This window comes from Lentzea sp. NPDC036949 (assembly GCF_055608075.1).
The window spans coordinates 288,358-514,958 of the sequence record NZ_JBVJRA010000006.1; the positions used below are offsets into that span (position 1 = coordinate 288,358).

Annotated in this window: 213 protein-coding genes and 4 pseudogenes (1 of these 217 running past the window's edge); 105 read left to right on the plus strand and 112 right to left on the minus strand. The window is 71.4% G+C overall.

The window, feature by feature from the left end; all coding sequences use genetic code 11:
- On the plus strand, nt 1–358 hold the final stretch of the coding sequence (locus ACZ7CD_RS19180) for a LysR family transcriptional regulator (RefSeq protein WP_470379386.1). It extends 491 nt beyond the left edge of the window; only the last 358 of its 849 coding nucleotides appear in the window; its start codon lies beyond the left edge, outside the window; it ends in the stop codon at nt 356–358.
- Here the strand turns inward: ACZ7CD_RS19180 and ACZ7CD_RS19185 are convergent.
- Nucleotides 346–1,281 carry a LysR family transcriptional regulator gene (locus ACZ7CD_RS19185; RefSeq protein WP_470373571.1) on the minus strand — a complete coding sequence of 312 codons (936 nt, stop codon included), beginning with the start codon at nt 1,279–1,281 and terminating at the stop codon, nt 346–348. The genes ACZ7CD_RS19180 and ACZ7CD_RS19185 overlap by 13 nt on opposite strands.
- Nucleotides 1,282–1,363: 82 nt before the next feature.
- On the opposite strand from ACZ7CD_RS19185, the gene ACZ7CD_RS19190 reads away from it, so the two are divergent.
- The gene (locus ACZ7CD_RS19190; protein WP_470379387.1) at nt 1,364–2,578 is read left to right on the plus strand and encodes an MFS transporter; all 1,215 of its coding nucleotides are present in this window, start codon (nt 1,364–1,366) and stop codon (nt 2,576–2,578) included.
- Here ACZ7CD_RS19190 and ACZ7CD_RS19195 read toward each other — a convergent pair.
- Complete coding sequence (locus ACZ7CD_RS19195) at nt 2,559–3,215, minus strand: YwqG family protein (protein ID WP_470379388.1); 657 nt, start codon at nt 3,213–3,215, stop codon at nt 2,559–2,561. The genes ACZ7CD_RS19190 and ACZ7CD_RS19195 overlap by 20 nt on opposite strands.
- 66 nt (nt 3,216–3,281) lie before the next feature.
- Here ACZ7CD_RS19195 and ACZ7CD_RS19200 point away from each other — a divergent pair, with 66 nt between their 5' ends.
- Nucleotides 3,282–3,767, plus strand: coding sequence for a hypothetical protein (locus ACZ7CD_RS19200; RefSeq protein WP_470379389.1), 486 nt, complete (start codon nt 3,282–3,284; stop codon nt 3,765–3,767).
- 49 nt (nt 3,768–3,816) lie between these two features.
- Here the strand turns inward: ACZ7CD_RS19200 and argG are convergent, their stop codons facing one another.
- Together argG and ACZ7CD_RS19210 are read right to left on the minus strand one after the other, a co-directional pair.
- Complete coding sequence (argG, locus tag ACZ7CD_RS19205; protein ID WP_360401358.1) at nt 3,817–5,262, minus strand: argininosuccinate synthase; 1,446 nt, start codon at nt 5,260–5,262, stop codon at nt 3,817–3,819.
- Between the two features lie 49 nt (nt 5,263–5,311).
- Nucleotides 5,312–5,881 carry a polysaccharide deacetylase family protein gene (locus ACZ7CD_RS19210; RefSeq protein WP_470379390.1) on the minus strand — a complete coding sequence of 190 codons (570 nt, stop codon included), beginning with the start codon at nt 5,879–5,881 and terminating at the stop codon, nt 5,312–5,314.
- A 111-nt stretch (nt 5,882–5,992) separates the two neighbouring features.
- Between ACZ7CD_RS19210 and ACZ7CD_RS19215 the strand changes: the two genes are divergently transcribed.
- The 3 genes from ACZ7CD_RS19215 (at nt 5,993) to ACZ7CD_RS19225 (ending at nt 7,528) form a co-directional block, all read left to right on the plus strand.
- Complete coding sequence (locus tag ACZ7CD_RS19215; RefSeq protein WP_470379391.1) at nt 5,993–6,130, plus strand: hypothetical protein; 138 nt, start codon at nt 5,993–5,995, stop codon at nt 6,128–6,130.
- A gap of 80 nt (nt 6,131–6,210) precedes the next feature.
- Nucleotides 6,211–6,576 (plus strand): MerR family transcriptional regulator, encoded by a 366-nt coding sequence (locus ACZ7CD_RS19220; protein ID WP_470379392.1) that lies wholly within the window; start codon nt 6,211–6,213, stop codon nt 6,574–6,576.
- Between the two features lie 202 nt (nt 6,577–6,778).
- On the plus strand, nt 6,779–7,528 hold the full coding sequence (locus ACZ7CD_RS19225) for an NPP1 family protein (protein WP_470379393.1): 750 nt from the start codon (nt 6,779–6,781) through the stop codon (nt 7,526–7,528).
- Between the two features lie 30 nt (nt 7,529–7,558).
- Here ACZ7CD_RS19225 and ACZ7CD_RS19230 read toward each other — a convergent pair whose 3' ends face one another.
- From ACZ7CD_RS19230 to ACZ7CD_RS19240, 3 genes are all read right to left on the minus strand, one after another.
- A complete protein-coding gene (locus ACZ7CD_RS19230; RefSeq protein ID WP_360401349.1) occupies nt 7,559–8,044 on the minus strand; it encodes an NUDIX hydrolase in 486 nt (161 codons plus the stop codon).
- A gap of 113 nt (nt 8,045–8,157) precedes the next feature.
- Entirely contained in the window at nt 8,158–8,880 is a 723-nt protein-coding gene (locus ACZ7CD_RS19235) for a polysaccharide deacetylase family protein (RefSeq protein WP_470379394.1), read from the minus strand.
- On the minus strand, nt 8,877–9,356 hold the full coding sequence (locus ACZ7CD_RS19240; protein WP_470379395.1) for an MOSC domain-containing protein: 480 nt from the start codon (nt 9,354–9,356) through the stop codon (nt 8,877–8,879). The genes ACZ7CD_RS19235 and ACZ7CD_RS19240 overlap by 4 nt, the downstream gene beginning before the upstream one ends.
- 382 nt (nt 9,357–9,738) lie before the next feature.
- On the opposite strand from ACZ7CD_RS19240, the gene ACZ7CD_RS19245 reads away from it, so the two are divergent.
- From ACZ7CD_RS19245 to ACZ7CD_RS19260, 4 genes are all read left to right on the plus strand, one after another.
- Nucleotides 9,739–10,092, plus strand: coding sequence for an STAS domain-containing protein (locus tag ACZ7CD_RS19245; RefSeq protein WP_360401340.1), 354 nt, complete (start codon nt 9,739–9,741; stop codon nt 10,090–10,092).
- Complete coding sequence (locus ACZ7CD_RS19250; RefSeq protein ID WP_470370337.1) at nt 10,089–12,554, plus strand: ATP-binding SpoIIE family protein phosphatase; 2,466 nt, start codon at nt 10,089–10,091, stop codon at nt 12,552–12,554. The genes ACZ7CD_RS19245 and ACZ7CD_RS19250 overlap by 4 nt, the downstream gene beginning before the upstream one ends.
- Before the next feature lie 151 nt (nt 12,555–12,705).
- The gene (locus ACZ7CD_RS19255; protein WP_470379396.1) at nt 12,706–13,557 is read left to right on the plus strand and encodes an MEDS domain-containing protein; all 852 of its coding nucleotides are present in this window, start codon (nt 12,706–12,708) and stop codon (nt 13,555–13,557) included.
- Complete coding sequence (locus ACZ7CD_RS19260; RefSeq protein ID WP_470379397.1) at nt 13,554–14,498, plus strand: anti-sigma factor RsbA family regulatory protein; 945 nt, start codon at nt 13,554–13,556, stop codon at nt 14,496–14,498. The genes ACZ7CD_RS19255 and ACZ7CD_RS19260 overlap by 4 nt, the downstream gene beginning before the upstream one ends.
- A gap of 102 nt (nt 14,499–14,600) precedes the next feature.
- On the opposite strand, the gene ACZ7CD_RS19265 is transcribed toward ACZ7CD_RS19260, so the two are convergent.
- The gene (locus ACZ7CD_RS19265) at nt 14,601–15,644 is read right to left on the minus strand and encodes a hypothetical protein (RefSeq protein WP_470379398.1); all 1,044 of its coding nucleotides are present in this window, start codon (nt 15,642–15,644) and stop codon (nt 14,601–14,603) included.
- A 449-nt stretch (nt 15,645–16,093) separates the two neighbouring features.
- Here ACZ7CD_RS19265 and ACZ7CD_RS19270 point away from each other — a divergent pair, with 449 nt between their 5' ends.
- The gene (locus ACZ7CD_RS19270) at nt 16,094–16,606 is read left to right on the plus strand and encodes a hypothetical protein (protein WP_470370333.1); all 513 of its coding nucleotides are present in this window, start codon (nt 16,094–16,096) and stop codon (nt 16,604–16,606) included.
- A gap of 115 nt (nt 16,607–16,721) precedes the next feature.
- Entirely contained in the window at nt 16,722–17,219 is a 498-nt protein-coding gene (gene msrA / locus ACZ7CD_RS19275; protein ID WP_470379399.1) for a peptide-methionine (S)-S-oxide reductase MsrA, read from the plus strand.
- 53 nt (nt 17,220–17,272) lie between these two features.
- On the opposite strand, the gene ACZ7CD_RS19280 is transcribed toward msrA, so the two are convergent.
- Genes ACZ7CD_RS19280 through ACZ7CD_RS19290 form a run of 3 tightly spaced genes read right to left on the minus strand, consistent with a single transcriptional unit; the run spans nt 17,273 to nt 19,115 of the window.
- A complete protein-coding gene (locus ACZ7CD_RS19280; RefSeq protein WP_470379400.1) occupies nt 17,273–18,427 on the minus strand; it encodes an AI-2E family transporter in 1,155 nt (384 codons plus the stop codon).
- Between the two features lie 53 nt (nt 18,428–18,480).
- Nucleotides 18,481–18,660: a hypothetical protein gene (locus tag ACZ7CD_RS19285; protein ID WP_470379401.1), complete on the minus strand. Its 180-nt coding sequence runs from the start codon at nt 18,658–18,660 to the stop codon at nt 18,481–18,483.
- Nucleotides 18,661–18,686: 26 nt separating this feature from the next.
- Entirely contained in the window at nt 18,687–19,115 is a 429-nt protein-coding gene (locus tag ACZ7CD_RS19290; protein WP_470379402.1) for an SRPBCC domain-containing protein, read from the minus strand.
- 169 nt (nt 19,116–19,284) lie between these two features.
- On the opposite strand from ACZ7CD_RS19290, the gene lexA reads away from it, so the two are divergent.
- From lexA to ACZ7CD_RS19310, 4 genes are all read left to right on the plus strand, one after another.
- Nucleotides 19,285–19,941, plus strand: coding sequence for a transcriptional repressor LexA (gene lexA / locus ACZ7CD_RS19295; protein WP_470370331.1), 657 nt, complete (start codon nt 19,285–19,287; stop codon nt 19,939–19,941).
- A gap of 213 nt (nt 19,942–20,154) precedes the next feature.
- Entirely contained in the window at nt 20,155–21,312 is a 1,158-nt protein-coding gene (locus ACZ7CD_RS19300; RefSeq protein WP_360401310.1) for an LLM class flavin-dependent oxidoreductase, read from the plus strand.
- Between the two features lie 10 nt (nt 21,313–21,322).
- Nucleotides 21,323–21,745: a MarR family winged helix-turn-helix transcriptional regulator gene (locus tag ACZ7CD_RS19305; protein WP_360401307.1), complete on the plus strand. Its 423-nt coding sequence runs from the start codon at nt 21,323–21,325 to the stop codon at nt 21,743–21,745.
- Nucleotides 21,745–22,416, plus strand: coding sequence for a CE1759 family FMN reductase (locus tag ACZ7CD_RS19310; protein ID WP_470379403.1), 672 nt, complete (start codon nt 21,745–21,747; stop codon nt 22,414–22,416). Before ACZ7CD_RS19305 ends, ACZ7CD_RS19310 begins: the two co-directional genes overlap by 1 nt.
- A gap of 183 nt (nt 22,417–22,599) precedes the next feature.
- Here ACZ7CD_RS19310 and ACZ7CD_RS19315 read toward each other — a convergent pair whose 3' ends face one another.
- A complete protein-coding gene (locus ACZ7CD_RS19315; protein WP_360401301.1) occupies nt 22,600–22,932 on the minus strand; it encodes a putative quinol monooxygenase in 333 nt (110 codons plus the stop codon).
- 133 nt (nt 22,933–23,065) lie between these two features.
- On the opposite strand from ACZ7CD_RS19315, the gene ACZ7CD_RS19320 reads away from it, so the two are divergent.
- Nucleotides 23,066–25,036 carry an MDR family MFS transporter gene (locus ACZ7CD_RS19320; protein ID WP_470379479.1) on the plus strand — a complete coding sequence of 657 codons (1,971 nt, stop codon included), beginning with the start codon at nt 23,066–23,068 and terminating at the stop codon, nt 25,034–25,036.
- A 34-nt stretch (nt 25,037–25,070) separates the two neighbouring features.
- On the opposite strand, the gene ACZ7CD_RS19325 is transcribed toward ACZ7CD_RS19320, so the two are convergent.
- The 3 genes from ACZ7CD_RS19325 to ACZ7CD_RS19335 all read right to left on the minus strand — a co-directional run bounded on the left by ACZ7CD_RS19325 (nt 25,071) and on the right by ACZ7CD_RS19335 (nt 27,908).
- The gene (locus tag ACZ7CD_RS19325; RefSeq protein WP_360401295.1) at nt 25,071–26,090 is read right to left on the minus strand and encodes a cobalamin B12-binding domain-containing protein; all 1,020 of its coding nucleotides are present in this window, start codon (nt 26,088–26,090) and stop codon (nt 25,071–25,073) included.
- Nucleotides 26,087–27,535 carry a PP2C family protein-serine/threonine phosphatase gene (locus ACZ7CD_RS19330; protein ID WP_470379404.1) on the minus strand — a complete coding sequence of 483 codons (1,449 nt, stop codon included), beginning with the start codon at nt 27,533–27,535 and terminating at the stop codon, nt 26,087–26,089. Before ACZ7CD_RS19330 ends, ACZ7CD_RS19325 begins: the two co-directional genes overlap by 4 nt.
- 82 nt (nt 27,536–27,617) lie before the next feature.
- Nucleotides 27,618–27,908, minus strand: coding sequence for a DUF1905 domain-containing protein (locus ACZ7CD_RS19335; protein WP_360401289.1), 291 nt, complete (start codon nt 27,906–27,908; stop codon nt 27,618–27,620).
- A gap of 197 nt (nt 27,909–28,105) precedes the next feature.
- On the opposite strand from ACZ7CD_RS19335, the gene ACZ7CD_RS19340 reads away from it, so the two are divergent.
- Both ACZ7CD_RS19340 and ACZ7CD_RS19345 read left to right on the plus strand, forming a co-directional pair.
- Nucleotides 28,106–28,657 carry a TetR/AcrR family transcriptional regulator gene (locus tag ACZ7CD_RS19340; protein ID WP_458431670.1) on the plus strand — a complete coding sequence of 184 codons (552 nt, stop codon included), beginning with the start codon at nt 28,106–28,108 and terminating at the stop codon, nt 28,655–28,657.
- A 5-nt stretch (nt 28,658–28,662) separates the two neighbouring features.
- Nucleotides 28,663–30,825, plus strand: coding sequence for an MMPL family transporter (locus tag ACZ7CD_RS19345; RefSeq protein WP_458431669.1), 2,163 nt, complete (start codon nt 28,663–28,665; stop codon nt 30,823–30,825).
- Between the two features lie 94 nt (nt 30,826–30,919).
- Here the strand turns inward: ACZ7CD_RS19345 and ACZ7CD_RS19350 are convergent, their stop codons facing one another.
- A complete protein-coding gene (locus ACZ7CD_RS19350) occupies nt 30,920–31,267 on the minus strand; it encodes a DUF6292 family protein (RefSeq protein WP_470379405.1) in 348 nt (115 codons plus the stop codon).
- Between the two features lie 141 nt (nt 31,268–31,408).
- Between ACZ7CD_RS19350 and ACZ7CD_RS19355 the strand changes: the two genes are divergently transcribed.
- Nucleotides 31,409–33,112, plus strand: coding sequence for an IlvD/Edd family dehydratase (locus ACZ7CD_RS19355; protein ID WP_470370326.1), 1,704 nt, complete (start codon nt 31,409–31,411; stop codon nt 33,110–33,112).
- Here ACZ7CD_RS19355 and ACZ7CD_RS19360 read toward each other — a convergent pair.
- Entirely contained in the window at nt 33,093–33,473 is a 381-nt protein-coding gene (locus tag ACZ7CD_RS19360; RefSeq protein ID WP_470379406.1) for a hypothetical protein, read from the minus strand. The genes ACZ7CD_RS19355 and ACZ7CD_RS19360 overlap by 20 nt on opposite strands.
- Before the next feature lie 160 nt (nt 33,474–33,633).
- On the opposite strand from ACZ7CD_RS19360, the gene ACZ7CD_RS19365 reads away from it, so the two are divergent.
- The 5 genes from ACZ7CD_RS19365 (at nt 33,634) to ACZ7CD_RS19385 (ending at nt 39,071) form a co-directional block, all read left to right on the plus strand.
- The gene (locus ACZ7CD_RS19365; protein WP_360401271.1) at nt 33,634–35,208 is read left to right on the plus strand and encodes an ABC transporter substrate-binding protein; all 1,575 of its coding nucleotides are present in this window, start codon (nt 33,634–33,636) and stop codon (nt 35,206–35,208) included.
- A 275-nt stretch (nt 35,209–35,483) separates the two neighbouring features.
- A complete protein-coding gene (locus ACZ7CD_RS19370) occupies nt 35,484–36,437 on the plus strand; it encodes an ABC transporter permease (protein WP_470379407.1) in 954 nt (317 codons plus the stop codon).
- A gap of 224 nt (nt 36,438–36,661) precedes the next feature.
- Entirely contained in the window at nt 36,662–37,546 is an 885-nt protein-coding gene (locus tag ACZ7CD_RS19375; protein WP_470370324.1) for an ABC transporter permease, read from the plus strand.
- Entirely contained in the window at nt 37,540–38,442 is a 903-nt protein-coding gene (locus ACZ7CD_RS19380; RefSeq protein ID WP_360401263.1) for an ABC transporter ATP-binding protein, read from the plus strand. Before ACZ7CD_RS19375 ends, ACZ7CD_RS19380 begins: the two co-directional genes overlap by 7 nt.
- Nucleotides 38,424–39,071 (plus strand): ABC transporter ATP-binding protein, encoded by a 648-nt coding sequence (locus ACZ7CD_RS19385; protein WP_470379408.1) that lies wholly within the window; start codon nt 38,424–38,426, stop codon nt 39,069–39,071. Before ACZ7CD_RS19380 ends, ACZ7CD_RS19385 begins: the two co-directional genes overlap by 19 nt.
- A gap of 113 nt (nt 39,072–39,184) precedes the next feature.
- Here ACZ7CD_RS19385 and ACZ7CD_RS19390 read toward each other — a convergent pair whose 3' ends face one another.
- The 3 genes from ACZ7CD_RS19390 to ACZ7CD_RS19400 form a co-directional block, all read right to left on the minus strand.
- The gene (locus ACZ7CD_RS19390; RefSeq protein WP_470379409.1) at nt 39,185–39,709 is read right to left on the minus strand and encodes a class F sortase; all 525 of its coding nucleotides are present in this window, start codon (nt 39,707–39,709) and stop codon (nt 39,185–39,187) included.
- Nucleotides 39,709–40,446: a DUF4397 domain-containing protein gene (locus ACZ7CD_RS19395; protein WP_360401254.1), complete on the minus strand. Its 738-nt coding sequence runs from the start codon at nt 40,444–40,446 to the stop codon at nt 39,709–39,711. The genes ACZ7CD_RS19390 and ACZ7CD_RS19395 overlap by 1 nt, the downstream gene beginning before the upstream one ends.
- A 73-nt stretch (nt 40,447–40,519) precedes the next feature.
- Entirely contained in the window at nt 40,520–41,392 is an 873-nt protein-coding gene (locus tag ACZ7CD_RS19400; protein ID WP_470379410.1) for a PfkB family carbohydrate kinase, read from the minus strand.
- Between the two features lie 56 nt (nt 41,393–41,448).
- On the opposite strand from ACZ7CD_RS19400, the gene ACZ7CD_RS19405 reads away from it, so the two are divergent.
- The gene (locus ACZ7CD_RS19405) at nt 41,449–41,928 is read left to right on the plus strand and encodes a hypothetical protein (RefSeq protein WP_470379411.1); all 480 of its coding nucleotides are present in this window, start codon (nt 41,449–41,451) and stop codon (nt 41,926–41,928) included.
- 6 nt (nt 41,929–41,934) lie between these two features.
- On the opposite strand, the gene ACZ7CD_RS19410 is transcribed toward ACZ7CD_RS19405, so the two are convergent.
- On the minus strand, nt 41,935–42,213 hold the full coding sequence (locus tag ACZ7CD_RS19410) for a hypothetical protein (RefSeq protein ID WP_470370319.1): 279 nt from the start codon (nt 42,211–42,213) through the stop codon (nt 41,935–41,937).
- 89 nt (nt 42,214–42,302) lie between these two features.
- Nucleotides 42,303–43,415 (minus strand): GAF domain-containing protein, encoded by a 1,113-nt coding sequence (locus tag ACZ7CD_RS19415; RefSeq protein ID WP_360401242.1) that lies wholly within the window; start codon nt 43,413–43,415, stop codon nt 42,303–42,305.
- A gap of 117 nt (nt 43,416–43,532) precedes the next feature.
- Between ACZ7CD_RS19415 and exaC the strand changes: the two genes are divergently transcribed.
- Both exaC and ACZ7CD_RS19425 read left to right on the plus strand, forming a co-directional pair.
- Nucleotides 43,533–45,056, plus strand: coding sequence for an acetaldehyde dehydrogenase ExaC (exaC, locus tag ACZ7CD_RS19420; protein WP_360401239.1), 1,524 nt, complete (start codon nt 43,533–43,535; stop codon nt 45,054–45,056).
- Complete coding sequence (locus ACZ7CD_RS19425; protein WP_360401236.1) at nt 45,056–45,418, plus strand: DUF779 domain-containing protein; 363 nt, start codon at nt 45,056–45,058, stop codon at nt 45,416–45,418. Before exaC ends, ACZ7CD_RS19425 begins: the two co-directional genes overlap by 1 nt.
- A gap of 67 nt (nt 45,419–45,485) precedes the next feature.
- On the opposite strand, the gene ACZ7CD_RS19430 is transcribed toward ACZ7CD_RS19425, so the two are convergent.
- Nucleotides 45,486–45,857 (minus strand): hypothetical protein, encoded by a 372-nt coding sequence (locus ACZ7CD_RS19430; protein ID WP_458431657.1) that lies wholly within the window; start codon nt 45,855–45,857, stop codon nt 45,486–45,488.
- A 79-nt stretch (nt 45,858–45,936) separates the two neighbouring features.
- Between ACZ7CD_RS19430 and ACZ7CD_RS19435 the strand changes: the two genes are divergently transcribed.
- Together ACZ7CD_RS19435 and ACZ7CD_RS19440 are read left to right on the plus strand one after the other, a co-directional pair.
- Nucleotides 45,937–46,992 carry a threonine aldolase family protein gene (locus ACZ7CD_RS19435; RefSeq protein ID WP_470379412.1) on the plus strand — a complete coding sequence of 352 codons (1,056 nt, stop codon included), beginning with the start codon at nt 45,937–45,939 and terminating at the stop codon, nt 46,990–46,992.
- Between the two features lie 81 nt (nt 46,993–47,073).
- Complete coding sequence (locus ACZ7CD_RS19440) at nt 47,074–48,348, plus strand: alpha/beta hydrolase (protein WP_360401227.1); 1,275 nt, start codon at nt 47,074–47,076, stop codon at nt 48,346–48,348.
- Nucleotides 48,349–48,396: 48 nt separating this feature from the next.
- Here ACZ7CD_RS19440 and ACZ7CD_RS19445 read toward each other — a convergent pair whose 3' ends face one another.
- On the minus strand, nt 48,397–49,395 hold the full coding sequence (locus ACZ7CD_RS19445; protein ID WP_458434376.1) for a chitinase: 999 nt from the start codon (nt 49,393–49,395) through the stop codon (nt 48,397–48,399).
- A gap of 102 nt (nt 49,396–49,497) precedes the next feature.
- On the minus strand, nt 49,498–50,367 hold the full coding sequence (locus ACZ7CD_RS19450) for an MBL fold metallo-hydrolase (protein ID WP_470379413.1): 870 nt from the start codon (nt 50,365–50,367) through the stop codon (nt 49,498–49,500).
- A gap of 82 nt (nt 50,368–50,449) precedes the next feature.
- On the opposite strand from ACZ7CD_RS19450, the gene ACZ7CD_RS19455 reads away from it, so the two are divergent.
- Nucleotides 50,450–51,289, plus strand: a complete 840-nt coding sequence (locus ACZ7CD_RS19455; RefSeq protein ID WP_360401218.1) for a LysR family transcriptional regulator — start codon at nt 50,450–50,452, stop codon at nt 51,287–51,289.
- Here the strand turns inward: ACZ7CD_RS19455 and ACZ7CD_RS19460 are convergent.
- Nucleotides 51,286–52,023: an SDR family NAD(P)-dependent oxidoreductase gene (locus ACZ7CD_RS19460; RefSeq protein WP_470379414.1), complete on the minus strand. Its 738-nt coding sequence runs from the start codon at nt 52,021–52,023 to the stop codon at nt 51,286–51,288. The two genes, ACZ7CD_RS19455 and ACZ7CD_RS19460, sit on opposite strands and share 4 nt — an antisense overlap.
- Complete coding sequence (locus ACZ7CD_RS19465; protein ID WP_470379415.1) at nt 52,023–52,964, minus strand: SDR family NAD(P)-dependent oxidoreductase; 942 nt, start codon at nt 52,962–52,964, stop codon at nt 52,023–52,025. The genes ACZ7CD_RS19460 and ACZ7CD_RS19465 overlap by 1 nt, the downstream gene beginning before the upstream one ends.
- Nucleotides 52,965–53,073: 109 nt before the next feature.
- Here ACZ7CD_RS19465 and ACZ7CD_RS19470 point away from each other — a divergent pair, with 109 nt between their 5' ends.
- Nucleotides 53,074–53,616, plus strand: a complete 543-nt coding sequence (locus tag ACZ7CD_RS19470) for a TetR/AcrR family transcriptional regulator (RefSeq protein WP_458431650.1) — start codon at nt 53,074–53,076, stop codon at nt 53,614–53,616.
- On the opposite strand, the gene ACZ7CD_RS19475 is transcribed toward ACZ7CD_RS19470, so the two are convergent.
- Complete coding sequence (locus ACZ7CD_RS19475) at nt 53,555–54,022, minus strand: GbsR/MarR family transcriptional regulator (RefSeq protein WP_360401206.1); 468 nt, start codon at nt 54,020–54,022, stop codon at nt 53,555–53,557. The two genes, ACZ7CD_RS19470 and ACZ7CD_RS19475, sit on opposite strands and share 62 nt — an antisense overlap.
- A 66-nt stretch (nt 54,023–54,088) precedes the next feature.
- On the opposite strand from ACZ7CD_RS19475, the gene ACZ7CD_RS19480 reads away from it, so the two are divergent.
- The 3 genes from ACZ7CD_RS19480 to ACZ7CD_RS19490 are packed head-to-tail and all read left to right on the plus strand — an operon-like array spanning nt 54,089 to nt 57,254.
- Nucleotides 54,089–54,610, plus strand: a complete 522-nt coding sequence (locus ACZ7CD_RS19480; RefSeq protein WP_360401203.1) for an FAD-dependent oxidoreductase — start codon at nt 54,089–54,091, stop codon at nt 54,608–54,610.
- Between the two features lie 11 nt (nt 54,611–54,621).
- On the plus strand, nt 54,622–56,136 hold the full coding sequence (locus tag ACZ7CD_RS19485) for an alkaline phosphatase D family protein (protein WP_470379416.1): 1,515 nt from the start codon (nt 54,622–54,624) through the stop codon (nt 56,134–56,136).
- Complete coding sequence (locus tag ACZ7CD_RS19490) at nt 56,133–57,254, plus strand: hypothetical protein (RefSeq protein WP_470379417.1); 1,122 nt, start codon at nt 56,133–56,135, stop codon at nt 57,252–57,254. Before ACZ7CD_RS19485 ends, ACZ7CD_RS19490 begins: the two co-directional genes overlap by 4 nt.
- A gap of 120 nt (nt 57,255–57,374) precedes the next feature.
- On the opposite strand, the gene ACZ7CD_RS19495 is transcribed toward ACZ7CD_RS19490, so the two are convergent.
- Nucleotides 57,375–58,409, minus strand: coding sequence for an aldo/keto reductase (locus ACZ7CD_RS19495; protein WP_458434375.1), 1,035 nt, complete (start codon nt 58,407–58,409; stop codon nt 57,375–57,377).
- A 61-nt stretch (nt 58,410–58,470) separates the two neighbouring features.
- Between ACZ7CD_RS19495 and ACZ7CD_RS19500 the strand changes: the two genes are divergently transcribed.
- Genes ACZ7CD_RS19500 through ACZ7CD_RS19510 form a run of 3 tightly spaced genes read left to right on the plus strand, consistent with a single transcriptional unit; the run spans nt 58,471 to nt 60,113 of the window.
- Entirely contained in the window at nt 58,471–58,860 is a 390-nt protein-coding gene (locus tag ACZ7CD_RS19500; RefSeq protein ID WP_360393727.1) for a MerR family transcriptional regulator, read from the plus strand.
- A 10-nt stretch (nt 58,861–58,870) separates the two neighbouring features.
- Nucleotides 58,871–59,572 carry an MOSC domain-containing protein gene (locus ACZ7CD_RS19505; RefSeq protein ID WP_360393724.1) on the plus strand — a complete coding sequence of 234 codons (702 nt, stop codon included), beginning with the start codon at nt 58,871–58,873 and terminating at the stop codon, nt 59,570–59,572.
- A 10-nt stretch (nt 59,573–59,582) separates the two neighbouring features.
- Entirely contained in the window at nt 59,583–60,113 is a 531-nt protein-coding gene (locus ACZ7CD_RS19510) for a GNAT family N-acetyltransferase (protein ID WP_360393721.1), read from the plus strand.
- Here ACZ7CD_RS19510 and ACZ7CD_RS19515 read toward each other — a convergent pair.
- From ACZ7CD_RS19515 to ACZ7CD_RS19525, 3 genes are all read right to left on the minus strand, one after another.
- Nucleotides 60,106–60,513 carry a protein-tyrosine phosphatase family protein gene (locus tag ACZ7CD_RS19515; RefSeq protein ID WP_360393718.1) on the minus strand — a complete coding sequence of 136 codons (408 nt, stop codon included), beginning with the start codon at nt 60,511–60,513 and terminating at the stop codon, nt 60,106–60,108. The two genes, ACZ7CD_RS19510 and ACZ7CD_RS19515, sit on opposite strands and share 8 nt — an antisense overlap.
- A gap of 216 nt (nt 60,514–60,729) precedes the next feature.
- A complete protein-coding gene (locus tag ACZ7CD_RS19520; protein ID WP_360393715.1) occupies nt 60,730–61,212 on the minus strand; it encodes a hypothetical protein in 483 nt (160 codons plus the stop codon).
- Nucleotides 61,213–61,272: 60 nt separating this feature from the next.
- Nucleotides 61,273–61,683, minus strand: coding sequence for a VOC family protein (locus ACZ7CD_RS19525; RefSeq protein ID WP_360393712.1), 411 nt, complete (start codon nt 61,681–61,683; stop codon nt 61,273–61,275).
- 94 nt (nt 61,684–61,777) lie between these two features.
- Between ACZ7CD_RS19525 and ACZ7CD_RS19530 the strand changes: the two genes are divergently transcribed.
- On the plus strand, nt 61,778–62,746 hold the full coding sequence (locus ACZ7CD_RS19530) for a helix-turn-helix transcriptional regulator (protein ID WP_470370310.1): 969 nt from the start codon (nt 61,778–61,780) through the stop codon (nt 62,744–62,746).
- Here the strand turns inward: ACZ7CD_RS19530 and ACZ7CD_RS19535 are convergent.
- Nucleotides 62,700–63,374: a Clp protease N-terminal domain-containing protein gene (locus tag ACZ7CD_RS19535; RefSeq protein WP_470370309.1), complete on the minus strand. Its 675-nt coding sequence runs from the start codon at nt 63,372–63,374 to the stop codon at nt 62,700–62,702. The two genes, ACZ7CD_RS19530 and ACZ7CD_RS19535, sit on opposite strands and share 47 nt — an antisense overlap.
- A 135-nt stretch (nt 63,375–63,509) precedes the next feature.
- On the opposite strand from ACZ7CD_RS19535, the gene ACZ7CD_RS19540 reads away from it, so the two are divergent.
- The 3 genes from ACZ7CD_RS19540 to ACZ7CD_RS19550 all read left to right on the plus strand — a co-directional run bounded on the left by ACZ7CD_RS19540 (nt 63,510) and on the right by ACZ7CD_RS19550 (nt 67,649).
- The gene (locus ACZ7CD_RS19540) at nt 63,510–65,462 is read left to right on the plus strand and encodes a serine/threonine-protein kinase (protein ID WP_470379418.1); all 1,953 of its coding nucleotides are present in this window, start codon (nt 63,510–63,512) and stop codon (nt 65,460–65,462) included.
- On the plus strand, nt 65,459–66,196 hold the full coding sequence (locus ACZ7CD_RS19545; protein WP_360393700.1) for an SDR family NAD(P)-dependent oxidoreductase: 738 nt from the start codon (nt 65,459–65,461) through the stop codon (nt 66,194–66,196). Before ACZ7CD_RS19540 ends, ACZ7CD_RS19545 begins: the two co-directional genes overlap by 4 nt.
- 115 nt (nt 66,197–66,311) lie before the next feature.
- The gene (locus tag ACZ7CD_RS19550; RefSeq protein WP_470370307.1) at nt 66,312–67,649 is read left to right on the plus strand and encodes a glycosyl hydrolase family 18 protein; all 1,338 of its coding nucleotides are present in this window, start codon (nt 66,312–66,314) and stop codon (nt 67,647–67,649) included.
- Here ACZ7CD_RS19550 and ACZ7CD_RS19555 read toward each other — a convergent pair.
- Entirely contained in the window at nt 67,542–67,943 is a 402-nt protein-coding gene (locus tag ACZ7CD_RS19555) for a DMT family transporter (RefSeq protein WP_470379419.1), read from the minus strand. The genes ACZ7CD_RS19550 and ACZ7CD_RS19555 overlap by 108 nt on opposite strands.
- Nucleotides 67,944–68,258, minus strand: a complete 315-nt coding sequence (locus ACZ7CD_RS19560; protein WP_470370306.1) for a DMT family transporter — start codon at nt 68,256–68,258, stop codon at nt 67,944–67,946.
- Nucleotides 68,259–68,362: 104 nt separating this feature from the next.
- Here ACZ7CD_RS19560 and ACZ7CD_RS19565 point away from each other — a divergent pair, with 104 nt between their 5' ends.
- Both ACZ7CD_RS19565 and ACZ7CD_RS19570 read left to right on the plus strand, forming a co-directional pair.
- Nucleotides 68,363–68,656, plus strand: coding sequence for a YiaA/YiaB family inner membrane protein (locus tag ACZ7CD_RS19565; protein ID WP_360393691.1), 294 nt, complete (start codon nt 68,363–68,365; stop codon nt 68,654–68,656).
- Between the two features lie 67 nt (nt 68,657–68,723).
- Nucleotides 68,724–68,891 (plus strand): annotated as a pseudogene (locus tag ACZ7CD_RS19570) (5'-nucleotidase); the annotation flags it as partial.
- 103 nt (nt 68,892–68,994) lie between these two features.
- On the opposite strand, the gene ACZ7CD_RS19575 reads toward ACZ7CD_RS19570, so the two are convergent.
- Both ACZ7CD_RS19575 and ACZ7CD_RS19580 read right to left on the minus strand, forming a co-directional pair.
- Complete coding sequence (locus tag ACZ7CD_RS19575) at nt 68,995–69,744, minus strand: DUF2625 family protein (protein ID WP_470379420.1); 750 nt, start codon at nt 69,742–69,744, stop codon at nt 68,995–68,997.
- Nucleotides 69,745–69,768: 24 nt separating this feature from the next.
- Nucleotides 69,769–75,234 carry an ATP-binding protein gene (locus ACZ7CD_RS19580; RefSeq protein WP_470370304.1) on the minus strand — a complete coding sequence of 1,822 codons (5,466 nt, stop codon included), beginning with the start codon at nt 75,232–75,234 and terminating at the stop codon, nt 69,769–69,771.
- 326 nt (nt 75,235–75,560) lie between these two features.
- Here ACZ7CD_RS19580 and ACZ7CD_RS19585 point away from each other — a divergent pair, with 326 nt between their 5' ends.
- The gene (locus ACZ7CD_RS19585; protein WP_458431638.1) at nt 75,561–76,010 is read left to right on the plus strand and encodes a DUF4383 domain-containing protein; all 450 of its coding nucleotides are present in this window, start codon (nt 75,561–75,563) and stop codon (nt 76,008–76,010) included.
- Here ACZ7CD_RS19585 and ACZ7CD_RS19590 read toward each other — a convergent pair.
- The 5 genes from ACZ7CD_RS19590 to lnt form a co-directional block, all read right to left on the minus strand.
- Entirely contained in the window at nt 76,007–76,483 is a 477-nt protein-coding gene (locus tag ACZ7CD_RS19590; RefSeq protein ID WP_458431637.1) for a TspO/MBR family protein, read from the minus strand. The two genes, ACZ7CD_RS19585 and ACZ7CD_RS19590, sit on opposite strands and share 4 nt — an antisense overlap.
- On the minus strand, nt 76,483–76,776 hold the full coding sequence (locus tag ACZ7CD_RS19595) for a hypothetical protein (protein ID WP_360393676.1): 294 nt from the start codon (nt 76,774–76,776) through the stop codon (nt 76,483–76,485). Before ACZ7CD_RS19595 ends, ACZ7CD_RS19590 begins: the two co-directional genes overlap by 1 nt.
- 10 nt (nt 76,777–76,786) lie before the next feature.
- The gene (locus ACZ7CD_RS19600; protein ID WP_470370303.1) at nt 76,787–77,581 is read right to left on the minus strand and encodes a MerR family transcriptional regulator; all 795 of its coding nucleotides are present in this window, start codon (nt 77,579–77,581) and stop codon (nt 76,787–76,789) included.
- Nucleotides 77,582–77,694: 113 nt separating this feature from the next.
- Entirely contained in the window at nt 77,695–78,462 is a 768-nt protein-coding gene (locus ACZ7CD_RS19605) for a polyprenol monophosphomannose synthase (protein ID WP_470379421.1), read from the minus strand.
- Nucleotides 78,446–79,924: an apolipoprotein N-acyltransferase gene (gene lnt, locus ACZ7CD_RS19610; protein WP_458431635.1), complete on the minus strand. Its 1,479-nt coding sequence runs from the start codon at nt 79,922–79,924 to the stop codon at nt 78,446–78,448. Before lnt ends, ACZ7CD_RS19605 begins: the two co-directional genes overlap by 17 nt.
- Nucleotides 79,925–80,039: 115 nt before the next feature.
- On the opposite strand from lnt, the gene ACZ7CD_RS19615 reads away from it, so the two are divergent.
- From ACZ7CD_RS19615 to ACZ7CD_RS19645, 7 genes are all read left to right on the plus strand, one after another.
- On the plus strand, nt 80,040–81,425 hold the full coding sequence (locus tag ACZ7CD_RS19615; RefSeq protein ID WP_470373521.1) for a class I adenylate-forming enzyme family protein: 1,386 nt from the start codon (nt 80,040–80,042) through the stop codon (nt 81,423–81,425).
- A 29-nt stretch (nt 81,426–81,454) separates the two neighbouring features.
- A complete protein-coding gene (locus ACZ7CD_RS19620; RefSeq protein WP_360393661.1) occupies nt 81,455–82,066 on the plus strand; it encodes a TetR/AcrR family transcriptional regulator in 612 nt (203 codons plus the stop codon).
- A 35-nt stretch (nt 82,067–82,101) separates the two neighbouring features.
- Nucleotides 82,102–82,296, plus strand: a complete 195-nt coding sequence (locus ACZ7CD_RS19625) for a PspC domain-containing protein (RefSeq protein WP_470379422.1) — start codon at nt 82,102–82,104, stop codon at nt 82,294–82,296.
- A 107-nt stretch (nt 82,297–82,403) separates the two neighbouring features.
- Nucleotides 82,404–82,958, plus strand: coding sequence for an EF-hand domain-containing protein (locus ACZ7CD_RS19630; RefSeq protein ID WP_360393655.1), 555 nt, complete (start codon nt 82,404–82,406; stop codon nt 82,956–82,958).
- Between the two features lies 1 nt (nt 82,959).
- A complete protein-coding gene (locus tag ACZ7CD_RS19635) occupies nt 82,960–83,676 on the plus strand; it encodes a GNAT family N-acetyltransferase (protein WP_360393652.1) in 717 nt (238 codons plus the stop codon).
- A gap of 53 nt (nt 83,677–83,729) precedes the next feature.
- Complete coding sequence (locus ACZ7CD_RS19640) at nt 83,730–86,135, plus strand: ATP-binding cassette domain-containing protein (RefSeq protein WP_470379423.1); 2,406 nt, start codon at nt 83,730–83,732, stop codon at nt 86,133–86,135.
- Between the two features lie 16 nt (nt 86,136–86,151).
- Entirely contained in the window at nt 86,152–86,709 is a 558-nt protein-coding gene (locus ACZ7CD_RS19645) for an EF-hand domain-containing protein (protein ID WP_360393646.1), read from the plus strand.
- 4 nt (nt 86,710–86,713) lie between these two features.
- Here the strand turns inward: ACZ7CD_RS19645 and ACZ7CD_RS19650 are convergent, their stop codons facing one another.
- From ACZ7CD_RS19650 to ACZ7CD_RS19710, 13 genes and pseudogenes are all read right to left on the minus strand, one after another.
- Nucleotides 86,714–87,130, minus strand: coding sequence for an SRPBCC family protein (locus tag ACZ7CD_RS19650; RefSeq protein WP_360393643.1), 417 nt, complete (start codon nt 87,128–87,130; stop codon nt 86,714–86,716).
- Nucleotides 87,131–87,147: 17 nt separating this feature from the next.
- On the minus strand, nt 87,148–88,278 hold the full coding sequence (locus ACZ7CD_RS19655) for a Glu/Leu/Phe/Val dehydrogenase dimerization domain-containing protein (protein ID WP_470379424.1): 1,131 nt from the start codon (nt 88,276–88,278) through the stop codon (nt 87,148–87,150).
- Between the two features lie 25 nt (nt 88,279–88,303).
- Nucleotides 88,304–89,389: pseudogene (gene rho, locus ACZ7CD_RS19660) on the minus strand (transcription termination factor Rho); the annotation flags it as partial.
- Nucleotides 89,390–89,610: 221 nt separating this feature from the next.
- Complete coding sequence (locus ACZ7CD_RS19665) at nt 89,611–91,683, minus strand: acetate--CoA ligase family protein (protein ID WP_470379425.1); 2,073 nt, start codon at nt 91,681–91,683, stop codon at nt 89,611–89,613.
- Entirely contained in the window at nt 91,680–92,846 is a 1,167-nt protein-coding gene (locus ACZ7CD_RS19670; protein WP_470379426.1) for an acyl-CoA dehydrogenase family protein, read from the minus strand. The genes ACZ7CD_RS19665 and ACZ7CD_RS19670 overlap by 4 nt, the downstream gene beginning before the upstream one ends.
- Before the next feature lie 702 nt (nt 92,847–93,548).
- Nucleotides 93,549–93,899: a GntR family transcriptional regulator gene (locus ACZ7CD_RS19675; protein WP_360393632.1), complete on the minus strand. Its 351-nt coding sequence runs from the start codon at nt 93,897–93,899 to the stop codon at nt 93,549–93,551.
- A 232-nt stretch (nt 93,900–94,131) separates the two neighbouring features.
- A complete protein-coding gene (gene kal / locus ACZ7CD_RS19680) occupies nt 94,132–94,500 on the minus strand; it encodes a 3-aminobutyryl-CoA ammonia lyase (RefSeq protein ID WP_360393630.1) in 369 nt (122 codons plus the stop codon).
- Between the two features lie 26 nt (nt 94,501–94,526).
- Nucleotides 94,527–95,279: a lysine 5,6-aminomutase subunit beta gene (gene kamE / locus ACZ7CD_RS19685; protein WP_360393627.1), complete on the minus strand. Its 753-nt coding sequence runs from the start codon at nt 95,277–95,279 to the stop codon at nt 94,527–94,529.
- Nucleotides 95,272–96,843, minus strand: a complete 1,572-nt coding sequence (gene kamD / locus ACZ7CD_RS19690; protein ID WP_360393625.1) for a lysine 5,6-aminomutase subunit alpha — start codon at nt 96,841–96,843, stop codon at nt 95,272–95,274. Before kamD ends, kamE begins: the two co-directional genes overlap by 8 nt.
- A gap of 4 nt (nt 96,844–96,847) precedes the next feature.
- Nucleotides 96,848–98,395, minus strand: a complete 1,548-nt coding sequence (locus ACZ7CD_RS19695; RefSeq protein ID WP_470379480.1) for an amidohydrolase — start codon at nt 98,393–98,395, stop codon at nt 96,848–96,850.
- Entirely contained in the window at nt 98,388–99,398 is a 1,011-nt protein-coding gene (kdd, locus tag ACZ7CD_RS19700) for an L-erythro-3,5-diaminohexanoate dehydrogenase (protein WP_360393623.1), read from the minus strand. Before kdd ends, ACZ7CD_RS19695 begins: the two co-directional genes overlap by 8 nt.
- A gap of 70 nt (nt 99,399–99,468) precedes the next feature.
- On the minus strand, nt 99,469–100,977 hold the full coding sequence (locus ACZ7CD_RS19705; RefSeq protein ID WP_360393621.1) for an alpha-amylase family protein: 1,509 nt from the start codon (nt 100,975–100,977) through the stop codon (nt 99,469–99,471).
- Nucleotides 100,974–101,933 (minus strand): TIGR03885 family FMN-dependent LLM class oxidoreductase, encoded by a 960-nt coding sequence (locus ACZ7CD_RS19710; RefSeq protein WP_360393618.1) that lies wholly within the window; start codon nt 101,931–101,933, stop codon nt 100,974–100,976. The genes ACZ7CD_RS19705 and ACZ7CD_RS19710 overlap by 4 nt, the downstream gene beginning before the upstream one ends.
- A 130-nt stretch (nt 101,934–102,063) precedes the next feature.
- Between ACZ7CD_RS19710 and ACZ7CD_RS19715 the strand changes: the two genes are divergently transcribed.
- Nucleotides 102,064–102,459: an SsgA family sporulation/cell division regulator gene (locus ACZ7CD_RS19715; protein WP_360393615.1), complete on the plus strand. Its 396-nt coding sequence runs from the start codon at nt 102,064–102,066 to the stop codon at nt 102,457–102,459.
- A 30-nt stretch (nt 102,460–102,489) separates the two neighbouring features.
- Here ACZ7CD_RS19715 and ACZ7CD_RS19720 read toward each other — a convergent pair whose 3' ends face one another.
- Both ACZ7CD_RS19720 and ACZ7CD_RS19725 read right to left on the minus strand, forming a co-directional pair.
- The gene (locus ACZ7CD_RS19720) at nt 102,490–103,050 is read right to left on the minus strand and encodes a GNAT family N-acetyltransferase (RefSeq protein ID WP_470370294.1); all 561 of its coding nucleotides are present in this window, start codon (nt 103,048–103,050) and stop codon (nt 102,490–102,492) included.
- Nucleotides 103,047–103,511 carry an FxsA family protein gene (locus ACZ7CD_RS19725; RefSeq protein ID WP_360393610.1) on the minus strand — a complete coding sequence of 155 codons (465 nt, stop codon included), beginning with the start codon at nt 103,509–103,511 and terminating at the stop codon, nt 103,047–103,049. Before ACZ7CD_RS19725 ends, ACZ7CD_RS19720 begins: the two co-directional genes overlap by 4 nt.
- Nucleotides 103,512–103,640: 129 nt before the next feature.
- Here ACZ7CD_RS19725 and ACZ7CD_RS19730 point away from each other — a divergent pair, with 129 nt between their 5' ends.
- Complete coding sequence (locus ACZ7CD_RS19730; protein WP_458431622.1) at nt 103,641–105,029, plus strand: KamA family radical SAM protein; 1,389 nt, start codon at nt 103,641–103,643, stop codon at nt 105,027–105,029.
- Nucleotides 105,030–105,688: 659 nt separating this feature from the next.
- On the opposite strand, the gene ACZ7CD_RS19735 is transcribed toward ACZ7CD_RS19730, so the two are convergent.
- Entirely contained in the window at nt 105,689–106,309 is a 621-nt protein-coding gene (locus tag ACZ7CD_RS19735) for an IS3 family transposase (protein ID WP_470379427.1), read from the minus strand.
- Nucleotides 106,310–106,346: 37 nt separating this feature from the next.
- Nucleotides 106,347–107,267 carry an alpha/beta hydrolase gene (locus ACZ7CD_RS19740; protein ID WP_458431621.1) on the minus strand — a complete coding sequence of 307 codons (921 nt, stop codon included), beginning with the start codon at nt 107,265–107,267 and terminating at the stop codon, nt 106,347–106,349.
- 107 nt (nt 107,268–107,374) lie between these two features.
- On the opposite strand from ACZ7CD_RS19740, the gene ACZ7CD_RS19745 reads away from it, so the two are divergent.
- From ACZ7CD_RS19745 to ACZ7CD_RS19755, 3 genes and pseudogenes are all read left to right on the plus strand, one after another.
- Nucleotides 107,375–108,226 (plus strand): helix-turn-helix domain-containing protein, encoded by an 852-nt coding sequence (locus tag ACZ7CD_RS19745; protein ID WP_458431620.1) that lies wholly within the window; start codon nt 107,375–107,377, stop codon nt 108,224–108,226.
- Between the two features lie 20 nt (nt 108,227–108,246).
- A pseudogene (locus ACZ7CD_RS19750) lies at nt 108,247–108,866 on the plus strand (IS5 family transposase); the annotation flags it as partial.
- 160 nt (nt 108,867–109,026) lie between these two features.
- Entirely contained in the window at nt 109,027–109,155 is a 129-nt protein-coding gene (locus tag ACZ7CD_RS19755) for a hypothetical protein (RefSeq protein ID WP_470379428.1), read from the plus strand.
- Here the strand turns inward: ACZ7CD_RS19755 and ACZ7CD_RS19760 are convergent.
- The 3 genes from ACZ7CD_RS19760 to ACZ7CD_RS19770 all read right to left on the minus strand — a co-directional run bounded on the left by ACZ7CD_RS19760 (nt 109,142) and on the right by ACZ7CD_RS19770 (nt 112,741).
- On the minus strand, nt 109,142–109,522 hold the full coding sequence (locus ACZ7CD_RS19760; RefSeq protein ID WP_458431619.1) for a hypothetical protein: 381 nt from the start codon (nt 109,520–109,522) through the stop codon (nt 109,142–109,144). The two genes, ACZ7CD_RS19755 and ACZ7CD_RS19760, sit on opposite strands and share 14 nt — an antisense overlap.
- Nucleotides 109,523–110,082: 560 nt before the next feature.
- A complete protein-coding gene (locus ACZ7CD_RS19765; protein ID WP_470372326.1) occupies nt 110,083–111,282 on the minus strand; it encodes a DegT/DnrJ/EryC1/StrS family aminotransferase in 1,200 nt (399 codons plus the stop codon).
- Nucleotides 111,263–112,741 carry a hypothetical protein gene (locus tag ACZ7CD_RS19770; RefSeq protein WP_470379429.1) on the minus strand — a complete coding sequence of 493 codons (1,479 nt, stop codon included), beginning with the start codon at nt 112,739–112,741 and terminating at the stop codon, nt 111,263–111,265. Before ACZ7CD_RS19770 ends, ACZ7CD_RS19765 begins: the two co-directional genes overlap by 20 nt.
- Nucleotides 112,742–113,074: 333 nt before the next feature.
- Between ACZ7CD_RS19770 and ACZ7CD_RS19775 the strand changes: the two genes are divergently transcribed.
- Together ACZ7CD_RS19775 and ACZ7CD_RS19780 are read left to right on the plus strand one after the other, a co-directional pair.
- Nucleotides 113,075–114,034 (plus strand): radical SAM protein, encoded by a 960-nt coding sequence (locus ACZ7CD_RS19775; RefSeq protein WP_360393583.1) that lies wholly within the window; start codon nt 113,075–113,077, stop codon nt 114,032–114,034.
- Entirely contained in the window at nt 114,034–115,098 is a 1,065-nt protein-coding gene (locus tag ACZ7CD_RS19780) for a Gfo/Idh/MocA family protein (RefSeq protein WP_470379430.1), read from the plus strand. The genes ACZ7CD_RS19775 and ACZ7CD_RS19780 overlap by 1 nt, the downstream gene beginning before the upstream one ends.
- A gap of 107 nt (nt 115,099–115,205) precedes the next feature.
- On the opposite strand, the gene ACZ7CD_RS19785 is transcribed toward ACZ7CD_RS19780, so the two are convergent.
- The 5 genes from ACZ7CD_RS19785 to ACZ7CD_RS19805 are packed head-to-tail and all read right to left on the minus strand — an operon-like array spanning nt 115,206 to nt 120,500.
- Complete coding sequence (locus ACZ7CD_RS19785) at nt 115,206–116,513, minus strand: UDP-glucose dehydrogenase family protein (RefSeq protein ID WP_360393577.1); 1,308 nt, start codon at nt 116,511–116,513, stop codon at nt 115,206–115,208.
- Nucleotides 116,506–117,720 carry a hydroxymethylcytosylglucuronate/cytosylglucuronate synthase gene (locus ACZ7CD_RS19790; protein ID WP_360393574.1) on the minus strand — a complete coding sequence of 405 codons (1,215 nt, stop codon included), beginning with the start codon at nt 117,718–117,720 and terminating at the stop codon, nt 116,506–116,508. Before ACZ7CD_RS19790 ends, ACZ7CD_RS19785 begins: the two co-directional genes overlap by 8 nt.
- On the minus strand, nt 117,717–118,265 hold the full coding sequence (locus ACZ7CD_RS19795) for a nucleoside 2-deoxyribosyltransferase (RefSeq protein ID WP_360393571.1): 549 nt from the start codon (nt 118,263–118,265) through the stop codon (nt 117,717–117,719). The genes ACZ7CD_RS19790 and ACZ7CD_RS19795 overlap by 4 nt, the downstream gene beginning before the upstream one ends.
- A gap of 31 nt (nt 118,266–118,296) precedes the next feature.
- On the minus strand, nt 118,297–119,244 hold the full coding sequence (locus ACZ7CD_RS19800; RefSeq protein WP_458431614.1) for a phosphotransferase: 948 nt from the start codon (nt 119,242–119,244) through the stop codon (nt 118,297–118,299).
- Nucleotides 119,245–119,255: 11 nt separating this feature from the next.
- Nucleotides 119,256–120,500, minus strand: coding sequence for a DegT/DnrJ/EryC1/StrS family aminotransferase (locus ACZ7CD_RS19805; RefSeq protein WP_360393565.1), 1,245 nt, complete (start codon nt 120,498–120,500; stop codon nt 119,256–119,258).
- A gap of 156 nt (nt 120,501–120,656) precedes the next feature.
- Here ACZ7CD_RS19805 and ACZ7CD_RS19810 point away from each other — a divergent pair, with 156 nt between their 5' ends.
- Both ACZ7CD_RS19810 and ACZ7CD_RS19815 read left to right on the plus strand, forming a co-directional pair.
- Entirely contained in the window at nt 120,657–122,285 is a 1,629-nt protein-coding gene (locus ACZ7CD_RS19810; protein WP_470379431.1) for an ABC transporter transmembrane domain-containing protein, read from the plus strand.
- Nucleotides 122,282–124,030 carry an ABC transporter ATP-binding protein gene (locus tag ACZ7CD_RS19815; protein ID WP_470379432.1) on the plus strand — a complete coding sequence of 583 codons (1,749 nt, stop codon included), beginning with the start codon at nt 122,282–122,284 and terminating at the stop codon, nt 124,028–124,030. Before ACZ7CD_RS19810 ends, ACZ7CD_RS19815 begins: the two co-directional genes overlap by 4 nt.
- 432 nt (nt 124,031–124,462) lie before the next feature.
- Here the strand turns inward: ACZ7CD_RS19815 and ACZ7CD_RS19820 are convergent, their stop codons facing one another.
- Nucleotides 124,463–125,473 (minus strand): streptomycin biosynthesis protein, encoded by a 1,011-nt coding sequence (locus ACZ7CD_RS19820; RefSeq protein ID WP_470379433.1) that lies wholly within the window; start codon nt 125,471–125,473, stop codon nt 124,463–124,465.
- 366 nt (nt 125,474–125,839) lie between these two features.
- Complete coding sequence (locus ACZ7CD_RS19825; RefSeq protein WP_470379434.1) at nt 125,840–126,811, minus strand: polysaccharide deacetylase family protein; 972 nt, start codon at nt 126,809–126,811, stop codon at nt 125,840–125,842.
- A gap of 154 nt (nt 126,812–126,965) precedes the next feature.
- Between ACZ7CD_RS19825 and ACZ7CD_RS19830 the strand changes: the two genes are divergently transcribed.
- Both ACZ7CD_RS19830 and ACZ7CD_RS19835 read left to right on the plus strand, forming a co-directional pair.
- Entirely contained in the window at nt 126,966–128,537 is a 1,572-nt protein-coding gene (locus ACZ7CD_RS19830; protein ID WP_470379435.1) for a putative glycoside hydrolase, read from the plus strand.
- Nucleotides 128,538–128,641: 104 nt separating this feature from the next.
- Entirely contained in the window at nt 128,642–129,781 is a 1,140-nt protein-coding gene (locus tag ACZ7CD_RS19835; RefSeq protein WP_470372338.1) for a Vgb family protein, read from the plus strand.
- A gap of 28 nt (nt 129,782–129,809) precedes the next feature.
- Here ACZ7CD_RS19835 and ACZ7CD_RS19840 read toward each other — a convergent pair whose 3' ends face one another.
- Entirely contained in the window at nt 129,810–130,604 is a 795-nt protein-coding gene (locus ACZ7CD_RS19840) for a MerR family transcriptional regulator (protein ID WP_360393545.1), read from the minus strand.
- A gap of 78 nt (nt 130,605–130,682) precedes the next feature.
- On the opposite strand from ACZ7CD_RS19840, the gene ACZ7CD_RS19845 reads away from it, so the two are divergent.
- From ACZ7CD_RS19845 to ACZ7CD_RS19880, 8 genes are all read left to right on the plus strand, one after another.
- Nucleotides 130,683–131,045 carry a nuclear transport factor 2 family protein gene (locus tag ACZ7CD_RS19845; RefSeq protein WP_470379436.1) on the plus strand — a complete coding sequence of 121 codons (363 nt, stop codon included), beginning with the start codon at nt 130,683–130,685 and terminating at the stop codon, nt 131,043–131,045.
- Between the two features lie 38 nt (nt 131,046–131,083).
- Nucleotides 131,084–131,872, plus strand: coding sequence for an SDR family oxidoreductase (locus ACZ7CD_RS19850; protein ID WP_360393540.1), 789 nt, complete (start codon nt 131,084–131,086; stop codon nt 131,870–131,872).
- Nucleotides 131,873–131,950: 78 nt separating this feature from the next.
- A complete protein-coding gene (locus ACZ7CD_RS19855; RefSeq protein ID WP_360393538.1) occupies nt 131,951–132,967 on the plus strand; it encodes an alpha/beta hydrolase in 1,017 nt (338 codons plus the stop codon).
- Between the two features lie 918 nt (nt 132,968–133,885).
- On the plus strand, nt 133,886–136,609 hold the full coding sequence (locus tag ACZ7CD_RS19860; protein WP_470379437.1) for an AAA family ATPase: 2,724 nt from the start codon (nt 133,886–133,888) through the stop codon (nt 136,607–136,609).
- Between the two features lie 33 nt (nt 136,610–136,642).
- A complete protein-coding gene (locus tag ACZ7CD_RS19865) occupies nt 136,643–137,869 on the plus strand; it encodes a class I SAM-dependent methyltransferase (RefSeq protein WP_360393533.1) in 1,227 nt (408 codons plus the stop codon).
- Between the two features lie 2 nt (nt 137,870–137,871).
- Nucleotides 137,872–138,843 carry an NAD-dependent epimerase/dehydratase family protein gene (locus ACZ7CD_RS19870; protein WP_470379438.1) on the plus strand — a complete coding sequence of 324 codons (972 nt, stop codon included), beginning with the start codon at nt 137,872–137,874 and terminating at the stop codon, nt 138,841–138,843.
- A gap of 75 nt (nt 138,844–138,918) precedes the next feature.
- Entirely contained in the window at nt 138,919–139,485 is a 567-nt protein-coding gene (locus tag ACZ7CD_RS19875; protein ID WP_458431601.1) for a dTDP-4-dehydrorhamnose 3,5-epimerase family protein, read from the plus strand.
- A gap of 19 nt (nt 139,486–139,504) precedes the next feature.
- On the plus strand, nt 139,505–140,899 hold the full coding sequence (locus ACZ7CD_RS19880; protein ID WP_360393526.1) for an NDP-hexose 2,3-dehydratase family protein: 1,395 nt from the start codon (nt 139,505–139,507) through the stop codon (nt 140,897–140,899).
- Between the two features lie 30 nt (nt 140,900–140,929).
- Here ACZ7CD_RS19880 and ACZ7CD_RS19885 read toward each other — a convergent pair whose 3' ends face one another.
- A complete protein-coding gene (locus tag ACZ7CD_RS19885; protein ID WP_470379439.1) occupies nt 140,930–142,039 on the minus strand; it encodes a DegT/DnrJ/EryC1/StrS family aminotransferase in 1,110 nt (369 codons plus the stop codon).
- A 247-nt stretch (nt 142,040–142,286) separates the two neighbouring features.
- Here ACZ7CD_RS19885 and ACZ7CD_RS19890 point away from each other — a divergent pair, with 247 nt between their 5' ends.
- Both ACZ7CD_RS19890 and ACZ7CD_RS19895 read left to right on the plus strand, forming a co-directional pair.
- The gene (locus ACZ7CD_RS19890; RefSeq protein ID WP_470379440.1) at nt 142,287–143,507 is read left to right on the plus strand and encodes a macrolide family glycosyltransferase; all 1,221 of its coding nucleotides are present in this window, start codon (nt 142,287–142,289) and stop codon (nt 143,505–143,507) included.
- Nucleotides 143,504–144,979 (plus strand): AfsR/SARP family transcriptional regulator, encoded by a 1,476-nt coding sequence (locus tag ACZ7CD_RS19895; protein ID WP_470379441.1) that lies wholly within the window; start codon nt 143,504–143,506, stop codon nt 144,977–144,979. The genes ACZ7CD_RS19890 and ACZ7CD_RS19895 overlap by 4 nt, the downstream gene beginning before the upstream one ends.
- 210 nt (nt 144,980–145,189) lie before the next feature.
- On the opposite strand, the gene ACZ7CD_RS19900 is transcribed toward ACZ7CD_RS19895, so the two are convergent.
- Entirely contained in the window at nt 145,190–146,800 is a 1,611-nt protein-coding gene (locus tag ACZ7CD_RS19900) for an FAD-dependent monooxygenase (protein WP_470379442.1), read from the minus strand.
- Between the two features lie 142 nt (nt 146,801–146,942).
- Between ACZ7CD_RS19900 and ACZ7CD_RS19905 the strand changes: the two genes are divergently transcribed.
- Genes ACZ7CD_RS19905 through ACZ7CD_RS19985 form a run of 17 tightly spaced genes read left to right on the plus strand, consistent with a single transcriptional unit; the run spans nt 146,943 to nt 162,694 of the window.
- Nucleotides 146,943–147,689, plus strand: coding sequence for a 3-oxoacyl-ACP reductase family protein (locus tag ACZ7CD_RS19905; protein WP_360393512.1), 747 nt, complete (start codon nt 146,943–146,945; stop codon nt 147,687–147,689).
- 55 nt (nt 147,690–147,744) lie between these two features.
- Nucleotides 147,745–148,050, plus strand: a complete 306-nt coding sequence (locus tag ACZ7CD_RS19910) for an acyl carrier protein (protein ID WP_360393509.1) — start codon at nt 147,745–147,747, stop codon at nt 148,048–148,050.
- Nucleotides 148,047–148,526, plus strand: a complete 480-nt coding sequence (gene fabZ, locus ACZ7CD_RS19915; protein WP_360393506.1) for a 3-hydroxyacyl-ACP dehydratase FabZ — start codon at nt 148,047–148,049, stop codon at nt 148,524–148,526. The genes ACZ7CD_RS19910 and fabZ overlap by 4 nt, the downstream gene beginning before the upstream one ends.
- 7 nt (nt 148,527–148,533) lie before the next feature.
- Nucleotides 148,534–149,607: an aminomethyl transferase family protein gene (locus tag ACZ7CD_RS19920; protein WP_470379443.1), complete on the plus strand. Its 1,074-nt coding sequence runs from the start codon at nt 148,534–148,536 to the stop codon at nt 149,605–149,607.
- A gap of 46 nt (nt 149,608–149,653) precedes the next feature.
- Nucleotides 149,654–151,927, plus strand: coding sequence for a beta-ketoacyl synthase N-terminal-like domain-containing protein (locus ACZ7CD_RS19925; protein ID WP_470372348.1), 2,274 nt, complete (start codon nt 149,654–149,656; stop codon nt 151,925–151,927).
- Nucleotides 151,924–152,652: a nitroreductase family protein gene (locus ACZ7CD_RS19930; protein WP_360393498.1), complete on the plus strand. Its 729-nt coding sequence runs from the start codon at nt 151,924–151,926 to the stop codon at nt 152,650–152,652. The genes ACZ7CD_RS19925 and ACZ7CD_RS19930 overlap by 4 nt, the downstream gene beginning before the upstream one ends.
- A complete protein-coding gene (locus ACZ7CD_RS19935; protein ID WP_360393495.1) occupies nt 152,649–153,899 on the plus strand; it encodes an FAD-dependent oxidoreductase in 1,251 nt (416 codons plus the stop codon). The genes ACZ7CD_RS19930 and ACZ7CD_RS19935 overlap by 4 nt, the downstream gene beginning before the upstream one ends.
- Nucleotides 153,896–154,777, plus strand: a complete 882-nt coding sequence (locus ACZ7CD_RS19940; protein WP_360393493.1) for an alpha/beta fold hydrolase — start codon at nt 153,896–153,898, stop codon at nt 154,775–154,777. Before ACZ7CD_RS19935 ends, ACZ7CD_RS19940 begins: the two co-directional genes overlap by 4 nt.
- Nucleotides 154,778–154,828: 51 nt before the next feature.
- A complete protein-coding gene (locus ACZ7CD_RS19945) occupies nt 154,829–155,743 on the plus strand; it encodes an ACP S-malonyltransferase (RefSeq protein WP_360393490.1) in 915 nt (304 codons plus the stop codon).
- Nucleotides 155,740–156,183 carry a holo-ACP synthase gene (locus ACZ7CD_RS19950; protein ID WP_360393487.1) on the plus strand — a complete coding sequence of 148 codons (444 nt, stop codon included), beginning with the start codon at nt 155,740–155,742 and terminating at the stop codon, nt 156,181–156,183. The genes ACZ7CD_RS19945 and ACZ7CD_RS19950 overlap by 4 nt, the downstream gene beginning before the upstream one ends.
- The gene (locus tag ACZ7CD_RS19955) at nt 156,174–157,022 is read left to right on the plus strand and encodes an ester cyclase (protein ID WP_470379444.1); all 849 of its coding nucleotides are present in this window, start codon (nt 156,174–156,176) and stop codon (nt 157,020–157,022) included. Before ACZ7CD_RS19950 ends, ACZ7CD_RS19955 begins: the two co-directional genes overlap by 10 nt.
- A gap of 46 nt (nt 157,023–157,068) precedes the next feature.
- Complete coding sequence (locus tag ACZ7CD_RS19960) at nt 157,069–157,842, plus strand: alpha/beta fold hydrolase (protein WP_458431593.1); 774 nt, start codon at nt 157,069–157,071, stop codon at nt 157,840–157,842.
- Nucleotides 157,839–158,354, plus strand: coding sequence for a holo-ACP synthase (locus ACZ7CD_RS19965; RefSeq protein ID WP_360393479.1), 516 nt, complete (start codon nt 157,839–157,841; stop codon nt 158,352–158,354). Before ACZ7CD_RS19960 ends, ACZ7CD_RS19965 begins: the two co-directional genes overlap by 4 nt.
- Entirely contained in the window at nt 158,345–159,373 is a 1,029-nt protein-coding gene (locus ACZ7CD_RS19970) for a right-handed parallel beta-helix repeat-containing protein (protein WP_470379445.1), read from the plus strand. Before ACZ7CD_RS19965 ends, ACZ7CD_RS19970 begins: the two co-directional genes overlap by 10 nt.
- 13 nt (nt 159,374–159,386) lie before the next feature.
- Nucleotides 159,387–160,325, plus strand: a complete 939-nt coding sequence (locus ACZ7CD_RS19975; RefSeq protein ID WP_470379446.1) for an ABC transporter ATP-binding protein — start codon at nt 159,387–159,389, stop codon at nt 160,323–160,325.
- A gap of 30 nt (nt 160,326–160,355) precedes the next feature.
- A complete protein-coding gene (locus tag ACZ7CD_RS19980) occupies nt 160,356–161,549 on the plus strand; it encodes an ABC transporter permease (RefSeq protein ID WP_360393471.1) in 1,194 nt (397 codons plus the stop codon).
- Nucleotides 161,546–162,694, plus strand: a complete 1,149-nt coding sequence (locus ACZ7CD_RS19985; protein WP_360393469.1) for an ABC transporter permease — start codon at nt 161,546–161,548, stop codon at nt 162,692–162,694. The genes ACZ7CD_RS19980 and ACZ7CD_RS19985 overlap by 4 nt, the downstream gene beginning before the upstream one ends.
- Nucleotides 162,695–162,843: 149 nt before the next feature.
- Here the strand turns inward: ACZ7CD_RS19985 and ACZ7CD_RS19990 are convergent, their stop codons facing one another.
- The 9 genes from ACZ7CD_RS19990 to mbhE all read right to left on the minus strand — a co-directional run bounded on the left by ACZ7CD_RS19990 (nt 162,844) and on the right by mbhE (nt 171,199).
- On the minus strand, nt 162,844–164,007 hold the full coding sequence (locus ACZ7CD_RS19990; protein ID WP_470379447.1) for an FG-GAP-like repeat-containing protein: 1,164 nt from the start codon (nt 164,005–164,007) through the stop codon (nt 162,844–162,846).
- A 1-nt stretch (nt 164,008) separates the two neighbouring features.
- Nucleotides 164,009–165,322, minus strand: coding sequence for a VCBS repeat domain-containing M23 family metallopeptidase (locus ACZ7CD_RS19995; RefSeq protein ID WP_360393464.1), 1,314 nt, complete (start codon nt 165,320–165,322; stop codon nt 164,009–164,011).
- A 218-nt stretch (nt 165,323–165,540) separates the two neighbouring features.
- Entirely contained in the window at nt 165,541–165,858 is a 318-nt protein-coding gene (gene mnhG / locus ACZ7CD_RS20000) for a monovalent cation/H(+) antiporter subunit G (RefSeq protein WP_470379448.1), read from the minus strand.
- Complete coding sequence (locus tag ACZ7CD_RS20005) at nt 165,855–166,124, minus strand: MrpF/PhaF family protein (protein ID WP_360393459.1); 270 nt, start codon at nt 166,122–166,124, stop codon at nt 165,855–165,857. Before ACZ7CD_RS20005 ends, mnhG begins: the two co-directional genes overlap by 4 nt.
- A gap of 6 nt (nt 166,125–166,130) precedes the next feature.
- Nucleotides 166,131–166,619 carry a Na+/H+ antiporter subunit E gene (locus ACZ7CD_RS20010; protein ID WP_470379449.1) on the minus strand — a complete coding sequence of 163 codons (489 nt, stop codon included), beginning with the start codon at nt 166,617–166,619 and terminating at the stop codon, nt 166,131–166,133.
- Between the two features lie 14 nt (nt 166,620–166,633).
- Nucleotides 166,634–168,010, minus strand: a complete 1,377-nt coding sequence (locus ACZ7CD_RS20015; protein WP_470372352.1) for a complex I subunit 5 family protein — start codon at nt 168,008–168,010, stop codon at nt 166,634–166,636.
- 5 nt (nt 168,011–168,015) lie between these two features.
- The gene (locus tag ACZ7CD_RS20020) at nt 168,016–168,453 is read right to left on the minus strand and encodes a sodium:proton antiporter (RefSeq protein ID WP_470372353.1); all 438 of its coding nucleotides are present in this window, start codon (nt 168,451–168,453) and stop codon (nt 168,016–168,018) included.
- A complete protein-coding gene (locus ACZ7CD_RS20025; protein ID WP_360393448.1) occupies nt 168,450–168,914 on the minus strand; it encodes an MnhB domain-containing protein in 465 nt (154 codons plus the stop codon). The genes ACZ7CD_RS20020 and ACZ7CD_RS20025 overlap by 4 nt, the downstream gene beginning before the upstream one ends.
- Complete coding sequence (gene mbhE, locus ACZ7CD_RS20030; RefSeq protein ID WP_458431586.1) at nt 168,911–171,199, minus strand: hydrogen gas-evolving membrane-bound hydrogenase subunit E; 2,289 nt, start codon at nt 171,197–171,199, stop codon at nt 168,911–168,913. Before mbhE ends, ACZ7CD_RS20025 begins: the two co-directional genes overlap by 4 nt.
- A 113-nt stretch (nt 171,200–171,312) precedes the next feature.
- Here mbhE and ACZ7CD_RS20035 point away from each other — a divergent pair, with 113 nt between their 5' ends.
- Nucleotides 171,313–171,807: a cation:proton antiporter regulatory subunit gene (locus ACZ7CD_RS20035; RefSeq protein ID WP_360393443.1), complete on the plus strand. Its 495-nt coding sequence runs from the start codon at nt 171,313–171,315 to the stop codon at nt 171,805–171,807.
- 10 nt (nt 171,808–171,817) lie between these two features.
- Here ACZ7CD_RS20035 and ACZ7CD_RS20040 read toward each other — a convergent pair whose 3' ends face one another.
- From ACZ7CD_RS20040 to ACZ7CD_RS20050, 3 genes are all read right to left on the minus strand, one after another.
- Complete coding sequence (locus tag ACZ7CD_RS20040) at nt 171,818–172,783, minus strand: universal stress protein (RefSeq protein ID WP_470379450.1); 966 nt, start codon at nt 172,781–172,783, stop codon at nt 171,818–171,820.
- A 51-nt stretch (nt 172,784–172,834) separates the two neighbouring features.
- On the minus strand, nt 172,835–173,305 hold the full coding sequence (locus ACZ7CD_RS20045) for a TraR/DksA family transcriptional regulator (RefSeq protein WP_360393439.1): 471 nt from the start codon (nt 173,303–173,305) through the stop codon (nt 172,835–172,837).
- Between the two features lie 125 nt (nt 173,306–173,430).
- Nucleotides 173,431–174,639 carry a PucR family transcriptional regulator gene (locus ACZ7CD_RS20050; RefSeq protein ID WP_470379451.1) on the minus strand — a complete coding sequence of 403 codons (1,209 nt, stop codon included), beginning with the start codon at nt 174,637–174,639 and terminating at the stop codon, nt 173,431–173,433.
- A 320-nt stretch (nt 174,640–174,959) separates the two neighbouring features.
- On the opposite strand from ACZ7CD_RS20050, the gene ACZ7CD_RS20055 reads away from it, so the two are divergent.
- Nucleotides 174,960–175,427, plus strand: coding sequence for a hypothetical protein (locus ACZ7CD_RS20055; RefSeq protein WP_470379452.1), 468 nt, complete (start codon nt 174,960–174,962; stop codon nt 175,425–175,427).
- Here ACZ7CD_RS20055 and ACZ7CD_RS20060 read toward each other — a convergent pair.
- Entirely contained in the window at nt 175,377–176,249 is an 873-nt protein-coding gene (locus ACZ7CD_RS20060; protein WP_470379453.1) for a LysR family transcriptional regulator, read from the minus strand. The two genes, ACZ7CD_RS20055 and ACZ7CD_RS20060, sit on opposite strands and share 51 nt — an antisense overlap.
- A gap of 138 nt (nt 176,250–176,387) precedes the next feature.
- Here ACZ7CD_RS20060 and ACZ7CD_RS20065 point away from each other — a divergent pair, with 138 nt between their 5' ends.
- Nucleotides 176,388–177,245 (plus strand): NAD-dependent epimerase/dehydratase family protein, encoded by an 858-nt coding sequence (locus ACZ7CD_RS20065; RefSeq protein WP_470379454.1) that lies wholly within the window; start codon nt 176,388–176,390, stop codon nt 177,243–177,245.
- A gap of 12 nt (nt 177,246–177,257) precedes the next feature.
- Here the strand turns inward: ACZ7CD_RS20065 and ACZ7CD_RS20070 are convergent, their stop codons facing one another.
- Both ACZ7CD_RS20070 and ACZ7CD_RS20075 read right to left on the minus strand, forming a co-directional pair.
- Complete coding sequence (locus ACZ7CD_RS20070; RefSeq protein WP_360393424.1) at nt 177,258–177,860, minus strand: class F sortase; 603 nt, start codon at nt 177,858–177,860, stop codon at nt 177,258–177,260.
- Complete coding sequence (locus tag ACZ7CD_RS20075) at nt 177,857–178,969, minus strand: vWA domain-containing protein (protein WP_470372362.1); 1,113 nt, start codon at nt 178,967–178,969, stop codon at nt 177,857–177,859. The genes ACZ7CD_RS20070 and ACZ7CD_RS20075 overlap by 4 nt, the downstream gene beginning before the upstream one ends.
- 213 nt (nt 178,970–179,182) lie before the next feature.
- On the opposite strand from ACZ7CD_RS20075, the gene ACZ7CD_RS20080 reads away from it, so the two are divergent.
- Together ACZ7CD_RS20080 and ACZ7CD_RS20085 are read left to right on the plus strand one after the other, a co-directional pair.
- Complete coding sequence (locus tag ACZ7CD_RS20080; RefSeq protein WP_360393418.1) at nt 179,183–179,737, plus strand: hypothetical protein; 555 nt, start codon at nt 179,183–179,185, stop codon at nt 179,735–179,737.
- A 109-nt stretch (nt 179,738–179,846) separates the two neighbouring features.
- The gene (locus ACZ7CD_RS20085) at nt 179,847–180,371 is read left to right on the plus strand and encodes a hypothetical protein (RefSeq protein WP_360393415.1); all 525 of its coding nucleotides are present in this window, start codon (nt 179,847–179,849) and stop codon (nt 180,369–180,371) included.
- 108 nt (nt 180,372–180,479) lie between these two features.
- Here ACZ7CD_RS20085 and ACZ7CD_RS20090 read toward each other — a convergent pair whose 3' ends face one another.
- From ACZ7CD_RS20090 to ACZ7CD_RS20120, 7 genes are all read right to left on the minus strand, one after another.
- Nucleotides 180,480–181,469, minus strand: coding sequence for a bacteriocin fulvocin C-related protein (locus ACZ7CD_RS20090; RefSeq protein ID WP_470379455.1), 990 nt, complete (start codon nt 181,467–181,469; stop codon nt 180,480–180,482).
- A 268-nt stretch (nt 181,470–181,737) separates the two neighbouring features.
- Nucleotides 181,738–183,009 (minus strand): glucuronoarabinoxylan endo-1,4-beta-xylanase XynC, encoded by a 1,272-nt coding sequence (gene xynC, locus ACZ7CD_RS20095; RefSeq protein WP_470379456.1) that lies wholly within the window; start codon nt 183,007–183,009, stop codon nt 181,738–181,740.
- Between the two features lie 223 nt (nt 183,010–183,232).
- Nucleotides 183,233–184,399, minus strand: coding sequence for a cellulose-binding domain-containing protein (locus tag ACZ7CD_RS20100; protein WP_470379457.1), 1,167 nt, complete (start codon nt 184,397–184,399; stop codon nt 183,233–183,235).
- A 277-nt stretch (nt 184,400–184,676) separates the two neighbouring features.
- Entirely contained in the window at nt 184,677–185,177 is a 501-nt protein-coding gene (locus tag ACZ7CD_RS20105; protein WP_360393400.1) for a methylated-DNA--[protein]-cysteine S-methyltransferase, read from the minus strand.
- Between the two features lie 76 nt (nt 185,178–185,253).
- On the minus strand, nt 185,254–185,424 hold the full coding sequence (locus tag ACZ7CD_RS20110; protein WP_470373479.1) for a hypothetical protein: 171 nt from the start codon (nt 185,422–185,424) through the stop codon (nt 185,254–185,256).
- Nucleotides 185,425–185,655: 231 nt separating this feature from the next.
- Nucleotides 185,656–186,552: a TIGR03619 family F420-dependent LLM class oxidoreductase gene (locus ACZ7CD_RS20115; protein ID WP_360393395.1), complete on the minus strand. Its 897-nt coding sequence runs from the start codon at nt 186,550–186,552 to the stop codon at nt 185,656–185,658.
- 46 nt (nt 186,553–186,598) lie between these two features.
- Nucleotides 186,599–187,462 carry an NmrA family NAD(P)-binding protein gene (locus ACZ7CD_RS20120; protein WP_470379458.1) on the minus strand — a complete coding sequence of 288 codons (864 nt, stop codon included), beginning with the start codon at nt 187,460–187,462 and terminating at the stop codon, nt 186,599–186,601.
- A gap of 90 nt (nt 187,463–187,552) precedes the next feature.
- On the opposite strand from ACZ7CD_RS20120, the gene ACZ7CD_RS20125 reads away from it, so the two are divergent.
- The 4 genes from ACZ7CD_RS20125 (at nt 187,553) to ACZ7CD_RS20140 (ending at nt 195,667) form a co-directional block, all read left to right on the plus strand.
- Entirely contained in the window at nt 187,553–188,167 is a 615-nt protein-coding gene (locus tag ACZ7CD_RS20125; RefSeq protein WP_360393390.1) for a TetR/AcrR family transcriptional regulator, read from the plus strand.
- A gap of 112 nt (nt 188,168–188,279) precedes the next feature.
- Nucleotides 188,280–191,456 carry a hypothetical protein gene (locus tag ACZ7CD_RS20130; protein ID WP_470379459.1) on the plus strand — a complete coding sequence of 1,059 codons (3,177 nt, stop codon included), beginning with the start codon at nt 188,280–188,282 and terminating at the stop codon, nt 191,454–191,456.
- Between the two features lie 2 nt (nt 191,457–191,458).
- Nucleotides 191,459–195,508 carry a hypothetical protein gene (locus ACZ7CD_RS20135; protein ID WP_470379460.1) on the plus strand — a complete coding sequence of 1,350 codons (4,050 nt, stop codon included), beginning with the start codon at nt 191,459–191,461 and terminating at the stop codon, nt 195,506–195,508.
- 12 nt (nt 195,509–195,520) lie between these two features.
- Nucleotides 195,521–195,667 (plus strand): twin-arginine translocase TatA/TatE family subunit, encoded by a 147-nt coding sequence (locus ACZ7CD_RS20140; protein WP_360393382.1) that lies wholly within the window; start codon nt 195,521–195,523, stop codon nt 195,665–195,667.
- Between the two features lie 55 nt (nt 195,668–195,722).
- Here the strand turns inward: ACZ7CD_RS20140 and ACZ7CD_RS20145 are convergent, their stop codons facing one another.
- The 4 genes from ACZ7CD_RS20145 to ACZ7CD_RS20160 all read right to left on the minus strand — a co-directional run bounded on the left by ACZ7CD_RS20145 (nt 195,723) and on the right by ACZ7CD_RS20160 (nt 200,454).
- Nucleotides 195,723–195,881 carry a hypothetical protein gene (locus tag ACZ7CD_RS20145; protein WP_360393379.1) on the minus strand — a complete coding sequence of 53 codons (159 nt, stop codon included), beginning with the start codon at nt 195,879–195,881 and terminating at the stop codon, nt 195,723–195,725.
- A gap of 70 nt (nt 195,882–195,951) precedes the next feature.
- The gene (locus tag ACZ7CD_RS20150) at nt 195,952–197,340 is read right to left on the minus strand and encodes an aminotransferase-like domain-containing protein (RefSeq protein ID WP_360393377.1); all 1,389 of its coding nucleotides are present in this window, start codon (nt 197,338–197,340) and stop codon (nt 195,952–195,954) included.
- Nucleotides 197,319–197,639 (minus strand): hypothetical protein, encoded by a 321-nt coding sequence (locus ACZ7CD_RS20155; protein ID WP_360393374.1) that lies wholly within the window; start codon nt 197,637–197,639, stop codon nt 197,319–197,321. Before ACZ7CD_RS20155 ends, ACZ7CD_RS20150 begins: the two co-directional genes overlap by 22 nt.
- A 55-nt stretch (nt 197,640–197,694) precedes the next feature.
- Nucleotides 197,695–200,454 carry an ATP-binding protein gene (locus tag ACZ7CD_RS20160; protein ID WP_470379461.1) on the minus strand — a complete coding sequence of 920 codons (2,760 nt, stop codon included), beginning with the start codon at nt 200,452–200,454 and terminating at the stop codon, nt 197,695–197,697.
- A 177-nt stretch (nt 200,455–200,631) separates the two neighbouring features.
- Here ACZ7CD_RS20160 and ACZ7CD_RS20165 point away from each other — a divergent pair, with 177 nt between their 5' ends.
- The gene (locus ACZ7CD_RS20165; protein ID WP_470379462.1) at nt 200,632–203,040 is read left to right on the plus strand and encodes a hypothetical protein; all 2,409 of its coding nucleotides are present in this window, start codon (nt 200,632–200,634) and stop codon (nt 203,038–203,040) included.
- An 89-nt stretch (nt 203,041–203,129) separates the two neighbouring features.
- On the opposite strand, the gene ACZ7CD_RS20170 is transcribed toward ACZ7CD_RS20165, so the two are convergent.
- Nucleotides 203,130–204,137, minus strand: a complete 1,008-nt coding sequence (locus tag ACZ7CD_RS20170; RefSeq protein WP_360393365.1) for a glycosyl hydrolase — start codon at nt 204,135–204,137, stop codon at nt 203,130–203,132.
- Between the two features lie 189 nt (nt 204,138–204,326).
- Between ACZ7CD_RS20170 and ACZ7CD_RS20175 the strand changes: the two genes are divergently transcribed.
- Entirely contained in the window at nt 204,327–205,361 is a 1,035-nt protein-coding gene (locus ACZ7CD_RS20175; RefSeq protein ID WP_360393363.1) for a LacI family DNA-binding transcriptional regulator, read from the plus strand.
- A gap of 13 nt (nt 205,362–205,374) precedes the next feature.
- On the opposite strand, the gene ACZ7CD_RS20180 is transcribed toward ACZ7CD_RS20175, so the two are convergent.
- From ACZ7CD_RS20180 to ACZ7CD_RS20215, 8 genes are all read right to left on the minus strand, one after another.
- The gene (locus ACZ7CD_RS20180; RefSeq protein ID WP_360393361.1) at nt 205,375–205,998 is read right to left on the minus strand and encodes a UbiX family flavin prenyltransferase; all 624 of its coding nucleotides are present in this window, start codon (nt 205,996–205,998) and stop codon (nt 205,375–205,377) included.
- Nucleotides 205,995–207,530: a UbiD family decarboxylase gene (locus ACZ7CD_RS20185; RefSeq protein WP_470379463.1), complete on the minus strand. Its 1,536-nt coding sequence runs from the start codon at nt 207,528–207,530 to the stop codon at nt 205,995–205,997. Before ACZ7CD_RS20185 ends, ACZ7CD_RS20180 begins: the two co-directional genes overlap by 4 nt.
- A gap of 66 nt (nt 207,531–207,596) precedes the next feature.
- Complete coding sequence (locus tag ACZ7CD_RS20190) at nt 207,597–208,493, minus strand: phosphotransferase (RefSeq protein ID WP_470379464.1); 897 nt, start codon at nt 208,491–208,493, stop codon at nt 207,597–207,599.
- The gene (locus tag ACZ7CD_RS20195; protein WP_470379465.1) at nt 208,486–209,241 is read right to left on the minus strand and encodes an HAD family hydrolase; all 756 of its coding nucleotides are present in this window, start codon (nt 209,239–209,241) and stop codon (nt 208,486–208,488) included. Before ACZ7CD_RS20195 ends, ACZ7CD_RS20190 begins: the two co-directional genes overlap by 8 nt.
- A 5-nt stretch (nt 209,242–209,246) precedes the next feature.
- The gene (locus tag ACZ7CD_RS20200; protein WP_470379466.1) at nt 209,247–209,672 is read right to left on the minus strand and encodes a PPOX class F420-dependent oxidoreductase; all 426 of its coding nucleotides are present in this window, start codon (nt 209,670–209,672) and stop codon (nt 209,247–209,249) included.
- Nucleotides 209,673–210,112: 440 nt separating this feature from the next.
- Entirely contained in the window at nt 210,113–210,958 is an 846-nt protein-coding gene (locus ACZ7CD_RS20205) for a Scr1 family TA system antitoxin-like transcriptional regulator (RefSeq protein ID WP_470379467.1), read from the minus strand.
- Nucleotides 210,959–210,964: 6 nt separating this feature from the next.
- A complete protein-coding gene (locus tag ACZ7CD_RS20210) occupies nt 210,965–211,615 on the minus strand; it encodes a hypothetical protein (RefSeq protein ID WP_470379468.1) in 651 nt (216 codons plus the stop codon).
- Nucleotides 211,545–212,168: an HC3 family zinc finger protein gene (locus ACZ7CD_RS20215; RefSeq protein WP_470379469.1), complete on the minus strand. Its 624-nt coding sequence runs from the start codon at nt 212,166–212,168 to the stop codon at nt 211,545–211,547. The genes ACZ7CD_RS20210 and ACZ7CD_RS20215 overlap by 71 nt, the downstream gene beginning before the upstream one ends.
- On the opposite strand from ACZ7CD_RS20215, the gene ACZ7CD_RS20220 reads away from it, so the two are divergent.
- The 3 genes from ACZ7CD_RS20220 (at nt 212,102) to ACZ7CD_RS20230 (ending at nt 215,842) form a co-directional block, all read left to right on the plus strand.
- Entirely contained in the window at nt 212,102–213,385 is a 1,284-nt protein-coding gene (locus ACZ7CD_RS20220; protein WP_470379470.1) for a helix-turn-helix domain-containing protein, read from the plus strand. The genes ACZ7CD_RS20215 and ACZ7CD_RS20220 overlap by 67 nt on opposite strands.
- Complete coding sequence (locus tag ACZ7CD_RS20225; RefSeq protein ID WP_360393340.1) at nt 213,373–213,873, plus strand: NUDIX hydrolase; 501 nt, start codon at nt 213,373–213,375, stop codon at nt 213,871–213,873. The genes ACZ7CD_RS20220 and ACZ7CD_RS20225 overlap by 13 nt, the downstream gene beginning before the upstream one ends.
- Nucleotides 213,874–214,108: 235 nt before the next feature.
- Entirely contained in the window at nt 214,109–215,842 is a 1,734-nt protein-coding gene (locus tag ACZ7CD_RS20230; RefSeq protein ID WP_470379471.1) for a glycoside hydrolase family 99-like domain-containing protein, read from the plus strand.
- A gap of 9 nt (nt 215,843–215,851) precedes the next feature.
- Here ACZ7CD_RS20230 and ACZ7CD_RS20235 read toward each other — a convergent pair whose 3' ends face one another.
- Genes ACZ7CD_RS20235 through ACZ7CD_RS20255 form a run of 5 tightly spaced genes read right to left on the minus strand, consistent with a single transcriptional unit; the run spans nt 215,852 to nt 225,756 of the window.
- Nucleotides 215,852–217,318: a hypothetical protein gene (locus tag ACZ7CD_RS20235; protein ID WP_470379472.1), complete on the minus strand. Its 1,467-nt coding sequence runs from the start codon at nt 217,316–217,318 to the stop codon at nt 215,852–215,854.
- Nucleotides 217,315–220,902: a S8 family serine peptidase gene (locus ACZ7CD_RS20240; protein ID WP_470379473.1), complete on the minus strand. Its 3,588-nt coding sequence runs from the start codon at nt 220,900–220,902 to the stop codon at nt 217,315–217,317. The genes ACZ7CD_RS20235 and ACZ7CD_RS20240 overlap by 4 nt, the downstream gene beginning before the upstream one ends.
- Nucleotides 220,903–220,928: 26 nt before the next feature.
- Nucleotides 220,929–223,028 carry a hypothetical protein gene (locus ACZ7CD_RS20245; RefSeq protein WP_470379474.1) on the minus strand — a complete coding sequence of 700 codons (2,100 nt, stop codon included), beginning with the start codon at nt 223,026–223,028 and terminating at the stop codon, nt 220,929–220,931.
- A gap of 32 nt (nt 223,029–223,060) precedes the next feature.
- Nucleotides 223,061–225,142 carry a papain-like cysteine protease family protein gene (locus ACZ7CD_RS20250; RefSeq protein ID WP_470379475.1) on the minus strand — a complete coding sequence of 694 codons (2,082 nt, stop codon included), beginning with the start codon at nt 225,140–225,142 and terminating at the stop codon, nt 223,061–223,063.
- 5 nt (nt 225,143–225,147) lie between these two features.
- Nucleotides 225,148–225,756, minus strand: coding sequence for a hypothetical protein (locus ACZ7CD_RS20255; protein WP_360393324.1), 609 nt, complete (start codon nt 225,754–225,756; stop codon nt 225,148–225,150).
- Between the two features lie 321 nt (nt 225,757–226,077).
- Here ACZ7CD_RS20255 and ACZ7CD_RS20260 point away from each other — a divergent pair.
- A pseudogene (locus tag ACZ7CD_RS20260) lies at nt 226,078–226,601 on the plus strand (hypothetical protein); the annotation flags it as partial.

The window sequence follows — 226,601 nt, forward strand, 5'->3', positions numbered from 1 at the left end:
GACGGACAACCCGTTGGCGCGCAAGCGTTCCCTCAAGCTCGCCGACCTGGCGAAGTACGCGATGGCGATCGACGACCGCACCGGCACCACCACGCTGGACCTGTGGCAGCCCGGCGGGGCACCCGCGGTCGTGCGCACCACGAGCAGCGTCGACGAGTGGCTGACGCTGATCGCGGCGGGCCAGGCCGTCGGCATGACGTCGGAGGCCACCGCCAACCTCAACCCGCGTCCCGGCGTCGCCTACCGGGTCGTGCGGGACGCGCCGCCGATCGCGGTGTGGCTCGCGTGGTGGAAGGACCAGCCGCCGCGGCACCTCACGGACCTGGTCGCGCTGGCCTGCGAGGCCTACCGGGGGTGAGGAAGCGCTCCCGTTCCCGTCCGGTGCGGACCTGCCCGTCGCGCCATCACCTCGTGCACCACCGCGATCAACGCCCTGGTCGCCGCGGTCGGGGCGCGGTCGGCGGGCCGGGCCAGCCCGATCGGCCAGCGCAGGTCCGCACCGGTCACCCGCAGCGTCGCCACGCCCCGCGCGCCACCGAGGACGTAGCCGGGCAGCAACGCGATGCCCAGCCCGTTGCGGACGAAGTCGACGCCGGTGACTATGTCCGAGATCTCCAGCGTCACCCGGCGCGGCACGGCGGCCGCGGTGAACGCGCGGTCCGCGACGGCCCGGTTGCCGTAGCCCAGCGGCGAGTCGATGAAGTCCATGCCCGCGAGGTCGGTGATGGGCACCTCTTGCCGGCACGCCAGCGGGTGGTCGTCGGGCACCACCAGGTCCATGACCGAGTGCGCCAGCTCGTCGAGGACGATCCCGGCGGGCACCTCCCCCGGCAGCGACACGAAGGAGAGGTCGAGCCTGCGGTCCAGCAGCTGCTCGACCAGCCCCACCGAACCCCCGGTCGCCGCACGCGTGCGCACCTGCACGCCGGGGTGGCGGCGGTGGAACTCGCCGAGCAGGCCGGGCAGGTCGACCAGGGTCATCGCGGTGAGCGTGCCGATCCGCACCGTGCCGGTGAGCCCGTCCTTCACCTGCGCGACGGCGTTCCTGGCCTCGGTGGCGGCGTCCAGCACGGCCTGCGCCCTGGGCAGCAGCGCCGCCCCCGCGTCGGTCAGCAGCACCCGCTTGGAGTTGCGGTCGAGCAGCGGCGCGCCGAGGTCGCGTTCGAGGGTCTTGATGGCGGCCGAGACCGCCGACTGCACCACGTGCACGCGGGCGGCGGCGCGGGTGAAGTTGCCCTCTTCGGCGACCGCGACGAAGTACTCCAGCTGACGGAGGTCCACACCAGCGAGTATCTCAGAAGGTGATGATCGCGAGCTGCAACTTTCGTTGGACGTGATGATCCGCCGGGCACAGGGTGGGGGCATGTCCGTGCTCCTCGAAACACCGGTCGCCCCGACCGTCACCAGCAAGCCCCACGGCCGCGGTTTCTGGGCCGTCGCCTTCGCCTTCGCCGTCGCGATGGCCTACTCGACCGTGCCCGCACCCCTCTTCCCGCTCTACGTGGCCCGCGAGGGGTTCTCGACCTTCGCCGTCACCGTCGTGTTCGCCGCGTTAGCGGCCGGCGTCGTGATCAGCCTCGTGCTCGCGGGTCACGTCTCGGACTGGGTGGGCCGCAAGAAGGTCCTGCTCCCCGCGCTCGGCCTGGAGGTCGTCTCCGCCGTGCTGTTCCTGACCAGCACGGCACTGCCCGTCCTGGTCGTCGCCCGCGTGGTCAACGGGCTGGGCGTCGGCATGATCGCCGCGACCGCCACCGCCTACCTGCACGACCTGCACACCCGGCACCGCCCCGGTGCCTCCCCGCGCCGGTTCGAGATCGTCTCCACCGCGGCGAACATCGGCGGCCTCGGCACCGGCGCCCTGCTCGCGGGTGTGCTCGCGCAGCACTCGGCCACCCCGCTGAGCACCCCGTACGTCGTGCTGGCCGGGCTGCTCGTCGTGGCCCTCGCCGCCGTCGCCCTGACGCCGGAGACCGTGCAACGCCGCCGGGTCCCCTACCGCCCGCAGCGGATCAGCGCGGACCACGGCGACCGCAGGGCCTACTTCGCCGCAGCGGCCGGCGCCGTGTCCTCGTTCGCGGTGTTCGGCGTCTTCTCCTCGGTCTCCACGGGTTTCGTGGCGGGCGAGCTGCACCACCCGTCCCGCACGCTGGCCGGGCTCGTCGTGTTCATCGTCTTCGGCGGTGCCGCGCTCGCCCAGACCGCGACCGGCGGCCTCTCCCCCGCCGCCCGGCGCGGCGCGGGACTCGGCGGGCAGGCGCTCGGCGTCGTGCTGGTCGTGGCCGGCATGACCGCGACAAGCCTCCCGCTGTTCCTGCTCGGCGGCGCGGTCGCCGGGGTGGGCGCGGGCGTGCAGTTCAAGTCCTCGGTGGGCGCGGTCGCGGCGATGGCGGCCCCCGCACGCCGCGGTGAGGCGCTGGCCGGTCTGTTCTTCCTCGCCTACCTGGGCATGAGCGTGCCGTCGCTGGCGATCGGCCTGGCCACCCGCTGGCTCGCGCCGACCACCGCCATGACGTGGTTCGCCGGGCTCCTGCTCGTGCTGCTGGCCGGGGTGGCGGTGCTCAGTCGACGTGCGTCGTGACCGGGTGCCGCACGTCCGCGGTGCAGGTGAAGACGTTCAGGTTCCCCTCGCGGCCGAACACCCACTCGACGTCGTCACCGGACGGCTCGTGCGTCGCGAGCGACAGCGTCTGGCGCTGGAGCGCACCGCACTCGGGGCAGCGGAACTCGACGGGGCCGCTCTGCCACCACGCGGTCCAGCCGCCGATCTTCGTGCCACCCGAGACCTTCTCGGCGCTCTCGGTGTACCGGATGGGTTCGAGCACGTTGACCGTGGGGACGTAGAGCTCCTCCTGCGCAGACGGCTCCGGCTCCTCCTCGACCAGCTCGACCACCGCCGCGGAGTCACGCCACACCAGCCGCAAGTCCGGCCCGTAGGCGTGCGGGAGGTCGTGGTGCAGGGTGCAGAGGAACACCTGCAGCACGTCGGTGCCGTCCGGGAAGGGCAGCTCCGGGAAGTCGCGCCGGTAGAGCTGCACGGCGCCGACGAACGGCTCGCCCCCGCACGCGAGGTCGTGCGCGGCACCGTCGCACCACGGCCACGGCTCGTCGATCGGCCACAGCACCGGGCCGCCGATGTGGCTGTCGGCGTCGGTCGGATCGCCTTCCAGCGGGTTCAGCAACACCGCGGGACGCGCCTGTTCGTCGGTGGTCGGCACGAGCCGGAAGGCTAGCGGCCAGGCGGCGGGGTAACGATGGCGCGGTCGGCACCGACCTCAGCGGGCATGAGGTTCTTGATCACACCGGTGCTCCTGGCCGTCCTCGCGACGGGCTGCACCTCGGAGGTCACCGGGTCCAGTACCGGCGCGGACACCACCACCACCACGACCACCACCACCACTGCGGCCGACCCGACGACCAGGCAGGTGGAGACGCCGACCACCACGGCGGGCAAGACGACCGCACTGGACGGCGTGCCTCCCGAGCAGTACGAGAGCCTGCCCTCGCAGTTCTGCGACCGCCCCTTCGCCGGCGCCCGCGGCAAGCCGATGCTGGCCGTCGTGGTGGAGACCCCCGCGGGGAGGCTGAACTGCGACCAGGCAGCGGCCGTGCTGGTCGACTACTACACCGAGCGCCGGGAGCCGATGTCCGGCATGCCGCCGGTCGAGATCGGCCCGATGTCGTGCAACCAGGCCCCCGAGGGGATCATGCCGCAGGTCGTGTGCGCCGACGAGGACAACGTCATCTACTCGATGTGGCCGCAGACGTGACCCGGCGGGGGTGGGCGAGGAGATCGCCCACCCCCGCCGGCACGGGACGTCAGTCGGTGCCGGACTCGATCGCGGCCGCGTCGAGCAGCGCGTCGGCCTCGGAGACCTCACCGCGCGAGGCGATGACCTCGGCGCCGCCGTCGGGCACGTCGCCGATCAGCTTCGTCGGCTCGACCTGGGCCGAGATGAGCTCGGACTGGCGGGTGCCGACCATGCCGAGGCCCGCGAAGAGCTCCAGCTTGGCGCGCGAGTCCGCGATGTCGAGGTTGCGCATGGTCAGCTGGCCGATGCGGTCGACCGGGCCGAACGCCGAGTCCTCGGTGCGCTCCATCGACAGCTTGTCCGGGTGGTAGCTGAACGCCGGGCCGGACGTGTCGAGGATCGAGTAGTCGTCGCCCCTGCGCAGCCGCAGCGTGACCTCGCCGGTGACCGCGGAACCGACCCAGCGCTGCAGCGCCTCGCGGATCATCAGCGACTGCGGGTCGAGCCAGCGGCCCTCGTACAGCAGCCGGCCGAGCTTGCGGCCCTCGGTGTGGTAGCTCGCGACGGTGTCCTCGTTGTGGATCGCGTTCACGAGGCGGTCGTAGGCGATGTACAGCAGCGCCATGCCGGGCGCCTCGTAGATGCCGCGGCTCTTGGCCTCGATGATGCGGTTCTCGATCTGGTCGGACATGCCCAGACCGTGGCGGCCGCCGATCGCGTTGGCCTCCAGCACGAGGTCGACGGAGCTGCCGAACTCCTTGCCGTTGATGGTGACCGGGCGGCCCTGCTCGAACCCGATGGTCACGTCCTCGGCGGCGATCTCGACCGACGGGTCCCAGAACTTGACGCCCATGATCGGCTCGACGATCTCGATGCCCTCGTTGAGCAGCTCGAGCGACTTGGCCTCGTGCGTCGCACCCCAGATGTTCGCGTCGGTGGAGTACGCCTTCTCGACGCTCGACCGGTAGGGCAGGTCGCGCTCCAGCAGCCACTCGGACATCTCCTTGCGGCCGCCGAGCTCGGTCACGAACTCCGCGTCCAGCCACGGCTTGTAGATCCGCAGCGACGGGTTCGCGAGCAGGCCGTAGCGGTAGAACCGCTCGATGTCGTTGCCCTTGTAGGTCGAGCCGTCGCCCCAGATCTGGACGTCGTCGTCGAGCATGGCGCGCACGAGCATGGTGCCCGTGACGGCGCGGCCGAGCGGGGTCGTGTTGAAGTACGCGCGGCCACCGGAGCGGATGTGGAACGCGCCGCACGCCAGTGCCGCGAGCCCCTCCTCGACGAGCGCCGAGCGGCAGTCCACGAGACGCGCGATCTCCGCGCCGTACGTGCCCGCGCGGCCGGGGACCTTGTCGATCTCCGGCTCGTCGTACTGACCGATGTCCGCGGTGTACGTGCACGGCACCGCGCCCTTCTCACGCATCCACGCGACCGCGACGGAAGTGTCGAGACCACCGGAGAAGGCGATGCCGACGCGTTCGCCGGCGGGAAGTGAAGTGAGCACCTTGGACACGACAATGATTATGCACGACTGTGTATGAACATGCACGCCGGGGTGGCTGTTAGTTGTGCCTCAGGTAGTGCTCGGCGATGTCGTCGCTGGTCGTGAGCCACACGTCGGGTGCGGCAGCCAGGTGGGCGAGCGCCCGGTCGAGGTACTTGTGCCGGAACGCCTGACCGGTGACGAACGGGTGCAGCGGCAGCGCGAGCACCCGGCCGCCCTCGGCGTGCAGCACCTCGTACTGGTCCTCGACCATCCGCAGGAAGTCGGGCCCGGAGCGGTCGAGCAGCATCAGGTCGTTGAGCTCCACCGAGTACGGCACGCTGATCATGCCCGGGACGGTGAGCCGGAACGGCTGGTCGTCGGCGGTCCAGTCGAGCACGTAGCTCAGCCCGAGCTCGGCGAGCAGCTGCGGCGTGCGGGAGGTCTCGGTGAGCCCCGGCCCCATCCAGCCGCGCGGCCGGGTGCCGGTCGCGTCCTCGATCGTGCTCACGACGCCGGCGAGCACCTCGCGTTCGCGTTCCTCCGTCAGACCGGTGTGCAGCCTGGAGTTCGTCTCGCCGTGCGCGAGCCACGCCCAGTCGCGCTCGACGCCGGCCTCGACGATCCGCGGGTACCGCCTCGCCGCCAAGGAGTTGAGCAGGACGCTGGCGCGCAGGCCGTGGCGGTCGAGCGCGTCGATGGTGCGCCAGATGCCGACGCGGGGCCGTAGTCGCGCCAGCCGTGGTTGAGCGGGTCGGGCGTGAGCTCGGCGGTGCCCGGCCAGATGCTCGTGGACGGCGTGCCGAGCAGGAAGTGCTCCACGTTCAAGCCGACGTACACGGCGACCCTCGCGCCGTTGGGCCAGGCCAGCGGCGGGCGGTCGATGATCGGCGAGTAGTCGTAGAGCTTGTTCTCCGTCATGTCCCGACGGTAGGAGTTGACATCAATGTCAGGTTCAAGTCCGTTCCGGAGGCGGAGATGCACATCGGCGAGCTGGCGCGGCGCACGGGCGTGAGCGAACGGTCGCTGCGCTACTACGAGCAGCAGGGACTGCTGGCGCCGACGCGGACGGCGGGCGGGCACCGCGAGTACCCGGACGGCGCCGTCGACCGGGTGGTCCGGATCCAGGAGCTGTTCGCGGCGGGCCTGTCGAGCAGGAAGGTGTTCTCGCTGCTGCCGTGCCTGCGCAACGCCGACGGCGGCCCGTCCGAGGTCGCGACACCGCGGCTGGTCGCCGAGCTGGAGGACGAACGCGCGCGGATCGACCGGATGATCGCCGACCTGCGCACGACCCGCGCGGTGCTCGACGACGTGATCGACACCGCCCGAGGGGAAAGCACCTAGACAAGCCCAGGTCTTCGAGCAGTTCGCCATGACCGTCCCGGCCGTCGAGTCGTTCGCGGTCACCGGCCGCGAGCTGATCCCGGCGTTGTGAATTTCCCGGTACGGCAAAGATTCAGTGAACCACCTAGACGTGAACGCTGTTCATGTACAACCTTTTGCCTGCACGCCTCTCCGCTCCCCCTGCTTCCGGAATCGAGGCCCTGTGAGGAAGAAGCTCCTGCCTGCCCTGCTCGGCGCACTGCTGGTCACCGCGCTGTTCCCCGGCGTCGCGCTCGCCGACCCGCCCCGCGCCATCCCCGCGAACTTCACGGCGGAGGACGGCAAGTGGCAACCGGCGTTCGACTACGACGGCGATGGCTGCTACCCGACCCCGGCGATCTCGTCGACCGGCCAGGTGGCGCCGGGCCTGAAGAACTCGGGTGCCCTCAACGGCGACTGCCACGACCAGTCGGACCTGGACAACACCAACTCCTACAGCCGGTCCAAGTGCAACAACGGCTGGTGCGCCTACCTGTACGACCTGTACTTCGAGAAGGACCAGGCCGTGCCGCTGTGGGACTGCTGCGGCCACCGGCACGACATCGAGCACGTGGTCGTCTGGGTGCAGAACGACGTCGCCCAGTACGTCTCGGTCTCGGCGCACGGCAAGTACAACACCTTCTCGCGCGACAAGGTGCAGTGGGAGGGCACCCACGCGAAGGTGATCTACCACAAGGACGGCGCCAGCACGCACTGCTTCCGGCTCGCCGGCTACAACGAGCAGGCGGAGAACCACTACGGCGTCTACCAGTACCCGGACCTCGTGAGCTGGGACCGGTTCCCCGGCGGTGTGCGCGACGTCCTCGTGAACGCGGACTTCGGCAGCGCCTCGCTGGCGATCAAGGACAGCGCGTTCAACGGCAACCTCGCGAGCGCCAAGCCCGCCGGCATCGCGTTCGACCCGCACGCCTGAGCCGCGCCGCGCTGGGCCCGGTCTCCGGGCTCAGCGCACCGGCCGCCCGTGCTCGCACAGGACGACCCCGCCGGAGCCGACGGCGTGCAGCGCGGCCTCGACCCGGCGCGCCAGCACCGGTTTCAGCAGGCCGCGGGCCTCGTCGAGGGGGAACAGCCCGGCCGAGCGGATCTCCGGGTCGGTCAGCTCCAGTGCGGCCACCTCGGCCGCGGTGACCAGGCCGCCGTCGAACACGAACGCGAGCCCCTCCGGCATCGGCCCGTCCGCGGGGACGTGGTCGACCACCAGCAGCCGCCCGAGCGGCCGCTGCACCCCCAGCTCCTCGCGCACCTCGCGCACCGCCGTGCGCCACGGCGCCTCACCGGCGTCGACCGCACCGCCCGGGATCTCCCACCACCGCTTGTAGGTGGTCTCCACCAGCAGGACCCGCGCCCGGTCGTCGCGGAACAGCACCCCGGCCGCGGCGCGCTTCCTGCTCAGCGACGCCGCGTACTCCGCGTACGGCAGAAGATCCACACCCGCGGAGGCTACTCGGCCACGCGGTCGTCCCACTCGCCCAGGAGCTCCCTTCCCGGCCCACCTTGCTCTGCTGGCGTCTGGTACTTGCAGCTGCCGGTGAAGCCAGGGGGTCAGCGGCGGGCGGCGAGGAGTGCGGACACCGTGACGAACCGGAACCCGCGCTCCTTCAGACCGGCGATGATCGGCCGCAGCGCCTGCCGGGTCTGGTCCCGCCCGGCGTACATGGGATGCAGCAGGACGATCGACCCCGGCTTGGTCTGCGCGAGCGTCTCGCTGACGACCCGGTCCTTCGGCGGTGTGCCCGCGGAGTCCGGTTCCACGTCCCACATCACCGTGGTCCGGTCGTGCTGCTCCAGGTAGTACGGCAACGCGAAGAGCTTCTTGCCGTTGGGCGGCCGGAAGTGGATGGCACCGCTGTAGCCGGTCCTGCGGATCGCCGCGTCGGTGTCCTCTACCTCCTTCGCCACGAAACCCGGTGTCACACCGAGCATCCGCTCGTGCGAGAAGGTGTGGTTGCCGATCTCGTGCCCGGCCCGCGCGATCTCGCGCCCCAGCTCCGGGTGCTCCTCCAGGTCGCGGCCCATGAGGAAGAACGTGGCCGTCACGTCCTCGGCGGCGAGCACGTCGAGGACCTGCTGCGTACCGGCCGGGTCGGGGCCGTCGTCGAAGGTCAGCGCGACGACGTTCTCGGTGGTCTCGACCCGGTGCACGAGGTCACCGAAGAACTGGAACGTGCGCGAGCTGCTGACGTTCCACAGCACCACCGCGGCGGTCAGCACGACGACCACGCTGACGGCGGTGATGATCGTCGGCTTGCGGGACAACCACTTCATCCGCCCACTATGCCGAGGACCGCCGTCCCGACGCGCAGCACCCCGTCGTCGAGCGGCACGCACCGCACGCCGCCCTTGCCGCGCAACGCCTTGAACGCTCCGGGCGCGATCACCCGGTCCATCCACGCGCACGGGTTCGCCGGCCGGTGCACCTCGAACCGGACCGGCCCGTCACCGCTGTCGAGGCTGAACGCGGTGCCGCGCACCAACGCGTCCACGTCGAACCCGCGCACCACGACGTTGCGCCGCGCGACCAGCGGGTCCACCGGCCACGGCGCGAGCGACTCGGCGGCGAGGAACGTGACCGCCGCGTTGCGGTGCGCCGGGTGGTTGAAGTACCGGTCCCCCACGATCCCGAGCTTCGCGCGCACCTCGACGTGGTCGTGCGAGACGGGCCCCGGATCGGGACGCGGCCCGTCCGACGGACGGCCCTCGTAGGCGTGCACGGCGGAGGCGTGCAGCGCGACGATCTCCACCGCTTGCCCGGTTGCCGTTCCGGCCTCAGGTAGTGGCAGGTGCAGCCGTTGTGCCATGGCCGGTTGCCGAGGTGTGTGCGCTGGTGGTGCGTGCCGAGGAGTCCCGGATCTCCGCCGGTGGTCGCTTCGGTCGTCCATGCGGTCCACGGTACGTGCCATCGGCCCGCCGAGGAGCCTCCTGACCGGCCGAACCGGACTCACGCCCACGCTGTCCCGTTGGTCCTGGCCGGTTTCGGCCTGGGCGTCGGTCGTCGAGGCGTCTGCCGCGGGTGGCTCGGCGGCTACGGCGCGGAGGTGGTGCTGCCGGAGATCGTGCCGGGCGTGCGGCCCGTTGTGGCCGTGCGGGTACGTTGGACGGGTCCGCGAACGAGGAGAGGCGAGGATGAGCCAGGCGCTGCCGTTGGAGATCGGGGTGCACGACCGCGGTGCCGACACGGTCGCGGCGGTCGTCGGGGAGCTCGACTTCGGCACGACCCCTCGGATGCTGGAGGTGGTCGAACCGCTCGCCGCCCAGGGCGGGACGCTGGTGCTGGACCTGTCCGGGCTCGACTTCTGCGACTCCAGTGCGCTCAGCGCGCTGGTCAGGTTGCACAAGGTCGCCCTGGCAGCGGGTGGCGCGCTGCACCTGGCCGCATTGCGGCCCCAGGTCGAGTCGGCGATCAGGCTCACCTCGCTGCACCAGCTGCTGACGATCCACGCGCACGTGCCCGACGCACCTGGTGGATCAGCCCGGTGAACGACTTCTCCCCCCGGCCTGCCCGGGACGGTGGCGACTTCGCCTCGTTCGGCCTGTCGGACGTGGTGCGGCTGACCGCGGGACTCCGCGCCGCGGCCGAGGACGCCGACGACTTCGGCTCCGCCGCCGCTGAGGTCGTGGAACGGCTGCGCGGCCACTTCACGGACGAGCACGGGAGCTCGGTCGTGCTGTCGGCGCGGTTGTTCTCCACCCGCCGTTTCGCCGAGCTGCCCGAAGCGCTCCGGGAGGTCGCGCGCCGATCCGAGCCCGATGAGGCCGGTCCGGACACGTGGTGCCTGGTGCTGGAGGCCGGCTCCGGTGCGGAACCCGGCCAGAACGCACCGGTCGTGCGCCGCACACCCGGTGCGTTGGCACCGACCTCGGCCGAGGCCGCCGCTGCGGCGCCGATGGCCTTCGCGCTGGCCGCCGCGCTCGGCGTGCGGGACGCGGGCGGGCTGGCGCTGGACGCGGGCGAGCGGTGCGGTGTCTTCCTCGTGGCCGATGCCGACGGCAGCGAACACGTTCCGGACCAGGGCTTCGTCCGGGACCACGGGGTGCGCTCGGTGCTGGCGTTCGGTGGTGCGCTGCCGGACGGTGGCCTGTTCTGCGTGGTGCTGTCGGTGGGTGTGCCGATCTCGCCGCAGACCGCGGAGATGTTCCGGGCGGTGGCCGTCAGCGTCCGCACCGGGTTGCTGGCCCACCCCCTGGCCGGCCGCGGCGAGGTCGACGTGGCTGCCCAGCGCGACGCCCTGCTCGACCACCTCCGCGTGCTGGAGGACACCTCCCGTGAGCAGGCGACCGACCTCGAAAGCACGGTCGACCGGCTGCGCGCCGAGGCCGAGCTGGTCGACACCCTCCAGGTCGTCGGTCGCCGGCTGACCTCGCAGCTCGACCTCACCACGCTGGTCCAGGACGCCACGGACGCCGCGACCAAGGCCACCGGGGCGGAGTTCGGCGCGTTCTTCTACAACCTCGTCGACCAGTACGGCGAGTCCTACACCCTCTACACGCTGTCCGGCGTGCCGAAGTCGGCGTTCGAGCGCTTTCCCATGCCCCGCAACACCGACGTCTTCTCCGTCACCTTCAACGGCGAGGGCACGGTCCGCTCCGACGACATCACCCGGGACCCGCGGTACGGCCGCAACGACCCCCATCACGGGATGCCACCGGGGCACCTGCCGGTGTGCAGCTACCTGGCCGTCCCGGTGGTCTCGCCGTCGTCGCGGGAGGTGCTGGGCGGGTTCTTCTTCGGTCACCACGAGGCCGGGCGGTTCACCGAGCGGCACCAGCAGCTCGCCGAGGGCATCGCGGGCTACGCGGCGATCGCCCTCGACAACGCGCGCCTGTTCGACCGCCAGCGCTCGACGGCGTCGGAGCTCACCCACAGCATGCTGCCCGCGGTGCCGCACGTGAGCGGTCTGGCCATCGCGTCCCGTTACCTGCCGGCGGCCACCGGCTCCGAGGTCGGCGGCGACTGGTTCGACGTGCTCGAACTGCCCGCCGGACGCACCGCTTTCGTGGTCGGCGACGTCGTGGGCCGGGGTGTGACAGCGGCGGCCGTGATGGGGCAGATGCGTACGGCCGTGCGTTCCTACGCGCTGCTGGACCTCCCGCCCTCCGACGTGCTGCGGCACGCGACGGCGCTGGCCGGCGTCACCCCCAAAGCCACGTTCATCACCTGCTTCTACGCCGTGCACGACCCCGCGGACGACACGCTGACCTTCGCCAACGCCGGTCACCTGCCGGCGGTCCTGACCCACCCCGACGGCACGACGGACCTGATCGGCGAGGGGCTGGGCATGCCGTTGGGCGTCGGCGAGACGTTCCTGCAGCGGCAGACGTCGTTCCCGGTGGGCGCACGGCTGACCCTCTACACCGACGGTCTGGTCGAGAGCCGGGTCCGCGACCTCACCACCGGCATCAACGCGCTGCTGGCCGAGATCGGCTCCCTGCCGCCCGACGTGGACCTCCAGGTCGCCTGCGACAAGCTCATCGACCGCCTCACCGCCGGGCGCCACGACGACGACGTCGCCCTGCTGCACGTGCAGCGCCTGGCGGCGGACCGGCAGGTGGCCTCCATGCCGCTGGACACCGGGCCGGGCGTCGCGGCACGCGCCCGCGCGTTCGTCAGCGAGCAGCTGACCCGGTGGGACCTGGCCGAGGTGCGGGACGCGGCGCTCACCGTGACCAGCGAACTGGTCGCCAACGCCGTCCAGCACGCCGACCGCCCGGTCGTGCTGCGCCTGCACCTCGAGAACTCCCGGCTGTTCATCGACGTCGCCGACCACGGCACCTCCGGGCCCCGCCTGTTCAACGCCGGTCCGCAGGACGACCGGCACCGCGGGCTGCTGCTGGTCGACGCCTTCGCCACGCGGTGGGGCACCCGCGCGACCGAGGAGGGCAAGGTCGTCTGGGCCGAGATCGCCGCGGCGCAGCCCCGCGGCCCACGAGGAAGGTCGTGACCGCGTTCCGGGTCACCGCCGGTCGCACCCTCCGAACTGCCCGCGGCCGGGAGTACCTTCTACCGGTGGGCGCGTCGACGACGTGCGGCCTCGGCTCGATCCTGGCCGGTGGTCGCGACGATCGCTGCGGCGCAGGTGAGAGGCGGCTGAGGTGACGCGCAAGCGCAGGTCGGGGTTCGCCGGGCACGGACGGGGGTTCGGACCCCACGACCACGTGTGCTGGCGATACCGCGACAAGCACGATTTCCGGCACCGGGTCCGCGAGTTCCTGTCCGAAGGCCTGGCCCTCGGTCACCGGGTCTGCTACATCGGCACCGGCGCCCCCGGCTCCCTGGTCGAGGACCTCGACGGGATCGACGGGATCGACGAGGCGCTGAAGACCGGGACCGCGCAGGTCGCCTCGCTGGACAGCACCTACCCGGTGGGTGCGGTGGTCGAGCCCGCGGCGCAGGTGCGCACCTACGCCGCGGCGACGGAAGCGGCGCTGGCCGCCGGGTTCACCGGGTTCCGCGTCGCGGCCGACTGCACCTCGCTGGTGCGCACCCCGGCGCAGCTGGACGTGTTCGCCCGCTACGAGCACCGGATCGACCGGTACATGGTCGAGAGGCCGTTCTCGGCGATGTGCGCCTACGCCGCCGACGAGGTGGACGACCACGCGTTCGCGCAGCTGGCCTGCATGCACCCCAACGCCAACACCTCCTCCCCCGGCTTCCGGCTGCACGCCGCCGATGACCTGAGGACGGCCTTCGCCGGTGAGGTGGACCAGCTGAGCGAGGACCAGTTCGCCCTGGCCCTGCACCGCGCCGAGCTCCGTCCCCGCGACGGGCGGCTGGTGTTCGACGCGACCGGCCTCACCTTCCTCGACCACCGCGCCCTGCTGCGCCTGTCCCGCCACGCCGCTGATCGGGACGCCTCCGTCGTGCTGCGCACCTCCTGGCCAGGGGTGGCCGTCCTGGTGGACCTGCTCGACCTCACGAACGTCCGAGTGGAGAGCGCCGCATGACGATCACCGACCTCCCGCTCCCCGGCGAGTTCGTCCACCCCGCCGTGTTCTACTCCTCCGACGAGGAGTACCTGCGCCTGCTGGTGCCCTTCATCGCGGAGGGCCTGGAGCTGGGCCACCCGGTCGCCGCCTCCGTGCCGGCCCGGCAACTGCGGCTGCTGCGCGAGGGCCTCGGCGCGAGCGCCGACGACGTGCTGCTGCTCGACATGGAGGTGGAGGGCCGCAACCCGGGCCGGATCATCCCCATGGTGCTGCGCCGGTTCGCCGACCGCCACCCCGGGAAGCACGTCCGCATCATCGGTGAACCCATCTGGGCCGCCCGCACCGACGTCGAGTACCCGGCCTGCGCCCAGCACGAAGCCCTGATCAACCTCGCCTTCGCCGGTCGTGACGTGACCATCGCCTGCCCCTACGACACCGCCGCGCTCGACGAGCACGTCGTGGCCGACGCACTGGCCACCCACCCGCTGGTGTGGGAGACCGGCGGTCGCCACGGCAGTGACCGCTACGCCCCCGACGCCGTCGTCGACCGCTACAACCAGCCCTTCGACATCGCCCCGGACGCTGTCACGCTCGACGTCACGTCCTCCGCCGGCATCCGCGACGCCCGCCGCTTCGCCACCGCGCAGGCCAGCCGGCTCGGCCTGTCCGAGACCCGCACCGCCGACCTCGCGCTGATGACCACGGAACTCGTCTCCAACAGCCTCCGGCACGCCGGCGGCGCCTGCCGGCTGAGCATCTGGCAGGCCGGCGACCACCTCGTCTGCACCGTCCAGGACGACGGCCACCTCGCCGATCCCCTCGCCGGCCGCCGTCCCGCGGCTCTCGACCAGGAGGGCGGTCGCGGTCTGCTGCTGGTCAACCAGCTCGCTGACCTCGTGCGCGTCCACACCGTCCCGCGAGGGACGACCACCCACGTCTTCCTGCACATCGTCTCCTGAGGTCACCGCGCCGCGGTGGCGTCAACGCGACGACGAGGTCGTCGAGCTTTCGAAGGAGGCGCGACGCTGATCCCGGCCGCCCGCCGCGCCTGTGGTGCGGTGTCAGCCGGTGGTGAACTGGACGGTGCGCTCCACCATGTCGCGGTTGCGACCGGTGGTGGAGGGCCACTGCTCGTAGACCAGCGTGGCCTGCTGGCCGGCCTCGCTGCTGGAGGTGCCGATGAGCTGCGGGTAGCCGACGGTCTTGCCCGCGGCGGCGGTGAGCAGCGTGGTGGCCGCGCCCCAGGTGATGCCGTCGGCGCTCGTCTTCATGTACACGTGGGTGTTGTCGCCCCAGTTCTTGTAGACCAGGACGAACTTGCCCAGGTACGTGTTCCAGGTGAGGTCGCAGTCGGAGATGTCGGAGCCCAGCGAGGACAGGGGCTTGGTCTTCCCGGCGCCGGTGGAGGTGGAGGGCATGGACACGGTGAAGGCACTGCCGTCCCAGCCCTTCCAGGTGCCCGGCGCGGCACCGGGGTCGGTCGAGGCGTAGGCGATGCCGTGCCCGATGCCCAGCCACCGCTTGTCGATCGGGTCGTAGACCACCGAGTTGATCTCGGGGCCGCCGTTCTGGGCCGTCTGGGGCTGCGGCGTGCCGATGATCTGCCCCTCCTTGGTCCACGTGACGCCGTCGTCGGTCGAGACCGCCAGACCGGTGGAGTTGTACTCGTAGCCGGTCACGCCGTCGGCGAAGACGTGGTCCTCGGCGTGGTAGAACCCGTAGATGGCTCCGGACGGGTCCTCGGGGTCGCGCACCGCCTGGAACAGCCACGCGCCGTTGCCGTCGAAGCTCCCCTTGGGGCCGGCGCTGAGCACGGCGGTCGTCGGGTTGACCGGGCTCATCGTGTCGAGCGTCTGCCCGGTGCTGCGGTAGTTCACGCCGTCGACCCAGAACGTGAGGTTCGCCGTGCCCGTGGCGTTGGGCAGGTAGGGGAAGGTCGAGTCGTTGGCGTACCACCGCACCTGGCTGTCCGGGATCGGGACGACCTGCGGGGAGCCGAGCGCGGTGGTGGTCGCCGCGCTCGCCGGCACGGCGGCGGAGGCGAGCAGGACCGCGGTCACGGCCAGTACGGGGGCGGTCCATCGGGTCCGGGGGTGGGTGCGCATGTCGGTTCACTCCTGATCGGTCGTGTTCGTTGTTTGTTTCTGACCAACGAACAATAAGACCGGCATGACAGGGCGCGAATATAATCCATTCGAGTGAACAGAGTTCAAACTTTTCTTTTCTTACAACTCCTACCTGCGCAAACGTCACCGAATTCGCCGATTTGTGTCACCGCTCACGGTGCTCCCGGTCACTTATTCAATTCTTAGATGTTTATCGGGCGCCTCTGCGGTTGTGAGTCCATTGGGCGCATTGCCGATTTTGCCGCCCGGAATGGAATTTCCGCCTCGAACGGTGTGCGTGCCATTCGGGTGGTCGGCCGCAACTCCATCGGCTGATTGTCGTCGATCATCGCGCGTGGTCGGGTGGTCGTGGCTGGACATCCGCGCAGGAGGAGGCGTCAGTGTCGATTCACCGAAGAGTTCCGAGGGGCCGGTTCAGGACCTGGGCCGTGGCCGCCGTGTCGGTCCTCGTGCTCGGGTCGGCCGGAGCACTCGCGCCGCCGGCTCACGCCGTGGTCCCCCACCTCACCTGCAACGTCAACGTGCAGCTCAGCTTCAGCCCCGCGCTGACCGCCGTGCAGACCACGGCGTCGGTGACGGCGGTGGCGAACCTGGTGAACTGCCTGTCCCCCAACGGTTCGCACCCGGAACTGGCCGGCGGTGCGGTCACCAGCGCCACCGGCACGGCCACCAGCCTCGGCGGCGTGCCGTGCAACCTGCTGCTCACCCTCACCGGCTCGGCGACCATCCTGTGGTCCCCGGGAGACGAGCAGACCACCTTCGACTTCACCGTGCGCACCAACGTGCTCGACGGCACCGTGCAGCTGACGACCTGGCAGACCAGCGGTCCGCTGACCGGCACCACGTCGCAGACGGTGGGGGCGGCCAACCCCAACCTCGACTGCCTCCTCAACGGCCTGTCCGGTTTGGCCGTGCCGATCGGACAGACCACCTTCCTCTGATCAGCGCTGGAGGGTTCGGCCGTGTCCGTAATGGATACGTCACATCACGGCGGGGATGAACCGGCCGACACCGAACGTTCTCCTGGGTGAGAACCGAAGGCAGAGGAGTGACACTGTGACGGAGAAGGCAGTTCTCGCGGGCGGCTGTTTCTGGGGCATGCAGGACCTGTTCCGCCGCCACCCCGGCGTCGTCTCCACGCGCGTCGGCTACACCGGTGACCCCGAGACGCCGAACGCGACCTACCGCCGCCACGGCAACCACGCCGAGGCCATCGAGATCGTGTTCGACCCGGCGCAGCTGAGCTACCGGCAGGTCCTGGAGTTCTTCTTCCAGATCCACGACCCGTCGACGCGCAACCGGCAGGGCAACGACATCGGCGCCAGCTACCGGTCGGCGATCTTCTTCGAGACCGACGAGCAGAAGCGCGTCGCCGAGGAGGTCATCGCGGCGGTCGACGCTTCCGGCAAGTGGCCGGGCAAGGTCGTCACCGAGGTCACGCAGGCGTCGGACTTCTGGGAGGCCGAGCCGGAGCACCAGGACTACCTGGAGCGCTACCCGAACGGTTACACCTGCCACTACGTCCGGCCGGAGTGGCAGCTGGGCGAGCGGTAGAGATCGCCGCACGCATCGACGAGGGCCGTCCACCGGACGGCCCTCGTCGGCGTTCACTCAGAAGAACGTTCGGGCTTGGCCGGTTCGTCGCCGACGGGTCGTGACGTGTCCACTGCGGGCTCCTCCGCGACCGTGCGCACCTCGATCACCTCGCCGAGGTACCGCACGACCACCGCCACGGCCGCCGCGACCGGGACGCTGAAGAACGCGCCCGCGATGCCGTAGAGGCTCGTGCCGGCGGTGACGACGAGCAGGACGACCGCCGCGTGCAGCCGCAGCCCGCGCGACTGCAGGATCGGTTGCAGCACGTTGCCCTCGACCTGCTGCACCACCACCACGATGACCAGCATGATGATCGCCGTCGTCGGCCCGTTGCTGACCAGCGCCACCAGCACCGCGAGCGCACCGGCGACGAACGCGCCCACGATCGGGACGAACCCGCCCAGGAACGTCAGCGCGGCCAGCGGCACCGCGAGCGGCACCCCGAGGACCAGCAGCCCGAGCCCGATCAGCACCGCGTCGATGAGGCTCACGGCCGCCTGGCTGCGGATGAAGCTGCCGAGCGTGGCCCACACCCGCTCCAGCACCGTGGTGACGTGCCCACCGGCCCGCTGCCCGATGATGCCGCGCAGCCACGGCGTGAACCGCATGCCGTCCTTGACGAAGAAGAACGCCAGCAGCAACGCCACGACCGTCGTGACCAGCCCCGACGTGACCGCGCCCGCGCCGGTGAGCAGCCCGGTCGCGATCGAGCCGATGCTCGACTTGACCTGCTGCACGCCCTGGTCGATCAACCGGTCGAGGTCGGTGCCCTTGAGGTTGAACGGCGGCCCGGCCACCCACCGCTGCGCCTGCTGCACCGCGTCCTGGGCGCTGCGCGCGATCTCCGGAACCCCGGACGCGATCGACGACGAGATCGCCGCCACCACCCCGCCCAGCACCACGAGCCCGCCGAGCAGCACCGTCGTCGCGGCCAGCGCGGCGTTCCACCCCTTCGACATCAGCCACCGCGCCGGCGGCCACAGCACCGTCGTGATGAGCAACGCCAGCAACACCGGCATCACCACCACCCACAGCTTGCCGATCAGCCACGTCAGCATCCAGAAGCCGAGCGCGGCCAACGCCACCCGCAGACTCCACCGCGCGAGCCAGCTCACGCCGTGCCCGATGGCCTCGCCCTTGTCCGTCCAGCTTCGATTGCGATCCACGAGGTCAGTCTCTCGTGATCTAGCCCGAACGGGTGTCAGGACGCGCGACTCCGTTACGACTTCGCGGCCAGCCCCCAGAACGCGTCCTCCTCGGCGGGGTCCGCGGTGAACAGCCACACCTCGACCACCTGCTCCCCCTCGACGCGCACGAGGTGCACGCCGGCACCGTCCATCGCGGCACCGGGGCGCGTCGCGACCTGTCCCTCGCGGACCTCGCCGGCCCGCATCGCCAACAAGTGGACGGCGGCGTCGACCTGACTCAGCTCTCCGCCTTCTTGGTGAACGCTTCGAGCACCTCGGCCCACCCACCGGTGTTGTCCTCGTGCGCCCGCACCCGCACCTCCTCGGACGCCGCGAGCGCCGCGAACCCGCTCTCCACCACCCGCAGCCGCACACCGGCCTCCTCCGGCGTGAGCGTGAACTCGACCAAGGTGGTGTTGTCCGCGGTCAGCTCCGCGCCGGCGAACGCACTGGCCCACCGGTACGCGACGTAGGACTGCGGCGTCACGGTCTCCACCCGCACCGGGTAGTCGCCGTGCTGCTCGTTCCTGCACAGCGTCATCTCCCCTTCGACCGCCGTGCCGGACGGCTGCGACGCCACCCAGAACCCCGGCTCGGCCACCAGCTGCCAGACCCGGTCCAGCGACGCCTCGATCAGGGTCTCGCGTTCGATCCGGTCCACGCTCACGACAGGCTCCTCAGTCCGGCTTCATTTGCAACCACAGGGTTGCACATCATTCGACCGATCTGCAACTGCCAGGTTGCACCAAGCATGGCTGCGGAACGCGGTCGAGCACCTGTTTCCCCGGCGAGGGCGGCGACCGGCACCCGGACGAGTGACGACTAAGATCACCGCGGTGACCACCTACGACGATCTTGAGCACCTCGACACGTCGGTGCTGCCGGAGCGCCAGCAGAAGATCCTGGTCGCCATCCGCGACTGGGTGGTCGAGCACGGCTACTCCCCCAGCACCCGCGAGATCGGCGAGGCGGTGGGCCTGCGGTCCTCCTCCTCGGTGTCGAAGCACCTGGCGGCGTTGGAGGACAAGGGTTTCCTCAAGCGGGGCGCCTCGGTGACGCGGCCGATGGACGTGCGGGTCTTCCTGCACGAGCCGGCGACCGCCCGCTCCTCGGCCGACTCCGTCCCGGTGCCGGTCGTCGGTGACATCGCCGCCGGGTCGCCGATCTCGGCGATCGAGCACGTGGACGACGTGCTCAGCCTGCCGCGCGGACTGGTCGGCCGCGGCGGCAACGTGTTCGCGCTGCGCGTGCGCGGTGACTCGATGGTCGGCGCGGCGATCTGCGACGGCGACATGGTGGTCATCCAGCAGACGCACGAGGCGCACAGCGGACAGATCGTCGCCGCGATGATCGACGAGGAGGCGACCGTCAAGGTCTACCAGCGCCGCAACGGGCACGTGTTCCTGGAGCCGCGCAACCCCGCCCACGAGGTCATCGACGGGGACAACGCGACGATCCTCGGGGTTGTCGTGTCGGTGCTGCGCAGCGTCTGAAGCAGGAGCCGCGCCAGCAACCCGATCGGCACCGGCCCCAGGACGCCGAAGTCACACCACACCGCCACGAGCACGGACAGTCACAGCCGCCGCAGGCCCTGCCGATCCGCCACACCTCCAGCATGCGCCCAGGACCAGTGGGAATAGCCGGGCGCCCCACGCGTTAAGGTAGATGCAAACGCATAGAACTTCAGACAGAAGGAGGCGGGGACCGTGCAGTTCGGAGTGTTCTCGGTGAGCGACATCACCAGGGATCCGGTGAGCGGCGAGACCCCCAGCGAGGCCGAGCGCATCGACGCGATCGTCCAGATCGCGCAGAAGACCGAGGAGGTCGGGCTCGACGTCTTCGCGATCGGCGAGCACCACAACCCGCCGTTCTTCTCGTCCGCGCCGACCACCCTGCTGGCCGCCATCGCGGCGACCACGCGGAAGCTGGTCGTCAGCACCGCCACGACGCTGATCACCACCAACGACCCGGTGCGCATCGCCGAGGAGTACGCGATGCTGCAGCACTTGGCGAAGGGCCGCATGGACCTGATGCTGGGCCGCGGCAACACCGCGCCGGTCTACCCGTGGTTCGGTCAGGACATCCGGCAGAGCCTGCCGCTGGCGCTGGAGAACTACAACCTCCTGCACCGGTTGTGGCGCGAGGACGTCGTGGACTGGGAGGGCAAGTTCCGCACCCCGTTGCAGGGCTTCACCTCCACGCCGCGGCCGTTGGACGACCTGCCGCCGTTCGTGTGGCACGGGTCGATCCGCACGCCGGAGATCGCGGAGCAGGCCGCCTACTACGGTGACGGCTTCTTCGCCAACAACATCTTCTGGCCCAAAGAGCACTACATGCGGCTCATCAAGTTCTACCGTCAGCGGTTCGCGCACTACGGCCACGGAACGGAGAAGCAGGCCATCGTCGGTCTCGGCGGGCAGGCCTACATCGCCAAGCGGTCGCAGGACGCGCTGAACGAGTTCCGCCCGTACTTCAACGAGGCCCCCGTCTACGGCCACGGGCCGCGGATGGAGGACTTCATGGCGCAGACCCCGCTGTCGGTCGGCAGCCCGCAGGAGGTCATCGACAAGACGCTGACCTTCCGTGAGCACTTCGGCGACTACCAGCGCCAGATGTTCCTGATGGACCACGCCGGTCTGCCGCTCAAGACCGTGCTGAACCAGCTCGACCTGCTGGGCGAGGAGGTGGTTCCGGTGCTGCGCAAGGAGATCGAGGCGCGGCAGGACCCGGAGACCGCCAAGCCGCCGACGCACGCGGTGCGCCTGAAGGCCAAGTACGGCGACGGACCGGTCCGCCAGCCGCGGCCGAACGCCAACCGCGGCGACAACGTCACCGGTGGCTCGCCCTATCAGGACTCCGAGTGAGGTAGGCGCGGTGACCAGGGCGAACGAGGCGTGGGAGGCGCTGATGACCTCCTACGCCGTGCTCGTGAAGCGGTTCAACGCCGAGGACGTGTGGGGTGAGCTGAGCATGCGCGAGTACGACGTGCTCTACACCCTGTCCAAGTGCGACGGTCCACTTCGGATGAGCGAGCTGAACCGGCACGTGCTGCTCAGCCAGCCCGCCCTGTCCCGCATGGTCGACCGGCTGGTCGACCGCGGGCTGGTGGACCGCTGCCCCGATCCCGGCGACCGGCGGGGTGTTCGCCTGTCGCTCACCCCGGCCGGCCGGGAGACCCAGCAGGCGATCGGCCGCCCGCACGCGCGCAGCGTCACGCGCGCGTTGAGCGTCCTCACGCCGCAAGAACTCGACCAACTCGCCGCGATCTGCGGCAAGCTCAGCCAGAGCGAGGAGTAATGGGCACCACCTTCCAGCTCGCCGTCGTGTCGGCGGGCACCAGCGACCCGTCGTCCACCCGGCTGCTCGCCGACCGCGTCGCCGGCCGCGTCACCGCACTGGCCGGGCAGCGGTCGCTGACCGTGCGGACGCAGGTGGTCGAGCTGCGCACGCTCGCCACGGAGATCGCGAACGCCCTGGTGTCGAACTACATCGGCCCCGGGCTGCAGCAGGCGATCACCACGTTGCAGCACGCCGACGCGGTCGTCGCCTCGACGCCGGTCTACAAGGCGGGCGCGAGCGGCCTGTTCACGTCGTTCTTCCAGGTCCTCGACAACGACCTGCTGATCGCGAAGCCGGTCGTGCTCGCCGCGACCGCCGGCACCGCCCGGCACGCACTCGTGGTCGACGACCAGATCCGCGGGCTCTTCGCCTACCTGCGGACGGTGGTCGTGCCGACGTCGCTGTTCGCGGCCACCGAGGACTGGACGGACCCCGCGCTGAACAAGCGCATCGACCGCGCGGCGCTGGAACTGGTGGCGCTCATGGCCTCCGGTTTCGAGAAGCAGGTGCGCGAGGAGTCGTGGGGCAGCTACCAGCACGAGTTCGGCAGCGCGGGCGGTACCGAGCTGTCGATCGACCTCGACTCCGACCTGATGCGGCTGGCCGCCGGCGGTTCGACCGGCAAGTAGCGCCGCGCCAGAGGCCCGCGCCCGCGCGAGAGCTCCTCGCGCGGCGCGGACTTCGCGGCCGAGTAGAAGCCGTTGTCCCCCAGCACCTTCGCGGTGAGCGAGCCAGCGAACCCGGCGGGCATCTCCACGAAGGCGTCCACGCCCGCCATCCTCGCCCCGGACCCCGGTGGTGCACCCCGGGCCTCACCCGCGTGGCGCGACCTCCATCTCGCCGAGGCGCGACCAGTCGTCCTGCTCGACGACCTGGCTCACGATCCGCGGCGTCTCCGCGAGGTACTGCGGCAGCTCGGCCTGCGCGGCCTTGAAGTGGTCGGACTGCACGTGCGCCGCTCCCGCGTCACCGTCGCGGAACGCCTCCACGAGCACGTACTCGGTGGGGTCGTCGAGGCTGCGCGACCAGTCGAACCACAGGCAGCCCGGCTCGGCCCTGGTCGCCTCGGTGAAGGAGCGGGACAGCTCCGGCCACGCGTCGGCGTGCTCGGGCAGGACCGGGAACTTGGCGGTGATGAAGATCAAGGAGGCCTCCTTCTGCGGTGATCACCACCGAGCCTAGGGGGTGCCGGGTCGGCCCACAGCCCGGCCGGTGGAACCCGGCCGCGGTGCGCGGCACGCGCTGCGGAGTGCGCCGACCTGCGCGACCATCGGCGCCGTGCCCGAGATCGACACCCGCAGGCGGAACCTGGTCGTCGCCGCCGTCCTGCTCGCCATGCTGCTGGCGGCGCTCGACCAGACCATCGTGTCCACCGCGCTGCCGACGATGGTCGCGGACCTCGGCGGTGGCGCGCACCTGTCGTGGGTGGTGACGTCCTACCTGCTGGCCGAGACGATCATGACGGTCCTGATCGGCAAGTTCGGCGACCTCTACGGGCGCAAGCGGACGTTCCTCATCAGCGTCGTGCTGTTCCTGGTCGGCTCGTTCTTCGCCGGCTGGTCGGAGTCGATGGGGATGCTGATCGCGTTCCGCGCGGTGCAGGGGCTGGGCGCCGGCGGACTGATGGTCACGTCCACGGCGATCATCGCGGACGTCGTTCCGCTCCGGGAGCGCGGCAAGTTCCAGGGGTTCGCCGGTGCGGTGTTCGGCATCGCCACGGTCGCGGGGCCGCTGCTGGGCGGGCTGTTCGTGGACCACCTGAGCTGGCGGTGGGCGTTCTACGTCAACATCCCGCTCGGCGTCGCGGTCATCGTGGTCGCCGTGGCGGCGCTGCCCGCCATCAGGACGGACGCGCGGCCGAAGATCGACTACGCGGGCATCGCGCTGATCGCGCTCGCCGCGACCGGGTTGACGCTGGTCACGAGCTGGGGCGGCACCGAGTACGCGTGGACCTCGCCGACGATCGCGGGGATGGCGGCGGGTTCGGTCGTGCTGCTCGTGGCGTTCGTGCTCGTGGAGCAGCGGGCCGCGGAACCGATGCTGCCGATGCGGTTGTTCCGCAGCCAGGTGTTCACGGTGTCGGGCATCCTGAGCTTCGTCGTCGGGTTCGCGATGCTCGGCGGCATCACCTACCTGCCGATCTACCTGCAGTACGTGCGCGGTGAGTCGGCCACGGCGTCCGGGCTGTGGATGCTGCCGCTGATCGCGGGGCTGATGGCCACGGCGCTGCTCACCGGCACCACCATCAGCCGCACGGGCAAGTACCGGCTGTTCCCGCTCATCGGGTCCGCGGTGCTCACGGCCGGCCTGTTCCTGATGTCCAACCTCGGCACGGACACCAGCTACTGGCTGATGGGCGCGTTCATGGTGGTGCTGGGCGCGGGCATCGGCCTGGTGATGCAGGTGCCGGTGATCGTCGTGCAGAGCACCACCGGCTACAGCGACCTCGGCGTGGCCACCTCGGGCATCAGCTTCCTGCGCACCATGGGCAGCTCGTTCGGCGTCGCCCTCTTCGGCACGATCTACGCCAACCGGCTGCCGGAGAACGTCGTCGTGCCCGACGGCGTGGACCCGCGGGCCATCGCGAGCCCCGCGGCCGTGCACGCGCTGCCCGACGTCGTCCGTGCGCCGATCGTCGCCGGGTACGCCGAGACGGTGCAGACGATGTTCCTCATCGCCGCCCCGATCGGCCTGGTCGCACTGCTGGTCGCCGTGTTCCTGCCCGAGGTGCCGCTGCGGGACACCTCCCGCGCCGCCGCGACCGGCAACAGCGGTGTCGGCGAGAGCTTCGCCGCGCCGCCGTCGAACTCCTACGACGAGCTGCGCAAGCTGGTGTCCGCGGTGGTGGCGAGGTCGTGGGAGGACCCCGGCGCGGCGGTGCTGTGGCGTTCGGGCGTCGGCCTGCCGCTGGAGCAGGCGTGGCTGCTCGGCCGGGTCTACAAGGCCTCCGCCGACGACGGTGTCGCGACGCTGGACGAGATCGCCGCGATGACGCAGGTGCCCGGCGGGATCTTCGCCCCGACCGCGCAGGCACTGGTCCGGTCGGGGCACCTGGCGTTCCACGACGACGGCTACCGCTTCACCGACCAGGGCGCCGAGGTGTTCACGCAGCTCGTGCGGGCGTGGCGGCGGTGGCTGCTCGACCAGCTGCAGGACTGGCACGAACCCGACCACCGGGACTTCGCGCGGGCGCTTGACTCGTTCACCGACGAGCTGATCGAGAGCGGTCGCGCGCTGAGCCGCACCTGACGCCGGACCTCCACCGCGGCGAGCGGCCGGCGAGCTACGCCGGCATCGACTGGTCCAGCTCGACCCCGGCCAGCATCCGCTGCGCTCGTGGGAAGTCCCGCAACTGCACGGAAAGCAGGTCCAGGGCCGGTTCCAGCACCCGCACGGGCACCCCGCGCGCGTTGAGCACGTCACCGGTCCACGCCATGAAGCCGTGGAACAGCGAGTCGTCGTCGACGTACAACGCGGTCGCGAGGAAGTCCACGATGTGCGCCAGGTCCTCGGCGGTGTGCTGGCGCTGCTCGGCGCTGTAGGCGCGCATCGCGGGCACCCGCTCCTCCAACCCGCGGAACACCGCGCGCACGAGGTCGTTCGCGGTCCGCTTGACCAGCGTGTACTCCTGGTCGGCCAGGTGCGGCAGGTCGTCGATCGGCTGGTGCGGCGAGGTCGGCACCGGCAGCTTCTGCGACAGCAGCATGTCCGCGGCGGACCGGGCGTCGGCGGCCCACGCGTTGGCTCCGAACCGGCGCGCGTACTCGCCGTCCCGGCCGAAGGCCGCGCCACCGACGATCACCGGCACGCCCGCCGCCTGGCACGCCGTCATCGTGGCGTGCGCGACGGGCAGCCTGGTCGCGATGGAGCTGGACAGCGCCAGCACGTCCGGGCCGGTGCGGTGCAGGTGGGTGATCAGGTGCGGGGTCGGGACCTGCGCGCCGAGGTAGTCGACGGCGAACCCGCGCAGCGACAGCACCTCGGCCAGCAGCCGGGCGGGCAGCGCGTGCCACTCGCCGTCCACGCAGGCCACGGTCACGCGCCCGTGCGTGGGCTGCTGCCGCGGCCGGGTGATCGTGAGAGCCGTGACCGCGCGTTCGTTGATGGCGGTGATCGCGTGCTCCTGCGCGACGCTGATCCGGTTCGCCGCCCACTCGCGGCCGACCCGCTGCTGCACGGCGCCGATCACGTCGAGCAGCACGAACTCGTGCCCGTACCGGTCCGCGGCTTCGAGCACGAGGTCGGTCGCCCGGTGCTCGTCACCGTCCAGGACGGCCTCCCAGAGCGCGTCGAGCGCCGTCACGCGGACCTCCGCCGGGGTGCGGTGACCGACATCACCGCGATGTCGTCGTGGGCACCCGCGCCGACCCAGTTCGCCGCGAGCATGTGCACGTGTTCGACCAGCGCCTCGGCGGGCATGCCGCCGCACGACGCGAGCGCGCGCCGCAGCCGTTCCTCGCCGAACTCCTCGTCGCCGAGCGGTCCGCCCACGGCCTCGATGATGCCGTCGGTGTAGAGCAGGCAGGAGTCACCGGGGCCGAGCAGCACCTCGTCGGTGGTCGTCGTGATCTCGGGCAGGATGCCGACCAGCGTGCCGCGCGTCTTCGCGGCCTCGACCAGGCCGTTCGCGCGCACGATCAGCGGCGGCGGGTGCCCGCCCGAGGTGAGCGTGAGGCGCAGGCCGTCGTCGACCGGCCGGACGGTGCCGACGACCACGGTGATGAACCGCGACCGGTCGGTGGTGAGCAGCGCCTGGTTGAGCGCGCGCAGCACCCGGTCGTGGTCGTCCACGACCTGCAGCAGCGCGTGCAGGGTCGTGCGCACCTTGCCGGTCTGCACGGCCGAGTCGAGACCCTTGCCGCACACGTCGCCGAGCACGACGAACAGCTCGTCGTCCGGCAGCTCGTGCACGTCGTAGAAGTCGCCACCGACCCGCTCGGTGTCCGCGGCCGCCCGGTAGCGCCCGGCCAGCTCGACCCTGTCGTAGCGGCGCAGCACCGGCGGCAGCAGGTCCCTGGTGAGCCGTTCGGTGATGACCGCCTGCTGGGTGAACAGGCCGGCCGCCGACATCGCGACGCCCGCCCGTGAGGCGAAGAGCCGCGCGAACGCCTCCTCGTCCTCGCTGAACGGCTGGTCGCGGCGCACCAGGATCAGCGCACCGGCCGGCACCCCGTGACCGGGCAGCGGCGTGACGACGATCGACACGACGTCCTTGGCCAGCCAGTCCGGCGCCGCGGCCGGGTCGATCCACCGCGACGGCACCGGCGGGAACCCGCGCAGCGCCTCGCCGAGCCCGATCACCTGCTCGACGTCGAGGTGCTGCAGCTCGTGCGTGGGCGACCCGCCGCGCACGCAGCGCGTGACGGGGTGCCCGTGGCCCGACTGCGGCGCGATGACCAGCGCCTCGTCCGCGAGGTGGGTGGCGGCGAGCTCGGCGACGACGGTCATGCAGCGCTCGGGGTTGAGCGAGGTCATCAACGCGCTCGACATCCGCGTCAGCAGCGCCGTCCGCTCGCGCTCCAGCTTGAGATCGGTCTCGTCGAGCAGCCACCAGGTGACCGAGCCGTCCTCGTTGTCCACCCGGTGTGCGGCGTAGGTGCGTTCGGAGACGCTGACGGAGTCGCCGTGCTGCCACTGCAGCTCGGCGACCTGGGAGGGGAAGATGCTCTTGGCTGCCTCGTTCATGCCGTGCACGGCACCGGCGGCATCGGCGACAAGTGCGGGGCACGGCGAACGCAACCAGTTCATGACCGCGACCACGTGTCCCAGTGTCTCACCCGTAACTGATCAAGAACAACGTTTGGCAGCCGCGCGGCGCGGGTAGGGACCCTCACACGACCTCCACCGTCACCTCGATGGTGTCACCTGGTCCAACCTGTTCCTTCTTCCGGACGGCGGCCTTGACCGGCAGGACGTAGCAGCCGCTCGCCTTGTCCGGGAACACCGAGGTCGACCAGCTGCTGGTGCCGACGCCGGCCCGGACCTTGACCGAGCCGAAGCCCGCGCCGGGGGTGGCCAGGTCGCGGATCTCGTCCGAGACGTCCTCGGGCAGTGTGACGAACGTCCAGGTGTCCAGGCGGCGGGCCTCCCACAGCCAGAGCTCCGCGTCGAAGACGAACATCGGTCCATTGTCCCGTAGTCGGTGGTTGCCCCCAGAGCGGCATCAAGCCCGTCCCGGTTCATCCATCCGGCAGTACGAGGTGACCACCAGTCATCTCAACCCGCTCGATGATTCCCCCGTTGTGGTGACGAAGGCCACCGACCGAATCGGTCGGTTTACCTACCGAATCGGTCGGTGAACGCCGTAAAGTCAGGCTCATGCCACGCCAGCCCAGGACCGGAGTCGACGAGTCGATCCTCGACGCCGCCGCGGCGTTGTTCGCCCGCCACGGCTTCGAGCAGACCTCGCTCAAGGCCCTCGCGGACGCCGCCGGCCTGTCCAAGGCGGGGCTGCTGCACCACTTCCCCAGCAAGGAAGCCCTCTTCGAGGCCGCGTGGGAGCAGAGCCGCGTCATCTGCCGGCACGTGCTCGACCTGGTCAGCGACCTGCCGGCCGGACCGGGCCGTGAACGGCGCGCGCTGGAACTGCTCACCGACTACGCGCTCGACCGGCCGGGCATGGTCGCGCTGCTGTTCCGGTCGATGACGGCACCGGGCGAGGACCCGCAGCAGGCGCAGGACGAACTGCTGCTCAACGAGATGTTCGTCATCGAGCCCGAGCAGGAACTGCCCCGCGCGATCCGGATCGTCGGCGCGCTCAGCGCCATGGCCGTGCTGACCCTCCTGGCCAACCAGGAGGGCGACAAGACGACGTGGCGCCCCTTGATCCTCGCTACCTGTTATGACGCACTCGGGCACCGGGAGGCCTGAACACCATGGCGAAACTGCTCTACCGGCTCGGACTCGGTGCCCACCGGCACCGCCTCCCGGTCGTCCTCATCTGGCTGCTCGTGCTGGTCGGGTCCGGTGTCGGCGCGTTCACGCTCGGCGGTGAGACGTCCAACGCGATGTCCATCCCCGGCCAGGAGTCGACGACGGCGCTGGAGCGCATCCAGCAGAAGTTCGGCACCGGCGAGACCGCGCAGGCCCGCGTCGTCGTGCACGCGCAGGACAAGCTGCCCGCGCACGCCCAGGCCGTGACCGAGCTGGTCGGAGACCTGGGCAAGCTCGACGGCGTCACGTCCGCGACGAACCCGCTGGACCCGGCCCGGCCGAGCGTCAACAAGGACGTCGACACCGGCTACAGCACCGTCACCTACGACGTGAAGCCCGGCGAGGTCACCGCTGACCAGCGGACCGCGTTGCTCGGCGCCGTCGACAAGGCGCGGGCGCAGGGCCTCACGATCGAGGTCGGCGGCACCGCGATGCAGGAGACGCCGCACGTCGGCGGCCCGACCGAGGCCATCGGTGTCGTGCTCGCCCTGGTCGTGCTGGCGCTGACCTACGGCTCGCTGGTGACCGCCGGCATGAACCTGCTCAGCGCGGGCATCGGCGTCGGCATCGGCACGCTCGGCATCACCATCGCCACCGGGTTCATGGACCTGCAGTCGACCACGCCGATCCTCGCCTCGATGCTGGGTCTCGCGGTCGGCATCGACTACGCGTTGTTCATCATCAACCGCTACCGGCAGGAGCTGCGCCGGGGTGCCGACGTCGGCCACGCCGTCGCCACCGCGGTCGGCACCGCCGGGTCCGCCGTCGTCACCGCCGGTCTCACCGTGGTGATCGCGCTGGTCGGCCTGGTGATCGCGGGCATCCCGTTCCTCACGCAGATGGGTGTCGCGGCCGCCGCCACGATCGTCGTCGCCGTGCTGATCGCCATCACGCTGGTGCCCGCGGTGCTGAGCATGCTCGGCCGCCGCGTGCTGACCCGCAAGGAGCGCTCCGCGTCCGAGGCCGAGCCGGTCGAGCCGAAGGACCGCGGTGTCATCCGCGGCTGGGGCGGCCTGGTCACCAAGCGCCGCGTCACCGCGCTGCTGCTCTCGGTCGTCGCGCTCGGCGTCGTCTCGATCCCGGTCGCGTCCATGGACACCACGCTCATCCAGCGGCCGCCGGCCGGTTCCACCCAGGAACGCGCCGACCAGCTGCTGGCCCGCGGGTTCGGCGAGGGCTTCAACGGCCCGATCATCGTGCTCGTCGAGGGCGACAACGCCGCAGCGACCGCGACCAAGGCCGCCGAGCCGCTCTCGAAGCTGTCCGACGTCGCACTGGTGACGCCGGCCCAGCCCAGCGCCGACGGCGGGTCCGCCATGGTCACCGTCATCCCGAAGTCCGGCCCGGACACCGCGGAGACCGAACAGCTCGTCGCCGACCTGCGCACCGAGCTGTCCGACCTGGACGGCGGCAAGGCCTACGTCACCGGTGCCACCGCCGTGAGCGTCGACGTGGCCACCTCGCTGGACCGCGCGCTGCCGATCTACCTGGCCGTCGTCGTGGGCCTCGCGCTGGTGCTGCTGGTGCTGGTGTTCCGCTCGCTGCTCGTGCCGCTGGTGGGCGTGCTCGGCTTCCTGCTGACCATCGGCGCCTCCCTCGGCGCCACGGTGGCGGTGTTCCAGTGGGGCTGGCTGTCCGGCGCGGTCAACCTCGACGGCACCGGCCCGTTGATCAGCCTCACGCCGATCCTGGTGATCGGCATCCTGTTCGGGCTCGCCATGGACTACCAGATCTTCCTGGTGTCGCGGATGCACGAGGCGCACCACCGCGGCGCGAAGCCGATCGAGGCCATCACCACCGGCTTCCGCCAGGCCGCACCGGTCGTCGTGGCCGCCGCGCTGATCATGTTCTCGGTGTTCGCGGGCTTCGTGCCCGCCGGCGAGCCCACCGTGAAGTCCATCGCCTTCGCGCTGGCGGTCGGCATCTTCGTGGACGCGTTCGTGGTCCGCATGGTGCTGGTGCCCGCCGCGCTGGCCCTGCTCGGCGAGCGGGCCTGGTGGCTGCCGAAGTGGCTGCGCTGGCTGCCGGAGCTCGACGTCGAGGGCACCGCGCTCGACGACTTGCCGGCCGCGAAGAAGGCGCAGGAACCCGTCGCGGTGAGCTGACCCCGACACGCGACTCGCCCCAGAGCTCTTGACGGAGCCCTGGGGCGAGTTCGTCGTTGCAGGCCAGTCTCGTTCAGGTCAGTCTCGGTGCAGGTCAGGCGACCTGTCCGGGGTGGGTGTGCGTCTCGGTGGCCGCCGTCTGCCGGTCGGCGCGGGCGAGCACGCGCCGCACCCACCTGGCCACCGTGCGCGGTGGCGGCTCCACCGCTCCCCCGAGGTGCTCGACGACGGTCACCTCGGCCGTGTCGGGTCTCTCGACCGCGATGGCCCAGCCGTGGCACTCGGTCCACAGCAGCGCCACCTCGTGGTCGGGGTGGCCGGGCAGCCGCCCCTCCACCGCGATGTAGAGCCTCAACGGCTTCTCGCTGTCCACACAGGAGGACTCTCCGCTGAGGCCGAGCTCCCGCGTGACGCGGAGCGCGTAGTCCAACGCCGGCGTCATCATGCCGTCACCGCCTCTCGTACCAACGGGGCAACAGCGCCGACTGCTTGACGCAGGGGCCGAGTACCCCGTTCTGCGGCAAGGCAACCGCGCGAACGCCAGGGCTTGCGCGCCACCGCCTGCGCCCCGTACGACAGGAGGGTGACCCTCCGCAGCGCGCACTGGTACGCAGGGCAGGACCGCAACGCCTACATCCACCGCGCCTGGATGCGCCGCGGCACCCCCGACGACGCGTTCTCACGTCCGCAGATCGCCATCGCCAACACCGCCTCCGACCTCACGCCGTGCAACGCGCACCTCGGCGAGGTCGCCGCCGCGGTGTCGAACGGCGTGTACGAAGCCGGTGGCATCCCGTTGAACCTGCCGGTGGTGTCGCTCGGCGAAACCAACGTCCGCCCCACCGCGATGCTGTGGCGCAACATGGCCGCGATGGCGGCCGAGGAGATGCTGCGCGCCAACCCGGTCGACGGCGTGGTGCTGCTCGGCGGCTGCGACAAGACGATCCCCGCGCTGCTGATGGCCGCCGCGTCCGTCGACATCCCGGCCGTGGTGGTGCCCGGTGGCCCGATGCTGACGGGCACGTTCCGCGGGGTGCCGCTGGGGTGCGGCACGGACGTGTGGCGGCTGTCGGAGGAGGTGCGCGCGGGCACGTTGTCGCAGGAGCAGTTCCTCCGCTCCGAGTCGGCGATGATCCGCAGCCGCGGCCACTGCAACACCATGGGCACCGCCTCGACCATGGCGCTGGTGGCGGAGGCGCTCGGCACCGTGGTCCCCGGTGTGGCGGGCACCCCGGCACCGGACAGCAGGCTGCTGGAGGCCTCCCACGGCACCGGCCGCCTCGCCGTTCAGCTCGTGGCGGAGGACCGGCGCCCCAGCACGTTCCTGTCGAAGGCGTCGTTCCACAACGCGATCGTGGCGCTCGCGGCGATCGGCGGCTCGACCAACGCCGTGGTCCACCTGCTCGCCATCGCAGGCCGCCTCGGCGTCGACCTGGTGCTCGACGACTTCGACCGCATCGGCTCCGGGGTGCCGCTGCTGGTGGACCTCCAGCCCGCCGGCCGGTTCCTGATGGAGGACTTCCACCGCGCGGGCGGCCTGCTCGCGGTGCTGCGCGAGGTCCGCGACCTGCTCGACCCGGCCGGTGTGACCGTGACCGGCCGGCCGCTCGTCGACCACCTCGACGACGCCCCGATCTGGGACCCCGAGGTGATCCGCAGCCGCGCGCAGCCGATCATCGCCGAGGGCGGCATCGCCGTGCTGCGCGGCAACCTCGCCCCGCAGGGCGCGCTGGTGAAACCGGCGGCCGCGTCACCGGAGCTGTTGCGGCACAGGGGAAGGGCCGTGGTGTTCGACAGCATCGAGGACTTCCACGCCCGCATCGACGACCCGGACCTCGACGTGGACGCCGGCTCCGTGCTGGTGCTGCGCGGCTGCGGCCCGCGCGGCTACCCCGGCATGCCGGAGGTGTCGAACATGCCGTTGCCCAAAAAGCTGCTGGAGCAGGGCGTCCGCGACATGGTGCGGATCTGCGACGGCCGCATGAGCGGCACCGCCTACGGCACGGTCGTCCTGCACGTGGCCCCCGAGGCCGCGGCAGGCGGGCCGCTCGGCCTGGTGCGCACCGGTGACGTGATCGTGCTCGACGTGGCGAACCGGCGCATCGACGTGGAGGCACCGGACTTCCTCGACCGCACGCCGAGCCCGCGGATGACCGCCGCGTTCGCGGCTCCCCGGCGTGGCTGGGAACGGCTCTACGTCGACCACGTGCTCGGCGCCGACACCGGTGCCGACCTGGACTTCCTGCTGGGGTCCAGCGGGTCGGAGGTCAGCAGGGAGTCGCACTGAGCCGCTTCGCGTCCCAGACCAGGAACAGCCCGAGGAGCAGCCACAGCACGGCGAAGACGCCGTGTTCGAGGTGGTCGCGCGACGACCCCGGCTCCGTCGCCAGCGACACCACCTGCGCGAAGTTGTTCGTGATGCTGAACGCGATGAACGCCACGCCGATCCCGGTGAGGACCCGCACCCCGGCGGGCCTGGGCAGCAGGCCGCCCGCGTAGGTCCCGAGCGCCACCGGACCGGCCAGCACCCCCAGCAGGCCGGCGTTGACGAGCACCGTTCCCACACCTGGCACCAGTGCCGTCACGGCCAGCAGCACACCGCTGATCACCGCGACGACGGCGAACACCCGGACTGCGATCTTGAGCACGACCTCTCCCCCCAACTGCTCCGAACCTAGCGCGTCCGCCCTTCTCCGGCGTGCAAGCGTCCTCCCCGTCGATCTTGGTGTGGTGTTGCCAACTATTGCCTGTTGCAACTTCATTGCTGTTAGCTGCACCCGGCAACACGGACACCCCGGGAGGAACTGCATGCGCCGAACGGTCCTCGCACTGCTGACCGCCGCACTGGCGGCGACGGCGTGCACGTCACCGGACGGCGCGGTGACCGGCTCGGCGACGTCCATCGTGATCGGCGCCGGCAGCGAACCGGAGAACCTGAACCCGGTGCTCGGCTACGCCCCCGACGGTGCCGCGAAGGTCTTCGACGGCCTGGTCGCCCGCGACGCCGCGCTGAAGCTGGTCCCCGCACTGGCCGCCGAGCTGCCCACCGCGTCGGCCGACGGCCTCACGTGGACGGCGAAGCTGCGCACCGGTGTCACGTTCTCCGACGGCACTCCGCTGACCGCCTCGGACGTCGTGTTCACGTACAAGTCCGTGCTGGACAAGAAGGTGAACTCCACGATCGCCTCCCGCTTCGACGCCGTCGCCGACGTCGTGGCCGTCGACCCGGCGACCGTGCGGTTCACGCTCTCCTACCCCTACGCCCCGTTCGCCCAGCAGCTGACCCTGGGCATCGTGCCCGCGGCGAAGTTCGCCGGCGCCGACGTGAACACCGCGCCGTTCAACACAGCCCCCGTCGGCACCGGCCCGTACGCGGTGGCGGAGTGGCGCAAGGGCGACCGCCTGGTTCTCAAGGCCAACGAGCAGCACTGGGCCGGCGCCCCCGCGATCAAGACCGTGACCGTGGTGTTCGTCCCCGACGACAACGCCCGCGCCACCCGCATGGCCGCCGGCGAGTTCGACGGCACCGTCCTGCCCCCGAAACTCGCCCGCTCCTACACCGACCGCTCCGGCTACCGCGTGGTGCGCAACCCGTCCGCCGACTACCGCGGCATCGGCCTGCCCTCGGAACTCCCCTTCACCTCCGACCCCCGCGTCCGCCGCGCCCTGAACCTGGCCATCAACCGCCAGGCCATGATCGACACCGTTCTCGCCGGCTCCGGCACCCCGGCCGCAACCCCGGTCTCCCCGCACCTCTCCGCGTGGCACGACCCGTCGGCAACCTTCCCGTTCGACACAGCGGAAGCCGCCCGCCTGCTCGACGAGGCAGGCTGGCGCCAAGGCCCCGACGGCAAGCGCACCAAGGACGGCCAGCCAGCCCGCCTACCCGTCCTGTACCCCGCACCCGACGTGCTGCGCAAAGAGCTCGCCCTGGCAGCCGCCTCCGACATCGCCAAACTCGGCATCGACGCCCCCGCCGAAGCCACCACGTTCGACGTCATGCTGCAACGCCAACGCGAAGCCGCCTCGATCTGGGGCGGCGGCGACCCCTACGACCCCGACACAGCCGCCTACACCCTGCTGCACTCCCGCTACGCCGGCCAGCCCGGCTACGTGAACATGAGCCACTACCGCAACTCCACAGTGGACACCGCACTCGACACGGCCCGCCGGTCGCTCGACCCGGCCGTGCGCAAGCAGGCCTACTCCGACTTCCAGCAGGCCTACGTCGCCGACCCGGGGTGGGCGTTCCTCGTGTTCCTGGAGCACACATACGTGGTGCGGGACAAGTGGAACGGGCAGGAAACGCAGGTCGAGCCGCACGACCACGGGCTCGTGCACGCGGTGTGGTGGAACCTCGAGCGCTGGACGCCGAAGTCGTGACTCGGGCTTCGGGTGGTGAGCCGGAGGGCGCTGAGGGGATTGTTGGCGGTCAGGCGGCCGGGGTTTCTGCCGTCGGCGGTCAGGCGGCCAGCAACCCTGCCGTCGTCGCCCCGCAGGACGGCGACGGGTTCGGTTCACTGGCGGCTGCCGCGCACCCGCAAGCCCCGGCGGCGCGGCGTTCTTTGGCTGGTCCGCGTTCTTCGGCTGGTCCGCGTTCCTCGACCGGTCCTCGCTTCTCGGGTCGTCCCCGGACCAGGTCGCGCGCCCTCGGCATGATGGCGTTGCGCCGCTTGGCCTTCGCCGCCCCGGTCCTGCTCGTGGTGAGCTTCGCGCTGTTCGTGCTCGCCAAGGCCTCCCCGTTCGACCCGGTCGAGCGCTACTTCGGCGTCCGCATCATCGGCGCCTCCCCGGAACGCGTCGCCCAGCTGCGCGAGAACTGGGGCGTCGACCAGCCCGTGGTGGCCCAGTACTGGGCCTGGCTGCGGCACGCGGTGGTCGGCGACCTCGGCGACTCGCTCTCCCTGCAGCAATCCGTGTCCGCCGTCATCGGCGACCGTCTCGGGTGGACGGTGCTGCTCGTGTCGGTCGGCTTCACCCTGGCGCTGCTGCTCGGACTGCTGCTGGGAACGGCCGCGGCGTGGCGGCAGGGCACGTGGCTGGACCGCGTGGTCACCGGCGGCTGCTACGCGCTGGAGGCCGCGCCCGTGTTCTGGGTGGGGCTGGCGGTGCTGTACGTGTTCGCGCTGCAGCTGCGCTGGCTGCCCGGCGGCGGCGTGACGAGCGGGGCGGAGCCGGTCACCGTCGGCGGGGTCGCGGTGCACATGGTGCTGCCGGTGGCGGTGCTGGCGATCTCGCAGGCGCCGTGGTTCGTGCTGTTCGTGCGGCAGAACCTCCTCGAGTCCTTCACCCAGGACCACGTGATCGGCGCGCGGGCCCGCGGCCTGCCCGACCGGCTGGTGGTCACGGGGCACGCGCTGCGCACCTCGCTCCTGCCGTTCCTGACGCTGCTCGGGGCGCGGCTGCCCGAGCTGATCACGGGGGCGTTGCTGGTGGAGACGGTGTTCTCATGGCCGGGCATCGCGCGCGCCACCGTGGAGGCGGCGCTGAACGTGGACTTCGCGTTGCTCGGTGCCCTGACCGTGATGGCCACCGCTGTGGTGCTGGTGGGGAACCTCCTCGCCGACGTCCTCTACGCGCTCGCCGACCCGAGGGTGGCGGTCGATGGCTGACGGACTCCTGACTGCGGCTGGCTGCCCCTCGCCCCGACTGGCGGCCCCGACCCGACTGGCAGTGCCGGGGCGACTGGGCAGCGGTCCGCCCCCATCCGCGCTTCCTCACTTCGCGGGCGAACGAGTTGGGTATTTCCGGACATCAACCAGACGCAGCCAGGCGCGGATCAGGACAACGACCACCCGTCCGGGTGACGTACGGCGGGCGGAGACGGGAGCGGACCATGGCTGACCTGGCCTGGCGCAGTGCACCGCGTGCGCGGCTCACCGCTGCCGGACCGCCGCGGTCGCCTCGGCTGCGGCTGGTTCCGGCAGCGACCGTGCTGGTGGTCGTCGCGCTGGCGACCATCGTCGTTCCGCTGGTCGTCGACCTCAACGAGCAGTACGTCGACCTCGCCGTGGCCAACCAGGCGCCGTCGGCGGCGCACCTGTTCGGCACCGACGAGCTTGGGCGGGACGTGCTGCTGCGGTGCATCTATGCGCTGCGTGTGTCGCTGACGGTGGGCATTGTCGCGGCGACCATCTCGGCGGTTGTCGGCACTGCGGTGGGTGCGCTGGCCGGGGCGGTCGGCGGGTGGGTCGACCGGGTGTTGATGCGGCTGGTCGACGCGATGGCGTCGGTGCCGCACCTGTTGCTGGGCATCGTGATCGTCGCCGTGCTGCGGCCGAGCCTGACCGCGGTGATCATCTCGATCGCGCTCACCCACTGGCTCACGTCCGCGCGGATCGTGCGGTCGGAGGTGCTGTCGTTGAAGTCGCGGCCGTTCATCGACGCGGCCGTCGTCGGCGGTGCCGGCAGGACGAAGGTGCTGACGCGGCACCTGTTGCCGAACGTGGCGCCGCAGGTCTTGCTCGCGACCACGCTCATGGTGCCGCACGCGGTGTGGCACGAGACGGCGTTGTCGTTCCTCGGGCTCGGGCTGCCGCCGCACGCGGCGAGCATCGGCAACATGATCAACGACGCCCAGCGGTCGCTGCTGGTCGGCGGGTGGTGGATGTCGTTGGCGCCGGGGTTGCTGCTCGTCGTCACGACGCTCGCCGTGTCGGGTGTCAGCGGGGTGTGGCGGGACCGGTTGAACCCCAAGCGGCGCACGGAGCTGACGTGGTGAACCTCGAGGTCGAACGGCTGTCGGTGCGGTTCGCGTTGCCGGGGGCGACGGTCGACGCGGTCAGCGACGTGTCGCTGACCATCCGGCCCGGCGAGTGCGTCGCGCTCGTCGGGGAGAGCGGGTGTGGCAAGACGGTGCTGGCCAGCGCGCTGCTCGGGTTCCTGCCGGGCAACGCCCAGACCCGCGGGGCGGCACGGCTCGGCGAGCTCGACCTGCTCCAGGCCACGGACCACGAGCTGGCCACGAAGGTCCGCGGCCGGCAGATCGGGCTCATCCCGCAAAGCCCGGCCAGCCACCTCACGCCGGTGCGCACCGCGCGGTCGCAGCTCGAAGAAGCCGCGCGCACGCTCGGCGGCGACGCTGCCAGTGCCGCCGAACGCGCCGGGCTGCTGCCCGAACACCTCGACCGCTACCCGCACGAGCTGTCCGGCGGCATGGCGCAGCGCGTCGCGAACGCGTTGGCGCTGGTCGGCGACCCGTGGCTGCTCATCGCCGACGAACCGACCACCGGCCTGGACCGCGACCTGGTCGACGGGTTGCTCGACGAGTTCCGGCGCATGGTCGACGACGGGCACGCCGTCCTGCTCATCACCCACGACCTGGAGGCGGCGCACAAGATCGCCGACCGGATCGCGGTGATGTACGCGGGGCGGATCGTCGAGCTCGGACCCGCCCACGACGTGCTCGACAACGCGCGCCACCCCTACAGCCGCGGCCTGGCGGACGCCCTGCCCGACCGCGCCTTCACACCCATCCCCGGCCTGCCGCCGCTGCTGACCGACCTGCCGGTCGGTTGCGCGTTCGCCCCTCGGTGCGAGCAGGCCATGGCGATCTGCGAGGAACGGCCCGTGCTGACCGACGACCCGCACGCCGTCGCGTGCCACCGCCCGTGCTGAGCGCGCACGGCATCACCGCGGGCTACCGGCACCCGGTGATCACCGACTTCAGCCTCACCATCCCCTCCGGACGGACGATCGGGCTCGCCGGCCCGAGCGGGTCCGGCAAGTCCACTGTGGCGCGGGTGCTCGCGTTGCTGCACAAGCCGTTCGCGGGCACCGTGGAGATCGACGGCGACACGGTCACGGGCTACCGGTTCCGGGCACCGCAGCGCACCAAGATCGGTGTGCTGTTCCAGCAGCCGCGCCTGTCCGTCGACCCGCGCTTCACCTTGCGCAGGGCCATCGCCGAACCGCTCGGCAACAACCCCGGCCGCGTCGCCGAGCTCGCCGACCTCGTCATGCTCACCGAGGACCTGCTCGACCGCCGCCCGCACGAGGTGAGCGACGGCCAGCTGCAACGCGCCTGCCTCGCCCGCGCGCTCGCCCTGCGGCCCCGGTACCTGATCTGCGACGAGATGACCACGATGCTCGACGCCTCGACGACCGCAGCGCTGGTCGGCGTGATCCGCGCCTACCAGGCCGAGACGGACGCGGGCGTGCTCGCGATCTCGCACGACTCCCGGTTGCTCGCCCGGTGGGCCGATCAGACGTTCACCACCGCTTCCACGGTGACGTCGTCGCGGTAGCTGTCCGACGCTTGGCGGCACGTCGCACGCGGCACTGGTCGGCATGAACCACGCCCACCAGACCGAGACGGACGCGAACACGCGCGTGACCTCTCACGCACACAACGGTCTGGTCAGGCCTTCAGCACCGCCTCCACGATCACGTTGTCGCGGTAGCTGCCCGCCGCACGGTCGAACTCACCGCCGCACGTCACCAGCCGCAGCTCCGACAACGGTGTCGGCCCGTACACGCCCGCGGTCGGGAACTCCACCTTCTGCGTGGAGTACGACCGGTTCACCACGAACGTCAGCGCGCTGCCGTCCTCGCGTTCGACCAGCACCTCGGCGCCCGGTTGCAGCTCCGGTAATCGGTAGAACACGCCAGGGCCGGTCTTCGAGTCGACGTGGCCCGCGATCACCGCCGGGCCCGCGTCGCCCGGTTTGACGCCCTTCGCGTACCAGCCGGCCTGGTCCGCGCGGGTCGGCGGTTCGAGTGCGCCCGCGCCGTCGACCGCGAGGGCCTGCAGCTTCGTCTCCACCCCGATCGCCGGGATGCGCACCGTCACCGGCTCCGGTGCCTGGCCCGCACCGGGGCCCTTGACGATGTAGATGAGCGTGACCACGACCGCCGCGGCCATCACCAGCTTGCCCTTGCCCATCAGCCGAACCGGAACAGGCGGTCGCGCACCGAGTACATGGCGAGGCCGACGACGAGCGCGATGACGAGCGCGGTCAGCCAGTCCCAGCCGCCCGCCATGCCGCCGAAGCCGGTCTCCTGGCCGCCGCTCGGCACGACCTCGGCGCTCTTCGCGTCGGTCCGCAGCTCGATGCGGCGTGCGCTGACCAGCAGCGAGTAGACCGCGCCGGGTTCGGTCGTCACGTCGAGCTGGGTCGAGTCCTTGCCGCGCGGCAGCACCTGCAAGGGGTCGTCGTCGGGCAGGAGCACGACGTACCCGGTCGTGCTGTTCGCCTGCACGCCCCGGTGGATGAACGAGCCCGACCGCACGACGTCCATCTCGGCGTCACCGGCGTTGATCACGCGCAGCCGCGCCTGACCGTTGACCGGCAGGCTGATGTCGTCCTCCAGGACCTTCATCGTGCTCGCCAGGTCGACCACCGTGTACGCCTTGCCCTCGGCGGCCTGCACGAGCACCGAGCGCAGCACCGGCGCGTTCGGGTCCGCGGTGCGGAACTCGACGAGGTGCTCGCCGGGGGCGACCCGCCGGTAGTCGTCGAGCGCGGCGTAGTCGAAGCCGCCGAGTGCCGTGCCGTCCAGGCTCACCTCCACCCGCGCCTGGTCCACCGAGAAGTGCCCGATGCGGATGTACGTGCCACTGGCAGCCTGCGCCGGCGCGGCGCTCAGCAGCAACAACAGCACAACGGCGATGAACCGCACGGCAGACCTCCCCTCACCGGACCACGCCAACGGTAGCGTGCCGCACCGACAATTCTCGCGTCGTTCCCACCGCTCACAACCCGGCCAGATCCGGTCGCCCGCCGGGGCGAGTCACCGTGTCGCCCGATGCCTTCACCGCGAGCCGTGCGGCTTCTTCCGGCGTGGAACCGTTCGTGAGCGCATAGGTCAACGCCGCGATGAACGCGTCTCCTCCTCCGGTCGTGTCCACCACCTCCGCGTCACCCAACGGCAGCACCAGCTCGCCTCCGTCCCAGACGAACACGTTGCCCTCGCCGTTGACCGCGAACGCCACGAGCCCCGGCCCTTCGACCGAACGGGCCGCCGCCAGGGCGTCGTCGGTCGAGGTGATCTTGCGTCCGGTCAGCAGCTCGGCCTCCCGGTGATCGGCCCGCAGCACGTCCGCGCAGGCCAGCAGCTCGTCGCGGAACTCCTCCGGCGCACCGTCGAGCACCACGACACCGCGTGCCGACCGGGCCGCCTTGAGCGCCACCTCGGGCGGTAGCTGTAGCTGGACGACGACGGCCTTCGCCGCGGCGATCACGTCGAGCGGGAGGTCGTCCTCGCGCACCGGCTCCCGCAGGTCCTCCAGGTACCGCCACCCGTCCGCCACGAGGTCGACGATCAACGCCGACACGCCCCGCCGCACCACACCCGCCGTGCCGATGCCGTCCGCAGCCGCCCGCGCGACCAGCCTCTCACCGACGCCGTCGTCTCCGACAACGCCGACCAGCTCGACCGCCGCACCGAGCTGGGCCAGGCCGACGGCGATGTTCGCACCCTTGCCGCCGAGCATCTCCCGGCGCTGCCGCACCTGGCTCGTGCCACCGGAACCGGGCACCTCGTCGACGACGAGCACCAGGTCACGCGCTATCTGCCCCACCACGACGATGTTGTCCACGGCGCCGGGGTACCCAGCCTGCGGCACGGGACCTCCGGATTCACCCGGCGAATAACGGTTGCGCGCCTTCGCATACTGGCCTCGTGACGCGACACCTCGCCGAGCTGCAGACCCTGAAGCGGCACCGCCGCGCCTTCACCCTCGACCACGAGCGCGCCGCGTTCAAGGAACAGGCCCGCGCCCACCGCGCCGCCCTGGCCGAACGCCGAGCCGCGCGCACCACCCTCACGCTGCCCTCGCAGCCGAAGCGCTCCCAGCCCGCGCTGCCGCACTTCGTGTCCGACAACGGAACCCCGGCGCGGCTCTGCCCGCAGCTGCCGGACCCGGCGTCCTACGCCGTCGTGGTCATGCTCCCGCAGGTCCGGGTGGTCGACCGCATCGAGGCGTTCTCGTTGCACGCCCGCAAGTCCGCCGCTCTCAAGCGGATCGTGCTGGGTGCGCGGGAGGTGTTCGCGTCCGTGCTCGGCCTGACGCATCCGGCGGCGCGCTCGCTCACGCCCTCCGGCCGGTACGTGCACACGTCGCCGCACCCGGTTCGCGGGCGGGACTTCGGCACCGACTGACGGCGCTCAGCCGGGAGCGAAGCGGTCCGTGACGTCCTCGCCGCCGGACAGCACCAGCACGGGCATGGCGCCGTGCTTGACGTGTCCGTGCACCCGGTCGGCTTGGCCGCGGCCGAACTTGAGGACCCTGCCGTAGCGCACCAGGTACAGCAGCCCCGCCTCGTCGGGCCGCGAACGCTTGCGCAGCAACGCGACCTCGCCGGTCTCGTCGTCGCGGTCCCACGTGCCGCGCGACTTGGTCAGCCAGCGGAAACCGGTCCACGGCAGGCCGTGCACAGCAGGCACCAGGCGACGTCAGCGATTTCCTTGCGCGGCAACCTGGTCATGCAGTTGGTGCACTGCTTCACGTTGTCGTCCTCCCCCGGCGGGAAGGCCTATTCCAACGCTCGGCGCAGCCGTGAGGAGACCAGCGCGTGCCGCGGGTCGGCGGCCGGCAGCAGCCCGTGCAGCCGCTCCAGCACCTCGGCGTCCTCCACGTTGTCCGCGAACGACACCAGCGCGTCGACGTCACCGGCGTCGATCACCTGCCGGCGCAACGCCGCGGTCAGGTCGTCGCGTTCCTCCCGCACGACCGGCGCGTCCGACCGGGCCAGCAGCTCACCGGGGTAGGCGGCGACGGACCGGCCCTCGCGCAACGCGGCGCGCACGTCCAGGAAGTCACCGCTCAGCTCCACGTTGAGGCGGTAGGGCCTGGTCAGGAGCGCGGTGCCGAGCTGGGCGCGCAACCGGTGCAGCTCGGCGCGGACCGTCGTCGGGTTGCCGCGCTCGCCGTAGAGCTGCAACGCCAGCTGTTCCGCGGTGAGGCCGCGCGGGTGCAGCGCCAGCGCCGTGAGCACCTCGGCGTTGCGCAGCGTGAGCGACAGCGGGCGTCCGTCGAGGGTCGCGGCCAGTCCGCCGAGGAAGGTGAGCGCCAGCACCGGCCTGCGCGGCCGCAGGTGGCTCCGCAGGTGGTGTTCCGCGAGCTGGGCGGCGGCGGAGACCAGCGGCGCGACGGCCGGGTGCATCGTCTTCAACGGGCCGCTCACGTCGACCACGCCCAGCAACGTGCCGGTGCGCGGGTCGCGGATGGGGCTCGCCGCGCACGTCCACGTGTGGCACCGGCGCACCAGGTGCTCGTTCGAGTGCACGGTCACCGGGCGGCCGGTCGCGAGCGCCGTGCCCATCGCGTTCGTGCCGATGGCGTCCTCGCTCCACCGCGAGCCCTCGGTCAGGTGGACGCGCTCCGCGGTGTGCCGGGTCTTGTTGTCGCCTTCGCACCACAGGATCGTGCCCGTGGTGTCGGTGACGATCATGATCGTCTCGTCCATCGCGAGGGTGTGCCGCAGCACCGGCAGGGCAGCCGCCAGCGGGTGGTCCCCGCGCAGGTGCGCGACCTCGTCCGGTGCGAGCACCACCGGCGCCTCGTGCCGGTCGGGGTCGACGCTGGCCGCGAGGGACCGCTGCCACGACTCAGCGATCACCGGCCGCGCCACTTCGCGAGGCTGCATCACACCAGGATGACTGCCGCACGCGCGGTCCGGACTACTCCTTTCGGATGCAACGTCGATGAAACGTTGCCCTCCCTAGCGTCGTCACCGGTTCGCAACGATGCGGGAGGCGAGACGATGACGAAGTACGCGGCCCCGGGCCAGCCCGGCAGCGTGGTGACGTACCGCGACCGGTACGACCACTTCATCGGCGGGGAGTACGTCCCTCCCGCCAAGGGCGAGTACTTCGCCAACCCGACCCCGGTGACCGGTGAGGACTTCACCGAGATCGCCCGCGGCACCGCGGAGGACGTCGAACGCGCGCTGGACGCCGCCCACGGCGCCGCCCGAGCGTGGGGCAAGACCTCCCCCTCCGCCCGCGCCCAGGTGCTCAACCAGATCGCGGACCGCATGGAGGACAACCTCGAGGCGCTCGCCGTGGCCGAGTCGTGGGAGAACGGCAAGCCCGTCCGCGAGACGCTGGCCGCCGACCTGCCGCTGGCCGTGGACCACTTCCGCTACTTCGCGGGCGTGATCCGCGCCCAGGAGGGCGGCATCTCGCAGATCGACGAGGACCTGGTCGCCTACCACTTCCAGGAGCCGCTGGGCGTGGTCGCGCAGATCATCCCGTGGAACTTCCCGCTGCTCATGGCCACCTGGAAGCTCGCACCGGCCCTCGCGGCGGGCAACGCGGTGGTGCTCAAGCCGGCCGAGCAGACCCCGGCGTCCATCCACGTGCTGATGGAGCTCATCGCCGACCTGCTGCCACCCGGTGTCCTCAACATCGTGAACGGCTTCGGCGTCGAGGCCGGCAAACCGCTCGCGTCCTCCCGCCGCATCGCGAAGGTCGCGTTCACCGGCGAGACCACCACCGGCCGGCTGATCATGCAGTACGCCAGCGAGAACATCATCCCGGTGACGCTGGAGCTCGGCGGCAAGTCGCCCAACGTGTTCTTCTCCGACGTGGCGGCCTCCCGCGACGCCTTCTACGACAAGGCCCTTGAGGGCTTCACGATGTTCGCGCTGAACCAGGGCGAGGTCTGCACCTGCCCGTCCCGCGCGCTGATCCAGGACTCGATCTACTCGGACTTCCTCGGCGACGCCGTCGAACGGACGAAGGCGATCAAGCAGGGCAACCCCCTCGACACGGACACGATGATCGGCGCCCAGGCCTCCAACGACCAGCTGGAGAAGATCCTGTCCTACATCGACATCGGCAAGCAGGAGGGCGCCCGCGTCCTCACCGGTGGTGAGCGGGCCGACCTCGGCGGCGAGCTCTCCGGCGGCTACTACGTCACCCCGACGGTGTTCGAGGGCGACAACAAGATGCGCGTCTTCCAGGAGGAGATCTTCGGCCCGGTCGTCGCCGTGACGTCGTTCTCCGACTACGACGACGCCATGAAGACCGCCAACGACACCCTCTACGGCCTCGGCGCCGGTGTCTGGTCCCGCGACGGCTCCATCGCCTACCGCGCGGGCCGCGACATCCAGGCCGGCCGCGTGTGGGTGAACAACTACCACTCCTACCCCGCGCACGCCGCGTTCGGCGGCTACAAGCAGTCCGGCATCGGCCGCGAGAACCACCGCGTGATGCTCGACCACTACCAGCAGACGAAGAACCTGCTGGTCAGCTACTCGCAGAACGCCCAGGGCTTCTTCTGATGGCACGGGTCGACCTGACCTCGGAGGCGGCGGACCTGCTCCGCCGCCTCCGGGCGTCGCACGGCGAGCTGATGTTCCACCAGTCCGGCGGCTGCTGCGACGGATCGGCGCCGATGTGCTACCCGGCAGGGGAGTTCCGGACCGGGTCGTCGGACGTGCACCTCGGGGACCTGGCCGTGGACTCGGATGCCGACTCGTTCTCCGTTCCCGTGTGGATGTCGGCGGCGCAGTTCGAGTACTGGAGCCACACGCACCTGACGATCGACGTGGTGAAGGGGCGCGGGAGCGGGTTCTCGCTGGAGGCACCGCTCGGGGTGCGGTTCCTGGTCCGGTCGCGGCTGCTGACCGACGACGAGCTCTGAGGAGCTCAGTCCAAGGCAGCCGCCAGCACCGCGAGATCCGTGAACGCCGGGTTCCGCGGCACCTCCGTCACGAAGTCCGCACCGGAGTCCCAGTCCCACTCCTCCGCCTCCTCCCCCAGCCGTTCGACCAGCTCTCGGCCGGGCGCAGGCCCTCCACCACCGCGGTCAGGTCGCGTGCAGCGACGAAGCGCGCGCCGTCGCCGCCGACGGACAGCACAGACAGCCAGCCGTCCGCGTCGGCCGGCCACAGGTTCGCGCCCGTCTCCGCCCGGAACAGCACCGTGGCCTCAGCGAGACCGGACAGGAACTCGCCGGCCGCGGCGAACATCAGCAGGGCGGTGAGCTCGGTCAGCCCGATGAGGTGCGCGGACCGCGCGGAAGCGGGTGAACGAGCAGTCGAAGCCGCTCTCGAAGGCGTACAGCGCCGCGAACCGGTCACGCGGGCTCCCCTTCCCGGTGTGTCCATCCAGGACCTGGACCGAGCCGGCGACAGAAATCGGAGCAGCTACCGTGCGGGCATGACGATCGAGCCGTTGCACGACACCGGCTGGCGTGCCTTCGCCAGCGACAACTACGCCGGGGTGCTGCCGGAGGCGCTCGCCGCCATCGCCGCGGCGAACGGCGGGCACCAGGTGTCGTACGGCGAGGACGTCTACACGGCACGGTTGCAGGAGGTCGTGCGGGAACGGTTCGGGGAGCGCGCGGAGGCGTTCCCGGTCTTCAACGGCACCGGTGCGAACGTCATGGCGCTCACCAGCCTCCTGCCCCGGTGGGGTGCGGTCGTCTCGGCGGCCACCGCGCACATCAACGTCGACGAGGGCGGTGCGCCGGAGCGGATGACCGGGCTCAAGGTGCTGACCGTGCCCACGCCGGACGGCAAGCTCACGCCGGAGCTGATCGCCGCGGAGGCGTGGGGCTGGGGCAACGAGCACCGGGCGCAGCCGCTGGCCGTGAGCGTCTCGCAGACCACCGAGATGGGCACCCTCTACACACCCGATGAGCTGCGGGCGATCTGCGACTACGCGCACGAGCGGGACATGGCCGTGCACGTGGACGGCGCGCGGCTGTGGAACGCGGCCGCCGCGCTCGGGGTGCCGTTCCGCGAGTTCACCACCGACGCGGGCGTGGACGTCATCAGCCTCGGTGGCACGAAGGCGGGGTTGCTGGGCGCGGAGGCGGTGGTCGTGCTCGACCCCGGCCGGGCGACCGGGCTGCGGTACCTGCGCAAGCTGATGATGCAGCTGCCGAGCAAGATGCGGTTCGCGTCCGCGCAGCTGCTCGCGCTGTTCGACGGCGACCTCGGGGTGCGGTCGGCGGCGCACGCGAACGCGATGGCGGCACGGCTGCGGGCGGCGCTGGAGGAGGTTCCCGGGCTCGCGTTCACGCAGGAGACGGCGGCGAACGCGCTGTTCGTGACGTTGCCGGTCGAGGTCGCCGACCGGATCCGCAAGCGGGTGCGGTTCTACGACTGGGACCGGGCGCGCGGGGAGGTGCGGTGGATGACGGCGTGGGACACGACCGAGTCCGATGTGGACCGGTTCGTCGCGGTCGTCCGGGAGGAGCTCGGCGCGTAGCCGGACCGCAACGTCAGGGAAGTCCCAAGTTTGTGCGGGTGAACTGGACCACAGCCGGCGGTGGGCACACGATTCCCAGCCATGAACGTCCTGCTGGCTTTCGCTCTCACCGCCGCGAGCGTCACGACGCCCGTGCACCTGCCGCCCACGGCGCCGTGCCCGGCGAACGTCCCGGCCGACACCCGCTGTTACGAGGGCCGGGACGCGAACGGCGCCTACTACACCGTTGCCGTGCCGAAGCACTGGAACAAGACGCTGGTCGTGCACTCGCACGGCGGTCCGGACCTCGGCGAGCCCACGCCCGAGCGCACCCGTGACGACCTGAACCGCTGGGCCGTCATGGTGAAGGAGGGCTACGCGTGGGCCGGCACGTCCTACCGGCGGGGCGGGTACGGCACGCGGATGGCCGCCGAGGACACGGACAACCTGCGCAGGATGGTCAGCTCGACGCTGAAGCCGCGCAAGGTGTACCTGCACGGGCAGTCGTGGGGCGGCAACGTCGCGGCCAAGACCATCGAGCTGTACAAGGGCTACGACGCTGCACTGCTCACCAGCGGGGTCATGGCCGGCGGGTCGAAGGGCTACGACTACCGGGTCGACCTGCGGGTGGTCTACCAGTACTACTGCGGCAACCACCCGCGCCCCACCGAGGCGCAGTACCCGTTGTGGATGGGGCTGCGCAAGGACTCCACGATGACCACGGCCGGGCTGCGGAGCCGGATCGAGGAGTGCCTGGGCACCGCGGGCAACCGCACGGCTGAACAGCAGCAGAAGCTCAATGACGTCCTGGCCGTCACGAAGATCCCCGAGTCCACCTTGAACTCGCACCTGAACTTCGCGACGTTCACGTTCCGCGACATCGTCCACAACCGGCTGGGCGGCCGGAACCCGTGGAGCAACGCGGGCGTGCGGTACCAGGGCTCGCACGACGACGCCGCGCTCAACGCCGGGGTCGAGCGGTTCTCGCCGGACCCGCAGGCACGCGCGGAACTGGCCTACGACAGCGACCTCACCGGCAAGATCGACATCCCGGTGCTCTCGCTGCACGCGATCGGCGATCCCACGGCGTTCGTCGAGCACGAGTCGGCCTACAAGCAGCAGGTGCTCAAGGCCGGGCGGTGGTGGAACCTCGTGCAGACGTTCACCACCGAGTCCGAGCACAGCGCGCTCAGCGACTCCGAGTACGCCTCGGCGGTGCAGTCGCTGGAGCGCTGGGAGCGGACCGGGCTGCGGCCGAACCCGTTCTCCGTCGCGGCCAGGTGCCCCCGCAACGACGAGACGTACGGCTCCGGCTGCTTCTTCGACCCGCGGTACCAGCCGAAGCCCTACGAGTCGCGCGTGCTCCCGCGGTCGTGACCGCCGCTCGGGCCGGAGGTGCAGGCCTCCGGCCCGAGCAGCGGTGCGCTACCGGCCCTGCAGGCGCTTCACGTTGTCGCCGAACGTCCAGCCCTTCGAGCCGTCCCAGTTGATCGACCAGGTCATCAGGCCCTTGAGCTGGCCACCGAAGCTGTTCCACGCCTGCCCCACCAGCGAGGGCGACATGTACCCGCCACCGGCACCGGGCTGTGCGGGCAGGCCGGGGACCTGCTTGTCGTAGGGCACCCGGATCGTGGTGCCCTGGATGACCAGCCCCTTGTTGAGGCACTGGGTCTGCGCCACGAACCCCTGCACGGTGCCGGCGGAGTAGCTGTCACCGGAGCAGCCGTACATCGAACCGTTGTAGTACTGCATGTTCAGCCACCACAGGCGGCCGTTGTCGGCGTACTTCTTGATGATCGGCAGGTACGCGCCCCAGATCGAGCCGTAGACGACGCTGCCGCCGGTCACGTACGCCGTCTCCGGCGCCATCGTCAGGCCGAACCCGGCGGGCATCGCCGCGAGCACCCCGTCGATGATCCGGATCAGGTTGGTCTGCGACGGCGACAGCTGGGTGATGCTGCCGCTGCCCACCAGACCGGTCTCGACGTCGATGTCGATGCCGTCGAAGTTGTACTTCTTCAGGATCGGCACGACGGTCGCGATGAACCGGTCCGCGACGGCGGACGAGCTCAGGTCGATGCCGGCCGTCGCGCCGCCGATCGAGAGCAGGATCGTGGCGCCCGCGGCCTTCGCCGCGCACATCTCGGCCGGCGTCGCGACCTTCACCGTCGCGTCCATCCCGTCCTCCCACAGCACCGTGCCGTCGGAGCGGATCACCGGGAAGGCCGCGTTGATCACGTTGTAGCCGTGCTGGGCGATCCGGCTGTCGTTGATCGGGGTCCAGCCGAACGGCGGGTGCACGCCGTTCGAGGCACCGTCCCAGTTCTCCCAGTAGCCGTGCAGCACTTTTCCGGCCGGCCGGGGTTTGAGGGCGCACGTGTCGGCCGCCTGGGCAGCGGTCGACGGGACCAGGACGGCGGTCATGAGCAGAAGCAGGGCTGTCAACACCGAACGTGCGGACATTCGCTCACCTTTCGCGTTCAGGCGGCGACCCGCTGTCATTCAAGCACGAAATGGTCCAGACCTCTAGGCGGCATGTTCGGCGCACAGGCACGCGACGCCCGGTTCGATCCACTCGCGGCCCTCCCACTCGGGGTGCCGCGCGATCATCAGCTCCCGCACCTCCTCCGCGACCAGCTCGGAACCACGGCGCCGCCACGTCTCGTCGCGCAGTTCGACCAGGTAGGACCGCACGTCCGCAAGCACCTCCTGCCCGCCGACATCGCCGTGGCCGGGCACCACGACGGACGGCCGCAGCGCGCTCAGCCGGTCCAGCACGTCGATCCAGCCCAGGCCGGACACGTCGGTGTCGTGCGGCGGGAACCACGGGAAGATCGCGAACTGCCCGGTCTCGGCGAGGTCGCCGGTGAACAGGACGCCGGCGTCGGGCACCTCGACCACCTGGTCGCCCAGCGTGTGACCGCGCCCCGTGGCCCGCAGCCGCACCACCCGGCCACCGAGGTCCAGGTCGTACGAGTCGTGCACGACGTCCGGCACCGGCACCTCGACGCCTTCCAGCCGGCGCGCGACCACGTCGCTCAGCCCGCGGAACATCTGCAGATAACCGGCGCCCTTGCGGTCCAGATCGGCGGCCTGCGCGCGGTTCACCAGGTACGTGGCCTCCCCCGCGAACACCTGCGCGCCGAACGCGTGCTCCGGGTGGAAGTGCGTCGTGGTCAGGTAGATCCGGCGGCCGCGCGCCACCTCCTGGGCGAACGCCAGCACGGCGGAGGCGTTCTCCACGCCCAAGCCGGTGTCCACGACGAGCACCGCCGCGGAACCGCCGATCACACCGATGTTCGGCACGAGCGGCACGCGTTCGCCGGGCACCACCAGCAGGTCGCGGGCGATCTCGACCGCGCCTTCCACCCGGACGACCGGGTCCATGAGCTCCATGACCACCAGCTCACCCGCGGGACCGCGCGCTGTCCAAGACCGGCTCCGCACACCCGATACCGGGCCGGTATCGTCGCTGATCGTGGAGCTGCGCACCCTGCGGTACTTCGTCGCCGTCGCCGAGGAGCTCCACTTCGGCCGCGCCGCCGCGAGACTGCACCTGAGCCAGCCGCCGCTGAGCCGGGCGATCAAGCAGCTGGAGCACGACCTGGGCGCCGTGCTGCTGCACCGCTCCCCCGCGGGCGTCGCGCTCACGCCGGCCGGTCGCCTGCTCCTGCACGGGGCGCGCGACCTGCTGGACCGGGCGGACCGCCTGCGCGACCGGGTCGCGGGCGCGGCCACCCTCACGATCGGCGTGCTCGCCGACAGCTCCGACCAGGGCGCGACCCGGCTGGCGGCCGCGTTCCGGCGCGAGCACCCGGACGTCGAGGTGCTGGTCCGCGAGACCGACCTCACCGACCCGACCTGCGGCCTGCGGGCCGGGCTCGTGGACGTGGCGCTGACCAGGGCGCCGTTCGACCTGACCGGGCTGAGCACCCACGAGCTGCGCGGCGACCCGGTCGGCGTGGTGCTGCGCGCGGACGATTCCCTGGCACAGCACGGGGAACTGCGGCTCGCCGACCTCGCGGACCGCCGCTGGTTCCGGTTCCCCGAGGGCACCGACCCGGCCTGGCAGAGCTACTGGCACGGCGGCGAGCCCCGTGAGGGCCCGGTCGTGCGCGCGGTCCAGGAGTGCCTGCAAGCCGTGCTGTGGAACGGGACCGTCGGCATGACCCCGTTGGGACACACCCCACCGGCCGAGCTCGCCGTCGTGCCGCTCACCGACATGGCACCGAGCCGCGTCGTCGTGGCGTGGCAGGACGGCGACCCGAACCCGCTGATCAGCTCGCTGGTCCGGACCGCCGTCACGGCGTACGCCTAGCGCAGGGCGGCCTGCAGGTCGTAGACGCCCAGGGTCTCCTCGGAGACCTTCCACAGCAGTGCCGCTGACTCCTCGTCCTGCGCGTACGGGGCCAGGCCGCGGTAGCTGCCCGGCAGCACGGCGGTAGTCGTGATCCCCTCGGCGGCCCACCGCTTGCCGGCCTCGATCGCGAACAGGATGTTCGCGGTCTTGGACTGGCCGTAGGCCTGCCAGCGGTCGTACTCGCGGTGCTCGAAGTGGAGGTCGTCGAACACGACATCGCTCTTGAGGTGCGCGGACGAGCTGACGTTCACCACGCGCGCACCGTCGGCCCGCAACGAGTTGAACAGCCCGAGCGTGAGCGCGAAGTGCCCGAGGTGGTTGGTCGCGAACTGCAGCTCCCAGCCCTCGGCGGTGCGGGTCAACGGCGTCGCCCGCACCTCGGCGTTGTTGACCAGCAGGTGCAGCGGGCCGTCCCAGTCGCGCGCGAACGCCTTCACCGACTGCTGGGACGCGAGGTCCAGCCGTGCGGCTGAGATCCGCTTGTTGCCGGTGGCCACCATCAGCTCCACGGCCACCCATTGCGCGGCATCGAGGTCACGTGCCGCGATGGTCACCTCGGCGCCCGCGACGGCCAGCGCGCGCACGGTCTCGACACCGATCCCCGACGCCCCGACGGTCACGACCGCGCGGCGGCCGGAGAGGTCAGCGCCCTCGACGACGTCCAGTGCGGTGGTCTCGAACCTGGTGTTCATCACTGTTCCCCAACGTTGAGCGTGTCCTCGGAGACCTTCCACAGCTGTGCGGCGGCCTCCGGGTCGTGTGCGTATGCGGCGAGCCCGGCCGAACCGGTGGCGGGCAAGGCCTGGTTGCAGTCTTCGAAGTAAAGCCCCGACCGCCCGTCGACCAGCGGCGAGACGGCGAGCACGAGCGTGGTGGCCGCGCCCTGCTCCGGCGTCTTGAGCCGCACCGGCCGGTCGCCGCCGCGCAGCCGGCGCCGTTCCTCCAGCTCCTCCGGCGTGATGTGCCGCTGCAGGTTCGTCAGGATCGCGCCCGGCATCAGCGCGTTCATCGTGATCCCCTCGGCGCCCCAGCGCTTCCCGGCCTCGACACCGAACAGGATGTTGGCGGTCTTGGACTGGCCGTAGGCCTGCCAGCGGTCGTACTCGCGGCGCTCGAAGTGGATGTCCTCGAACACCACCGGGCTCGAGAGGTGACCGGCCGAGCTGACGTTCACGACGCGTGCGCCCTCGGCCCGCAGCGCGTCGAACAGCCCGAGCGTCAGCGTGAAGTGGCCGAAGTGGTTGGTGGCGAACTGGATCTCCCAGCCCTCCGGCGTGCGGGTCAGCGGCGTGGCCATGACGCCGGCGTTGTTGACCAGCAGGTGCAGCGGCCCGTCCCAGGACCGCGCGAACGCCTTGACCGACTCCTGGTCCGCGAGGTCCAGCGGCGCCACGAGGACGTTCTTGTTGCCCGTCGACTCGGCGAGCGACGCGGCCACGCGCCCGCCCACCTCGACGTTGCGGGCCGCGATGGTGACCTCGGCGCCGGCGGCGGCCAGTGCCCGCACGGTCTCGACGCCGATGCCCGACGCCCCACCGGTGACCACGGCGCGGCGGCCGGACAGGTCGACGCCGTCGATGACCTCGAGAGCGGTGGTCTCGAAGCCGAACGGGGTGGTGATGCGCTCCGTCATCTGCTTTCCCCAACCTGTCGTACACTGAAACGGAGGTTCCTCCGGTTCGAGTTCCACACTAACCGGAGGACCCTCCGGTTAGCAAGTGATCCCACGGGGAGAGTTCGAAGTGCGTGCTGATGCCGCCCGCAACCGGGCGTTGCTGCTCGAGGTGGCGCTCGACGCGTTCACCCACGGGAAGGACGTGACGCTCGGCGCCGTCGCCAAGAAGGCGGGCGTCGGGATCGGCACGCTGTACCGGCACTTCCCCACCCGCGAGGCGCTGATCGAGGCCGTCTACCGCGCGGAGCTGGAGAAGCTCTGCGACCTGGCCCCGCTCGCCGGCCTGCCGGCCGAGGAGGCGCTGCGGGCGTGGATGGACCGCTTCACCGCCTACATCGCGACGAAGCGCGACCTCAAGGACGCGTTGCAGGCGGTGATCGCGAGCGGCGTGAACCCGTTCGAGCACAGCCGCGCGAAGATGGTCGGCGCGTTGCGGGAGCTGCTGGAACCGCTGGGTGCCCGCAACGAGCCCGCGGACGTGATGGCGATGCTCGTGGCCGTCGCCCAGAACGACGACCCGGCTCAGGCCCGCAGGATGCTCGACCTCGTCATGGACGGGATTCGCTTCGGCGCTGCTCGAACCGCTCCACCAGCGCCGGCACCTCGCTGAGCAGGAACTCGTAGAAGTCCCGCATGTAGACCAGCCGCTCACGGGCGGGCCCCGGCTCGACCGACTCGACCCCGCGTGCGACGGCGTCGAGGATGTCGTCGATCGGGGCGTGCTGGCGGCCGTAGAGCGTCGTCCACGCCCGGTCGCGCATCCGGTAGTGCTCACGGCGGCTGCCCTGCACCGGCACGCGTTCGATCAGCCCCATCTGCATGACCATCTTGACCGCGCCGGACACCGACCCCGCGCTCGCGCCGAGCTCCTCGCTCAGGTCGCCCGCGGTCAGCGAGTCCTCGTCGGTGAACAGGAACGCGGCGAGCACGCGCGCGGCCATCCGCTGCATCCCGGCGCCGACCAGCGTCAGCGCCAGGTGCTCGGCCACCTGCCTGCGGTCTGTCTCGCCCGTCACAGTGCCCCAGCCTTCAGAAATTTCTGAACGTTCGCTAGCCTCAATCCTAGGGGGAAGGGGCAGGTCATGGCCACAGCACTCGTCGTCGGAGCCGGGACCGCCGGGCTCGCGACCGCTCTCCGGCTGGCCCGCAGCGACTGGCACGTCGTCGTCCTGGACCACGGCGTGCGGCAGGAACCGATGCCGGTGCTCGGACCGGACCGCCACGCCGCCCGCCGGCTCGCCGCGCTGCCGCACCCGCTGCACTACGAGACCCGCCACGACCCGGTCACCGCCCTGTGCCCGGACCGGTTCGGTGTCACCGTCGCGTTCCCCGGTCACGACGAGTGGTTCGACATCGTCGTGTGCGCGCAACCCTGCTGCCAGGCGGAGCGATTACCGGGCCTGCGCCTCGACGCCTGGTCACGCGACCACGTGGCGCTGCTCCACCGGGCCGTGCGGGACACACGGCTGCCGCTGAGCTCGGCGGAGGCACTGGCGGACGGACTCGACCTGCACCGCGACCACCGCGACGCGTTCTCGTGGTGGGAGAGCACATTAAGACCGCATACCACCGCCGTTAGGCGGTCCTTTACTCGCGCCGGGTAAGCCTGCGAGGCATGACCACGTTACGGAGACGCACCTTCATCGTGGGAAGTCTCGCCGGAGCGAGCGCGGGTGTGTTCGTGCCCCGGCTGGCCAACGCGATCGGCTACCCCTTCACCCTGGGCGTCGCGTCCGGTGAACCGGCGGCCGACGGGTTCGTGATCTGGACCCGCCTCGCCCCCACCCCCCTCAACGCCGACGGTCTCGGCGGCATGCCGAACACCACCACCTCCGTCGAGTGGCAGGTCGCCACCGACGAGCGCTTCACGGGCATTGCTCGCACCGGCACGGTCACCGCGGTGCCGGCGAGTGCGCACTCCGTCCACGTCACGCTGACCGGCCTGGAACCGGGCCGCGAGTACTGGTACCGCTTCCGCGCCGACGGCCACATCTCCCCCGTCGGCCGCGCGGTCACCGCACCGGCCGCCGGCACCTCCCCCGAGCTGTCCATGCTCTTCGCGTCCTGCTCGCACTACGAGGAGGGCTACTTCACCGCCTACCGCAGGATGGCCGAGGAGCACCCGCACCTGATCCTGCACCTGGGCGACTACATCTACGAGGGCGCGGCCACCACCACGAAGGTCCGCAAGTTCGCACCCGCCGGCGAGATCAGCACGCTCGCGAACTACCGGGTGCGGCACGCGCAGTACAAGACCGACCCGGACCTGCAGGCCGCGCACGCGACCGCGCCGTGGCTGGTCGTGTGGGACGACCACGAGGTCGAGAACAACTACGCCAACCTGGTCCGCAACGACTCCAGCCCTGCCGGTGACTTCAAGGCCCGCCGGGCGGCGGCGTACAAGGCGTACTACGAGCACATGCCGCTGCGCTCCGCCCAGGCCCCGAGCGCGGAGAACATGCTGCTGCACCGCAGGGTCCGCTGGGGCAGCCTGGCGACGTTCCACCTGCTCGACACCCGCCAGTACCGCGACGACCAGGCGTGCGGCGACGGCACGAAGGTCTGCCCGGACGCCGACGCCGCGGCCCGCACGCTCACCGGCGCCGCTCAGGAGTCGTGGCTGGTCGACGGCCTGCGGCAGAAGCTCGGCACCTGGGACTTCCTGGGCCAGCAGGTGTTCTTCGCCCAACGGCTGGCCGCCGCGGACGGGTCGAAGAGCATGGACGCCTGGGACGGCTACACCGCCAACCGCACGCGCATCCAGAACGCGTGGGACACCAACGGCAACAAGGGCACCGTCGTGCTCACCGGCGACGTGCACCGCAGCTGGGCCGCGAACCTCATGCAGTCCTACCAGTCGCAGAACCGGATCATCGGCACCGAGCTGGTGACCACGTCCGTCACCTCCGGCGGTGACGGCAACGCCGCCGACAACAGCCTCAACCCGACGCTCAACCCGCACGTGAAGTTCTTCAAGAACCTGCGCGGCTACGTGAAGACCCGCACCACGAGCACCGAGATGCGGGTCGACTTCCGCGCCGTCGACAAGGTCACCGTCCGCGACTACCCGGTGAAGACCGTGCAGAGCTACGTGGTCGAGGCGGACAACCCCGGATTGCAGGCGCCGTGAAGACATTGCTGATCGCCTCGTTGCTCCTCGCCCCCGCCCCCATGACGTGGTCCACGGTCAACAGCGACTCGACCGGTGACCAGGACAACGCCGCCGTCTCCGCCACCCGCAACGGCTACACGGCCGTCGTGTGGGAGGACGACCGCGACACCGCCACCCCCGAGGACCCGGTCCACTCCGACGTCTGGATCCGGCTCTACCGGGAGGGCACGCCGGTCTACGAGAAGAAGCTCAGCACCGGCGGCACCGGCGACTGGCGGCACTGGCAGCCCGACGTCGCGCTGCACGAGGACGGCAGCGCTGTCGTCGTGTGGTCGGAGGACCCGGACGGCAACGGCTACTACAACATCGCGGTCCGCCAGGTGTCGGCCACCGGGACGGTCTCCGGTTCCGGCACCGCCAACGCGAGCGCCGACGGCCAGCAGCACTTCCCGAGCGTGGCGGCGGACCCGGACACCGCGCACTTCGCCGTGACGTGGGAGGACGAGCAGGGCACCGACCCGTCGACCGTCCGGATCGCCGGGTTCGCGTCCCTGACCAGCAAGACCTACGAGGCCCAGGTCAACAACGCCGGTGGCACGCACGCCAAGCCGCAGGTCGCCATGGGTGCGGCCGCGAACGCGGTCGTGGTGTGGGAGGCCGATGCGACCGTGGCCCGCAAGATCCTCACCCCGTCCGGTGGCGTGAAGCAGGCGCAGACCACGACGGGAACGGGAAAACGTCCCGCCGTGGCGGCCAACTTCAACGGCGACTTCGCGGTCGCGTGGGAGAGCGCCGGGGTGCGGACCCAGTCGTTCACCGCGGCCGGTGCGGCCGCCGGGACGACCGCGCAGACCACCGGCGCCGACCCGCAGATCGGGGTCGACGACCAGCGCGGCGTCGCGGTGACCACGGCCGAGGCGCAGGACGTGCACACGGTGGTCTACAACCCGGACGGCACCACCACGGGCCGGCCGCCGCGGCAGCTCACGGTCTCGACCGCCACCGGCAGGCAGGACGAACCGGCCGTGGGCGTCGACCCGTGGGGCCGCGTCAGCGTCGTCTACACCGACGACAACGACGGCAACGGGTTCGACCAGGTCTACCTCGGCCTGGGCCTCACGACCCAGGCGTGGTGAGCTGAGCCCCTGGCCAGAAGCCTTGCCCGACCCCTCGTTGCTTCCCAAGGATGTTGAGTTGGTGGTGCTTGCAGACGCCAGCAGAGCCAGGGGGCGAAGGCATGACAGCTGGCAACCTGCCTAGCGGAGGTCCAGGGGCCTGCGTCGCTGGTGGACGTCCACCAGCGACGCGGGCTTCCAGAACCCGTGCACGTCGTAGGTGTCGGTGCCGGGCGGCACGATCTCGTCGACGCGGTCCAGCACGTCGTCGGTCAGCACCAGGTCGGCGCCCTCCAGCAGCGACTCCAGCTGCTCCATCGTGCGCGGCCCGGTGATCGCCGAGGTCACGGCGGGGTGCGTCGTCACGAACGCGATCGCGAGCGCGGGCAGCGTCACGCCCATCTCGTCGGCGAGCTTCGCGAACTGCTCGACGGCGTCGAACTTCGCGGCGTTGCCCGGCAGCGACTCGTCGAACCTGTCCGGCGTGAGCGTCGCGCGGAACGCCTCGGCCGCCGCGCCCCTGCGGTGCTTGCCCGACAGGAACCCGCTGGCCAGCGGCGACCACACCAGCACGCCCATGCCGAGCCGCTGGGCCGTGGGCAGCACCGAGCGCTCGACCCCGCGCGCCAGCAGCGAGTAGGGCGGCTGTTCGGTGCGGAACCGCAGGAAGCCGCGGTTCAACGCCACGTGGTGGGCCTCGACGATCTCCTCCGCCGGGAACGTCGAGCACCCGAACGCGCGGATCTTGCCGTCCCGCACCAGGTCCGTGAGCACGGACAGCGTTTCCTCGACGTCGGTCGAGTAGTCCGGCCGGTGCACCTGGTACAGGTCGATCCAGTCGGTGCCGAGCCGGCGCAGGCTGTCCTCGACCGCGCGCATGATGTACCGCCGTGAGTTGCCGCTGCGGTTGCGGCCGTCGGTCAGCGGGAAGTGCACCTTCGTCGCCAGCACCACGTCGTCGCGGCGGCCGGCGAGCGCCTTGCCGACGATCTCCTCGGACTCCCCTGCCGAGTACATGTCGGCGGTGTCGACGAAGTTGATCCCCGCGTCCAGCGCGCGGTGGATGATCCGCACGCCCTCCCCGTGGTCGGCGTTGGCCACGTTCCCGAACATCATGGCGCCGAGGCAGTGGTGGCTGACCTCGATGCCCGTTCCCCCAAGTACGCGATAGCGCATCGTCATGAGCGAGAACGTACGAACTAGAGCCGCCTCTAGGTCAAGAACCTATGCTCGGGGCATGGGGATGAGCATCGGCGAGGTCGCCGAACACACCGGGCTGAGCGTGCACGCGCTCCGGTTCTACGAGAAGGAGGGCATCCTCGCCCACGAGGTCCACAGAGGACCGGGCGGTCGCCGGGTGTACACGCAGCAGGACGTGGACTGGCTGCGCATGTGCATCATGCTGCGGATGTCCGGAATGCCCGTCCCGGAGATCCGCCGCTACACCGAGCTGGTCCGCCAGGGCGACGGCAACGAGCTGCAGCGCCTCGACATCCTCAAGGAGCACCAGGACCGGGTCCGCGAGCAGATGGCGCGGCTGCAGGAGTGCCTGGACCTCATCACCTACAAGGTGGGCAAATACCAGGACTACGTCAATTCGATCGCATCGAGGGCAGTCGGCCAATAATGTCGATGCCATGCCAGTAGTGCTCTCGCTGAACGTCGCCTCGAAGACCGTCCCGGTCGACTACGCCCGCGCCGGCACCACCGGCATCGACAAGCGCCCGGTCGACGGACCGCTGCGGGTCGGCCCGGTCGGCCCCAAGGGTTCGGCCGGCAGCGGCGTGGCCGGTGACGAGATCGGCGACTGGACGGTTCACGGCGGCGCCCACCAGGCGGTGTACGGCTACGCCCGCGAGGACCTCGACTGGTGGCAGGCCGAGCTCGGCGTCGAGCTGGACAACGGCCAGTTCGGCGAGAACCTCACGACCCAGGGCATCGACCACACCCACGCGCGCGTCGGTGAACACTGGCGCGTCGGCACCGCGGTGCTGGAGGTCACCGGTCCGCGCGTGCCGTGCCGCACGTTCGCGACGTTCCTCGGCCAGCCCGGCTGGGTGAAGCGGTTCACGCAGGAGGCACGGCCCGGCGCCTACTTCCGCGTCCTCGAACCCGGCCTGGTCGCGCCCGGCGACGAGATCACCGTCGTGCACCGCCCCGGCCACGACGTCACGGTCGAGCTGTTCCTGCGCGCCATCACCACGGAGGCCGCCCTGCTGCCCAGCCTGCTGGAGGCGGGCGACGCGGTGCCGCCGGAGGTCCTCGAACTGGTGCACCGGCGGACGGTGATCGACCTGTCGCCGGAGATCGCGGCGAGCCGGGTGCCCTCGGACGGGTAGCTTCGAGATCATGACCGAACCAGGGTGGCCGCCTTCCCCGATCAAGACGGAACGGCTGGTGCTGCGCCAGTCCGAGGCACGTGACCGCGCGGCGTTCGTCGAGCTGTTCTCCTCACCCGAGGTCGGCACCCACATCGGCGGCTCGAAGCCGCGGGCCGAGGTCGAGGCCGCGGCCCCGGAGGTGCCGGGCCGCCGGTTCGGGTTCTTCGCCGTCGAGCTGGACGGCGAGACGATCGGGATGGTCACGTTCGACCGGCGGCTGCCCGACCAGCCGGGGCACTACCGGCCAGAAGGCGGCGAGCACCAGCTCGGCTACCTGTTCCTGCCCGCCTCGTGGGGCAACGGCTACGCCACCGAGGCGTGCGCGGCGGCACTGGGGTGGTTCGCCGCCGCGCTGCCCGGTGAGCCGCTGGTGCTCACGACCCGGGTGGCCAACGAGAGCTCGCTGCGGCTCGCGAAGCGGCTGGGGTTCACCGAGGTGGAGCGGTTCGACGCCTTCGGCGCCGAGCAGTGGTTCGGTGTGCTGGAGCCCGCTAGCTGACCGGGAACCGGCGCACCCAGCGCTTCTGCCACGGCGTCTCCACGGCACGGCGGTGGTAGTGGGCACGGGTCCACGCCACCGCCTCGTCCGCGGGCACCCCGGAGAGCACCGCCAGGCACGAGATCACGGTGCCGGTGCGGCCGACACCGCCGCTGCACGCCACCTCGACCCTGTCACCGGCCAGTGCGCGCCGGTGCAGCGCGCGGATGAACCCGATCGCCGCCGCGGGGTCGCGGGGCAGGCGGAAGTCAGGCCACTCGACCCAGTCGTGCTCCCACGGCAGGTCGACCGCGCGCGCCTGGAGGTAGAGGCCGTAGGCAGGGGCGGGCTCGACGAGCCTGCCGTCGCGCAGGCCGCGACCGGTCACCTCGGCGCCGTCCGGTAGCTGAACCGTCTTCACGAACTTCCCCCCAAATGGTGCTCGGCCGGCGTCACCGGACAGCAACACCACCGGCGCCGGGAGCTCAACGTCAGCTGGTCGGCGACGGCCGGCACGACGCCGGACGACACCATGAGCACCGCCGTGTATACCAGCAGCGTCCGCGCGCCCGGTGTGCACCGCCACCAGCCCCCGCGCCAGGAGCTGCGCCGACGGCGTGTGCGCGGTGACCGCGTCTCACCGGCTCGCGCCCTCGGGCCACAGCACCGTGACCGGCACGCCCCGCGACCGCGCGTAGGCGACCACGTCCGCCGTGCCGCCAGGGCCGCGCCCCGGCAGCCCGTCCCACACCGCGAGCAGGGCGGCGGACTCCCCCAGCTCGTCCACCATCCGCTTGCCCGCCTCCATGTAGGCGGTCGGGTCGGGCGTCACGAACGGCAGCTGCACCACCCGGCCCGCCTCCGCGAGCAACCGGTCGTAGACGGGCCGGAACTCCTCCGGCAGCGACGCCCGGTACTCCACCGCGGGCAGCACGGCCACCAGTTCGCCGCCCACGTCCAGCACGGCCTGGGCGAACACCGCGTCCGCGCCGTCGGCCAGGCAGGACACCCCGACCACGTCGTCGTCCGCGGTCACGGCGGCCCGGATCATCCGGTCGACCTCCGCCTCCAGCTCGGCGGAGAGCCCCCGGTGCCCCGTGATGGCGAGCTGCGTCGTCATCCCTGCAGCATAGGTGTCCGAGCAGCACAGCGGGCCTTTCCGCGCAAGACCGGTCCCGGCTCACCCCTGCCCGGCCAGCACCGCGAGGTAGTGGACGTTGGTCATCACGCCGAGCACGTTGCCGAACGGGTCGACCACCGACGCCGTCACGAACCCCTCGCCGCGCACCCGCGGTTCGTCGTGCACCTCCGCCCCCAGCTCGAACAGCCGGTCCAGCGTCGCCCGCAGGTCGTCCACCGCCCAGTAGAGGACCGCCCCGGACGGCCCGTCCGACGGCGTGACCTCGAAACCGCGGTGCACCAGCCCCAGCTCCGCCTGGTGGTCGCCGATGCGGAACTCGACGTAGGCCAGCAGCCCGTCCGGTGTGCGGCGCTCGAAGTAGGCCTCGACGCCCAGCAGTTCGGTGTACCAGGCGCGCGCCTCCGCCAGGTCGTCGGCGTAGTAGGACACGGTCGACATGCCTCGCAACATCTCGTTCTCCTTCGCAGGTCCGACTTGCTGATGTCCCCCAGCTTCGGCTGTGAAGTGCTCATCTTCTGAGCACTTTGACCGGGAAGCTGTCGACATGCGCGCAGACCGGCTCGTGGCCATGTTGTTGCTGATGCAGGCCCGCGGCCGGGTGACCGCCGCGGAGCTCGCCGAGGAGCTGGAGGTCTCCACGGCCACCGCCCGGCGCGACCTGGAGGCGTTGTCCGCGGCCGGGGTGCCCGTGTACCCGCAGCCGGGCCGGGGCGGCGGCTGGTCGCTGGTCGGTGGCGCGCGCACGGACCTCAGCGGGCTCACCGCGGCCGAGGCGCAGGCGTTGTTCCTGGTCGCCGGACCGGCGGCGGCCGTCGCGCCGCAGGTGAGGTCGGCGCTGCGCAAGCTCGTCCGGGCGTTGCCGGGCACGTTCCGGGCCGACGCGCAGGCGGCAGCGGAGGCGGTCGTCGTCGACACCGCGGCCTGGGGCGAGCACACCGGCGACCGGCCGGCGCTGGTCACGGCACTGCAGCAGGCCGTGGTGCGGCAGCGGAAGGTGCGGCTGACCTACGCGAAGCGCGGTGCCGGGGCGAGCGAGCGCGTGGTCGACCCGTGGGGGCTCGTCGACAAGGACGGCACCTGGTACCTCGTGGCCGGGACGCCGGACGGTCAGCGCACGTTCCGGCTGGACCGGGTGCGGGAAGCGGCGCTGACCGACGAGCAGGCGAGCCGTCCCGCCGGCTTCGAGCTCGCCGGTGCCTGGGACTCGGTCGTCACGGAGGTGGAGCGCAGGCGGGCGGAGACCACGGCCGTGCTGGTGGTGCCGACGCGGTTCCTCGACGTCTTCCGGCACCAGCACGGCCGTCACTGCACGGTCGTGGCGGAGCTCGGCGACCGGACGCGGGTCGAGCTGACCGCGCCCCGGCCGCTCGACCTCGCGCGCAACGTCGCCGGCTGGGGCGGCCTGGTCACCGTCGAGTCGCCAGAGTCCGTCCGCGACCACCTGGCCGCCATCGGGGCGGAGCTGGTCAGCCGATACCCGCGTGCCGCTCCAGCCGGGCCAGCCGACTCATGATCATTTCCAGGACCTTCGCCGCGTCCGGCGTGCTCTGCTGCTGCTTCTTGAGGTGGACGATGCCCGCGAGCGCCGTCTGCACCGCGCGCCGGGTGGACTTGAGGTCGGCACCGCGGTCCCGCAGCACCTGACCGCCCGCCCCCTCCGGTTCGGCGACCAGACCGAGCAGCAGGTGTTCGCAACCCACGTAGTTGTGGCCCAGTGCGATCGCCTCGACGACGGCCAGCTCCAGCGCGTTCGCCGCGTCGGCCGCCAGCCCGGCAGGAGCGGCACCCTCGGAGGCGGAGGTGTGGCGCAGGGTCGCGGGATCGATGTCGATGGCCTGCAGGACGTCCAGCGCGAGGTTCCCCCCTTCGCGCAGCAGTCCCTCCACCAGGTGTTCGCTGGTCACGCTCGGTTGTCCGCCCGCAGCCTCGACGGCGAGCCGGAGGGCGTCCTTGGCGCGCTGGGTGAAGCTCTCGATCCGGTCCGACCCTCTCACCAGGTCTTCGGGTTTCACCGCCCGGATGGCGGCTATGCGTTTGACGGAACCTTCGAGTGCACGCTGGCAGATCGCGGAAAGCGGGATGTTGAGGTCCTTGACGGCCTCGGCCAGGTCGTCCGGCAGGTACACGTTGACTTTAGGCATAACCCCATCTGTACCCCCAGTAGGGGTTACAGTCAATCGACATCGCGTCGCCCGTCACACTTGTAGGTGATCGAGGGGACAGGGAGAGCACACGTCGTGGAGGAGAACAAGCGGCTCATCGGGAGCCGATACCGGTTGAGGACGAAAGTCGGCCAGGGCGCCATGGGTGTCGTGTGGCAGGCCTACGACGAGAACCTGCACCGCGTCGTCGCAGCCAAGGAGCTGCTCGTGCTGGCGGGACTCGACGACTCCAAGATCGACCGCGCCAAGCACCGGGCCATGCGCGAAGCGCGCTTGGCCGCCCGGCTGGAGCACCCGAACGCGATTCGCGTGTACGACGCCGTCGAGGACGACGGCCAGCCGTGGCTGATCATGGAGTACCTCCCCTCGCGCAGCCTCGCGGCGGTGATCGCCGAGCAGGGCACCCTGCCGCCGCGCGAGGTCGCCCGCATCGGCTGCTACACCGCCGCCGCTCTGGCCGCCGCGCACCGCAACGGCATCCAGCACCGCGACGTGAAGCCGGGCAACGTGCTGATCGGCGACCAGGAGGTCAAGATCACCGACTTCGGCGTCTCGCGCGCCACCGGTGACGACGGCACCGCCACCGCGACCGGCACGGTCGGCACCCCCGCGTTCTTCTCCCCCGAGATCGCCCGCGGCGAGGAAGCCGGTTTCCCGTCCGACGTCTTCTCCCTCGGCGCCACGCTCTACAACGCCGTGGAGGGCACGCCGCCGTTCGGCGCGGCCGACAACCACATCGCGATGCTGCACCGCGTGGCGAGCGGCTCGATCATGCCGCCCGCGAACGCCGGCCCGCTGCTCTCGCCGGTGCTGTTCCGCCTGCTGGCCACCGACCCGGAGCGCCGCCCCACGATGGAGGAGGCCGTGCACCTGCTGGCCGCCGTCGTGAACGAGACGCCGCAGGCGTCCGAGGCCACGGTCGTCATCCCGGCGACGGTGGAGCTGCCGGTCGAGGCGCAGCCGGAGGAGAAGGCCAAGCAGCAGAAGAAGGCGGGCGCCTCGGCGGCCGGTGCGGCGGCGGCCGGGCTCGTGGCCGGTGCGGCGCAGGCGGAGGCAGCGGGTCTGACGGCGCCGGGCAAGGCCGATGCCGAGCAGGAGAAGGCCGACGCGGACCAGGCAGGCGCTGACGAGGCCGGCGCTGACGAGGCTGGCGCTGACGAGGCTGGCGCTGACGAGGCCGGGAACGCCGGTGCGGAGGCGAGCGAGCCGGAGGCAGCGGTCGCCGCCGCGGCAGCCGGGGAGCCGGAAGCAGCCGCCGCCGTGGAGCCGCCGCCCGCGGACACCGCCGACGCGCCCCCCGCGGAGCCTGCCGCGCCCCCCGCGGAACCCGTTGCGGCACCGGAGAAGACCGCGGTCGCAGCGACCACGCCGGAGGCCGCTCAGCCCGAACCCGTGCAGCCCGAACCCGCGCAGCCCGTTCCGGCACCGGCACGGCCTGAGCCCGCCACCCCGGCCGCGCCCGTCCGGTCCGCCCAGGAGGAGGAACGCCGCAGGAACCCGCTCGCCCTCCTCGGCATCATCGTCCTGGTGATCGCGGTGGGTGTCGGCGCGTTCCTGCTGTGGCCGAAGGGGGACCGGGAGCAGGCGGGGAACGACCCGACCGGCTCGGCGAACCCGCCGGCGGCGAGCCAGTCCCAGCAGCAGCCGCAGCAGTCCCAGTCACAGCAGCCGACCACCACGGCAGCGGAGACCACGACCCCGCAGGAGACGACGACCACGCCGGTCGTCCCGCCGAACACCGCGACCCCGCCGCCCGCGACGACGCCGGGCACGGCGCAGGAAGCGCTGACGGCGTACTACGCGCTGATCCCCGGCAACCTCGAAGCCGGGTACGCGACGCTGACGGACAGGTTCAAGGCGACCAGGACGCCGACGTTCCAGGAATACCAGCAGTGGTGGGGCCAGTTCAGCAGCGTCGACCTGTCCGACTTCGCGCCGCAAGGCGACAACGTGGTGGCAGCGACGCTCACGTACCGCAAGGGCGGGGCGGTCACGACGACCGAGCGCAACACGTACACATTGGTGCAGGTGAACGGCAAGTGGATGATCGACAGTCAGTCGCCGTGACCAGGCGCGCACTCGTGACCGGTGCCTCCCGGGGCATCGGAGCGGCCATCGCCCACGCGCTCGCCGCCGACGGGCACCGGGTCGCCGTGCACTTCCGCAGCGACCCGGAGCAGGCCGCGGAGGTGGCCGCGGGCCTGCCCGGCGACGGCCACGTGACCGTGCGGGGCGACATCGCCGCGGGCGAGGCCGAGCAGGTCGTCACCGAAGCGGTCGAGCGGCTCGGCGGGCTCGACGTGCTGGTGAACAACGCGGGCGTGTACTTCCTGCACCCGATCACCGCGACGAGCTTCGCCGAGTGGCAGGACGCGTGGCGGCGCACGGTCGAGCTCAACCTGTACGGGCCGGCCGACCTGGCGTGGCACGCCGTGCGGCACCTGCCAGAGGGCGGGCGGATCATCAACGTGGGGTCGCGCGGCGCGTTCCGGGGCGAACCCGACGCGCCCGCCTACGGTGCGGCGAAGGCGGGGCTGCACGCGTTGACCCAGTCGCTGGCGCAGTCACTGGCACCGCAGGGGATCGCGGTGGCGGCGGTGGCGCCGGGGTTCGTGCGCACCGACATGGTCACGGACCTGCTGGCCGGGCCCGCCGGTGACGCCATCCGCGGGCAGAGCCCGTTCGGGCGGGTCGCGGAACCCGAGGAGGTCGCGGCGGCCGTCGCGTGGCTCGCGACCCCGGCCGCGACGTGGGCCAGCGGCACGGTCATCGACGTCAACGGGGCCTCGTACCTGCGCTGATCTCCTGCTGCCACGACCGGAACCAGTTCCGGTCGGCTGCCGACCTTCCCGGCAACCGGTCTAGACCACTACCGTCGCTGTGGGCGCTCGACGTTAGTGAGAGGCAACCCTGCACATGCGTTCACTCCGCTTCCGCCTCGGTTCGGCCTGCCTCGCGCTGGCCGCCGCCGCGGCGACCATCACGGTCACGGCGCCTGCCGCGCAAGCCGCTTACCCGGCCGGGTTCAAGAGCGTCGGCTACCTGCCGTCGTGGTCCGGCAGCGTCAGCTCCATCCAGTACGGCAAGCTGACGCACATCAACTACTCGTTCGTGCTGCCGAACTCGAACGGCACGCTCCAGGGCGTTCCCGACCCCGGCAAGCTGCAGCAGCTGGTGAGCCTCGGCCACCAGAACGGCGTGAAGGTCTCGATCGCGGTCGGTGGCTGGAACGACGGCAACGACGACAACTTCGAGGTCCTCGCCGCGAGCGCGAACGGCCGCACGACGTTCGTCAACGCGCTCGTCGGCCTGGTGAACCAGTACAACCTCGACGGCGTCGACATCGACTGGGAGTACCCGGACCCCGGCGCTGAGGGTGACAACTACACCCTGCTGATGCGCCAGCTCGGCGACGCGCTGCACAGCCGGGGCAAGCTGCTGACCGCGGCCGTCGTCTCCGAGGGCGGCACGGCGGGCGGCGTGCAGCCCGCGGTGTTCGGCATCGTCGACTGGCTGAACATCATGGCCTACGACGGCGGCAACCCGCACGCGAACTACGACTGGTCGATCAACAGCGTCAACTTCTGGAAGGGCCGCGGCCTGCCCGCGAGCAAGGCAGTGCTGGGCGTGCCGTTCTACAGCCGGCCGACCTACATCGCTTACAAGGACCTGGTCGCGCAGGACCCGGCCAATGCCAACCGCGACAGCTACAACGGCAACTACTACAACGGCATCCCCACGATCAAGCGCAAGACGACGTGGGCGCTGTCGAACGCCGGCGGCATCATGAACTGGGAGCTGTCCCAGGACACCACCGGCAGCACCAGCCTGCTCAACGCGATCTGGGAGGCCGCGAGCGGCGGCACCCAGAACCCGCCCACCGGCGGCACGATCACCGGTTACGGCGGCAAGTGCGTGGACGTGGCGGGCGCGAGCTCGGCCAACGGCACGGCGGTGCAGCTGTACACGTGCAACGGCACCAACGCCCAGCAGTGGACCCGCACCGGTCAGACGCTGCGCGCACTGGGCAAGTGCCTCGACGCGTCGGGTACCGCCAACGGCGCCGTGACCCAGCTCTGGGACTGCACGGGCGCCGGCAACCAGCAGTGGACCGCTGAGTCGAACGGCCAGCTGCGCAACGCGGCCTCAGGGCGTTGTCTCGACGCCACCGGCCCCAGCTCGGCGGACGGCACCAGGCTCCAGCTCTGGGACTGCGCCGCCACCGCCAACCAGCGGTGGACGCTCAACGCCTGAGCCCTTCAGGAACTTGAGCCCGATGACGCAGGCGATGATCCCGGTGAGGAAGACGACCTTCCAGGCGGAGACGGCTTCCGCACCGGTGATCATCGCCCACGTCACGGTCAGCGCGGCACCGACCCCGACCCACACCGCGTACGCGGTGCCGACCGGAATCCGTTTCATCGCAACGGAAAGCCCCACCATGCTGAGCGTCGTGGCCACCGCGAAGACCACATAGGACTGTTCGGACAACGCGGTCGCCCACACCGCTTCGAGCACGGCGCTCACCAGCAACACGGCCCAGTGCACTCAGCTCACCACCTTCAGCCCGGCGACGCAGCCGATCAACGCGGCCAGCAGCACCGCCTTGGCGACCCCGAGCCTCTCCTCACCCCGCGCGACCGCGACGAGGACCGTGAGCACGGCCCCCACCCCGACCCACACCGCGTAGGCGGTCCCGACGGGAATGCCCTGCATCGCCCACGCCAGCCCGGCAACGCTCAACGTCATCGCCACGGCGAACACGACCACCGGCCACGGCCGGCGAAAACCGCGCGACGCGGCGAGCGCCGTGGCCCACACGGCCTCCAGCACTCCTGACGCGACCAGCACCACCCAGTACATTAGTACGACCGTACCAGAAAAACTTCCGCTGGTTCGCCCCCGTCCCGCTCGGATGAGTAGCCGTACTCATGACAGGCCCGGTGTGACCCAGGACGCTGGACGGCATGACCACCAAGCCCGCCAGCACCCCCACCTCCGGCGCCTTCTACGTGCAGGCGGTCCTGTCCTTCGGCCTGTCGCTCACCGCCGTCGGCATCGGGGTCGTGTTCCTGCCGGTCGACGGCTGGGTGCGGGCGTTCCTGGGCATCGCGATGCTCTACACGGTCACGTCGGCGTTCACGCTGGCCAAGGTGATCCGGGACCGGCAGGAGGACACCTACATCGCGAGCCGCGTGGACCGGGCGCGGCTGGACAAGCTGCTGGCGGAGCACGACCCGTTCAAGCTGGACGCGGCCTGACCGCGCGCAGTGCCGGTGCCACCGAACGAGAAGAGCCCGGCCACAGCTCGGCAGCCGAGATGAGGTCACCAGGGCGGTCAGTCCGCACCACCCAGGCCCCCTGCACAACTTCATGGTCAACATCAACCGGATCCGGCTGCTGGAGGAAGAACGACGCGCGAAGGAGCCCGAGTACCGGGTCAGACTTCGCGTCGCGATCGTGACGGCGAGGAACGCCCCGGTCAGCACCTGGTGAGCTCGGTCCCGTGCGTGCACGTTCGTTCGGCATCCGGAACGCGCGAACCGAACCGGGAGGAAAGAGCTCAGCTGCGAAGTGGCCGGTCTCCGTCAACCGCGGGTTACTCCGCCACCTCGCCGAGCGGCCCCGGATCGGCGATGCCGAGCTGCCCGCACACGTCCGCGGCGAACGAGAGCAGCTCGCTCATCGGCACAGGTGACCGCGTGGCCCCGGCGACGTCGGTCGCGCCCTCCCCGGACCACAGCGGCGGGTACGCGGTGATGCCTTCGCGCAGCCCGAGCGCCGCCACGTCCGCCTCCCACCCCGGCCAGAACATGCCCTCGTAGTACCGCTCCACCCCACCGTCGAGCATCCACATCAGCCACGCGCCGTGTCCGCCGTCGAAGGTCTCCCACTCCAGCGTGTCCGGCGCGAAGTACACGACCTGCCCCGGCTCCCCCGGTCGACCGGACCGCTCGCAGTCCGCACCGTTCAACGCGAACACGCCACCCAGCACGTCGTGGGCGAGCACCAGCCCGCCGGCAGGCGCCCACGACGGGTCCACGGTCTCGGGAAACCCGTTGACCTCTCCGAGGCTCGGCAACGCACCGCCCGAGCCACCGTACACGCGCAACCACCCGTGGTGCAGCACCATCCCGCCGGTGTTCAGCACCACCGCGCCCAGCAACGACCGCACGGTCACCTGCAGCTGCAGCAACACAGCCCGGCAGGCACCCGGTTCCGGTGGCAGCACCGCACACGACGCGGGAACCGCCTCCGCCACCACCGGCCAGCCGGGGTCGTCCACCTCGGTCAGCTCCGCGATGTCCCGCACGACCACCCCCAGAACGCAGAAGAGCCCCGGCGACATCGCCGGGGCTCCTCCATCCAAGCACTAGCGGGCCAGACCGGCCTCCACGGCCTTGATGATCGCCGGCCGCAGCTCGGCAGCCGAGATGATCGCGTCCACGGACCCGACCTCCACCGCCCGCTGCACGCTGTGCACCCGGTCGAACTCCGCCGCCGTCTCGTTCAGCTTCTCGGTTCGCACCGACTGCCGCGTCGACGCCAGCTCGGCGGCCAGGGCCGCGCGTTCGGCACCGGAGGCCTCCGCGACCGCCGTCTCCAGCTTCTTCACCCGCGGGTCGTTGGCCGTGCGGCCGTCGACGTCACGGGCGAACACGACCGCGGCCGCCGGTGCGCCACCGATGACCGAGGCGTACGAGCCCTCGACGGCGAGCACGGTCATGGACGGGTTCAGGGCCTTCGAGAAGACCACGAACGCGCCGCCGTGGTAGCGGGAGATCACGCAGAACACGATCGGGCCGCGGAAGTTCACGATCGCGCGGCCGATCTCGGCGCCGTACTCCAGCTGCAGCAGGCGCATCGACTCGGGTGAGCCGTCGAAGCCGGACAGGTTCGCCAGCACCACCAGCGGGCGGTTGCCCGAGGCCGCGTTGATCGCGCGGGCCGCCTTCTTCGACGACTTCGGGAACAGCGTGCCCGCGGTGTAGGTGTCCGGGCCGTCGGTGGGCGGGAAACCGGCGCGGGCCACGCCGCGGGACTCGATGCCCAGCAGCGTCACCGGGATGCCGCCCAGGTGCACGTCCTGCACCACGGCGGTGTCCGCGTCGGCCATGCCCGCCCAGCGCTCCAGGACGACGTGGTCCTGGTCCGACAACGCGCGCATCACCGTGCGGATGTCGAACGGCTTCTTGCGGTCCGGGTTCGCCTCGGCCGAGAAGATCTCCCCGACCGTCGTGAACGGGCTGTCGCCCGCCACGTGCGGGTACGACGAGACGTCGCGCGCCACCGGGTCCGAAGTGGACACCCGGCGCGGGCCCGGCTCGCCCGGCACCACGTAGGTGTGCTCGTAGTGCGCCAGCAGCACGGCGAACGCCGCCCGCAGGTTCGGGGCCCAGTACTGCGCCTGGCCGTTCGGGCCCATGACGCGGTCGTAGCCGCCGATGCCGTAGTTGTCCTCCGCCGACACGCCGCCGGAGAAGTCCAGCGCCTGCTTGCCGGTCAGCACCATCGCCGAGTCCGGCGTCATGACCAGGATGCCCTTGGTGTGCATGAGCATCGTGGCCTCGGCGTTCCAGTACGGCTGGGCGCCGACGTTGATGCCGTTGACGACGATGTTGATCTCGCCGCCGTCCTGGGTGAACTCGACGATGCGCTTGAGCGCCGCCGCGACCCAGTCCATGTTCTCGACACCGGACGACATCGAGATCTTCGCGCCCGACGAGAGCGAGAACCACTCCAGCGGCACCGACAGCGACGACGCCAGGTCCAGGGCGTGGATCACCCGCGAGCACTCGGGTTCGGCGAGCGCGCCCAGCGACTTGGTCGGGTCGCCCAGCAGCACCACGCGCTTCATGCCCTCGGGGTAGGCCGGGGTCGGGGTGGTCACCACGCCGACGACGATGCCCGCCCTGTTGCCGCCGCGCGGGCGGTCGACCGGCACCAGCGCGCCGTCGACGAGGTCGTGCTCCACGAACGAACCGCCCTCGCCCGCGAGCATGTCGCACAGCTCGTACGGGTAGATCGTGCCGCGCGACTGGGCGCGCAGGACGTTCTGGCGGTAGTCGTCGAGCGGCTGGATCGCGTCGGTCGGCGGCTGCACGAACGAGAACCGCACGCCCGAGCCCGCGTCGGTGGCGATGCGGACGCCGATGTCGGTGAGCTCACCGGTCTCGCTGTCCTTGCGCCGCGCCAGGAACAGGACCTCCTCCAGGTCCAGGCCCGTGGTCGTGGGCAGCACGCGGGACGCGATCGCGTCCAGGTCCGCCGAGTGCAGGTCGGTCGGCGGCCACGCGTAGAGCACCACGCGGTTGGTCGCGAGGCGGGTGCGGCCACCGGCCTGCGCACGGGCCCGGCGGATGCCGTCCAGGCACGTCGCCAGCACGTCCTCGGCCGCGGGCAGCGCCACGATCCGGCCCTCGTCGTCGCGCAGCGGCGTCAGGTCGCGGACCTGGCCCAGCGCGACGAGGCGCTCGTCGGACTTGTTCGTCTTCGCCACCGCGCGGAACAGGTACACGTCCTCGTCCACCGACGGCAGGCGGGTGAGGTCGAACTCGCGCAGGCGTTCCAGCTGCATGCGTTCGGCGATGCGCGGGTGCAGCCCGCGCACCAGCCTCTCCTCCGCGAACCCGTTCGAGGACGGGCGGAACGTGAAGTGGTGGTGCATCGACTCACCGCGGCGGCCGGCCACGGTGGTGGTGATGCGGGTGATCGTCGGCGGCAGCTGGTGCGCGGCCACCGCGGCACCCAGACCGGCGGCCAGCTCGTCCTGTTCGGACGGACCGTCGGGCCAGTTGACGTAGAGGTCGGCCACGACCGGGTTGCCGTCGGCGTGCTTGACGATGTCGCCGATCGCGTCCACCAGCGACGAGAACTCGACGGCGGTGCTGACCAGGCGGGTCTGCTCCGGCTCGTTCTCGGCGAGGAAGAACGCGCCGTCCACGCGCGGGTTCTCCAGCGCCTTCTTGGTGTAGTAGCGGCGGGCCAGCACCTCCAGCAGCGGGGTGTTGTCCGCGCCGGGCTTGCCGATGCGCTGGCCGAGCAGGCGCACCAGCGGTTCGGCCGACGCGACCATCGCGGCGATCCGGTCCTCGCGGTCGGCGGCCTGCGGCTGCGCGTCGAGGTGGATCAGGTGCCTGCGGACCTCGGTGTGCACGCGGGCGCGGTTGCGGCGCACCAGCGGCTGCGCGAACCAGGTGAACACGACGCTGCGGGCGAGGTCGGCCACCTGCGGGTAGCGGACCTGGGTCGCGGCGACGATGTGCTCCAGAACCAGGCCGACCCGCACCCGCTCCGACTCGACCGGCGGCGCCTCCTCCACCCAGCGGCGCAGCAGGGTCGTCGCGACGGCGGCGTCGAACACACCCCGGCGCAGCGCGACGAAGATGCGGAACACCGCCTGCTCCAGCTCCGGCGTGCGGTCGAGCTCGGTGATGCCGTAGTGGCTCAGCACGTGCTGCAACCGCTCGCGGAACGTCGCCGGCAGCGCGGCGCGGTCGGCGTCGAGCGTCTTGAGGTAGGTGTGGAAGTGCTCGCGCGGCGAGTGGATGTGGTTCTCCGGCTTGGTCTCCTCGCCGGCCGGGCGGTTGCGCGACAGGTCGCACAGGTCGGCGAAGATGCTGAGCAGCTGCGCCTCCGCGACCAGTGGCCGCTCCGCCAGGTCCTCCCGCGCGCTCATGTAGCCCGCCAGCACCCGCTCGGTGTCCGCGGCGGTGGTGTCGAAGCCCAGCAGCAGGCTGCGCAGGTCGTCGAGGCCCCGTGCGGCGAGCTGCTCGGCCGGGACGCCGGTCTGCGGCGCGGGCATCTCCAGCTCGACCGCGGACTCCGGCTTCTGCACCTGCACGGCGCCCGCGTCGTCCTCGACCTCCTCCAGCTTGAGCAGCGCGCCACCGGCGGGCACCTGGGTGCCGACGACGACGTTCAGCTCCTTGAGCCGGGCGCGGAACGGCGCGCGCAGCACCGTCTCCATCTTCATCGCCTCGAGGACCAGCACCGGAGCGCCGGCCTCGACCTCGGCACCGACCTCCAGCGGCGTGGCGACGACCAGCGCGGGCATCGGCGAGCGCAGCACACCGCCCTCGTCGCGGGTGACGCGGTGGGTGACGCCGTCGACCTCGACCTGGTGCACCACACCGGACGTGCCGGTGACGACGCGGAACCGGGTGCCGTTGACGGTGATCTGGCCGACGTGGTGGTCGAAGCGCTCGACGTCGACGTCGGCGGACAGCACGACGTCGGAGTCGGCCGCGGACACGCCGACGCGGTACCTGGTGGCGCCGGCGCGGGCCACGGTCACGACGTAGGGCTGACCGCGCAGCACGAACTCCAGCTTGCGCGCGCCCTCGTGGTTGGTGCGCGGCTGGCCGCCGTGCGCGGAGGCGAGCAGCTCGGTGCGGTTGATCTGCTCCTCGTCCTCGTACACCTCGATGGCCGCGGCGGCCAGCGCGATGGCGGAGTGGCGGTGCGAGATCAGGCCGCCCTCGGAGCGGACCCGGTCGATCCACGACGTGTCGGCGGAGCCGTCGACCACGGCGGGCTCGTCGAGCAGGTCGAGCACGAAGCTCTTGTTGGTCGTGCCGCCCTCGATGATGACCGTGGTCTCGGCCATGGCGCGGCGCAGCTTGCCGAGCGCCTCGTCGCGGTCGCGGCCGTACGCGATGATCTTCGCGATCATCGAGTCGAAGTCGGCGGGGATCTGCGAGCCCTCGGCGACACCGGTGTCCACGCGGATGCCGGGGCCGGCGGGCAGTTCGAGGCGGACGATCCGGCCGGGGCACGGCGCGAAGTCGCGGTCGGGGTCCTCGGCGTTGAGGCGGGCCTCGACGGCGTGGCCGAGCTCGGCGGGCTTGGCGCCTTCGAGCCTGCCGCCGCCCGCCACGTGCAGCTGGGCCTTGACCAGGTCGAAGCCCGTGGTGATCTCGGTGATCGGGTGCTCGACCTGCAGGCGGGTGTTGACCTCCAGGAACGCGAAGAGCTTCTCACCGGGGTGGTAGAGGAACTCGACGGTGCACGCGCCGCGGTAGCCGACGGCGTTCGCGAGCCGCTCGGCCGAGGCCTTGAGCTCGTCGACCTGCTCCGGAGCGAGCACGCAGGAGGCCGACTCCTCGATGATCTTCTGGTTGCGCCGCTGCACCGAGCAGTCGCGGACGCCCAGCGCCCACGCCGTGCCCTGGCCGTCGGCGATGACCTGCACCTCGACGTGCCGGGCGCCGGTGACCAGGCGCTCCAGGAACATCACGCCGGAGCCGAACGCACGTTCGGCCTCCATGCTGGTGCGGTCGAAGTTCTCCTCCAGCTCCTCCGGCGAGGTGATCTTGCGGATGCCGCGGCCACCACCACCCGCGGTCGCCTTCAGCATCAGCGGGTAGGTGACCTCCTCGGCCACCTTCAGGGCGTGTTCGAGGTTCTCGACGGCACCGCGCGACCACGGTGCGACCGGGACCCCGACCTCCTCGGCGATCAGCTTGGAGCCGATCTTGTCGCCCAGCTTGCGCATGGCATCGGCCGACGGACCGACGAAGGTGACCCCGACCTTCTCGCACAGCTCGGCGAACTCGGGGATCTCGGCGACGAAGCCCCAGCCGACCCACGCGGCATCGGCCCCGGTCTCGACGAGCGCCTTCTCCAGCACCCCGAGGTCGAGGTACGGACGATCGGCCGCCAGGCCGAGGTTGTGGGCGAGGTCGGCTTCCCTCACGAAGGGCGCCGACTTGTCGACATCGGTGTACAGGGCAACGGTCTCGATCCGTTCCCCTGACTCGGCGGCGAGCTCACGGACGGCGTGGATCAGCCGCATAGCGGCTTCCCCGCGGTTGACGATCGCTACACGACTGAACAACGACTTCTCTCCTCGCGGACAGACAACCTCAGCGGCAGTCGCCGCCCAATCGATGTACACACTCTCGTCTACTACCCGGTAACAAAACCGCTGGAGCGAAGCGAGTTGAGCAGCGTGCTTTGTATGAAACCAACAAGGCACCAGGTCCTCAGCACAGCTTCACTTGAGCCCCGTGTCTCAATTCACGACCGCGCCCGCCAGCGGCGGCGTGATGACGGTCACAGTCCGCGGTGGAGTGATCGCCCAGGAGCCACCCGGCGCTCCGCACCTGTGGGGACGGAGGTGCCGCACGAGTTCGTTCCGGCGGTGGCGGGGTAGTCAGGCACATGAAACCTGTGCAAACGGCAGCCAGGGTCGTCGGCGGGGCGTTCCTGCTCGTCGGCGTCCTCGGGTTCATCCCCGGCATCACCAGCCACTACGACCAGCTGACCTTCGCCGGCCACCACTCGGGCGCGCTCCTGTTCGGGCTGTTCGCCGTGTCCGTGCTGCACAACCTGGTGCACCTGGCGTTCGGGATCATCGGCCTGCTGATGGCGAGGACGGCGGGTGCCGCCCGGTTGTTCCTGGTGGTCGGCGGCGGGATCTACGTCCTGCTGTGGGTCTACGGCTCCGCGGTCGGCGAGCAGACCCGCGCGAACGTCCTGCCCGTCAACACCGCCGACAACTGGCTGCACCTCGGCCTCGGTGCCGCGATGGTCCTGCTGGCCATCGGTCTCACCATCGGGGAACGGGCCCGCGGCGACCACACCTCCGCGGGCCACACACCCACCAGCTAGTTCGCGACGGCGATGGCGATGTTCAGGGCCGCCGCGAAGCTGACCCACGCCAGGTAGGGCACCAGCAGCAGCGCGGCGGCCCTGCTGCGCGACCAGAACACGACGACGAGAGCGGCGATCGACAGCCACAGCAGCGCGATCTCCACCACCGCCACCGCGTACCAGCCGAGCGCGAAGAACAACGGCGTCCACAGCGCGTTCAGCACCAGCTGCACGCCGAACAGGGTCAGCTCGCCGCGACCGGCACCGGCGCGCCACGCCAGCCAGCCCGACAGCGCGATCAGCCCGTAGAGCACCGTCCACACCGGACCGAAGAGCCACGGCGGCGGCGCCCACGACGGCCGTTGCAGGGCCTGGTAGTCCGCTCCCGCCGACACGGAGAACAGCGAGCCGACGACGGCGGTCACCACGACCGCGGCGACGAACACGAGCAGCACGCGCACGGGGTGGTGGCGCACGGGCAGAGCGGTCATCAACAACTCCCCACAGGCAGGGCGCGGACGATGGCGAGCACGGTCGCGCGGCTCGGGGCCGCCCGTTCCGCGGCGCCGAGCAGCGACACCTCGTCGGCCAGCACCGCGCGCCGGATCTCGGCGCCCTTGCCGGGTACCTCCCGCAGCAGCGCCTCAACCAGCCGCGACCGCAGGGCCCGCCCGGCTTCGTCGTCGGAGGGCAACGCGCGCCAGTGGGCGCGCACGACCCGTTCGGCGACGGCCTCGTCACCCGCCGCCCACAGCAGACGGATCATGCGATCGGCGAGGCTCACGCCGACCAGACTAGATTCGATTCAAAATCGTTTCAACCGCGGCGGCCAGCGTGTCGACCCGCTGAACGCCCGGCGGAAGCGTCATCGAGGCCCACCCCGGCCCGCCGACCAGCACCGGCACCGCCGAGAGCTCGGCCAGGGGCACCTGCTCGGCATACACCCGATCGTGTGCCCACACGAAGACGACCCGCGGCTTCAGCACCTCCACCGCGCTCGTCAACGCGTCCCCCGGCACCCGCGCCCCCAGGTTGCGCGCCGCGTGCCCGTGCTCCGCGAGCGCCGCCGCCAGCACGTCCAGCGGCAGGCTGTGCTGCTCGTCCGGCGCGCACGCCAGCAGGGCCGACGGCGCACCGGCGACCGCGGACGCCCGCAGCACGTCACCGATGCTCGCGCTCGCGAAGTGCTCGACCTCGACCCCCGACGCCGAAGCCGTGACCCGCTCCCCCAGCTCCACCAGGAACGGCGCCAGCACCACGTCCCACGCGTGCACCACGCCGTGCCGGGCGATGAGGTCGACCGCGACGCGGCGCATCTCCACGGCGTCGAGCCTGGTCGCGGCACCCTCGAAGTCCAGGTCGTCCGACGTCGCCGGCACCACGGTCGCCGCGGCAGAGGCCGGCGCGACACCGGACGTGGTCAGCTCGACCATCCGCCGCAGCCGTGCCACGTCGTTCTCGCTGTACCGGCGGTGCTTGCCCTCCGCCCGTGTGCTCGGACCGAGCCCGTACCGGCGGTCCCAGGTGCGCAGGGTCGTCGGCGAGACGCCGAGCATCCGGGCCACCGCGCCCGCACTCCACTCCACCACTCACCCCACGTCCCGTCGCATCGGTTCTGAATCGTATCGCCCCGGACACGAAAACGGCCCCCGGCGCGACGCCGGGGGCCGTCGGGGTCCCGTCCACTCCGGACGGGCCCGCCTCACTTCTTCTTGCCGCCGAACAGCTCCTTGAGCTGGTTGCCGCGCCGCCGCAGCCCCCACTTGGTCACCCTGATGAGCGCTTCGCGGACGATGTTGCCGCTCATCTTCGACTCGCCGTACTCGCGCTCGCGGAACGTGATCGGCACCTCGCGCACGCGGAAGCCGAGCTCGATCGTGCGCCAGAGCAGGTCGATCTGGAAGCAGTAGCCGGCCGAGGCGACCGAGGCCAGGTTCAGCTTGCACAGCGTGTCCGCGCGGAAGGCGCGGAACCCGCCGGTCATGTCGCGGATGTTCGCCCCCAGCGCGATGCGCGAGTAGAGCGAACCGCCGCGGGAGAGCACCTCGCGCTGCACGGGCCAGTTGACGACCTCGCCACCGGGCACCCAGCGCGAGCCGATCACCAGGTCGGCCTGCGGCAGCGCGTCCAGCAGCCGGTGCAGCTGTTCGGGGGCGTGCGAGCCGTCGGCGTCCATCTCGCACACGACGCCGTACTCGCGGTCGAGCGCCCACTGGAAACCCGCGACGTAGGCGGCGCCGAGGCCGGCCTTCTCCGTGCGGTGCATGACGTGGACGCGCTGGTCAGCGGCCGCCATCTCGTCGGCGAGCTGGCCGGTGCCATCGGGGCTGCCGTCGTCGACCACCAGGACGTGCACGTCGGGCAGTGCCGCGTGCAGCCTCTTGACGATCTTTCCGATGTTGTCCCGCTCGTTGTAGGTCGGGATCACCACCAGCACCTGCCCGAGTTCCTGGTCAGGCTGCTGCGCCATTCGAGTCCTTCCGTCGTCGTGTGAAGCCCAGCGCCAACGCGACAAGGCCCGCAGCGGTCAACACCCACGCGGGCCAGGCTCCAAGCCAGGTCGCCAGCGTAGTCTGTGACCGCAGGGGCAGTTCCGCCACCAGTGCGCCGGGCACGAAAAGGCCGGTCTTCTGCGTGACCGAGCCGTCAGGCCGCACGATCGCGCTGACCCCCGAGGTAGCGGCCACCACCACGGCCCGGCCGTGCTCCACGGCACGCACCCGTGACATGGAAAGCTGCTGGTAGGTCATCTCCGTGCGACCGAACGTGGCGTTGTTCGTCGGGATCGCGATGATCGTCGCGCCCGCCGTCACGGAGTCGCGGACAACTGAGTCGAACGCCACTTCGTAACATGTGTCAAGTGCGACCCGCGCGGGCCCCATCCGGAAGCCCTCGGGGTCGGTGCCCGGCTGGAAGACGCCCGCCCGGTCCACATCGGACGAGAACAGCCGGAAGAACGACCGCATCGGCATCGTCTCGCCGAACGGCTGCAGCTTGCGCTTGGTGTAGGTGTCCGTGGCGCCCTTCTCCGGGTCCCACAGCACCACCTGGTTGCGCGGCAGCCCGTCGCCCCGGTCGACCACGACGGCCCCGACCGCGATCGGCGCCTTGATCGCCTTCGCCGCGCTGTCGATCGCCGCCTTGGCGTCGGCGTTGCGGAACGGGTCGATGTCGGAGGAGTTCTCCGGCCAGATGACGACGTCGGGCTGCTTCACCCGGCCGGCGGCCACGTCGTCGGCCAGCTCGACCGTCTTCTTGACGTGGTTGTCGAGCACGGCCCGGCGCTGCGCGTTGAAGTCCAGCCCCGCACGCGGCACGTTGCCCTGGACCGCGGCGACCGTGACGGTGCCCGCGGAGGCGTCCACCCCGACCGGCACGCCGAACCCGGCCACCAGCGGCACCACGAGCAGCGGCAGGCCCAGCTTCCAGTTCCTGGTCAGCCAGAACAGCCCGAACCCGGTCAGCACCACCGCGAACGACACCAGCGGCGCGCCCCCGAGCGCGGCCAGCGGCAGGAACCAGCCCTCCGGCTGCCCGAACGCGATCTTGCCCCAGGTGAAGCCGCCGAACGGGAACACCTCGCGCAGCGCCTCGTCCGCCGCCCACAGGAACGCCGCCCACAGCGGCCAGGCGGGCAGCCGGGAGGTGAACGCCATCGCGGTCGTGCCGATCGAGATCATCAGCGCGCACGCGAACGCCAGCGGCAGCCACGCGACCAGCCCGACGAACTCCCCGGTCCACCGCAGCAACGGCACCATGAACCCGAGACCGAACAACAGGCCGTATCCGAACCCAGCGCGCGCACGACGGCCGTAGAGCACGTACGCGAGCACGGCGAACCCGACCGGCGCCAGGAACCACAGCGGCCGCGGCGGGAAGCTCAGGTAGACCAGCACGCCACCGGCGACGGCGAGGAGCACGCGCAGCAGCACGGGCCCGCTGAACCGCTTGCGACGGGCGGGCTTTTCCGGCGATTCTGGCGAATCGGGCGCCATCGGGGGTGCTACCACCCGTTCAGCCTACGAGGAGCCGGAGTAGACAGGGTCCATGACCTACGTCGACCTCGTCCTCAACCGCCTCGCGACCGGGCAGGAACGGGAGGCGGTGATCGGCGGCGACACCCGCCTGACCCGCGGCCAGGCCCGTGACCTGGTGTTCCGACTGGCCGACGGGCTGGCCCGGCGCGGGATCGGCCGGGGTGACGGCGTGGCGGTGTTCATCGGCAACACCCCGGAGGCGCTGCTGCTCACCGTGGCCGTGCACCTGCTGGGCGCTCGGCTCGTGTACGTGCCACCGGAGCCGGGTCAGCGCGAGCTGGCGGCGTTGATCGAGAAGGCGGAGGTCGCGGCGGTCGTCGTGGACCCCGGCTTCAGCACCCGCCTCACCGGCTGGGACCTCGCGGAGCTGCCCGGCGACCCGGTCGAGCGAACCCCGGCGCCGGACTTCACCACGGTCAGCTACACCGGCGGCACCACCGGTCTGCCCAAGCTCGCCGTCCACGGCCCGCGCTCGACGAGCCGCTGGGAGGCGCTGGGCCACACGCCGTCGCTCACCATGCTGTGCAGCACGCTCATCACGCACGGCAGCGGTGCCGGCGCCTCGGTCGGGGCCCTGGTCACCGGCTCGAAGCTCGTGCTCGGCCCCTCGGTGTTCGACGCGGACGCGTTCGTGCGGCTCGCCCGCGACGAGCAGGTCAACGCGACGTTCTTCGTGCCGCCCATGATGTACGAGGTGCTGGACCACCCGGACTGCCCGGGACCGCAGTTCCTCAGCATCGGCCTCGGCGGTTCCCCGCTCGCACCGGAACGCCTCCGGCAGGCGGTCGAGCGCTGGGGTCCGGTGGTGTACCAGGGCTACGGCATGACCGAGGCCATGGCGATCGCGTTCATGCCCGCGACGGCCGTCGACCTCGCGAAGCCGCACACGCTGCGCACCGTCGGCAAGCCCAACCCGGACATGGAGGTCGAGGTGCGCGACGGCGACGTGTGGGTGCGCGGCCCGCACGTCATGCGCGGCTACTGGGGCGAGCCGCCGCTGAGCGAGACCAGCGACGGCTGGCTGAACACCGGCGACGTGGGCCACTTCGACGAGGACGGCTACCTCTACCTCGACGACCGCAGCAAGGACGTGATCGTCACCGGCCGCACCTCCGACAACGTCTACTCGCGGCTGCTCGACGACTTCCTCGTGACGCTGCCCGGCGTCCGGCAGGCCGCGGCGGTGGCGGCACCGGACGAGAGGTGGGGCGAGGCGGTGCACCTGTTCGTCGTGGTGGAGGACGGCCACGAGCTCGACCTCCACGAGGTGGAGCAGGCCGTTGTCGCCGAACTGGGCGATCTCTATGCACCACGTGGCGTCACGGTCGTACCCCGTCTGCCGCTGACGCAGGTGGGAAAGGTCGACAAGCGCCGGCTGCGCGCGTTGCTTCGGTAAGGTCTCGAAGCAAGTCATGGAGGTGACGGATGCCCCGTCCAAGCGTGGAAGCCGAACGCAAGGCGCAGATCCTCGCGTCCACCTGCAAGGTGATCGCCGCCGAGGGCTTCCGCCACCTCCGGGTGTCCGACGTGGCCAGAGACGCCGGCGTGTCCGGCGGCACGGTCCACTACTACTTCGAGACCAAGCGCGAGCTCACCGACGCCGCGTTCGAGCACTGCTTCGAGCAGTCGCTCAAGCGCCGCCGCTGGATCCTCGAGTCCGACGAGCCGCCGTTGTCGCGGCTGCGCATGGTCGTCGAGTCCTACCTGCCGCAGGGCGCGGAGACGGTCGAGGCGTGGAAGATCTGGGCCGAGCTGTGGGTCGAGGCGATCCGCAGCCCCGAGCTGCAGGAGCTCAACGAGCGCTTCTACGGCGAGTGGCGTGAGATCGTCGCGAGCATCTTCCGCGACGGCCAGGACACCGGGGAGATCCGGACCGGTGACGACCCGGTGGAGCTGGCGAACATGCTGGTCAGCATGCTCGACGGGCTGGCGCTGCAGGTGCTCGCCGGGTCCAGGTCCATGACCGTCGACACCATGCGCGCCACGTGCCTGAGGTTCGTCGACCAGTTGTCAGGGGTATCCCAGGGCTGTCCCTGATGCAACGAACGGACCGGCGGGAGCATTGTGGAGCTATGACCACGACAGTTGCTTTGAGCAGGCCCAGGACCAACCGGATGATCGCAGGTGTGTGCGCGGGGCTCGCCCAGCGGTGGGGCATGAAGGCGAGCACGGTGCGCCTTCTGTTCGTGCTGTCGTGCCTCCTGCCCGGACCTCAGTTCGTCGTCTACCTCGTGCTCTGGGTGATCATGCCCAGCCGCAGCTATTGATCGACGCCCTCGTCAGACCCACGCGCAGCAGCACGGCGCGTGGGTCGCGTCGTGCGTGAAAGAGCAGGTGGTGGAGGGCGTGTTCGAAATGCGGTAGAAGGATGCCCATGGAGATCACCGCCTTCCTGGACCGCAAGCTGGCCCGTCGGTTCCGCACCTACGACGCCGACGGCGACGGGTTCATCGGGTGCGATGACTTCACCACCGCGGGACTGCGCACCACGAGGGCGTTCGGCCTGGGTGACGACGAGCCGAGGGCGGTGCGGTTCCGCGCGACGCTGACCGGGTTGTGGCAGCAGCTCTCGCTGGCCGCTGACACCGACCGCGACGGCCGGATCAGCGTGGACGAGTACAAGAAGGCGTTCGCGGACGGCCTGCTGGAGACACCGGAGTCGTTCGACGAGGGGTACGTGCCGTTCCTGGACGCGGTCATGGCGATCGCCGACGGGGACGGCGACGGCAAGCTCACCGTCGACGAGCACGTGAAGTGGACCGGCGCGTTGATGAACCTCTCCGAGGCCGATGCCCGGATGATCCACGACCTGCTCTCCGACGACGACGGCCTGCTGTGCACGCACGCGCTGCTGGCGGCCATCCGGGAGTTCTACTTCTCCGAGGACCCCGCGGCGGCCGGCAACTGGCTGCTGGGGTCGTTGGACTGACGTGCTGCTCAAGACGCTGCAGGAGTACGCGGCACGGGCTCAGCCGGCCGCGCACGTCGAAGAGGCCGGTGGCTGGTGGCTGCGCCATTCCCCCGACGACGCCTGGTGGGTGAGCGCGGTCCTGCCGCACGACCGCGAGGACCGGGTCGAGGTCGCCGAGGAGTTCTGCGCGGGCCGCGGTGCCCCGGTGCGGTTCCAGATCACGCCGGGCGTGTGCGCCGACGACCTGGACGCCCGGCTGGCCGGCCGCGGGTACGCGCGGGGTCACGACATGTCGTTGCAGATCGCGTCGACCGCCGACGTGCTCCGCCAGGCGCACGCGGACGCCGGTGCGGTGACGACCCGGCCGGACGACGGCTGGCTCGCGGCGTGGCACGAGGTGACGACACGCGACGTCGAAGCCGAACGCGAGCTGCTCAGCCGTGTGGAGGCACCGAGCGCGTACGCCTACGCGGAGGTCGACGACGAGGTGGTCGCCGTGGGGCGTGTGGTGGCCGACAACGGGTGGGCCGGCGTGTTCGGCATGGCGACGCTTCCGCACGCACGGGGCCAAGGCGCGGCACGGTCCGTGCTCGCCGCGCTGGCGTCATGGGCGGCCGCACGCGAGTCGAACCACATGTACCTGCAGATGGAAAAGGCCAACAAGTCGGCGTTCCGGCTCTACGAGCGGTCGGGGTTCCGCGAGCTGTGCACCTACCACTACCGCTGCCGCGAGTGATCAGTCAGGAATCGAGAAGCGCGGGACGGGGGTCTGCGAGTTAGCTTGTCGCCATGACCTCCAGGAGAGCGGCCGCCACCAACGCGCACGAGGCCGACACCCACGACATGATCCGCGTGCGGGGCGCGCGGGTGAACAACCTGAAGGACGTCGACGTCGAGATCCCCAAGCGGCGGCTGACGGTCTTCACCGGCGTGTCCGGTTCGGGCAAGAGCTCGCTCGTGTTCGGCACGATCGCCGCGGAGTCGCAGCGGCTGATCAACGAGACCTACAGCGCGTTCATCCAGGGGTTCATGCCGACCCTGCCGCGGCCGGAGGTGTACCTCCTGGAGGGGATCACCACCGCGATCCTGGTGGACCAGCAGCGGATGGGCGCCGACCCGCGTTCCACAGTGGGCACCGCGACCGACGTCAACGCCATGCTGCGCATCCTGTTCAGCCGCCTGGGCGCACCGCACGTCGGCGGCCCGCAGGCGTTCTCGTTCAACGTCGCGTCGATCAGCGGCGCGGGCGCGGTGACGATCGAGAAGGCAGGCCAGAAGGTCAAGGAGCGCCGCGAGTTCTCCATCACCGGCGGCATGTGCCCGCGCTGTGAGGGCCGCGGTCAGGTCTCCGACATCGACCTGACCGAGGTCTACGACTCGTCGAAGTCGATCCTCGAGGGCGCGATCAAGGTGCCCGGCTACAACGTCGACAACCAGTGGACGGTGCAGACGTTCACGCAGTCCGGGTTCATCGACCCGGCGAAGCCGATTGCCGAGTACAGCAAGAAGGAGCTGCACGACTTCCTCTACCGGGAACCGGTCAAGATCAAGGTCAACGGCATCAACCTGACCTACGAGGGCCTGGTCCCGAAGCTGCAGAAGTCCATGCTGTCGAAGGACCGCGAGGCGCTGCAGCCGCACATCCGGGCGTTCGTGGACCGTGCGGCGACGTTCGGCACCTGCCCCGACTGCGGCGGCACCCGGCTCACCGAGGCCGCGCGGTCGTCGAAGATCAGGGGTGTGTCCATCGCGGACCTGTGCGACATGCAGATCAGCGACCTGGCCGACTGGATGCGCGGGCTGGAGGACAGGTCCGTGGCGCCGCTGGTCGAGAAGCTGGTGCACACGCTCGACTCGTTCGTCGAGATCGGACTGGGCTACCTCTCGCTCAACCGCCCCGCCGGCACCCTGTCCGGCGGTGAGGCGCAGCGCGTGAAGATGATCCGGCACCTCGGGTCCGCGCTGACCGACGTGACCTACGTGTTCGACGAGCCGACGATCGGCCTGCACCCGCACGACATCCAGCGGATGAACAACCTGCTGCTGCGGTTGCGCGACAAGGGCAACACCGTGCTCGTGGTCGAGCACAAGCCGGAGACCATCGCGATCGCCGACCACGTCGTCGACATCGGTCCCGGCGCCGGCCGCGACGGCGGCACGATCTGCTTCGAGGGCACGCTGGAGGGGTTGCGCGCCAGCGGCACCGTGACCGGACGGCACCTCGACGACCGGGCGGAGCTCAAGCCGTCGGTGCGCAAGGCGTCCGGGACGCTGTCCATCCGCGGCGCGTCGAAGAACAACCTGCGCGACGTGTCGGTCGACATCCCGCTCGGCGTGCTGGCCGTCGTGACCGGTGTGGCGGGGTCGGGCAAGTCGTCGCTCATCCACCAGTCGATGCCGAAGGACTCCGGCGCGATCGTGGTGGACCAGACCCCGATCAAGGGTTCGCGCCGGTCGAACCCGGCCACCTACACCGGGCTGCTGGAGCCGATCCGCAAGGCGTTCGCCAAGGCCAACGGCGTGAAGCCGGCGTTGTTCAGCGCGAACTCCGAGGGCGCGTGCCCGAACTGCAACGGCGCCGGTGTGGTGTTCACCGACCTGGGCATCATGGCCACGATCGAGTCGCCGTGCGACGTGTGTGAGGGCAAGCGGTTCGACCAGGCGGTGCTGGAGTTCAAGTTCGGCGGCAAGGACATCTCCGAGGTGCTGGCGATGCCGGTCGCGGAGGCGGTGGAGTTCTTCGGCTCCGGTGAGGCCCGCACGCCCGCCGCGCACGCGATCCTGGACCGGCTGAACGACGTGGGCCTGGGCTACCTGTCGCTGGGCCAGCCGCTGACCACGCTGTCCGGCGGTGAGCGCCAGCGCCTCAAGCTCGCCACGCACATGGCCGACAAGGGCGGCGTCTACGTGCTGGACGAGCCGACCACCGGCCTGCACCTGGCGGACGTCGAACAGCTGCTGGGCCTGCTGGACCGGCTCGTCGACTCCGGCAAGTCGGTCATCGTGATCGAGCACCACCAGGCCGTGATGGCGCACGCCGACTGGATCATCGACCTGGGGCCCGGCGCCGGCCACGACGGCGGCAAGGTCGTGTTCGAGGGCACTCCCGCGGACCTGGTGGCCGGCCGCTCGACGCTGACCGGCGAGCACCTGGCCGACTACGTGGGGGCCCCGGCGCGCGTCAAGAAGCGCTGAGCGGGTAAACAGGCGCATGGAGATCACGCCGTTCCTGGACCGCAAGCTGACCCGCAGGTTCGAGACCTACGACAGCGACCAGGACGGTTGCGTCGAACGCGCGGACTTCGAGCTCGCCGGTGCGCGCACGACCGGCGAGTTCGGCCTGGCCGCCGACGACCTGCGGGCGAAGCGGTTCCGCGAGCAGCTCCTGGCCGCGTGGGACCACCTCTCCGCCGTGACCGACACCAACGACGACGACCTGGTCAGCCTCACCGAGTACAAGACGGCGTTCGTCGCCGGCCTGCTGGAACGCCCCGAGGTGTTCGACGACGCGTACGTGCCGTTCGTGGACGCGCTGATGGCCGTGGCGGACCACGACGGCGATGGCCACCTCGGCGTGGACGAGTACGTGCGCGCGAGTGGGGCGTTGCTGAACGTGCGCCCCGCCGACGCGCGCGCCGGGTTCACCCGGCTCGACGGCGACGGTGACGGCCTGGTCAGCGGCGAGGACCTGCTGGCCGCGCTCAGGGCGTTCTACTTCTCCGACGACCCGAACGGTCCCGGCGCGTGGCTGTTCGGCCCGCTGGGCTGAGCCGTCACTCCACGGCGGTCTTGACGGCGGCGGCCTCGGCCTTGACGTACCGGCTGGTCAGCGACCGGGTGAGCAGCCAGCCGACACCGGCCATCAGCCCTGACATGGTCAGCGTGAGGGTGAGCCTGCTGCCGTCGGCCAGCGGTTCGACGACGTGCGCGGCGGTGACCGTGACGCCCGCTGACCGCGACTGCCAGGTGTACGAGGTGCCCTCGGTCAGCTCGGTGACCGTCCAGACGGCGGGCGACAGCCGCGGCTGCACCAGCCGGGTGCGCGACCCGACCGCCAGCGGGCCGGCGTCGAGCCGTTCGACGCTGTCGACCGTGGGAATCCGCTCCGGCCAGCGTTCGACGTCGGAGACCACCTCCCAGACCTTGGCGGGCGGGGCAGCGATCGTCACGGTGTGCTGCAGGCCGGGCATGCGCCGAGTGTACGGCTTCAGAACCTCTTTTCGATCTCCCGAACGGCAGCAGCGGCGAGCTGTGCGGCGGCGGCCCGCGGCCGGGGCGCGCCGACGACCTGCCGGACCAGCCGGCGCATGTTCTCGTCGATCTTCGCGAACGCCGACTCGGCCGTGGGCTCGATGTCGCCGAACAACGTCCACCACCACCACGAGTTGGTCGCCGAGTTCGCGACGACGTCCGGGATGACCAGCGCGCCGAGCAGGTCCTCGGCCTCCCTGGTGATCGGCATGTTCGCCGCCTCGACGACCAGCCGTGCCTTCACCTCGCACGCGTTGTGCTCGTCGATCGCATAGCTCGTCGCGGCGGGCACGAGCACGTCCGCCTCGACGTCGAGCCACCGGTCCCGGTCGAGCCGCACGTCGTCCGCGGCGAGCTCGGAGCGGTCGATGCCGCCGTGGGCGTCGCGGGTCAGCAGGAGCGCCTCCACGTCGAGCCCGGCCGGGTTGGCCACCACCCCGTGGACGTCCGCGAGCCCGACGACCTTCACCCCGGCCCTGGCGAGGTAGCGGGCCGTGGCGCCGCCCATGGAGCCGAACCCCTGGACGAACGCGGTGGGGTTGCTGAGCCGAAGCCGTTCGATCCCTTCCAGCGCGGCCGTCGCGACGCCGTACCCGCCGACCAGCTCGTCGAGGCCGACGCCGTCGACGATGACCGCGAAGGCGTCCTGAAGTCGTTGCCGCGCTTGGTGTTCGTCGTCCAGCAGCGGGTACACGGCCTGGATGGACGACTGCAACCCGATCTTCTCGATGGCGGCGTCGATCGTGGACTGCCGCAGCCCCAGGTCCTCCCCCGTGGTCCAGAACCGCTCGATGTACGGCGACATCGCGTAGAGGTAGGCCGTGAGCACGTCGAACGCCCGCGGGTCGTACGGGTCGAAGTCGATGCCGCCCTTGGCACCCCCGAGCGGCACGTACCGCGCGCCGGGGTCGTAGTTGAGGGCCTCCTTGGCCGTCATGCCCTCCGCGAGCCCGCGCACCTCGTCCAGCGTGCACCCGGCCCGCATGCGCAGTCCCCCGCTGCACACCCCGCGCACCAACCGGTCGACGACGAGGTAGCCGCGCGCGCCCGTGGCCGGATCGGTCCACGTGACCTGCAGGAAGCTCATTCCCCCATCTTGGCCGACGGCCGGTTCACCTCGACATCTGGCGCAGGAACTCGGCGTTGCCCTGGGTCTTGCGCAGTCCGTCGAGCAGCACGTCGACGTCTCGGTCGGCCATGGCCCTGCGCACGGCGTTGGTGATGGCGAGCTCCTGTCCGGACACCAGCAGCTCCACCTTGCGCGTGCCGGACTGGTGCAGGTCGATCGCGGGGAAGACCCGCCGCTGCGCGGCCTTGCGGTCGAGCTTGAGCTCGGCGTTGCCGGTGCTCTTGAGCTCCTCGAAGATCACCGTGTCGCCCACCGACCCGGTCTCCACGAGCGCCGTGGCGAAGATCGTGAGACTGCCGCCCTCCTCGATGTTGCGGGCGGACCCGAGGAACTTCTTCGGCGGGTTGAGCGCCCCGACCTCGATGCCACCGCTCAGAATCCGCCCGCCGCTGGGCGCCGCGAGGTTGTACGCCCGCCCCAGCCTGGTCAGCGAGTCCAGCAGCACCACCACGTCCTGCCCGTCCTCGACGAGCCGCTTGGCCCGTTCGATGGCGAGCTCCGCCGTGGCGATGTGCTCCCGCGGGTGCTCGTCGAACGTCGAGGTGAACATCTCCCCCGGCACCGTGGTGCGGATGTCGGTGACCTCCTCCGGCCGTTCCCCGACGAGCACGACCATGAGGTGGCACTCGGGGTTGTTCTTGGCCACCGCCTGCGCGATGTGCTGCAGCACCATCGTCTTGCCGGCCTTGGGCGGCGCCACGACCAACGCCCGCTGCCCCTTGCCGACCGGCATGACCAGGTCGATCGCCCTGCTGGTGAGCTCCTCGGGGTCGTGCTCCAACCGCAGCCGCTCGTTGGGGTAGAGCGGCGTCAGCTCCTCGAACCTGGGCCGCCGGTGCGGCTTGCGCCCGTTGACCGTGTCGACCGACGTGAGCTTGCCGTCGTGCGCCTCCCCCGTGACCCGGTCGCCCCTGCGCAGGTCGTGTTGCCGCACGAGCTGCTGCGGCACGACCGGTCCGTCGAGGAGGAAAGCCTTGTTGTTGCGTACGTCGAGTACACCGATGTGCATCGGTCTGTCCTTTCGGGAGGGTTGCGTGCAGATGCGCTCGTCCGCCCCGCCTCGTGTGCGTGGGAAAGCGCTGCAGATGTGAGTCCGCCAGCGTTCAGAAGCTGGGGGCTGGTTCGCTGCGACTTCGGATGGTCCAGCAGCTGGTAGGTGCTTACATGCGCTCTGCGGCGCACTGCCTACCCGGACTGTAGCAGACAACGTCGCCGACGCGCCGCTTATTCCGCGCCACACCTCTGCTGTTCCCGCGCGTCCTCCCGGCATTTCCGGACAGGACAGGGCGATCAGGCCACCTGCTGGTCGCCTGACTCGGTCAGCGCGGCATCGGCGGGGGTGATCAGCGCGTCCACGGCCACCACGCCGTCCGGGCCGACGCGCACCGGGTTCAGCTCGATCTCCGCCAGGTCGGGACGGGTGGCGATGAGCCGGGAGAGGGACGTGATGACCTGGGTCAGAGCGACGAGGTCGACGGGTGGTGCGCCGCGCCAGCCGCGCAGCAGCGGCATGGCCTGCAAGCGGTTGAGCATGGCGTGAGCGGTGGCCGGGGTGACGGGTGCCAGTTCGAGGGCGGTGTCGCGGTGCAGCTCCGCGTGGATGCCGCCGGCCCCGACGAGGACCACTGGGCCGAACGAGTGGTCACGCCGAGCGCCGATGATCAGCTCGACGGTGTTCGGGCGGGTGTCCATCTCTTCGAGGACGTACGTGCCGGGGCCCAAGCGGGCCTCCATCTCCTCGAAGGCGGCGGCCGGGTCGGTGAGACCGGTCTGAACGCCGCCGTGCTCGGTCTTGTGCGCCAGCCAGTCGGCCTTGAGCGCGAACGGGGCGGTGAGCGGGGTGGCGCGGGCCTCTGCGGCTGTGGTCACGGCGTGGGCGCGGGGGAAGCGGACGAAGTCCAGCAGCTCGCGAGCCGCCAGGTAGCCTGGCCGGTACGCGCTCCCCGGTCTCTTGCGCGTGCTCACGCAGGGGTCCCCTGCAGGGGGTCCCCCAGCTTCAATTCTTCCAGCCGGCACCGACAGTTCCGGGCCGCTGAACGGCCCGGTCCCGGTCGCGGCGGAGGCACCGAACCGAGCAGCGTTACCGAGAGCACCCACAACGCGCTCGATCGTGTGCTGAACGGACACGCCACCGGCACGCAGAGCACGAACCGCGGCGGAGTCGGCGCACATGCAGTGGGCGACCACGGGAACGCCGGTCTCCCTTGCCAGCGAACAGATCCGGGCGGCGACGGCGACCTCGGTGGACTCCAGGCAAGGCGTGTCCGCACCGTAACTGCCGAAGTAGCCGGACAACACGACCGAGTCGACCTCACCACCGCGCACCAGCACCTCGACGGCACGGGCGTAGTTCTCCAGGTCCTGCTCCCCCGCCCCGGCCAGGTCGATCGGGTTGCGCGCCGACACACCGGCCGGCAGCCCGCCCACGGCGGCCAGAGCAGGCACCACGAGCCCCGCACCCACCGCGAGATCCGCCGCGATCGCCCCCTGCCCGCCGGAGTCCGCGAGAATCCCGACCCGCGTCCCGCGCGGCACCCCTCGCGTCACCACAGCGGCAACGTCCACCAGGGCAGCCGGCGTCGCCACCCGCACGGCCCCGGACCGGCGGCACGCGGCGTCCACGACGTCCAAAGAGGACACCAGTGCGCCGGTGTGCGACAGTGCGGCGTCCCGTGCGGCAGCGGAAGCACCGACCGTCAGCAGCACAACGGGTTTCCCGGCCGACCGGAGCTCCGACAGGGCGGTCAGCATCCCGGGCCCGAAGCTCTCCAGGTACACCCCGACCACAGCGGTCAACTCATGCGCAACCAGGTCCAGCAACGCTTCCGCGGCCGTCACGTCGACCTGGTTGCCGACCGACACGAACCGCGACACCCCGAGCCCGGCGGCCGCGGCGAGTCCGGCGATCTCCAGGCCCACCTGCCCGCTCTGCGACACCACCCCCAGTGAACCGGGCTGGAACCGCCCCCACGCCAGGTGCAGCGACGTCGCCGCGTCGTACACGCCCAGGCAGTTCGGCCCGAGCAGCCGCGCCCCCGCCGCACGGATGCGCGCGACCACGCACTCGTCCATCGCCGACGGAATCCCGACGAAACCGCGCGTTCCCAACGCCAGAGCCTCGTCCACCACCGCGGCGACGTGCTGGGGAGGCACGGCGAGCACCACCAGCTCCGGTGCCTCTGGCAGTTCCGACAGCGTCCGCACGGTCGGCTGCGACAGCACCGCCCCGCCACCGCGGTTCACCAGGTGCACGGCCCGGCGGTCGCTGCCGGTCAACGCACCGCGCGCCAGCCAATGCCCCCACTTCGCCGGGTCGTCACTCGCGCCCACCACCGCGACGGACGACGGATCGGAGAAGATCACCTGGCACCCAGCCCGCGCGAGATGATCAGGCGCTGGATGTCCGAGGTGCCTTCCTCGATCTCCTCCAGCTTGGCGTCGCGCATCCAGCGCTCGACGGGGTACTCGCGGGAGTAGCCGTAGCCGCCCAACGTCTGCACGGCCGCGTGCGTGCACCACATCGCGTTCTCGGAACCGACGAGTTTCGCCATCGCGGACTCCTGCGCGACCGCCTCCCCCGCGTCGTACAGCGCAGCAGCCCGCAGCGTCAGCAGGTGCGCGGTGTCGACGCGCGTGGCCATCTCGGCCAACCGGAACGCCACGGCCTGGTGCCGCAGGATCGGAACGCCGAACTGCACGCGTTCAGCGGCATAAGCGGAAGCGAAGTCCAGCGCCGCCCGTGCCAGACCCGTGCAGGCGGCGCCGATCAGGATTCGCGAGGCGTCGAACGTCCGCATCAGGCCCGAGAACGCCTGCCCCTCCTCGCCGAGCCGGTTCTCGGCGGGCACGCGCACGTCGTCGAGGAACACCTCCGCGTTCACGATCGCCCGCTGCCCCATCTTCCGGAACGGCGGCCCGACGGTCAGGCCGGGCGTGTCGCGCGGCACCACGAATGCCGTGACACCACGGGAACGCAAGGAGGGGTCAACGGTCGCGAAGATCACGAACATCGCGGCGTACGGGGCGTTGGAGATCCACGTTTTCTGTCCATTGAGGACGTAGGAGTCGCCGTCGCGCCGCGCCGAGGTCCGGATGCTCGCCGCGTCGGAGCCGGCGCCCGGCTCGGTGACCGCGACGGCGGTCACCGGCGGCAGGTCCGTCCCGAGTGGACCGAGGAAGCGCTTCTGCTGTTCAGGGGTGCCGAGGTGGTCGATCGGCGCGCTGAAGAAGCCGTTGGACGTGAGCAGGTTGCCGATGCCGATGTCGCCGTGGCACAGCTCCTGCTGGACGAGCACCTGGGTGGTGAGGTCGGTGATCCCGCCGCCGCCGAACTCCTCCGGGATCATGAACGTCGTCAGCCCCAGCCGCGACGCCTTCTCCCACAGGTCGAGCGGCGACTCGGTGTCCGCCTCGTCCACGGCGCGGGCCCGCGGGCGGATCTCCTCCGCCGCGAACCGCCTGGCGAGCTCGACGAACTGGTCCTGTTCAGCCGTGCGCCGCAGGCCGTCCCGGACGGTCCGCACCATCTCCCACCCCTAAGTTGACTGATGAGTCAGTTATCTGCGGTTCACGGGGCAGCCTAACCGCATAAGGGCAGGTAAGAGGGTCCGCAAACGGGTGAGTGGCATGCACGTTCGTGGCGGTTTTGATCACCTGCTTGGAGCAGGCAGGCATACAGATACGACTACTCGGCCACGCGGCGCCCGCAGCATGATGAACTGGCCGTGACGGCGGTGTTCCACCTCTGGCCAGACCCGCGGTGTCGAGCAAGACGGGCGCATCGCGGCTCAACTGGGTGAGCGCGATGTCGTCATTCCAAGCGGCCACCGCGTTGTCGACGCCGGCGTCCGTGCCCGCCCTGACTCGGGCGGGCACGGCGGTTCGTCCGGGCCCGTAGCGACACCTCGCCGAACGCCCGGTGCACGATTCGGGCGTGGCTCGCGACTTGTCCACAGGGCTTCGGTTGTCCACAGGTTCGCGAGCCGCGGGCTTGACACGCGCGGACTCTCGCTATGGTGGGTGGAGGTGGGCGGTCTGCCCCCAGGGTGGGCGGGGCCCTGCGCTCGCGTCGTTCACGCGATGAGCGCACTGCCGCTGCCCACGACCCGCATCTAGGCTCCTGACGTCCTTTCCGACGCTCAAGGTCCCGCCTGACGCGTGGCATCCGCACCCGAGGCCCGTGGCCCCTTACCTCGACACCGGTGGCCCAACCGGCACGTCCGGCCCCATCAGGCCCGGAACGCCGCCCGCACGATCTCCAGCGCCTCTTCTCTCGACAGTCCCAACTCGGCCGACATCGACGCATAGGCGTGCGCTGCCGAACGCACCCGCTCGCGGTTGCTGTCACCGTTCGCGCTGACCACGGTGCCCGCCCGGCCTCGTGTTTCCACGAGTCCCGCTTCCTCCAGCTCGCGGTAGGCGCGAGCGACTGTGTTCACCGCAAGGCCCAGGTCTTTCGCGAGCGCGCGCACTGTGGGCAGTTTGGCGCCGACCGGCAGTTCGCGGTTTGCGATGGCGTGTGCGTAGTGCACACGCACCTGCTCGTACGGGGGTGTCTCCCCGTGGTGGTCGATCTTCACTGCGCCGTTCCTCCCCGCTTGTAGCTACCTCTGTGTTGACCAACGGGCGAGGGCGGCAGAGGTTGCGGGTTTAATTCAGGCCGAACCGGAATTGGGCTGAACCGCTCTCATCTTCACGGAGAGCGACGGCCGGACAGACCCGGCAAGGCGGCGCCGGGACAGGAGCCGCCTTGCCGGGTCGAGCTGGGGCGTGCGGGCGTTCGATGTCGGTCCACACCCGCGGTTCTTGTTGCTATTCCGCGGATTTCGGCGCGACCACGGTTCCGCGGGCGCGCGTTACGACGATCGGCTCAGCCAGCGCGTCCGCCGCGGAAGGGCCGCGTTCGGGCGCCGAACGGCACACCACGCGGGCCTCGAACTCGATCTCCCGCGACCGCTTCCCGATGCGCACCAGCGTCGCCACGGCCTCGATGACGTCGCCGGCCTGAATGGGCGCGACGAACTCCACGGAGCTGTAGCCCGCGAACAGGCCCTCGTCGGAGTCGGTGTGGATGAGCATCTCGGTGGCGACGTCACCGAACATGCCGAGCCCGTAGGCACCGTCGACGAGGCTGCCGCCGTAATGCGCGTGCGAGTGCGGCACGTAACGCCGGTGTGCCACGGTGAAACCTTCGACCAAAGCCCCGCTCACGCGGCGACCCCCTTTTTCTCCTGCATCGCGTGCACCAGGTAGCTCGCGACCTCGCCCGGAGTGGTACCCCGGGAGAAAACCCGGTCAACCCCCAGCTCGGCCGCCATCAGCGGGTCGAACCGCGGCCCGCCCGCCACCAGCAGCGGCCGCCGGTCCCCCATCGCCTCGCGGAACGCCGCCGACATCTCCTGCGTGTTCAGGATGTGCGCGTCCCGCTGCGTCACCACCTGGGAGACCAGCACCGCGTCGGCCTTCTCGGCGCGGGCGGACCGCACCAGTTCCGGAACGCTCACCTGCGCGCCGAGGTTCACGACCTTCAGCTCGCGGTAGTACTCCAGGCCCTTCTCGCCGGCGAAGCCCTTGATGTTGAGGATCGCGTCGATGCCGACCGTGTGCGCGTCCGTGCCGATGCAGCCGCCGACGACGACCAGCTTGCGCCGCAACACCTTCTTCAGCGTCGTGTTCACCTCGGCCGGTGACAGCAGCGGGTACTCGCGCTCGACGACCTTGACCTCGTCGAGGTCCACGAGGTGCTTGACCGAGCCGTAGACGACGAAGAACGTGAAGTCGTCACCGATGGGGTGCGAGTGGACCACCATCGCGGGGTCCATGCCCATCCTGTTCGCGAGCTGCTGCGCCGCGCCGTCCGCCTTGGGACCGAACGGGATCGGCAGCGTGAACGACGTCTGGACCATGCCGTCGCCGGTCGTGTCGCCGTAGGGCCGGACGTACCTCTTGGCGTCAGACATTCGAGGCCTCCAGCAGGTCCGAAGCCGGGTTGAAGTACTCGGGGGCCTTCTCGACCACGCCGTCCGCGCCCTTGCCCTTGTCGGCCGGGCGCTTCATCAGGCCGAACGTGCCGTCGGCGATCGCGTTGAGCAGCCCGTCGCCGACGATGCGCTCCAGCAGGTCCACCGCCTCGCCCAGCACCTGGTGCGCGCGCTTGACGATCAACCCGTCCGGTGCCGGCCGGAAGTCCTCCGCGAGACTGCCGGCCGCGTTGAGCACGTACCGGACGTTCTGCAGCGCGAGGTCGCGGTCGGACAGGAACGGCGTCACGACCGCCTCGGTCATCATGCCGACGAGCAGGATGGACTGTCCGGTGAGGACACCCGCGAGGTTGAAGAACCCGTCCAGCAGGTAGCCGTTGAACACGTCGCCGGTCATGTGCTTGGTCGGCGGCATCCACTTGAGCGGCGCGTCCGGGAACAGCTCGCGGGCCAGCAGCGCGTGCGCGAGCTCCAGCCGGAACGAGTCCGGCACCTTCGGGTTGATCTCGAACGCGTGCCCGAGGCCCAGCAGGTGGTCGGGCAGTCCCGCCTCGTGGGCGAAGTGCTCGTTGAGCAGCTGGGACACCGTCACGGTGTGGGCGGCCTCGACGGCGTCCGCGGTGGTGAGGTAGTTGTCCTCGCCGGTGTTGATGATGATGCCGGCGCGCGCGTGGACCTGGCGGGAGAACCGCTGGTCGACGAACGTGCGGATCGGGTTGATGTCGCGGAACAGGATGCCGTACATCGAGTCGTTCAGCATCATGTCGAGCCGCTGCAACCCGGCCAGGACGGCGATCTCGGGCATGCACAGGCCGGACGCGTAGTTGGTCAGCCGCACGTACCGGCCGACCTCCTTCGACACGTCGTCCAGCGCCGCGCGCATGATCCGGAAGTTCTCCTGCGTGGCGTAGGTGCCCGCGAACCCGTGGTGCGTGGCGCCTTCCGGGACGTAGTCCAGCAGCGACTGGCCGGTGGAGCGGATCACGGCGATGACGTCGGCGCCGGCGCGGGCGGCGTTCTGCGCCTGCACGACGTCCTCGTCGATGTCGCCGGTCGCGACGATCAGGTAGATCCACGGGCGTTGCGCGGGGTCGCCCCACTTCTGCACCAGCTTCTCGCGTTGGACGCGGTTGCGGTCGACCGTCTTGAGGCCCTTGGTGATGGCGGAGGTGGCGGCCTTCTTAACTGCGTTCAGGTCCCTGCCAGTGGGGATTGAGAACTGGACCTGCCCGGCGGCGGTGGCCTCGGCGAGCTCGGTCAGGCTCGCGAGGTTGTGCTGCCGCAGGGCGTGGAACGCGGGCAGCACCACCCCGTGCTCCAGCCCGCACTGCTCGCGGACCGTGTCGATCACGCGGTTGACCCACGGCACGTCACCGGCGCGGTGGGTGGAGTCCGCGCCGGTGATGCCGGCCAGCCGCAGCGTGGCGCGCTCGACCGCGACCGTGGTGTGCGCCTTCGCGATGGACACCACGGGTTCGGCCGCCCGCGCGGCGAGCTCGCGCGCGGTGGCGACGACCCTCGGGTCGAGGTCGAGCAACGCCATCGAGTCACTTCCTCTCGTAGATCGTCCGGCCGTTCAGCACGGTCCGCACGCACACCGGGGCGGGCCCGGTGAGGTCGGGCAGGCCGGGCACGCCCGACCGCGGGTCGGTGGACCAGCGCTGGACGCGGGCGTCGGACCCGGCCACCACGAGGTCACCGGTCTCCCACACGGCGTACGTCGCGGGCGCACCGGGCCGCAAGGTGCCGGTCACGCCGTCGTCCACGCCCGCCGCACGCCAGCCACCGCGCGTGTGGGCGGTGAACGCGGCACGTGGGGACACACCGAAGCCCTCGGTCCTGTGGTGCACCGCGGCCTTCACCGCTGCCCACGGGTCGATGGCGGTCACCGGCGTGTCGGAGCCGAACGCCAGCACGACGCCCGCGGCGGCAAGGCGCGAGAAGGGGTTGAGCCCCACTCCGCGCTCGGCACCGAGCCGCTGCACGTACATGCCGGTCGGGCCGCCCCATTCGGCGTCGAAAAGCGGCTGCACCGAGGCGATGACGCCCCACCCGGCCAGCTGCTGGGCCTGTTCGGCCGAGACCATCTCGACGTGTTCGAGGCGGTGGCGGGCCGACGCCAGCGCCGGGGTGCCGAGCGTCTTCTCGGCGATCGCGAAGCCCTCGACCACGGCGGCCATGCCGGCGTCGCCGATGACGTGGAAGCCGGCCTGGATGCCCAGCTCCGTGCACTTCACCAGGTGGTCGGCGACCTGCCGGCCGGTCAGGTACAGCGCACCGGACGTGTCCGCGTCGGCGTACGGCTCGGCAAGCGCGGCGGTGCGGGAGCCGATCGCGCCGTCAACGAAGTGATCGCCGGCCAGGCCCTGCACGGGGACACCGGGCAGGTCGTGGTCTCCCCAGTAGGCCACGACCTGCGGGCCCTCGCCCAGCGCCAGCAGCTCGCGCAGGTCGTCCTCGCCGGAGATGTCCGGGCCGGCGCACTCGTGCACGGACGCGATGCCCATCGACGCCGCGTGGTGCAGGAACGCCAGCTGTGCCTCGCGGCGCTGCTCCGGCGTGATGGCGTCGCGTGCGATGCGTCGGACGTGATGGTGTGCGGCGCGCGCGAGGGGGCCCTCGGCGGAGTAGCCGTCAGCCGCGCGCGTTTCGTCCGTGACGAGGTTCGACGACACAAGTGCCGAGTGCACGTCGATGCGTGACAGGTAGACCCTCTTGTCGCCCGCCGCCTCGTCGATCTCCGCACGCGTCGGAGGGCGGTTCTCCGGCCACCGCGTCTCATCCCAGCCATGACCCCACACGAGCGGGCCCTCGGCGTTGCGGACCTGGTCCAGCAACGCCTCCAGCGACGGCGTGCGGGTCAGGTCGACACCGGTCAGCAGCAGACCGGCCGAGGTGGCGTGGACGTGGGCGTCGACGAACGCGGGCGCGACGAAGGCACCGCCGAGCTCGACGACCTCGGCGTCCGGGTGCAGCGCGCGCCCGACCGAGTCCTGTCCGATCCAGACGACCACGCCGTCCGTGACGGCCATCGCCGTCGCATCCGGTGCGTAGATGCGGCCGCCGACCAAAAGTTGCGTACTCACGTCACGCAGTCTGCCTCTGCTCGAACAACGCCCGCACACCCGCCTGGGTGCGGACGAGGTCGAGCGCGAACGCGGCGTGACCTGGCACATAGCCGTTGCCGACCAGCATCTCGACGTCCGCGGCCAGACCCTCTGCTCCCAGAGCGGCGGCGCTGAACGAGGTCGCCATGGAGAAGAAGATCACGGTGCCGCCGTCGGCGGTCGCGAGGATGGCGCCGTGCTCGCACCCCGGCACGTCCACGCACACGACCGTCACGTCGACCTGCTTGCCCACGGCTTCGGCGACGGCGACGGGGTTGCGTGCGTCCGCGATCACGACCTCGTCCGCCAGGCCTGCCGCACGGACCTGTGCCGCTTCACGTTCCGTGGGCACCAAAGCAACCAGACGCGACGCACCGGCCTGACGCGCGGCCGCGAGGGAGAGCGACCCCGACTTGCCCCCACCACCGAGCACGAGCACGGAACCACCGGGGTGCCGGCGCACGACCCGGTCGGTCAACGCGGGCGCACCGCACACGTCGAGCACCGACAGCGCGAGCCCGGCGGGCAGGTCGTCGGGCAGCACGGCCGCGATCGAGCGCCCGAACAGCACCGCGGTCCCCCGGCACGGCACCTGCTCGTCCTCGCCGCTCCAGTCCTGCAGCCCGTCGGTGATCCGCAACGGCGTCAGCGTGAGGCTGACCAGCGTCGCGATCCGGTCACCGGCCTTGAGCCCGAGCGGCGAGGACGGTCCCACCTCCAGGACCGTCCCGAACAGCATGCCGCCCGAGCCCGTGACCGGGTTCTGCATCTTGCCGCGCTCGGCGACGATGTCGAGCACCGCCTGCCGCACCGCGTCCGGACTCCGGTGCGCCTCCCTGAGCTGCCGGAACGACGCCGCGTCCAGGTTGAGCCGCTCGACCGCGACGACGACCTCGTCGTCAGCGGGCACGGGTGCCGCGTCGAGCCGCCACGCCTGCTGCGGCAACACGCCCGCAGGTTCGAGGACACGGTGCAGTCCGTACGCGCTCACCTGAAAATCCTTCGGTCGACGACGCTGTCTCGAAGATATCTTCACGTGAGGCGTCAAGATCCCGCAAGTATCATTCAGAATTCACGCGGAACCAGCGGCAGTCGTAGGGCGCCAGGTCGACCTTGGCACCGGTCTTGGCCGGCTTCACCGTGCCGCCCGTCGCCAGGTCCGTGAGCACCCCGTCGACCGGGACGCGCACGGTGACCTCCCGGTCGGCGAAGTTGTGCAGGGCGATCACCGCGCCACCGTCGCAGTCCGCGCGGTGGGCGAACACGGTCGGATCGCCGACGTCGAGCACCTGCACGGTTCCCCACGCCAGCTCCGGGGCCTCGCGGTAGAGCTCGACCAGCTTGCGCATCCACGTCAGCAACGACTCGGGGTCGTGGCGCTGCTTGCCCGCCTCCTCCCAGTCCATCGGCACGCGCACCGCGAGCCGGCCTTCGAGCGACAGGTCCTCCTCCAAGCCGATCTCCTCGCCGTAGAAGAGCACCGGCGTGCCCGGCAGCGTGAACAGCAGGCTGTAGACCATCCGGATGCGGCGCTGGTCCCCGTCGAGCATCCCGGGGAGGCGGCGGCGCAGCCCCCGGCCGTAGAGCTGCATCGAGGGATCCGGCCCGAACGCGTCGAAGACCTCCTGGCGCTCGTCAACCGGCAGCTTGTCCAGCGTCAGCTCGTCGTGGTTGCGGACGAACGTCGCCCAGTGCCCGTCGCGCGGTGGCTGCGGGCGTTCCTGCAACGCCTTGGCCAGCGGCCCGCTCGTCTGCCGCGCCAGCGCCAGGTACATCGCCTGCATGCCGACGAAGTCGAAGCACATGGTCAGCTCGTCGCCGACGCCCTGGCCGTAGAAGGCCATCGTGTCCTTGTACGGCAGGTTCACCTCGCCGAGCAGGACAGCTTCACCGTTGCGGCGGTTGAGGAACGCCCGCAGGTCGGTGAGGTAGTCGTGCGGGTCGGGCAGCTCGATCGCGTCGGACCGCTCCTGGTGCTCCAGCAGGAACGGGACGGCGTCGACCCGGAAGCCGCTCAGACCCAGCTCCGTCCAGAAGCCCATGATCCGCGCGATCTCGTCGCGCACGGCGGGGTTGGCCACGTTCAGGTCGGGCTGGTGCTTGTAGAAGCGGTGCAGGTAGTACTTGCCGACCTCCTCGGAGTACTCCCACAGCGAGCTCTCCTTGTCAGGGAACGTGATGCCCTTCGGCCCGTCCTCCGGCGGCTCGTCGGCCCAGACGTACCAGTCGCGCTTGTCGGGGTCGTGGAACCACGGGTGCTGGTCGGACGTGTGGTTGACGACGAGGTCGGCGATGACGCGCATGCCGCGGTCCCGTGCGGCGCGGACGAACTCCACGAAGTCGCCCAGCGAGCCGAGGCGCGGGTCGACGGCGTAGAAGTCGGTGATGTCGTAGCCGTCGTCGCGCTCGGGCGTGGGGTAGAACGGCATCAGCCACAGGCAGGTGACACCGAGCGCGTGCAGGTGGTCGAGTCGTTCGGTGGCGCCGCGGAACCCGTTGTCGGAGAAGGTCTCCACGTCCAGGCAGTAGAGGACGGCGTTCTTCCACCACACGTCCGAGGTGCGGATCATGCCGTCACCTCCGGCAGCACGTGCTCGCCGAACGCGTCGATGAACGGCACCAGGTCCTGGCCGACGTGGTGCAGGTAGATCTCCTCGAAGCCCAGCTCGGCGTAGTCGTGCAGGCGTTCGGCGTGCCACTTGAGGTCGTCGGAGATGTTGACGACGCCTTCGAGCTGCTCGGCCGTGACGTTCTCGGCGACCACGTCGAAGTGCTCCGGCAGCTCCAGGTCCCAGCACACCGGCGGGCGGAACACGTTCGTGCGCCACTGGTCGTGCGCGATCGCGCGAGCCGTGTCGAGGTCCTGCGCCCAGCTCAGGTGCACCTGCAGGTGCAGCTTGCCGCGCCCGCCCGCGTCCCGATAGGCGCCCGCGACCTCGCGCAGGCGTTCCGGTGCGGCGTTGACGGTGATCAGCCCGTCCGCCCACGACGCGCACCACCGCGCGGTCTCGGGGCTCACGGCGGCACCGATCAGCTGCGGCACCTCGCGGGGCAGGGTCCACAGCCGGGCGCGGTCGACGCGGACCAGGCCGTCGTGGCTGACCTCGTCGCCGTTGAGCAGCGCGCGGATCACCTCGACGCACTCCTCCAGCCGCCGGGTGCGGACGTCCTTGCGCGGCCAGCCGTCACCGGTGATGTGCTCGTTGCTCGCCTCACCCGTCCCGAGCGCGGCCCAGAACCGGCCGGGGTACATGGCGGCGAGCGTGCCGATCGCCTGCGCGGTGATCGCCGGGTGGTAGCGCTGCCCCGGTGCCGTGACCACGCCGAACGGCAGCTCGGTCGCCTGCAGCGCGGCACCGAGCCACGACCACGCGTACCCGGACTGGCCCTGCCGTTCGCTCCACGGCGCGAAGTGGTCGGAGCTCATCGCGGCGGTGAAGCCGGCCTCCTCGGCCCTGCGCACCGCGGTCAGCAGCTCGGCGGGGTGGATCTGCTCATGTGACGCATGGACGCCGTAAACGGTCATGCGACATCGGTACCCAGGACGAAGATCCAGGCAACCTCCGCTTCTGCGCAACTCCCCGGCGGGCGCGTTGAACCGATCCCGGCCGGCGCCCGTGTCCACGTCAGCACCTCGGAGCTGAGGAGGATCGGCGATGTACAACGAGACCCGAGTCGGGACGGCGACCGTTGTCCAGTTCATCCGGCCGGACGGCACGGTCGAACCCATGGACGTCGACCTCCACTACCGCACGGACGACCCCCACGCGGTGACGATGCGGTTCCACACCCGCGACCAGGAGTCCACCTGGCTCGTCGGCCGGGAGCTGCTCGCCGACGGGGTGCTGGCGCCGGCCGGGCTCGGTGACGTGCGGCTGCGCCCCGGTGACGGTGACGTGCTGGTCCTGGAGCTGGTGACCGAGGACTCGCACGCGGTGTTCCACCTGCCGGCCGAGGAGCTGCACCGGTTCCTGCAGTCGACCTACCAGGTGGTGCCGTCCGGGCGCGAGGTCATCGACTTCGACCTGCTGCTCAAGGACCTGCTGGCCTGACCCCTGCTGATCTGGTCCCCGCTGCTCTGGTCACAGCCGCAGGCCGAGCACCAGCTTCTCCTCCACGGCGATCTGCCGGAACCCGAGGTGCTGCCAGAACCCGATCGCGTGTGTGTTGTGGCGGCGCACGTGCACGTGGACGCCCTTCTCCAGGCGTTCGAGCACGGCACGCACGAGCTTGCCGCCGTACCCCTTGCCCGTCGCACGCGGCAGCAGGTTGGCGTGCATGTGCGCGGGATAGTCGATGGCGAGCATCGGGTCGACGCGCGCCGGGTTGTGGATGTGGCGGACGACCCGGTTCGCACTCGGTGTCATCGGGTAGCGAACGCGCAGGTCGGGCCACCAGTCGCGGTCCAGTCGGTCCTCGAACGCGAGGCTGTCGGCCGTGCCGATCGCGTAGCCGCAGACGCCGTCGTCGTCCTCCGCCACGAACGCGAGGTCGGGCTCGAAGGCGACGTACGGGCCGACGTGGGCGTGACCGAGCAGGCGCGGGTCGTCGAACAGGTGGCGGGCGCCCCGGCCGCCGTTGCCGGTGTCGAGGCAGATGTCGTGGAGCGCGTCGAGGTCGGCGGGGTGGTACGCGCGGATCAAGGCAGTTCGCGGCGTTCCGCGACGACCACGTGGTCCGCGTCGACCGTCACGACCTCACCCTCGACGACCTGACCGGGGCCGAAGCGGCGCTCGTGCTCGAACTTGAGCGCGGCGGCCTCCGCCTTGCGGGCGATGCGGCGGCTGACGAGCCGGCGCGTGGGCGGGAAGAGCAGGAACAGCGCGGCCACGTCGCTGACGAAGCCGGGCACCATGATCAACGCGCCGGCGGCGGCGATGAGCACCCCGTCGGCCATCTCCTGGTGCGGCTGCTGCCGCTTGAACACCGACTCGGAGAACGCGGCCATCGTCTGCGCGCCCTGCCTGCGGACCAGCACGAGACCGACGAGCGTGCCGACCAGCAGCAACCCGATCATGGCCAGCGGGCCGATGGCGTTGCCGACGGCGAGCATGACCGCGACCTCGGCGAAGATCCCGGCGAGCAGCAGCGCGAAAAGGGGCATACCTCCACAACGCACGGACGCCCGCGGTTGCTCCCACGCCTCTTCGACCAGGGCTTGAGCCGAAATATTTACGGCACGCTAGCGGTGTGACAGGATATCTTTACGCGACCTCGACGCTGAGGAGTACGGATGACCGCGCTGCACGACGCCCCCACGGCGCTGGAGCGGCTGGACCGCCAGCCGTACACGTACGTCCGCCGTGAGCTGGTCGAGCCCGACTGGCGCCGGTTCCCCGGCTGGGCGCACGTGACCGAGGCGCAGTGGCGTGACGCCCAGTGGCAGCGGGTCAACTGCGTGAAGAACGTGAAGCAGCTCCGCAAGGTCGCGGGCGACCTGCTCACCGACAGGTTCTACGACGACCTCGCCAAGGACATGGACGCCTTCGCGACGATGTCGATGCTGATCCCGCCGCAGATGTTCAACACGATGGCGGTCGGCGCGGACCTCTCCCCCGACGCCTTCACCGAGGCGTTCCTGGCCGACCCGGTCCGCCGCTACATGCTGCCGGTCTCCTCCGACCGCGACCCGCACTGGCCGTCGCACCCGCACTCGCAGCGCGACTCGCTGCACGAGGCCGAGATGTGGGTCGTCGAGGGCCTGACCCACCGCTACCCCACCAAGGTGCTGGCCGAGATGGTCTCCACCTGCCCGCAGTACTGCGGGCACTGCACCCGCATGGACCTGGTCGGCAACTCCACCCCGCTGATCGACAAGCACAAGCTGTCGCTCAAGCCGGTCGACCGCCAGGACCAGATGATCGACTACCTGAAGAAGACCCCCGGCGTCCGCGACGTGGTCGTCTCCGGCGGCGACGTCGCGAACGTGCCGTGGCCGCAGCTCGAGTCGTTCCTCATGCGCCTGCTGGACATCGAGACCGTGCGCGACGTCCGCCTCGCCACCAAGGCGCTGGCCGGCCTCCCCCAGCACTGGCTCCAGCCCCGAGTGGTCGAGGGTCTGGAACGCGTCGCCCGCACCGCCTCCCGCCGCGGCGTGAACCTCGCCATCCACACGCACGTGAACCACGCACAGTCCGTGACCCCCCTCGTCGCCGAGGCCGCCCGCACCGCCCTGGAAGTCGGTGTGCGGGACGTGCGCAACCAGGGCGTGCTGATGCGCGGGGTCAACGCCACCCCGGCCGACCTGCTGGACCTTTGCTTCGCCCTGCAAGGGGAAGCGAACATCCTGCCGTACTACTTCTACATGTGCGACATGATCCCCAACGCCGAGCACTGGCGCGTTGCCGTGTGGGAGGCGCAGGAGCTCCAGCACGCGATCATGGGCTACCTGCCCGGCTACGCGACGCCACGGATCGTGTGCGACGTGCCGTACGTCGGGAAGCGGTGGGTCAACCAGCTCGCCGAGTACGACCGTGAGCTGGGCATTTCGTACTGGACGAAGAACTACCGCACCGGGATCGAGCTCGAAGATCCCGAGGCGCTCGACCGCCGCTACCCCTACTACGACCCGATCTCCACGCTCGGCGAGGCCGGCCAGAAGTGGTGGGCCGACCAGACATGATGGGCCATGATGGGGCCGTTTTCGGGACATCCCCGAAGACGGCCCCATCGCCACGTTTTGCCTGTTCAGGCCCATTGTGACTCGTCAAGCTTCGAAGCCAAGGGGCCCAGAGAGTCCAAAATAGACGGTCTTCACAGTCCACAGCGGACACACTTGGTCCGTCAATGGTCTAGTACGCGGTGACACCTCTCCTACCGTCACGCAGATACAGTCCCCTGCGACAGCGATCCCTCCACGCGGAGCAGTCAAGTCGCCAAGCCCGACGACATCCGACTCGTGTTTGTGCTGCTGTCCGCACACCACTCGCGCTCCGGAACGCTTCGATTTGGCGGCTCACTTCGAGTCAGGCCGGAGAGCGCGGCACGCCGATCTGTTGAACCTTCCGTCGGAATTCCTGGACGCGTGCGACGGTCGCCCTCCGTTCACACCGCTGAGCCGCGGTGGCAGGCGCTGACGCTGGCGATAGGATGACTGAGCGAATGGCTGGCGTAGATCTACTTCGCCCGAACAGGGGTGGCGATCAGTTTTACTATCGCTGAGCTGCCCGCCAGTCACTTCGACTTCCGCGCCCGAACTCCAAGCTGACGGAGATCCACGTTGAGGGTGCCGCAACCAGAGACTGAGGTTCACCCCGAACGGTGGACAGGGGCGTAAGAAGTTCAGGCAGCTGCTCGGAGTGACTTCTCATAGTCGCTGGGACTGCGCATCCCGAGCTTGGAGTGCCGCCGCGTACTGTTGTAGAAAATGACCCAATTGTCAATCGCGGCAACGAGTTCCGTCTTGGTGGCGTAGACGTGCCGGTAGTAGTGCTCGTGTTTGAACGTCGACCAGAACGACTCCGCGGGGCTGTTGTCCCAGCAGATCCCGGTCGCGCCCATCGATCGGCGCAGCCCGTGCCGGAAACACGCCCGCGCGGTCAGGTTCGCCGTGTATTCGCCGCCGCGGTCGGAATGCAGGACTGTGCCACGACAGTCACCTCCACGGGCGGCCACCACGGCCTCGATGGCGGTGGTGACCATCTCGGCGCCGATGTGGTCGGCGACGCTGTAGCCGAGAACTGTGCGGGAGTGCCCGTCGCGGATCGCACACAGGAACATCTCGCCCTCACCACAGGACAGGTACGTGATGTCGGTCAGCCACACGGCGTTCAGCCGGCTCTGGTCGAACTCGCGCTCGACGAGATCCGGCGGGAACGACGCGGACGGGTCGGTCACGGTCGTTCTCACCGTGAACGTGCGAGGGCTGATGCCCTCGATTCCGACATGGCGCTCGCCGCCCACGGGCAACGTGTTCGTGGGCGGTGAGCGTTTTACCAGGTCAGGCGGCGTGTTGGGCGATCCAGTCGAGCATGGGGTGCGGGTTGCGCTGGAACTCCAGGTAGCCGTCCCAGCGGCGGTTGCTGCCTTCGATCCAGTGCAGGTGCTTGTCCTTCGTGGGCATCGCGTCGTACATCGACCGCACGTCGTGCGGGGTGACGAGGCTGTCGTCGCGGACCTGGTAGATCAACGTCGGTACGCTGACCGCGCCGGCCCAGGGCACCGGGTCCTGCGCGTCGAACCCGAGGCCGGTCACCAGCTGAATGCGGCGGTCGAGGTCGTCCACACGCACCGCGGGGATGCCCATGAGACCGAGCTGGTGGGTCATGATGACCTTGGTGGTCACCGGCTGGGCGGCCACGAGGGAGTCGATGCCCTCGAACGCGGCCGGGTCCTGGTAGGCGGCCGCGAACGTCGCGTTCGCGCCGAGGCAGCGGCTGAACAGACTGATCCGCATCGAACCGGTGTCGGTGCGGGTGCGTGCGTAGGTGAGGGAACCGATCACGTCGCGGGCCTCGTAGATGCCGCTGGAGGTGATGCCGCCGTTGGCGGACCCGCTGAAGCCGTGGTTGCGCAGGTCGTAGGTGAGGACGTTGTAGCCCGCGTCGTGCAGGATCTTGTAGTCCGGCATGAAGGGGATCTCGATGTTGTTGCCGCTGGGCGCCCAGATCGAGCACCACGGATCGAGGTGGCTGGGCAGGCCGGTACGGGTGAAGCCCATCGGGTGGTTCGCGATGACGAGCTTGTCGCCGGTGTTCGGGATGAACCAGCCTTCCAGCGGCACCCCGTCGCTGGCGGGGAAGGTCACGTCCTCGTACGCCAGCCCGAGATCGCCGGGGGTACCGATGACCGGGGCGCGCTGGCTGCCGCGGAAGTTGGCGGCGATCGCGTCGAGCATCTTCGACATCTGTTCTTCGTCCACGCGTCCAGCCTTGTCAGCGTGACCAGGCCGAACCAGGGGAGGCTGACCCCCCTCTCAGGGCACGTGACGCGTTGAAGCGCCGGTGCTGGTCCCTCATACTGGCTGCGATGGATCTTCCGCAGCTCGGCGCGTTCCTGCGCTCACGTCGCGACCGGGTGCGCCCCGCTGACGTGGGGCTGCCGATGGGTTCCCGCAGGCGGGTGACAGGCCTGCGCCGGGATGAGGTGGCCCAGCTCGCGCACGTCTCCACCGACTACTACATCGAGATCGAGCGCGGAACGGCTCAACCTTCATCGGCTGTTCTCGACGCCTTCGCCGAGGTGCTCAAAATGAGCGAGGACGAGCGCGCTCACGCGTTCACCCTCGCCGGGCGGCACCAGCCGCGCCGCTCGTCCGGGGCGGTCCTGCACCCCGCCATGCGGGATCTTCTCAGCCGTTTCGGGGACGACGTTCCCGCCTATGTCAGCACGGATCTGCAAATCGTTCTCGCGCAGAACGACGCGGCAGCCGAACTGCACGGCCCGATTCCCGAGTCCTCGGAGCTGACCGACAGCTACGTGTACCGGTGGTTCACTGATCCGGCCGTGCGGGCACAGTTCGATGAAAGCTGTCACGAAGCGGAAGCCGAGGCGCTCATCGCGGACCTGCGGATCGGTGTCGCTCGCCGCGGACCGGATGATCCTGATGCCAGAGCTTTGATCGAGGTGCTCACCGCGCACAGCTCCTGGTTCGCACGGCTGTGGGCTCAGCAGGACGTCGCCATCCGCCGGAGTGAGACGAAGAGACTGCGCCATCCACAGCGCGGTCCGATCGACTACGACTGCTACGCGTTGCTCAGCGAAGACGGGCGGGAACGACTCATCTGGTACGTGCCCGCGAAGGTTTTCGTGGCGGGTGCGGCGGACGATGGACGCGTGGGGAAGTGCACCGACCGCCGGTCATCTCCGCCGACGGTCTGAGCACGAGTCGTCAGGCCGCCTGGCGGCGGCTGCGGGACTGGCACCAGACGGGGGTCTGGCAGCGGCTGCACGAGAACCTGCTCGCCGAGCTCAACGCCGCGCACGCGCTGGACTGGTCGCGGGCGGTGATCGACGGCTCGCACGTCCGCGCCCTCAAAGGCGGCCCAAAACCGGGGCGAGCCCGGTCAACCGCGCCGGAACGGGCTCGAAGCACCGCCTGATCACCGAAGGACACGGCATTCCGCTGGCCGTGTCACTCACCCGGCGGCAACCGCAACGACGTCACCCAGCTGATGCCGCTGATCGACCAGATCCCGCCGGTGCGCGGCAAACGCGGCCGGCCACGGTTCCGACCCAACACGCTGTACGCAGACCGCGGCTACGACCACGACAAGTACCGCACCCTGTTCCGCGACAAGGGCATCACACCGGTAATCGCCCGCCGCGGCAGCGAACACGGCTCCGGACTGGGCGTGCACCGCTGGGTCGTCGAGCAGACTTCGCGCTGCTGCACTGGTTCCGCCGCCTGCGGACCCGCTGGGAGATCCGCGACGACATCCACGAAGTCTTCCTCAGCCTGGCCTGCGGCCTCATCTGCTGGCGCCGCCTCCGCAACCTCCCATCGAGCCAGGAGTTCTGAGTCCAGCAGCGCCGTTACCGGGACTACGCAGGTGCAGCACCAATGGGTGCTCGTTTTGCTTGCGGACGCTTGCTCATTTCCCCAGCGGACCCCGGACGCGAGCCAGCGCCACCGATGGTCCCGCGCTTCCGGGCCGCGGAAAGCGCGGGACCATGAGGCCGTGCTGGTCGGGCTGCCCGCGATGACCACCGACACCGCCGAGCTTCAGCCCACTCGCAGTCTCCGCGCCGATCCGCTCGCGGCGCGGTGGATGGAGCTGCGAGACCTGACCGAGATCAGGTGGTGCTGACGGCGGTGCTGCTGCATCCCCTGCCGGGCACGCATACCTGCAGCGTGCCGGACAAGCCCTCGGGCAGGTCCAGGTTCTTCTGCCCGCACGGAGAACCCGCGCCACTGTCGGAAACCGAGTAGGTCCGTCCCTGCACGGTCAGGGTGGCGTTGACGTCGAGACCGTCCTCCCGGGTGTCACAGGCCCGCAGGACCTCCCCGTAGCTGTCGAAGTCCGCTCGCCCCAGAGAGCCGTAGGTGACCTGGTAAAGCGTCTGCACCCCGACCGGGGAAGCGGTGGCCGTCGTGGCCGCTACGAGCCCGGCCACCACCGCCATCACGGTCGTGGCGGCAATTCTGCCCCAATGCGGCATGTTCGTGATCTCCACTCTGTGGTCGGCGGACGCTTTCGTGCCCGCCACTCCATCAAGCCGCTTCCACCCCATCGTGTGAACCCTTCAGCGCCAGAACAACCCGATCGAGTATTGTTTGACTCCAACCCGTTTGGTGGATGCTTCTCCGAGTTGCTGGGCGAACGCGGTCAGCGCGGCGTCTGGAGACCTGTCCCGTGGCTGCTCGTTGACGTCATGGCGGCCGGGCAGGCTTCGGTCTGGGTGCCGACGAGCGCGCGGCGCGCGTTGTGACCAGCCGTTCTCGGCGGTCTGCTCGCTGGATATGCCGTCCGCCTCCGCCGAGGGCCTGCCGACCCGCCTGCACGTGACCCGCGTGGCAGAGCCGAACGACAAGTTCGCCGGGCGACCGCGCGGTGCGGACGAGATCGAGTTGACCGCTGATGCCACCGCGCTCGCCGACCTGCTCGCGGCGACCCGAACCACCGCGTCCGGCTCCGCGCCGGCCTCTGCCCCGCCGCGCTGCCCGCACCCTGGTCCGCCGCGCCGGTCTGTCGATCAGCTGTCGGTGTGGGCGGCGCGGGCGGCCGGGTGGCGGCTCACGGGCGGACGCGCCCCGAGGACACCAGCTCGTCGAGCACCTCGCCCAGCCGCGTCATCCAGGCCCGCGGGCCGAGGAACATCTTGTGCGAGATGACGAACCCGGTGACGTCCGCCGCCCGTTCCGCCTCCGGGCAGCCGTCGTTGCGGTGGTCGATCGGGTTGTCGAGGAACAGCGGGCGCCGGTACACCGGGTCGAGGTGGCCCTCGTGCGCCGACACCCCCTCCGCCGACAGCGCCTCGACGAGCTTGTCGCGCGACACCTGCTCCGGGTCCACCCGGAAGGGCACCGCGAACAGGCTCCACCTGGTCGTCGCCGCGAGCGGGGTCACCTGCTCGACCCCGTCCACGACAGCCGCGCGCAGTGCCTCCGCGTTGGCCGCCCGGTGCTCGACCTGCTCGTCGAGGCGGGGCAACCGGGCGCTGAGCACCGCGGCCTGGAACGGCGTGAGCCTGCCGTTGGTGGAGACCTCGTGCTTGTCCTGCTTGGGGGCTCCGCGCATCCAGAAGCCGTTGTGGTGGGCGAAGACCCGTCCGGCGACGGCCGGGTCGCGGGTGGCGACCGCGCCGCCCTCGCCCGCGGTGAGCTGCTTCTCCTGGTGGAAGGAGAAGGTGCCCGCGTCGCCGAACGTGCCGACCTGGCGGCCGCGCCAGGTCGAGCCCAGCGCCTGCGCGCAGTCCTCGACCAGGAACAGCGAGCGCCGCGCGCACAGCTCGCCGATCGCGTCCAGGTCGACCGGGATGCCCGCGAGGTGCACGACGAGCACCCCCACCGTGCGGCTGGTGACCCGCTCGGCCACCGACGCGGGAGAGATCGTGAAGGTCGCCGGGTCAATGTCGGCGAACACCGGGACCGCGCCCAGGCGCACCACGGGTGAGACCGAGGCGAAGAACGTCGACGCGGGCACGATCACCTCGTCGCCGGGACCGACGCCGAGTGCGGCGAGCGCGAACTCGATGGCGACCGTGCCGTTCGCCGTGGCGGTGACCTGCTCGGCCCCCAGGTAGCCGCCGAGCGCGGCCTCGAACCGGCCGACCTCGCCGCCGGCCCAGTCGCTGTCGCGGCTGCGCGACCACACGCCGGAGTCGAGGACCCGGCGCAGGCCGTCGAGCTCGTCGGGGTGCGTGCCCGGCCACAGGGCCTTGGCCTCGTTCGCGTCGAAGGCGGGGGTTCCGCCGTCAAGCGCTGGGGTGCGCATGGGTCTCCTCCTGGGGGCGGTGCGGGATGCGGCCGGTGGGACGGGCTGACTCGCCGATGCGCGGTGGCCTGCCCCGGTGCCTGGCGCGGAACCCGGCCAGCGCGCCGGCGAGGGCGTCCAGGCGCAGCAGGCGCACCCGGTCGCCGTCGACCCGCCAGTCCGAGGGGCGCAGGCCCAGCGCCAGGCACACCCAGCGCCACTGCTCGTCGGCGGCGTCGCGGCGCTTGCGCACCTTGCGGGTGAAGGCGAGGTCGCCGGAGAGCACGTCCTCGAACAGCTCGGCGTTCTCACGGGTGAGCCTGGCCGAGGGGCGGGCCAGCTCCAGCAGGTCGTGCGGGTCCGGGGACTTGATGCGCGCGGTGACGTCGGCGGAGAAGAAGTTCGCGTAGCCGCCGGACCGGTTGTAGGGCTCCACGTCGGCGGCCACCCGCAGCAGCCACCGCCGGGGCGAGCCCTCCGCCCTGGTGCGCAGCGCGCCGACAGTGCCCACCTCGGGGCGGAACACCGGCCCGTCCCAGCGGCCGCGCACGCAGCTGAGCCGCTCACCGAGGTCGACGTCCTCGCCGAGGCGGCGGTCGGGGGTGTAGCCGCCCATCGCCGCGAACGCCTCCGCGGTGATCGCGGTGTTCCAGCCGCTGGTCACCACCCGGTTCCAGGTGAAGTCGTAGTCGGGGTTGCGGTGCGGGTGCAGCGACTCGCGCATGAAGTAGGCCTCGGTGAAGTTCCACGAGCGGCGCAGCAGCACGAGCAGGTCGTTCTCGCACATGATCCACGGGCAGCGGTCCTGCTGGCCGCGCACGCCGTCCAGCGCCGGGTCGGCGTCGAGCGCGGCGACCTGGATGGCCAGCTGCCGGGGATCGAGCCACACCGTGTCGGCGTCCTCCAGCGCGAAGTACAGCGGCGCGCGCTGCCGGCCGCGCAGCGCCCTGACCGCGGTGATGTCCGCGCACAGCCGCCTGCACAGCGTCAGCGGGTACGGCTCGTCCGCGTCGAGCACCACGTCGACGAGGTGGAAGGCCGCGCCGACCGCGCCCGCCTCGGCGCGGAACCGCTCGAACACCGCGGCGGAGTCGTCCGGGTCCTCGCCCGCGAGCCGGTTGGTCAGCACCAGCACGTCGAAGCTGCCCGGCGGCAGCGGCGAGCCGTCGATGTCGCGCTGGTCGGCGTAGACGTCGAGGAAGCGGCGCAGGTACTCGGCCTCGAACCGGGCGGGCACCTGCACGCTGATCCGGCAGCGCGGGTCCAGCGGGGGCAGCTGGTCGGCCAGGGCCAGCACCCTGGCGCGGTGCGCCTGCGGCAGACCGTCGAGGTAGCGCCGCAGCTGCTCGCGCTCGCGTTCGACGTCGCGCCGGGGCGGGGCCAGGTCCTGGCCCATCAGACCCGCCGGTGTGCGCACGTAGGGTGCGCTGCCCGCGAGGGGGCCGAGGTTGTCCAGGTGGTCGGTCAGCGAGAGACCCATCAGCACCAGCCTTGTCGGTCGCGGCGGTCGGGCGATCGGACGCTAACAAGCGGCCGTGGCCGGGGCAAAGGCGCGCGTGTGGTGCTGAACAGTCCTTATGGAGCAACGGATGCCGGGTGCGGCACGCGATCTCACTCAGCGCGTCTGGCCAGTGTGGACGCAGGTCACGTCCTCACCCGTGCGCGCCCGGCGCCGCGCCTCGCCGACCACCGCGCGTGGCCGGCAATCATGTTGAACACCAACGGTGTGCACGGTGGCGGTCTTGGCCGCGTGCACCCGGCCCGCCTACCTTGCGGCCTTGAACCGCCCACCCCGCAAGGAGGTACCCCGACCATGGTGTCGCCCACGAGGCCGCAGACCGGCCTTGACCTGGTGTACTTCGGGTTGTTCGACAACTGCAACGCGCGCTGCAACATGTGCGACTGCTGGCTGTTGCCGCGCAGCACCCTCGGCGTCGAGCACTACCGCGAGGTCCTGGACAAGGTCCTGGAGCTGGCCCCGAAGTCGTTGCGCTTCACCGGCGGCGAGCCGCTGCTGCTGCACGGCCTGTCCGAGCTGGTGCGCCGCGCCACCGACGCGGGCACCAGGGTGTCGGTGATCTCCAACGGCCGCGTCCTGGCGTCCAAGGTCGCCGAGCTCGCCGGGGCCGGGTGTCAGGAGGTGGTGCTCAGCATCGACGCCGTCGGTGCGCGCCACGACACGATCCGCGACACGCCACAGTTGTTCGACCGGTGCGTGTCCGCCATGCGCCGCATGCACGAGGTCGGTCTGCCCTTCGGCGTCAACTCCGTGTTGCAGCGCATCGGCATCGACGACCTGGAGGAACTGGGCGACGTGCTGCTGTCGCAGCCGAGGCTGCCCGACTGGTGGCACCTGATCCCCATCCGCGGCGCGGCGGAGCAGCTGCCGACGCCGGAGCAGGTGCGGCGGGCCACCGCGGTGATCGGGCGGTTGCGCGTCCGGTGCGCCGACGCCGGCGTGCAGCTCATCGCCCGCGAGGAGGGCTTCGCCGAGGACGACTCGCCGCACCCGTGCAGCGTGCCCACCTTCACCGCCTACGTCCGCGCCGACACCGGTGACGTGTTCGGCTGCAACATGCTCGTCTACGCCGACGCGCCGATCGGCAACCTGCTCACCTGGCGCCCGCGCGACGCGTGGAACAGCCTCAACGCCCTGTCCCTGCGGGCGCGCTGCGCGTCGGGGACCAACAGCGCCTGCGGGCGCTGCGACGTCAGCTCCCGCGTGATGAACCACTTCCTGCGCGAGCGCGCCACTGCCGTGGAGGTTTCCTGATGAGCGCACCGGTCGGCCTCGGCATCGTCGGGGCGGGCATGATCAGCCGCTCCTACGTCAAACACCTCGCCAAGCAGCCCTCGGTCCGGCTGGCCGCCGTGGCCGACGCCGACCCGGCGCGGGCCAGGGAGCTGGCGCGTGAGGTCCCCGGGCTGCGCGCGGTGCCCGTCGAGGAGCTGCACCACGACCCGGAGGTCGCGGTCGTCCTCGTGCTGACCCCGCCCGCCCACCACGCCGATGTCGCCCTCGCCGCCATCGCCGCGGGAAAGCACGTCTACACCGAGAAACCCCTTGGCGTTGACCGTGTCGAGGCCGCCGCTCTGCTCGACGCCGCCGCCGCGGGCGGGGTTCGCGTGGGCAGCGCGCCGGACACCTTCCTGTCCCCTGCCTTCCAGCTCGCCAAGCGACTCGTCGACGAGGGCCGCATCGGCACGCCGGTGGGGGTCACCGCGCTGACCCTGAGCCCGGGGCCGGAGTGGTGGCACCCGGACCCGGCCTTCTTCTACCGGTCCGGCAGCGGTCCCCTGTTCGACATGGGCCCCTACCAGCTCAGCGCCCTGGTCTGCCTGCTGGGCCCGATCGCCGCCGTCTCCGCCGCCGCCGCGACGACCTGGCCCACCCGCACCGTGACCAGCGACCCGCTGGCCGGGTCCGTGGTCGAGGTCGAGACGCTGACCCACCTCTCCGCCGTGCTGGAGTTCGCGGGCGGAGCCGTCGGCACCCTCACGACCTCTTTCGACACCGCCGCCGATGTGTCCAGTTTGGACGTCCACGGCACCGAGGCGACGTTGCGCTGCCCCGACCCCAGCTCGTACGACGGACCCGTGCTGCTGCAACGGCGCGGCTCTCAGGAGTGGACGGAGGTCGAGCTGCCCGAGCCCGCCGGACCGCCGGTGCGGCGGGGAGCGGGCGTGGTCGACCTGGTGCGGGCGCTGCGGGAGGGCGGGGAGCACCGGGCCAGCGGGGAGCTGGCGCTGCACGTGGTCGACGTGCTCGACGCCGTGCTGACGTCGGCGGGAGAGGGGCGGCGGGTGCGGCCGGAGGGGCTGCGGACGCCGGTGTGACGCGCCGGCAGGCCCATCACGACCTGGGCAGCCGAGTGGCGGTCCCGCCCGCAGACGGGACCGCCACTTGTCCAGCCCACACCACCACCGGTCACCGGGCCGCGGACTCAGACCCCGATTCCCCGCCGGTCGAGACCGCAGCGGCGCAGCTGCTCCGGGTCGAGCTGGTTGCGGGTGTCGACGACCACGGTCCCGGCCATCAGGCCGGCCACGCGGTTCCAGTCCAGCGCCCGGTACTGCGGCCAGTCGGTGAGGAGCGCCACCGCTGCCGCGCCCTTGACGGCGAGGTCGACGTCGTCGACCAGGGTGATGCCCGGCAGTGGCGCGGTTCCGGGGGCGATGGCCGGGTCGTGGGCGACGACGGTCAGGCCGTGGGCCGACAGACGGGCGGCGACGGCCAGTGCGGGGGACTCGCGCAGGTCGTTGGTGCCCGCTTTGAAGGCCAGGCCCAGCACCGCCACCCGGTCACCGCCCGCTTCCCCGGCCGCGGTGCGGACCTTGTCCGCGATGCGGTCCTGGGTGGCGGAGTTGAGGTCCGCCGCGGCCCGGACCAGGGTCAGGTCCACGCCGCGGCGGTCGGCCAGGTGGAGCAGGGCCCTGGTGTCCTTGGGCAGGCAGGAACCGCCCCACCCCGGACCGGGGCGCAGGTGGCCGGGGCCGATGCGCGGGTCGTGGCCCATCCCCTCCGCCACCGACCCGATGTCGCCGCCCACCCGCTCGCACAGTTCGGCGATGCTGTTGACGTAGGACAGCTTCAGGGCCAGGAAGCAGTTCGCGGCGTACTTGACCAGTTCGGCGCTGACCGGGTCGGTCACCACGACCGGGGCTGCCACCCCGGCGTAGACGCCGGCCAGCGTGGTGGTCCCGGCCGGGTCGTCGCACCCGATGACGAGCCGGTCGGGGTGCAGGAAGTCGGTGACGGCGGAGCCCTCCCGCAGGAACTCCGGGTTGCTGGCGACCGCGACGCCCGCTGTGCGCAGGCGGTCGCGCACGGCGTGCGTCGTCCCCACCGGAACTGTCGACTTGAGCACGAGGACGTCGCCTGCGACCAGTGCTCCGGCCACCTCGTCCACAGCGGACTCCACCGCCGTCAGGTCGGCCCGGCCGTCGGCGTCCGAAGGCGTGGGAACGCAGAGGAACACCGCCCGCGCGCCGGGAGCGCAGCCGCGCACGGCGGCCCCGGCCCCCAGCTCGAAGCGCAGCGACCCGTCGGCCAGGCCGGCCGCCACCAGCTCCGGCAGACCCGGCTCCAGGATGTCCACCCGGCCGGCGCGCAACCGGTCGACCTTGGCGGCGTCGACGTCCGCGCAGACCACGCGGTGGCCGAGCGAGGCCAGGCACGCCGCGGTGGTCAGCCCGACGTACCCGGCCCCGATGACGACGACCGCGGTCGCCCGCGCGCCCCGCTCAGCCACGCGCTTGCGCGTCGACCGCGCGGTGCCGGTGCTCGCGCCCGCCGGTCGCCAGCACGATCTCGGCCACCTGCGCGGCCCCGGACGTGCCCAGCCTGGCCGCCAGCGCGCCCCAGTCGGTCCCGCCCGCGGCCACCGCCCGCAGCGCGTCGGCCAGCGCGGTGCGCAGCGCGGGGCGCACGGCTGCGGGCCGGGCGCGGGAGATGCCGCCGTAGACGACCTCCAGCGCCGCCTCCTCACCGCCCGCGCTGGCCGCGACGGCCTCCTCGTCGGTGAACACCCCCGCGGGCCAGCGCACGCCGAAGCGGTCGCCGACCGCGGCCCGGTGGAACCGGGCGTTGAAGACCTGGCTCAGGTTCTGCGGCGGCAGCGCCACCACCGGAACGCCCCGGCTGCTGGCCTCCAGCAGCGTGGTCAGCCCCGGCGAGGTCACCAGCACGTCGCAGCCGCCGTCGAGGCGGGCCAGGAAGTCCGCGCGGGCCAACGGCCCCGCCGACACCCGCAGCCGCTCCGGGGCCGAGCGGACGAGTTCCGCGGCCAGTTCGGCCGGCACGTTGCCGGCCACGTGCGCCTCCTCGAACCCGGTGTCGCGCAGCGCGGTGAGCACCGCGGGCACCACCAGGCGCGGGTAGGCGGCCCAGTCGGCGGCGTGCGGCGACCGCAGGCCGCCCAGGTTCACCAGCGCCCGGCCGCCCGCGCCGCGCCACCGCCCGGCGGGGACGCCCGGCCCGCCGGCCGCCGCGTGCTCGACGACGGGGTCGACCCAGTGCAGCCGCTGGACGTGCCCCAGCACCTCCTCGCTGCCGGCGGGCAGCTCGAGGCAGCGCTGCGCGCAGTAGGCGGCCACGGCCACCGGGAACCCCGGCAGGTCGCCCCTGGTCCACAGGAACGGCAGGCTGTCGACGTAGGTCGTGGGCACACCGGCCGCGGTGCAGGCGTTGGCGATGGCGGGGTCGAGCACGACGAGCGCCGCGTCCACCTCCTCCTCGGCCAGCACCTCGGCCACCGCACCCGGCGTGGACACCTCGTGCACGGCGTCGATCCCGTGCCCGGCCAGCAGCGGGCGGCCCAGGCCGGAGCCGAGCAGCACCACCCGCCTCGGCCGGGGGTCTCCGGCGCGCAGCGCCGCCAGCACCGCGCTGAGCTTGCCCGCGCTGCCCCAGCCGAACTCCGCGGCCGCCACCGCCAGGGTGGGCGCGAGGGCGGTCATCCGACCAGCTCCGGCGTCGCGGTCCGCACGTAGCCGAGCGAGGTGTCCAGCGCGGTGCCCCGCCACGCCACCGGCGGCGAGCACTCCCTGGCCAGCTCCACCGTCGCCGCGGTGATCGCGTCGTGGGCCGAGGGGTCGAGGCCGTCGCGCACCACGAGCTCGCGCACCGGGGTCGTGGTGGACAGGCCCTGCACCATCTGGCTGTGCTCGACGCCCTCGTCGAGCACCAGCAGCACCGGCTTGTGCATGGCCGAGGCCCAGCCCAGTTCGAGGCAGACCCCGCCGGAGGCGGGCGTGCCCAGGTAGGCGCAGACCACGTCGGCGGTCTGCATGGCCCGGAAGTCGTTGGGCACGCACACCTCCGGCGGCAGCCAGCCCTGGCCCCAGCCCTCGTTGTGGTGGGCGTTGAACACCGGCAGGCCCAGGTCGAGGAAGGCCGTGCGCAGGCCTTCCAGCCGCTTGCGGGCCACCGGGTCCACGGTGCCGTCCGGCGCGAGCCACTGCGCGAACGGGGCGGCGAGGAACACGCGGAAGTCGTCGGTCATGTCGTCCTCCTGGGGACGGACGGCGCGCGGGTCAGTCCGTGGCGAACCCGCGCAGCCAGTCGTGTTGGCTGGTGAGCGCGTGGTAGGTCTGCAGCGAGCGGCACTCGGCGATCTCGAAGGCGTCCGGCCGCTTGCGGTGGTTGCGCTGGATGTACTCGGCGGCGTCCGCGGCGTTGAACACCCGCACCGCCAGCGGCAGCGCCGCCCGTTCCCGGTCCGACAGCGGGCGGACCCGCTCGTAGTCGGCCAGCAGGGAGCGCATGGCCGCGGTGTCGAAGCGGTCCTCGTCGTCGGTGGCCCAGGTGGTGAGCAGGGCGGCGACGTCGAGCACCACCGGGCCGGGGTAGGCCTCGTCGAAGTCGATCAGCCCGAGCACCCGGCCGCCCGCGTCGACGAGCACGTTCTCGTGGTAGTAGTCGTGGTGCACCGCGCCGTGCGGCAGGCCCGCGCCGAGCAGGTCGTCCACTTCGGACAGCAATGTGCGCAGCTCGCCCGCCAGCTCGCTCGCCCCTGCCTTCGTCGCCAGCGGGCCGCCGGCGTCCAGCTCGGCCAGCAGGTTCTGGATGCGGCCCCGGTCCGAGCGCGACCGGCGCGCTCCCGCGGGCAGGTCGGCCGTCGCCAGGTGCAGGCTCGCGGCCAGCTCGGCCACCGTGCGGCGGCTGGCGGGGGCGTCCTCGTCAATCGGCGAGCCGGGCACCAGCTCGAACAGCACGGCGTGCGTGCCCTCGTGCTCGACCCGCCGCGCGCCGTCCGCGGTGCGCAGCACGCGCGGGGTCGGGAAACCGCGCTCGACCAGGTGGTCGATGAGGTCGAGCTCGACGTCGACCTCATCGGCCGGGGTCACCCGGTAACAGCGGAGCACGAATTCCGAGTTCACCGATGCGGTGAAGTTGTCGGCTCCCTGGTTGAGCGGTTCCACGGGCTTTCCGGCGAGCCCGTAGTGGTCGAGGACGGCGTCGAGGAAATTGTTCGTGATCACGTTTCCCGACCCTACCGCGAACCCGCCGCGGTCAATTGCGGGCCCTTGTCGTCGTAGCGGCCACCTTGGGCGGCGAACGCGAAGGCGGCGTCCTCGTTGGCCTGCACCCACTCCCACACCTTGAGCACGGCGCGGGCGCTGACCACGCCGTCGTCCGGCGTCATCAGCGGCCCCGACTCCAGGTCGACCGCGCGGCCGAGGTCGAGGTCGGCGACGGGGAACTCGCCCGCCCCGCCGACCCGCCCGCGCAACCACTCGATCGTGTGCAACGCGGCGTGCGGGGGCTTGGCGGAGACGTTCTCCCACTCCACCGCGCGCACGAACCAGTCGCGCAGCGGCAGGTACCGCGGCGGCAGCAGCACCACCTTGCGGAAGTACGAGTGGAACGCGACGTCCGGCGGCCGCTGCACTTCGAGGCCGCTGCCCGCGAGCTCGTCGTCGTAGGCGTCGGACACCGCGCGCCTGGCGGCCACCTCGGCGTCGAGCGCCTCCACGCCCTGGATGCCCAGCACCGCGCTCATCTCGGGCAGGTTGTAGGAGAAGCCCATCACCTTGTGGGTGAACCAGCCGTTGTCCTTGCCCTTGTTGGCGACTCGCCGCACGCGCAGTGCGAGCTCGTCGTCGTCGGTGACGACCATGCCGCCCTCGCCGGTGTTGATGTGCTTGCGGGGCGCGGCGAAGGAGAAGCAGCCGAGGGAGCCGAAGGTGCCCATGAGCGTGTCGCCCCACCGGGCGCCGTGGCTCTGGCAGGCGTCCTCGACCACGACGAGCCCGTGCCGCTGCGCGAAGGCGGTCAGCGCGGGCGCGTCGCCCGGGTAGCCGTACATGTGCACCGGCAGCACGGCCCTGGTGCGCGCGGTGACCTGGGCCGCCGCGGCGTCGAGGTCGATGGCCAGCGACCCCGGCAGGCAGTCGACCAGCACCGGGACCGCGCCGAGCTGCAGCACCGCGGTGGCGGCGGTGAAGAAGCAGCTGGTGGGCACCAGCACCTCGTCGCCGGGGCCGATGCCCGCCGCGGTCACCGCCGTGTGCAGCGCCGAGGTCCCCGAGCTGACCGCGATCGCGTGCCGGACGCCGAAGTGCTCGGCGAAGCGCCGCTCGAACTCGGTGCACCACCGGCCGCCGTAGAAGTCGCTGAGCGCCCCGTCCGCGAGCAGCTCGGCGACCCGCTGCCTGGTCGCCCCGGTCGGCTCGAACCGCGCGGTGATCTTCGCCGGACGCTGCGGCTCACCACCGAGAATTGCCAATGCACCCATGCGCTGGAACCTCTTCCGAAGAATGAGAATCGCACCGGCGGAGAATTCCGGTGCACATTCATGTCGAGTGCTTGTCCGCTGGGATTGATTTGAGTTTGAAGTAGGCTCTCGCAGGCTGTCAAGGCACCGCAGGCGAAGGGTCCAGGTGACGCGAATATGAATTCGGAAATCCATCGGAAGAACTTGACACCGCCTTTCCCGGGCACTAGCGGGGCGCGCTGGCTGGCCGGGGTGCTGCGCGCGCGGCCCGGCCTGGTCGCCGCGGCCGCCGGCACCTCGGCGTTGTGGGCGACACCGGGGGCCCTGCTGCCGTTGGTGGTCGGCGGCGGCGTGGGCGCGATCGACGCGCACGACACCGCGCGGGTGTGGTGGTGGGCCGCCGTCGCGGTTGCCCTCGGTGTGGCGCAGTCGGTCCTCAGCGCGGCGTCGGATCACTTGAACACCGGGCTGCGCCTGCACGGGGCAGAGCTGACCCAGCGGCTGGTGACCGCGCACCTGTCCAGGGTCGGCCCCGCCGTCCACAGCGCGACGACGGTCGGCGACGTCACCGCCGTCACTTCGTCCGATGTGGACTACATCGGCGCGGCGTGCAAGTCGGTCGGGCGCGCGTTCGGCACCACGGTCGGGTTCGCGGTGACCGCGGCCGCGCTGCTGGCCACGTCCGCCCCGCTGGGGCTGGCCGCGCTGCTCGGCGTGCCGCTCGCCGTCGTGTCGATCAAGCCGCTGTTCCGCCCGCTGCAACGGCGCAAGGCCGCTCAGCGCGGGCTGTTCGCCGCGGTGGGAACGCTCGGCGCGGACATCGCCTCCGGGCTGCGCGTGCTGCACGGCACCGGCGGTGAACGCCGCTTCCGCGCGCGGTTCGCCGCGGCCAGCGGCCGGGCCCGTGACGCCGGCGGCCCGGTCGGGCGCAGCGAGGGCGTGCTGTCGGCGGCCAACGTCGCCATCCCCGGCCTGGTCACCGTCGTCATCGTCTGGCTGGGCGCCAGGCTGGCCGTCGCGGGCGAGATCTCCGCGGGCGAGCTGGTGGCGTTCTACGGGGCATCGGCGTACCTGGTCATCCCGGTGACGACCGCGACCGAGGCCGTCGACGCGCTCTCCAGCGGCGTCGTCTCGGCCAACCGGGTGCTGGCCCTGCTGGCGATCGAGCCCGCGCTGGCCGACGCCGCCGCACCGGTGCCACTGCCACCCGGCCCACTGTCCCTCGTGGACACCGAGACCGGCCTGGTGCTCGCGGCCGGGGCGCTGACCGTCGTCGCGGGACCCGCTCCCGGCCTGGCCGACCGGCTCGCCCGCCTCGCCGACCCGGCCCCCGGGCAGGACGTGCTCGTCGGCGGCGTGCCGGTGCGCGAGGTGGCGTTGAGCCAGCTGCGCCGCAGGGTCGTGCTGGCCCGCCACGACGACCCCTGGTTCGCGGGCGTGCTGCGCGAGGAGCTGACCCCCGCGCACCCCGGGACGGTCGGACCGGCCGCGGCCGTGCGCGCGGCGGACGCCGACGACGTCGTCGACGCGCTCGACGGCGGGCTCGGGCACGCGGTCGGCGAGCGCGGCCGCGAGCTCTCCGGTGGCCAGCGCCAGCGCCTCGCGCTCGCCCGCGCGCTGGCAACCGACGCCGACGTCCTCGTCCTCGACGAGCCCACCTCCGCGGTGGACGCGCACACCGAGTCCAGGGTCGCGGCCGGGGTGGCCGGGCTGCGGCGCGGCCGCACCACCGTCGTGCTCAGCGAGAGCCCCCTGTGGGCCGGGGTCGCCGACCGGGTCGTCACCGCAGGGGCGGTGGCCCTGTGACCGGGCTGCCCACCGCGCCGCCGCGCGCGGTCCGCGACTGGGCCGTGGCCACCGCCCGCCGCCACGGCGGGCGCTTCGCCGTCGTCCTGCTCTGCTTCGGCCTGGCCACCCTGATCGGCCTGGCCCGGCCCAGGCTGCTCGGGGCCGTGGTCGACGGCGTCGGCTCCGGCGCCGGCCGGGGGCACGTCGACCTGCTGGCCTGCCTGCTGCTGCTCGCGGTGGTAGGCCAGGCCGCCGCCCGCGGCCTGGCCAAGGCCAGGTGCCGGGTCTTCAGCGAAACCGTCCTGGCCGACACCCGCGAACGCCTGGTCGACGACGCGCTCGCACTGCCGCTGGACGTGGTCGAGACCGCGGGCGCGGGCGACCTGCTCAGCCGCGCCACCAAAGACGTGTCCCGCGTGAACCAGGCGGTGCGCGTCGCCGTGCCCGAGGTGCTGATCGCGGTGACGACCGTGCTGCTGACCACGGCGGCGATGCTGCTGACCTCGCCACTGCTGAGCCTGTGCCTGCTGGTGGCGCTGCCGGTGCTGGTCGCCGGCAACCGCTGGTACCAGCGCAGGGTCCCGGACGCGATGATCACCGCGCTCGGCCGGTGGGGTCGGGTGCAATCGACCGTCCACGAGAGCGTCGACGGCTCCCGCGCCGTGGAGGCGCTGTCGCTGGGCGGGCGCCGCCGCGACCTGGCCGATGCCGCGCTGGCGGACGCGCTGGCCGCCGAGCGCGGCATCCGGCGGCTGCGGGTGCGGTGGCTGGCCACGCTCGACATCGGTTACCTGCTGCCGATCGCGGTCGCCCTGGTCCTCGGCGGCCTCGCGCACGAGCGCGGCTGGGCCAGCCTCGGCGAGGTCGCCGCCGTTCTGGCCTACCTGCTGGCGATGATCACCCCGCTCAACGAGGCCCTGTGGTGGCTGGAGGAGCTGCAGGTGGCCTCCGCGGCGCTGCGCCGGGTCCTGGGCGTGAGCCAGGTCCGCGGCACGGCCACCGTCCGCGACGGCTCCCCGCCCGAGGGCCGCGACCTGGTGCTCTGCGGCGTGCGCTTCGCCTACCCCGGCGGCAAGCAGGTGCTGCACGGCATCGACCTCGTCGTCCCGCCGGGGCAGCGGCTGGTCCTGGTCGGGCCCTCCGGCGCGGGCAAGTCGACGGTGGGCAGGCTCATCGCCGGCATCGCCGCGCCGACAGCGGGCCGGGTGCTGATCGGCGGGGCGGACGTCGCCGCCATGCCGGACGACGTCCGCCGCGGCGAGGTCCTGCTGCTGACCCAGGAGAACCACGTCTTCGCGGGCACGATCCGCGACAACCTGACCCTGCCCGCCCGCCGGGGCGGCGGCGAGTTCAGCACCGAGGAGATCACCGCGGCGCTGACCGCGGTCGGCGCGCTCGCCTGGGTCGAGTCCACACCGGACGGACTGGACACCGCGGTCGGCTCCGGCGGGGCTCCCGTCCCACCCGCCGTCGCCCAGCGGCTGGCCCTGGCCAGGGTGCTGCTGGCCGACCCGCACACCCTGGTCCTCGACGAGGCCACCTCGCTGCTGGACGCGGGCACGGCCAGGTCCCTCGAACGCTCGGTGGACCGGGTGCTGGCCGGCCGCACGGTGATCGCCATCGCGCACCGCCTGCACACCGCCGCAGCCGCCGACCGGGTCGCCGTGGTCGACCGCGGCCGCGTCGTGGAACTGGGCGCGCCGGCGGACCTCGCCGCCGCCGACGGCCCCTACGCCCGGCTGTTGCGGGCCGCGCAAGGCTGAGTGGGCGCCGGCGGCGCGGTGCGGCGCCGGCGGCACGGTGCGGCGCCGGCGGCGCGGTGCGGCGCTGGGCCGGGCTCGGTGGGCTGGCCGAATGGCTGGCTGGTGCTGAGCCCGGCCGCCCCGGCGCGGTGGTGCCGGGGTGACCGGGCTCAGCGGAGCCGGCCGCGCCCGCTTGGCGGGGCCGGTGCCCGGCCTGCTCCGCGAGACTTGACGCGGCGGACGGCCGGGGCGCGGCGGATGGCCGGGCGCGGCGGACAACTGCGCGCGCCCGGTTCCTGCCGCCGGTGCGGGGCGTTGGGTCGTCCCCGGTGCGCCTGGTCACGGCGTGGCGTGCCCGCACTGGCCGCCGTCGCGCTCGTCCGGGTGCCGTCGTCCGGTGTTGGCGGCCACCTGTGCGGTGCCAGGTGGCCCCCGCGGGAGCCTGCGCCGTTGTCAGGCTGGGCGTTTGCCGGTGTGGCGTCCGCCGGTGTGGCGCTGTTCGATGCGGGTCGCCAGGTCCGCCCACCGGCGGGCGCACTGCTGGGCGGCCTCGACGACCGCGTCGGCGCAGTGTTCGGGGAGCGAGTCGAGGATCGCGCTCCACCAGTCCGCGTCGGCGGAGGTGGCGGCCATCAGGCGGAGCATGTTGCGGCCGTTCTCGGTGTGCCGGACCGACGGGTCGTTCTTGAGGACGTCCAGGCCGCCGACCGGCCTCGGTGGCGGGCGGCGGGGCAGGGCCGGGGCGCGGTCGGGGGTCCTGGCCGGAACGACGTCGCGGCCGAGGCGCATGCGCTCGCGGACGTCCTTGACCGTGGCCACGGCGATGCCCGCTGTCCTGGCGATCTCGCGCAGGGACGCGCCGGGGTTGGCCGAGATCAGCTCCGCCGCCGCGATCCGGCCGGGAGCGGGGTCGACCGGCCTGCGCCTGCCGTCCTTGCCGACCCGGCTGGCCAACCGGGGAACCTCCTCGGTTGAACGGCGCAGCGCGGCCACGGTCTTGTTGTCCAGGCCGGTGGTCGCCGCGACCGCGCGGTCGGACCAGCCGGGGTGCGACACCAGCAGCCGCTGTGCCGCGGCGGTCCGGTCCGCCTGCGTCAGCGGCAGGCCGTGCGCGGCGTTCACCCCGACCGAGAGCGCGAACGCGTCGTCGGCCGAGCCGTCGAACCACCGCACCGCGATGGTCGCCGACCCGCGCAGCACCGCCGCACGCAGGCGGTGCATGCCGTCGACCACCCGCTTCGTCGAACGGTGCACGATGATGGGCGGGAATGTCGTCGCGGAATCAGCCAAACGGCGCACGTGCGCCATGTCCTCGCCACCACTGCGCGGCGAGTCGCCGGGAATGAGAGAAGCGGGCGGAACCATTTCCACTGTGTCGCCGACTCCCGGCAGGGCCGATGTCGACAACCGCGCGCCCGTCTCCTTGCCCGAGTCCGCTCCGCTGACCACGAATCGCCCTTCCACTGCTATAGTCCTGCATCCGCGCCAACACCACTGCGCGTTCGCTGCGCCCGCATCACCGTTCTGACCTGCGGTGATATGCCCACCAGCGTCGACCTCCGCTCATCCCATGTCTGTGTCCCCGCCAGCGAAGCAGCAATTCTTTCAGTCACCCGCGACCGCGCGGAACCTCCGATCGGGTGGCCTGACACCTCTCTCCAAATAAGGAGAATCGCCGTCACGCATGCTTATTCCTGTGCGTTGCGACTATCCCAGGGGCACCTTGGAAACGTGCTGATAAATGGTGTTCAACCGGTGTCAACCAATTCGCGTTGAACACGGCCCGAGTGCCTGGGCCGGTCGGGGTGTTCCCCGGTGCTGGGCCGGTGTTCAGTACGAGTGGGCCATGGCCTGGTAGTCCGCCGCCACCGAACGGGAACCGCCCTGGGGGAAGGCGATCCGGTCGCGCACCCCGTCGGAGGTGTAGCGCACGCTCGCGCCGGCGGCGAGCTTGTCGAGCCACACCGACGAGCCGAAGGCCGCCTCCTGGCCGGTCGGGCCCTGGGACCGGATGCGCGGGATGCGCAGCCGGTCGAAGTCGGCGGAGTACGGCGACGGGGCCGGGTTCGCGCCGACGAGCAGTGCGCCCGTGTACTCGTAGCCGACACCGTCCGCGCGACCCTTGACGGCCAGCTCCTCCTGGACCGGGTGGACGCCGAAGGGCAGGGAGATGGTCACCGGCGTCGGCCCGGCCGCACGGATGGCGGCGTCGCCGCGGGCGATGTCGCGCTGGGCCTCCTCCGCCGGCGCAGCACCCAGGTTCGAGTGGGTCAGGGTGTGGTTGCCGACCTCCATGTCGTGGTCGGCCAGCCACTTCAGCGTCCGCTTGCCGCCGGGGTCCCCGAACGGGTCGCCGTTGACGTAGAAGCTGGCCACTGGGCGGAAGCCGGGGTGGCGGCCGGCGACCTCCAGCATGATCGCCACCGCCGTGCCGGGAACGGGTGTCCCCTCCGGCGTCAGCGCGAACTGCGTGGGGTGGCCGTCGTCGAAGGTGAGGACGACCGGGTGGGTGCCCGCCGGGATGTCGATCTCGCCGGAGGCGTACTCGGCCGTGGTGATCGGGACGTACCCCTCGCCGGCGAGGCGCTCCAGTTCGGCGCGGAAGTCGGCGGGGGTGCGGTCGTACACCGTCGCCGGGGTGTCGACGATCCGGTGGTACATCAGCACCGGGACGTCACCGAGCTCGTTGGCCGAGTACGTCCCGGGGTCCGGCGGCGGGGTGGTGACACGCTCCGATGAGGACGGTGCCGCCGCCAGGGGCGGCTCGGGAGCCGTCCCGCACGCGACCAACAAGACAGCCATCGCGCTCAGTGCGCCAACACGCCTACCAGTCACGTTCCCACGGTTGACGGCGATCCAGGCGGTCGCAACACGCGGACACGAACGTGTGCGTTTTGGTTGAAACGGACCTTGCTGGATACGCCACAGCGGAACGACATCGGCCGGGAGGGTGCGCATGCGATCTCGCAACAGCAGTCGCCGCAGCGTGTTGGTGGGGGCGGTCGTGCTCGTCGCGCTCGCCGTCGTCACCCCGTTGACCGTTCGCGCCTTCTCGGCCAGCCCCGTCGTGATGGGGGTGGACGACGGCGCCGTGCTGACGTCGGCCGCGGCGAAGGAGCTGGCGGTCACCCTGCCGGAGGGCATGGATCACGGCGAGGTGCGGCTGCTGCTCGACGGCAACCCGGTGTCCACCACGTCCGAGGGCAACCGGCTCGTGGTCACCGGCACCGAGCCGGCCGACGGCGAGCACGTCCTCACGGCGCAGTCCCCCGGCGCTGTGCCCCTGCTCCCCGACGACGAGGTGAGCAGGCGGTTCACCGTCGACAGCGCGCCGCCGGTCCTGACGGTCGACTCCGAGGCCGTGACCGACCTCCGCAAGCCCGTCGAGGTCAAGGGCAGGGCCGAGGGCGCCTCCGCGCTGAGCGTGGACGGCAAGCCCGTGGAGCTCGGCGACGGCGGTAGCTTCGCCGTGACCCTGCCGACGGCCGCGACCGCCCGCTTCGAGGCCCGCGACGTCGCGGGCAACGTCGCCAAGCAGGAGTTCGCCGTCAAGACGCGCCACCCCGGCATGCGCGCGGTGCACATGTCCGCGGCCGGGTGGTCGGCCACGGTGCTGCGCGAGCCGGTGCTGCAGATGATCAAGGAACGCCGCATCGACACGGTGCAGCTCGACATCAAGGACGAGAGCGGCGAGATCGGCTACCGCTCCCAGGTCCCGCTGGCGGGCGAGATCGGCGCCACCCGGGACTACTACGACGCCAAGGCAACGGTGGACGAACTGCACCGGCTCGGCGTGCGCGTGGTCGGCAGGCTCGTGGCGTTCCGCGACCCGGTCCTCGCCAAGGCGTCCTGGGAGTCGGGCAAGCGGGACCGCGTCATCCAGTCCTCCGCCGGCACCCCGTGGGCCGGCTCGTACGGCCAGTACTCGTTCACCAACTTCGCCAACCCCGACGTCGTCGCCTACAACGTGGAGCTGGCCGAGGAGGCCGCACGGCTCGGGTTCGACGACATCCTCTACGACTACATCCGCAAGCCGGAGGGCGCTCTGGAGCAGATGCGGCTGCCCGGCCTGGAGGGCTCCCCCGAGGACGCCATCGTCGACTTCCTGGCCCAGAGCCGCAAGGCGGTGCGGGCGCACGGGACGTTCGTGGGCGTGTCGGTGTTCGGCATCGCCGCGACCCGACCGGGCGCGGTCGCCCAGGACATCCCGAGGATGGCCGAGTACGCCGACTACGTCGCGCCGATGGTCTACCCGTCGCACTGGGGTCCCGGCGAGTACGGGGTCAGCCGCCCGGACAGCGAGCCCTACGAGATCACCAACCGGTCCGTGGCCGACTTCCTGAAGAAGGTCGAGGGCACCGGCAGCGAGATCATCCCGTGGCTGCAGGCGTTCAGCATGGGCGTCTCCTACGGGCCCAAGGAGGTCCGCGCTCAGATCGACGCCTCGAAGGCCGCGGGCGCGCCGTCGTTCCTGCTGTGGGACCCGGCCTGCCGGTACGACCCGGCCGCGCTGGAGCCGAAGAGCTGACGACTGCGCTTTTCAGGTGAAGGTTCACGGGGCCGTGTGGCGAAGCCGCTTTACTCGTTCTGGCAGCACGACCTGGCCAGACGGCGGATTCCCTGGAGTGGACCATGAGACCAGCACGGCACAGACAGTTGCTCGCGGTTGCCGCGGCGTTGCTCGCGTCGGCGCTCGTACCCGGTACCGCCGGCGCGGCGACGCCGATCACCGAGTACGGTCCGGTTCCCTCGTCACTGCCGGTCGGCGGTGTGTGCGAGGTGGAGTTCGACCACAGCGGAAACCTGTGGGTCGAGCAGTACCTGAGCAGCCAGGTCGCCCGGTTCGACCCGGCCACCGGGCAGTTCACCAACTTCTCCACGCCGATGCCGCTGTCGGTGCCCGGCGGCATGGACCTGGACGCGGCGGGTGACCTGTGGATGCCCCAGGTGACGGGCAACAGCCTGCTCCGCGTCGACACCGCCGACGGCTCCATGACCGAGCTCCCGCTGCCGTGGGCGGGCGCGTTCACCCCGCAACCGCTGGGGCTGCCGCTGCACAGCGGCCTCGGGTTGGCCAACGACCTCGCCCGCGGGCCGGACGACGCCCTGTGGTTCACGCTCGGCGGGCTGGACTCCATCGGCCGCTACGACCCGGCGACCGGGCAGTGGAGCAAGTACCGCGTGCCCGGTGAGGTCCTCGGTCAGGTCGCCGCGCTGTTCGGCATCATCAAACCGGGCCCTGGACGCACCGTCGTGTTCGACCTGCCGCAGCTGAACAAGGTCGCCACCCTCGACGTCGACACCCACCTGTTCACCCAGTACACGATGCCGACGCCGGCCTCCTTCCCCGTCGGCGTGCGCACGGCCGCGGACGGCACGATCTGGGTCGGCGAGTCCCTCGGCATGAAGATCGCCCGCATCGACCCCGCCACCGGGCAGATCACCGAGTACCCGTTGCTGGGCGTGGGCGGCCTGCTCACCGGCATCCTCAACGGGCTGGGGGTCGGCAGCATCGGCAACCCGCTGCCGATGCCGGGACCGATCGCCGAGGCGAGCGACGGCAACATCTACTTCTCGGTCAGCTTCCCCGCGCTGTTCGGGCTGGGCAACCAGGTCGCCCGGTTCAACCCGGTCACGCACGAGGTCCGGATGTGGAGCACGCCGTCGTCGGCCTCCTACCCGTGCGACATCAACGTCCACCAACCCGGCGCGGTGTGGTTCGGCCTGCTGACCACCAACAGGGTCGGCAAGCTGGACATCAGCGCCACCTGACCAGACCTCTCCCACCGCGCCGGCCGCCTCAGGTGACGCGGAAGACGGGCCAGCCGATCTCGGTGCGCCACGCGGCGGGATCACCCGAGTCACGCGGGCCGACGGTGTAGACCTCCCGCACCGGCCCGGCCACCGACATCGCGTTCTCCACCACCCAGGCCCCGAGCTCGCCGTACGTGACGTCGGCGTTGTCGTGCTCGCCGACGTGGGTGGTGACGGCCAGTTCCGCGGCCGGGAGAACCACGGGGTGCACGCGTCCGGTGCGGGGTGGTGCCGCGGTGGGCAGGTAGAGCAGCGCGTGACCGCGTTCCTGTTCGAACAGGGCGTTGTCGTAGCAACCGCCGGGAGGTCCGGTCGCGGCGGAGCCGACGGCCGCTTCCAGCTCGGCCATCGCGCCCGCGAACCAGGACGCGATGTCACGACCTGCGACCACGGCCTCCACCGCCGCGACCGTCCTGGCCGGCTCCGCACGCAGCTCGACGGCGATCGGCGCGGGATCGGGCCGGAGCAGGCGCCGCAGCGACACGACCGCGGCCCTGGTCCGGTCGAGCACGTCTTCGAGGCGTTGCAGGTGGTCCGCGACCAGTGCCGCCCGGACACCGGGGTCGGGGGTCCGCAGAATCCGCTGCACGTCGCTCAGGGGGACGTCGAGCTCGCGGAGCCGGTGGATCACCTGGGCGGTCGGGATCTGGTCGACGGCGTAGTAGCGGTAGCCGGTGCTCTCGTCCACCACGGCGGGCTCCAGCAGGGTCGCCTCGTGGTAGCGGCGCAGGGTCCGCACGCTCAGGTGGGTCAGACGCGAGAACTCCCCGATGGTCAGCACCCGTTCAGTGTGGACTCTCCCCCTGGGAGAGGGTCCACGGCTTGACCCTCCCGCGCCGTGAGGCGACACGGTGGGCTCATGACACAGCACACCGACCTCCCGTCCGACCTGCTCCCGGCCACCGTGCGCGAGTTCTTCGCCGCCCACGTCGCCCGCGACGCCGACACCGCCTCGTCGTTCCTCACCGAGGACGCGGTGATCGTCGACCAGGACGAGACCTTCCGCGGCCGGGAGGAGACCCACGCGTTCCTGCGGGACGCCGGGTCCGAGTTCGAGTACACGACCGAGCAGATCGGCGCTCACCGCGTCGACGGCAGCCACTGGGTGGTGACCGTCCGGATCGAGGGCACCTTCCCCGGTGGTGTCACCGAGCTCGACTACCGGTTCGCGTTGCGGGACGACCTCGTCGCCGAACTCGTCATCGCCAACCACGCAGCCTGACCGCGCCCGCGTCACATCGATCTTCAGTGGAGAGACAAATGTCAAGTTCGGATCGCGACCGCCTCGACGGTCGCCGGGCGCTGGTCACCGGCGGTTCGAAGGGCTCGGGCAAGGCCGTCGCCGAGAGGTTGCGGGAGATGGGTGCGGACGTCTTCGTGACGGCGCGGACGATGCCCGACGGGTACGAGCACCCCGACCGGTTCATCGAAGCGGACACGACGACGGTCGAGGGCACCGACGCCGTGGCCGCTCGGATCAGCGAGACCGGCGGCGCACTCGACATCCTGGTGCACGTCGTCGGAGGTGCGTCGACACCGGCCGGCGGGTTCGCGGTCATCACCGATGACCAGTGGCTCACCGAGCTGAACCTCAACTTCCTGGGAGCGGTGCGGCTCGATCGAGCGCTCCTCCCGGCGATGATCGAGTCCGGGTCGGGCGTGGTGCTGCACTTCACCTCGATCCAGCGCGAGCTGCCGCAGTACGACGCGTCCTTGGCTTACGCGGCAGCGAAAGCCGCGCTGCGCACGTACAGCAAGGGACTGGCCAACGAGCTCGCGCCGCGCGGCGTGCGGGTCAACGCGATCAGCCCCGGCGGGATCGAGACCGAAGCCTACGAACGGTTCGTGGACCGGATCGCTGAGGGCAACGGGATCACGCGGGAAGCAGCCAAGCAGACCATCTACGACTCCCTCGGAGGAGTACCGCTGGGACGGTTCGCGAACACCGAGGAGATCGCGGACCTGGTCGGGTTCCTGGTCTCGGACCGCGCCACGGCGATCGTGGGCGCCGAGTACGTGATCGACGGCGGGACCGTCCCGACCGTCTGAGCCGAAACCCCTTCCACCTCATCGACGACCTGCGACTGCGGCAGGCGGACGTCCCGCCGCCTGCCGGTAGGAGAACCCATGACCACGCGGACAACGGAGCGGTCTTCCGGGCGGCCGGTCGGACCGCCGCCGCCCTTCGACCCGGAGCTCGCTCCCGTCGTCGAGGTGCTGAGCAGCCTGCGTCCTCCCGACGCGTACCGTCCGGACAACATCGCCGAGATGCGCGAGCCCGTTCCCGGGGTGGAGACCCCGACCGACGAGGTCCTCTCGCGCGGTGGCGCCTACAGCGTGCGGGAGCGGGTGGTGCCGGGACCGGACGGGGAACCGGACATCTCGCTGCTGATCTGCCTCCCGGTGCACGCGGCGACCCCGACGCCGGCGATCTACCACGTCCACGGCGGCGGCATGATCGTCGGGGACAACCGGTTCGGCCTGGCCGAGATGCTGGACCTGGCCGAACCCATGGGCATGGCCGTGGTCTCGGTCGAGTACCGGCTCGCACCCGAGACACCCCACCCCGGTCCCGTCGAGGACTGCTACGCGGGCCTGGTGTGGGTGTCGGAGCACGCCCACGAGCTCAACATCGACCCCGGGCGCGTCGTCATCGGCGGTGCGAGCGCCGGCGGCGGCCTCGCGGCGGGTGTCACGCTGATGGCACGCGACCGCAACGGCCCGGCGGTCCTGGCTCAGCTGCTCCTGTCGCCGATGCTCGACGACCGCAACGACTCGCCCTCCGCGCGGCAGATGCGCGGCCTCGGCATCTGGGACAGCTCCTCGAACGAGACCGGGTGGAACGCGCTCCTCGGCGACGGCGTCCGCGGAGGACCGGACGTGTCCTCGTACGCCGCGCCTGCCCGCGCCGCGGACCTCTCCGGCCTGCCGCCCGCGTTCGTCGACGTCGGGTCGGCCGAGACGTTCCGGGACGAGGACGTCGCCCACGCGACCCGCATGTGGCAGGCGGGCTGCCACGTCGAGCTGCACGTCTGGCCCGGCGGGTTCCACGGGTTCGACGTCGTGGTGCCCCACGCCGTGCTCTCGCAGGACGCCATCGCCGCCCGAGCGGCGTGGCTGCGCCGTCAGCTGGCCTCCCGGTGAGGCGCTGAGCGGGACCGCTCGGGCGCGTCAGCGGCCGAGCGGTCCCGGGAGGCGTTCGAGCAGCACGTCCTCGTACTGCCGGTGGAGCCGCCGGCCGCACCCGAGGGCCGAACCCGCCTGGTGGTCCGAACTGGACGGTGACCGCCCCGTCGTCGTGGTGACGCGGGGAACGCCGGCCGACGACGACCTCGCCGAGCTGGTCGTGCCGGCGCCGTCCGGCAGGTGCTCGCCACGCCGTCCTATCGCGACAACGTGGCAACGTTGTCCAAGGCCTACCGGGTGATCAACGCATACCGGAAAAACCTCCGCAAGCGGAAGATTGTCGACGCAACCACGTGAACACGCCGTGGGTGCGCGGAAAATGGTCGGCCCCAGCGTCCACACCGGAGTCGACATATTCGGAGTTATGTCCGTTTCGCGGGAAGGATTCACCGTTCCGGCGGTGTATCGGTTACCCATGTCATTTGCCATGCACCGGCCCCGAGGCCACCTGTGGATCTTGGCCGTGGCCCGGACGCGCCGGGCGGCACCGGGGCGCCGCCCGGCGTGCGGCACTTCGGTGTCCCGTACCCGCCGCGGCGGCGTGACTACGGTTGCGACACGGATTCGATCAACACGATGATGTCCCGCCCAGGCTGTGCTAAGGCATGCTCCGGAATCGCGCACCCGAGGTTCGGCAGACCGCGATTCGGCCGTACCGGTTAGCCCGTTCGCCGCCAATTGAGACGCGATCGGCCACATTCGGATTCGTGATTCCAATGGTTGCCAGGCGTGCCGCGAACACGTTTGGCCGCTGTTCTCGGGCGATGTCACCAAAGGCACTGGACAAGCCGGGAAGCCGTGCTATAAAGCGTCCACTTGGGGTGAGCTGCAGCGGAAAGACCATCGGTGGCCATGTTGGAGGGAACTGGACGGTTGGTGCCGACAGACCATGGTGGTGCGCTTGCCGAGCTGGTCGGCCTGCTCGCGGAGTGCTCGGCGGGAACAGGCAGGCTCGCGCTGGTCAGTGGCGGCGTGGCCAGCGGGAAGACCGAGCTGCTGCAACGGTTCCAGCGGCACGCCGCCGCTTCGGGCGCGTTGTTGCTGACCGCGACCGGCGCGCCGGCCGAGCGTCCCCTGCAGGCGGGCGTCATCGACCAGTTGTTCCACGGCGCAGGTCTGCCGCCGGAAATAGCGGACCGCGTTTCCCACCTCATCACGCCGATCGCCGCGACCGTGAACGACCCCGGCGCGGACGTGCGGAGAATTCCTCATTCTTATGTGCGGCCCGTGCATGAACTGTGTCAAATTCTGCTCGAATTGTCGCGGGAAAGACCGGTCGTGCTGTGCGTGGACGACGTGCAATTCGCTGACAGTTCCTCGTTGCAGTTCATCCTCTACCTGAGGCGGCGGATGAGAGCAGGACGGGTGGTCGTCGTGCTCGCCGAGTGGCAGCAGCCGCAGCCGACGCTGCCGCTGTTCCACGCCGAGCTGACCCGGCGGCCGCACCACCGCATCCGGCTCGCTCCGCTGTCGGTGTGCGGGATCGCCGAGCTGCTGCGCGACCGGGTGCCCGATCCCGACGCGCTCGCGCCCGCGTGGCACGGCCTCAGCGGCGGCAACCCGATGCTGGTCCGGGCCATGGTCGAGGACTTCGAGGCAGGGCACGAGATCGGTCAGGACCAGGTCGGTCCCGCGTTCAAGCGCGCGGTGCTGGAGTGCCTGCACCGCTGGGAGGCGGGGCTCCTCGAGGTCGCGCGCGCCATCGCCGTGCTCGGCGAGGAGCGGACCCCGGTCCTGCTCGGCCGGCTGGCCGGCACCACGCCCGAGGCCGTCGAGCAGGCGGTCGACGTGCTCACCGCCGCCGGTCTGCTGCTCGACGGCCGTTTCCGCCACCCCGGCGCGGGGCCGGCGGTCCTCGACAGCACGCCGGGTGCCGAACGGGTGCGGCTGCGCGCCCGTGCCGCCGAGCTGCTCTACCAGCGCGGTGCGGCGGCGGCCGTGGTGGCCGACCACCTCGTGGCCGCCGACCGGGTCGCGCCGGGCTGGCCGGTCTCCGTGCTGCGCATCGCCGCCGAACAGGCGCTCATGGGCGACGACGTGGCAGCGGCCGTGCGCTACCTGGAACCCGCGCTGCCCGTGGTCGAGCCGGACGAGCGGCTGGGCATCACCAGCGTCCTGGTGCGGGCGCTGTGGCGGGTCAACCCGGCCGCCGCCGTCGTGCACATGGAACCCCTGCACGAGGCGATGTGGGCCGGCCGGCTGCGCGGGCGCGACGCCATGACCGTCGTGCACCACGCGCTGTGGATCGGGGACGAGGCAACGGCCGTGCGCGCGCTCGCCGTGCTGAACCAGAACCCCGGCATGCTGGACGCGCAGAGCGCGGCCGAGCTGCGGATCGTCTGCCAGTGGTTCCACGGCCTCGACCCGGCGAGCGCCGTGGCCAGCGACGTGGTGGCCGACGCGGACCCGTGGGTGGCCGCGGCGCAGGCCATCGGCACCTTCTGGACCGCCGAGTTCCACCCCGACGCCATCGCCAGCGCCGAGCACATCCTGCGCAGCTGCCGGCTCGGCGACATGTCGCTGGAGGTCGTGCTCACCGCCCTGCTGATCCTGGTGCACAGCGGCCACCCCGACCGGGCAGAGCGGTGGTGCGACCGGCTCACCGCCGAGGCCGTCCGCGGCGGCGCGGTGACCTGGCAGGCGGTCCTGGAGGTCGTCCGGGCCGACATCGCCCTGCGGCGCGGGGAGGTGGCGGTGGCCGCCGCACGCGCCGAGACCGCACTCGCCCTGCTGCCGCACCAGGGCTGGGGCCTGTCCATCGGCTACCCGCTGGCCGTGCTGCTGGAGGCCAACACCGCGCTGGGCCGGCACCACGTGATCGCCGAGGTGATGCGGCAGCGCGTGCCCGACGCCATGTTCGCCACCGCCGCCGGCCTGCGCTACCTGCACGCCCGCGGCAACGGCAACCTCGCCGTCGGGCGGGTGCTCGCCGCCATCAGCGACTTCCAGAACTGCGGCACCCGGATGCTCGCGTGGGGCCTCGACCTGCCGGTGCTCGCGCCGTGGCGCTGCGGCCTCGCCCAGGCCAACCTCACCCTCGGCCGACCGGAGGCGGCTCGCAAGCTGATCAGCGAGCAGATGCTGCTGCCGGCCGGCGACCGCCGCACCCGCGGTGCGGCGCTGCGGGTCCTCGCGGCCGCGGGCGAGCCCGCCGAGCGACCCGCGCTCCTGCGCGAGGCCGTGCGGCACCTGCGGCGGGCGGGTGACCGGGTCGAGCTGGCCCGTGCCCTGTCCGACCTGGGTGACGCGCTCGACGCCCTGGGCCAGCACGCCGAGGCGCGCGAGCTGTCCCAGATGGCGGTGGCCGAGACCGGGGCGTCGTGCCCAGGCGCCCTGCCCCTCCCGGCCGACTGGGGGGACGGCGACACCGGTGACGGGCGATCGGTCCTGAGCGACTCCGAGCTGCGGGTGGCCGAGCTCGCCGCGAAGGGCCACACGAACCGCGAGATCAGCGGAATCCTCTACATCACCGTCAGCACCGTCGAGCAACACCTCACCAGGGTCTACCGCAAGCTGGGCATGCGCAGCCGGGCGGACCTGCCGCGCCGCCTGTCCCAGCGGACCGGCGCCGGACCACGGGCCTTCGAAGCACGGGGGTGACCCGTGCCCCTCCCGAGTAGAAAGAACCCGCCAATGCCCAACCAGTCCACCTGCCGCGTCTGCGCAGGGACGGTCACCGAGTTCCTCGACCTCGGTCAGCAGCCGCTGTCCGACGCGTTCCGGCTGCCCGAGGACACCTCCGTCGAGTTCACCTACCGCCTCGCCGTGGGCGCGTGCGCGGACTGCGCGATGGTGCAGCTGATGGAGGAGGTGCCCAGGGAGAAGATGTTCCACCAGGACTACCCCTACCTGTCGCAGGGGTCCGCGGTGATGCGCGAGCACTTCCGCGCGCTGGCCGAGCGGTTCCTGAGCACCGAGCTGGCGGGCGAGGACCCGCTCGTGGTCGAGCTGGGCTGCAACGACGGCACCATGCTGCGCACCGTCGCGGCGGCGGGCGTGCGGCACCTGGGCGTGGAACCGTCCGGCGCGGTCGCCGACCTGGCCGCCGAGGCGGGTGTGCGGGTCCGCAAGGACTTCTTCGAGGAGTCCACCGCGCTGTCCATCCGCGACCAGGACGGTCCGGCCGACCTCGTGTACGCGGCGAACACGTTCTGCCACATCCCTTACGCGGACTCGATCCTGCGCGGTGTCGTGGCGCTGCTCAAGCCCGGCGGGGCGTTCGTGTTCGAGGACCCCTACCTCGGTGACATCGTCGAGCAGACCTCGTTCGACCAGATCTACGACGAGCACTTCTTCCTGTTCAGCGCCACCTCCGTGGACGCCATGGCCCGCCGGCACGGCTTGGAGCTGGTCGACGTCGAACGCCTGCCGGTGCACGGCGGCGAGGTCCGCTACACCCTGGCCCTGCCCGGTGCGCGCACCCCGTCCGCGGCCGTCGCCGCCCTGCTCGCCGAGGAGCAGGCGCGCGGCCTGCACGACCGCGCCGTCCTCGACGGGTTCGGCGACCGGGTCCGGACGATCCGCACCGACCTCCTGGCGTTGCTGAACGAGCTGAAGGCGAAGGGCGAGCGGGTCGTCGGCTACGGCGCGACCGCCAAGAGCGCCACCGTCACGAACCTCTGCGGCATCGGACCGGACCTGGTCGAGTTCATCAGCGACACCACGCCCGCCAAGCAGCACCGGCTGGCACCCGGCTCGGGCATCCCGGTGCGCCCGCCGGCCGCCTTCGCCGACCCCTACCCCGGCTACGCGCTGCTGTTCGCCTGGAACCACGCCGAGGAGATCATGGCCAAGGAGGAGGCGTTCCGCGCGGCGGGCGGCAAGTGGATCCTGTACGTGCCCGACGTCCACGTGGTGTGAGCGTGCCGGGAGAACTGGGCGGCGCTCTCGTCGCGGTGCTCGGCGGGTCGGGGTTCGTGGGTTCCGCGGTGTCCGCACGGCTGGCGGCGCGGGGCGCGCGGGTGCGGGTGGTGGCACGTGCTCCCGGCGTGCCGCCGTTCCCGGCCGAGGTCGTCGCGGCCGACCTGACCGAGCCCGGCGCGGTCGCCGCCGCGGTCGCGGGCGCGGACGTGGTGCTGCCGCTGGTGCTGTTCACCGGCGGCGGCACCTGGCGGGTCGCCGCCGGTGGCGCGGCCGACGCCGCCAGGGTCAACGTCGGCATCGTCGCCGAGGCCGTGGACGCGGCTCGTGGGACGGTCGTGTTCGCCGGCTCCACCTCGCAGGTCGGGCCGGGCGCGCCGGAGCGGATCGACGGCACCGAGACCGACCACCCCGAGTCGGAGTACGACCGGCAGAAGTGCGCCGCCGAACGGCTCGTGCTCGACGCGGGCGGCTGCTCCCTGCGGCTGCCCACCGTGTTCGGCCCCTCCCCCGGCTCTCCTGACCGGGGTGTGGTGACCGCGATGGCGCGGCGTGCGCTCGCGGGCGAGCCGCTGACCGTGTGGGGAGCCGGGGACGTGCGGCGCGACCTGGTGTTCGTGGAGGACGTCGCCGAGGCGTTCGCGGCGGCCGTGGCGCACGCCGACCGGCTGGCCGGACGGGCGTGGCTCGTCGGCTCGGGCACGGGCGTCCCGGTGCGGGCGCTGTTCGAGCTCGTCGCCGCCACCGTCGCGGAACACACCGGTCGCCCGGCCGTGCCGGTGCTGTCGGTGCCACCACCGCCGTACGCCACCGCGTCGGACTTCCACAGCCTCGTGGCCGACCCGGCCGGTCTCACCCTCGCCACCGGGTGGCGGGCCCGGGTTCCCCTCGCCGACGCGGTGTCGAGGACCGTCGCCCACCTGATTCAGTCCTCAGTGGACGGTCTGCGGCCGGACACCCCTAACCGCGGATAGGGGTTCCCCTAAGCTGGTTGACCACGCGGTTCGGGCCGCTGCACGCTGATCACCGTCCTGAGACGGAGGTCGTCGATGAAAGCCCGCGCACTCTCTGTCGGTGGGGCCTGGGAGTTCGAGCCTGAGGTGTTCCCGGACGACCGCGGCCTGTTCGTCTCCCCGTTCCAGCACGACGTGTTCGCCGAGGCGGTCGGTGCGCCGCTGTTCGCCGTGGCCCAGGCCAGCGCCAGCGTGTCACGCCGCGGGGTCGCCCGCGGCGTGCACTACGCCCGCACGGCACCGGGGTGCGCGAAGTACGTGACCTGTTCCCGCGGGCGGGTGCTGGACATCGTGGTGGACCTGCGGGTCGGCTCGCCGACGTTCGGCGAGTGGGACTCCGTCGAGCTGGCGGGCGACGGCTTCCGCGCCGTCTACCTCCCGCCAGGGCTCGGCCACGCGTTCATCGCCCTCGACGACCACTCCACCGTGCACTACCTGCTGTCCCGCGGCTACGAACCCGCGGACGAGCTGGCGGTGTCCATCGTGGACCCGGACCTGGCACTGCCCGTTCCGGCCGACGTCGTGCTGTCCGAACGCGACCGCGCCGCACCGGGCCTGGCCCTCGCGCGGGACACCGGACTGCTGCCGGTCCACGCCACCTGAGCAGAGGAGAGCACCCCAGGTGACCGCACCCACCCGCCGTCCTGCCCGGACGCGCCTGGCCGAGTCGATGCTCGCCGCGCGTGACGCCGACGCCGTGCACGCCTGGCTCGCCCGCACCGCGGAGCACAGCTGGATGAACGTCGAGCGCGTGCCGCTGGACGACCTCGCCGGCTGGCTCACCGAACCGGGCACCGGCAACCTGCGCCACCACACCGGCCGGTTCTTCAGCGTCGAGTCGCTCGCCGTCGACCTGCCCGGCGCGCTCGTGCCGCACTGGTCGCAGCCGATCATCAACCAGCCGGAGATCGGCATCCTCGGCATCCTCGTGCGGGAGGTCGACGGCGTGCTGCACTGCCTGATGCAGGCCAAGCACGAACCGGGCAACGCCAACGGCCTGCAGCTGTCGCCGACCGTGCAGGCCACCCGCAGCAACTACACCCGCGTGCACCAGGGCAAGCCCATCCCCTACCTGGAGCACTTCCGCGACACCTCCGGCCACCACGTCCTGGTGGACATCCGGCAGTCAGAGCAGGGCGCGTGGTTCTACCGCAAGCGCAACCGCAACATGGTCGTCGAGGTCGACGGCGACGTCGAGGTGCGTGAGGGGTTCCGCTGGTTCACCCTCGGCGAGATCGCCGGCCTGATGACCGTGCCGGACCTGGTGAACATGGACGCCCGCACGGTGCTGGCCTGCCTGCCCGGCGGCGGCGCGGCACTGGCCGCGGCGGCCACCGACCCGTTCAGCGAAGCCCTGGTCCGGTCGGGAGACCCGGCCACGCCCGGCGTGCACACCACCGGGGAGGTGCTGAGCTGGATCACCGAGGTCCGCACCCGCACCGACCTGCGGGTCGCCCTCGGCCCGCTGGCCGGGTTGCCGGACTGGAGGCGTGAGAACGGCGTCATCGCGCACCGCAGCGGCGGGTTCTTCACCGTCGTGGGCGTGGACGTGCGAGCCGGCGGGCGTGAGGTCGGAGCGTGGTCCCAGCCGATGATCGAACCGGTCGGCACGGGGGTGATCGCGTTCCTGGTCAAGGAGATCGGCGGCGTGCTGCACGTGCTCACCCACGCGCGCACCGAACCCGGCTACGCCGACGTGACCGAGCTGGCGCCCACCGTGCAGTGCGTGCCAGAGGCGCACGACCACCTGCCGGCGCGGCCCCGGTTCCTCGACGAGGTGCTCGGCTCGACCAAGATCCGCTTCGACGCCGTGCTGTCCGAGGAGGGCGGCCGGTTCCTCGGCGCCCGCAACCGGTACCTGGTCGTGGAGACCGACGCCGAGGTCGCGCGGGACGACCCCGAGTACCGGTGGCTGACCCTGCACCAGTACGAGGAGCTGCTGCGGCACAGCTTCTACGTCAACATCCAGGCCCGCAGCCTGCTGCTGTGCCTGCGCAGCCTCCTCCCGCGCGGGTGAGGCGGGCGGTGCCGCCCGCCACCGGCCCGGTCAGAGCGTCGCCAGCACCTGCTTGAGCGCGTCCACCACGTGCTCCTGCGTGTCCTGGGGCAGCGACGGGTACATCGGCAGCGAGAAGATCTCGCCGGCCACCCGCTCGGTCACCGGCAGGCTGCCCTCGGCGTAGCCCAGGTGTGCGAACCCGGTCATGGTGTGCACCGGCCACGGGTAGCTGATGTTCAGGTGGACGTCGTGCGCCTTCAGGCGTTCCAGGATGTCGTCGCGCCGCGGGTGGCGCACCACGTGGACGTAGTACGAGTGCGTGTTGCCCGGCGCGGTCGACGGCAGCACCAGGTCGGTGTCCGCCAACGCTTCCGCGTACCGCGCGGCCACCGCCTGCCGCGCCGCCACGTAGTCGTCCAGGCGGACGAGCTTGCGGCGCAGGATCTCCGCCTGCACCTCGTCGAGCCGGCAGTTGTGGCCGGGCGTCTCCACGACGTAGTAGGTCTTCTCCATGCCGTAGTACCGGTGGCGGCGCAGGTTCGCGTCCACCTCCGGGTTGTTCGTGATCGTCGCGCCGCCGTCGCCGTAGGCGCCGAGCACCTTGGTGGGGTAGAAGGAGAACGCGGCGGCGTCGCCCATCGACCCGGCCACCCGGCCGTGGTGGCGCGCGCCGTGCGCCTGGGCGCAGTCCTCCAGCACCAGCAGGCCGTGCTGCCGTGCGAGCTCCTGCAACGGTTCCATGTCCACGCACTGGCCGTACAGGTGCACCGGCAGCAGGACCTTGGTGCGCGGCGTGATCACCGAAGCCACCTGGGCGACGTCCATCAGGTAGGTGTGCGGGTCCACGTCGACGAACACCGGTGTGGCGCCGACGGCGTCGATCGCCAGCACGGTCGGCGCGGCGGTGTTGGACACCGTGACGACCTCGTCGCCGCGGCCGACGCCGAGCGCCTGGAGCGCCAGGCGGAGGGCGTTCGTGCCGTTGTCCACGCCGACGCAGTGGGCGACGCCGTGGTAGGCCGCGAACTCCGCCTCGAAGGACGACACGCTCGGCCCGAGGACGAGCCTGCCGGAGGAGAACACGGTCTCGACCGCGTCGAGTATGTCCTTGCGCTCCATTTCGTATTCGCGCGAGTAGTCCCAGACGAGCGTGGCCATCGGCAGCCCTTTCGCTGTGGTCGGCTTCCCGGCCAGCCTAGGTCTGGCCCCCGGCTAGGGGGTAACCCCTAATCTGCAGGTCAGGGTGGCTGGAACCGACCCCCTGGAGGCAACCGGCGACCCGCTCGTCCGTGGCAGGGGAACAGGAGTGATAGGGGTGTCCAGGCCGCTTCCGGTCGCTTTACGGTGACCACGCTCCCGGCAGGGTCGCCGGATTCCAGCACAACAATCGGGGCGAGGACGACAAATGTCGCGGCATTTCCTGTTCATGTGCCACCCGGACCACGGGCACGTCATCCCGAACCTCGCGGTCGTCACCGAACTGGCCGCGCGCGGGCACCGGGTCACCTACCTGACCGCACCGAGCATGGCGGAGATCGCCGCCGAGGCGGGCGCCACCGTCGTGACCTACCCGTCCCGGTACCGCGACGCCGACTTCGCCCTCGTGGCGAACGATCCCGGTTACCTGATGGGCGTGCTGCTCGACGAGAGCGAGGCCATGCTCGCCACCGCGACGGCCGAGCTCGACGGCGACCGGCCGGACTGCCTGGTCTACGACACCTCGGTGCTCCACGGGGCCCGTGTGCTGGCCCGGCACTGGGACGTCCCCGCCGCGCAGGTGATCCCGGTGTTCGCCTCCAACGAGCACTTCTCCTTCCTCAACGCCATGTACAACCCCGAGTCCGACGCCGCGGAGCAGCCGGCCCAGGAACGGCCGAGGGAGATGCCCGAGTGGGTCGCCACCACCATGGGGCGCATCGGCGCGCTGTGCGCCCGCTACGGGGTGGCCGCCGCGCCGCACGAGGTGTGGTTCGAGGTGCCGCCGCTGAGCCTGGTCACCGTGCCGCGGGAGTTCCAGTACGCGGGTGAGACCTTCGACGAGCGGTTCGCGTTCGTCGGGCCGTGCGTCGGCGACCGCGGCTTCCTCGGGACGTGGACGCCGCCCGCCGGCGACCTGCCCGTGGTGCTGGTGTCGCTCGGCGCGGTGTTCAACGAGGACGAGGGTTTCTTCCGCACGTGCGTCGAAGCGTTCCGCGGCCGGCCGTGGCACGCGGTGATGACCACCGGCGGCGGTGTGGACCGCGCCTCGCTCGGCGACCTGCCGCCCAACGTCGAGGTGCACGACTTCGTGCCGCACGTGGCGGTGCTGGAGCACGCGGCCCTGTGCGTCACCCACGCCGGCATGGGCACAGTGATGGAGGCACTGCGGTCCGGCACGCCGATGGTGTGCGTGCCCGGTTCCGCGCTCGACCGGCCCACCGGGTGGCGGGTCCGCGAACTGGGCCTCGGCACCGTGCTCGACCCCGCCGGCCTCACGCCCGAGGTGCTGGTCGACGCGGTCACGTCGGTGCTCGGTGACCAGGAGATCGCGGCCAGGTCGGACCTCATGCGCAAGGCCGTCGCGGAGGCGGGCGGTGCGGCGCGCGCCGCCGACGAGGTCGAGAAGCACCTGGCGCGGTCGCGTTGACCCCCGCCCCTGTCGAGTTCGGCGTGCTGGGCCCGATCCGGTTCCTGCGCGCCGGCGTCGAAGTGCGGGTGGGCGGTCCCCGCGAGCGCGCGGTGCTGGCACGGCTGCTGTTCGACGCCAACCGCGTGGTCAGCGTGGACCGGCTCATCGAGGCGGTGTGGCACGGCGACCCGCCGGCCAGCGCACGCGGGCAGATCGCGATCTGCGTGTCCCGGCTGCGGCGGGCGCTCGGCGAGTCGGGCAGGGCCGTCGACACCGCGAGCCCCGGCTACGTGGCGCGGCTGGACGAGGACTCCGTGGACTGGTTGCGGTTCAACGGACTCGTCGGCAGGGCCCGGCCGCGCGCGGCGAGCGGTGACGTGGCGGGCGCCGCGGCGCTGTACCGCGAGGCGCTGGGGTTGTGGCGCGGTGTGCCGTTCGAGGACCTGCCCGGTCTGCGCGCGGAGGCGGTGTCGCTGCAGTCGGCGCGACTGGACGCGGTGGAGGCGTGCGCCGAGCTGGAGCTGCGGCTCGGGCTGCACCACCGGGTCGGCAAGGACTTGGCCGCGGTGGTGGCGGAACACCCGCTGCGCGAACGGGCGCGGGCGCAGCTGATGCTGGCCCAGTACCGGTCGGGCCGGCGGGCCGACGCGCTGCGCACCTACCAGGACGCCCGGCGGGTGCTGATCGAGCAGATCGGCCTGGAGCCCGGTCCGGAGCTGCGGGAGCTGCACGAGCAGGTGCTGCGCGACGCGCCGGCGCTGCTCGCGCCGGTCCGCGTCGAGGTGTCGGCGGTGGCACCGTCCCAGCTGCCGCGCCAGGTCCTGCCGTTCGCCGGCCGGTCGGCCGAGCTGGCCGGGCTGGACGCCGCCCTCGCGCCGGGCACCGACGTGCCGGGCGTGGTCGTGCTGTCGGGCCCCGGTGAGGTGGGCAAGACGGCGCTGGCGCTGCGCTGGGCGCACCACCGCCTCGACCGGTTCCCGGACGGGCAGCTGCACTCCGAGCTGGTGGACGACTTCGGCCGCCCGGTGCCGCCGGCCGTGGTGCTCGACCGGTTCCTGCGGGCGCTCGGCGTGCCCGCGGCGTCCATTCCGGACGATCCGGGTGAGAAGGTCGCGCTGTACCGCAGCACGGTGTCGCACAAGCGGGTGCTGGTGGTGCTGGACGGTGCGGTGGACCACGCCCAGGTGCGGCCGTTGCTGCCCAGCGGCGCGCACACCAGGGCCATCGTCACCAGCAGGCACCCGATGGACGAGCTGGTCGCCCGTCAGGGCGCGCACCGGGCGTTCCTGGAGCCGCTGACGGCGGACGAGTCGTGGCAGCTGCTGACCATGCTGCTCGGGAACGACTGGGTGGCGGAGGAACGCGGTGAGGCGAGCAGGATCGTCGGCTCGGCGGACGGCTTCCCGCTGCCGCTGCGCCGCGCGGCGGCGGGCGTCCGGCCGGCACCGCACCGCCAGGACCGCCGCTGGCTGACCGGCGTGCCCGCGTGACCGGTGCGGCCCGTCGAATCGCGCGACGTGCCCGCTTGACTGGTGCCACCCGCCAACCTCGCGACGTGCCCGCTTGACCGGTACCGCCCGCCAACCTCGCGGCATGCTCGCTTGAACGGCGCGGCGCGCCAAACCGCGCGACGTGCCCGCCTGACCGGTGCTGCCCGCCACACCGCGCGGCGGGCAGCACCACTCCGGCCGGTGGGCCGGTCAACCACGTGCGAGAACGGCGTCCACCGCCACTGACAGCGCGTCCGTCGACGCGGTGTCCGTGCTGCGCCAGGCCACGTGCCCGTCCGGCCGCACCAGCACCGCACCTGCCGCACCCACGCCGTAGACCGTGGCCCAGTCCGGTGACACCACCGCGGTCGAGCCGTCGGCCGACACCTCGACCGCGCTGATCGCCACCCCGGTCCGGGAGCCGGCCTCCTTCGCCGCCTGCGCCCAGCCGCTGCCCGCCGGGGTGAGCAGGACGAACCCCGCGCCGAACAGGTCCAATGTGGACAGCAACTCCGCACCCCTGGTCAGCGGCACGTGCGGCGCGCGGTGGCCCGGTCGCGCGGTCGGGACGTAGGTCCGGTAGGGGTCCTCGACCACCGGTGCGCCGGTGCCGTCCGGCACGACGGCGGCGGAGTCGTAGTGGAAGCCGAGGACCAGGCCCTCGCAGCTGCGCCGGCCCGCCTGCTGCGCGATGGCCTCCTTCATGGACAGCTTGCCCTCCATCATCTGGAACGTGATGAAGGCGTTCGCCAGGCTCTCGCCGACGGTGCGCTCGCCGATCGGGTGGCGCTCGGCGTCGTAGGTGTCGAGCAGGGCCTCGCCGGCCGTGCCCGACACCACCGCCGCCAGCTTCCACACCAGGTTGTGCGCGTCCTGGATGCCGCAGTTCATCCCGAACCCGCCCTGCGGCGTCGACACGTGCGCCGAGTCGCCCGCCAGGAACACCCGGCCCGAGCGGAAGCGCGTCGCGGTCACCGCCTGTTGCAGCCACGGCATCACGCCGACCAGCTCGACGTCCAGGTCCGGCACGCCGACGGCCTCGCGCACCACCTGCACGCAGAACTCGGGCGTGAAGTCGGCCTCGCTGCCACCCTCCGCCGGGTCGTAACCGGTCTGGATGATCCAGCGCCGCTGGTTGTCCACCGCCTCCACCGCGCACGGGATCGCGCTGCGGATGAAGTACAGCGCGCACATCCTGCCGGTCAGCAACGGCACCAGGTCGGCGTCGAACATGATGCTGATCATGTGTCCGAGCGGTGGCGGGCCCTCGACGCCGATGCCGAGCCGTTCGCGCACGGTGCTGCGCCCGCCGTCCGCGGCGATGGCGTAGCGGGCGCGCACGGTGGCGCGGCCGGAGGCGGACTCGACCACGGCGTCCACACCGGACTCGTCCTGCTCCAGTGACGTGAGGGTGGTGGCGAACCGGACGTCCGCACCGGGCGAGCGCTCGGCCAGGCCGCGCAGCACCACCTCGAACCTGTCCTGCGCGCAGATGTAGGTGTACGTGGGGCTGTGCGGCGCGTCCTCGGCGAGCGGGGCGACCTCGCGGTGGAAGTCGTCCGCGGTCAGCGAGGAGCCGACGCCGACGGCCAGGCTGTCCTCGCGCGGCAGTCCGGCGCGCTCGACCTCCTCCCCCACTCCCCACGCCCGCACCAGCTCCATCGTGCGGGTGGACACCAGGCGCGCCTTGGGGAAGATCGACGTCCCCTGGTGCCGCTCCACCAGCAGTGACGTCAACCCGTTGCGGGAGCACTCGATCGACGCGGCGAGGCCGACCGGGCCACCACCCACGATCAGGACGTCGACCTCGAAGTCAGCCATGAGCAGGAGCCTGCGACACCGCCGCGGGGACGTCAAGGAGGCGGATATCGAAGTGATAGAGCACTGAAGTCGCAGGTCAGTAGCGTTGCGCCGAACGACGGCGTGCACAGCGGGCAAGCCTTGGACAACGTGAGGGGGCACCATGTTCGCCGAAGGATCGGTCGCCGTGGTCACCGGCGGCTCGCGCGGGATCGGGCGGGCCGTCGTGGTCGACCTGGCGGCCCACGGCGTGCACGTCGTGGTCAACTACTCCCGCTCGGAGGAGCAGGCCGAGGAACTTGTCGCGCAGGTCGAGCAGAACGGCGGCAGCGCGAGCGCGGTGCGGGCCGACGTGACCGACGAGGACGCGGTGCGCGAGCTGTTCCGCTCCGTGCGCTCCGAGCACGGCCGGCTCGACGTGCTGGTCACCAGCGCGGGCGTGACGCGGGACCGGCACCTGGTCGCGATGAGCAGCGCCACGTTCCGCGAGACGATGGACATCAACGTGCACGGCACGTTCCTGGCCTGCCGCGAGGCGATGCGCATCATGCAGCACCAGCGGCGCGGGGCGATCGTGACCCTCAGCTCCGCGAGCGGCCTGGACGGCGGCTTCCCCGGCCAGACGAACTACGTCGCGTCCAAGGGCGCGATCATCGCGTTCACCAAGGCGCTGTCCTACGAGGCCGCTCCGCACGGCGTGCGCGTCAACGTGGTGGCGCCGGGGTTCGTCGAGACCGACATGACCAAGGTCATCCCCGCGAAGCTGCGCGACGACTACTCCTCGCGCATCCGGCTCGGCCGCATGGGCCGCCCGGAGGAGATCGCGAACCTGGTCACGTTCCTGGCTTCCGACAAGGCGTCCTACATCACCAGCGAGACGTTCGTCGCCAACGGCGGCGGGCTCGGCTGATCCCCCGGGCCGGAACACCCCCGAGCCGGACAACCCAGCGGACGGAAGGACAAGCGTGACCCTCGACGAACTGCGCGCCACGGCGGCCGCCCGGCACGACACGTGCGCCCAGATCAAGAAGATGATCGTCTCTCGGCTCGACCTGCCGATCGAGCCCGCGTGGATCACCGACGACCAGCCGCTGTTCGGCCGCGGACTGGAGCTCGACAGCCTCGACGTGCTGGAGCTGTACGTGGCGATCGAGGCCGAGTTCGGCGTCGCCCTCTACGACAGCGACATGTCGGTGTTCGGTTCGGTGTCGCGCCTGGCCGACCACGTGAACCCGGCACTGGCCGAGCAGGCCTCGACCGGTTCGGCATGACCACCACCCGGGAGCCCGTGCGTGCGGGGACGTCGCTGACCAACGACCAGCTCCGGGAGGTCCTGCCGCACCGGTGGCCCTTCCTGCTGATCGACCGGGTCGAGAAGGTCGAGCCCGGTGTCGGCGCGGTCGGGATCAAGAACGTCGCGGCCACGGAGATGTGGTTCCAGGGGCACTTCCCGAGCGCGGCCGTGCTTCCGGGCGTGATCGTCGTCGAGGCGATGGCCCAGCTCGCCGGCGTGGTGTTCGCCCTCGCCGGCGCGGGGCCGATCGGCTACCTCGCGGGCGTGCGGTCGATGCGGTTCCGCCGCCCCGTCGTGCCGGGTGACCAGCTCGTCATCACCGCCGACCGCACGGCGGGAGCCCGCGGCTTCAGCGAGTTCAAGGTGAGCGCCAGGGTCGACGGCCAGATCGCCGCCGAGGGCACCATCACCATCGCCGACCCGGCAGCCACCAGCCCTACCGGAAAGGTTTGACACGCCAATGGAACCCCTGACGTCGCCGGTGAAGGCCGCGCACCCCGAGGGCACCGCGCACGGCACCGTCCTGGACGCCGAGGTCGCGCTCCGGTTCAGCACGCTCGACGCCGAGTACGAGGCGATCCGGGAGCGAGCCGCCCTGCTGGACCTGTCCGGCGAGCGGATCATCGAGCTCTCCGGCGGCGCCGCCGTCGACTTCGCGCAGAAGGTGCTGGCGCGCGACGTGGAGTACCTGACCGCCGAGCGCTGCATGACGAGCCTGGTGCTCGCCGAGGACGGCACCGTCGTGGACCAGGTCGTGGTGTGGGGCCGGGAGGACGGCCTGCTGCTGGAGTCCTCCACCGGCGCGGGCACGCGGCTGCTGGAGCACCTGCGCGCACACACCGAGCCCGGCGTGGAGATCACCGACCGCACGGACGAGTACGCGCTCTTCGGCCTGGAGGGCCCGTACGCGTGGGGCGTGGTCGGCCGGCTGATCGACGGCGAGCTGGCCGCGCTGCCGTTCGAGTCCGTTGTGGACAGCCAGTGGGACGGCGTGGACATCCTCTTCGCCCGCACCGGTGTGACGGGCGAGTACGGGTACAAGGTGCTGGTGCCGCGCGAGTCGGCAGAGCGGCTGTGGACCAAGGCGCTGGAGCACGCCGTGCCCGCCGGTCAGGACGCCGTGGAGCTGGCGATGCTGGAGGTGCGGCAGCCGGTCGTGCGCCACGAGGCGGGCGACGGCGTCGACGTGCTGGAGATGGGCGCGGGCTGGCTGGTGGACATCACCAAGGACGAGTTCGTCGGGCGTGCCGCCGTCGTGGCCGCCTTCGAGGGCACGGCCGAGCGCCGCACCGTCGGCTTCTCCGGCGGCACCGAGGTGCCCGCGCCGGGCACGCCGGTCACCGTGGGCGGGGAGAAGATCGGCGAGGTCGTCCACGCCGTGCACAGCATCGGGCTGAAGTCCTCCCTCGGCCTGCTGCGGCTGCCGCCGGACCTGGCCGCGGCCGGGCTCACGGTCACCGTCGGCGACACCGAGGTCGTCACGCTGACCAGCCCGTACGTCACGCCCAAGAGCTGGAGCACCCCGATCATCTGATCTGGTCCCCCGAGCGGTCGCCCGGGGTTTGCGAGGAGGAGCGAGCATGGCGCTGCGGCCAGTGGTCATCACCGGAGTCGGGGTGATCTGCGCGGCGGGCAGGGACCCGGAGGAGTTCTGGGCCCGGCTCACCGCCGGCGCGGGCGGCATCACCGCCGTGGACGACGAGCGGTTCGCCGCGTTCGAGGCCAGGTTCGCGGGCCAGGTGCCCGACGAGTGGATCGACGCGCAGCTGCCGGCCGAGGACACCGGGCTGGACCGCACGGCCCGGCTCGCCCTCGTCGCCGCCCGGCAGGCGGTCAGCAGGGCGGGGCTGGGCGCGGTCACGCCCGCGGAGCTGCCCGGCGAGCGGTTCGGGTTGGTCCTCGGCAAGTGCCAGGCCACCCCGACCGCGGCGGGCGGCTACCAGCCCATGCACGCCACCGGTGACGTCATCGCGGGCAAGCTGGGCATGACCGGCCCGCGCGTCCTGGTCTCGACCGCGTGCGCGGCGGGCGGCAACGCGGTCGGCCTGGCCAAGGACAAGATCCTCACCGGTGAGGCGGACGTGGTGCTCGCCGGTGGCGTCGACCCGCTGCTGTTCGGCACCTACGCGGGGTTCGCGGGCCTGCAGGCCCTCAGCGCCCGCCCGTGCGGCCCCTACAGCCGCTCGGACGGCCTGAACCTGGGTGAGGGCGCGGCTTTCCTGGTCGTGGAGGCGCTGGACCACGCGCTGGCCAGGGGTGCGGAGCCGCTGGCGGAGGTCGCGGGCTACGGCCTGTCCGCCGACGCCTACCACGCCACCGCACCGGACCCGACCGGCCGCGGCGGCATCACGGCCATGCGCAGGGCTCTCGCCGACGCCGGTCTCGACACCGACGCGGTGGACTACGTCAACGGGCACGGCACCGGCACGCCCGCCAACGACGCCATGGAGAAGAAGGTCATGCGCGCCGTGTTCGGCGAGCGGGCGCCTCAGGTGCCGACCAGCAGCATCAAGAGCTTCATCGGGCACACGCTGGGCGCGGCGGGTGCGGTCGAGGCGGTGGCCAGCGTGCTGGCCCTGCGCACCGCGACCGCGCCGCCCACCATCGGGTTCACCGACGAGGCGATTGCGGAGTCCACTTTGGACTTCGTGCCGAACACCGCGCGTCCGCTGCACATGGACGTCGTGGTGTCCAACAACTACGCGTTCGGCGGCAACAACGCCTCGCTCGTGCTGCGCCGCCCCGGCGGCCCGCGCGAGTACGACGAGCTGCCGGCCACCGAGGTCGTCCTCACCGGCCTCGGACCGGTCACCGGTCTGGGCACCGGCATCGCCGAGGTCGCCGAGGCGGTCGCCAACGGCCGCACCGCGGTCGGCGCGGAGCCGTCGCTGGAGGGCCGCACGTTCGCGCCGCGCTCGCTGTGGCGGCACATGAACCACCTGTCCCGCATGGCGATCGCCGCCTCCCGGCTGGCCTGGGAGGACGCCGGGCTGAAGCTGCCCCGCGCCGCCCTGGACAACGTGGGCGTCGTCTTCGCCACCGCGGCGGGCTCGGTGGAGAGCACCGGCGGGTTCGACGAGAGCGTGCTGGCCAACCCGAACAAGCCCGCCGTGCTCAGCTTCTCCAACGTGGTGCTCAACGCCACCGGCGGCGCGGTGTGCCAGACCCTGGGCCTGCGCGGCCCGACCACGACGATCTGCAACGGCGGCGCGTCGGCGTCCATCGCGCTGGACTGCGCGGTGGAGATCATCCGGTCCGGCAAGGCGGACGTGGTGGTCGTGGTCGCCGCCGACGAGTCACCGCAGCCCGGCGACGGCGCGCAGGTCGACCCCTACGACCGCAACTCGGGCGAGGCGTCCGCGTCGGCGTCGGTGGCCCTGGTCGTCGAGTCGGCCGCGCACGCCGCCGCCAGGGGCGCGACCCCGTACGCGCGGGTGCTGAGCAGCGCCCACGCGAGCGCCGGAGCGGACGACGAGCAGGCCCTGGTGGAACGCGCCATCGCCGCGCTGCCCACCGACGGCGTGGACCTGGTGGTCGGTGCGGCCACCGGCAGCGCGACCGACGAGGCGGAGGCGGGCGCGGTGCTCGGCGCCGTCCCGTCCGCCCGGCTCACCGCCACCGCGGGACTGACCGGTGACGCGGGAGCGGCCACCGGCGCGCTGAACCTGGCGCTGGCCGCGCTCGCGCTGCGCGACGGCGTCGCACCGGCCATCGCGGGACTGACCAGCCCCCGCGCCGGCACGGTCGAGTCCTACGTCACCAAGCCCGAGCTGCCGGCCAGGCCGGCCAAGGCACTCGTGCTCAGCGCCGCGCCCGGTTCGGTGCGCGGAGGAACCCTGCTGGGTGCGGTGTGACCGGCCTGCCCTTCGACGTGCTGGAGACCGACCGGCTGCTCACCACCACCCGGTCGGTGCGCCGCCGGCTCGACCTCGACCGGCCGGTGCCGCGCGCGGTGATCGAGGAGGCTCTGGAGATCGCCGTCCAGGCCCCGACCGCGAACGACCAGCAGAACTGGCGCTGGGTGGTGATCACCGAGCAGGCGGTGAAGGACCAGCTGGCGGAGCTGTTCGACATCTCCTGGCAGTTCCACCAGAAAGAGGTGTGGACGCGCTCCGGGCGCCGCCGCAACAACCCGCAGATGAGGAAGAACAACGCCTCGGCGGCCGCACTGGCCGAGACCATCGCCAGGGTGCCGGCGCTGGTGATCCCGTGCGTGCTCGGCCGTCCGCCGGACATCGGCGCGATCGACGCCGAGTGGCTCGGCTCCACCGGTACCCGCAACCTCGGCACCTGGCAGGAGGGTGTGCGGATCGGGGCCATGCGGGCCAGCAACTTCTACGGCTCGATCTTCCCCGCGGTCTGGTCGTTCCAGCTGGCCCTGCGCAGCCGCGGGCTCGGCAGCACGATCACGTGCATGCACCTGCCGTTCGAGCGGCAGGTGGGCGAGCTGCTCGGGATTCCCGCCGGTGTCACCCAGGTCTGCCTGGTACCGGTCGCCTACACGATCGGCACGGACTTCCGGCCCGCCAAGCGGGTTCCGGCCAAGGAACGCACGTCCTGGGAGAGGTGGCAGGCATGACCGTCGAGCACACCGGAGTCGACGTCGTCGTGGTGGGCGGCGGTATCGCGGGCGCGTCCGCCGCGGCCAACCTCGTGCAGAACGGCCTGTCCGTGGTGCTGCTGGAGAAGCAGGAGACCTACCGGGACATCGTGCGCGGTGAGTGGATCGCGCCGTGGGGCCTGCGTGAGGCGCAGACGCTGGGCGTCGAGGAGGCGTTCGGCCTCGGCGGCGCGTGGGAGATCCGCGAGTGGACGCAGTGGGACGAGACGGTCGACCCGGCCGAGGCGGAGACCGTGGACATGACGCGGTTCGTGCCCGGTGTCGGCGGCCCCATGTCGTTCCCGCACCACGAGGTCTGCGCGCTGATGGCCGAGCAGGCGGAGGACGGCGGCGCGGAGGTGGTCATGGGCGCGCAGCGGGTCCAGGTCACCGCCGGAACCAGCCCGGAGGTCCGCTGGACCCACGCGGGGCAGGAACACCTGGCCAAGCCGCGCATCGTCATCGGCGCCACCGGCCGCGGCTGCACGGTCGGCCGCCAGGTCGGCGTGTCCATGGCGACCTCGGTGCACCACTGGGGCGGCGGGCTGCGGGTCACCGGCCTGGACGACTGGCCGATGGACGTGCAGGCGATGGGCACCGAGGACGAGAAGATGTTCATGGTGTTCCCGCAGGGCGACGGCAACGCCCGGCTCTACATCAACTTCCCCACCGCCAACCGGAAGCTCTACCAGGGCCCGGAGGGTGAGAAGCGGTTCATCGCGGACTTCGAGCTGGCGTCGCTGCCCGACCGCGGCAAGGCCGTCTACACCGCCGCGACACCGATCGGGCCGCTCAAGCTGTGGCCGTCGGTCGCGATGTTCCCCGAGCAGCCGATCGTCATGGACGGCGTGGTGCTCGTCGGGGACGAGGCGGGCAACGCCGACACCGTGCTCGGCACCGGCCTGTCGTGCAGCCTGCGCGACACCCGTGCCGTGTGCGAGGTGCTGACCGGTGGCGACGACTGGTCCCCCGCGGCCTTCGAGGGGTACCTGGCCGAGCGGAAGTTCCGGATGGACCGGCTGCACTTCGGCGCGGACATCATCGCCAAGCTGCACTGCGAGTTCGGTCCCGTCGCGGCCGAGCGCCGGCGCCGGGCGCGCGAGCTGATGGCGGACAACTTCGCCGCGTCGGTGACCGGCCTGCTCAACATGGTCCCGCCAGAGGACGTGCCGGAGTTCGGGTTCAGCGAGTTCTTCGCCGAGAGGCTGTTCAGGGAGAGGGCATGAGCGTCAAGGACACCCTGCTGACCGGGTCGGCACACGTCAACGGCATCGACATCGCCTACGTGGACAAGGGAGAGGGCGACCCGGTCGTGCTGCTGCACGGCTTCCCCGACTCGCACTACCTGTGGCGGCACCAGATCGACCCGCTGGTCGAGGCGGGCTTCCGGGTCATCGCACCCGACCTGCGCGGCTTCGGCGAGTCGGGCAAGCCGCAGGAGGTCGAGGCGTACGACATGCGCACGATCGTCAACGACGTCGTGGCGCTGACGCAGCACCTCGGCATCCCCAAGGCGCACATCGTCGGACACGACTGGGGCGCCGCCATCGCGTGGATGTACGCGTTCCTGATGCCGCGCCGCGTCGACCACCTCGCCGTGCTGTCGGTCGGGCACCCCGGTGTGTTCAGCACGCCGTCGATCGAGCAGCGCAAGGCCAGCTGGTACATGCTCTTCTACCAGTTCCCCGGCGTGAGCGAGCAGTTGTTGCGGCGCAACGGGTGGCGGCTGTTCAAGGAGATCATGGGCGGCGAGGGCGACCACCAGCGCTACCCGCGCGAGCTGGCCAAGCCGGGCGCGCTCACCGCGGCGCTGAACTGGTACCGCGCCAACCGCTCCCCCGAGTCCGAACTGCGCGTGGAGGGCAACTTCCCGCCCGTGCTCGCGCCCACCCTCGGCATCTGGTCCACCGGGGACAAGGCGCTGCTCGAAGAGGGCATGACGGGCTCGGTGAAGTTCGTCAAGGGCTCGTGGCGCTATGAGCGCGTCGAGGACGCCAGCCACTGGATCCCGCTGGACCAGCCGGAGATCGTCACCAAGCTGCTGCTGGGTTTCCTGGGCACCGAGAAGGCCGCGGCGGTGCCGTCCCGGCGGCGGCGGCTCTGACCGGCACCCGGCTCGTCGGCAAGGGCAGCGCAGAGGACTGGAGGTGCGCAGGTGATCGGCTTCGTGTTCCCCGGCCAGGGAACGGTCCGGATCGGCATGGGCGGCTGGCTGCGCCGCGACCCGGTGGGCGCGGCGGTGGTCGCGCGCGCCGACGAGCTGCTGCCCGAACCGGTGTCGGAGCTGTGCGCCCGCGGGCCGCTGGACAGGCTCGTCGACACCCTGCACGCGCAGCCCGCCGTGACCGCGTGCAACCTCGCCGCGCTCGCGGTCCTGCGGGACCGCGGCGTGGAGCCGGACGTCGTCGCCGGGCACAGCGTCGGTGAGATCAGCGCGCTGTGCGCGGCGGGCGTGCTCGACGCCGACACGGCGCTGCGCCTGGTCGCCGTCCGCGCCCGGCTCATGGCCGACCTGCCGGACACCGGTGGCATGACGGCCGTGCTGGGGCTGACGCCGCACCGGGTGGAGGAGCTGGCCGCCGAGGCCGCAGGGCCGGACGAGCCGCTGGTCGTCGGTCTGGAGAACGCGCCGGACCACACCGTCGTCTCCGGCGCGACCGCCGCCGTCGAGCGGCTCGTCGCGCTGGCCACGGCGGCCGGCGCCCGCAAGGTGGTGGCGCTCAAGGTGAGCAACGCGTTCCACTCGCCGCTGATGGCGGGCGCGCTGGACGGCTGGGCCGAGGCGGTGCGCGCGACACCGATGCGCTCGCCGCGCGTCCCGGTGGTCCCGAACACGACCGCCGAACCCACCACGGACCTGCCGACCATTGTGGACGCCCTGATCGCTCAGTTCACGGAACGGGTGCGGTGGACGGAGACCATGCGCGTGCTCGCCGACGCTGAGACGCTGGTCGAGGTCGGCGACAGCAAGGTGCTCACCGGACTGCTCCGCGGCGTCGGCACCGGCTGCGTCAGCATGGCCGACCCGGCCGCCGTGCGCAGGCTGCGCCGCCCGGAGCCCGCGGCATGACCGGGTGGGGCAGCGCCGCGGTCGCCTTCGGCGAGCTGACCGCGCCGTGGCAGCTGGTCGAGCCGATGCCGCTGGAGGTCGTGTTCACCCGCCCGGAACGGCTGCGGTCCGGCGCCGGCCGCACCCTGCAGCACTGGGCGGGCCGGCTCGCGGCCAAGTACGCCGTGCTGCGCCTGCTGGACGAGCCCGTGACCGCGGAGAACCTGGGTGCGGTGGAGGTGCTGCCGCTGCCCGCTCCCCTCTGCAGCCGCACGGCGGCCTGCCTGCACGGTCACCCGCCGGGTGTGCGCCTGATCGGCCCGCTGGACGGCAGGGAGGCGCCGGGCACCCGCGTCCGGGTCTCCGTGAGCCACACCGCCGACCTCGCGTTCGCGGTGGCGCTGACCTCCGCCCGGCTGGCCGAGGACCACGACCTGGAAGCGGTGACCGCATGGACCTGATCGAGACCGCCGTGCGGTGGGCAGCGGCCTGGCGCGAGCGCGACGCCGCCGCCATCGCCGACGCGGTGGCGGAGTTCGCCGACCCGGACACCCCGGAGCCGGTGGCGGGCGCGGACCTCGTCGCGCACGTCGAGGCCGTGCTGACCCGGTTCCCGGACCTGGTGCTCGACTTCGCACCGGCCGCCGACGCGGGCGGCACCGCCGTGCTCACCTGGACCCTGACCGGCACGCACCGCGCCCCCTACCTCGGGATACCGGGCACGGGCGGTGCGGCGCGGGTGGACGGCGTGGACGTGCTGACCGTCGTGGACGGCGCGGTGCGCGTGCGGCGCCACTTCGACCGGGTCGCCCTGGCCTCGTCGCTCGGCCACACGGCGCGCTTCCTGCTCAGCCACGACGAGGTGCAGGAGTACGGCATCAGCGCACGCACCACAGTGGACAGAACCGACTACCCGCGGGTGCTGACGTTCACCTACCTGGACGTCCGCGACGACGTCGAGGGCGCGGAGGTCGACCTGCTCAGCACCGAGGTGGTCAAGTCGATGCGCGCCTCCAAGGGCTTCCTCGGCATGAGCACGTTCGAGATCGGCGCCCGCAAGTACACGATCAGCGCCTTCGACCGCCCGGAGTCGGTCCGCGCCGTGCACGCCCGGCCGCACCAGCGGTCCCTGCGGAAGTTCTTCCGCGGCGGCCTGTGCACCGGCGCGTACACCAGCGTGTGGGTGCTGGAGCGGGAGAGCTTCCACCTGCGCTGCCCCGACTGCGAGGAGATGGTCGACGCGGGCGCGGGCAGGACCTGCGCGTGCGGCACCACCCCGACCCCCGACCCCCTGTTCTGACTTCTCCGTTCCGACGCTCTGTTCTGACGATGCCAGGAGCTGCCCGATGACGGTCTTCACCGCCGACCACCGGCCCGCGGCGGGCGGGCGACCGCTGGTGGCCTTCATGTCCGCCCTGTTCGCGGGTGGCTGGATCTGGGACCACCCGTTCACCGCCCTCGCCGACGCCGGGTGGCCGGTGCTGCGCACCGAAGAGCCCATCTGCGGCGTGGACGCGAAGATCGCGGGTTCCATCGAACGCCTCGGGGACGCCCTGATGGAGTCCGTGGACGCGGCCGGCGCGGAGGAGGTCGTGGTCTGCGCGAACTCCCTGGGAGGTCTGGTCGCCATCGACCTCGCCGGCCGTTTTCCTGACCGGGTGAAGGCCATCGCGGTCAGCGGTGCGCCCGGCCTGAGCGCCGACCCCGACGTGGGCCTGAACATGGACCGGCGCGGCGACGTGCGGTTGCAGGGCGAGCAGTTCCGCGACCGCATGCTGGCCGCCCTCTTCCACGGTGAGCCGCTGTTCACCGACGAGCAGGTGGAGTCGACCGCGCAGCTGCTGCGCCAGGGTTCCGCGATGGTCGCGATGGCCCGCAGCATCCGCGCCACCAGGACCTACCGGGTCGACCCGGCGATGGACAAGGTCACCTGCCCGTCGCTGTACGTCTGGGGCCGCCACGACCGCATGACGCCGATCGAGCCGTGGCTCGAACTGGTGCCACGGCACGCGAACACCGAGTTCGTCACCGTCGAGGACTGCGGGCACATCCCGATGATCGAGCGCGGCGAGGTCTACACCGCCGAGCTGCTGCGGTTCCTCGGCGAGGTCACCGGGTGACCGCGCCGCCGATGCTGTTCGGGGTGGACGTGGTCGACGTCGCCAGGGTCACCCGCGCCATGTCCTACAGCGGGCCCGCCTACACCCGGCACGTCGCCTCCCCCGGTGAGCGGGACCTGCACGCCGACCCCGGCCTCGCCACCGCGGCCGCGGTGGCGGTGAAGGAGTGCCTCGTGAAGGCGGTCGGCGGCCGGCCGCGCGGGTTCTCGTGGCACGACTTCGAGGCGTGCGGCGAGGCGCCGCCGCCCGGTGCGGAGTGGGCGGACGCGCTGCTGGCCGCCGCCGTGCCCGAGGTCGAGGCGGCCACCAGGGTCTCGATGACCGAGCGGTGCGCCTACACCGTGTTCGGCGCCAGCGGTTCGGCCGCACTGGCGCGGCTCACCGAGCGGTCCGCGGAGCCCGGCGACGGCGCGGCCGTCGCGGGCATGGCCCGGTGGGGTTTCCGCGGTGACCTGATCGTCGCCCTTGCCATACTGATCGCCACGCCGAGAGGAGCGCTGCGATGTCCGTGACCGAGGTCACGACCGAAGTCCGCATTCACCCGGGGGACTCCGTCCAGGAAGCGCTCGACGGCTGCGCACCGGGCGCGGTGCTGCACCTGGCGGAGGGGACCTACGAGGGCAGCCTGGTGATCAGCCGCCCGGACGTGGCGCTCATCGGCGCGGGCGCCGGCCGCACGGTGATCGTGCCCGGTGCCGTCGCGCCCAGTGCCGTGCCGGCACTGCACGACGCGCCCGCCGACGTGGTCAGCGGCATCACCGTGCACGACGTGTCCGGTGTGACCGTCGAGGGCCTGACCGTGCGGGGCTTCTCCGGGGCGGGCGTCTACGCGCACACCGCCACCGGCTTGCGGCTCGTCGACGTCGAGTCGGCCGGCAACGCGGTGTGGGGCCTGTACGTGCGCGAGTCGGCCGCGGTGGAGGTGTTGCGCTGCCGTGCGGAGGGCAGCCAGTACGGCGGTATCGCGCTGGCGTTCTGCCCGGCCGCCGACGCGGTGATCGCCGACAGCGAGAGCACCGCCAACGCGTTCGGCGTGTTCGTCGACAACTCCAGTCGCGCGCGGGTGCTGCGCAACCGCTGCCACGGCAACGCGGCGGGTGTCCTGCTGCTGCACCAGACCTACGAGGGTGAGCTGCCCGGCGGCGTCGCCGACGTGCTAGTCGCGGACAACGACATCACCGGCAACACCCTGGCCTCCGGTGGCGACGAGCCCGGCGTGCTCGGTTTCGCCGGACCGCCGATCTCCGGCGTCGGCATCGCCGCCATCGGCGTCCAGCGCGTCGCGGTCGTCGGCAACCGGTTGCACGGCAACGAACCCACCGGTCCGTCGGTCATGGGCGCCGCGCTGGTGCTGGCCTCGTCCGCGGACTGGGGCGGCTCCGACTCGACCGACAACTCCTTCGAGTGGAACACCATCACCGGCAACAGCCCGTTCGACCTGCAGATCGGCACCGACCCCGGCAACCAGCGCTTCCGCAACAACGTGGTGGGCGCCTCCCAGCCGGAGCGGATCGACGGGTGCGGATCTTGATCGAGAGGACGACATGACGCCTGCGCTGGTGTGCGAGCGCCTGGTCAAGCGCTACGGCGACAAGACGGTGGTCGACCGGGTCGGCTTCCACATCGACGAGGGGGAGGCGTACGGGTTGCTCGGTCCCAACGGGGCCGGCAAGACCACGACCATCTCCATGCTCGTCGGGTTGCTGCGCCCGGACGAGGGTTCGGTGCGGGTCGGCGGCATCGACGTCGACGAGGACCCGATCGCCGCCAAGCGGCTCATCGGGTACGTGCCGCAGGAGATCGCGCTGTACCCGGAGCTGACCGCCAAGGAGAACCTGCGCTACTTCGGCAGGCTCCACGGCCTGCCGCGGCGTGAGCTGACCTCGCGCATCGGCGAGGTGCTCGACCTGGTCGGCCTGACCGGTCGTGGCGACGACAAGGTGGACACCTACTCCGGCGGCATGAAGCGGCGCACCAACATCGCCGTCGCCCTGCTGCACCGGCCGCGCCTGCTCATCCTCGACGAGCCGACGGTCGGCGTGGACCCGCAGAGCCGCGTCGCGATCCTGGACCGCGTCGAGGCGCTGGTCGGCGAGGGCATGAGCCTGCTCTACACCTCCCACTACATGGAGGAGGTGGAGCGGGTGTGCACGCGGGTCGGGATCATCGACCGGGGCCGCGTGGTCGCCGACGGGACCAAGCGCGAGCTCGTCGCCGAACTGGGCGGCACGGACCGGGTGGAGCTGACGCTGGACGGTGACGTCACCGCGGCGTCCGAGAAGCTGCGTGCCGTGGAAGGCGTGTCCGAGGCGGTGGTCACCGGGTCGTCGTCGATCCGGTTGCTCGTCGCCGACGGGCGGCACCTGCTGCCCGCGCTGCTGGCCGCCGTCGGTGACGCGGGAGCGGTGACCGGTGTCGAGGTCGTCGAACCCGACCTCGAAGCGGCGTTCTTGCACCTCACCGGCAGCACCCTGCGGGACTGACGCGGACCGGGCTAGGGATGGGCGAAAACCTTGGGTAAGAGCACTTTGCGTGCCCTGCTGGTCGTGGGCGGCCATGAGCTGCGGTCGCGGCTGCGGGACGGCACGGCGCCGTTGATCGCGCTCGTCGCGCCGATCCTGCTCGCGACGATGTTCGGGTTGGCGCTGGGCGGTGACGACGACCCGCCGCTCAAGGCGACCATCGGCGTGGTCGACCTCGACGGCGGTGAGTTCCCGGCGAGCGTGCAGCGCGAGGCGCTGAACACCGACGAGCTCAAGGGCGTGCTGACCTTCCGCCAGTACCCGGACGAGGCCGCGGCGCGCCGTGCGGTCGACGGCGGCGAGTCGGGTGCGGCCCTCGTGTTCCCCGCCGGGTTCAGCGAGGGCGTCGGCGCGGGCCGCGGCGGGCAGGTGGCCGTGCTGGAGTCACCCGAGTCGCCGCTGGCGGGTGTGGTGGCGCGCAGCATGGTCGACCGGATCTCGGCCCTGGTCGAGGCCAGGACGCTGGCCGTGCGCGCCTCGCTGGAGGCGGGCGTGCCCGCTGACCGGGTGCAGCTGTTCGTCGAGGAGAACGGCAAGGCCGGGCCGGCGCTGTCATTGGTCGGCGACCCGGTCGCGGGCGGGCGGGTCGACCTGGCTGTGCACTACGGCGCGGGCATGGCGGTGATGTTCGCGTTCTTCGTCGTCGGCACCACCGCCCGCAGCCTGCTCAGCGAGCGGCAGAACGGCACGCTCGACCGGATGCGCGCCGCCCCGGTGCCCCTGTGGACAGCGCTGGTGGGCAAGAGCGCGGTCGGGTTCGGGCTGGCGCTGGTCAGCATGTGCGCGACCTGGCTGTCGTCCGTGCTGATCTTCGGCGCGAGCTGGGGCAACCCACTCGGGGTGTTCGGGTTGCTGCTGGCGCACGTGTTCGCGGCGACAGCGATCGTGATGCTGGTGGCCAGCCGCGCGAAGACCGATGCGCAGGCCGACGGCTACACGCTCGGCGTGGCGTTCGTGTTCGCGTTCCTGGGCGGCAGCATCGTGCCCGTCTACAACCTGCCCGAGTGGCTGCGCGGCATCTCGCTGATCACGCCCAACGGGTGGGTGTCGGCGGGCCTGTCGGAACTGGCGGGCACCGGCGCGGGACCGTCCGCCGTGCTCGTGCCGATCGCCGTGGTCACCGGCATCGGCGTCGTCGCGGGCACGGTGGCGTTGCTCGGCTTCCGCAAGGGCAGGTTCGCATGAGTCCCCGTCCCGTCACCGCGCTGGTGCTGGCCAACCTGAAGCGCCAGCTGCGCGACAAGGTCGGCATGTTCTTCATCGTCGTCATGCCGTTCGTGACGATCGTGTTCGTCGGTCTGGCCCTGGGTGGCGACGCGGCGGACGCGAAGCTGCCGGTGGCCGTGGTCGCCGACACCTCCGACCCGGTGTCGGCGGCCGTGGTCGCCGAGCTGGAGTCCGACCAGGCGCTGGAGGTGCGGCGAGCGGAGTCCGCGCAGGAGGTCCGCGACGACGTCCGCCGCGGCGAGCTGGCCGCGGGGCTGGTCGTGACACCGGGCGACACCGAGCTCGAACTGGTCATGACCCAGACCAGCGGCAGCGGCATGGCCGCGCGCAGCGAGATCGACGTGGCGGTCGGCAAGGTGGCGGCGGTGCTGGAGGCGACCCGCGCGGCACGGGCGGCGGGCGCGTCATCGGAGCAGGCCGAGCAGTACGTGCGCAAGGCGAAGGAGGAGTCGGTGGCCGTCACCGTCGCCTCGACAGGAGGCGACGAGCCCGCCAAACCGACCGGCTTCGCCTACACCGCACCCGCGAACCTGCTGCTGTTCACGTTCGTCAACTCGATGGCCGTCGCCGCCGCACTGGTCGAGAGCCGCCGCATCGGCATGGTCCGCCGCTCCCTGGCCGCACCGGTGCGGCGGAGCCAGGTGCTGCTGGGCGAGGCGCTGAGCCGGTTCGCGGTGGCGCTCGCGCAGTCCCTGCTGATCATCGTGGTGAGCCGGTTCCTGTTCGACGTGCGGTGGGGCGACCCGCTGGGCGTGGGCGTGGTCGTCGCACTGTTCTGCCTCATCGCCACGGGCGCCGCGATGCTGGTCGGCGCCTTGGTGCGCTCACCGCAGCAGGCACCGGCCATCGGTCCCCCGGTCGGCATCGTGCTGGGCATGCTGGGCGGCTGCCTGTGGCCGCGCGAGGTGGCCGGCGAGGTGCTGGGCACGATCGGCTACCTGTTCCCGCACTCGTGGGCGATGGACGCGCTGCTCACCCTGTCCCGTCCGTCGGCGGGGCTGGGGTCGGTCCTGGTCGAGGCCGGGGTCCTGGCGGGCATGGCGGTGGTGGTGCTCGGTGTCGCGCTGGTGGTGTTCCAGCGACGGGCGCTGGCGTCGGTGTAGGCGGGTGGGGTGTCGCCCCGGGCACCGGGACGCTCCCGGCGAACGGGTGGCCCGGATCTTGGCCGGCCTGCGCCGGTTCGGCCCTGTCGACCAGGTGCCGCGGGCACGGCGTGAGGCCGGCCCCCGCGAGGGGTGCCGGCCTCACGCCGTCAGTTCGCCGCCAGGTCCCAGCCGGTCCAGCCGTGCCCGATCTGCGTGCCGACGCCGAACCCGCCGGTCCCGGTGCCGATCCACTGCCAGAGCGTGTTGTCCGACGTGCGGATGGCCACGAGGTCGGCTTTGCCGTCGCCGTTGACGTCCATCGACGTCATCTGCCGGAACGCGTTCCAGCCCTGCCCGACCTGCACCGCGGTGGCGAAGTCGGCGCCGCTGCGCTTCCAGAAGAACAGCTCACCGGCGGTGTCGGTCGCCCAGATGTCGCCGTCACCGTCCCCGTCGGCGTCCGCGGCGGTGTGCCGGAACAGCGAAGCCCAGCCCGCACCCACGAGGTCGCGCTCGGCGAACCTGCCGTTGCCGCGGCCGACGTAGAGGTACATCTTGCCGCCGTCGCGGGCCAGGATGTCGGTTCGGTTGTCGCCGTTCACGTCGCCGAACGCGACGTTCTCCATGGACGCCCAGCCGGTGCCGACGGTCGCCGCCGCGGCGAAGGTGCCGTCGCCGCGGTTGTTCCAGTAGTAGAGCGTGCCGTCGCTGATGGCCCACAGGTCCGCCCAGCCGTCGGCGTTCGAGTCGCCGATGCCGATCCGGGTGAACTTCCCCCAGCCCACGCCGAGTTGCACGCCGGCCGCGAACCCGCCGCCGGCACGGCCCTTGTAGATCCACGCGTTGCCGTTCGGGTCCACCCCCAGCGCGTCGTCGTACTTGTCGCCGTTCACGCTCTTGGACGCAAGCACTGGCGCCGGTGGAGAGCCGATGGCCGCGCGGGCGTCGTCCACGAACTCCTTGTAGCGGCCGGACTTGTAGGTCGACCACGGCGTCCAGTCCGTGCCCTGGTCGGAGATCCGGTATGCCTCCCGCGCGTTGCACGCGGCGTTGTAGGCGCAGGAGTCGCTGACCTCGGGGTGCCAGTAGTCGTTGATCTGCCAGAGGCCGCGGTCGACCGAGCTGTGGCTGTCGCTGTTCACGTACCGGGCGAGCGGGTCGCACCGGGACTCCGCCATGCCGACCGCCACCGCGACGACCAGCTTCTCACCGGTGAACCCGGCGGTGCGGCCGTTGGACACGCACAGGTCGATGTCACCGGCGGCCTGAGCGGGCAGGGCGAAACAGGTCAGAGCGGCGGCCGTGGCCAGGAGTCCGGGCAGGATGCGCACGTCAGTTCACCGCCAGGTCGAAGCCGGACCAGCCGTGGCCGATCTGCGTCGCCCTGCCGAACCTGCCCGCGCCGCCGCCCAGCCACTGCCAGAGCGTGTTGTCCGACGTGCGGATGGCCACGAGGTCGGCCTTCGCGTCGCCGTTGACGTCCATCGACACGACCTGGCGGAAGCCGTTCCAGCCGCTGCCGACCTGCTCGCCCGTCGCGTAGCCGCCGGAGTCCTTGCGCCAGAAGAAGAGCTCGCCCGAGCCGTTGGTCGCCCAGATGTCGCCGTCGCCGTCCGCGTCGGCGTCACCGCCCGTGTGCCGGGCGTAGCCCGACCAGCCCTCGCCGAGCAGCGACCGCGCGGAGAACGCGCCACTGCCCTGTCCGGTGTAGACGTACATCTTGCCGCCGTCGCGGGCGAGGACGTCGGTCTTGTTGTCCCCGTTGATGTCCACGAAGGACACGTACTCGTAGGCGTTCCAGCCGGGGCCGATCACGCGGGCCACGGCGAACGTGCCGTCGCCCCGGTTGTTCCAGTAGTGCAGCGAGCCGTCGCGGATTGCGAACAGGTCGGCCCAGCCGTCGGCGTTGGAGTCGTTCACGGCGATGCGCGAGAAGTCGTTCCAGCCGGTACCGATCTGGACAGCGGCGTCGAAGCCCCCGCCCGCCCTGCCCTTGTAGAGCCACGCGTTGCCGGAGGGGTCGATGCCGACCGCGTCGTCGTACCTGTCGCCGTTGACGCTCTTGGCCGCGCGGTTGACCGTGCCGCAGTTCTGGCTGACGTACGTCTCGGTGCCGCCGGCGTAGTCGAACGGGTCGCCGTGGAACGAGGCCGGCCGGATGTAGTCGGGATAGCTCTGGCCGCTTCCCCGGTTGCGGAACTCGAAGTGCAGGTGGGCGGACAGGCCCGAGGTGTTGCCGTCGGTGTTGCCGACCGTGCCGATCACCTGGCCCTGCCGCACGGTGTCGCCGTCGTGCACCGACTTCTTGTCGAGGTGCGCGTACAGCGTCGAATAGCCGCCGCCGTGGTCGATCTCCAGGTAGTTGCCGTAGGCGGAGGTCTCGCCACCCTCCGCGCTCACGGTGCCCGCCGCCGCGGCGAGCACGGGCTCACCGAGGTCCTCGTTGCCCGAGGTGCCGGACATGTTCCAGTCGATCTCGTTGTTGCGGTGCGCGCTGCTGGCACCGGAGTTGCCCACCCACGAGGTGCCGCAGATGAACGGCAGCTCGAGTGCGGGAGCGGCGGCCTGGGCGGTGGTGGGCACGAGCACCAGCGCGGCGACGGTGGCGGTGACGCCGGCGACCGCGCTGCTGATTCTGAGTAACATCGCGCAATTTCCGTTTCTTCCGGGAGATGAATCCCTGGATTACACGGAAATGACCTACACGGACCCTACACGCGCAGATGGCGGACTTCAGCCGGTCCACGGGCGACCACGCGTGTCGATCACGGTGACGTCCCGCGGAACGCCGAAGACGACGAGCAAGGCCTTCGACCTCGAGACCTGCGATCAACGAACGGCTCTGACCTACCTCGACGCAGGCCCTAGTCCCCCTGCTCGCCCTCCTCGCCCCGCCGCTGACCACGGCGGTGGGCCGCGCGGGCAATCGCGTGGCTGGACACGGGCGAGGTCAGCGCGATGAACACGATCGCGAGCACGGCGAAGGTGATCGTCGCGGCGTCCTCGGTCGCGACCGAGGACGCGAGGATCGCGATCACACCGGGACCGGTGGCCAACCCCTGGGCGTGCAGCTGGCCGTAGGTGCCGGGCAGCCGCAGGACGCCGACGAGGCTGATCGTGAGCAGCACCAGACCGAGCAGCAACAGCACACCGCCGACCACGTCGAGCACGACCGAGATCATCCGAACGGCCCTCCCCTGTCGAGGTACCGAGCCGTGGCCACGGTGGCGACGAAGGACATCAGGGCGAGCGCCACCGCGGCGTCGAGGTAGTACGGCTGGTCCCTCACGAAGCTCAGCAGGGCCAGCAACGCGATGACGACCACCGCCAGGAGGTCGAGTGCGACGATCCGCTGGAGCACGTCACGGGCGCGGGCCAGCACCAGGCCGCCGGCGACCAGCAGCAGTGTCACCCAGATGAGGGCGGGGACGATGACGAAGGCAGGCATGGGCGGTCAGGGGAACACGCGGCGCTGGCGCCGCTCGTAGGAGTCGGTCTGCGCGGCGATCACGGCATCGGGATCACGCGCGTCGAGCACGTGCAACAACATCGTCCCCTTCCGCTCGTCGATCTCGACGACGACGGTGTCCGGCACGAACCCGACCCTGATCCCCCAGGCCGCCGCCGCGGACGGCCCGCTGGGCGGTATCGGCACCTCGACGAGGCCACCGTGCGGCAGACCTCGCCCGACGAGGCACCGCACGGTGTCCCACGTGCCCTTCGCCAGGTCCACGACCGTCCCTCCGATCAGCGCCGGCACACCGGCCAGCCTGCGCGGCAACGACGAGCTCGGCGCCGACTGCGACGAGCTCACCCTGGCGGCTGCCACCACCACCAGGGTCGAGAGCACCAGGCCGGTGGCGACGTCCCCCGGATGCAGGCTCGTCAGCACCAGCAGGTAGATCGTGGTGAGCACGACGACACGGACCAGCAGTGCGAGCATCCCTACCTCCCTCGTCATCCCGGGGCACCGGCCAGCAGGGCGTCGACCGCCTGACCGCTGAGCGCGAGCAGCGGTTCCGGCCACAGGCCGGTGGCCAGCACGAGCAGGGCCAGCACGGCGGTGATCAGCCGCTGCGGCAACGGGCTGCGCGCACCGGCCAGCGGCGGGCCTTCGCGCCAGAAGCGGCGTTGGTAGACCTGGAACAGGTACACCAGCGAGAGCACGCTGCCGGCCACGAGGAGCACGACGAGCGCGACGCTGCCGGCCACGACCCCGGTGCGGAACAGTTCGAGCTTGCCGACGAACCCCGCTGTGGGCGGCACCCCCGCCACGCTGAGGGCCCCGATCGCGAACGCGGCAGCGACCAGCGGCCCGCGCGTCCCGGAGGCCAGGAACAGCAACGCCTTGTTCAGCGAGTTGACCACGCTGTAGAGCACCGCGGCGGTCAGCCCGACCGGTCCGCCCACCCCCAGGGCGACGAGCACGTACCCCACCTGTCCGATCGCGGAGTAGGCCAGCATCTCGGCGGTGTCGCCGCGACCGATGGCCAGCACCCCGCCGTAGACGATCGACACGGCACCCAGGACGGCGAGCGCCACTCCCGTCAGCCGCAGCTGTTCCGGGAAGATCCCGGCGCCGAAGCGCAGGAGGCCGTAGGCGCCGATGTTCGCCACCGCACCGCTGAGGATGGCCGCGACGGCCGGCCGGGAGCCGGCGTAGACGGTCGGCAGCCAGAAGTGGAACGGGAACAGGCCCAGCTTCACGCTGAACGCGATGAAGAACCCGGCCGCGATGAGGATCGCGGCGTTGGGGTTCACAGTCAGCATGCGCTGGGCGACCTGGTCCATCGCGAGGGTTCCGGTCACCCGGTACGCACCGGCCACGGACAGCAGGAAGATGAACGAGCCCAGGAGGTTCACCGCGGTGAACACCAGCGCGGCCCGCAGCTGGCGCCGTTTGCCCCCGTAGGCGCTGAGCGCGTACGACGCGGTCATGGCCAGTTCGAAGAAGACGTAGAAGGTGAACACGTCGGCCGTGACGAACAGACCGGTCAGCCCGGCGGCGAGCAGCACGACCAGACCGGGGAAGGTCCGTGACCGCACCCGGCCGATCGCCTCGTGCGCCGCGCCGGCCAGCAGCACGAGCACCGAGAGCCACGCGAACGCGACGCCCAGTGCGTCCGCGCGCAGCACGATGCCGACGCCGGGCGCCCAGCCACCGGTGACGACCTCGCTGCCGCCCCCGGTGAACACCTCGACGGCGAGGACGCCCAGCACGGCGAGCGTCACCAGGAGCGACACGACGGCAAGCCAGGTCACCACGCGCCGGCGCCCGTCGAACGCGACGAGCAGGACACCCGACACCCACGGCACGAGGAGCGCGACCGACATCAGCATCAGCGGACCAGCCCGTCCTCGGTGTGCGGCTCCCACTCCTCGTCGGGTCCGTTCTCGACCTCCTCGCGTTCGGCCCGCCGTTCCGCTTCCAGCCCGGCGTCGTGCTCGGACTCGGTCGCGGCCAGTTCGTCCTGCTCGGTGGTCCGGAAGACCACGATGGCCCGGTGCACCAGGGCGAACAGCATCGCCACCGTTGCCAGGCCGATGACCAGGGCGGTCAGCGCGAGCGCCTGGGGCAGCGGATCGCTCACCAGGTCACCGGGCCGCACCGCGATCGCCGCCTGACCTCGGCTCAGGCTCGACGCGAGCAGCGTGACGACGGCGCACTGCGAGATCAGCATGATGCCCGCCACCATGCGGATGAGGTCCCGTTTGAGCAGCAGGTAGGCGCCGGAACCGAACAGGACGGCGGCGGTGAGGGCGAAGGCGAGGATCACCGCGTGCGCTCCCCTCTCGGCCGGGCCAGGTGGTGCACCAGGATCGTCAGCACACCGACGACCAGCAGGAACACCCCGATGTCGAACAGCAGCGGGGTGAACAGCTCCAGTGCGCCGATCTTGACGACGTGTTCTCCTGGGCCGGGGCGGTGCGACACCGGCGGCCGGCCGAGCGCGAGGGGGAAGAACCCGCTGGCGAGAGCGAGGAGCAGACCACCCACGGCGAGCTTCGGCGCGTGGCGCAGCAACGGCAGCGCGGACTCCGCCGCCTCGGCCCCGAGGGCCACGTAGACCAGCGAGATCGCGAGCGCCACGATCACCCCGGCGGCGAAGCCGTCACCCACCTCGGCGTAGCCCTTGACGATCAGCGCGGCCGCGACCACGACGCTGGGGCCGGGCAGCCGCCGGGCGACCACCCGGACCACGGAGTCCGGGGTGTCGTCGTCGTCACCGGGGCTCACCACAGCCGCCCGCGCCGGATCAGGGTGGCCACGCCGACCACCGCCGCGAGCAGGACCGTGATCTCCACCAGGGTGTCCAAGCCGCGGAAGTCGGCCACGATCACCGTGACGACGTCGCCGCCGTGCGCGTCCGGTGTGAGCCGGATGTGCTCCGCGGACACGCTGTCCGGCGCCGGCTGGGACAGGAAGCCCCACACCGACACGAAGACGGCGAGCCCTGCGACGGCACCCGCGAGTGCGTCGCGCCGGCGTCGCCTGCGCAGCGGGACGGCCGGGTCCCGCACCGGGTGGGCGTCGGGCATCCTGGCCAGTGCCGCGACGAAGACCAGGGTCAGCATGGTCTCGACCACGACGGCGACCAGCGCGACGTCCGGGGCGCCGAGCAACGCGTACTGCGCCGCCAGTGCGAAGCCGACCACGGACAGGGCCAGCGCCACGGCGATCCGGGAACGGGACCTGGCGATGACCGCGGTCGTGACGACGACCAGCCCGAGCAGCGGCAAGATCACCCAGTCGACCCCCGCGACCGGGCCGACGACGTACGCGCCCGCGGTGGGGGTGGCCGCGAACGCCAGTCCGATCAGCACACCGGCCGGAACGAGCACCGCGGCGATGCTGGTGCGCAGGTCCCGCACCTCGCGGTCGTGCAGCACGGACGACAGCCGGTCCAGCCCGTGCAGCGCCGCCTCGTAGGCCCGTCTCGGTCCCCACCGCTCCCCCGCCGCAGCCACGGCCAGCGACACCCGGCCCGTGACCCGCGGCAGGGCCAGCAGCAGCCCGCCCAACCCCCACGCGGCGAGCGCCATCAGGTTCTCCGGGCGCGCGTCGAGGTGGTAGGCCGGGGACAGGGCGACCTGTTCTCCGGCAGAGACCCCTGCCGCGTCCTCCGCCAGCCGCGCGAACGGTTCCACCACCACGCCACCGATCACCGCGATCACGGCCAAGATCGCGACGGGGGTGACGAGCAGTCCGGAGGAGGTGACCACCTCGCCGCGCCGGGGCCCGAGGAACAGCGCCGTCCAGAACCGGCCGATGTAGGCGAACGTCAGCACCGCGGCGAGAACGGCCAGCGCGGCGGTCATCGGTCCGTGCTCCAACGCCGCGGTGAAGAACAGCTCGTCCTTGAAGAACCCGACTGTCAGCGGCAGCGCGGCCAGCGTTGCCGACGCGGCTCCGGCCGCGACGGCGAGCACGGGCATGCGGCGGCCGAGGCCGCCCAGCCTGGACAGCCGGTCCTCGCCGGTGGCCGTGGTGACCGCGCCCGCGGTCATGAACAGAGCGCTCTTGGCCACGCCGTGCGCCAGCACGTAGAACGCCGCGGCGCCGTTGCCCGCGGCTCCCCCGATGCCGTACATCATGACCACGTAGCCGTACTGCGAGATCGTGGAGTACGCGAGCACCTGCTTGAGCCGGTCACGCCGCAGTGCCAGCACCCCTCCCACGACCACCGACGTCGCCCCGACGACCAGCAGGCCGGTCAGCACGGCCTCGGTGCGGGCCAGCAGCGGGTGCACCCGGCCGATCACCAGCACACCGGCCGCGACCATCGCCGCCGAGTGCAGGTAGGCCGACACCGGGGTGGGCGCCGCCATCGCCCTGGGCAGCCAGAAGTGCAGCGGGACCTGGGCGCTCTTGGCCAGCGCTGCCACCGCCAGCAACGCGCCCGCGACGGCGGTGGTCGTCGAGGAGTCGTTGTGCGCCAGCAACTCCGGGATGGAGAACGTGCCGTGCCGCGCGTAGAGCAGCACCGCGGCCACGAGCATCGCCACGGCCGCGATCACGGTGACGAGCAACGCCATCAACGCCGAGGTCCGCGCTTCGCGATCAGCCCGGTCGAACCCGATGAGGAAGTACGAGCACACCGCCGTCAGGTCGAAGAACACGAACACCAGCACGAGGTCCTGAGCGGTCGCCAGGCCCACCATGGACACGGCGAACAGCAGCATCCACGGCCAGAACCGCCACCGCTCCACCACCGATCGGCGTTGGTGCTCCAGGTGCAGGGTCAGGTAGCGCGTGCCGTAAGCGAAGACGAGGGCGCCGACACCGGTGGCCAGCAACCCGTACAGGGCGCTGAGACCGTCGAAGGTGAAGCTCAGCCGCAGATTCAGGCTCGGGGCCCAGGGGGCGGAGAACCCGCCGCCTCCGGCCAGCCAGCCGAGCAGGCACAGCACGAACCCCGCGGCCGCGGCGGCGCAGGCCGTCCACCCCTGCCAGTCGGCAGCCGGCTCGGCACGGGTCTCGCCGTCGTCAGGTGGTGCCGCGCCTCCGCTTCGCACGGTCACGGCAACTCCTTCCGCAGGCGGCGGACGCTCCCGACCGTACTGGGTCCCAGACGGGTGCGCATCCGCTGTGAGCGCGTGTTGCCCGGTACCAGAGCCTGTGCCAATGTCGAGTCATGGACGTCCCGGTGCGCAGGCGTGACTTGCCAGGGCTGGGCAAGCTGTTCGAGATCGGCTGCACGAGCGGTGGCCGAGTCGCTGTCGTCGTGCAGAACAACGGCACGCGTCACCTCTACACGTTCGAAGAGGACGCGGAGGCGGCCAGCAGTGCCGTGCAGCTCGACGAGCTCCAGGCGCGGACGCTCGGTGCCGTGCTCGCCGGTGTCTACTTCGAACCGGCCGGTGGCAACCACGACGCACCCGCCGTGTTCGGCGCGGTGGCGATCGACTGGCTGACCGTGGAGCCGGAGGCCCGGTCCCTGTCGGTCAGCGAGCTGGGGCTGGACGGCCACGCCTCGGCGACGCTGGTCGCCATCGTGCGGGGCGAGCAGACCGTCATGAAACCGGAGGGTCACGAGCTGACGCGCTCCGGCGACCAGCTCCTCATCGTCGGGCACCGCGCCGACATCGCGGAGGTCCGCGCCAGGCTGCTCGGCGCCGCACAGGGCTGAGTCCGCGGCCCTACCAGTTCGCCGGTGGGTCGCTGGCCGGGAACGAGTCGCGGCCCCACACCTCGACGAGGTCGACCACCGGCGGGTCGGCGCCGATCACCGCGACCGGGCAGCGAGCGCCGTCGACGACCTGCTGGCTGACCGAACCGAGCAGCATCCCGCGCCACGCGCCGCGCCCACGGGTACCGATGACGACCAGCCGCGCCGCCGCAGAAGCGGTCACCAGCACGCGCTCGGCGGGACCGTCTTCGACGGCGGTGACGACGTCGAGGTGCGGATGTGCCCGGCCGACCGCTTCGCGCCCCTCCTCCGCGATGTTCCGCGCGGCGAGGAGCCGCCGGTCGGAGCCGTCGCCCGCGGACACGTCCCCGCCCGTGGCGGTGACGATCAGCAGCCCGCTCGACGTCGCGGCGGCGTGGTCCGCGGCGAAGCGCAGTGCCGCGGCGGCTTCCGGCGAACCGTCGAACCCGGCCACCACCTCGGGTGTGGCACCGGCGGGCCGGGGGCGGCCGTCGGACCTGACCACGACGACGGGGCAGCGGGCGCGGGCCGCGACCGAGAAGGCCACCGACCCGAGGAGCACCGACAGGGCCCGGCCGAACCCGCGGCTGCCGACGACCAGCAGCCCGGCGCTCGCGGCGGCGTCGGCCAACGCGTCGGCCGGCGCGGTCGCCAGGGTCACGCCCGACACGTGCAGGCGGGGCTGGAGGGCCCGCGCCTCGGCCACACCCGCGGCGGTCACCTCCTCGTCGGCTTCCAGCCCGCGGGGTGACGGGTCGAGAAGACCGGGAGCAGGCCCGAGCGTCATCCCCGGGTAGTTCGCGGCGTTCATCACCACCAGCGGCACCCGCCGCCGGGCGGCTTCCTCGGCCGCCCACGCCAGCGCCACGCGGGCGTGCCGTTTGCCGTTGTAGCCGACCACGACCGGCCGCTGCCGGAGGTGACCGAGGTGCTGTCCCAAGTGGTCGGAGTTCATCGCTCACTCCCTTCTGGTGCAACAGGAGCCGGTTCGGCGGAGGTCATCCGGTCACCTGGTTCCGCTGGACGTCAGGCAGACCGATGAGTTCGGCCGGGTGGTGCCACGAGCCCAGGAGGAACGTGCTCGGTGCCGCCTGACCGGCCGACCACGACGGGACTGCTCGCCCGTGTCGTCGTGCCGGCAGGCCGGGCAGAGCCGCAGCTGCGGAATCGCCTCCAGCAGACGGAACGGGATGTCCGCGTGGCAGGTCTGGCAGCGGCCGTAGGAACCGATGTCGATGCGCAGGAGGGCGATCTCGATGTCGGTGAGCGCGATCCTGGCAGCGGCGGTGATCTGTTCGGTCACCTCGCGCAGGGCGTGGTCGCCGGGCAGGGGGGCCGGTGCGTCGAGCTCCGCGAGCTGCTCGCGCCGGAACGCCCTTTCCCGCTCCAGCCGGTCCTTCAACGCGGGCAGGTGGCCGGTGAGCCGGTTGTGTTGCGCGGTCTGCACGATCGACACGCTGTGCATGGCACGACGCACGTCAACCTCCTTCGTCGAGGACTTCGGCCGGTTGACATCAACTCTGCCCCGCGCACCCCGGGTTCGGCAGCGCGTCCGGCCGGTCAACTCGTCCGTGATCAGGTTGCCGACCGTCGGCAACCTGATCAGGCCCCGTCGGTGGTCTCGTCTCCCGGCCAGCCGAGCAGCCTCGCGCCCAGCACGCTGGTGTGCAGGGTGAACCGGTGGCCGGGGTCGGTGGGGTCGTAGCCGGTCAGCGCCTTGATCCGGCCGAGCCGGTAGGTGACCGCGCGCACGGACAGGTGCAGCCGCCGAGCGGTCTCGGTCGCCACGTCCCCGGTGGCGAAGTAGGTCTCCAGGGTGGCCAGCAAGGGCTCCGCACCGCCACGGGCCTTCCGGAGCGGACCCAGGACGGCGTTCACCAGGTCGACGATCGCCGGCTGGTCACGCACCAGCACGCGGTAGACGAGCAGCTGCTCGGCCCGGATCACCGGGGTGTCCAGGTGCAGCCGCGCCGCCATCGTCAGCGCTTCGCGCGCCTCCTCGTAGGAACGCGCGATGCCGTAGGACCCCGGGTACGCCCGGCCCACGGCCACCCGCCACGGCCTGCCCCGCGGCAACCGGTCGAGTTCGGCGAGCATCAGCGAGCCCAGGTCCAGCGCTTCGGACTCCCCCGGTGCGAGCACGACCACCAGTCCGTCCTTCGCCGCGACGAGGACGTCGCGGTCGCCGAGGAGGTCCAGCACGAGGCGTTCCAGCGAGCTCGTCGCCGCGTCGGCGTCCGGCAGCCGCCGCCGCGGTGCGGCCAGCGCGACCTGGTGCGGCCGGGTCAGGTCCAGGCCGAAGGGTTCCGCGCGCTCCACGACGCCACCGACGTCGGCATCACCGCGCAGCAGGTCGTCGACCAGCTCCCGCCGCAACGCCTCCTCGCGCCTGACCATCTGGCGCCGCGCGGAGTTGTACCCGTCCGCGAGGATCGCCACCGCGTCGGCGACCGCGTGCATCACCGCCTCGGCGGCGGCACGCACGACCTCGCTGTCGGTGGAACGGGCCACCACCGGGAGTTCCCGCCACAGCCGCCAGGACGCCGACAGGTACAGCTGCACCGCGGTACCGGCCGACACCCCCAGCTCCGCGGCACGGCGCCCGAGCGCCTCGACCGCCTCCAGCTCCGAACGCCGCGGCCGGCGCCCGTTCGCGGCGGCGTCGGCGAGCAACGGCAGGAAGTCGCCCAGCAGCTCGACCGGCACGTCACCCGCCGCGGCACTCACGTCCCTGGCGACCGCGGCCAGCCAGGCGTCACCGAGCTCGTCCGGGTCCGCCTTCCGGCTCCCGCGCCGGCCCTTGGGGGTCATCGAGGCACCTCGCCACACTCCCGGCGGATGCTGATCGCTTGCCGCGTCATCGGAACCCCCGACCCGTCTCGAACCCGGCCCCGCCCGTCACGCGGCCCGCGCGACGAGGTCCTGACCTCGCGCCGTGCCGACCGGCTCGACAACGCTGTTGTGGCGCAGCTGAAGCCGATCGGCGAGCTCGCGCACATCGGGACCCCCGATGTGCGCCGGCCTCCAGCGCGACCATATGGGCGTTGCCGGGCGTCGGCAAACTGATCTCGCCCCACTCGACCGACGGGCGCTCCTGCTTTTCCCCGCCCCCGCACGCATGGTGGAAGCAGATGAGCACGCACATCTCGACCACACCTCCGGAGGAAGAGCTCACCGCAATGGACACGAACACGAAGACGTCGTCGCCCGGCCGCAGGGCACCGCTCGATCACGGCAACCCCTGGAACTCGGAACGGATCATCGCGCTCAGCCTGACGCCCGGAGCACCGATCAAGCACCTGGCCGTGTTCCTGGCGTCGGGCCTCGCGTTCCTCGTCGTCGGCCTGCTCTCGGGCACGGTGTACTGGGTCCTCGGTGTCGTCATGTTCATCATCGGGATCATCGCGCGCCACATGTCACCTGTGCCGGCAGGACGCTCGCGCAAGGGTGCGGCTCCGGCACCCAGGAGGCCATCAGCGGGCAGGGCACCGGTGTCCCGACCGGCTTCCCCGCGCTGCACGGCGTCTCGGCCGTCGCGCTCGCCGGGATCAGGGCGCCAGGCTCACCGCGGCGTCGGCGAAGGTGTCGACGAGGGGTGACCGGCGGGTCGCGAGCCAGGCCAGGCACACCTGGTTCGGCGCGATGTCCTCGACCGGGATGCCGATGACGTCCTGGCGGGTGTAGAACAACGCCGCCGACCGGGGGATGACGCAGATCCCCGCTCCGGCGGCGACCAGTTCCAGCTTCTCCTCGACGCTGTCCACGCGCGGCACCTCCGGGCGGTCCCGCTTGCGCAGTTCCAGGGCGATGTCCCGCCACTCCGGGACGGCGGCGGGGTCCTGCAGCAGGTGCTCGTCGGCGAGTTCGGTGACCGACACGGACTCCTTCCCTGCCAGCCGGTGACCGGCGGGCACCATCACGACGCGGGGTTCGGTGAACAGCGGCCGCACGGTGAGCCCGCGCTGGTCGACCGGCAACCGGACGATGCTGACGTCCACGCGGCCGTCGTGGACGACCTCCACCTGGTCGTGCCAGCTCGTGCGCAGCAGCCGGACGCTGACCTCCGGCCGGTGGCGGGCCAGCGCCCGCACCGCCGGGGTGACCACGATGCCCGGCATGAAACCGATGGTGAGCACCGGCTTCGCCCCGGCCGCTGCCGTGACGCGGCGGTGCGCGGCTTCGGCCGCTGCCAGCAGGTCGCGGGCGTCGGCGAGGAGCTGTTCGCCCGCCGCGGTGAGGACCGTGCTCCGGCGGTCGCGGACGAACAGCGCCGTCCTCAGCTCGTCCTCGAGGGCGCGGATCTGGCGCGACAGCGCGGGCTGGGCGATGTGCAGCCGCGCGGCGGCCCGCCCGAAGTGCAGCTCTTCTGCCACGGCGACGAAATACCGCAACCTGCGCAGGTCGAAGTCCACGTCGCTCACCACCTCCGGTCCGATCGCCCCATCATCGCAGGCCGGTGATGCCGACGCGGCATCACAGCGCGCGGAACGGGTCTTGGACGCATCCCGGGTGCCGGGGCCACCGTGGAGGAGCAGCAGAACGCGGAGGAAGGAACAGTCATGAGGGTCTTCGTCACCGGTGGGTCGGGTTACATCGGCCGCGCGACGATCGGCGAGCTGGTGCGCGCCGGGCACGTCGTCGAGGCGCTCGCCCGCAGCGACCGCGCCGAGGCGACCGTGGCCGCGGCCGGTGCGAGCGCGGTCCGAGGAGCCCTGACCGACCTCGGCGTGCTCACCCGCGCCGCGGCGCGGGCGGAAGCCGTGGTCCACCTCGCCCAGGCCACCAGCGGAGAGGAGGACCTGGCGGCCGCCACCGCGATGCAGGACGGCGTCGGCGGCGGCACCTACGTGCACACCGGCGGCAGCTGGGTCCACGGCGACACCCACGGCGTGCAGGACGAGAGCGCGCCGTGGAACCCCCCGTCGATCGTGGCCTGGCGCAAGGCCGTCGAAGACGCGGTGCTGGCCAGGGCCGCTGACGGCGGACGGCCGGTCGTCGTGCGCCCCGGCCTGCTCCACGGCGGCGACAACCGCCTGATCGACATCTTCTTCGTCCAGCCGGGCAAGGAGAACGGCGCGATCCCGTACATCGGCGACGGCGGCAACCACTGGGCCCTCGTCCACGTCGAGGACCTCGCCCGGCTCTACGTGGCGGCGCTGTCGGCTCCGGCGGGCTCGGCGTACCTCGGCGTGAGCGGAACCAACCCGACCGCCAAGGAGGTCGCCGAGGCCTGCGCCCGCGGCGCCGGGATCGAGGGGAAGACCGCCTCCCTCGGCATCGAGCAGGCCCGCGAGCAGATGGGCCCGATCGCCGACGCGTTCGCGCTCGACCAGGAGCTCACCCCGGCCAAGGCGCGGCGCGAGCTGGGGTGGACGCCGGTGCACACCGACCCGCTGACCGAGCTCGCCGCCGGATGAACCGGGCGGCGGTCACACGAGGTCGGCGTAGGCGATGACGTTGTCCCCGTAGTCGCCGGTGGCCGAGTCGAAGGCGCCACCGCAGGTGATCAGGCGCAGCTGCGGGGTGGTGGTCTCGCCGTAGACGGTGTCGGTGGGGAAGCGGTCCTTGGGGACGCGGTCGACCCGGCTGATGGCGAAGGTCGCGGTGCTGGTGTCGTGGCGGACGACCTCGACGCGATCACCGGACTTCAGCTTGGCGAGGTCGTGGAAGATGCCGGGCTGACCGCGGCCGTCGACGTGGCCGAGCAGAACGGCGGGGCCGGTGTCGCCGGGTGCGGGGCCGTGTTTGTACCAACCTGCCTGGAGGGGTTGGTCCAGCGGTGGGACCTCGGCGGTGCCGTCGGGGTTGAGCCCCAGCGGGATCAGGGTGGAGCGGGCGCCGAGGGCGGGGATGCGCACCTCGACCGGTGCCGCGGCGGACGTCGTCGGTGGTTGCGCCGCAGCCGGTTGCGCGGCTGGTTGCGCGGCCGGACCGTCGTCGCCGGAGGGCAGGAGCAGACCGGCGGCGAGCAGGCCGGCGATCAGGAGTGCGGCCGCAGTGGCGGCGATGAGCGCGCGCTTGCGGGCGGTCACGGTGCCGCCGTGCCGTCGCCCGTGTCCACGCCCCCGCGCGGGATGACGCTGACCTGCCGGTTGCCGGGCAGTGCCGCCGTCGGCGGCGGGCTGCCGGGACTGGTCGGGGTGGCGCTGGTGGTCGGGACCGCCGTGGTGGTGCCGGGCGCGGGTTCGCGGATGATCACGTTGGTGCAGTCGGTGACCTTCCCCCGTCCCGCGTGGTCGGTGCCGTGGGCGGTGACGCACAACGGGTGGTTGCCCACGTCCAGCGGCGGGGTCTCGACGGTGTAGCGGACCTGGCGCGGACCGGGCTGGGGCAGCGCCGGGGTGATGTCGGTGATCGGCAGCTCCGGCCCGCCGTCCACGGTCAGCGTCAGGCGCTGCAGCTCGGAGGGGAACAACGTCCCCAGCACGGCCGGCAGGTCCCCCACCTCGGAAGCTTTGACGCACGTGCCACCGGTGGCGTCCGCCATCCGTTTGAGGCTGCGCGGGCCGTTGCCGCACTCGGCGTCCGGACCGAACGCCACGGTGTGGATGTCCACCCGCTCCGGCACCTGGGACAGCGCGCCCTCGAAGTTCTCCAGGGCGTGGTTGTCGCGGCCGTCGGACAGGAAGATCATGAGAGATCGGGGCTCCGTCGTCGCGTTCGCGGCCTCGGTGCCCGCCCTCAGACCGGCGGTGAAGTTGGTGCTGCCGTCCTGCCACTGCAGGGCCGCCAGCGCGTTCTGGAACTGCGGACCGGCGGCCTGCCCGGTCCAGAAGACCCGGCCGGTGGTGGAGAACGCGGCGAGGCCGACGGTGCCGACGCCCAGGTACGGCTGCTGCGCCACCTCCCGGTGGAACTGCGCGACGGCCTGCTTCTCCGCGTCCCACCCGGCCTGGCTGAGGCTGCCGGAGCTGTCCAGCACGTAGACCAGTGACGTCCTCGGCGTCGCGGTCCTGGTGCCGATCGACGCCGTGCCGACCACCGTGGTGGTGCCCTTGGGGATCACCGTGTCGGGCAGCGGCGTCTCGATGTCCACCGCGATGCCGATCCCACCGGGCAGCGTGCCGTCCACCGCACTCGCCGGCACACCGCCGGCCACCACCAGCACAGCGGCGGCCACCCCGGCTCCAAGCCTTCTCATCCGTCATGTCCTCACGTCGCGGAATTCGCCCTCCTTCAACGAGCCCGCGACGTATGCGGATATCCGCCGAACGGGTGTATTTCACGCAACACGCAAAAGGGCACCACCGCTCACGCCTGCAGCGAGGAGAGCCAGCGGTTTTTCGCTCATTTGGCGCCCTATTGCGGGATTACAGTGTGATCGGGCCAGGTCCCGGACGTGAGGAGGACTCCGATGGAAACAGCAGGTCTGTTGTCAATGGTGCGGCGGTCCCTGACGGGCGCCGTGGTCGCGGTCGTGATGGCAGCCGGACTCGTCGCCACAGCGTCCACGGCCCAGGCAGCGACCGAGCTGCTGTCCTGCACGGGCAGCGGCGCCAACACGTACCAGCCGGGGGTCACCGCGCAACCCGGGGTCGTCGCCATCAACTCCAGCGCCGACTACGGTTCCTGCGTCTCCACCGGGTCCCCCACCATCACCTCCGGCGGGTACGCGATCGTGGCCAACGGCCTGGTGTCCTGCTTCGGCGGCGGTGTTTCCATCACCGTGACCATCACCTGGAACACCGGCGAGACCACCACCGTGGCCGCAGTCGGGCTCGTGGTGCTGCGTCCCGCGAACGAGGTCGTCGTGGTCTACCAGGGCACGGTGACCGCGGGCAGGTTCACCGGGGCCACCGTCGTGATGACCGCGGCGCTGCTCAACACCACACCGGCCCAGTGCTTCACCCCCGAAGGCGTCACCGGCACCAGCGGCCCCGCGAACATCACCATCACCCAGCTCGCCTGACCCGCCTGCGGACAGCGTTCCAGCACAAGCCGTTCAGCCGATTGAGAGCGGATGAGCGAATCGCAAAACTGGATTCGCTCATCACCATTTTCGGAGAACGGGAATCCTCATGCGTCTGCGTTCATCGATCGTCGCCGTGGTCGGCGGGCTGCTCGGCGCCGCAGGGCTGTTCCACGTACCCGCTTCGGCGTCCGCGGTGGACGTCAACTGCGCACTGGGCACCCAGGTCGGCACCTACTCCCCCGGCATGACGCTGCTGCCCAGGCACATCGACTTCACCGCCACCGGCACGCTGGGCGGCTGCGTGTCCCCCAGCCATCCCGAGATCACCGGAGCGACCTTCACCTCACTGGTCAGCGGCACGTTCAGCTGCCTGGCCGGCTCCACCACCCACACCTCGGCCTACCACTGGAACACCGGGCAGAGCAGCACCGTCCGAGGTGGCTTCGAGGTCAACCTCAAGCCCGGCGGCACCACGGTGCTCGTCCTGACCGGCACCGTGGTCGACGGACTGTTCGCAGGCGCGACCGTCGTCCAGACCAAGGTCCTGCCCGCCACCGACCTCACCGCCTGCCTCACCCCTGAGGGCTTGACCAGCGTCAGCGGCACGGTCACCTTCACCGCAGTCCTCTGAGCCGCCGAACGCCTGGTACCTCCTCTGCCACACGCATGGCCCGTACTCCGGCGAAGTGGCGCTCGCCGGAGTACGGGCCAGGTGGTGCAACGGATCACGCCCGGCGCATCACCGCGTGCAGAGCCCGTTGCAGACGTACAGCCAGAACGCGCAGCAGTCCGTGATGAATGCGCAGTTGTGCAGCTGGTACTCGCAGTGGTCACTACCGGGGCACTCGTCGTGGCACTGGTCCGAGCAGGAGCAGGTGACGTCCAGGTCGTCGTCCTCCTCCACCGGGGAGGAGACCGGGTCCTGCACGGGACCGAGCGTGATGAGCATGGCGTTGGCCTCGTCGCGGCCGAACTGCCGGATGGCCTTCTGCCGCAGTTCCCGCAGGGTTCGGTCGAACTTCGAGCCCGGTTCGGGAACGGAGGTGAAGGTGCACTCGTCGCGCACGATGGCCGTCGCCCGGTCCAGCACCGCGGTTCCGGCCGGGGTCAGTCCCGCGGCGTTCGCACGGTACTGGCTGAGGTGGTCCAGCCAGAGCTGCCGCTTCGTCTCGGGCGGGAGGTGCGGGTAGATCTGCCTGCGGTAGGTCATCGGGTAGGTGGAGAAGTCCGCGTACTGGCGCGGCAGCCGGTGCATGTTCGCCTCGACCCACGCCCGCGACTTGGACCGGCCGCTGCGGGCGAACGCGGGTACCTGCCCGGTGACGGCCAGGCCGGCCACCACGGCGGCACCGACGCCGAGTTGCAGGAACTGCTTGCGCCCCATCACGTCGCCGGCGCCTTCGGCCGGAGGTGCCGCGGAGACGCGGAGCTGTCCGAAGGCCCGGACCACCCGGACCGTCGAACGCAACCCCAGCCGTCGCACCAACGGCACGGCCATGGCCCGGCCCACCCATGCGCGGACCTCGTCCCCTTCGACCCGGAGGAGCGTCGGTGCCCACGGTGCCTCCGCACCCAGGGCCTGTTCCCGCCAGCGCAGAACGTCCGGGTTGCCCAGGGGGCGGACTTCGAGCTTTCCCTCGCAGGCCCGCTCGACCAACCGGGAGATCTGCCGGCACTGCCCGCAGGACCCGTCGAAGGCCAAGATCAAACGTGTTCGTGGTTCGTTCATCGTGCTAACCCCATCGTCGGCATGTCGCCTCGGCGCGGGGAACGTTCAGCGCCCCCTTTCACAGGCAGGGGTGGGCACAACCGCTGATTCCCCGGAGCAGCAACCGTTTGCCGGACTGACGTCGGTAGGTTGATGATCACCGCAACGGACCGACGTTCCACCGAGACCGGGTTCATGGTTACTTCGCCGATCTTGGTTTGTCCACGAACAGTCTTTGTTCACGACGCGGCGGCGTTCTTCACGTTCGACGACGGGATTTGAACAAGCCTCAGTTCAGCACGAACGTCCTGATGCTGCGGGCCGGCAACTGGGCGTTGAAAGTCCCGTTGGACACGGTGAAGTCGTTGTAGTGCGCGAGGGTCGCGGTCGCGCTCGTCAGCCAGGTCGAGACCGTCGCCGAACCGGTGTCGCGCAGGGTGAACACGTGGTCCACCGGTGACGTGTTCTTGTTGATGGCGACGATCACGATCCGTGCCCCGCTCTTGAACGCCGAGATGTAGACGTTCGACTGCGGGTTCGCGGTCGCGGTGATCCGCGAGTAGCCGGGGCGCACCCACTTCGAGAAGTGCGCCATGTTGGCGCCGCGCTTGCTGATCTGGCCGTCCTCGCGCATCGGGCCGTACGAGCGGCGGATGTACCACCACACATAGGTTTGGAAGCGGCCGTCCACCAGCGCGCGGTGGATGTTCTCCCCCACGTCGAGCGCCTGCGGCCACAGGTCGGCGGAGTCGGTGCTGTTCGGGTGGTAGACCTCGGTCATCCACAGCTCCTTGCCGCCGCCCTTCTGCTGGAACAGCGGGTAGGGGAGGTCCGCGGGGCGGGTGCCGTAGAGGTGCGCGCCGATGATGTCCACGTTCGCCAGCGCGGCGGGGTCGTTGAGGATGGGGTCGGTGAGGTTCTTGCGGTATTGGAACGACTCGGGGGCGATGACCCTGGCGTTGATCGAGCCCGCGTTCTCGCGGAGGAACCTGACGATCTCGGCAGGGGTCCACGCCGTCCATTCCTGGGCGTAGTCCGGTTCGTTCTGGACCGAGATGCCGTAGAGGTTCACCCCGTTGTTCGCCATGAATGCGACGAAGTCGTTCAGGTGCTGCGCATAGGCGCCGTAGGAGGAATACCGCAGACGTTTACCGCCGGAGAAGGTCTCGGTCATCGACGCAGGCGGGTTCCACGGCGACGCGATGACCTTGGCGCCGAGCTCGACCGCGCGCCGGGCCGTGGCGACCTCGCGGCTCCAGTTGGCGCGGTCCTCGTGGACGGGGATGCGCAGCACGGTGAACCCGAGCTGGCCCGCGCCGTTGCCGAACGCCGTCTCACGCTGGGCGGCAGTCAGATCACTGGTCCAGACGGTGTGGTTCATCCCGCCGAAGCCCAGGATCGTCTGCTGCACGTTCGACGGTTCGACGACCACCGAGGTGGCTGCCGCGGCCGGCGTCGCCCCCGCCGCCAGCACCGGCAGCGCGGCGCCCGCCACCAGCAGGGTCCGTCGCCGCACGGGCTGCGAACCCGCGGTGTCCGAGTGGTTTCGACGCTCTGCCATGACATCTCCAGGAAGTCGGCCTCAGGTGATTGGGAGCGCTCCCAGAATCAGTCCTAACAGTGGCGTAACACACAGTCAAGTCGAATGTCGTTCGATTGTGTCGAATTGCGGAGAAATTCAGCGCGGTGATTAGTCGATTTACGATTCGGCGATGGCCGAGTCCTGGCCGAGGTCGCGGGCGGCCGGCACGACGGGTCCCGATCGTGCCGGCCGTGTGGAGGACCTAGGAGCAGCCGACCCGCGACGCCGCCATCACGACGTCGTCGAACCACAGCGTGTCGTCACCGCTGCCGTAGCTCTCCCAGCCGAGCCGCAGATCGGTCAGTGCGGGCTTCCACCCGCTGCGGCGCAACCACTGCGCGTCGACGTCCGGAGTGGACACACCGTCCACGCGCAGACCCGGCACCTCGGTGCCGTTGACCCAGGTCCGCAGTTCCGAGCCGGTGATCCCGAACTCCACGCAGGTCCACCGGTCCACCGCCAGCGGGGTGCTCTGGGCGACCCCGTTGGGGCTCTGCTCCGGCAACGTGGCGTCGTCGGACTCGCGGTTCCACTGCAGGGCGCGGTTCTGGCCGCCCATGCGCAGGTCCTTGCCGCCGTCGGCGGTGTCCTTCATCGCCGCGAACGTCACGTGCGCCTCCGGCAGCGCGGTGGTGTGCCGCACGTAGAACCGGGTGTACAGGCTGGATCCGGTCGTCTTCCTGGGCGTCGCGAGGAACACGTGGTTGCAGTAGCCGGCGCGGCCGTTGACGCGGATCGACTTGCCGCCGCTGCGCGCGGTCGAGCTGTCGACGGTCGCGGTGCCGGTTCCCTGGCAGTTCGGGAACGTCAGCGACCAGTCACCGGCCGGCGTCGTCCCCGTCTGGTTCTCGAAGCCGTCGCAGAACGCGCCGCTCGGGCACCCAGGGGGCGGTTCCTGCGAGGTGGTCGTCGTGGTCGTGGTCGTAGTTGTCGTTGTCGTCGTCGGTGGGTTGGTGTCGTTGCACCGCACGCCGTTCAGGGTGAAGTCCACCGGTGTTTCGTTGACGCCCTGGAAGGTCCCCTGGAATCCGAACTGGACGGACGCCCCGGTCGCGATGCCGCGGTTGAACGCCTGGTTCCGCGCGGTCACGACCTTGCCGGACTGCGTGACGTCGGCGCTCCACCCGGAGGTGACGCGCTGGTCGCCGGCGAAGGTCCAGGTCAGCGTCCAACCGTCGATCGGGGCGCTGTTGTTGGTCACCTTGACCTGGGCGACGAAGCCGTTGCTCCACTGGTCGACCTGGTACCCGACCGCGCACGCCGGCGCGTCGACCGCCTGGACGGACACGGGGTTCGTGATGATCACGGCCGTCATGGCGGCTGCCACCGCCGCCGCCATGATCGCGAGACCGCTCTTTCTCCGGCGCATGTGCTGCTCTCCTGTCGTGGTCGACCGATGGCGGCGGTGAAGGCGTGCATCGCGGCAGCTCTCGCTGTTGTGGTGCTGCTGGCGGAGAAAGCGAGCGCGGACCACAGGGTTCGCTCTTCTTGAGCGATAAAGCAAGGCCCATCCGGGTTACCGGGACACCGGAGTCGGCCGTATCGCCCTGCCGCACCGGCCAGTTGCCGCACCCCGTGCCCGCTGACTGGCCTGGCCGCTGCCCTGGCGAGCCCTTGCTACTGTCGGCCGCGGTCACCACCGGCCTTCAGAACAGGCGGCCGTCCTGCTCCGGTGGAGGTTCTTCGAGGTCGAGCAGGTAGCGCTTGCGGCTCAGCCCGCCCGCGTAGCCGGTGAGGCTGCCGCGGGCGCCGACCACGCGGTGACAGGGCACGATGATGCTGATCGGGTTCCACCCGTTGGCGTTGCCCACCGCCTGAGCGGCGCCCGGATCGCCGAGCTCGGCGGCCAACTGGCCGTAGGTCCGGGTCTGGCCGTACGGGATCGACGTCAGCAGCGCCCACACGCTCCGTTCGAACGCCGAGCCCCGGGGCGCCAGTTCGAGGTCGAAGCTCCGCCGCTGCCCGGCGAAGTACTGGTCGAGCTGCCGGCGGGGCTCGTCGAACGCCGAGGGGTCGGCGTCACCGAGGTCGCCGAGGCGCGGAGGTCGCAGGTGGCCGTCGAAGTAGAGGCCGATCAGGGCCGAGCCCTCGCCGACCAGGGTCAGCGGCCCGACCGGTGAGTCGACGACGGTGTGGTGAACGTGCACGGTGAATCTTGGCCTGCTGCACCAAGTCCTGCCAAACACACTGCTCGCCGGACTGCGCCTCCACCAACTCGTCAGGTCACTTCTTCGGCGGAATCAGTCCCGCGCGGAACATCGCGATCACGGCGACGACGACGACCACGACCATCGGCAGGTAACGCAGCCAGAACTGGCCGGTCGCCTCTTCCAGAAAAGAGCCCGCCACACCTGCCAGCGCCCCGGCCAGCAGCAAGCCGAGCACGGCGAACACGCGGTTCCGTCGACTGGACACCTTCATGTCGGGATGATCTCCATTCGTCATCGAGCCCGTTTGCTGATCAGGTTGTACCGCCCCATCAGCGCGGGTGGCCTCACACCGGTCGGGTTTCCAGCCTGGTCGTAGCTGAACCCGGTCGGCTGACCGTTCGCGTTGGAAACTGTGTCCAGCAGCGCCTTCTGACCGGTGCGGGTACCGGCGATCGTCGGGCGGGTCCGTCCGCGCTCAGCGGCCGTTCTCCAGCACCGACTCGACCAGCTCCAGCACGTGGTCGACGTCGTCGGCGAGGTACATCAGGTCCACCAGCACGTGCCGGACCTCGGTCTCCGCCTCCACCCGCCTGATCAACGCGGCCACGTCGGCCACCGCGGTGGCGGAGCGGACCGACGGGTAGATCCGCAGGATCACGTCCAGCTCGGCCGGGTCGCGGCCCGCCTCGGCCGCCATGCCGCGGATCGCCGCCAGCGGGCGGTTCACCGCCGCCTCGACGTCGGTGGTGCGGGGAGGCACCAGCGCGGGCAGCCACCCGTCACCGCGCAGGGCCACCCGGCGCATCGAGGCGGGCGCGAACGCCGCCAGGTAGATCGGCGGGCGGCGCACCGGTTTCAGCGCGGCACGGGTCGCGGGCAGCGTCCAGTGCCTCCCCCGGTACTCGGCCGGGTCGGCGGTCCACAGCTGCTCCAGCACGTCGAGGGTCTCGTCGAGGCGGGTGCCGCGTTCGGACATCGGGACGTTCACCGCCTCGAACTCCTCCGGCGACCAGCCGATCCCCAGGCCGGGCACGAGCCGGCCGCCGCTGAGCACGTCGAGCGAGGTCAGCACGCGGCCGAGCAGCGCGGGCGGGTACCACGGGGCGTTGAGGACGTTGCTGCCGATGAGCACGCGTTCCGTGGCCGTGGCGGCAACGCTCAGCAGCACGAACGGGTCCAGGACGGCACGGAACTCGTCCGGGAAGCTCTCGGCCCCGTTGTGACCGGTCGTGGGGTTGACCGGCGACAGCAACCGGTCGATCACCCAGAGGCTGTCCGCTCCCAGCCCCTCGGCCGTGCGGGCGAACTCGGCCACCCGCGGCGCCTGCCAGGCCACCCCGCCCGCCTGCGGCAACGTGAAACCGATCTTCACAACGCCCCCGAACACAACGCCCCCGAACCCCGCACTGACGCGGCCATCAGCGGTTCACCGAGTCGCGCACGTAGTCGCGCAGCGTGCGCGGGGCACGGCCGAGCAGCCTGGTCATGGTCTCGACCTCGACGGGGTCGGTCCCGATCGGCGCCGCGCTGAGCAGCTCGAAGCTGCGGATCCAGTCCACGAGCTTCTGGCCGGAGAGCCTGCGTTCGAACGCCTTGCGCCACTCGGGGTCGGCACCGGTGTAGACGACCTCGCGGCCGAGCGCCTCCGCCCAGATCCGCGCGCTCTGCTCGCCGTTCAGCGACTCCGGCCCCAGCAACTGGTAGGCGCCTGCCTCGAAACCGGGGTCGGTGAGCGCGTTCGTGATCACCTCGGCGGCGTCGCGCAGGTCGATCCGGTTGACCCCGCCGGGGTGCAGCGGCGTCGGGAACACGCCCGCCTCGATGTCCGCGCGGAAGACCTCGTCGTTCTGGTCGAAGTTGGTGAGGCTGAACAGGGCGGGCTGGGTGTCGGTGCTCGCCAGGAACGCCGCGAGCGCCAGCTTCGGCCCGTAGGCCGGGATGGCACGGCTCGCCGCCGCACGCGCCTCGTCGTCCTCGACGTGGAAGCCGCCGAACGCCAGGCGGGCACCCGCGCGCTGGGCCTCCTCACCGAAGATCGTGGCGATCTCGACCTCGTTGGTCTCGTGCGGCGACACGTAGAACGCCGAGTCGACGCCCTTCAGCGCCGCCGCGACGGACTCCCGGTCGGCCAGGTCGCCCTGCACGACCTCCACGGTGCCGGGCAGGTTCGCCCGTTCCTTGTTGCGCACCAACGCACGCACGTCCACGTTGCGGCGCACGGCCTCTTCCAGGACGAGGCCGCCCACGGTGCCGGTCGCTCCGATGATCAAGGTCTTCGCCATGACACCCTCCGTTGATTGAAAGTCAGTGACTTGTAATCAATGAATACCGTCTCACTGACTTCGAGTCAACGAGCTGTTAGCGTGGAGCCCATGACCCGCGCCGCCTCCGCCGCCGCCACCAGGGAGAAGGTCCTGGCCGCCGCACGTGAGCTGTTCATGACCTCGGGCTACGACGACGTCAAGGCCGCCGACATCGCACGGGCGGCCGGCGTCGCGCACGGGTTGGTGTTCCACCACTTCGGCAGCAAGCAGGGCCTCTACGGCGAGGTGCTGTGCGCCATCGGGGCCGAGGTGCTCAACCTGCACGTCAGCGACCCGGCCGTGCCGCTGGGCAGGCGGATCCGCCAGTCCCACAAGGCGCACCTGACATACCTGGCCGCCCACCGCGACCTGGCGCTGAACCTCTTGCTGCAGCCGTGGGGCGTCGAGGAGTCGTTCGACCGCGTGCGCGACGACGGCAACCGGAAGCTGTGCGAGAACCTGGGACTGGACTTCGCACGACCGGCGGTCAGGGCCGTGATGCGGATGTACACGACGGCGGCCGACCAGCTTGCACGCGACCACCTGCTGAGCGAGCACGCGTTCGACGTCGACCAGGTCACGGAGATGCTCATGACCGTGCTCGCGGGCGCGCTGCGGGCGGCGCGGATCGCCGACCCGTCGCTGGAGGTCGAGAAGGCGCTGGAGGAACTGGCGCAGCCCTAGCCCGACCGCCGCGGGCAGTGGCCCAGCACAGCTCGACCGGTAGTGGACCTGCCGCCCCGCACGACCTCACCCGAGGCTGGAACGCACTTCCACGACCCGGTGAGGACGAGCGATGAGCGATGACGAACGGCCGGCGCACGACGAGGACAAGACCGTCAGCCGCCGCCGGTTCCTGTACCTGACGGGTGCGGGCGGTCTGGTGCTGGCGGTCGCGAGGGCCGGCGGGACAGGACCCGGCGAGACGACGGCGGACGTCGCACTCACCGCCACCGCCACCCGCACGCTGCACCTGAGGCGCCGCGAGGACGCCCTCAACCTCAGGATCGACCTGTTCAACGCCGACCTGGCGGCGAACGGGACGGAGCTGCACAAGGTCGCCGCGGGCAGTGCGTTCATGGTGGTGCACTTCCCGCCGCAGGCCGTGCTGGAGAAGCAGCTCGCCGCTCCGCTGACCAGTGGCGACCTGCCGCTCGCCACCAGGGTCGCCGGACCGAGCCGGCTGGCCTTCGACATCACCTCCGCCCTGCCGATGGCCACGACGGTGGACGCCCTGCTGGCGTGGGCCGCGTTCACGCCGCGGCTGACCGCGACCGCCACCGCCACGCAGACCGCGTCCGCGCTCGTGGCGCCGATCGACACCGAGACGGCGCTGGAGATGCCGTGGCGGGTCCTGCTGTCCCCCGACGAGAACCAGGGGTGGCGGCACTCCGCGGGACCGGTGACGCGCAACGGGTGGACCGAGCTGTGGCACACCCGGCTCGCGGCCAGGACCGGCCAGGAGAACGCCGAGGCCCGTGCGCTGCGGGCGATCTGGCTCGCGGACCCGCAGATGGCGTCGTGGGTGCGCACTCCGTCGTCAGTGCCCGAAGCCGACGACGTCCTGCACGTGCTCGGGCCGAGGCAGCGGTTCGCGCTCGTCCGCCTGAGCGCCGATCCGACGCTGCGCACCGGGCTGGACCCGTCCCTGCCCAAGCCCGTCGAGGCCACCGGGGTGGCGTTGAGCAGCCTCGGCGCGACCTTCGAAGCCGAGGGGACGTGGAGCTACCCGTCCACGAGCTCGTTGCAGCTCCGAGGGTGGCAGCACAAAGCCAGTCTCGGACGTGACCACCTGGTGCGCACCGAGAACGCGGGATTCCTGTTCCCGTACGGACATCGCGCCTCGCTGGTCGACGTCGCGGAACGCCGGTTCGGGCGCAGGCCCAACCCCGACGGCACGCCCGGACCGTGGTACGCCTACCTGCACCGGACCCAGCACATCGTCGTGCAGCAGACGAGACGCACCTACTGGGCCGACACCACGCTCGCACGGCGCGGGCGCGAGGTGCCGTTCGCCGCGATCGAGGTCCTCACGCGCATCACCCCGCCGCTGGCCACACCGCAGGACTTCGCCGGCGGTCGGATCGCCACCTCGTTCATCCCGAAGGCAGCGTCGGCATCGACGACGCCGCTCCCCTTCCACCTGCGCGGCGTCGACCACGACGGGCAGGAGGTCGACTTCACCGTGCCGGTGCTGTTCGTGCCGGACTCCACGACCACTTCGCAGAACGCGGACGACCTGCTCGACGCGATCCACACCGCCTACAACACCCGCACCACCACCGAGGTCCTCGCCCTGCGGACCGCGGAGACGGGCGGGCACAAGGTCGCGCTGGCGCACCGCGGCACCTACCCGGCCGGCAGCACCGCGAGCAACGTGGACCGGATCGTGTTCGGCTCCGCGAAGACGACCGGCCAGGTTCCGTTCCACCCCGTGCTGGAACGGGCCGTGGTGCGGTTGCCGGAGGTCGCCGCGCTGACCGGCGGGGCGGTGGGGGCGACACCGTTCGAGTACGCCGAGGCCTACCTCGTCAACGGGATCGACCACTCCACGAACAACCCCGGCGGGGTCTACCTCGCGCTGCACCCGGCAGCGCCGCAGACACCGCTCGCGTTCTCGGCCGCCGCCACCGGTGGCATGGCGACGCCGAGCGGTGACATCAAAGCCATGTCCGCCAAGAACGGTCCGGTCACCGTCGTGCCGGTCGACGCGGCCAAGGAGGTGTACGACCCGGCGAAGATGTTCGGTGACGTCACCAAGGCCAAGGTGCTCGGCGGCGTTCCCGTCAAGGACCTGCTGCCCGCGCTCACCTCACCGCCGGCGTCCATTCCGGACAACGCCCCCAGGATGAGCCACCGGCTGCGCGACGACATCGGCGCCCACGAGTGGACCATGCTCTGGACGCCGAAGATCGAGGCGGGACCCAAGGCGCTGCCGGTGTTCGAGCCGCTGGGGACGACCGACCCGCTCACCGTCCTCGCCGTCTACACGCACCCGGTCGACGCGGGCGTCGAGTCCGGCTACCGCGTCAACGCCGAGCTGCGCGACTTCGCCCTGCACCTGTTCGGCACCACCGGGCCGCGGCGGATCATCTCGCTGGAGTTCGACTTCCTGCGGTACTCCTCTGGCAGCGGCAGCAAGACGGCCGTGGACTGCGGGCTGCGCGAAGTCAGCTTCCACAACGCCTTCAAGTACGTCGAGGAACTGGCCGAGCTGTGCTCGTTCCTGGGCAGCAAGCTGGAGATCACCGCGGGCACCGGTGGCGTCGAGGCGGGACTGCGGTTCGCGGTGCCGACGATCCCGCTGGGAGTGCTGCAGATCAGCGAGCTGACGGTGCACGCCGCCGTGGCCATCCCGTTCGACGGCAGCGCGGTGCGGGTGAACTTCGACCTGAACACCCGCGAACGGCCGTTCTCGTTGCGCATCTTCGGGTTCACCGGCGGCGGCTACGCCGGGGTGGCGCTCGGGGCCGACGGCCTGGAACGGCTGGAGGTCGGCTTCGTCTTCGGCGCGGCGCTGGCGCTCGACCTGGGCGTCGCCAGCGGCGGCATCGAGGCCCTCGGCGGCATCTCGTACCTGCTGGAGAAGGTCGAGGTCGTCGAGAACGGCACCGAGGTCGTGCGCCAGCAGGCCGGTCTCGCTGCCTACCTGCGGATGCGCGGCAGCCTGCGGTTCCTCGGCCTGGTGTCCGTGTCGGTCGAGTTCTACCTCGGCCTCACCTACCAGGAGAAGGCCGACGGCAGCTCGGTGCTCGTCGGCGAGGCGAGCATCACCGTGTCCATCGAGCTGTGGCTGTTCAGCGAGACGTTCACCGTCCGCACCCGCCGCGAGTTCGCCAAGACGCCCGCACCGTCGGCCCGGCGCGCGGCCCTCGCCGCCGCACCCGAGCTGCCGGCCCACCCGTTCGGCGCCGCCTTCACCCAGCAGGACTGGGCCGGGTACTGCGCCGCGTTCGCCCCCGTCGGAGCCTGATCATGAGCAAGCAGACCATCACCTGGACCGTCCTGCCCGGCGGGGTCACCGCCGGCCTGGACCTCGTCCGGTTCTCCGTGCACGTCGCGCCGCGGCTGCTGCCCACGGCCGGCTCCGCGCAGCTGAGCGCCTTCCCCGACTGGACCGACTGGCCCGCCAGGGTGGCCGCGGCGGCGTTCCAGCTGGAGTTCCCCGGTGTCCTCGACCAGAGCGGCAGACCCGTGCGCGCCACGGCCAGACGCGTGTCCACACCGGTGAGCCGGCACTGGACCGCGTTGTTCACGCCCACCTCGCACGTCCAAGGGCACGCGCTGACCCGGTTCGCCCGCCGGCGCATCCGCTCCTACCCCACCCAGCACGTGCGCGACTTCGTGCACCAGCGCTACGGGCGGTTCGGCGCGCGGTTCCCCGAGGAGTTCCCGACGCTCGACGAGCTCACCGCGAGCGACGCGTTCGGTGCCGTCGGGTTCGAGTTCGACGGCGACCACTCCGGACCCGGCCTGGACCGCAAGCAACGGCTGCGCGACCGGCTGGAGGCCCTGTTCAGCCTCGACCCGCAGGACCCCGCGCGGTGGGCGGTGCCGTTCCGGCCGGGCGACGCCTCGACCGCCGACGGTGTCGCGCTGACGTTCCTGCAGGCCGAGCGGTTCCACCGCAGGCGCGCGCCGGTGACCGGCGACCTGCCGCCGCTGGCCGCGCCGAAGCTGGACTTCCACCAGGCCGTCGCGATGACCCGCGAGCACCACCACCTCCAGCGGCTGCTGGGACTGGTCCTCGACTTCGAGTCGGCCGATCCGGCCGTGCTGAACCTGGTGCGCGGCAACGAGCGGGTCACCGGTGTCCGGGTGGTCACCGACCTGAAACCGTTGCTGGGCAGCGAGTCCGAGGTGCACGTGCGGCCGCTGATGCGCTGCCGGATCGGCAAGGGCGCGCGGCACGTGTTCGCCGCGAGTCCGCTCGACACCGACAGCGACCTGCGCGACGGGCTGCTGCGGGTCGGCGAGACCGACCGGTTCGCCGTGGTGCAGGTCGACCCCGACGCCGCGGCGCTGGCCGTGCGGCAGTTCGCCGACACGGTCACCCGGCTGCGGGTCGAGCGCGGCGGGCAGGTGGTCAAGCGCAGTGCGACCACACCGGACGAGCACGCGCTGCCGGCGTTGCGCACGGCCGGCTTCTCGGTGGGCCGACTGTCGCGGGCGGTCCGGCTGGCGCAGAAGGTCGAACGCGGCCGGCAGGTCAACGACGCGGCGTTCACCTCCGGCGGTGACAAGATCACCGACGACGTCGAGCTCACCGCCGACGACGTCGTGCGCGGCTACCGGTGGGACGTGCGCGACGAGACCGCCGGCCAGTGGTTCTCCCTGATGTGGCGCGACGGCGCGTACGTGTTCGTGCGCAGCGGTGACGAGAACGTGAAGGTGCTGGAGGAGACGGCCGCGCAGACCGCGCCCACGACCTCCGGTGCCGGCGGCGACGAGGACCTGTACCTGCAGGAGTCGCTGGTGCACTGGGCGGGCTGGAGCCTCGCCGTCGGCCGGCCCGGCAAGTCGCTGGCCGGCGACAACGGGCTCGCCGACGGCAGCGGGTCAGCCGACCCGGACTTCCCGTTCCGCACCACGTTCGGTGCCCGTGCGCTGCCGCGGCTGCGGTTCGGGCGCCGCTACCGGCTGCGGGCGCGGGCGGTGGACATCGCCGGCAACTCGCTGACCACCGAGCAGGCCGACGCGCTCACCGACTCGGCGCTGAGCACCGCGGCGGAGACGTTCCGCCGGTTCGAACCGGTCTCCGCTCCCGAGGTGCTGCTGCGGTCGGTGCCGGGTGCGGCCGAGTCGCTGGAGGTGATGGTGCTGCGCGGCAACACCGGTAGCGACACGAACGTCGGCACCGCCGACCGGCACGTGCTGCCGCCGCGCACCACCGTCCAGGTCGCCGAGCAGCACGGCATGCTCGACCGGACCACCACCGGCCGGCCGGTGGACGCCGTCGCCTACGCCGACCTGGCCGCACGGGACGCCGCCGCGCTGGAGCAGCACGCCTCGGCGCGCACCCTGCCGGCACCCGCTGACCGGCACTGGTACTACGACACCGACCAGCTGCCCGTTCCCCACCTGCCGGAACCGCTGGCGCGGCGCATCCTCGTGCGCGGACTGCCCGGCGCCACCACGTCCACGACGATCACCGCGGCCGACCCGGCGACGTGGCCGAACGCCAAGGGTTTCCGCATCCGCCTCCAGCAGGGCACGGCGGGCTGGTCGTGGAACGGGACCGACCGCGTGCTGACCGTGCGGCTCATGCCGGGCGACAGCTACCGGCTCCAGCTCTCCGCCCAGTTCGACGCGGCCGACCTGGACCTGATGGCGCTGTGGCCGCTGGTCGAGCAGGGCGCTGCCGAGTGGAACGCCGCCCACCCCGGCAACCAGGTCAACGTGACCGCGCTGCGGCAGTCGGTCGTCGGCGGACGGCACTGGATGTTCACCCCGGCCAGGTCGCTGACCCTGACGCACGCCGTGCGCACCCCGCTCGCCGTACCGGGCATCGGCTCCGTCACCGCTCGGCGGCCGGTCGAGGGGCAGGCCGGCTCGACGCACGTGGTGCTCGGCCCGTCCGTGCAGGTCAGCCGCAAGAGCACCAGCAGCGTGGAGTTCGCCGGAAGCTGGCGGATGCCGGTGGACGACGGCGTCACGGAACCGGTGCTCGACCGCGCGTTCCGGGCCGCGCCGATCACCGTGCCGGTCAGCCAGGTGCACGGGCCGGCGCCGGCGACGGAGACCCTGGAGTTCCAGGCACGGCACGAGTTCGGCGACACCAAGCACCGCCGCGTGCGGTACGAGGCGCGGGCGGTGACCTGCTTCAGCGAGTTCTTCCGCGAACGCAGGGAGATCGCCTTCAGCGGCACGCAGCACACCCTCGGCGTGCCGGTCGACCCCGCCCACCTGGTCGTGGCCGACAGGGACACGCACCGGCAGTACCGGCAGGCCCCGCCGGGGAGCAGCCCGGAGCACGCGTCCGGCGACTACGTGGTCACCGACGCGGCCACCGGCACGTTCCGGCGCACCAACGGCGGCAGCCTCACCACGGGCCGCACGCTGGAGGTGTCGTTCGTCCGCCCGGACACGCGCAGCGCGCCTGCGGTGCTGGAGCAGAACATCCCCAGCACCGCCCGTCCGGCCGCGCCCAGGATCCGCCAGGTCCTGCCGGTCTTCCGCTGGGAGAACCCGGCGCCGGGCCAGAGCGTGCGGCGCGGCGGCGGGCTGCGGGTGTACCTGGAGCGGCCGTGGTTCTCCAGCGGTGACGGGGAGAAGCTCGCCGTGCTCATGTGGCCGGACACGGTCAACGACGCACCGGAGCACCTGCGCAACGTCGTCACGGCCTGGGGCGCCGACGCGGCGATGCACTCGACCGTGATGCCCGACGACGTGACCGCGAGCTCGTTCCCGCAGGCCGCGATCTACGGCACGGGCATGGCGGTGCCGGAGTTCCCGGACACCCAGCTGAAGTTCGCCGCGTACGACGTGGCCTACGACTCGGCGCGCGGGCTGTGGTTCTGCGACATCCGCATCACCCGCACCGGTGACGACCCGCTGAAGAGCTACTTCCCGTTCGTGCGCCTGGCGTTGGCCCGCTACCAGCCCAGCTCGATCCCCGGCCACCACCTGTCCGCGGTGGCGACCGCGGACTTCACCCAGCTCGCACCGGACCGGGCGGTCGTGGTCACCGGCAGCGGCTCCACCCGGACCGTGCAGGTGACCGGTCCCGGTCCCTCGCTCACCCACTCGGGCCGTCCCAACGAGGTCAGGGTGACCGTGGAGCGGCAGCTCGACGGCGTGACCGACCCGGTGCTGCGCTGGCAGCCCGCCGGCGGCGGCTTCGCCACCACGATCTCCACCCCGGTCAACGACAGCGGCGTCCACACCTGGACCGGCACGGTCACGCTGCCCACCGGGGCCGGGGCGCTGCGGCTGGCCGTCGAGGAGTTCGAGGTCCACCGCGACGGCAACGGCGGCACCGCCGCCACCCGCCTGGTCCACACCGACACCGTCGCACTGTCCTGAAAGGAGTGTGCCGTGCCACTGGGCATGACGGAGATCCTGCTCGTGCTGCTCGTCGTGGTGCTGCTGTTCGGCGCGAGCCGACTGCCGAAGCTGGCCAGGTCCATCTCGGACGCCCGCAGGGAGCTGCGCCGCGGCGGCGATGACGACAGCAAGTCCTGACACGGCACGGCGCCGTCCCCCTCCGCAGAGGGGAACGGCGCCGTGCCTGCTCGTCTCAGGCGCTGCCACCGCCCTCGCCGCCACCGCCCTCGCGCTCGGCGTCCTGCTGCGCCACCGGGTCGGCACCGGTCACCGCTGCCGCCGGTCCCGCGGTGACCGCGAATGCCGCGGCCAAGGCCAGTGCGGCCGCCAGAACTGCTTTGCGGACGTTCATGAGAACCCCTCCCCTTCGTTCTTCCTGCGTTCGCCGCGCGGACTGCGCGGGAGTCGTCGAGCGGCCCGCACTACAGGCCGCACGCCCGGTCGGTGACGGCGTGGTCGGCGCGCAGCACGGTGGTGAGCGCGTCCAGTGCCGTGCGCAGCGCCCGGTCGGACAGGTGCCCGTGCCCGAACACCAGTGCGTTGCCCGCCGGGCGGCCGGGCAGGTGGTAGGCCGCCAGCACCGGCACCACCACGCCGCGCAGGCGCAGCTCGGCCTGCACCTGCGCGGCGCGGACGTGGTCGGGCAGGTGCACCACGACCACGCCCGGCACACCCGGTGCCGCGAGCCGCAGGGGCGCGAGAGCCGCGCGCACCAGGACGTCCTTGCGGGCGAACGACCGCTCCAGCCGCCGCAGCCTGCGCGTCACGTGCCCCTCGGCCAGCAGGTGCGCCATGGCGGACTGCGCCACGGCGGAGGGCTGGTCGTGGCCGCGGCGCACGCTGCGCGTCACCTCGTCGGCGCGGCTGCGGTGCACCAGCACGTAACCGACGTGCAGCGACGGGTCGAAGACCGTGCGGAAGTCGCCCACCACCACGACCCGCGGGCCGGCCAGGTGCAGCAGCCTCGGCAGCGGTGCCGCGGACGGCGCGATGTGGTCCACCGCCACCGCCACCACGTACCCGTCCTCGCGCCGGGCCCAGTCGGCCAGCTGGCCGCGGCGCAACGCGGGCAGCACCGCGCCCGCGGGCACCTGCCCGTCAGGTGAGACCACGACGGCCGTGCAGGACGGCGGCACCACACCGGTCCACTGGCCGTCCCGGTCCGCGGGCAGCGCCACGGCCGTGGCCCCCGCGTACTCGACCGCCTGCCCCAGCGCGGGCGGTGCCGGGTCCTGCACCGCGACGCGTCCGCGACCGGCCAAGGCGGCCAGCACGTGCTGCACGCCCTGCGGCACACCGGTGGTGATCAGCACCTCGTGGTCGTCCGCCACCAGGCCGCGCGTGCGGCGCAGGTGCTCGACCACCGCCTGGCGCAGCTCCGGCAGCCCACCGGCGGGCAGGTCGCACGTCAGCGGCGGCTGGAAGCTCGCGTGCCGCCACGCCGCACGCCACGCGGCCAGCGGGAAGTCGTCGCGGGTGGCCTGACCCGGCGTGCAGTCGACCAGCTCGGCACCGGCCTTCGGCGCGGGCAGCGTGCGCACGGCGGCCGTGCGGCCCGCGACGTAGGTGCCCGAACCGCGGCGGCTCTCCAGGTAGCCGCGCGAGTAGAGGATCTCGTAGGCCGCCAGCGCCACGCCGCGCGAGACGTCCAGCCGCTCGGAGAGCGTCCGGGTGGACGGCAGCCGGTGGCCGCTGGCCAGCTGACCCCGGTCGACCGCCGCGGCGAGCTGGTCGGCCAGCTGTTCCTGCAACGGCCTGCCGGTACCGCGGTCCAGCCCGATCGGGACCGTCAGGCTCTCCTGGTCGCGCATCGTTCCCCCTGTCCTGCGAACGCCTCCCCGGCCGCGTCCAGACCGACCCGCGTCGCCTCGACGATCCGCTCGAAGGGCACCCCGGCCCTGCGGAAGGTCAGCTCCAGGTGGTCCGGCGTGCCGCCGCCGAAGAGGCCGAAATAGGTGTCGTCGCCCGGTATCGCCAGGCAGCAGACGAATGCCGTGGTTCCCCTACCAGCGGCCACCACGGAGCACATCGCCGCGGCGACCTCCTCCGCGGCCGCGCCGGGCAGGTAGCACTCCACCAGGAACAGCTGACCCGCCGGCTCCGTCGTCATGCGGTCAAGCCTGCGGCGGGGACACCCCCGCGGGAATCGGGGAACGACCCCACAGTCAGTCCCGCGGCTCCCGCAGGAACCCCAACCGGCTCAGCTCGCGCCGGGTGCGCACACCGGTCTTGCGGTAGATCCGGCTCAGGTGCGCCTCGACGGTCTTGGTCGTCACGTACGCCGCCGCGGCCGCCTCGCGGTTGCTCAGCCCGCCGGCCACGAGCCGGGCGATGTGCAGCTCGGTCGCGGTCAGGCCGTGCTCGTCGTCGCGGCGCAACCCCAGCCGGCTCAGCTCCGTGTCGGCCTCGGCCGCCCACCGGCGTGCGCCCAGCCGTTCGAACTCCTGCCTGGCGGCCAGCAGCAGCTCCCGCGCCAGGAGCTTCTCCTTGCGGCGCCTCATGATCCGGCCGCGCACGAGGTCGGCGCGGGCGCGTTCGAAGGGCATCGGCAGCTCCGGCGCTGCCTCCGCCGCCTCCTGCGCGCCCGCGAGGTCCCCGCGCGCCATCCGCACCACGGCGGCGGATCGGGCGGCCACCGCGGTGACCCACGGGCGGGGCGCGCGGTCGCGGCGCAGCTCCAGGTCCGCGAGCAGCGCCTCGGCCTCCGCGACCAGCCCCAGCTCCGCGCTCACCTCCACCAGGTCGCTGTACAGGGAGCTGAGCGGGAAGTCGCCCAGCCCGACCGCCGCGCACAGCTCCAGCGCGGCGAGCAGGTGCTCCCTGGCCGCCGCCGGTTCGTGCCGGGACAGCTCGGTGAAGCCCAGCACGGCCCGCAGGTGCACGGTGACCCACGAGTCGTCGAGGTCGGTGGCGATGCGCAGCCCCTCCGTCGCCGCCTCCCAGGCCTCGTCGTGGTCGCCGCGGTGGGCGTCGACGAGGGCGCGGGTGTAGAGGGCGTAGGCGACCCACGGTCGTTGCCCGGTCTGCTCGGCGGCGTCGACGGCTTCCGCTGCCTCCGCGGCGGCCAGTGACCAGTCACCCAGCCAGACGTCCAGCTCGGCCAGGTGCACCAGCTCGTGCACGGCGATCGCCTCGTCGCCCCGGTCCAGCGAGGCGCGGCGCGAACCGGCGAACTCCTGCCGCCCGCGCACCGGGTCGGTGTACTTGGCGACCACGCGCAGCAGGCTGCGGGCCGCCCGCGCGTCCCGGTTCTGGGCCGTCGGCGAGACCAGCTCCGCGGCCCGCCGCAGGTAGTCGTGGTGCAGGCCCAGTCCGGCGAGCAGCTTGTAGTAGGCGCTGCTGACGAGGATGCACGCCACCAGGTCGTCGGGCGCCTCCGCCTCGTGGCCGGTGATCTCGTCGAGCGCCTGGTGGGTGTTGCGGTAGCGCTCGGCGGTGTCGTTCTGGCAGAACAACGACCGGCGCAGGTACGTCGTCGCGCGCAGCACCGGGTTGTCCCCCGCGCAGGCCAGCGCCTCATCGCTGAGCGCGGTCGCCTCCACCGGGCCGCCGCCGAAGAACACCGCGACCGCGAGCTCCAGCAACGCCACTGCGCGGTGCGGGCCGACGGGCAGATCGGCCACCGCCGCCTCGAACAGCTCTCGGGCCCGTTGCGCGTCCCCCGCGGAGAACAGGCACTGCGCGGCGGCGACCCGCAGCCCGGCCCTGCGTTCCGGTTCGGTGACGTGACCGGCCGCCAGCTCCCACAGCCGGGCCGCGTTCTCGAGCGCACCGCGCTGCTGGGCCAGGTGCGCGGCCTCGCCCAGGGCGTCGGCCACCTCGGGAGCGGGGCCGCTCGCCCCGAACGCCAGGTGCAGGGCGCGGGTCTCCGGGTCGTCCAGCACCTCCGCGAGCCGCCGGTGCACCCGGCGGCGGCGCCCGTTCGGCGCGGCCGAGTAGACGGCGGACCGCAGCAGCGGGTGCGTGAACCGGACGGCGCCCGCCAGCACCTCCACCACACCGTGGTCCTCCGCGTCGGCCAGCGCCTCGTCCGCCGACTCGGCGTCGCCCATGGCGCGGGCGACCAGGTCGACGGTGGGCTGCGCCAGCGCCGAGGCGTAGAGCAGGGCCTCCCTGCTGTGGGCGGGCAGCGCGACCATCCGGTCGGTGAGCAGCTCACCCAACGCGCGCGGGGTCGGCAGCGGAAGTCCTGGCGCACCACCGTCGTCCAGCACACCGGCGAGCTCCAGCGCGTAGAACGGGTTGCCGCCGCTGGCCCGCTGGAGGCGGACGAGCGTGGGCCGGGGCAGCGGCGCACCGACCGCACCGCGCACCAACCGGTGCAGCGCGCCGATGCTCAACCCGCTCAGCCGCAGGTGCACCAGGTGGTCCTGCCCGGCCAGCCCGAGCGGCGCGGCACCGCCGTCCCCGTCGCGCACGGACACCACGACCGCCACGCGTTCCCCGGCCAACCGGCGCACCACGTACGCGAGCACCCGGCCGCTGGACTCGTCCAGCCACTGCACGTCGTCCACGGCCAGCACGAGCGGTGCGGTGGCGGCCAGCGAGCGGACGACGTTGAGCGCGGCCAGGCACACCGCACGCTGGTCACCCGCGCCCTCGCCGGCCTGGCGGCGCAGCAGCGCCACCTCCAGCGCGGTGCGCTGTGGTTGCGGCAGAAGCGTGAAAGCGCTGTCCGGCAAGCGGTCGAACAGGTCGACCAGACCGCCGAACGCCAGCTGGGCCTCCGACTCGACCGGACGGCACGACAGGACCGTGCAGCCGCGCTCCGCCGCGTCGGCCAGCACCCGCTCCCACAGCGCGCTCTTGCCGATCCCCGCCTCGCCGGACAGCAGCAACCGCGCGGTGCGCTCCTGCGCCCGTGCGAGGACCTCCGCCGCCGCAGCGAGTTCGCGCTCCCGTCCCACCAGCTGCGAACCGGCCACGCTCCCCCTTCCGCCCGCCACAACGGTAATGGCGCCGGTGATCTCCCGCGCGGATTTTTCGGCGACCTCCCGCAGTGGTCCACCCCTTCCGCGGGGGCAGTGGGCCTGTCCGGTCCGGCGTCGCGCGGCGATCGTTGTGCTTCCAAGCCTTTTTCGACACCCGAGGAGTGGTGAGCGATGTCTGCAGCGAAGGCGCGTGCCCGGTGGGTGACCGCACTGGTCGTGCTCACCGCGAGCGGCCTGGTCACCGGCGCCCCGCCGGGAGCGCACGCCGCGCGAGGACCCGAGGCCTGCGCGCTGAGACCGAACCCGCACGTCTCCGACCGGCACCAGTGGCGCAGCTGCGTGTCCGTCTCGGCCGGGCTCGCCGCCCTGCCCGCCGTGGGCGAGTCCGCGGTGCTGACCGTGGAGGTCGCCGCCCAGTTCGCCCGCCCCGACGTGCGCGTCGAGGTGGACCTGCCGGCGGGCCTTGAATGGGAACAGGTGCCCGCGGGCCTCGGCAGCCGCCAGGTCACCCCGGCCACGCCCGCCGACCGCGGCGGGGTGCGCCGCGCCGAGGGTGGCACGGCGTTGGCCGCGGGCGGCACCCAGCGGTTCACCGGCCGGGTCAGGGCCACCGCGGCCGGTCCCGCCGACATCGCGGTGCGCGCGGTGTCCGCCGGTGACGAGCACTCCCCGATCCCCGCCGACCACGTGTACCTCACCGTCGCCGACCGCGGCGGCAAGTCCTCCCCCGGCATGGCGGGCTCCGCGCACACCACCACCGCACCGGCCGTGGTCACCGCCGGTCGCGTCGCCCCGCAGCTGACCCACCGCCCCGCCGCCACCACCCCCGCCAGGCCCACCGCTCAGGTCGAGGGGACCACCGCGCTGGCCGGAACGGCCTGCGTCACCGGCGGCTGGGCCTACACCGACAACCTCGCCGTCGTCCGCAGCTCCCCCAACTACGGGGTGCAGGTGTGGGACCGCGACGTCAACGACGCCCACGACCTGCTCGGCGTGGTCGCCACCGACGGCGCGGGCAACTACTCCGTCTGCTTCGACAACACCGACACCGACGGCGGTGTCGCCAACGGCGGCCAGGACATCTACGTCCGGTTCGTCGCCGAGAACAACATGTGGCGGGTGCAGGAGACCGGCACCGGCACCGTCTACTCCTACGACAGCCCGGTCGCGGCCAACCTCGCCACGGGCACCACGCACAACTTCGGCCAGCTCCAGCCCGGTGACCCGCTGCACCAGCGCGGTGTGCAGGCCTACGACGCCATCAACGACTTCTGGAACTGGAAGCCGGGCGCCTGCTGGGACGCCAACGACGCCGGCGGCGCGACCTGCCCGCGGGTGGTCGTGAACTGGCGCTGGGACTCGGTCACCGGCACCTACTACGACCCGCCCACCCGGCAGATCCACCTGATGGCCAACGACCCGAACTCCCGCGACGTCACCGTGCACGAGGCCACGCACTCGGTGATGGACGACGTCTACGAGTTCAGCCCGGTGCCCGGCGCCGGTGGCCCGCACGGCGTCCACACCCACGGCACCGCGGGCCTGGCCTGGGTCGAGGGCTTCGCCGAGTGGACCCCCGTGCAGGTCTACAACGACCCGGTGTGGAACTGGGCGGACGGCAACTGGATCGACCTGGAGAGCGCCACCTGGGGCTCGACCTGGAACCCGTGGTGGGGCAGCTTCCCGTGGGAGAACGGCGACACCGTGGAGGGCCGCGTCGCCGGCGCGCTGATCGACCTGTCCGACAGCACCGACGAGGCACCGTGGGACCGGCTGGCCGAGAGCGGCCGCAACCCCGGCAACATCTGGACGACGTTCCTGAACCACAAGTCCAACACGTTCGCCGAGTTCTGGGCCCACCGCACCGCCGACGGCTTCAACACCGCGGCCAACGGCGGCCTCGCGTCCCTCTACCAGAACACCATCGACTACACCTTCCGCGACCCGCTGGCCAACAACACCGCGGTGTCCCGGCCGACCCCGGTGCCGCACAACTTCTCCTTCAACACCACCACCAATGCGTGGTCCGTGGTGGCCCTGCGCTCACCGGCGGGCGCCGACTACGACCTGCGCGTGTACGACGACAAGGCCCAGACCGTGCAGAAGGGCGCGAGCCTGGCCGCCGGTGTCGTGGACTTCGTGGCGATCAACTCCAACTCGGGGACGACGCCGCTCGGCGACTTCTACCCGCGCGTCAACGCCTCCTCCGGCACCGGCGGCTACAGCCTGGAGCTGGCCCAGGGCTCGACCACGTTGCCCGCGGCGTCCGCGCAGTCCATCGCCATGTCCAGCACCAAGGTCGTGGCGGTGCGCGACACCAGCCTCACCGCGGGCGTGCCGGTGACCATCAAGGTCACGCCGGGCAGCGCCTCGCAGGACGCGGAGCTGTTCCTCGTCGGTTCGGTGGCCGGCCAGTCCGCCACCTACGTCCGCAGCCGCACCAGTGTCGCCGCCGGTGCCGCGATCGGCGGTCCCGGCGCGGTGGAGACCATCACGTTCACCCCGCCGACCACCGGCTGGTACGGCGTGGTGCTGGTGAACAAGGCGGGTAGCGGGACCTACACCCTGCAACGCCTCTGACCGCACGGTCGTGACGCGGGCCAGGACCTCCTGGCCCGCGTCGCCGCCGGAGCCGGCGTCGTGGAGCGCACCGGCAGCACCCGCCGGCGCTACGCGCCCGGGATCGTGAACTCGCCCTGGTTCAGCGTGCGCGGGTGGAAGTAGGCGGTCTGGACCTCCGCCGCCGTGTTGTTGCCGCGCAGGTGCTCCGACCAGATCATGAAGTAGCTCCACCGGGTCTGGGCGTCCAGGAACGCCGCGCTCGGCGCCTTCCCGGTCTCGGCGAGGGCGATCGGCTTGCCGGCGGCGATGTTCTGGACCTGCTGGTAGTCACCGGAACTGGGCAGGCCCTTGTACCAGACGTCGAGGGACACGACGTCCACGTACTGCGCGCCGGGGTAGTACGCGGCCCAGTTGCCGGCGGGGTTGTCCTGGACGTTCCACACCCAGATGAGGTTGTCGAGCCCCTTGCCCACCAGGTGGTCGCGGGTGATCTTGTAGAGCTTCGCGCTGCCCTCCGGTCCCGGCCGGTTGCCCCACCAGTTCCAGGCCTCGTTCATCTCGTGCAGCGGCCGGAACAGGACCGGCACACCCGCGTTCTTGAGCTGCTGCAGGTAGGGCACGACCTCGTCCAGGCGGCGCTTCCAGGCGTTGTTGAGCGCGGTGCCGCTGGTGACCACCTCGGTGAACTGGCTCTGGCCGATCTGCGTCTTCACCCCGCCGTCGAACTGGCAGGTGCTCGGGCCGGTGGGCGTGCACACGTGCCAGGTCAGGGCGACCAGGGACCCGTTGGCCCACTCGACCTTCGCCTGGTCGACCACCCGCTGCCGGTTCGCCACGTCCTCAGGCCGGAACATCAGGTCACCACCCCACAGTCCGGGGTACTGGCCGGTGATGTCCTTGACCTGCTGGGTGTACTGGCCGGGGTTGCTCGCCGGCTCCTTGTTGTGCTGGCCGGACACGACGTACCGGCCGGTGACCGAGCCCAGGTAGTCGATCACCTGCTGCCGTGACGACCTGGGGAACGCCTGCGCCGGCGGTGACACCGTGGCCAGGGCGGTCAGGACAACAACCAATGCCGCGCCGAAACGCTGCGGCGCTGTCTTCGTGTGTCGCACTCGCTCTCCTCCTCGTCGACCCCGCACCTCGTTCGGGCGGGACTGCGCGGTGGCTGCGGCGGCGAGCCGATTGACTAAAGCGCTTTATTTGTTTGTCTGCTCGAAGATAGACGCGTTCATCAGCTATGTCCATCGAACGCTTTAGCTACCTGCTAGGTTGAGATCACCAGCCAACGAGGAGGTCCGGGGTTGAAGCGGCCGACGATCTCCGACGTCGCACGCCGCGCGGGCGTGTCGATCAGCGCGGCGTCGTTCGCCCTCAACGGCCGCCCTGGGGTCTCCGACCGCACCCGTCAGCGCGTCCAGCGCGCTGCCGACGAGATCGGCTGGCACCGCAACAGCGCGGCCCGCGTCCTGTCCGGCGGCACCACGAACGTGATCGGTCTGGCACTCCCCCGCCCCGCCACGACCCTGGGCGTGGAACCGTTCTTCATGGAGCTCGTCAGCGGCATCGAGTCGGTGCTGGCCGCCCCCGGCTACGCGCTGATGATGCAGGTGGTGGCGAACGCCGACGCCGAGCTGGACGTCTACCGGTCCTGGTGGGGCGGCCACCGCGTGGACGGCGTGATCGTGGTCGACCTGCGCGCCGACGACCCCCGCATCCCCCTGCTGGAAGAACTGGCCCTGCCCACCGTCGTGGTCGGCGGCCCCACGGGCACCGGCACCCTCCCCCACGTCTGGGCCGACGACGCCGCAGCCGCCACCGACACCGTCGGCTACCTGGCCGCCCTGGGCCACCGCCGCATCGCCCGCATCGCCGGCCTCCCCGACCTGCTCCACACCCGCCGCCGCGACGAGGCGTTCCACACGGCAGCCACGTCGTGCACCCTCGACTCGGCCGACGTCGTGCACACCGACTACACCGGCCTGGAAGGCGCACAGGCCACCCGCCGGCTGCTCAGCTCCCCCACTCGCCCGACGGCGATCCTGTACGACAACAGCATCATGGCCGTGGCGGGCATGTCGGTGGCCGACGAGATGCGGCTCTCCGTTCCCGCGGACCTCTCGGTCGTGGCGTGGGACGACTCGCAGCTGTGCCAGGTGATGCGGCCGGCGATCACGGCACTGGCCCGGGACGTGGCCGGGTACGGGGCGCGGGTGGCGCGGTTGATGCTCGACGTGATCGCCGGCGGGGACGTGGAGGGTGCGGTGGAGGTGCCGGCTCCTCGGCTCGTGCCGCGGTCGACGACGGCGTTCGCGCAGCGCGGCCTGAGTCCCCGCTGAGTGCCTGTTTCCCCTATGCCCAGCGGGGAAACGCTCCGGTGTCGAGGTCGAAGAGATCCAGGACACGACCCACGGTGTGGTCCACGACGTCGTCGAGCGTCCGCGGGCGGGTGTAGAAGGCCGGCACCGTCGGCGCGATGATCGCACCGTTCTCAGTGGCCGTGGCCATGTTCCGCAGATGCGTCAAGGTGAGAGGCGTCTCCCGCACCATCAGGACCAGACGTCGACGCTCCTTGAGCGTGACTTCGGCTGCCCTGGTCAACAAGGTGTCGCACACACCGGTGGCGATCTGCGCCAGCGACTTCACAGAGCACGGAGCGACGATCATGCCTCTGGTGCGGAACGAACCACTGGAAATCGCGGCTGCCATGTCGGAGGGGCTGTGGTGGACATCCGCAAGCGCGGCGATCTCACGCACCGACAGGTCGCACTCGTAGGGCAGCGCCTTCCGGGCACCGACGGAGATGACCAGGTGGGACGGTATCTCCAACGTTCGCAGGACCTGGAGCAGACGGATTCCGTAGATCATCCCGCTGCCGCCGCTGATCCCGACCACCACGGGCAGGTCGCGGCCGCGATGAAGCTCGTCCAGGTGGCGACGGTGCTGCCCGTTGACACTCAGCTCCCCCATGGTCATGCGAGCGAACCTCCGTTGCCTGCCCGGCGGTCGCCGTACAGGTCGACGAGGACCTTGTGACGCAGCTCCACCGGGTAGTTGTCGGCGAACGCGGTGCTCCGCGACGCAAGTAGGTCAGCAGGGGTCAAACAGTCCAGCACTTCGACCGGGCCGCGTGCGGCCTTGCGTTCCGCGTCGTCGTAGGACACGACCCCCGCCGGGATCCGCTGGTCGGTGACGACCTGACGTCCGGTGGCAGGGTGGCACCGGGTTGCCCAGGCCCACATCAGATCGCGGTGGTCGGACAGCTCGATGTCCTGGTCCAGCACCATCAGCCTGTTGATCCACCAGCCCGCGTGAACGGCGCCAGGTGCCTTGCACACCTCCAGCACGCGCCGCGCCAACTCGGACGAGGTTGCCTTGGTGCGTTGCCGCCAGTCCGGTGCAACCGACACCGCGAGCATGGTGCATCCGCTTTCTGGAACGACCCAGGCGGACGTGATCGGCAGTCCGGCTGACCGCAGCTCGTTCAGGAGGACGGCGGCGATGGCGGGTCCGCAGATGGTGTGGTCCTCGTCCACGGGTTTGCCGCCGCAGACGACCGGCAGGATCGGGTCGTTTCGATGAGTGATCGCGGTGATGTGGTAAACCGGGCGCAACTTAGTACCTGAGCCGAGATAGCCGTGGTACTCACCGCTCGGTCCCTCCGGCCAGGTCTCGTCCATGTCCAGGTAGCCCTCGATGACGAGCTCCGAGGAAGCGGGAACGTCGACGTCCACCGTCTTGCACCGCACGGTCTTCATCGGCTCGCCGAAGTAACCACCGAGGAAGTCCGCCTCGTTCACGCCGTCGGGCAGGGGCATCCCGCCCACGAACAACGCCGCGGGCGGTGCTCCCTGCACGAGTGCGAACGGCATCGGCTCGCCTCGCTCCTGCCACATCTGGCGGATGACGTTGTTGTGCTGGTCCCCGCTGACCACACCCGTCATGCGCCGACCGTCGATCAGCATGGCGCGGGCGACCGACCAGTTCGTCCACTTCCGGTCAGGGCTGTTCAGCACGAAGATGCCCAGCGTGTTTATGTATCGGCCACCGTCTCCGACGTGCAGCAGCGGAACCGGCAGATCGGTCAAGTCCGCGTCGTCGCCGAGCAGGACGTTTTCCTGACAGGGCGCCTCTTGCACCACGACCGGGGCAATCGGATCGTTGCGCAGTGCGGCGGAGAGCTCTTCGACGATGCGCGGACCGGGTGTCGCCGGGTCCAGCCCCAGCGCGACCGCGACTCTGGCCATCCTGGCACCGGGATCAGAGCTGTAGGCCAGAGGAGCGCCGGCCACGCGGTACCCGTCGTGGCCCAGGATGTTGGTGAACAACGGCGCCGGAGCACACGTCTCACTGCTGTGCCGGATGATCGCGCCGATCTCCAGGTCCGTGTCGACCTTCCAGTCGATCTCGCGCAGATCACCGAGCTCGTCCAACACTTCCAGGTAGTCGCGAAAGCTCCTGGAGCCGTTCCTCGGCTCGGGACGGATGGCCACGGCTGGTTCCCCCATCGTCTACAGCTCCAATTTGCGGCTGACCTCTGGACGCCCTGGCAGAGCACGAAGCAATTCCCGAGCTCACAAGAACGGGGTCCACCCGAGCCTGGAAGCTCCGGTGCGGATCGTCTCGATGCGGTTGACGACCTCGGCCAAGGTTGCGGGGCTCTGATGGGCGTTCTGCGCAAGCCATGCGATCAGCTCGATCTCAAGCGCATCCGCCAGCACCTCGCATCCCTCCCAGTCCTTCACGTCGAATCCGTATCCGCCGACGAAACCCCGATATTCGGCTGCGGTGTGCCACCCGAGTCGGTGGTGGTACAAGGCCACGGGCATGAGATCCAACTCCCGTGGTCCTACAGCCAAGGTGTCGAGATCTCCCAGAACAGGTGCTCCACGGTGGTCCAGGAAGACGTTCCACACGTTCGCGTCGCCGTGCACGACGCCTTGAGGGAGGGCGAACGAGAGGTTCTCGTACCTGGCCGCCAGGTCGTTCAGGAGGCCGTTGACGAACAACAGGTCCTCTTCGCTCAGTGCTTTCGCGCGATCGAGGCAGGTGCGTGCACGACGAAACGGGTCGGCGACTGGAAGATCAAGTTCCGGAGGTGCTTCCAGGGCGTGGAGATCGCGCAGCAAACCGGCCAGGTCAGCAGGGCTGCCACGGCCGACCTCCGTGCTCACTGATTCCCAGAACGTGACGACGTGCCCGTCCAGGAAAAGGGGTTGGTCGACATCGAGCGCCCGAACAGCCGGAACGGACATCCGCGCGAGCCACCGGGCCGATCGCACTTCCCGGTCCGCCTGGGCCACGCGGGCACTGCCGCGGCTGATCCGTGCTACGACAGAACGTGATCGCAGCCAGAACACAGCGTTTTCGCCGAGACGTATGAGCTCCGCGTCGCCGGAGTCCAGGTCGATTGTCGAACAAGCCGCCTTCAACACGCCCTGAGCCTGCTGAGCGTCGAACGGGTCATCCATCACAGGTAGCCACCTCGGCACCGATCACTCCGGATCGGACTCCTGCTGCCACGGTCGCGCGGTGTGATGGCGATCGATCGGGGCACAGCCCGAGAGCAGTTGCGAGCTGACGGAGATCGGTCAAGCCCCCGGCGCCGTCATTGGACCTGTTCAGCCACACACCGTGCAGGCCTGCGGAGTCCGCGGCCTGGGCATCGCTGAGCTTCTTGTCGCCGACGTAGGCGACGACGGCAGGGAGATGCCCCATCTCCGCGCATGCGCTCTGAAAGATCCGAGGATGAGGTTTCGACACGCCGGCGGTGTCCACTCCGACGATGCAATCAAACCGCGCAAGCAGTCCGGTGCGGCGAAGTTTGACTCTGGTGTACACGGAGTCGCTGTTGGTCACGATGCCCAACGGAATGTCCCCCAGTGCCGCCAACCCGTCGAGCACATCAGGAAACAGGGTCAGCGACGCTTCGTAGTGCCGGCGATAGCCCAAGAACCAGTCGTACGGATCGTCCAGCGGGGACAGTTCCAGCCAATCGATCATCGCGGCCGCAAGGGCGGTCGCCTGCCCGACGTAGTCGATCAGGCCAGCGAGATAGCGATCGAAGTAGTAGCCCTGCAACTCACCGAACCTCGCTACCGCGGCGGCGAGATCGCAGGCCACGGCCAAAGACCGCAGGTAAGCGGTGATTCCGTCGCGTTCAGCTTTCCCGTAGTCGATCAGGGTGTCGTCTACGTCGAACAACACGGCTTCGATCATGAGACTTACCGCCGCACGAATATCTTGGAGGGCTCCACCCGCACCACTACCCGCTCCTCGCCGCGCTGCGATGCCCAAGGCTTGCCGCAGTAGGCGAGCGACAGTTCGTCGATCAGTTCCATCGCGCCGTCGGGCGTGATCGTGACCGTGCCCTGCACGTGAACGTAGCTACGTGGGCTTTCGGGATCAAACGCCATCACGCTCACCCTCGGGTTCGCTCGCAGGTGGCGGATCTTCACCCGGTTGCTGGCCGCGGAGAACAGCAACCGACCGTTGTCGTACTTGATCCAGACAGGGCTGGACTGCGGGTACCCGGCTGGACTGACGGTGCTGATCGTTGCAATGATCGGCGCTCGGAAGAGGCGTTCCATCTCGTCAGGCTGCAAAGAGGCGGCATCGAGCTCTCCGACCCCGTACGACGGTCTGGACATCGAACCTCCTGAACCAAGATGTGTCGTCTGCTGCAGCGAACTGTTCGTCCGATACAGGCAGCCACGATGTGTTCGACTTCCGAGTCGGCCGGCGTGCGAGCTCACCGGTCCGACGAGCGCAATTCGCCTCCTGGAATCACAGCGGTTACAGGATTCTCTGTTGGGTGTGGACAGTGAACCAAGCGACCCAAGACGTGTCCAGAACTCATTCCAACTCTCGGAACACCTTCTTGAACAAGTCGAGTCCCGCCACAAGCTGTCAGTACCCGCAGGTCCGTCGTGTCGTTCATGCGTGTCGGGCGCGGCTAGAAGTTCCTCACAGATTGGTCAACTGTGGTGACTCAACGTTCATGGCCATCGACATTCACGAGGCGTCCCTCGGTCTGGCCACCTGTGCGATCCGCCACGACCGGCCAGGCACGCCGGGTCGAGTGAGTCACTTAGCTGGACAGCTCAGCCGTTGCCTCGGCGATGAGTTCCACCGACTCGCCCTCGTTCAGCGCCCGCGTGCTGAGAGCTTCGAAGTGCCGAGCGCACTTCTCCGTCAAGCCCACGTCCTCGACGTACTCGCCCTTGATGAACGACTCGAAGTACGCGACGTCGCTGTGCTGGCGGTGCGGAAAGCTGAGCAACGTGAACGACCCGCCCGTCACCGGGCAGGCACCCGCAGCGCGCGGCACGACCTTGATCGAGACGGTCTCCAGCTCGCTCAGCTCCATCAGGTGCAGCAGCTGCGCCTTCATCACTCGCGGACCGCCAACGATCGTCCGCAGCACAGCCTCCGGGAACACCGCCCGGACGACGATCGGATTCCTGTCGCCGAGCCGTTGCGCCCAGGCTTGCCTGATCACGGCGTGCCTCCCACCACGGACAGGGTCGTCGGCATCCACCACGATGTGCGCGTAGTCGGGAATCTGGAGCAGCGAGGGCACGGCATCCGGCGCGAACACACCCAGCCTCGTGGCCTCACCGACCAGCGCCGGAAGATCCTCGACTGGGTCGAACAGCACGACATCGTCGGTGACCGCGCGGACCAGGTTGGCATGCTGTGCCTGCTTGGCGACGGTCTGCCACTCCAGGGCCGGCACCTGGTAGACGTAGCCGAGCGCCATGATGTCCAGGATCGCAGACGGCTGGATGGCGTTCTCCATCATCGAAAGCTTGGCGCTGCTGAAACCCACCAAGCGACCGGCCTCGGTCAGGCTGAGCTGCCGTGCATCGCGCCACGCGGCGAGTTTCCGCCCGATAGCGCGTTCGAGCGCCGTGGCCCGGAAGTCCTTTGGCATCGCGGTCTATTCCAGACCTGCCGCAATGCCCAGCTCCTCGAACGAGACGAAGCTGCAGTCCCGGAGCAGGCGGAACGAGGACGCCGCGACCATCCAGCTGGTGGCCGGATCGCCATAGAGAAGATGCCCCATCCCGGCCGGCTTGAGACCGAAGACCCCCTGCGTGTACAGGGTTCCTCTCACTCCCATGACGTTGAACTCCCGCACTCGGACCGCGACAGCACCACGTCGGAGCGCTGGACACCGCTGCATCGCGACCGGGACACACCGGGCACAGATCGGAGGCTCTACCGAGGCCATGTCCTCCGGCCAGTTCGGACTGTCTCCTCGGAAGTCCCGCATCAGCCACAGGACGCCCTCCGCGGTGCGGTCAGCCGGTTCGGCGCACACCTGGCACAGCAGGTTGTTGATCGCCTGTCGCTGCCGCGCCGGGTGCACCCGCGCGAACTCCGGCACACCCACACCGTGCCGCTCCGCGACCCGGTTCCACAGCACGCCGTGCGCGTCCCGATCTCCCGGAAGCTCGTTGGCGTAGCCCACTCCGCGCCCGTCCGCACGCACCAGCAACGTGCAGTGCAGATCATGCTCAGCCGACCACGACGTCACATACGGCGCGAGGACGCGGCTGAGTTCGGCGGTTCCGACTTCGGTCGTCATCACCCTGTTCTTTCGTTTTCGGCATGTCCAACCCCTGCTCGTCCGACGCGCAGCCCGATCCGCAAAGCTCGGAACGTTGAGGCCGTCCGGTCGTCTTGCGCCATTCGCTGTCGCACTTGGGGCACTCCGGCCACAGCCAGTCCGGGTACTTCGGCGGCTCGACCTCCGGGACGACCAGCTGCTCGCCGCACGGTGATTCGATCCGGCTCCCCGGCAACACGAAGCAGCGCGGAACGGCGTGACGCGCTCCGCGGTACGGAAACCAGCGGAACGGCTCCGGCGGTGTGAAGCCGCTCGGATTCATCGACGGGTCCACGATTGCCTGCGCTGACACGGTCATCCCCTCCTTCCGGTTGCCAATCGGTGAGTGAGATCGACTAAACGGCGAAACCAGGGCCGCTGACCACGTCGCAAACGCCGCGCCGGTGCCACACGTACGCAACACACAGGCGGCTGAACAGCCATAACGTGGGCTGACCCGATCGAGTGAAAGCAGAACTCTCGTTTGAGCAACCGCCATTCGCCGAAACTGGCGCGATACGCTGGCGGCCATCGACTGACACTCGGGAGCATCAATTGGCCAGGTGGCGAAGTGCGTTCGCGCAGCGCCGGGAGGCCATGGGCTTCACCCAGGAGGGATTGGCCAAGCTCTTGGGGGTCGACCGGGTGACGGTCGGCAGGTGGGATCGACTGGAGAACCCACCGGATGCGTTCATCCAGCCTCGGCTGGCCGCCGCACTGGAAGTCACCACCGCTGAGCTCATCGAACTCCTGCACCCGGAACAGAAGCCGCTCCGGGTCGTCGAGGTCCCGCAGAAGACGCGGCAGTCAGGGCCTGACTCCGTGCACCGCATCCAGGGCGCCGCGCTGGCGTTCCAAGAGACGGATCGGAGGCTAGGCGGGGGCGTCCTGCTTCCCTCTGTCGAGCTCTACCTCAGCCGGGAGATCGCACCGCTCCTGCTCGACGCGCACAGCGGTACCGCTGCGGCGGGAATCTTCTCCGCCGCGGCCTCCATGACGGAGATCGCGGGCTGGATGACCCACGACAGTGGGCAGAACTCCCGCGCTCGTGCCTACTTCGAGCGCGCGTTCCGCTTGGCCGTCGCCGCCGAGAACAACGCGCTGGCCGGCAATGCCTGCGCCTCGATGTCGCATCTCGCCATCGAGCTGGGACAGCACACCGACGCCCTGCGAATCGCGACCACTGGAATCACCAAGACGAGCCAGGCAGACGGAACGCTCCGGCTCACCGCGCGACTGCATGCGATGCGCGCCAGAGCACTCGCCCTCACCGGAGAGAATCAGGCCTGCGCCGAGTCACTCGACACCGCTGAGTCTTTGCTCGACCAGGCGACGAACGAGAAGCCGGCCGACTGGATCGCGAACTTCGACGAGGCGTCGCTCGCCAGCGAGGCGGCCCAGTGCTTCCTCGCCCTCGCCGAGTACGCCGAAGCGGAGCAGCGCGCGACCACCGCCATCCAGCTCCGCACCGGCGACCGCGTCCGCAGCCGGGCATTCGGCCAGCTCACGATGGCGAACATCCTGATCGGCGCCGGCCGGCTCGACGAAGCCGCCGCGTTCGGCAACGAGGTCTGCAAGGTGACGGCCTCGCTCAGCTCGACCCGCGTCCTTGATCAGCTCAACGCCTTGGGGCGTACCTTGGCGTCGGCGCGCAGCGTTCCCGAGGTGGCGCACTTCCTGGCCACCCTGGGCGCGCTCAGCCAGGTATCCGACGCCAAGGAAGGTCAAACTGCGACGTGGCCGGTCTGACTGACGACGACGCCCGGTTCGCCTATCTCGCCGAGGGCAACGCGAAGCAAGCTCGCAAGCGCGTCGCCGCGGACGTGCTCCTCCGAGACCAGCGCGGGCGCATTGTGCTGGTGAACCCGACCTACAAGGAGCACTGGGACCTACCCGGTGGGATGGCCGAGGACAATGAGCCTCCACGCGCCGCCGCGGTCCGTGAGGTCGGCGAAGAGCTGGGCCTGTCGATTCAGCCGGGCCAGGTGCTCCTGCTCGACTGGATCGGCCCGCACGGACCCTGGGATGACCAACTGCTCTTCATCTTCGACGGCGGCGTGCTGGTGAAAGACGAGGTGGAGCAGCTCGCGCCGCGCGATCCCGAGATCAGCGAAGTCGCCGCAGTGCCGTTCCAGGAGGCGTGCCAGCTGCTCCGCGCCGATATGGCGAAACGGCTCGAACGCGCACTCCACGCACTGGAACACAGCTCGACCGACTACTCGGAGAGCCCTCAGTGAAGTATTGACTGACTACAGCCGTTCGCCGAGCAACCGATCGAACCGAGCCACAGGTTCCCGTCGAGCGTGCTTCTACCTAGCACGTCAAGCACCAGTTCACAGCGCCACCCGGGACACACCCCGATAGGCACCCAGCCTCGCCCACCAGCAAGAACACCGGCACCGAGCCGCCCCCGACCTCGGATCACACTTCCGATAAGGACAGTTTCGCGCCGTCGTCCTGCATCATGGCACCGTGCGGTTTCTCGTCTCGTTGCTGGCAGTCGCCGTCCTGGCGGCCTCGCTGCTGTTGACGATCTCCAACGACCCGCCGACGGTCGCGGTCGCGAGTGGCAGTCCGGAGAGCAAGGTGACCGACCCGGTGCCCTTGCTGGAGTTGGCGACGCCGCACGAGCAGGGGCTGTTCTGGACGTTGTCGCAGGCTGAGGCCAAGACGGCGGCCGAAGTGCACGGCATGCAGGTGCAGGCGGATGCGCGGGTGGGGTACCTGCGGCGGCAGGCGTTCGAGGGGTCGACGCCGTTGTACCGGCTGCGCAAGCAGGGGCGGATCGCGTACATGCTCACGTCGTCCGCGGCTGAGCGGGACCAGTTGACCTCCGGGGACGACCCGTTGTTCCGGTACGAGGGGGTGATTGGGCACGTGTCCGTGTCGCCGCAGCCGGGGACCGAGGTGCTCTACCGGGTGCACAAGGAGGGGGCGGCCGACTCGTGGCGGCCGGCGTTGGCGTCGCGGTTGGGGGCCATGCGGGCGCTCGGGTACGACCAGGTCGACGGGCCCCTGGGGTACGTGTACCCGCGGTGGATCCGGGCTGGGGCGATCTACTTCGGCGCGTTCGACGCGCAGGGCAACCGGGCCATGATGGACCGCATCGGGCGGTACTACGGCAAGGAGTTCGAGAACGACTGGTGGGGTGGTGTCCGGCACGCGCGGGACGGCAACCCGAAGGCGGTGCGGCACTGGCCGGATGAGGACTTCTCGCACCTCAAGCCGTCGATCGGGTACTACGACGACTCGAAGCCGGAGACGCTGGAGCGGCACATCAAGCAGGCCACGGGGGCGGGGCTCGACCACTTCGCGTTCTACTGGTACTGGAACCCCGGTGCGGCCGACGAGCAGTACGCGGCGGGGTTGCGGGCGTTCCTGGCCGCGCGGAACCGGGGTGACATGAAGTTCACGGTGCTGCCGTGCATCCACCCGTGGCGCGGTGGTGCCGGTGGGACGTTGCGGATGCCGTCCGAGCAGATCGACAGGGCCGCGGAGATCCTCGTCGACGACTACCTCAGCCAGCCGAACATCCTGCGCGCCAACGACGGGCGGCCGATGTTGCAGCTCTGCGACGTGCGGGGCATCGGCAAGGTCAACGACCGGCCGGAGAACGACAAGAGCGACGAGATCGACGACGCGGCGGTGCGGCGGTTCACCGACGCGATCCGGACGCGGGCCAGGGCCACGCTCGGTGAGGAGGTCATGATCACGATGACCACTGACAACGGGTTCCCGGGGCCGCAGCACGGGGTCGACGGCAGCTACTGCCCCGGGCGGTTCACCGGCTCGTACGAGCAGTACGTGGCCGGGGAGCGCGAGTGGTTCGGCACCATCCCCGGTGCCGTGGTCCGGTGCGCCACGTCGGACTTCGACGAACGGCCGCGGATCGGCATCAGCACGCAGGACCCGGTGACGTCCAGTGACAGCCCTGAGGAGGCCAAGGCCAAGCTGCACGCGGCCTTCCGCTGGTACGAGGACCAGTCGCCGGAGGGTTTCCGCAGGGTGCTGGGCGCCGTCCGGGACGACATCGACGCGTCCGCGCGGTCGTCGGCCGTGGACAACTTCGTGCTGTTGTACGCCTGGAACGAGTGGCACGAGGGTGGCGTCATCGAGCCGAACGAGCGCGACGGGTGCCGGTACCTCGACATCGTCCGGTCCGAGCTGCGGCTCAGGAACGGCACCGGGTGCGTCGCCGTGCCGTGAGGCCGGGCGTCACCCCCTGGCCAGCTCACCGAGCCGCGCGAGGAGCTTCGTGAGCCCGGTCGGCGCCTCCGGCAACGACTCGGTGCTCGTGTGCAGCTCCACCCTGCCGTCCGGGTAGGCCAGCGCGGTCACCACGACGTCGTCTGCGCCCAGCCGGCGTGATGCCTGGCCCAGCACGCCGCCGCAGGTGGCGAACACGGTCAGCACCAGGTCGCCGAACGGCTGGTCGGGGAAGCGGGGCAGCACGAGGCTCGTCGGGCGGCCGTACTCGGCGTCGAACGCGGAGGAGAGCAGGCCGCCGGACACGTAGGGCGCGGTGAAGTTGAGGACGCCCTGCACGCGGTCGCCGGCGCGGGTCGAGGCCGGCACCGGGCGGCCCGCGGCGTCCACCGGGACGATCGCGAGCACGTAGCCGACGCACCACGACTCGGGTTTGACCATCGTGATCCACCCGCTGGTGCTGTCGAGCCGGCCGGAGGCGGGGACGACCGGCCAGCGCGGCGGGGTGAAGGCGACCTCGGCCTTCCACTCCACGCCGACGGTGTCCGGGTGCTGGGTCACGACGGCGGTGGTGACCCGCCCGCCGCCGGGCCCGAAGACCGCAGAGGACGGTGCCTGGCCGGTGGAGGGACGCAGCGTGACGGTGAAGGACGCCACGAGCTGGCTGCCCACCACGACCACGGTCGGGGAGACGGTCTGCTGCGGGTCGACCTGGCGGACGTCGGCCGCGCCGCGGCCGGCCAGCAGCGTGCCCAGCGGGGTGTCGAGCGTGTGGTGTTCGACCCCGGGGTACCAGTCGTCGGGGTTGGCGGTCGGGATCACCGCCGTGGCGCGGACCGTGCCGGGGATCGTGCGGGCCACGCCCTGCTCCAGCGCGGTGCGCCAGGCCAGCACGCCGAGCTCGGTGAGCTCGACGGCGATCGTCGCGGCACCGGCCAGCGGTGAGGCGGTGATGATCGCGGGCGCTGCGGCGACCCCCGCGGGCAGCTCCAGGTCGACGGTGAGGCCCTGCAGCACGGCGGGCAGCACCGTGAACGGCGCGCGGCGGGTCTCCGGCAGCGGCAGGGTGTCCCGCCACGTCCAGCGCTCCCGTGCGACCCGTTCCACGTACGGCCTGCCCACGTACGCGCTCACCGAGATCACTGCGGAACCGCCGGTCGTGACGACGGCGCCGTCGGGGCGGACCTCGCGGCGCACGGTCAGGGCGAAGTCGGTGAGGGCGAGCGAGGTCGGGGTGAACCACAGGACGTCGAGCGTCTCGTCGGGGCACACCACGAACCCCGGATCGTGGTCGAACGGCGGCAGGTCGACGATCTCCTGCTCGACGTCCTGGTAGAGCGGGTACAGCAGGCGTTGCGGCACCTCCTCCGGTGTCCACCGGGGGATGACGCCGTAGTCGTCCGGCTCGTGCAGCAGTTCCGGCTGCTCGACGGGGTAGGAGTCGATCAGGTCGAGGGCGAGGACGCGTTCCTTCACGGCTGCTCCTTCGAGGTGGTGGTGGAGAACGGCAGGAACACCCACTCCAGGTCGGCGCCGCGCACCCCGAGCACGACCGGGTGGCTGATGTCCATCGCGGCGAGCGCGGCGCCCAGGTCCTCGGAGCGGACCAGCAGCTCACGGCTGCGGGCACCGGCGGTGACGCGCACGCCGGTGACGGTTCCGCCGTGGTAGCGGACCTCGGTGATGCGACCGGTGACCTGCAGGGGCAGGTGACCGGCGAGGTCGGGTGCGGCGCCGGTGACGACGACACCGGCGCGGGCGCGGCGGGCGAACGCGGTGCCGTCGGCGTCGGCGCCGACCACGTCGAACGGCACGTCGAGCACCGCCGGTCCGCCGGGCAGGTCGACGACGTGACCGAACGCGGGCACCGACGCGGCACGGGCCGCCGCCTCCGGGTTGCCCCTCTCCCGGTCGCGGTGCGCACGCGACGGCCGCACCCGCAGCACGAGCGGGCGTCCGGCCTCCGGGTCGGGTGTGCGCGCCAACCGGGTGGGCGGCAACGAGACCTGCCGCAGCGACGAGCCGGGCGCGGCACTCACGCGCAGCAACCGCCGGCCCGGCGCGACCTCCGGTGTCTCGACGGTCAGGCCCACACCGCCGCGGACCCACGCGATCGGCTCGCCCACGACCGGCTCGCCCGCGACCGGCTCGGCGAACGCCGCCCGGACCGTCCACGTGCCGGGCACCTCGCCCGCGCGGTCCACGACCAGCTCGGTGCGGTCGGCGTGCTCCACCACCCGCGTGCCCGGACCCGGTGCGGCGGCGGGCTCTCCCGGTCGCTGCACGGAGATCGCGGTCGTGCGCGCCGGGAACACGAGCACCAGCGTGCTGTCCGCCGCGACCACGCCGAAGCTGACCGCGACACCCTCGTCGGCGGGCACCCGCGTGAGCAGGACCTGTTGCAGCCCCGCGGACTCCACCGCGGTGTCGCGCAGCACCGCGCCCAGTCCCGGTGCGTGGTCGGCGAGCCGGTAGCGCACGCGGGTGCCGGCGCCGACCGCGGTGGCGAGCCGGGCCAGCAGGTCCGGGTCGTCGGACACCACGTGCACGTCGGCCCGTCCGGCCAGGGCCCGCACCGAGTCCACTCCGGACTCGGTGATCGGCGTGCCGGCGGGCAACCCCAGCAGTGCCACCGCGTCCACCGCGTCCACACCGTCCACGTGCTCGCGGACGGCCGCGGCGGCACCGGCCAGGCCCATCGCCTCCTCCGCCACCAGGTGCAACCGCGCTCCGGTCGCCGCCAGGACGCTCGCGGAGGTGTCCGTGGCCTCCCGCCACCGGCCGGGTGCGGCCTCCGGTTCGGCGGCCGAGCCCTCCGCCCACCACGCGGCCTCGTCGGGGGTGAGCTCGGGAACGGGAGCTCCGCTCGCGATGCCCGCGACCACGGTGGTGCCGGACGCGGTGTGGTCGACCTCGGCGTTCGTGATCACGAGCGCGAAGTCCTGCCCCGGCCGCTCGAACCCGCCGGTGAGCGCGTCGGTCGTGAGCGTCAGCGCGGTCACCGTGACCTCCAGCGCGCGCACTTCGCCTGCGGGGAGGTAGATGCACTGCAGGTTGTCCGCGCCCTCCTCGCGCAGCACGGCACCGGTCGGCGTGGCACCGGTCAGCGCGCTGTCGGCCATCGTCCAGCCGCCGCGGAACCGGTCAGCTCCACCACGCCACGTGCGTCCGCCGTCCTCCCTGGCGCGCAACGCCAGCCGGTTGACCACCGGGCTCGCCGACGCCGTGCCGCTGCCGACCGCGCCCGGCGGGTCCGTCCAGGCCAGGGTGATCTTCACCGGCCGCCCCGGGTCGGCCGCGCGGACCTGGAACCGGCGGGTTTCCCCTTGTCCGGTCAGGAGGTCGGCCTGGTCGAACGCGAGGCGCGCCACAGCTGGGTCAAGCAGCTCGCGCAACGACAACCGGCCCCAGCCCTGCTGGTTGTTGGGAACCGGGCCACCGGTGTCGATCGGCTCGGCGCCGTTGACGACGAGCGCGCGCAGCATCGCCGGCGACGGGTTCACACCACCGTGCCAGCGCCGCCACCACTGGGCGAGCAACGCGCACGCCCCGGCCGTTTTCGGGCTGGCGCCGGAGGACCCGCCGCCCCACGTGATCAGGTCGCTGACGTAGTCGACCTCGCCGGGGAACACGCCGTGCGCGGCGGAGGCGGTCCACTCCCCCGGTGCGACGACGTGCGGGCGGATCCGCCCGTCACCGCAGTTGCCGTGGCTGGACGGGTACGAGCCGGTGTAGACGTCGCGGACGTCGTCGCTGTCGGGGCCGCCGACGTCGGGCCGGTAGTTCTCGGAGTTGCCGGTGACGATGACGTTCTTCGCCGCCTTGGGCCGGGTCAGCCCGGACCGGCCGTTGTTGCCGGAGGAGAAGCACACGGTCAGCGGGACGCCGTCCGCGGCGCGGACCATGCTGTCGTACAACGCTTCTTCCGAGCCGTAGTCCATCGGGTCGGCGAGCTTGCGGCCCCAGGAGTTGTTCTGGATCGCGATCGACCGGCCCGCCTGCGCGGTGGTCTCGCCGCACAGCTCACGGCCGGGGCGGCCGAAGTCCTGCGACAGCACCGTCGCCGCCGGTGCCGTGCCGAGCCCGTAGCTGAACCCGGCACCGTCGCGTTCGGTCCGGTACGCCCCGGCCGCGTGACCCGCGACCATGGTGGCGTGCCAGTCCTTGCGGCCACCGGCGAGGTCCTCGGCCCGACCGGTGAACGCGGGGTGGCCGACGTCGACACCGCCGTCGACGATGCCGATCACCGCACCGGAGCCGTCGACGTGGTGCGCGGTCAGCCACTCGTCGTAGGAACCGTGCGGCCGCCCGGCGAGGTCGAGCTGCCCGGCCACGACGAGCCCGGCGACCTCGTCCTCCTGCTCGGCGTCGCCGAACGACTCCACCGACAGCACCACCGGCAGCGCCAGCAGCCGGTCCAGCCCTTCGGCGCCGACACGGGCGCGGACCCGCACGCGTTGCTCGTCGAGCACGTCGTTGCCCGCACCGGGCACCAGCTCCACGACGGCGCCGACCGCGGCGACCACCCGTGCGCGTTCCCGCGGGGCGGCGGCGAGCACCACGACCGCGTCCTCGCCGTCCTCGGCGAGCAGCGGCGGTGCGGTCTTGAGCGCGCCGGTCAGCTCGGTCACCGACCGGATCGCCGGGTCGCCCTCGCTGGTGCGCACCGCCTCGGGCAGCGCGGCGAGGTCGCTGCGCCGTCCCCGCACGAGGTAGCTGTTCTCCGGCTGGTAGCCCAGCAGCACGACACCGCGGTCGCGGACCTCGGCCAGCCACCGCGGGTCCGGTGGTGCGACGAACTCGACGTAGGCGGCGACGTCGGGCTCGTCCTCCGGCGCGGGGCGGCCCAGCGCCTGCCGGATCGACCGGCGCGCGGCCGAGACGGCGGTGCGGTTCGCCCTGGCCGGCAACCGGAGACCGCCCGTGCCGACGTGGTCGCCGTCCTGCGGCCGGTCGGCCGCGGTGGCCACCTCGACCACCGCGGCACCGTTGCCGTAGGAGTGCACGAGCCGTTCGCCGGGCTGTGGTGCGTGTGCGGGCACCAGATAGGTGTGCGGCATCGTGCCCTCCTCCGTGGCCAGCCGGATCAGACGGTGAGCGTCGTCCGGATGGTGTCGACGTACTCGCCGCTGCCGTCGAGGCGGACCTCGACGTCGCGGCTCTCCTTCTCGAACGCGCTCCAGTCGTCCGACGGGCGCAGCCGCACCTGCCGTGACGTGCCGTCGGCCAGCCGCACCCACAGCGAGGTGCCGCCGCGGCCGTACTCGACGCCGACGGTCCAGCCGCGGATCAGCTCACCGGGACGACCGGGCGCCGCCGGGCGGCCCGACTCCGGCCGGGGCTTCTCCGGGCGCGGCTGCTCCGGTCGCGGCCGCTTCATGCCCTCCGGCCGACGGGCGGGCAACGGCCTGGGCCTGTGCGGTTTCGTCTCCTGGTCGGGGCGCTTCGGCGTGAGGTCCACGACGATCGGCCTGGCCTGACCGCGCACCAGGGCGAGCGCGACGTCACCGGCCTCCGGCAGCTGGGTCTCGCTGGTGACCAGCCGGACCGCGCCGGTGGTGAGGTCAGCGAGGATGAACACCGCGGTGTCGGACGGCGGGATCACCGTCTCCGGTGCCCGCCGGATGCGGCCGCCGATCTGGCCGAACGCGCTGAACTTCGCGACACCCGGCCGGCCCTGCAGGTCGAGCGGGTAGGCGAAGTTGACCGGTGTCGCGGTGTCGAGGCGGGCCGAGTCGCGCAGCGGCGCGCTCAGGTGCGGCCCCTCGTAGCTGACGTTGAGGACCAGGAAGTCCTCCGCCGGTGTGGCCGGGTTGAGGACGATGCGCCCGTTCTCGGTGACGAACAGGTAGATCTCGGTGCGCCCGACCGACGCGGAGGCCTTGATGACCATCTGGTCACCGCCCTCGCCGACGGTGCGCCGCTGCACGTCCTTGACGATCGGCCACCGCGGTGTCGCGAAGTTGAGCTGCGTGACGCAGTTGACGACGACGTCGCTGGGCCGGGTGCTGACCACGGTGTAGCGCTCGGTGCCGCCCTCCTTGCCGAACACCGGTGCCCGCGGGATGGAGCCCTCGCTGTAGCTCAGCGACACCGAGGCGCTCTCCAGCTGCTCGTCCGCGTCGACCAGGACGACCGAGTCGAACGCCTGCTGTGCGGGCACGTTCGTCAGGCACGCCGGGTCCAGGCCGCTGAACAGGGCCGCCAGCGAGATGTCCATGGTCTGGGTGAGCCAGGTGGTGCCGCGGAACTCGATGCGCTGGGTGAAGTCGATCGCCTCGGACTGCTGCTTCCACTTGAGCGCGAAGCCGGCGCCACCGAAGAACCCGCCGCCGTGCTCGGCCTGGGCGGGCGCCACCTCCGGCATCGGCGCGAAGATCTGCTCGAACAGGATCTTCTGCGCCTGCTGGGAGAACGTCTTCACCATCTCCTGGCGCAGCGCCTCCAGGTCCGGCGGCAGGCCCTGGTTGAAGAACACGACCTCGACGGTGCCGTTGCGGGTCAGCTCGTCCCACGCGGACTCGATCTTGGCGCTGCCGCCGAAGAAGAACCCGTTGTAGCTCACGTCGAGCGCGGCCGAGAAGTGCTCGAACATGCGGCGCCCGTGCACCCGCACCTCGGCGCCGATGTCGGGCATCCGGCGCAGGTACTCGTAGCTGATCGTGATGTCGCCGTTGATCCCGGTGCCGGTGCGGATGCCCTGCGCCCACTCCAGCGCGCCGACCTCGGTCAGGTTCGCCATGAACGACAGCGACCCGCCGGGCGTGCCGACGTCGCGCTCGTTGTGGGCCTGGTCGGAGGCACCCGCGATGGTGGGCAGGTTGAGCCGCGCCTTGCCCTTCTGCGTGGTGAGCGGGTGGAACCGGACCAGGTTCGGGTCGGCGATGCCCTGGGCCGCGACGAGCGCCTTGGCCTGGTCGATCGTCGCCGCGTCCATCGTCGGCGTGGTGTTGACGGCGATCGTCGCCGCACCGCTGGCGATCTTGATGCTGCCGTCGGGCTGCTGCGTGGTGTAGGTGGTGACCGCGACCCCGGGCTTGCCCCGGTCGTCGAGCATCAGCCGCGGCTGTCTGGCGACGTAGAGCACCAGGTTGGGCTGGTCGCAGTTGTAGAGCGTGTAGTTGCCCGCCGTGCCGAGCGCTCCGGACAGGCTGACCGGGACGCTCTCGGTGAGGAAGGTTGCCATGGTCGTTTCTCCTCGTGTCGGATGCCTGGCGATCAGCCGTGCACCAGCGCGGTCTCGGCTCCGGAGCCGAACTCGCGGTCGAACCGGGTGAAGGTGATGTGCTCGGCGGTGCCCGCGAACGGCGGCCACGGGTCGTTGACCCGCACCGAGGTCCCCTCCGGGGTGCCGTCGCCGTCGATCCCGCAGACGACGACGCCCCGGTGCGGCGCGTCCGGCCGGACCGCCCAGACCGGGCCCCACTCCCGCAGCAGCGCCGCCCAGTCGCGCGGGGACAGGCCGGTCACGCGTTCCTCGGCCAGCCGCCACGTGCCGACGGCCGCGCGGATGCGCTGCCACGGGTAGGAGGTGTCGAGGTCGAGGCCGGCGTCGGCCGCGACCTGTGCGGGGGTGATGGCCCTGTGCTCGCGGGCTTCGACCAGCGCCGCCAGTGCCGCCGCCCAGCCGGACGTGGTGGTCGGCTGCGGCACCAGCGCCACGGGCACGGTCACCGAGAGGGGCCGGCCTGCCTCGGCGTCCGGTGGGAGTTGCCTGCGCACCAGCGGTGTGCCGAGCGGCCGGTCGGACACCTCGTCGCCGGCCTCGGCGCCGGTGAGGACGCGCAGTGATCCGTTCTGCACCAGCAGCAGCACGACACCGGCGTCGGCCGGGAGCTCGCGAGAACCCTGGACGAGCTGTCCGCCCACGGAACCGGCGACGATCAACGTGCAGAAGGTGTGCCGGTCTCCGGTCGCCGGATAGTGGACCGTCACCACGCCGTCCGGTGCGAGGGTGGCCGACCAGACGGTGTTGCCGCACTTGGCGGTCAGGCTGACCACGTCGTCCGCACGCCCGGCGGGCCGGTCGTCGTCGAAGACCGCCAGGAAGATCTCCTGCTTCACCAGCCACTGCTCCGGGCGCACGTGGACGTGCGGTGATCCGGGCTCGGTGGTCTCGTGCACCGACACCACGGGCAGGTGCGGCGCGCTGAAGACGATCTGGGTGCGGTGCTCGACGGTGAGCTGCGCGGGGTGCTCGGTCGTGACCGTGGTCGTGCGGGTGCCGCCGGCCCTGTCGAAGGTCAGCACCGCCGGTGGCCGCAGGTCGCCGAAGTCCAGCGACACCGACACCGACGCCACGAGCTCGCACGGCTGAACGGTCACCTGCACGGGCACCGACACCGCGGCATCTACATCGCGCAGCACGCTGGAGCCCAGTCGGGCCAGCAACTCCGCGACGCCCACCACCGTCGTCCCGGTGAGCCAGGTCAGCCCGCCGACCGTGACGCTCAACGGCAGGTCCGGCACGTCGGCGGCCCGTTTCCAGCGCAGCACGCAGATCGGCGGGCCGGTGGTGGCCTCCTGCCGGACGGCGAACATCAGGTCGAACAGGTTCTCCCTGATCTGGTCGACGAGGGCGTCCCTGGCGGCGAGCAGATCGCCCGCCGGTGAGCCGCTGAACGTGACCTCGACCGCGCCGGTGCGCACGAGCTCGGCCCACGCCGCCCGGATCTCCCCGGTGGTGCCGGAGATCTCGCCGTCCTCCGCTCTGGTGAGCACCGCCGCCAGTCCGTTGTAGACCTTGCGGCCGTGCAACCGGACGACGGACGTGGCCGGTGGCATCAGCCGCGGGTACGAACAGGTCAGGGTGATCGTTCCGGCCACCGGGCCCTTGTCCGTGACCGCCGCCGCCCACCGGTCGGCCTCGGCCGCGGCGAGCTCGACCTGCACCGTGGTGCCGGTCGTCGTGGTGCGGACCGCGTCGACCTCCGCGGACAGCGCGGCGTCGCGCACCGGCATCGGCACGTAACGGGGGTCCGCGCCGAGGTAACCGTCGGCGCGGATCGCCCGCGTCCAGGTGTCCTGCAACGACAGCAGCACCGCCGGGTCTTCGGTGAGGCTGCCGGAGAACTCGAAGGTGGCCGCTCCCCCGGTGGTCTGGAAACCGGTGCCCGTCCACTCCCGGTATCGGGTGACGGTGGCGATGGGCCGTCGTTGCGAGTCCACGGCGAACCGCAGCTCCGTGCGCTGGTAGAGCAGCACCTGCGGTTCCGTGCTCGCCCAGATCCGGTAGCCGCCGACGTCCCAGTGGGCGGCGTCCGCGGCGACCGCGGTCAGCGTCTGCGTCGGGGCGCTCATGACCGTCACGACCAGATCGCGTCGAAGACGGCCTGCGGCAACGCGGAGTCGTCCCGCGCGTAGGACCACCCGGCGACCGCGCCCTCCATGTCGGTGATCGCGTTCTGCATCTCCAGCACCTCGTCGTCGCTGAGGTCACCGACGACGGTGTTGACGTCACACCCGACCGCGGCGGCGACGTTGTTGGCGTAGCGCACCGGGTCGTTGCCGTCGGAGGCGGGCGCGTACCGGTTGAACGCCGCGAGGATCGACAGGTGCGCGTAACCGGGCCCGCGCAGCAGCTGCCGGATCGCGTCGTAGCCCAGGTCCCAGGACGGGAAGATCATGAAGTTGTGCCAGTTGACCTTGCCGGGGTAGGCGCCGTAGGTGGGCCCGCCGGCGGTGATGTTGCCGGGGTTGTTGTTGAGCCAGGAGAAGCTGCCATCGCCGCCCCTCATGTGCGGCTGTCCCTCCACGACCTCGTTCCCGTACACGACGAAGTTCGAGATCTCCCACCCGTGCCCGCCGTAGTCCTGCGGCGCGCTGGTCCCGAACCACTGGGACTGGGGGATGTTCTTCGTGCGGGAGACGTTGCCGTTCCAGTACCAGAGAGCGTCACCATCGTCGAGAGCCATCGCGCTCACCCACCTCCGGACTCCAGGGGTGACCACGGCCGTCAGCCGGGTCGGCACCCTGAGGCTCCGTCGGGGGTCCGCTGATACAGGTCTTGTGGTTGTTCACACTTTTGGACTAGTTGTGGCTACGCCAAGTGGTCGCGTGGTGACGCTGGTGCTTGCGGTTCCTCGACCGGGCCTGCTCCATCCGGACCAACTGCGAACCGAACGGAACCGCGTGACGCAGCGTTGCGTCATCCTTTCGAGCGAGGAAGTACCGCGTTCGGGGAGGGACGTCACGGTGCCCGTGCAGACCAGCGTGAAGACCACCGGAGGCCTGTGATGTCGAACCCCCTGGTGGTCAAGCCCGACGCCGCGCCGTCGGGGTTCATGAACGCGGGTACCGGCGACAACGGCTGGGCCACCGGCATCTCCATCGCCGAGTCGGCGATGGACACGTTCAACGGCATCAAGGACGGCAACTGGATCGAGGGTGGCCTCGGCATGGTCGGCCTGGTCGCCGACGCCGCCTCGATGGCGATCGACCCGTTCGGCACCCTGCTGTCCTCCGCGGCCTCGTTCCTGATGGAGCACATGCAGCCGTTGAAGGAGGCCCTGGACTGGCTGGCGGGCAACCCGCCGGTGATCGAGTCGTACTCGGCGACGTGGGGCAAGGTCGCCGAGGAGGTCGGCAAGGTCGCGGCGGAGTACAAGTCCGCGGTCGACGGCACTTCTGCCTGGACGGGTCCCGCTGCGGATGCCTACCGTGCTGCGGCGGGTGGTCAGCTGGACGCGTTGTCGGGTGCCGCTTCGGCCGCTGGGTCCGTGGGGACCGTTGTCGGCGTGATGGGCATGGTCGTCGGGTT

Bases quoted from the DNA above. Each gene is read 5' to 3' on its own strand.
- ACZ7CD_RS20100 (WP_470379457.1), bottom strand. From the start codon at position 184,399: ATGCGCCGGAGAAAGAGCGGTCTCGCGATCATGGCGGCGGCGGTGGCA.
- ACZ7CD_RS19725 (WP_360393610.1), bottom strand. From the start codon at position 103,511: ATGCCCCTTTTCGCGCTGCTGCTCGCCGGGATCTTCGCCGAGGTCGCG.
- ACZ7CD_RS20005 (WP_360393459.1), bottom strand. From the start codon at position 166,124: ATGCCTGCCTTCGTCATCGTCCCCGCCCTCATCTGGGTGACACTGCTG.
- ACZ7CD_RS19805 (WP_360393565.1), bottom strand. From the start codon at position 120,500: ATGGGTGCATTGGCAATTCTCGGTGGTGAGCCGCAGCGTCCGGCGAAG.
- ACZ7CD_RS19460 (WP_470379414.1), bottom strand. From the start codon at position 52,023: ATGAACACCAGGTTCGAGACCACCGCACTGGACGTCGTCGAGGGCGCT.
- ACZ7CD_RS20090 (WP_470379455.1), bottom strand. From the start codon at position 181,469: ATGAACGAACCACGAACACGTTTGATCTTGGCCTTCGACGGGTCCTGC.
- ACZ7CD_RS19985 (WP_360393469.1), top strand. From the start codon at position 161,546: ATGAGTCCCCGTCCCGTCACCGCGCTGGTGCTGGCCAACCTGAAGCGC.
- ACZ7CD_RS20050 (WP_470379451.1), bottom strand. From the start codon at position 174,639: ATGACCCCCAAGGGCCGGCGCGGGAGCCGGAAGGCGGACCCGGACGAG.
- ACZ7CD_RS19525 (WP_360393712.1), bottom strand. From the start codon at position 61,683: ATGTTGCGAGGCATGTCGACCGTGTCCTACTACGCCGACGACCTGGCG.
- ACZ7CD_RS20215 (WP_470379469.1), bottom strand. From the start codon at position 212,168: ATGGCCGCCAGCGTATCGCGCCAGTTTCGGCGAATGGCGGTTGCTCAA.
- ACZ7CD_RS19530 (WP_470370310.1), top strand. From the start codon at position 61,778: ATGCGCGCAGACCGGCTCGTGGCCATGTTGTTGCTGATGCAGGCCCGC.
- ACZ7CD_RS19390 (WP_470379409.1), bottom strand. From the start codon at position 39,709: ATGGGCAAGGGCAAGCTGGTGATGGCCGCGGCGGTCGTGGTCACGCTC.
- ACZ7CD_RS19645 (WP_360393646.1), top strand. From the start codon at position 86,152: ATGGAGATCACGCCGTTCCTGGACCGCAAGCTGACCCGCAGGTTCGAG.
- ACZ7CD_RS19425 (WP_360401236.1), top strand. From the start codon at position 45,056: ATGGCACGGGTCGACCTGACCTCGGAGGCGGCGGACCTGCTCCGCCGC.
- ACZ7CD_RS19715 (WP_360393615.1), top strand. From the start codon at position 102,064: ATGTACAACGAGACCCGAGTCGGGACGGCGACCGTTGTCCAGTTCATC.
- ACZ7CD_RS19885 (WP_470379439.1), bottom strand. From the start codon at position 142,039: ATGGCCACGCTCGTCTGGGACTACTCGCGCGAATACGAAATGGAGCGC.
- ACZ7CD_RS19500 (WP_360393727.1), top strand. From the start codon at position 58,471: ATGGGGATGAGCATCGGCGAGGTCGCCGAACACACCGGGCTGAGCGTG.
- ACZ7CD_RS19830 (WP_470379435.1), top strand. From the start codon at position 126,966: ATGCGATCTCGCAACAGCAGTCGCCGCAGCGTGTTGGTGGGGGCGGTC.
- ACZ7CD_RS19670 (WP_470379426.1), bottom strand. From the start codon at position 92,846: ATGGTGCGGACCGTCCGGGACGGCCTGCGGCGCACGGCTGAACAGGAC.
- ACZ7CD_RS19625 (WP_470379422.1), top strand. From the start codon at position 82,102: ATGACCACGACAGTTGCTTTGAGCAGGCCCAGGACCAACCGGATGATC.
- ACZ7CD_RS19375 (WP_470370324.1), top strand. From the start codon at position 36,662: ATGGCTGACCTGGCCTGGCGCAGTGCACCGCGTGCGCGGCTCACCGCT.
- xynC (WP_470379456.1), bottom strand. From the start codon at position 183,009: ATGGCAGAGCGTCGAAACCACTCGGACACCGCGGGTTCGCAGCCCGTG.
- ACZ7CD_RS20065 (WP_470379454.1), top strand. From the start codon at position 176,388: ATGAGGGTCTTCGTCACCGGTGGGTCGGGTTACATCGGCCGCGCGACG.
- ACZ7CD_RS19765 (WP_470372326.1), bottom strand. From the start codon at position 111,282: ATGCGCACCCCAGCGCTTGACGGCGGAACCCCCGCCTTCGACGCGAAC.
- ACZ7CD_RS19705 (WP_360393621.1), bottom strand. From the start codon at position 100,977: ATGATCCGCACCTCGGACGTGTGGTGGAAGAACGCCGTCCTCTACTGC.
- ACZ7CD_RS20145 (WP_360393379.1), bottom strand. From the start codon at position 195,881: ATGAACGTCCGCAAAGCAGTTCTGGCGGCCGCACTGGCCTTGGCCGCG.
- ACZ7CD_RS20185 (WP_470379463.1), bottom strand. From the start codon at position 207,530: ATGGGGGAACCAGCCGTGGCCATCCGTCCCGAGCCGAGGAACGGCTCC.
- mnhG (WP_470379448.1), bottom strand. From the start codon at position 165,858: ATGATCTCGGTCGTGCTCGACGTGGTCGGCGGTGTGCTGTTGCTGCTC.
- ACZ7CD_RS19620 (WP_360393661.1), top strand. From the start codon at position 81,455: ATGCCCCGTCCAAGCGTGGAAGCCGAACGCAAGGCGCAGATCCTCGCG.
- ACZ7CD_RS19905 (WP_360393512.1), top strand. From the start codon at position 146,943: ATGTTCGCCGAAGGATCGGTCGCCGTGGTCACCGGCGGCTCGCGCGGG.
- fabZ (WP_360393506.1), top strand. From the start codon at position 148,047: ATGACCACCACCCGGGAGCCCGTGCGTGCGGGGACGTCGCTGACCAAC.
- ACZ7CD_RS20015 (WP_470372352.1), bottom strand. From the start codon at position 168,010: ATGTCGGTCGCGCTCCTCGTGCCGTGGGTGTCGGGTGTCCTGCTCGTC.
- ACZ7CD_RS19200 (WP_470379389.1), top strand. From the start codon at position 3,282: ATGAGGTTCTTGATCACACCGGTGCTCCTGGCCGTCCTCGCGACGGGC.
- ACZ7CD_RS19310 (WP_470379403.1), top strand. From the start codon at position 21,745: ATGGGCACCACCTTCCAGCTCGCCGTCGTGTCGGCGGGCACCAGCGAC.
- ACZ7CD_RS19615 (WP_470373521.1), top strand. From the start codon at position 80,040: ATGACCTACGTCGACCTCGTCCTCAACCGCCTCGCGACCGGGCAGGAA.
- ACZ7CD_RS20125 (WP_360393390.1), top strand. From the start codon at position 187,553: ATGACCCGCGCCGCCTCCGCCGCCGCCACCAGGGAGAAGGTCCTGGCC.
- ACZ7CD_RS19480 (WP_360401203.1), top strand. From the start codon at position 54,089: ATGGCCACAGCACTCGTCGTCGGAGCCGGGACCGCCGGGCTCGCGACC.
- ACZ7CD_RS19510 (WP_360393721.1), top strand. From the start codon at position 59,583: ATGACCGAACCAGGGTGGCCGCCTTCCCCGATCAAGACGGAACGGCTG.
- ACZ7CD_RS19960 (WP_458431593.1), top strand. From the start codon at position 157,069: ATGACGGTCTTCACCGCCGACCACCGGCCCGCGGCGGGCGGGCGACCG.
- ACZ7CD_RS19795 (WP_360393571.1), bottom strand. From the start codon at position 118,265: ATGACCGACGACTTCCGCGTGTTCCTCGCCGCCCCGTTCGCGCAGTGG.
- ACZ7CD_RS19875 (WP_458431601.1), top strand. From the start codon at position 138,919: ATGAAAGCCCGCGCACTCTCTGTCGGTGGGGCCTGGGAGTTCGAGCCT.
- ACZ7CD_RS19415 (WP_360401242.1), bottom strand. From the start codon at position 43,415: ATGCAGCCTCGCGAAGTGGCGCGGCCGGTGATCGCTGAGTCGTGGCAG.
- ACZ7CD_RS19330 (WP_470379404.1), bottom strand. From the start codon at position 27,535: ATGAACTGGTTGCGTTCGCCGTGCCCCGCACTTGTCGCCGATGCCGCC.
- ACZ7CD_RS20240 (WP_470379473.1), bottom strand. From the start codon at position 220,902: ATGCCGCACACCTATCTGGTGCCCGCACACGCACCACAGCCCGGCGAA.
- ACZ7CD_RS19710 (WP_360393618.1), bottom strand. From the start codon at position 101,933: ATGACCGTTTACGGCGTCCATGCGTCACATGAGCAGATCCACCCCGCC.
- ACZ7CD_RS19370 (WP_470379407.1), top strand. From the start codon at position 35,484: ATGGCGTTGCGCCGCTTGGCCTTCGCCGCCCCGGTCCTGCTCGTGGTG.
- ACZ7CD_RS19585 (WP_458431638.1), top strand. From the start codon at position 75,561: ATGAAACCTGTGCAAACGGCAGCCAGGGTCGTCGGCGGGGCGTTCCTG.
- ACZ7CD_RS20200 (WP_470379466.1), bottom strand. From the start codon at position 209,672: ATGTCCAGACCGTCGTACGGGGTCGGAGAGCTCGATGCCGCCTCTTTG.
- ACZ7CD_RS19940 (WP_360393493.1), top strand. From the start codon at position 153,896: ATGAGCGTCAAGGACACCCTGCTGACCGGGTCGGCACACGTCAACGGC.
- ACZ7CD_RS19560 (WP_470370306.1), bottom strand. From the start codon at position 68,258: ATGTACTGGGTGGTGCTGGTCGCGTCAGGAGTGCTGGAGGCCGTGTGG.
- ACZ7CD_RS20055 (WP_470379452.1), top strand. From the start codon at position 174,960: ATGAGCACGCACATCTCGACCACACCTCCGGAGGAAGAGCTCACCGCA.
- ACZ7CD_RS19365 (WP_360401271.1), top strand. From the start codon at position 33,634: ATGCGCCGAACGGTCCTCGCACTGCTGACCGCCGCACTGGCGGCGACG.
- ACZ7CD_RS19190 (WP_470379387.1), top strand. From the start codon at position 1,364: ATGTCCGTGCTCCTCGAAACACCGGTCGCCCCGACCGTCACCAGCAAG.
- ACZ7CD_RS20010 (WP_470379449.1), bottom strand. From the start codon at position 166,619: ATGCTCGCACTGCTGGTCCGTGTCGTCGTGCTCACCACGATCTACCTG.
- ACZ7CD_RS19495 (WP_458434375.1), bottom strand. From the start codon at position 58,409: ATGCGCTATCGCGTACTTGGGGGAACGGGCATCGAGGTCAGCCACCAC.
- ACZ7CD_RS19970 (WP_470379445.1), top strand. From the start codon at position 158,345: ATGTCCGTGACCGAGGTCACGACCGAAGTCCGCATTCACCCGGGGGAC.
- ACZ7CD_RS19450 (WP_470379413.1), bottom strand. From the start codon at position 50,367: ATGGAGCTCATGGACCCGGTCGTCCGGGTGGAAGGCGCGGTCGAGATC.
- ACZ7CD_RS19850 (WP_360393540.1), top strand. From the start codon at position 131,084: ATGTCAAGTTCGGATCGCGACCGCCTCGACGGTCGCCGGGCGCTGGTC.
- ACZ7CD_RS19440 (WP_360401227.1), top strand. From the start codon at position 47,074: ATGAACGTCCTGCTGGCTTTCGCTCTCACCGCCGCGAGCGTCACGACG.
- ACZ7CD_RS19245 (WP_360401340.1), top strand. From the start codon at position 9,739: ATGAGCCAGGCGCTGCCGTTGGAGATCGGGGTGCACGACCGCGGTGCC.
- ACZ7CD_RS19995 (WP_360393464.1), bottom strand. From the start codon at position 165,322: ATGTTACTCAGAATCAGCAGCGCGGTCGCCGGCGTCACCGCCACCGTC.
- ACZ7CD_RS19590 (WP_458431637.1), bottom strand. From the start codon at position 76,483: ATGACCGCTCTGCCCGTGCGCCACCACCCCGTGCGCGTGCTGCTCGTG.
- ACZ7CD_RS19975 (WP_470379446.1), top strand. From the start codon at position 159,387: ATGACGCCTGCGCTGGTGTGCGAGCGCCTGGTCAAGCGCTACGGCGAC.
- ACZ7CD_RS20165 (WP_470379462.1), top strand. From the start codon at position 200,632: ATGTCTGCAGCGAAGGCGCGTGCCCGGTGGGTGACCGCACTGGTCGTG.
- ACZ7CD_RS20245 (WP_470379474.1), bottom strand. From the start codon at position 223,028: ATGGCAACCTTCCTCACCGAGAGCGTCCCGGTCAGCCTGTCCGGAGCG.
- ACZ7CD_RS20210 (WP_470379468.1), bottom strand. From the start codon at position 211,615: ATGACGACCGAAGTCGGAACCGCCGAACTCAGCCGCGTCCTCGCGCCG.
- ACZ7CD_RS19925 (WP_470372348.1), top strand. From the start codon at position 149,654: ATGGCGCTGCGGCCAGTGGTCATCACCGGAGTCGGGGTGATCTGCGCG.
- ACZ7CD_RS20205 (WP_470379467.1), bottom strand. From the start codon at position 210,958: ATGCCAAAGGACTTCCGGGCCACGGCGCTCGAACGCGCTATCGGGCGG.
- ACZ7CD_RS19730 (WP_458431622.1), top strand. From the start codon at position 103,641: ATGACCGCGCTGCACGACGCCCCCACGGCGCTGGAGCGGCTGGACCGC.
- ACZ7CD_RS20255 (WP_360393324.1), bottom strand. From the start codon at position 225,756: ATGGCTCTCGACGATGGTGACGCTCTCTGGTACTGGAACGGCAACGTC.
- ACZ7CD_RS19935 (WP_360393495.1), top strand. From the start codon at position 152,649: ATGACCGTCGAGCACACCGGAGTCGACGTCGTCGTGGTGGGCGGCGGT.
- ACZ7CD_RS19780 (WP_470379430.1), top strand. From the start codon at position 114,034: ATGAGCGCACCGGTCGGCCTCGGCATCGTCGGGGCGGGCATGATCAGC.
- ACZ7CD_RS19345 (WP_458431669.1), top strand. From the start codon at position 28,663: ATGGCGAAACTGCTCTACCGGCTCGGACTCGGTGCCCACCGGCACCGC.
- ACZ7CD_RS19775 (WP_360393583.1), top strand. From the start codon at position 113,075: ATGGTGTCGCCCACGAGGCCGCAGACCGGCCTTGACCTGGTGTACTTC.
- ACZ7CD_RS19640 (WP_470379423.1), top strand. From the start codon at position 83,730: ATGACCTCCAGGAGAGCGGCCGCCACCAACGCGCACGAGGCCGACACC.
- ACZ7CD_RS19745 (WP_458431620.1), top strand. From the start codon at position 107,375: ATGGATCTTCCGCAGCTCGGCGCGTTCCTGCGCTCACGTCGCGACCGG.
- ACZ7CD_RS20075 (WP_470372362.1), bottom strand. From the start codon at position 178,969: ATGAGAAGGCTTGGAGCCGGGGTGGCCGCCGCTGTGCTGGTGGTGGCC.
- ACZ7CD_RS19235 (WP_470379394.1), bottom strand. From the start codon at position 8,880: ATGAAGTGGTTGTCCCGCAAGCCGACGATCATCACCGCCGTCAGCGTG.
- ACZ7CD_RS19605 (WP_470379421.1), bottom strand. From the start codon at position 78,462: ATGGCGCAGCAGCCTGACCAGGAACTCGGGCAGGTGCTGGTGGTGATC.
- ACZ7CD_RS19505 (WP_360393724.1), top strand. From the start codon at position 58,871: ATGCCAGTAGTGCTCTCGCTGAACGTCGCCTCGAAGACCGTCCCGGTC.
- ACZ7CD_RS19575 (WP_470379420.1), bottom strand. From the start codon at position 69,744: ATGTCGCCGGGGCTCTTCTGCGTTCTGGGGGTGGTCGTGCGGGACATC.
- ACZ7CD_RS19835 (WP_470372338.1), top strand. From the start codon at position 128,642: ATGAGACCAGCACGGCACAGACAGTTGCTCGCGGTTGCCGCGGCGTTG.
- ACZ7CD_RS19950 (WP_360393487.1), top strand. From the start codon at position 155,740: ATGACCGGGTGGGGCAGCGCCGCGGTCGCCTTCGGCGAGCTGACCGCG.
- ACZ7CD_RS19890 (WP_470379440.1), top strand. From the start codon at position 142,287: ATGTCGCGGCATTTCCTGTTCATGTGCCACCCGGACCACGGGCACGTC.
- ACZ7CD_RS19550 (WP_470370307.1), top strand. From the start codon at position 66,312: ATGCGTTCACTCCGCTTCCGCCTCGGTTCGGCCTGCCTCGCGCTGGCC.
- ACZ7CD_RS20135 (WP_470379460.1), top strand. From the start codon at position 191,459: ATGAGCAAGCAGACCATCACCTGGACCGTCCTGCCCGGCGGGGTCACC.
- ACZ7CD_RS19260 (WP_470379397.1), top strand. From the start codon at position 13,554: ATGACGATCACCGACCTCCCGCTCCCCGGCGAGTTCGTCCACCCCGCC.
- ACZ7CD_RS19955 (WP_470379444.1), top strand. From the start codon at position 156,174: ATGGACCTGATCGAGACCGCCGTGCGGTGGGCAGCGGCCTGGCGCGAG.
- ACZ7CD_RS19265 (WP_470379398.1), bottom strand. From the start codon at position 15,644: ATGCGCACCCACCCCCGGACCCGATGGACCGCCCCCGTACTGGCCGTG.
- ACZ7CD_RS19445 (WP_458434376.1), bottom strand. From the start codon at position 49,395: ATGACCGCCGTCCTGGTCCCGTCGACCGCTGCCCAGGCGGCCGACACG.
- ACZ7CD_RS20250 (WP_470379475.1), bottom strand. From the start codon at position 225,142: ATGAGCGCCCCGACGCAGACGCTGACCGCGGTCGCCGCGGACGCCGCC.
- ACZ7CD_RS20120 (WP_470379458.1), bottom strand. From the start codon at position 187,462: ATGGCGAAGACCTTGATCATCGGAGCGACCGGCACCGTGGGCGGCCTC.
- ACZ7CD_RS19435 (WP_470379412.1), top strand. From the start codon at position 45,937: ATGACGATCGAGCCGTTGCACGACACCGGCTGGCGTGCCTTCGCCAGC.
- ACZ7CD_RS19650 (WP_360393643.1), bottom strand. From the start codon at position 87,130: ATGCCCGGCCTGCAGCACACCGTGACGATCGCTGCCCCGCCCGCCAAG.
- ACZ7CD_RS19825 (WP_470379434.1), bottom strand. From the start codon at position 126,811: ATGGCTGTCTTGTTGGTCGCGTGCGGGACGGCTCCCGAGCCGCCCCTG.
- ACZ7CD_RS19220 (WP_470379392.1), top strand. From the start codon at position 6,211: ATGCACATCGGCGAGCTGGCGCGGCGCACGGGCGTGAGCGAACGGTCG.
- ACZ7CD_RS19465 (WP_470379415.1), bottom strand. From the start codon at position 52,964: ATGACGGAGCGCATCACCACCCCGTTCGGCTTCGAGACCACCGCTCTC.
- ACZ7CD_RS19520 (WP_360393715.1), bottom strand. From the start codon at position 61,212: ATGACGACGCAGCTCGCCATCACGGGGCACCGGGGGCTCTCCGCCGAG.
- ACZ7CD_RS19865 (WP_360393533.1), top strand. From the start codon at position 136,643: ATGCCCAACCAGTCCACCTGCCGCGTCTGCGCAGGGACGGTCACCGAG.
- ACZ7CD_RS19350 (WP_470379405.1), bottom strand. From the start codon at position 31,267: ATGACGCCGGCGTTGGACTACGCGCTCCGCGTCACGCGGGAGCTCGGC.
- exaC (WP_360401239.1), top strand. From the start codon at position 43,533: ATGACGAAGTACGCGGCCCCGGGCCAGCCCGGCAGCGTGGTGACGTAC.
- ACZ7CD_RS20130 (WP_470379459.1), top strand. From the start codon at position 188,280: ATGAGCGATGACGAACGGCCGGCGCACGACGAGGACAAGACCGTCAGC.
- ACZ7CD_RS19900 (WP_470379442.1), bottom strand. From the start codon at position 146,800: ATGGCTGACTTCGAGGTCGACGTCCTGATCGTGGGTGGTGGCCCGGTC.
- ACZ7CD_RS19655 (WP_470379424.1), bottom strand. From the start codon at position 88,278: ATGAGCTTCCTGCAGGTCACGTGGACCGATCCGGCCACGGGCGCGCGC.
- kamE (WP_360393627.1), bottom strand. From the start codon at position 95,279: ATGTCTGACGCCAAGAGGTACGTCCGGCCCTACGGCGACACGACCGGC.
- ACZ7CD_RS19630 (WP_360393655.1), top strand. From the start codon at position 82,404: ATGGAGATCACCGCCTTCCTGGACCGCAAGCTGGCCCGTCGGTTCCGC.
- ACZ7CD_RS20040 (WP_470379450.1), bottom strand. From the start codon at position 172,783: ATGAACTCCGACCACTTGGGACAGCACCTCGGTCACCTCCGGCAGCGG.
- ACZ7CD_RS19340 (WP_458431670.1), top strand. From the start codon at position 28,106: ATGCCACGCCAGCCCAGGACCGGAGTCGACGAGTCGATCCTCGACGCC.
- ACZ7CD_RS19565 (WP_360393691.1), top strand. From the start codon at position 68,363: ATGACCACCAAGCCCGCCAGCACCCCCACCTCCGGCGCCTTCTACGTG.
- ACZ7CD_RS19335 (WP_360401289.1), bottom strand. From the start codon at position 27,908: ATGTTCGTCTTCGACGCGGAGCTCTGGCTGTGGGAGGCCCGCCGCCTG.
- ACZ7CD_RS20150 (WP_360393377.1), bottom strand. From the start codon at position 197,340: ATGCGCGACCAGGAGAGCCTGACGGTCCCGATCGGGCTGGACCGCGGT.
- ACZ7CD_RS20035 (WP_360393443.1), top strand. From the start codon at position 171,313: ATGGACGTCCCGGTGCGCAGGCGTGACTTGCCAGGGCTGGGCAAGCTG.
- ACZ7CD_RS19920 (WP_470379443.1), top strand. From the start codon at position 148,534: ATGGAACCCCTGACGTCGCCGGTGAAGGCCGCGCACCCCGAGGGCACC.
- ACZ7CD_RS20085 (WP_360393415.1), top strand. From the start codon at position 179,847: ATGCGTCTGCGTTCATCGATCGTCGCCGTGGTCGGCGGGCTGCTCGGC.
- ACZ7CD_RS20180 (WP_360393361.1), bottom strand. From the start codon at position 205,998: ATGACCATGGGGGAGCTGAGTGTCAACGGGCAGCACCGTCGCCACCTG.
- ACZ7CD_RS19535 (WP_470370309.1), bottom strand. From the start codon at position 63,374: ATGCCTAAAGTCAACGTGTACCTGCCGGACGACCTGGCCGAGGCCGTC.
- ACZ7CD_RS19770 (WP_470379429.1), bottom strand. From the start codon at position 112,741: ATGGGTCTCTCGCTGACCGACCACCTGGACAACCTCGGCCCCCTCGCG.
- ACZ7CD_RS19855 (WP_360393538.1), top strand. From the start codon at position 131,951: ATGACCACGCGGACAACGGAGCGGTCTTCCGGGCGGCCGGTCGGACCG.
- ACZ7CD_RS20195 (WP_470379465.1), bottom strand. From the start codon at position 209,241: ATGATCGAAGCCGTGTTGTTCGACGTAGACGACACCCTGATCGACTAC.
- ACZ7CD_RS20190 (WP_470379464.1), bottom strand. From the start codon at position 208,493: ATGGATGACCCGTTCGACGCTCAGCAGGCTCAGGGCGTGTTGAAGGCG.
- ACZ7CD_RS19790 (WP_360393574.1), bottom strand. From the start codon at position 117,720: ATGACCGCCCTCGCGCCCACCCTGGCGGTGGCGGCCGCGGAGTTCGGC.
- kamD (WP_360393625.1), bottom strand. From the start codon at position 96,843: ATGGCGTTGCTCGACCTCGACCCGAGGGTCGTCGCCACCGCGCGCGAG.
- ACZ7CD_RS20080 (WP_360393418.1), top strand. From the start codon at position 179,183: ATGGAAACAGCAGGTCTGTTGTCAATGGTGCGGCGGTCCCTGACGGGC.
- ACZ7CD_RS20155 (WP_360393374.1), bottom strand. From the start codon at position 197,639: ATGACGACGGAGCCGGCGGGTCAGCTGTTCCTGGTGGAGTGCTACCTG.
- ACZ7CD_RS19485 (WP_470379416.1), top strand. From the start codon at position 54,622: ATGACCACGTTACGGAGACGCACCTTCATCGTGGGAAGTCTCGCCGGA.
- ACZ7CD_RS19845 (WP_470379436.1), top strand. From the start codon at position 130,683: ATGACACAGCACACCGACCTCCCGTCCGACCTGCTCCCGGCCACCGTG.
- ACZ7CD_RS19810 (WP_470379431.1), top strand. From the start codon at position 120,657: ATGAATTCGGAAATCCATCGGAAGAACTTGACACCGCCTTTCCCGGGC.